Raw genomic sequence first — 229,124 nt, 5'->3', positions numbered from 1 at the left:
CCGTCGGCACCGTTCATCACTTCCACCCTGCAACAGGCCGCGAGCAACCGCCTGGGCTTTGGCGTGAAGAAAACCATGATGATGGCTCAGCGTCTGTACGAAGCTGGCTACATCACTTATATGCGTACCGACTCGACCAACCTCTCGGCTGATGCCGTGACGATGGCGCGCGATTACATCGAAACCGAATTCGGCAAGAAGTACCTGCCGGAGTCGCCGAACGTCTATAGCAGCAAGGAAGGCGCACAAGAGGCTCACGAAGCGATCCGTCCTTCCGACGCCAACACCACGCCGAGCAAGCTCGCGGGTATGGAGCGTGATGCTGAGCGCCTCTACGAGCTGATCTGGCGCCAGTTCCTGGCTTGCCAGATGCTGCCGGCTCAATACCTGTCGACCACCGTCAGCGTGGCCGCTGGCGACTTCGAGCTGCGTGCCAAGGGTCGTATCCTTAAGTTCGACGGTTACACCCGCGTTCTGCCGCAAATTGCCAAGCCTGGCGACGACGATGTCCTGCCGGACATGGCGCAGGGCGACGTGATGAAACTGATCAAGCTTGATCCGACCCAGCATTTCACCAAGCCGCCGGCCCGTTACTCGGAAGCCAGCCTGGTGAAGGAAATGGAAAAGCGCGGCATTGGCCGTCCTTCGACCTATGCGGCGATCATTTCGACCATTCAGGATCGCGGTTACGTGACCCTGCATAACCGCCGTTTCTATTCGGAAAAGATGGGCGACATCGTCACCGAGCGTCTGTCGGAGAGTTTCTCGAACCTCATGGACTACGGCTTCACTGCTGGCATGGAAGAAAACCTCGATGACGTGGCCCAGGGCGAGCGCGACTGGAAAAACGTGCTGGACGAGTTCTACGGTGACTTCAAAAAGAAACTTGAAGTAGCCGAGAATCCGGAAGCCGGCATGCGCGCCAATCAGCCGGTAATGACCGACATTCCGTGCACCACCTGCGGCCGTCCGATGCAGATTCGTACTGCCTCTACCGGCGTGTTCCTCGGTTGCTCGGGCTATAGCCTGCCGCCGAAAGAACGCTGCAAGGCCACCGTCAACCTGGTGCCGGGCGATGAAATCGCTGCGGACGACGAGGGCGAATCGGAATCCCTGGTGCTGCGCGGCAAGCATCGCTGCCCGATCTGCAGCACGGCGATGGACGCTTACCTGCTCGACGAAAAGCGCAAGCTGCACATCTGCGGTAACAACCCGGATTGCGCCGGCTATGAAATCGAAGAAGGCAGCTACCGCATCAAGGGCTACGAAGGTCCGAGCCTGGAATGCGACAAGTGCGGCAGCGAGATGCAGCTCAAGACCGGCCGTTTCGGCAAGTTCTTCGGTTGCACCAACGCGACCTGCAAGAACACCCGCAAGCTGCTGAAGAGCGGTGACGCGGCGCCGCCGAAGATGGATCCGGTGAAGATGCCTGAGCTGAAATGCGAAAAGGTCAACGACACCTACATCCTGCGTGACGGTGCGTCCGGTCTGTTCCTGGCGGCCAGTCAGTTCCCGAAAAACCGCGAGACCCGTGCTCCGCTGGTGATCGAGATTCTGCCGCACAAGGATGAGATCGATCCGAAGTACCACTTCCTGTGCGAAGCGCCGCAGAAGGATCCGGATGGTCTGCCAGCAGTGATTCGCTACAGCCGCAAGACCAAGGAGCAATACGTCCAGACCGAAGTCGACGGCAAGCCGACTGGCTGGAAAGCGTTCTTCGACGGTGGCAAGTGGACAGTTGAAGACAAGCGTCCGGCAAAAGCCAAGGCTTGAGCAAACGCTGATATGAAGGTGCGCTGATCAGGCGCCTTCAATACAAAAGGCCGCATGACAACCTTCGGGTTTTCATGCGGCCTTTTTGTTTAAAGCTTGCGGTCGGATCGGCTGATCCATGACACTGTCCGGCCTGTGTGAAGCAATTATTTCGTTGTGGAGAGTGCCGCTATGGCCCACGAACTCTATACCCGTACCAATCAGAAGATCTATTTCGCGGGTCTGTCGCTGGAAGCGCTGGCCAGGGCCGAAGAGGGGCGGGCGATGAATTCGCTGGCGCTGATTCAGGCCGGGCGCGAATCGGCGTTGTTCCATCTCTATGGTGCGCTGCTGGGGTTATGTCACGAAATTGCCGGGTTCTACAGGCTGCCGCAGGCCAATGCGCCGCGGGCTGAAACGCTGCTGACGCGTGAAGTGCTGGAGTCGATTGCCATTCCGGAGTTGGCCGAGATGGTTGAGTTGGCGGGTAATCCGGAAACCTGGCTGGCTAAATTGCTGGCCGCGCATTCGGCGCTGTTTCAGCCACCACGTGTGCCACACAAGCCAAAGGGTGATGTGACCCAGCCGCTGATTCAGGCGGTTAATCTGGATGAAGAGCAGGCGCCCGAAGAATTAAGTCGTGAAGAGCTGGAGAGCTGGCGGCAGAGCCTGAAGGGTCTGGCCATCCGTTTCCGTGAAGGCTTGAACGAGTGCTGATGGCTTCCTGGCTGGCGGCGACGAGATGCGTGCTGCTGGTCAAGATCCTGAGCGAATCCTGAACGATCTCTATATAATCCCTGCCTTTCGTGGAGAACAGACCCATATGCCAACGTCCTTTCTAGAAATTGTCGAGCTACCAGACGGCCGAATCGAACTGCGCAGGGCCGAGGACGAGGGTTCTCTGGTAACTCTGGATTTCTCCGAGGATGCCAAGGCATTTCTGCAGGGCCAACACGTTGAAATTGCCAAGGCGATGCTGAGCGTCGGCGTGCAAATGGCCGGTCGAATGGTTGAAGGCGAGTTTGATAAGGAAGAGGGGCCGCGGGTTCTTCATTGAGCACCGCCCGTCGATTATCCCTTCGGTTCGGCTTCTCTATCCCTTGAGAAGCCCCGCGCTCGAAGTAGCGCGCATGCAGTCAGCCCAGTCGAATATTCAGGCTTTGAGCGTCCCCGGTGCGGGCGGCGCTGATCAGTTGTTGGCGTGAGCCTGAGTTGAGCGGGTTCAACCATGTCACCACCGTATGGCTACGACCCAGGCGCAGGGCTTCGCAAGCCAGTTGCTGAGCGCTCTGTGTGCCGCGCGGGTGCAACAGCAGGATGCGTTCACGATTCAATCCGGCATCCCGCAACCAGGTTTGGGTCAGGCTCGCCGGTGGCGCGATCAGGGTCAGCCAGCGGGCATCCTGGTCATCACTCAATTCGCGAAGAATCGGTGCCAGCAGGTTCAGGCAGTTCCCGGCCGCGCCGCGCAGCGACAGTTCACTGAACGCTTCGGGTTCGACATTCCATGGGCGCTCGGCTACATCCTTGAGGATGGGGGCCAGTGGTTGCGCCAGAAATGCCTCGAACAACGGCAGCTGTGTTTGCTGAGGTGCGTGTGGGAACTGCATAAAGCCTCCTTTAGCGGCGGATGACGCCGACACTCAAGCCTTCGATCACCAGTTCCTGATCTTTCAGGTTGACTTCGATAGGGGCGAACTCAGGGTTTTCGGCGATCAGCCAGACCTTGCTGCCATCGCGTTTGAAGCGTTTGACCGTCACTTCGTCGCCGATCCGGGCGACGACGATCTGACCGTTGCGTGCTTCCCGGGTCGTGTGAACCGCCAGCAGGTCACCGTCGAAAATACCGATGTCCTTCATGCTCATCCCGTGGACGCGCAAAAGGTAGTCGGCGCGAGGGTGGAAGAAGGCCGGGTTGATATTGCAGGACTCTTCGATATGTTGCTGGGCGAGAATCGGTGCACCGGCGGCCACGCGGCCAATGATCGGCAGGGTGGATTCGTCAACCTTGGCTTCGAAGCCTGGGATTCGAATGCCGCGAGAGGCCCCCGGGGTCATCTCGATCGCGCCTTTGCGGGCGAGCGCCTTGAGGTGCTCTTCGGCGGCGTTGGGGGATTTGAACCCCAGTTCCTGAGCGATTTCCGCGCGGGTCGGCGGGTAGCCGTTGTCTTCGAGGCAGCGTTTGATAAAGGCCAGAATCTCGGCTTGGCGTGGCGTCAGCTTAATCATATTGATCGCTCTGTCTTTTTATACAGTGACTGGGATTATATACAGTGAGTCGGTCTTGGCAATGGCCGTTTTTTGCCAGGCCGCCGGACGGTCAGTGACGGCGTCGATTAATGTGGCGTCCTTGTTGTGGTTAAATACCTGACCGACCATTCCCAAAACGAACTGGCAGGCTTGACAAGGCATAGGCTGAAACGTATGTTTCAAACAAGTGTTTGTCAGGCGGAGTAGCCATGGCCCAGTCGGAAACCGTTGAACGCATTCTTGATGCTGCAGAACAGCTGTTCGCGGAAAAAGGTTTCGCCGAAACCTCATTGCGTCTGATCACCAGCAAGGCAGGGGTCAACCTTGCTGCGGTGAACTATCACTTCGGTTCGAAGAAGGCGCTGATCCAGGCAGTCTTCTCGCGTTTCCTCGGTCCGTTCTGCATCAGTCTCGATAAAGAGCTGGAGCGGCGTCAGGCCAAGCCGGAGAACAAGCCTTCGCTTGAGGAGCTGCTGGAAATCCTCGTCGAGCAGGCACTGGTGGTACAGCCACGCAGCGGCAACGATCTGTCGATCTTCATGCGCTTGCTCGGTCTTGCATTCAGCCAGAGCCAGGGCCACTTGCGCCGTTATCTGGAAGATATGTACGGCAAGGTATTCCGCCGCTACATGTTGTTGGTGAACGAAGCCGCCCCGCGCATTCCTCCTATCGAACTGTTCTGGCGTGTGCACTTCATGCTTGGTGCTGCGGCGTTCAGCATGTCGGGTATCAAGGCGTTGCGCGCGATTGCCGAGACCGATTTCGGCGTCAACACCTCCATCGAGCAGGTGATGCGTCTGATGGTGCCGTTCCTGGCGGCCGGCATGCGTGCCGAAACCGGCGTCACCGACACCGCGATGGCCACCGCGCAGCTGCGACCACGCAGCAAATCGGCGCCGACGCCTGCCAAGGTTTAACTGTCCATGGGTGGGCGCGGCAGCTGACATCCGCTAAGCTAGCCGCCCATGCCGACTCTCGTTCTGAACCCGTTTCTCATTGAAATCACCGACCTGCCGGGCAATGCCCCTGGTGGTGGTTTCGTGGGCAACGGGTTTTTCGTTTTCAAGGAATCTCTATGACTGCTGGCCTGCAAGGCTCGTTGATGGTGGACGTCGCCGGTACCTGGCTGACGGCCGAAGATCGCCAATTGTTGCGTCAGCCCGAAGTGGGCGGCCTGATCATTTTTGCCCGCAATATCGAGCATCCACGCCAGGTGCGTGAGTTGAGCGCGGCGATCCGTGCCATTCGCCCGGATCTGTTGCTGGCGGTGGATCAGGAAGGCGGTCGCGTCCAGCGTCTGCGTCAGGGCTTTGTGCGTCTGCCGGCCATGCGAGCCATTGCCGACAACCCGAACGCCGAGTATCTGGCCGAGCAATGCGGCTGGATCATGGCCACTGAAGTGCTGGCTGTCGGCCTCGATCTGAGCTTTGCTCCCGTGCTGGACCTGGATTACCAGCGCAGCGCCGTCGTCGGCACTCGTTCGTTCGAAGGTGATCCGGAGCGCGCCGCGCTACTCGCCGGTGCTTTCATCAAAGGCATGAACAGTGCCGGCATGGCGGCTACCGGCAAGCATTTCCCCGGTCACGGCTGGGCGGAAGCCGACTCTCACGTCGCAATCCCCAACGACGAGCGCAGTCTTGACGAGATCCGCGCCAACGACCTGGTACCGTTCGCCAAGCTGAGCAAGCAATTGGCCGCCGTCATGCCGGCCCACGTGATTTATCCGCAAGTCGATGCGCAGCCCGCCGGTTTCTCCCGGCGCTGGTTGCAGGACATCCTGCGTGGCGAGTTGCAGTTCGACGGCGTGATCTTCAGTGACGACCTGTCGATGGCCGGTGCGCACGTGGTGGGCGATGCGGCCAGCCGTATCGAAGCCGCACTCAGTGCCGGTTGCGACATGGGCCTGGTGTGCAACGATCGCGCTGCCGCCGAGCTGGCCCTGAGCGCCGCGCAACGCATGAAGGTCAAGCCGTCGCCACGCATCGCGCGGATGCGCGGTCAGGCGTTCGCCAACACCGAATACCGTCAGGATCCGCGCTGGCTGACCGCTGTCGGCGCGCTCAAAGACGCTCAACTGATCGATTAAGGATTTTTCGCTATGACGGTTTACGCAATCATCGGTGGCACCGGCCTGACCCAGCTGGAAGGTCTGAGCATTCGTCAGTCGCTGGCGGTGGATACGCCTTATGGTGCGCCATCGGCCGAAGTCCAGATTGGCGAATACGCCGGTAAGGAAGTGCTGTTCCTGGCTCGCCACGGTCACCCGCATCGCTTCCCGCCGCACAAGGTCAACTACCGCGCCAATCTGTGGGCGTTGAAGCAGGCCGGGGCCGAAGCAATCATTGCGGTCAACGCCGTGGGCGGGATCCATCCTGCAATGGGTACCGGACATTTCTGCGTGCCGCATCAGATCGTGGACTACACCAGCGGTCGCGAGCACACCTATTTCGCCGATGATCTGGAACATGTCACGCACATCGACTTCAGCTTTCCCTACAGCGAGCCACTGCGTCAGCAACTGATTGCTGCGTTGGCCGCCGAAGGTTGCGAATACAGCGATCAAGGCGTTTACGCCTGCACCCAGGGCCCGCGTCTGGAAACCGTGGCCGAGATCGTGCGTCTGGAGCGCGATGGTTGCGACATCGTTGGCATGACCGGCATGCCGGAAGCGGCACTGGCTCGCGAGCTGGATCTGGATTACGCCTGTCTGTCGCTGGTGGTGAACCCGGCGGCGGGCAAGACCACGGCGGTGATCACCATGGCCGAGATCGAGCAGGCGCTGCATGACGGCATGGGCAAGGTGAAGTCGACGTTGGCGCGGGTACTCAAGGGCTGAGTCTGGCTCCGGAGTGACTCGAACGAACAGGCGCTGAGGATCTCAGCGCTTTTCAAACTTGTCCGGCAACGGCGCAAACAGCGCCTCGATATCATCACTCTGCAACTTCCAGTCCCCGGCCTTGCGCCCATCCAGCACACCGGCCGCCAGGTCGGACTTTTCCTTCTGCAGATGCTGAATCTTCTCCTCGACCGTCCCCCGGGCAATCATCTTGTAGACGAATACCGGCTTCTCCTGACCAATGCGATACGCACGGTCGGTTGCCTGGTTTTCGGTCGCCGGGTTCCACCACGGATCGTAGTGAATCACGGTGTCCGCTTCCGTCAGGTTCAGACCAACGCCGCCAGCCTTCAGGCTGATGAGAAAGATCTGACGCTTGCCGCTCTGGAATTCCTTCACTGGCGTGCGTCGATCCCGAGTCTGTCCAGTCAGCAACGCGTAGGCGACGTTGCGTTTTTTCAGCTCATCCTCGATCAGTGACAGCATCGAAGTGAACTGTGAGAACAGCAGAATTCGCCGTCCTTCCTCAAACAACTCCTCGAGCATTTCCATCAGGCTGTCGAGCTTGCCTGAGGTGCTGCCGCGAGCGGGCAGGGTGGCGTCGTTGACCAGGCGCAAGTCACAGCAAACCTGACGCAGCTTGAGCAGCGCTTCGAGAATGATGATCTGACTGCGCGCCACGCCTTTACGGGTGATCTCGTCGCGAACCTTCTTGTCCATGGCCAGGCGCATGGTTTCGTACACGTCGCGCTGGGCTTCGTTGAGGTCGACCCAGTGGATGATCTCGGTTTTTGGCGGCAGCTCGGTCGCAACCTGTTCCTTGGTGCGGCGCAGCAGAAACGGTTTGATCCGACCGTTGAGGTGCTGAAGTCTGACTTCGCTGGCGCGTTTTTCGATCGGCACACGGTAATCGGCGTTGAAGCTTTTGACGTCGCCGAGCCAGCCGGGCAGCAGGAAGTGAAACAGCGACCACAGCTCGCCCAGATGGTTTTCCAGCGGCGTACCGCTGAGGCACAGGCGCTGGCGGGCGTTCAGTTCACGGGCTGCCTGGGCGGCTTTGCTGTTCGGGTTCTTGATGTATTGCGCCTCATCCAGCACCAACACATGCAGTGGCTGCTGTGCGAGGCGCTCGACATCCTTGGGCAGCAGCGCATAGGTCGTGAGAATCAGGTCGTAATCGTCCAGATGCTCGAAATGCTTTTTGCGGCTGGCGCCGTACAGGGCAACGACCTTGAGCTGAGGCGTGAAGTGCGCCGCCTCGTCCAGCCAGTTGGGGATCAGGCTGGTGGGCATCACCACCATGCAGGGGCGATCCAGGCGTCCGGCATTTTTCTCGCTGAGAATGTGCGCCAGGGTCTGTAGGGTTTTGCCCAGTCCCATGTCGTCCGCGAGAATTCCGCCAACCTCAAGTTGCCGCAGCGACTGCATCCAGCTCAAGCCCTCAAGCTGATAAGGCCGCAGTGTCGCGTTCAACCCTTCCGGCGCCTCGGCACTGTAGTCGCGGATATCGCGCAGGCGTTGGGCGAAGCTGCGAATCTGCTCGCCGCCCTCCCACAGCAGGGGGATGCCTTCCAGCGAGTTGAGCCGGATAGCGTCAGCCTTGCTCAAGCGCAGGGTGGTTTCACCCGGCTCTTGCAGATAGAACTCGCCCAGCGTCGCCAGCACCGGTTTCAACCGGCCGAGGGGCAGGGCGACTTGCAAGGGGCCGTGCTCGCTGTTGCGTTGCGGGATGTTCACCAGAATCAACTCGTCGTCCCGTCGCCGGGCAAGGCGTTCGGGGTTGAGGATTTCCGTGTGCGAGCGCATCAGGTTGAGCAGGATAGGTAGCAGGCTCAGGCGTTCGCCATTGACGATGATGCCCAGCTCAAGATCGAACCAGTCGCGTTCCGGGGTCTGCTCGACCGTGGCATACCAGTCATCGACGGCTGTCAGGTCGAAGCCGAATTCATCATCGACCAGCAATTCCCAGCCTTGGGTGCGCAGCTTCGGCAGGTCGTTCAGGGTAAACGTCAGCCAGGCGCTGTCATTGACCATTTCATAGAGTTCGCCCGCGCTTTCCGGCAGGGCTTTGCTCTGCCGGGTGGCGATGCGAAAGCCGAGAATTCGCAGTTGCTCGCGGTAGCTTTGCTCGACGTCAGGATGGCGTTTGACCCGCAGGGTCTGTGCTTCCTGGCGAATCAGGATGTCGCTGTTTTTCTGGCCGCTGACGTATTCGTCGAGGTAGCTGAAGGACAGTGCCGCACGATGCTGAATGTAACGCTGCATCTTGCCGTTGCGCGGCTCGAACGCGCTGAACTCGACACTGGCCAGCCACAGGCGCGGCACCGGTTGCACGTTGTCCACCAGTACTTGCGGCGGCGCCTTGGGGCTGCGGTTTTCGAGGACGGCCTGGAGTTTTTCCAACAGTTCGGCGTCTTTGGCGGCGGCGGGGTATTCGAGGGTTTCCTGCACCTGCAGCAAGACCGCCGCACAGTGTTTGCAGTTGCTGTGAACCGGGCAGGTGCACGTGGCGTCGACCATCAGCAGTGTGCCTTTGGCTGACTCGCGCAGATGAATCGTCTGACGATAAATGTTGCCGCCAGAGCCTTCGCAACTGGCGGTAATGGTCGCATCGCCGACCTGCACGATCCGCACCCGGTTTTCCAGCGCGTAGCGGCGGCCACGCTCCAGGCTTTGTTCCTTGAATCGGCTGACCCAGGAGGAGGCCAGCGGTTTACTCAGAGGCGGGGACATAAGGACTTCAATCAGTCCGGTACGACTTCAGGCGCTTCCCGAGGCGCAGGCGCCGTCAGTGAAGTGATCTTGATCAGCAGGGCCAGGTGGCCGTTGTCCAGGTAGTTGAGCTGGCCGTTTTTGGTGTGGCTTTCCTGTTTCAGGCGTTCGCTGGCGGTGACCATGCCGTTGGCGTCGATCTGGTTGACCCAGAAGTCGGCGTTCACGTCGGTGAAGCGCCCGAGCTTCATTTCGATCGTGCCCTCGATGGGGAACTGGCCGAACTGCTCCTGACCTTCGCTGACCGCGACCTTCGCCGGTGTCTCGCCCAGTGTCTGCTGCCAGGCTTTGTGCATCAGCACGCTGTACTCGCCGCTGGCGGTGAGTTTGGTGGCGACGTCGTTCAGCGCTGTGGTGCGCTTGCTGTCATCACCCAGGCGTTGGGCGCCTGCGGCCCAGTCTTCGGGTGCGGCACGGCTGACGATGGCCGGCACGGCGTTCTGGCGCACCAGAATCATTTCGACCTGATACAGGTCATCGGCAAACACCGAGGGTGCTACCAGAGTCAGTAGCAAAGTCAGAGAGCGAAACAGGCGCATGCGGCGTCCTTCAAGCAGTTTTCGGGATGAGGCGCTCGAACAGCGCCTCCACAGTATTAAAGCGCTCTTCCGGGCGCTCCATCGGCACCTGGAACTTGAACATCGTGGCGCCTTCGAATTTGTAGCGTTTTGGCTGACTCTGGATCAGTTTGATCAGGGTCATCGGATCGACCGGTGTCTGTGCTGCGAACTCGATGCGTCCGCCTTGCGGGCCACCATCGACTTTCTTGATGCCCAGCTGTTCGGCCTGCAATTTCAGCGCCGTGATGCGCACCAGGTTCTTGGTCGGTTCCGGCAGCAGGCCGAAGCGGTCGATCATCTCCACTTGCAGATCTTTCAGGCCTTCCTCGTCGGTGGCCGAAGCGATGCGTTTGTAGAGGATCAAGCGTGCATGCACGTCCGGCAGGTAATCTTCCGGGATCAGCGCCGGCACCCGCAGGTTGACTTCCGGGCCGCCGCCGAGCGGTTGATCGAGGTTCGGCTGTTCGCCCTTGCGGATCGACTTCACCGCGCGCTCGAGCATTTCCATGTACAGCGTGAAGCCGACCGCCTGAATCTGCCCGCTCTGTCCGTCGCCCAGCAGTTCGCCGGCGCCACGGATTTCCAGGTCGTTGGTGGCCAGTACGAAGCCCGCGCCCAGATCCTGAGTATTGGCAATCGCCTCTAGACGTTTTTCCGCATCACCGGTGATCTGCTGGCGTGGCGGAGTCAGCAGGTAGGCGTAAGCCTGGTGGTGACTGCGGCCAACACGCCCGCGCAACTGGTGCAGCTGCGCCAGGCCGAACTTGTCGGCGCGCTCGATGATGATGGTGTTGGCGCTGGGCACGTCGATGCCGGTCTCGATGATGGTCGAGGCGATCAGCACGTTGAAGCGCTTGTGATAGAAGTCGCTCATCACCTGTTCGAGTTCGCGTTCACGCATCTGTCCGTGGCCGATGCCGATTCGCGCTTCCGGCACCAGTTCGGCCAGTTCGGCGGCGCATTTCTCGATGGTCTTCACATCGTTGTGCAGGTAATAGACTTGGCCGCCGCGCAGCAGCTCACGCAGCAAGGCTTCTTTGACCGTGCTCTTGTTCTGCTCCATGACGAAGGTGCGCACCGATAGGCGTCGCGCCGGCGGCGTGGCGATGATCGACAGATCGCGCATGCCCGACACCGCCATGTTCAGCGTGCGCGGAATCGGCGTGGCGGTCAGCGTGAGGATATCGACTTCGCTGCGCAGGGCCTTGAGCTGTTCTTTTTGACGGACGCCAAAACGGTGTTCTTCGTCGATGATCACCAGCCCGAGGTTTTTGATCTTGACGTCGTCCTGCAGCAGCTTGTGGGTGCCGATGACGATGTCGATGTTGCCTTCGGCCAGTTCGGCCACAGCGGCGTTCACTTCCTTGGCCGACTTGAAGCGGCTCATCACTTCCACGGTCACCGGCCAGTCGGCGAAGCGGTCGCGGAAGCTGTTGTAGTGCTGCTGGGCGAGCAGGGTGGTCGGTACCAGGATCGCCACTTGCTTGCCGCCGTGCACGGCGATGAACGCGGCGCGCATGGCCACTTCGGTCTTGCCGAAACCGACGTCGCCGCAGACCAGCCGATCCATCGGTTTCGGCGCGAGCATGTCTTCGCGCACGGCTTCGATGGTGGACTGCTGGTCCGGGGTTTCCTCGAACGGGAAACCGGCGCTGAAGGTTGCGTAGTCGGCTTTCGGATCGGCAAACGCGTAACCCTCGCGGGCGGCGCGACGGGCATAGATGTCGAGCAGTTCGGCAGCCACGTCGCGCACCTGTTCGGCAGCCTTGCGCTTGGCCTTCTGCCAGGTCTCGGAGCCGAGGCGGTGCAGCGGCGCCAGTGCGTCATCGCTGCCGGTGTAACGGGCGATCAAATGCAGGTTGGCCACCGGCACGTAAAGCTTGGCGTTCTCGGCGTATTCGAGGGTCAGGAATTCCGCGGCCTGATTGTCGATTTCCAGAATCGTCAGGCCGAGATAGCGGCCGACACCGTGGTCGATGTGCACCACCGGCGCACCTTCGCGCAGCTCGGTGAGGTTCTTGATCACCGCGTCGTTGTTGGCGTCGGCTCGTTTTTCGCGACGACGACGCTGCATCACGCGTTGGCCGAACAGCGGGCTTTCCGCGACCAGTGCCAGCGCCGGGTCGTCCAGCATCAGTCCTTCGTCGAGCGGGGCAATGGTGATCGCCAGGCGATCCTTGCTCGCGACAAAGTCCGGCCAGCTGTCGACGGTTTTCGGTCGCAGCTTCAAGCGTTCCAGCAATTCCAGCAGCACTTCGCGACGGCCGGCGGATTCGGCGGTGAACAGCACGCGCCCCGGGAATTCGTCGAGGAAGGCGGAAAGCGCGGCCAGCGGTTGCGTGGCCTTGGCTTCGATCGCCAGATTCGGCAAGGCCTGCGCCGGGAAGCGCTCACGGCCGGCACCGGTTTCCACGTCCTGCTGACTGGCGACCACTCGCGGCCAGTTCTTCAGGCGGGCGAAACAGTCTTCCACCGGCAGGAACAGTTCGGCCGGCGGCAATAAAGGACGCGATGGATCGACGCGGCGTTCTTCATACCGATTGCGCACGTCGTTCCAGAAGTTTTCCGCCGCTTGCTCGATGCCCGGCAGCGAGAACACCTGGGTGTCCTGGGGCAGGTAGTCGAACAGGGTCGAGGTCTCTTCGAAGAACAGCGGCAGGTAGTACTCGATACCGGCCGGCGTGATACCGCTGCTCAGATCCTGGAAGATCGGGCAGCGTCGGAAATCGACGTCGAAGCGCTCGCGAAAGCGCGCCTTGAAGCGGGTGACCGCGTCCTTCTGCAGCGGGAATTCCTTGGCCGGCAGCAGCTTGACCGAATCGACCTTGTCGATGGAGCGCTGGTTTTCCGGGTCGAAGGTGCGCAAGGTTTCGATTTCGTCGTCGAACAGATCGATGCGATACGGCAGTTTGCTGCCCATCGGGAACAGGTCGATCAGTGCACCGCGTACGGTGAATTCGCCGTGTTCGTAAACCGTGTCGACGTAGCGATAGCCGCTGGCTTCGAGCCGCGAGCGCATTTGTTCGACGTCGAGCTTCTGTCCGACATCCAGCACCAGGCTGCTGCCCAGCAGGAACTTGGTCGGTGCCAGGCGATGCAGGGCCGTGGTGATCGGCACCACCAGCACGCCATGTTCCAGTTCCGGCAGTCTATAAAGGCTGGCGATGCGCTGGGAGATGATGTCCTGGTGCGGCGAGAACAGGTCGTAGGGCAGGGTTTCCCAGTCGGGAAAATGCAGAACGGGCAAATCCGGGGCGAAGAAGCTCAGCTCCTGCTCCAGCCGTTCGGCACTCTGGCTGTCGGCGGTCAGTAGCAACGTGAAGCGCTTGGCAGCGCTGGCAGCCTCGGCAATGGCCAGGCTCAGGGCGGCACCGGGCAGATTGCCCCAATGCTGTTTACCTGCCGCGGCAGGGAGAAGCGGTAGACGCAGAACAGGCACGGAAGGTTGAGCTCCAGGCGTTGCGACAAAGTCGGTAATTGTAGCGGCGTCCGGTGCCGCCTGTCAGTTGCAGACTGCGTCTATCTGCGCTGTTTCAGCGAAATGTAGTGGTAACCATAAAAACGAGCACTTTTTTGACGATTATGTAGTGCCGAAAGTGGGCGGTGTTACGGAGGGTTACAGACATCGTCTAACAGTCGTCGAAAAACTGACTGCGCTGAAAGCCCCGGTTTTACTGGGCTGGCGGAGAGCGTTATTTTTTTGGACGGAATTTTGTTACCGTTTGCGCGACAAGCGCGCATTGCTACGAGAGCTTCTCGGCGGCATAATGTAGCCCCTTTTTTCTGCCCCTACATGTGGAAGGTTCCCGTGACTCAGAAGCCCGACCAGTGTCTTGGTGAATGGATCGACCGTGAAGCACTCGCAGAAGCGATGATTCCGCTTATCGGTCAGCTCTACCGCAATAACAACGTGGTGAGCTCGATCTATGGCCGCAGCCTGATCAACCAGTCTGTCATCGCGATTCTCAAAGCTCACCGCTTTGCTCGCCATCGTTCTTCCGACGATAGCGAACTCTCCGTCCACGAAACATTCCCTCTGCTGAAGGCCATGAGCGAGCTCAAGCTCGGCGCGGTTTCGGTAGACCTGGGCAAGTTGGCGTTCAAATTCCGCAACGAAGGCAACGGCCGTACCGCCGAGCAATTCGTTCGTGAAGAAATGGCTGACGTGGTTGGCCAGCAGAACGCTTCGGCCCGCAAAGGCACTGACGTTGTGCTTTACGGCTTCGGTCGTATCGGCCGTCTGCTGGCGCGCATCCTGATCGAAAAAACCGGTGGCGGCGACGGCCTGCGTCTGCGTGCCATCGTGGTGCGCAAAGGCGCCGAAAACGACCTGACCAAACGCGCCAGCCTGCTGCGTCGCGATTCGGTACACGGTTCGTTCAACGGCACCATCACCATCGACGAAGAAAACAACACCATCACCGCCAACGGCAACCTGATCCAGGTTATCTACGCGAAAAACCCTACCGAAGTGGACTACACCCAGTACGGCATCAAAGATGCTCTGCTGGTGGACAACACCGGTGTATGGCGTGATGCCGATGGCCTGGGTCAGCACTTGCAGTGCCCGGGTATCGACCGCGTTGTTCTGACCGCGCCTGGCAAAGGCAAGCTGAAGAACATCGTTCACGGTATCAACCACAGCGAAATCACTGCTGACGACAAGATCGTGTCCGCTGCTTCCTGCACCACCAACGCCATCGTGCCGGTGCTGAAAGCCGTGAATGACAAGTTCGGCATCGTCAACGGCCACGTCGAAACCGTTCACTCGTACACCAACGACCAGAACCTGATCGACAACTTCCACAAGGGCGATCGCCGTGGTCGTAGCGCCGCGCTGAACATGGTAATCACCGAGACCGGTGCTGCTACCGCTGCTGCCAAGGCCCTGCCTGAGCTGGCCGGCAAGCTGACCGGCAACGCGATCCGTGTTCCAACGCCGAACGTGTCGATGGCCATTCTCAACCTGAACCTTGAGAAAGCCGCTACCCGTGAAGAGATGAACGAGTACCTGCGCTACATGGCGCTGCACTCCGATCTGCACAAGCAAATCGACTTCGTCAATTCCCAGGAAGTGGTTTCGACCGACTTCGTTGGTTCGCGCCACGCCGGTGTTGTCGACGCTGAAGCGACCATCACCCAGGATAACCGCGTTGTTCTGTACGTCTGGTACGACAACGAGTTCGGTTACAGCTGCCAGGTGATCCGCGTGATGGAAGACATGGCCGGTGTAAACCCGCCAGCCTTCCCGCGCTAAGCCTTAGCTGCAAATGAAAACGCCCCGACTTTGGTCGGGGCGTTTTTGTTTGTGCGCGATTCAGGTCAGTTGGGGATGGCGGCTTGTGCCGTGCGCAGTTCGTGCTTGTTGCCATGGAACAGCACCAGCGTCGCGATCAACCCCAGCACCGCTGCACCGCTGAGCCAGATCCCCGGTGCCGCCTTGTTGTCCAGCACATGAATCAGGTAAGTGCAGGCGGCTGGCGTGAATCCACCGAAGGTCGCGGTCGCCAGGCTGTAGGCCAGCGAGAAGCCGGTCGTACGAACTTCTACCGGCATGATTTCGGTCAGCGCCACCACCATCGCGCCGTTGTACGAGCCGTACAGGAACGACAGCCACAATTCGACGATCAGCAAATGGCTGAAGCTCGGGTTCGCCACTAGCCACGACAGCGCCGGGTAGGCGGTCAGGATTGCCAGAATCGTCGCCGCCAGCAGCAGGGGTTTGCGACCGATCTTGTCAGACAGTGCGCCCATCACCGGCAGCCAGAAGAAGTTCGACAGTCCGATGCATACCGTCACCAGCAGCGCATCGAAGTCCGACAGGTGCAGTTCCGCCTTGCCGAAGGTCGGGGTGTAGGCGGTGATCAGGTAGAACGACACGGTGGTCATCACCACCAGCGCCATGCCTGCGATGACAATGCCGAAGTTCTGACCGATCGAACGGACGATTTCCTGCAGGGTAGGGCGGTGTTTACGTGCCTGGAACTCCGGCGTTTCCTCCAGGGAGCGACGAATGACGAAGATCACCGGAACGATCATGCAGCCGATCAGGAACGGCACACGCCAGCCCCAGTCGCCCATCTGTTCCGGGCTCAGCCAGTGGTTGAGGCCGACGCCGAGCAGACCGGCGAATACCACCGCCGCTTGCTGGCTGGCGGACTGCCAACTGACGAAGAAACCCTTGCGGCCTGGCGTGGCGATCTCTGACAGGTACACCGACACACCGCCCAGTTCCACGCCGGCCGAGAAGCCCTGGAGCAATCGGCCGAACAGTACGATCAGCGGCGCGGCGACGCCAAGGGTGGCGTAGCCCGGCACGCAGGCGATCAGCACCGTACCGGCCGCCATCAGCGCGAGGGTGATGATCAGGCCTTTGCGACGGCCGTGACGGTCAATGTAGGCACCGAGGAAAATCGCCCCCAATGGACGCATCAGGAAGCCTGCGCCGAAGGTCGCCAGTGCGAGCATCAGGGAGGCGAAGGCGCTGTCGGTGGGGAAGAAGGTCTTGGAGATGGCTACGGCGTAGAAGCCATAGACCATGAAGTCGAACATTTCGAGAAAATTGCCGCTGACAACGCGAAAAATCGCTTTGCCTTTGCCCGTGGTGGAGGACATGTTCAGGTACTCACTTTTTTGATTTTGTATGAAAGCGTTGCATCCGTTTGGGAGCTAGCGGGCTCTGTGGTCATAATGGCGGGCTCGGTTTTGCTCGGAGATGAAGAATTGTTAACTGGACGATGGGTAGTTTTCGTGATTCTTCTCGGTGTTTTGTCTGGCTGCGGCTCCGGCGACTCGATGGAGAGCTTCGGCGGCCCGACCATGGGCAGCACTTATTCGATCAAGTACGTGCGCCGCGCCAATCTGCCTGCCCCTCAGGATGTCCGCGTCGAAGTCGAGAAGATCCTCGCCGACGTCGACCAGCAGATGTCTACCTACCGCGCGGACTCCGACATTTCGCGCTTCAACGCATTGCCCGCCGATCGCTGTCAGACCATGCCGGCGCCGATCCTCGAATTGGTCAGGGTTGGTGAGCAGCTGTCGCAACAAAGCGAAGGTTCCTACGACCTGACGGTGGAGCCACTGCTCAATCTCTGGGGATTCGGTCCGCAGGGGCGTGAGGAAAAAGTCCCGAGCGAGGCGGCGCTGGCTGAAGTGCAGAAACGGGTGGGCTACCGGCATCTGCGTGTCGATGGCGACCAGTTATGCAAGGACGCGGCGGTCGAAGTCGATTTCAACAGCATCGCTGCCGGGTATGCGGTCGACACCATTGCCGCGCGGCTCGATGCCATGGGCATTCATGATTACCTCGCCGAAGCCACGGGCGAGCTCAAGGCGTCCGGCAAGAAACTCGATGGCTCGCCATGGCGCATCGCATTGGAAGAACCCCGTGACGATCAGCAGGTGGCGGAGCGCGTCATCAACGTCGATGGCTATGGCCTCTCCACGTCCGGCGACTACCGCAACTATTTTCAGCAGGATGGCCGGCGCTATTCCCACACCTTCGATGCCCGCACCGGGGCGCCGGTCCTACACGATCTGGCGTCGGTCACGGTAATTCATCCTTCAGCGTTGATGGCCGATGGACTATCGACACTGTTGCTGATTCTCGGGCCGGAAAGGGCCTGGGACTATGCCGAAAAACACGACATTGGTGCATTCTTTGTGATTCGTGCCGATACAGGTTTCGTCACCCGCACCAGTCAGGCTTTCGAGCGGCTCAGTGGCGCAAAAGTTGACTGAAGACAGTACGAAAACTGGCGTTGTAGTGCAGGCAAAAGTAGCCTACGACGCGACCAAGGGTTAATGTGCGCGGCGTTGACGCTTCTATAGACTGTGTCCGGGTTTTCTACTGGCCCCCCAATTGTTCCTTCGCGCCGCCGTTCGGCGTGATTTAGCCGCCGGTGCTGCTGGCACCGCGGCCTGTTCTGAGGAGTACGCATGGCTGTCTACAACTACGACGTGGTGGTATTGGGTTCCGGCCCGGCGGGAGAAGGCGCGGCAATGAACGCCGCCAAAGCAGGGCGCAAGGTGGCGATGGTCGACAGCCGTCGTCAGGTCGGCGGTAACTGCACCCACCTGGGCACCATCCCGTCCAAGGCCTTGCGTCACTCGGTGCGGCAGATCATGCAGTTCAACACCAACCCGATGTTCCGTGCGATCGGTGAGCCGCGCTGGTTCTCCTTCCCGGACGTGTTGAAAAGCGCCGAGAAAGTCATCTCCAAACAAGTCGCTTCGCGTACCGGCTACTATGCCCGTAACCGCGTCGACGTGTTCTTCGGCACCGGCAGCTTCGCCGACGAGCAGACCATCGAAGTGGTCTGCGCCAACGGTGTGGTCGAGAAACTGGTGGCCAAGCACATCATCATCGCCACCGGTTCGCGCCCTTATCGCCCGGCGGACATCGATTTCCACCACCCGCGTATCTACGATAGCGACACCATTCTCAGCCTCGGCCACACCCCGCGCAAACTGATCGTTTACGGCGCCGGCGTGATCGGTTGCGAATACGCGTCGATCTTCAGCGGTCTGGGTGTACTGGTCGAGCTGGTGGACAACCGTGGTCAGTTGCTGAGTTTCCTCGACTCGGAAATTTCCCAGGCGTTGAGCTACCACTTCAGCAACAACAACATCACCGTGCGCCACAACGAAGACTACGACCGCGTCGAAGGCGTGGACAACGGCGTGATCCTGCACCTGAAGTCCGGCAAGAAGATCAAGGCCGATGCCTTGCTCTGGTGCAACGGCCGGACCGGCAACACCGATCAGTTGGGTCTGGAAAACATCGGCGTCAAGGTCAACAGTCGTGGCCAGATCGAAGTGGATGAGGCCTACCGCACCTGTGTGCCGAACATCTACGGTGCCGGTGATGTGATTGGCTGGCCGAGCCTGGCCAGTGCCGCCCACGACCAGGGTCGTTCGGCGGCCGGCAGCATCGTCGACAATGGCAGCTGGCGCTTCGTGAATGACGTGCCGACCGGCATCTACACCATTCCGGAGATCAGCTCGATCGGCAAGAACGAGCAGGAACTGACCCAGGCCAAAGTGCCGTACGAAGTGGGCAAGGCGTTCTTCAAGAGCATGGCACGTGCGCAGATCGCCGGCGAGCCGCAAGGCATGCTGAAGATCCTGTTCCACCGTGAAACCCTGGAAGTGCTGGGCGTTCACTGCTTCGGTTATCAGGCATCGGAGATCGTGCACATCGGTCAGGCGATCATGAACCAGCCGGGTGAGCTGAATACCCTGAAGTACTTCGTCAACACCACGTTCAACTACCCGACCATGGCCGAAGCCTATCGGGTAGCGGCGTACGACGGCCTCAACCGGCTTTTTTGACGGGCTCCGGCCGGTGGCCTGAGCCGGCCGGGGAGACCGATTTCAGCTATTCCCAAGGGTGGCAGTGGCCAAACCGGGAAAGTCTGTAATCAGGCTGTCAACGCCGAAGTCGGCGAGTCTGCGCATCAGCGCAGGCTCGTTGACGGTCCACACCGACACGTGCAGCCCCTGGCGCTGCGCCTTCTGCAGGCGTTCCGGCGTACACAGCGTCCAGTTCAGCGCGAGAATCTCGCAGCCATAACTCTGAGCGACCTTCAACGGGTCGAGCCAGGCGTATTCGGCCACCAGGCCGCGCGATACGTCGGGCACCAGATCCAGTGCAGCTTTCAATACTTCCCTTGAACTCGAGGTGATCGTCACCTTGTCGAGCAGTCCGTGCCTGACCGCCATTTCGCGAATGGCCAGCACGGTGGTCGCGGCGCGGGTGCGCGAAGCGCTTTTGACTTCGAGCTGCCAGTGATCGAAATCACATTGCTCGAACAGTGCTTCCAGCGTCGGAATCGGACACGGCTTGATCCAGCCCGGGCCACCCTTGCGGGCGTCGTAGGTCACCAGATCGGCAGCAGAGTGCTCGACCACCTTGCCACGGCGCTCGGTGGTGCGCTTGAGGGTCGGGTCGTGGATGACCATCAACTCGCCGTCCTTGGACAGGTGCAGGTCCAGTTCGCAACGGCGTACGCCGTGCTTGAGACATTCCTGAAAACTGGTCAGGGTGTTTTCCGGTGCTTCGCCCTTGGCGCCGCGGTGGCCGTAGATAAGGGTCACGGTTCTTCCTTAATTAAATGCCTGATTCGTTCTGTTCGCGGGCCAGACGTCGTTCCTGTGCCTGCTTTTGCAAGATATAGCGGGCGAGCAACTGGCGCTGGGCATCGGTCAAGTGTTCGAACTCGGTGCCGATGTCGTAGCCGTCGCCCTTGCGGTCGCAATGGGTCACCCGGGCGCGCAGCAACAGGCCAAGCGCCTGGGGCATCAGCACCAGTTTGACCGACAGGTGGGCGCCGGTGGCGATCGGGGTCGGGTACTGAAAGTCGATGCCGCCCTCGGAGATGATCACTGGCTGCGGCTCGCCGATGTGGCCGAGCACGGTCAGGGCGACCACCTGGCTGAGCAAGTCGATGCGTTTGTTCTGGGATTTCAGGAACGCGGCGATGGCGCGGTCACGTTCACTGATCTGGCGCAGCAGGTGCTGCGACTCGAATTCGCTCAGGTGCAGTTCGCTGAGCAGATTGAACAGCGGGGAAGCATCCTGCAACACTTCCTGGCCTGCGGCTTCGGGAGCGGACAGGGGCCTAATTTCCAGTGCGATCGTGTCCTCGATACGGTAGTATTCGCGGCGATCTTCTTCATCTAATGTCGACATGGCGAACCCATGGTAGCGGCGGTGGTCTGAGTGTAAAGCTGGTTATCGACCCCCGCCACAAGGACGTTCCTTTTCCCTCCGAACAAGCCCCGACATGTTCAGACCTCTCTTCGTATTTATCGGCACGCGTTATACCCGTGCAAAGCGTCGCAATCATTTTGTGTCATTCATTTCCCTGACTTCGATGATCGGGCTCGCCCTTGGCGTGGTCGTGATGATCGTGGTGTTGTCGGTGATGAACGGCTTCGATCATGAGATGCGCACCCGCGTGCTGGGCATGGTGCCCCACGCGACCATCGAGTCCGGTGAAGCCATCAGCGACTGGCCGAGCCTGGCCGCCAAGGTCAAGCAGAACCCGCAGGTGGCGGCCGTCGCGCCGTTCACCCAGATGCAGGGGCTGCTGACCAACAACGGCCAGGTGTCCAAGGTGTTGCTCAATGCCATCGATCCGGCGCTGGAACGCAACGTCTCGATCATCGACAACTTCATGAAGCAGGGCAAACTCGACGACCTGACGCCGGGCAGCTTCGGCATCGTGATCGGCGACAAGGCCGCGACCAAGCTCGGCGTGGGCATCGGTGACAAGGTCACCTTCGTCGCGCCGGAGGTCAGCGTGACGCCGGCCGGGATGTTCCCGCGCATGAAGCGCTTCACCGTGGTCGGCATCTTCCATGTCGGCGCCGGTGAGCTGGACGGTTACCTGGGCGTGACCAACCTGCAGGATCTGGCGAAGATGCACCGCTGGAAGCCTGATCAGGTGCAGGGCCTGCGTCTGAAGTTCGACGACCTGTTCCAGGCACCGCGTGAAGCGTGGAACATCGCTCAACGGCTTGGTGAAGACCATTACTACGCCCGCGACTGGACCCGCACCCACGGCAATCTGTATCAGGCGATCCGCATGGAAAAAGCCATGATCGGCCTGCTGTTGCTGCTGATCGTCGCGGTTGCCGCGTTCAACATCATTTCCACGCTGGTGATGGTGGTGAACGACAAGAAGGGCGACATCGCCATTCTGCGCACACTGGGCGCCACGCCGGGCACGATCATGCGCACGTTCATGGTGCAAGGCACGGTGATCGGTGTGGTCGGTACGGCCATCGGCGCCGTGGTCGGGATCTTTGCCGCGCTCAACGTCAGCGCAGCGATTTCGGCCCTCGAAGGCGTGATCGGGCATAAATTCCTCAACGCCGACGTGTATTTCATCGATTACCTGCCGTCGCAGGTGCAGAGCCAGGATGTGATCATGGTCTGCGCGGCTGCGTTGGTCCTGAGTTTCCTCGCCACCCTGTATCCAGCTTGGCGTGCCGCGCGCACCCAGCCGGCGGAGGCGCTACGTTATGAGTGAGTCGGGCATGAGTGAAAAAGCAATCTTGAGCTGCCGCAACCTGGGCAAATCCTACGAGGAAGGCCCGGAATCGGTAGAAGTACTGGCCGGTCTGCAACTGGAGTTGCATCCGGGCGAGCGTGTAGCGATTGTCGGTACCTCGGGTTCGGGCAAAAGTACCTTGCTCAACCTGCTGGGTGGCCTCGACACGCCGACCAAGGGCAGCGTCTGGCTCGACGGCGAAGAACTCTCGGCTCTCAGCGAGAAGAAGCGCGGCCTGCTGCGTAACCGCTCGCTGGGCTTCGTTTATCAGTTTCACCACTTGCTGCCGGAATTCACCGCGCTGGAAAACGTCTGCATGCCGCTGCTGATCGGCAAGACGCCGATCCCGGAAGCGCGTCAGCGCGCCACCGCGTTGCTGGAGCGAGTCGGTCTGGGCCATCGTCTGGAGCACAAACCGGCCGAACTGTCCGGCGGTGAGCGTCAGCGTGTGGCGATTGCCCGTGCACTGGTCAACAAGCCTGGCCTGGTGATGCTCGACGAGCCGACCGGCAACCTCGACTCCCACACCGCCCAGGGCATACAGGACTTGATGCTGGAACTCAGCACGTCGATGCGCACGGCGTTCCTGGTAGTGACTCACGACATGAACCTGGCTCGCCAGATGGACCGCGTCCTGCATTTGCAGGAAGGTTGCCTGACCCCTATCTGACGGCTTGAAACCCGATGCCTGAAAAGGCCTCGGGTCTTTTATTTTTATACGGTGCCCCAGCGAATGTTCAGACCGTTATCGATCTTTATCGGCACGCGCTATACCCGCGCCAAGCGCCGCAATCGCTTTGTTTCGTTCATTTCGATGACCTCGATGATCGGCCTCGCCCTCGGCGTGCTGGCGATGATCGTGGTGTTGTCGGTGATGAACGGCTTCCAGCGCGAAATGAGCTCGCGCATCCTCGGCATGGTGCCCCACGCGACCATCGTTGGCGTCAAGCCGATCGATGACTGGCAACCGGTGGCTGCCGCTGCCCTGAAAAATCCCGAAGTGACCGCCGCCGTGCCGTTCACTGAAATGGAAGGCATGCTGTCCTACAAGGGCATGATGCAGCCGATCCAGATCAGCGGTGTCGACCCGGCCCAGGAAGGCAAGGTGTCGATCGTTGCGCAGCACATCGTGCAGGGCCGTCTCGACGCCTTGAAACCGGGCGAATTCGGCGTAGTGCTGGGTGAGATCACCGCCCGCCGCTTCCGCCTGAACGTCGGCGACAAGATCACCCTGATCGTGCCGGAAGTCAGTACCGCGCCGGGCGGCATTACCCCGCGCATGCAGCGTTTGAACGTGGTCGGTGTGTTCAAGGTCGGCGCCGAGCTGGACGGTTCCATGGGCCTGATCCACGTCGCCGATGCCGCGCAGATGCAGCACTGGGAACCGAATCAGGTGCAGAGCGTGCGCCTGGCGGTGAAAGACCTGTACGCCGCGCCGAAGGTCTCGTCGGACATCGCCACCGGCCTTGGCACTGACTTCAAGGCTGACGACTGGACCCACACCCAGGGCAGCCTGTTCAGTGCGATGAAGATGGAAAAAACCATGATCGGCCTGTTGCTGCTGATGATCGTCGCGGTGGCGGCGTTCAACATCATCGCGACCCTGATCATGGTGGTGAACGACAAGGGCGCGGACATCGCGATCCTGCGCACCATCGGCGCCACGCCACGGCAGATCATGGCGATCTTCATGGTGCAGGGCACGGTGATCGGGATTGTCGGCACCATCATTGGTGGTGTGCTCGGCGTGATTGCGGCGCTGAACGTCTCTGAATTGGTGGGCTGGATCGAGCGAGTCTCCGGTCAGCACATCTTCAGTTCCGACGTTTACTTCGTCAGCAACCTGCCATCGGAATTGCAGGGTGGCGACGTGCTGCTGATCTGCTCGGCGGGCTTCATCCTCAGCTTCCTGGCCACCGTTTACCCGGCCTGGCGAGCGGCGAAGATCGAGCCGGCGCACGCGTTGCGCTATTCGTAAGTTCCCCCGTTGAGGCCGGCATTGCCGGCCTCAATCGTTTTTCGGCAACTCAATCACAAACCGCGTCCACCCCAAAGCTGATTCGCAATGAATCTGCCCGCCATGGGCCCGGATGATCGACTGAGTAATCGCCAGCCCCAGCCCCGCATGCTCCGAGCTGCCTTCCTGGCGCGCCGGGTCCGCCCGGTAGAAACGGTCAAACAAGCGCGGCAACAAATCCGAAGAAATGCCTTCGCCACTGTTTTCCACAGTCACCCTCAAGGACTTCGCCTGCTCGGCCACCCGCACGCGTACTTCGCCGGCCGCCGGTGTGAAGCGCAACGCGTTATCCAGCAGATTCGACAGGGCTCGGCGCAACATCGCGCGATCACCCTCGAACCGCCCCTGACCATCACGACTCAGGTTGACCTGAGCGTCCTCGGCCAACGGTGCGAAAAACTCCAGTAACGCATCGGCTTCTTCCGCCAGTTCCAGCGGTTCGCGCTTGGGAACCAGCAATCCGTGGTCGGCCTTGGCCAGATAAAGCATGTCGTTGACCAGTTGCGCCATCCATTGCAGCTCTTCGAGGTTGCTGTGCAGGGCCTCGCGATAATCTTCGAGTGGGCGAGGGCGGGTGAGGGTGACCTGCGTGTGGGTCAGCAGATTCGACAATGGGGTGCGCAGTTCATGGGCGATGTCGGCGGAGAACGCCGAGAGACGCTGAAAGGAGTCGTCGAGGCGTCCGAGCATGGCGTTGAAGCTGTGGGCCAATTCCGTGAGTTCCGCAGGCATCTGCGCTTCCGGCAGTCGGGCATTGAGCGATTGCGCCGAAATCCCGCGCGCGACGGCACTCATGCGTCGCAGTGGGCGCAATCCGCTGCGCGCTGCCCAGGCGCCGAGCAGTGCGGTCGCCAGTGCCGAAAGACCGACGGTCAGCCAGATCAGATGCTGCATGCGTTGCAGGAAGTGCTGGTGGTGGGTGATGTCCAGCAGCAGGGTCAACTGTGGCGAATCGGTTTGTTCCGGGTAGAGCGGAGCGTTGAGCAGGCGATAATCCGTGCCGTTGTCGTTGATGGTGGCCAGGCCGGACTGCTTCGGCAGGTTCGCCGGCATTTGCAGGGAGCGGCCGAACCAGCGTTGCCCCTCAGGGCTGCTGATGCGCAGGGTAACATCGCCCTGTTGGCTCAATTCAGCGGTGATATGCGCGGCGTCACCATCACCCAGCAGTGTCTGACGCACATTGATCAGCTTGCTTTCGAGCAGTTGCTGATCGAGCTCGATGAAATGCGCCTCACTGGCCCGATTGAAAACCACGCCCGCCACCAGCGACACCGTCGCGGTACAGGCGGCGAAGAGCAACGCCAGCCGACTGCCGAGTGACAGGCGGCGCATCAGTCGGCACGCTCTTCAAGCACGTAACCCATGCCACGCACGGTGTGAATCAGCTTGTCGGGGAAGTCGTCATCGATCTTCAGGCGCAGCCGACGAATCGCCACTTCGATCACGTTGGTGTCGCTGTCGAAATTCATGTCCCAGACCTGGGAGGCGATCAGGGATTTGGGCAGCACCTCACCCTGGCGGCGCAGAAGCATTTCCAGCAGCGCGAACTCTTTTGCCGTGAGGTCGATGCGCTGGCCGCTGCGCTCGACGCGGCGGCGAATCAGGTCAAGACGCAGGTCGGCCAGTTGCAGGCAGGTTTCCTGCGGAGTGGCGCTGCCGCGTCGCAACAGGCTGCGCACCCGGGCCAGCAGTTCGGAGAAGGCGAACGGCTTGACCAGATAATCGTCGGCGCCGAGTTCCAGGCCATGAACCCGGTCTTCCACGGTGTCTTTGGCGGTCAGAAACAGGATCGGGGTTTCGAGCCCGGCACCGCGCACCGCTTGCAGAATCTGCCAGCCGTTGCGACCGGGCAGCATCACGTCGAGGATCAACAAGGCATAGTCACCGCTCAAGGCCAGTTGCTGTCCGGTGGTGCCGTCGGCCACCAACTCGGTGTTGAAGCCGGCCTCGGTCAGGCCCTGGCGCAGGTAGTGGCCGGTTTTCGGTTGGTCTTCGACGATCAGCAGTTTCATGGGGTGTGGAGCTCAAATAGACAGAACAAGGGCGTTATACCGTGGGCGGTGGTTATGCAGACCAACCTGACAAAGTTGTAATCTGGCTGTCAGGTAGCTGCCAGCGCGGGCGGGCTAAAGTTTCCCACAGGCTGAACCTTATCTAGTTGGAGTATGACTATGTTTTTGCGCAACCCTCTGGCCGTCGCCGCCTGTCTGCTGGCGTTGAACTCATCCGTCTGGGCCGACCCTGCGCACACCTATGACTTCGGCCAACCCGCCCCGGCCGCCAAGGCCAGCCGCAGCATTGAAGTGGTGATGGGCGACATGACGTTCGATCCGAAGGCCATCGAGATCAAGGCCGGTGAGACCATTCGCTTTGTCTTGGTGAATAAAGGCCAGTTACTGCATGAATTCAACCTCGGCGACGCGGCGATGCATGCCAAGCACCAGCAGGAAATGCTGCAGATGCAGCAAAGCGGCATGTTGACGCCGACCGGCATGAAAGAAATGTCCCACGACATGGCGGGCATGGATCATGCCTCGATGGGGCACGTCATGAAGCATGACGACCCTAACAGCGTACTGGTCGAACCGGGTAAGACCGCCGAGCTGACCTGGACCTTCAGCAAAGCCGTAAACCTGGAGTTTGCCTGCAACATTCCCGGGCATTACCAGGCCGGAATGGTCGGCAAACTGACTGTCAGTCAGTAAGCACTCAAAGGCGGGAGCAAAGGCTGATAGAATCCGCTGATTCTTCAGTCAGGTTTCCGCCATGCATCCCGCAGCCGAACATTCGCCGCTGGGCAAGTCCAGCGAATACATCGCCACTTACACACCGTCCCTGCTGTTTCCGATCCCGCGCACCGCGAAGTGGGCCGAGTTGGGCCTGACCGCCGAGACCCTGCCGTATAAAGGCGTGGATTTCTGGAACTGCTTTGAACTGTCGTGGTTGCTGCCGTCGGGCAAACCGGTGGTGGCGATCGGCGAATTCAGCATTCCGGCGGACTCGCCGAACATCATCGAATCCAAGTCGTTCAAGCTGTACCTGAACTCGTTGAACCAGACGCCGTTCGCCGACGTCGCGAGCCTGGAAGCGACGCTGGTCAAGGACTTGTCCGCCGCTGCCGGCAAGCCGGTGGGTGTGCGGGTTCGCAGCCTGAAAGACGTTGAAGCCGAAGGCGTGGTCGCGCTGCCGGGTGTGTGCATTGATGACCTGGATATCAGCGTCAGCAACTACGAACATCCGCGTCCTGAGCTGCTGCGCTGCGATGATTCGCGGGTGGTGGAGGAGAGCGTGCACAGCCATCTGCTCAAGTCCAATTGCCCGGTGACCAGCCAGCCGGACTGGGGCAGTGTAGTCGTGGAGTACCGGGGGGCGGCGCTGGATCACGCCAGCCTGCTGGAATACATCGTCAGCTTCCGCCAGCATTCGGACTTCCACGAGCAATGCGTTGAGCGGATTTTCCTCGACCTGCAGCGTTTGCTGAAGCCGGAAAAGCTCACGGTGTTTGCGCGTTATGTGCGCCGGGGCGGGCTGGATATCAATCCGTACCGCAGCACTGAAAGCGTGCAGTTGCCGAACCATCGTCTGGTTCGCCAGTAACCCGTAACGCGGACATGAAAAAGCCCTGCCATTGCTGGCAGGGCTTTTTGCATTTCTGGGGAGGGCGATCAGATGCCCATGCTGCCTAGCGCATTGACGATATTGCGCAGGGTGCCCGCAATAGCAGGGTGTTCGAGCTCGAAGCGATCAACTGCCAGATTCACGCCATCGGCGATGCTGGCGTCCTGCGTTGCGCTCTCCAGTTTGATTTGGGATTCGATCTGCGCCATAAGCTCACGAAGATGTTCGCGCTCTTCTTCTGTAAGCGGCGGATTCTGATCCAGTTGCTCGCGCAGGGTGTTGAGCTGTTCTTGCAGTTCGCGGGCGGGCATGGTGTTTTCCTTTTATCGAGAGGCACTGGCATAGACCGCAGCCGTGCGCCAAAGGTCTATGGCTCTCCTTAAGACTAATCCACTCTCGATGAACCTGCATGATCCCGGTCAGGGCTTTTCGCCTTTGAGGCGGCGCAGGCTGATGTCTGCCAGGCAGGTATCGAGATCGCCCAGGTGATCGATCACCGAGTGCACGCCCAGACCGAACAGTTGCACAGTGGCCTTGCCGCGCAGTTGTTCGCGTTCTTTCTGACTGAGGGCTTGCCATTCGCTCGGGGCCAGGCCGCAGAGTGAGCCACAGGAGGCCAGGCCAATGGTCCACAGCCCGGCATTCAAGCCCGATTGCAGCAAGCGCGGTTCACCGCTGACCAGCACGCAGCCGTCCAGGCGATCGACATTCAACGCCATCAAGGCTTGCCAGCAGGCATTCGGCGCCGGCCATGGATTGTTTGTTGCGGGATGTTGCGAGGGTTTGATCCAGTCCGGCAATCCGGATGCCAGCACCTGGGTGAGGGCAGGGGGCAAGTCATCGAGCCAGGCGCAGGGGATCAGTTGGCGCTGCAGGCTGCGCAGGCTGTCGAGCGCGCCTGGCGTGGCGTCGGCATGCTCTGTGCCGGGGCTGGCGTGATGACGGGCGCGGGCGCCGAAGTCCACCAGGCAACCGCTGAGCCCGAACAGCACGGCCGTCAGGTTGGGGGCGGACAGGGGCAAGGCTTCGGCTTGAGGCATGGAAAACGTCCCTGAAATAGAAGTCAGGCTAAGCATCGCCGGTGACAGTTGGATGACAAGCGCATGACGCACCGTCCTACAGAGGTGTTCATGCTGGAATGCCTAAAACCTTGTTTCCGTCTTATACTGCACCTCTTATAACCGTGGCCCGCTTGCCGCGTATGTACAATCCAAGGAGTTTTCTATGCGCTGGAGCAACCCTCTCGCTCAGCTTTGTGTATGTGCCAGCGTGATGCTGGTGCCGTTCGCCGCTAACGCTGCAACGGAAGAAGACCCTTGGGAAAGCGTCAACCGTCCGATCTTCCAGTTCAACGATTTCGTCGACACCTACGCGCTGAAACCTCTGGCGCAGGGCTATGAATATGTAACGCCGCAATTCCTGGAAGACGGCATCCACAACATGTTCCGCAACGTCGGTGACATCACCAACCTGGCGAACAACATTCTGCAGGCCAAACCGGCCGCTGCCGGTGTCGACACCGCGCGCCTGATCTTCAACACCACCTTCGGCCTGCTCGGCTTCTTCGACGTCGGCACCAAGATGGGCCTGCATCGCAGCGACGAAGACTTCGGCCAGACTCTCGGCTACTGGGGCGTCAGCAGCGGTCCGTACGTGATGCTGCCGTTGCTGGGCCCGAGCACTCTGCGTGACGCGCCGTCCAAGTACGTCGACACCTACACCGCACCGTACCGCTACATGAACGACATCCCGGCGCGTAACACCATCTACGGCCTGAACATCGTCGACACCCGCGCCAGCCTGCTGTCCAGCGAGAAGCTGATCAGCGGCGACAAGTACACCTTCATCCGCAATGCCTACCTGCAGAACCGCGAGTTCAAGGTCAAGGACGGTCACGTCGAAGACGATTTTTGATCTCGATTGATCGATATGAAAGGGCGACCGCGAGGTCGCCTTTTTTGTGGGCGCGTCCAATGATTGGGTTACGGTTGAAGCCGTTCTTATAACTGCGAGTGATTTGACAAACAAAGTCTCCAAGCGACCATCGGCGCATGCTTGAAACGCCTCTCGGATGGGAGTACCGTCTGCGCCTTAGAAGGGCACCTCTGGTGCAACCGTGTACAGGGCAAGCGCTCTGAAACGGTGCAGCAGAGAGGCTAGAAAGCGAATCCAGTAGTCTGCGCCGGGCCGTTGCCCCGCCTGCTACGCCAACCTAATTCTGGCGCCGTTTGCCCACATGCCAAAAACCAGTGCCACGCTGCTGATAATCGATGATGACGAAGTAGTGCGCGCGAGCCTCGCGGCCTATTTGGAAGACAGTGGTTTCAGCGTCTTGCAGGCCAGTAACGGTCAGCAGGGTCTTCAGGTATTCGAGCAAGACAAGCCCGACTTGGTCATCTGCGATCTGCGCATGCCGCAGATGGGCGGTCTCGAACTCATCCGTCAGGTCACCGAGCGGTCACCACAGACTCCTGTGATCGTGGTTTCGGGTGCCGGCGTGATGAACGATGCGGTCGAGGCCCTGCGCCTGGGCGCGGCGGATTACCTGATCAAACCTCTCGAAGATCTGGCCGTGCTCGAGCACTCCGTGCGCCGGGCCCTGGATCGTGCGCGCCTGCTGCTGGAAAACCAGCGCTACCGCGAGAAGCTGGAAAAGGCCAACCGTGAGCTCGAAGCCAGCCTGAACCTGCTCCAGGAAGACCAGAACGCCGGTCGCCAGGTGCAGATGAACATGCTGCCGGTCAGCCCGTGGACCATCGACGAATTCAAGTTCGCCCACCAGATCATTCCGTCGCTGTACCTGTCGGGTGATTTTGTCGACTATTTCCGGGTGGACGAGCGTCGGGTCGCGTTCTACCTGGCGGACGTCTCGGGCCATGGCGCCTCTTCGGCCTTCGTCACCGTCCTGCTGAAGTTCATGACCACGCGCCTGCTGTTCGAGTCCAAGCGCAACGGCACCTTGCCGGAATTCAAGCCTTCGGAAGTCCTTGGTCATATCAACCGGGGGCTGATCAGTTGTAAGCTGGGTAAACACGTCACAATGGTCGGTGGAGTCATCGACGAGGAGACCGGTTTGTTGACCTATAGCATCGGCGGCCATCTGCCGTTGCCTGTGTTGTACACGCCTGACAGTGTTCGCTACCTCGAGGGGCGCGGTCTGCCCGTGGGGCTTTTCAATGAAGCCACCTACGAAGATCACGTGCTCGAGCTGCCACCGACGTTCAGCCTGACGCTGATGTCTGATGGCATTCTGGATCTTTTGCCAGAACCCACACTCAAAGAGAAAGAAGCTGCCTTGCCCCAACGGGTCAAGTCGGCGGGCGGCAGCCTGGATGGCCTGCGGCAGGTTTTTGGATTGGCCACGCTAGGGGAGATGCCGGATGATATCGCCTTGTTGGTGTTGAGCAGGAATCTTTAATGAGTACCGGTAGAATCCAGTTCGCCGAACAGGACGGCACCTTCGTCCTGAAGTTCGTCGGTGAAGTTCGCCTGACCCTGTGTTCGGCGTTGGATGCGACTATTGAGAAGATCTTCACCGCGCTGAATTTCAACGCGATCGTGATCGATCTGACCGAAACCCGCAGCATCGACAGCACCACGCTGGGCCTGCTGGCCAAGCTGTCGATCCTGTCGCGGCAGAAGGTCGGCCTGCTGCCGACCGTGGTCACCACCCACGACGACATCACCCGTCTGCTGCAATCGATGGGTTTCGAGCAGGTGTTCAATATCGTCAACCATCCCGTGCCTTGCCCGGAATGTCTCGATGACCTGCCGGATCAGGATCAGTCGGAGGAAGTCGTGCGGATCAAGGTGCTCGAAGCGCACAAGATCCTCATGGGCCTGAACGACTCCAATCGCGAAGCCTTCCATGATCTGGTGAATGCCCTCGAAAGGCATTGATTCACCCGCCATCAGGCACAAAAAAGGGCGAACCTGTGAGGGTTCGCCCTTTTTGCGTTTGCCGTCAGCCCATTACAGCTTGGCTTGCAGCAACGCCTCGAGTTTTTCCTGGTCGCGGGCAAACTGACGAATGCCTTCGGCCAGTTTCTCGGTGGCCATCGCGTCTTCGTTGGACAGCCAGCGGAATTGCGATTCATTGAGGCTCAGGCGTGCTTCGCCAGCGTGACCTGGAGCCAGTTTGCGCTCCAGTTTGCCGGTGTCTGCCGCCAGTTTGTCGATCAGGTCCGGGCTGATGGTCAGGCGGTCGCAGCCAGCCAGTTGCTCGATCTGATTGAGGTTGCGGAAGCTCGCGCCCATGACCACGGTCTTGTAGTCATTGGCCTTGTAGTAGTTGTAGATGCGCGTGACGGACTGCACGCCCGGATCATCGGCGCCGGTGTAGTCGTTGCCGTTGGCCTTCTTGTACCAGTCGTAGATGCGGCCCACGAACGGCGAAATCAGGAACACGCCGGCATCGGCGCATGCAGCGGCCTGAGCGAAGGAGAACAGCAGGGTCAGGTTGGTCTGGATGCCTTCCTTCTCCAGCACTTCGGCGGCGCGGATGCCTTCCCAGGTCGAGGCGATCTTGATCAGCACGCGGTCACGGCCGATGCCGGCCTTGTCGTACAGCTCGATCAGACGGTGCGCACGCTTGAGCATCGCGTCCTTGTCGAACGACAGACGTGCATCCACTTCAGTGGAAATGCGGCCCGGAATCACTTTGAGGATTTCCTGACCCACCGCGACGCCAAAGCGGTCGCTGGCCAGGCCGACATCGCCCTTGCAGTCGCGAACAGCGGCGTTCAGCAGCTCGGCATAGGCCGGAATGGCCGCCGCCTTGAGGAGCAGGGAAGGGTTGGTGGTGGCGTCGACCGGTTTGACCCGGGCAATCGCTTCGAAGTCGCCGGTGTCGGCAACCACGGTGGTGAATTGTTTGAGTTGTTCCAGCTTGGAAGTCATGAGCGTGCTCTGTCCTATGGGTCTGACGACATTACCCGAGCGCTGACGGCCACTCAAGGGCATGTGGATGTATCGATTGCCCCGTGGGCAACAACCTGAAAACGGCTGTTTGAATGATCGGGGCGCGATGTCGATAAATACGATGCCAAAACCGGCCACAGGTTCAAGGCATCTGACCGTCAGTACTCTGTGGGCCAGCTGATTACATAGGATTGAGCTCGGCTTTAACCGTGACTTCCGCAGGTTTTGGCTGGCCGTCGGCGTTCAGCATGCCGAAGTTCCTTTCCCGGTCATTGCTGCCCGACGTGGTGTCTTTCCATTCGTAAATCGACGTCAGCGGGATGTTGAGCCTTTTCATATCGGTGACGAACGCGCCGATTTTGCTGGCCTGCCCTGCATTCCCGCCATTGGAGGCGAGTGACGACACGCCCCATTCACTGATGACGCCCGGTAGATGGAATTTCTGCTGGATGAACGTCTGTGCGTTGCTGATCTGCGTCGTGGTCATGCCGTACGGGTGATAGGAAATCGCACTCAGGCATTTGGGGTAGGCACTGACGATGCTGTTCAGTGCCGCCGTTGATGCAGAGCTGTCACTCGGTGGGCGGGCGAAGCCGAAGCCGATCAGGGGTGTCGACGGTGGATTTCCCTGCAGCGTTTTACACACAGCGGTCATGAAGGGCGCGAACGTGGTGCTGAAATTGCCGGTTGGCCAGTAGGTGTCCAGATCCGGCTCATTCCATATCTCGATGGCGACCAGTTGCGGGCCATATTCTTTCTCCAGGGTCGTCACCGCGCGGGCGAACGTCTCACCGGCCGAGGTGAAATCGCGGTTGTTGCCGGGTGCAGAGGTCAGCGCCTGGGTCGAACGTACGGTCAGCAGCACCGGCAGGCCGGCTGCCCGGGCGGTCGCAAAGGCATCGTTGACCTGTTTTTGATAGCCGGGGTCACCCAGGCTGTCCGTCCAGACACCAAAACGCACGAAACCCAGGCCGGCCGCTTTGATCTTTGCAGCGTCGGTGGGGGAAAAGGTCTGGATCTTCACCTGCACGCCAATGGTCTTGTTGGCGGGCAGTTCAGGGAACAGTTCAGTGGCGTGAACCTGACTGGTGACACCGAGCACCGACAGGGTCAGGGCGGCAAGCCGTTTGAGGTGTGTTGATTTCATTTCTGTGTTCCTTGTTAGAAATGACACTGGCCATTGGTTATCACATCGCACGTTTTTAGAGCGTCGCAACGGTACAAAGTGCACCGATGTTATTTTTTGTCGGAAAACTTCGGTCGGGAAAATACCCTGAAAATCACAGTTATTTTTAGTCCGGTAATTCTGGTTGGGTGACTTTTAGACCCCGTGGTACTTAATGCACCGGTACTAACAGGCGAATCTATTTCCGAATGCAGGAAAGTCCGGTGGGTTCATTTCAATCCACACGGCATGTTGGCCGATTGACATTACACGGGAATGTAAACCTTGTTCAGAAAGATCCTTGTCGTCTGCGTGGGCAATATTTGCCGAAGTCCGACAGCTGAACTGTTGCTGCGTAACGCGCTGGCGCCCTCGACGATCACGGTCACCTCCGCAGGCCTGTCTGCACGGGTTGGCGAGTCCATGGAGAGAACGGCCCGTCAGGTGCTGGAAGACCGTGGACAGAGCGCCGAAGGGTTCAAGGCGCGGCAACTGACAGCAGACATCGTCAATGAATCAGACCTGATTCTGGTCATGGAAAAAGAACATGTAAAACAAGTACTGAAGATTGCCTCTCACGCCAGAGGCAAAGTGTTTCTTCTCGGCAAGTGGCAGAACGAGCGAGAAATACAGGATCCGTATCGTCAAGGGCAGGCCGCTTTTATTCATGCCCATGCATTGATTGAAGATGCTGTTGGCTCATGGGCACAACGCCTCGGGCATTGATGAATATTCTTCAGAACAGTGAATGGTAAGAAAGACTTATGCAGTTACCGTCAGTAGTCGGCACCCGTGACAACGATCAAGACAGTATTGATCTTCTCGGCATATTTGGCAGTTTGATCGATCAGAAATGGTTGATCGGCGCCTTCACCGGCGCGTTCATGATGACTGGCGTTGCCTACGCGATTCTGGCCACGCCGGTGTATCTGGCCAACGCGCTGGTACAGGTCGAACCGAAGAAGAACGACATGCTCGGTTTTTCCGATCTCAACAGCATGCTGGGCGGGCAATCGCCGTCCGTGACCGAGATCGGGATCATCAAATCCCGTGCAGTGATCGGCAAGACGGTCGACGATCTGCGCCTGGACATCGATGTCACCCCGAATACTTTTCCGGTGATCGGCGGCTTTCTCTCCCGTCGTTATCGCGGTGAGACCGAATTCAGCGTCGCACCGCCGCGTTTCGGCCTGAACAGCTACGCCTGGGGCGGTGAGCGCCTGGAGTTTTCCCGGCTCGATCTGCCCAAGGAGCTGCTGGGCAAGAAACTCAGCCTGATCGCCGGCGAGCAGCATCGCTTCCAGCTATTCGATGACAACGACAACCTGTTGGCAGAAGGCGTTGCCGGCGAAGCCTTCGCGCAGGACGGCGTAGAAGGGCAGATCACACAACTGTTGGCCAACCCCGGTACCCGTTTCGAAGTGGTGCGCTACCCACGAATCGTGACCATCCAGGGTTATCAGGACGCGCTGGATATTTCCGAGCAGGGCAAGGAGTCGGGGATCATCCGTCTGGCCCTGGCCAGCAGCGACGCCGCTGAAGCGGTGAAGATCCTCAACAAGATCGCGTCGCTGTACGTCGATCAGAACGTACGCCGCACCTCGGCCGAAGCGGCGCAGAGCCTGGCCTTCCTGCAAAGTCAGTTGCCGCAGGTCAAACGCGATCTGGCCAAGGCCAGCGATGCGCTCAACGCCTACCAGACTCGCGGCAAGACCGTGAATATCTCCCTGGAAACCCAATCGGTGCTCGGCCAGTCCGTCGCCCTCGAAACGCGGATTTCCGAGCTGAAACTGCAACAGGCGGAGATGGATCGCAAGTTCACCAAACAGCATCCGGCCTATCGTGCGTTGATGACCCAGATCGGTGAATTGACCCAGCAACAGCGGTCGCTGGAAGGCAAGGTCCAGGACCTGCCGGCCACGCAACAGGAACTGCTCAACCTGACCCGCGATGTCGAAGTCGCTTCGCAGATCTACACCCAGTTGCTGAACAAATCCCAGGAGCTGGACATCATTCGCGCCGGCGCTGTGGGCAACGTGCGTCTGGTGGATACGGCGGATGTCGACCTGACCAGCCCGGTCAAACCGAAGAAAGCCCTGATCGTGCTGATCGCGACTTTCCTCGGCGCCTTTGTCGGCGTGGCCCTGGTGCTGTTGCGCAAGTCGTTGAGCAAGGGCCTGGAAGGGCCGGAAGCCATCGAGCAGCTCGGCTTGCCGGTCTACGCATCGATCCCTTACAGCGCCCTGCAACAGGAAGAGGACACCAAGAAAGTCCGCGCCAAAGTCACGGTGGATGCGCCGGCGTATCTGTTGGCGCTGCGCAATCCGACGGACCTGTCCATCGAGTCGATCCGCAGCCTGCGCACCTGCCTGCATTTCGCGGCGCTGGATTCGACCAACAACCGCATCATGATTTCCGGTCCGAGCCCGCAGGTCGGCAAGACCTTTGTGTCTTCCAACCTTGCGGCAGTCATGGCGCAGAGCGGGCAGCGGGTGGTGCTGATCGATGCCGACATGCGCAAGGGGCATCTGCACAAATCGCTGAACACACCGATCACCAACGGCTTGTCGGACCTGCTGGTCAAGCGCTGCACCCTGGAGCAGGCGATCAACAAGGTCGAAGTCGACAACCTGCACTTCATCAGCCGTGGTCAGGTGCCGCCCAATCCATCCGAGCTGTTGATGCACGCCAATTTCCGCGAACTGTTGGCGCAACTCAGCGAGCGTTATGACGTGGTGATCATCGACACACCGCCGCTGCTGGCGGTGACGGATGCGGCGATTGTCGGTCGTGAGGCAGGCATCAGCCTGATCGTCGCGCGCTTCGGGGTGAACCCGGCCAAAGAGATCGAACTGACGATTCGCCGCTTCGCCCAGAACGGCATCGAGTTGAAAGGCGCGGTGTTCAACGGCGTCGAGAAGCGTGCGGCCAGTTACTACGGCAACGGCAGCTGCGGCTACTACAACTACGAATACGCGTCCGACAAGTCCTGAAAATCAGTGATTGTCCTTACCGGCAAGAAAGTGGGTGGGTTGTGAAAAAAATACTGCACGTGGCTGAAACGATAAAAGGTGGCGTCGCGACGGTGATCCGCACGATTTCCGCGTCCCCGGAAGATGACCGCGCCAACTACGAGCTGGTGTATCTGGTGCCGCAGGATCAGGAAAAGGAACTGCACGGCATCGCGCCGCAACAGATCCGTACTTTCGATCGAACCGGGCGCAATGTGCCTTCGCTGCTGCGTTTTGCCTGGCGCCTGATGCAAGTGATGCTCAAGGAAAAACCCGATGTCGTGCACCTGCACAGCACGTTTTCCGGGGTGATCGGCCGTTGCGTGTGCGTGCTTTTGCGGCCGTGGCGCAAACCGAAAATCGTCTATTGCCCGCATGCCTTTTCGTTCCTGATGGAAAGCTCGCCGATCAAGCAGAAAGTCTATGCGTGGATCGAGCGGGTGTTGCAGAAGGTCACGGATACGATCATCTGCGTCAGCCAGTACGAGATGGACAAAGCCGCAGCGTTCGGCATCGAGCGCAAGCGCATGCGGCTGATCTACAACGGCATTCATCCCAAGGATGACGCGCGCAAAGCCGAGGATCCGCAGCCGATTCATCTGCTCTTCGTCGGTCGGCTCGACTATCAGAAAGGCTTCGACGTGCTGCTCAAGGCCTATGCCAAGGCCGGGCGCAACGATCTGAAACTGACGGTGGTCGGCAGTGCGGTCAACGAGGCAACGGTCGAGTGCCCGCCAATGGACGGCGTTCAATACCTGCCGTGGGTCACGCCGGCCGAAGTCAACGCGCTGTACCAACAGGCCGATGCGCTGATCGTCCCGAGTCGCTGGGAAGGCTTTGCCATGGTGCCGCTGGAAGGCATGGCGCTGGGCTTGCCGGTGATTGCCAGCGACTGCACCTCGCTGCCGGAACTGGTCACTCACGGGGTATCCGGCTACGTGTTCCCCACCGGTGATCACCACGCGTTGGCCGATCGCCTGAAGCAGATCCAGAAACCCGCGTTGTCGGTCCTTGGCCTCGAAGGTCGGCGCATCGTCCGCGAGCGCTTCAGCGCCGCGTTGATGATCCGCCAGACCTACGACGTGTATTCCGCTCCCTCTTATTAAGTAGAACTTCGCTCATGAACGTAACGATTTTGCATGGCTACAGTGCCTCCAATTCCGGCGATGGTCTGCTGGTCGATCTGGCCATTGCGCTGGTGCAGCGCAACTTTGGCGAGGACACCGCGATCAGCGTCGTGGCCTCCGATCCGGACTCTTTCAAATACCTGCCGCACCCGCGCTTCGACGCGCCGGTCATGGCAGCCAAGGGGCTGGGCCGGGTCAAGCAGGCGGTATTCCTCAATCAGTCCTACGCCGGGCTGGCGGATCTGTTGAAGAAAACCGATCTGATCGTCGGCGTCGGTGGCGGCTACATGCGCTCCAAAAGTGCCTTCGAACACATCAAGCTGAAACTGGGCCACGCCAAGCAACTGGAAACGGCGATCCTCAGCAAAGTGCCGTCGGTGTACCTGCCGCAAAGCATCGGGCCGTTCCACGGTGAGAGCGATAAGATCGTCGGCCACTACGCCAGCGCCGATGCGGTGTTCGTGCGCGATAACCGCTCCTCGGCGTTGTTCGATGCCTGCGAAAATGTCTACCGCGCTCCGGATCTGGCGGTGCAGGCCCTGGCCGGCAAAATCCTTCAGCAACCCAAGTTCACCCGCTGCGCTTCGACACCCGCCACTGTGTGCGTGGTGCTGCGCAAACCGCCGGCATGGAGCAAGGAAAAGAAGCTCGCCTACGTGGCCAACCTCAAGGTGCTGCTGCAGCGTTTGAAGAATAAAAGCAAAGTGGTCTGCGCCGTGCAGAGCGCTGTGCGCGGTAACGACGACGGCGCGTTCTACCGCGAGCTGGGCATCACCGAAGACTTGCTGCCATTGAAGGCGACGCTGGCCAAATACCAACCGGACCTAGTGATTTCCGTGCGTCTTCACGGCGCTATCGAATCGCTGCTCTCGGGTGTGCCGGCGTACCACATCAGCTACGAGCGCAAAGGCTTCGGCGCCTATCAGGACATGGGCGTCGAGGACTGGGTGATCAACGGCGGCGACATCAATGTCGACACCATCATCGACACGGTTTTTGCGCCGAACGCGCTGTCGAACTTCGGCAAACGCCTGACCGACACCTGCCGTGAAATCGAGGCGAAAACCGTGGCCATGGACGACATCATCAAGGGCGTCATTCGATGATATTCCGCTTGTTGCTGCGCGGCGGAGCACTGGGCGCGAAGTTCTTGCTGGTGCTCGCCATCACCCATTACCTCGGTTACGAGGCGCTGGGTTTCTACGGGGTGGTGGTCGCGGCGTCGTTGATCGCGTCGAAGTTCTACAGCGTCGGTTTCAGCTCCGAGATCAATCGGTTGATCAGTGTCGGCGGCAGCTCGAAGCGGGTCGTCGACAAGGTTCTGCTGCTGTACCTGGCCGTGGGGTTGCTGTTGTCGGTGGTGACAGTGCTGATTTATTCACTGTTCCAGCAGGTCGAGGCGACGACGGCATTGATCGCCTGTGTGACGCTGGTACTGCTGACCGAACACCTGTCTTTCGAGATCAACTCGTTCGTGTTTTCCGCGCAGAAAGCCACGGCGGGTGCGCTGCTGTTTTTCATCAAGACTGGTCTTTGGGCGCTGCTGGCCGTGGGCGGAATGATGCTCGGCTGGGTGTCCGGGATCGTCAGCGTGTTGTGGCTGTGGGTCATCGCCAACGTGCTGGTGATCGTCGCTGGTTATCTGATTGTGGCGAACGTTCATCGTGGGCGCGAGGAGGGAACACTGGCGACGGCGACCGTGTGGAAAGCCGGGTTGCCGTTCTATCTGGGCACCGGTCTGATCGCGTTGAGTCAGTATGCCGAGCGCTTTCTGATCATCGACCTCGAACCCTACGCCAGCCTCGGTAAATACGTGTACGCGTGGTCAGCGGCCAACACCTTGCAGGCGTTGTCCTACGCGGTGGTGGCGGTGGTTGGCATTCCAGTGCTCGCCAAGCGTTATCAGGCGGATCAACAACCGTTCACGGTCACCCAGTTGTTCGTGAACAAGTGGGTCATGCGCTCGCTGGTGGTGTCGGCCGGGGTGGCGGTGTTGATTTACCTGTTCTTCAACATCGTGCTCGATTACGTCGCAACGGCGGTGCCGCGTCCGGACAACGGGATCCTCGGCGTGCTGATCTTTTCCTTTGCTCTGCGCGCCATTGGCGACATCGTCTGGGGTGGCTTGATCGCGTCGAAAAACAGCCGGGTATCCCTCGCCAGTTCGGCCATTTGCCTGCTGATTTCGGTGCCGGTCAGCTACCTGCTGATCAAGCATTATTCGATCTACGGCGCGGCCTGGGGCAACGTCTTCGGGATCATCGTGCAACTCGGCGTGATTGCGCTGCTGACCCGTGCCACGCGCGCGAAAAAGGCTGTCGTGTCATGGGCCTGAAACTGCCGTGCATCGAGTTTCGCGGCAAGAAACTCGACTCGTCGCTGTCGTTCCTGATCCTGTTCACCGGCCTGTTTCTGTCAGTGGCGATGCCGCTGCTGATCCCCCGCGATCCCGGCCCGGATGCGATGACCTTGTGGTCGTCTTATGCCCGGGCCGACAACTGCAATTTCTGGAACCCGTTCTCGCCGGATCGCTCGTCCTACGAGTGTTCGGCGTTCCTGCTGCGGCCCACCGGGATCAACCTGACCAACGCCTGGGCCTACGGGATGTTCTGCAATTTCTTCCTCACGGCGATACCCGTGGTGGTGTTCCGGCGCATGCCGTTGGCGATCTTCGGCACGCTGTGTCTGTGGGGCATCGTCCGCTCGTTTTTCCTGGAAAACCTGACCAAGGAAATCATCGTGTCGGTGGCGGTGTTGAGCATTCTGTTCAGCTCGCTGACACGCAAGTATCGCGGCGGATTTTTCCTGTCGGCGGTGATCTACGGCGTGCTGATCCGGCCCTACTGGATTCTGTTTTCGCTGTCCTGGGTCGGCGTCTGCGTGATGAAGAAGTACGTGTCGCGCGTGACCTTCTTCCTGATGCTGTTCCTGTTCTACCTCGCGGTGGCCATGGCGATCCAGTTGGCGCTGGGCTTTCCGGTGTCGTCGATTCGCGCCAGCAACAACGAGCTGCGCACGGCGGGCGAGGAGGGTTCCAAGTCGCTGATCGTCTCGTGGCTCAGCGGCAGCGACTTTGTTTCGCAGGCGCTGGACTCGATGATCATCTTCTTCCGGTTGTCGTTCCCCGTGGAGCTGATCCTGCTGTCCGGGCCGGGTCAGGTGATCTTCGTGGCGTTGATGATCATGACCGCGCTGCTGCTGTTCAAAGTCATCACCTCAACCGATTACAAAGGCGCGCCGATCCAGACCAAACCCAAGGAACTGATCGCGATTCCCCTGGCGTTTCTGCTGGTTCAAGGCTTGTTCGAACCGGACTTCGGCTCGTTCGCCCGACACTTTTCGATGGTGGTGCCGGTGCTGTTCGTGGGCCTGGGGTTGATGCTGCGGGCGAACAAACCGGTGCAGGTCGAGTCAAGAATTCTGAATTGAGGCGGGTGTTTTATGTCGAGCAAGAAAAAGTCGCTGGAGATTGAAACCCTGCGCGGCCTCGCGTGCCTGTTGCTGGTGCTCTACCACGTGATCGGCCCGTTGGGCGGCGGTTTGAAGATCGATATCGGCTCGCCGTTCCGGGTGATCGCCGATTCGATGGTGTACGTGCGCATGCCGCTGTTCACCTTTATCTCGGGTTACATCTATTCCATCTACAAGATTCGCGGCAATGACTTTTCCGCGTTCTTCAGCGGCAAGGTGCGGCGGCTGATCGTGCCGCTGTTTTGCGTGGGTGTGCCGTTCTCGGTATTGCAGGCGGTGGGGCCGGGCGTGAACAAGGACGTCGGCGTGATCGATGCGTTGTTGTCGTTCTTTGTGCCGATCAACCACTTCTGGTTCTTGCAGGCGGTGTTCATCATCTTCATGTTTGTCGGCCTGCTGGAATGGCGTGGTTGGCTGCGTTCGGCGACGCGTTTGTACCTGCTGTTCGCATTCTCCGCCGCCGTGTTTCTGCTGCCGCCGTTCAAGTTCGATGCGTTCGGCATCAATGGGGCGACTTATCTGTTGCCGTTCTTCGTGGCGGGGATGATCGGGCAGGAGAACGTCAGCGCGCTGAAGCAGCAATTCAAAGTGCTCGGCCCGTTGGTGTTCGTGCTGATTTCCCTGACGCTGTTGTACATCGCGGCGCTGGATCGCGAGCTGATCATCGATCGTCGCAGCCTGATCGGCCTGACGGTGGGTTGCGTGTCCTGCTTCGCGTTGCTGTCGAGTGACATGCGCTCGAAGGCGCTGACCTGGCTCGGTGGTTACTCTTACGCGATTTTCCTGTTTCATGTGCTGTTCGCCGCGACATCGCGTTCGGTGCTCGGACGCCTGGGCATCAAGGACGAAAGCGTTCTAGTGTTCTGCGGCGTGGCTTGCGGGTTGCTCGGGCCGGTGTTGCTGTCGACGATCTTCAGTCGGTTCAACTTCACTTCGGTGCTGTTTCTGGGCGAGCGTGCGGCGGCGAAAAAACCGGCGGGGAACGTCTCCCCGGCGCAAGTCTCGGCTAAAGGAAGTGTTTGATGGTTGCAGTGGATGATGCCGCGCCGGTCGCGGCATCGGTGGTCGAAGTCGGCGACGCTCGCCAGCGGTTTGCCCAGTGGCGCGAAGGCAAGGCCGGGAAGGTTCTGTCGGTCTCGGTGATCGGCGACAGCTACAGCGCCGGGCAGGATTTCTATCTGAACAAACTGGTGCAGCGGCTGGTCGGGGAAGTCGGTTTTGCCGGCCCCGGTTATGTCGGTTTCAACCATGGCGCGGCGCTGGGCGGCAGCCATTTCAAGTACACCCGCAGCAGCGAAAAGTACTTCGGCGGTGACTGGCAGGTGTCGAGCCTCGGCCAGGCCAGCCCCGACAGCCGCACCGTAACCGGAAGGCCCGGTGCATGGCTGCAAGTCGATGCTCATCCGAGCGAAACGATAAACACCGCCGTCACCCAGGCAAAACTGCTCTATCTCGGCAACGGCGAACCCAATGAAATCCGCTATCGTTGGGCGCCCTCGCAATCCTGGCAGCCGTTGAAACTGACCGGTGCCGGTGTTCAGGAAGTCCCGTTGTCAGGTACATCCGCCGCGACGGACTGGGCGTTCAGGCTGGAAGTGGTGAAGGGCGCGCCAACGCTGTTCGGTCTGTGGATGAGCAACGATCAGGCCGGTTTACGCGTGTCGAAATTGGCGGCGTCGGGTGCGGCCTCTGCCGACTTTTATCATGGCGACGGTCAGTGGCTGGCGCAGTGGAAGGCGGTGGTGTCGAAGATTCCGGCGGACATCTACCTGATCATGCTCGGTGGTAACGATCAGGGTTTCGGGGTGAAACCGGAGCAGTACCTGAAGAACGTTCAGGGCCTGGTCGGGATGGTCCGCGAGATTCAGCCAACAGCGAGCGTCAACCTGATCATGCGCCAGGACACCACGCGCTCCAGTACCTATCCGATGTCGGCGTATGCGCAGGTGCTGGAGCCCTGGGCTCGTGAGCAGCATCTGGGCTACGCCAATCTGCAATGCGCGTTCGGTACGGACGTCAAACGTTACGCGGCGGCGATGATCGGCCCGGACAAGATACATCCGGTGCCGGCCACGGGCGGGAAGGTGATTGCCGATTACTTCTATCGGATGATCGTCGGCGGCAACCACGGGGCTTCCTGCGGCGCCGCCTCGGAATAAGGGCTCAGCCCTTGTCGAAGTTGTCCACGTGACCCAGAAGCTCTGCGGTCTTTTGCGGCATCAACTGCGTCACGCAGCGGGTTTCCACAGTGATGATGATCGCCGGGTCGTTGCAGCAGATGCGCACCCGGAATCGCCAGTCGCTGAAAATCACTTTCAGGCCGTCGCGGTCATCGACCTCCAGCGCCTGTTCACCGTAGATCCGTTTCAGATGGGCGAGCAGGGGATAGGGATCGCGCAGCGGCCGGCGAATGTCCCCGGATGAAGGAAACATGCCGATCCGCTCCACCAGCAGGATGGTCCCGAGCCAGGATTCGTTGGCGCTGGGCAACGGCTGATGACGAGACAACCAGCTCATCACCCCGAGGTTGTCCACCTCCCGTTCAATGTCTGTCGAATGTTGTGCGATGTTCATGATTGCCTCGTCGGATGTGCGCGGGGGCGGTTTAACGGCCCTTGAGGTAGACGTTCTCGTAGCAGAAGTTGGTCGCCTGCAGGTAACCCTCGGCGTCGCCGCAGTCAAAGCGCAGGCCCTTGAATTTGTAGGCCAGCACGCAACCGTTCTGCGCCTGTTTCATCAGGGCATCGGTGATCTGGATTTCCCCGCCCTTGCCCGGCTCGGTGTCGGCGATCAGGTCGAAGATGTCGGGCGTCAGGATGTAGCGGCCGATGATCGCCAGGTTCGATGGGGCGTCCTGTGGCGCAGGTTTTTCCACCATGTGGTTGACCCGGTAGATACCGTCGGAAATCGCCTCGCCGGCGATCACGCCGTACTTGTGAGTCTGATCGCGCGGGACTTCCTGGATGGCCACGATCGAGCAGCGGAATTTCTTGTAGAGCTGGATCATCTGCGTGAGCACTCCGTCGCCTTCGAGGTTCAGGCACAGGTCGTCGGCCAGGACCACGGCGAAGGGTTCGTCACCGATCAACGGACGACCGCTGAGAATCGCGTGACCCAGGCCTTTCATTTCCACCTGACGGGTGTAGGAGAACGTGCAGGTGTCGATCAACTCGCGAGTGCCGGCCAGAAACTTCTCTTTCTCGGTGCCGCGAATCTGGTGTTCGAGTTCGTAGCTGATGTCGAAGTGGTCTTCCAGCGCGCGCTTGCCCCGTCCGGTGACGATTGCCATGTGCTGCAGGCCGGCGTCCCGTGCTTCTTCAACGGCGTATTCGATCAACGGCTTGTTGACGATCGGCAGCATCTCTTTGGGCATGGCTTTGGTGGCCGGCAAGAAACGCGTGCCATAGCCGGCAGCGGGGAACAAACATTTACGAATCATAGAAGTTTCCTGGACATTCATGGCATACAGCCATCGGTTACATTGCAATAAAGAAAAGTTGCAAGTTGATGAAGCTGTACTTTAATACCTGAGTCAGGTTGTAAGTGGCAATGTTAGCTTAGTGTAAAGCGGGGTAATGTTATTAGATGTCGGCTTGATAAATAACAGTTATTTTTAGTCGGTATCTGTCGATAGTGGTGAAAGTGCGAGAGTGCTAATAAGTACCGGGCAATACAGTTTGGCCTTTAAGAATATTTTTGGCCAGCGATGGAACTGTTTTTGTTTTGGATTGTTGTCGCCTTGTTTGTGTGAAGCAAGACACACATTAAACAAATGGGGCTTGACACGCTAGTTGGCACTTTCCCCACTATGGACCGCGCTATGAAAATTCTGGTAACGGGTGGCGCCGGGTATATCGGCTCGCACACCACACTTGCATTGCTTGAAGCAGGTTATGAAGTTGTTGTTCTGGATAATCTTTGCAACAGCAGCGATGCGGCACTGCATGCAGTGGAAGGCATTTGCGGCAAAAGTGCAGTGATGGTCCGCGGCGATGTGTGCGACCGGGCGTTGCTGGACCGGATATTCCAGCAGCATTCGATCGACGCCGTCCTGCATTTCGCCGGCCTCAAGGCGGTCGGCGAGAGCGTGCGCAAGCCGCTCGAGTATTACGAAACCAACGTCAGCGGCAGCATTACGCTGTGCCAGGCGATGGCAGCGGCAGGGGTGTTCCGGCTGGTGTTCAGCTCCTCGGCCACGGTGTACGGCGAGCCTGAGCAGATGCCGATCCGCGAGGATTTCCCTACGGGCATCCCGACCAATCCCTACGGCCAATCCAAGCTGATTGTCGAAAATGTGCTGCGCGACCTGAGCCTGGCCGAGCCGCGCTGGAGTATCGCGCTGCTGCGTTACTTCAACCCGATCGGCGCCCACGACAGCGGCCACATGGGCGAAGACCCGAGCGGCATCCCCAATAACCTGCTGCCTTACATCAGTCAGGTCGCGGTCGGCAGCCTCCAGGAGTTGTCGGTCTTCGGTGACGATTACCCCACGGCAGACGGCACCGGCGTGCGCGATTACATCCATGTCGTCGATCTGGCGGACGGTCACCTGAAGGCCTTGCAGGCCATCGACGGGCACACCGGCATTCATACCTGGAACCTCGGCACCGGCGATGGTTACAGCGTGATGCAAGTGCTGCGAGCTTTCGAACAGGCGTGCGGGAAGCCGGTGCCATTTCGGGTGATGCCACGGCGTTCTGGCGATATTGCCGAGAGTTGGGCCGACGCTTCCAAAGCGGAAAAAGAATTGGGCTGGAAAGCCACACGCAACTTGCAGGACATGGTTACCGATACTTGGCGCTGGCAATCGAATCACCCCAGGGGTTACCTGGAATGATGGCCTTTTAGTCCAATGTTATTTTCGGTCAGGTTGTTAGATATCGTCGGGAAATTACACTGGCAATGCCTTTTGCAAGTCCGTAGATATAACCTGCCGTTCGACTTTATCAGTTGAGTCTGACTGTGAAAGAACAGCGGATCTTGTTCGCGCTTTTTGCGACTTGAACTCTACCACCTCTAACGAAACACTCGATGTAACGGTGCAATGTTAGAAAGGAGTTGATATGAAAAAAGTGATGGCGATTGCCTTGTTGACGATGTTGAGCAACTGGGCATCCGCAGCTGAAGCGCCGCTTACTGCGGTGACCAATGTATCGGGCAGTGTCGCGGCTTCTACAGCGCCTGCTGCCAGTACTGCAATGGTCGCCAGTGCCGTAGCGGCGTCCAACAGTGGTGGAAGTGCCAACGGCGGTACAACGGGTACCACCGGTACCACGGGTACAACCGGCACGCACAACTAACTGAAGTAACTGTTGGTGCAGTACAAGGTCGCCCGACGAAAGTCGGGTGACTTTGTTTTGGATTCGCCCTTGAATAGCGTAGTGCCATTATGACTCGTAGTTTTTCTCTTTTAATGCTGGCAAGTCTCGCTCTGCAAGGTTGCATGTTTTCCCCCGGTCAACACTTGAGCACCTTTGGCATCACCCGCCAGGGCGCCAGTGAAAGCAGCCGGGTCGAGTTGATTCCGATCACGCCCAAGCTGATCTCCATGAACCGGGCCACGCAGAAGCGTGAGTCAGTGCCCACGGAGTTGCTGGCGACGCCTGCCGAATACCGCATCGGCAACAACGACGTGCTGTACATCACGGTCTGGGATCATCCCGAGCTGACCGCGCCGTCGGGCGCGCAGCAGCAGATCGACGCCAACGGTCGCCTGGTGCGCTCCGACGGTACGTTGTATTACCCGTACATCAAGGAAGTCCAGGCCGCCGGCCGGACCATCCAGCAACTGCGCGACGACATCGAACAACGGCTGTCGGCATTCATCGCCGAGCCGCAAGTGGATGTTGCCGTGCTGCGCTTCGCCAGTCAGAAGGTCGTGGTCACCGGCGCCGTCGCCAAGGCCGGCCCGCAAGCGATTTCCACCAACCCGCTGAGCGTGGTCGAAGCCCTCGGTTCGGCGGGTATCGACACCAACAATGCCGACTTGTCCGGGCTGTTGCTGACGCGCAACGGACGGGTCTATCCGCTGAATCTGGATAACCTCAACCAGCAGGATTCCGAGTTGCAGAACGTCTACCTCCAGGGTGGCGACAAACTGTATCTGCCGTACAACGACAACAAGCGCATCTACGTGATGGGTGAGGTCAACCAGCCGCGCGCCCTGAGCTTCAAGACCGCGACCATGAACCTGTCCGACGTGCTCGGCTCGGTCGGTGGCCTGAGCCAGACCACCGCCAACGGCAACGCCGTGTACGTCATTCGCGGCGTGGAAAACCTTGATGTCGAACCCGCAAAAATTTATCAACTGGAAGCCGAATCTCCCACCGCCATGGTCCTCGCCACGCACTTCGAAGTGCGCCCGCAGGACGTCGTTTATGTAGGGCCTGCCAACGTGACTCGCTGGAACCGTCTGATCAGCCAGTTGGTGCCATCGGCATCGATTGTCGGAACGGGTGCTTCCGCTGCGAAGAACTGGAGCGAATTCACCAACAACAGCAAATAAGGCCGGCCGACTGTGAATACGTTGAAAGTTGGCGTCTGCCTGATGGCGGCCTTGTTGCTGTGTGGCTGCAACCCGTTGATGGTCGCGTCGGTGACCAACCTCAAGTCGGCGGTAGTCGGCCCGGATGATATCGACGTGACGCCGGCCCAGGTGGCCGAGGTCAACTACCCGCAACTCAAACTGACCACGCCGTCCGGCTCCGGGGTATTGGCACTGGTGCGCGAGCGTGAGGATCTGCAGTTCTGGGTCGCCTCCGGCAAGCAGGTTCTGCTGCTGCGCGACGGTCTCGCCGTGCGCACCATCGGTCTCGGTGCGGAAGGTGATCTGGACGGCACGCGGCTGTCCGATGCGTCGCCGTTCAAGCGTGGTCTGCACAACGTTGCCGATGGCGACACCAGTCAGCGCTGGATCGATCTCTACAAGGGCCAGGAAGTCGGGCTGATCGTCAACAGCCGCTTCACCCGCAAATCCATGGAAACCCTGAAGATTCTCAACAAGGAATACGCCGTGCTGCGTGTCGATGAGCGTATCGACGTCCCGGCCATCGGCCTGCGGGCGACCAACCGTTACTGGGTCGATCCGGTTGACGGTTTCATTGTGCAGAGTGAGCAGCAACTGACCTCGCAACTGCGAGTGAAGATCGTGCAGCTGACCCCTGATCGCAGGCACGTGCCATGAAGTGCTTGAGGGTTCTGTCGGCGAGTTTGATGTTGCTCGCCGGCGCAAGCCAGGCAGCGGTGACCGTCAGCGGCGACGTCGCCAACCCGGGGCCGGTCGAGTTGCCGGCAGGTGGACGATTGACCGATGTGATCAGCGTCGCCGTACCGAATGCCGAAGGTTATTGGCTGGCGGGGGAGTTGCTGCGTCAGTCCCTGCTGGAGCAGCAGACCCGGCTCAAGGTCGGCGTGTTGTTCGACCTGGACGTGTTGCAACGCATGGCCGATTTGTTCGATCGACCGAGCCGCAAAGCCCTGGCGGTGCGCATGGCCGAGGACGTGCGGCAGATGCCGGTCACCGGGCGCCAGATCGCGGATCTGGACCCGGTGGCGCTGGAAGTCGGGTTCGCCCGCAACATCCGTCTGGACGACGGCGATCGGCTGATCTACCCGCAGCGGGTCGATGAAGTGCAAGTACTCGGCGCCGTCGCCGGAACCTGCCGGCTGCCTTATCAGCCGTTGCTCGAGGCCCGTGAATACCTCAGCAGCTGCGTGCTGCTGGAGGACGATGCCGACGCCGATTACCTGTGGCTGATCCAGCCCAACGGCGTTTCGCGGCGCGTCGGCATTGCCCATTGGAATCGTGAGAGCGGGCAGTTTCCCGTTGCCGGCAGCAAGATTCTGGTGCCCTTGAAAAACGATGATCTTGATCCGCCTATCCCTGAACTGAATCAGCAGTTGGCCGAATTTATTGCCACGCAGTTGGCTGAGGTGGTTCGTTGAATTTGCGTTTTGCAGCTGTGTTGTTATTGCCGTGCGGCCTGGCCCATGCCGAGCCGCGCATTACCCAGGGCGATTTTGGTGGCACCGGTCTGTTGCAGACGCCCACCGCGCGCATGGCCCCGGCCGGCGAGTTGAGCGTCAACGCCAACCGCACCGAGCCTTACAGCCGCTACAGCGTTTCGTTGCAGCCGCTGGACTGGCTCGAAGGCTCGTTTCGCTACACCGCCATCACCAACCGTCCGTACGGCCCGGAGTCGATGAGCGGCAACCAGAGCTATAAGGACAAGGCGGTCGACGTCAAAGTCCGGCTCTGGGAAGAAACCCATTGGGCGCCTGATATCGCATTGGGCTTCCGAGACGTCGGCGGTACGGGTTTGTTCGCCAGTGAATTCCTGGTGGCCAACAAGCGCTTCGACAACCTGGATTTCAGCGCCGGCATTGCCTGGGGTTACATCGGCAATCGCGGAGATGTCGACAACCCGTTGGGCTATCTCGACGATCGCTTCAAGACCCGGCCGGCGATGGAAGGCACCGGTGACGTCAATGCCGGCTCGTATTTTCGCGGCCAGCCATCGTTCTTCGGCGGTGTGAGTTACCAGACGCCTTGGGATCGCCTGAGCCTGAAACTCGAATACGAAGGCAACGACTACAAGCACGAACCGAAGGACAACGTGATCAAGCAGGACTCGCCGATCAACCTCGGCGCGGTGTTCAAGGTGACCGACTCCCTCGACGTGAGCGCGGCGTGGGAACGCGGTAATACGGCGATGTTCGGCGTCACGTTCCACACCAATTTCGTCAGCCGCAAAGCCCCGGCGAAGACCTTCGATCCGCCACCGGAACCGCTGCCGGCCAAGGCACCGACCACGGCGCCGGATCAGGTCGACTGGGCCAACGTCTCGCAACGCTTGCAGCAGAACGCGGGCTATCAGGTCGAGCGCATCACTCAGCGAGACTCCGAGCTGATCGTGTACGGCGAGCAGCAGCGTTATTTCCATTCTGCCAAGGCTGTCGGCCGTGCGAGCCGGATTCTGGACAACAGCGTCAACGACGACATCAACTGGTTCACCGTGGTCAACAAGCGCTACGACCTGCCGCTGGAAGAAACCAGTGTGCCGCGCCAGACCTTCCGCGAAGTGATCAACAACGAGGAGCCGCTGCAAACGTTGCACCGCACCACCGAGGTCAACCCGGCGATGCCGCACAACGAGAAGACGCTCTACACCCAGGCGCCGCAGCACTTCAGTTATGGCGCCGGTCTGGGCTTCAAGCAGAACGTCGGCGGCCCGGATGGTTTGCTCTATCAATTCAGTGCCGACCTCGACGCCGAGTTCCGCTTCAACCGCAACACCTGGTGGAGCGGCATGCTCAGCCAGAACCTGGCGAACAACTTCGACAAGTTCAAATACGACGCACCCAGCGGTCTGCCGCGTGTGCGTACGGATTTGCGCCAGTACCTGACGACCTCCGAAACCACCATGCCGTTATTTCAGGTCAGCCACGCCGAGCAACTGGACAAAGATCTGTATGGCATGGTCTACGGCGGTTATCTGGAATCGATGTTCGCGGGTGTCGGCGGCGAGGTGCTGTTCCGTCCGACCGGGGAGCGCTGGGCGATCGGTGCGGACCTGAACTACGTGCGTCAGCGCGAATTCGACCAGGGTTTCGACCTGCGTGATTATTCGGTGCTGACCGGCCATATCACCGGTTACACCGACTTGCCTTACGAAACGCTCGCGGCGGTCAGCGTCGGGCGCTATCTGGCGGGCGACTTTGGCGGCACGCTGGATATCTCGCGAGAGTTTTCCAACGGTGTGCGCTTCGGTGCCTGGGCGACCATCACCACCGCCGGCAGTACGGAATACGGCGAAGGTAGCTTCGACAAGGGCATTTACCTGTCCATTCCGTTCGACGAGATGATGAGCATGTCGACCATGCGCCGGGCCAACCTGGTCTGGGCGCCGCTGACCCGTGACGGTGGCGCGAGGCTCAATCGCAGCTTCCAGCTGCACTCGATGACCGATAGCCGCGAAGACGACATGTTCTATCGCAACTTCGGGAAGATTACCGAGTAAGTCCGGGAGACCGGGAAGCCAAAATGGGAGCCCTTCGGCTCCCGTTTTGGTTTGTGGTGGATGCCTTTGTTGATCCTTCCACCGTTGCCACAGGTTATTGGGTAATGCCTGATCTTCAGCATTGCCCGGAACCTTGTGGGAGCGAACCTGCTCGCGATTGGCGTCAGTCCGGTCGGCATCAATTCAACTGACCCAGCGTGCTCGCAAGCTGCCCGCCAACCCCCAAATCCCGCCCACAAAAAAGGGGACTTTCGTCCCCTTGCGGTGTTGCTTTCTGCTGCTCTGCGTCTCAGTAAATGTCCTTCGACAACAGGGTAAACGGCGTCTTCACCAGGATCTTCACGTCCAGCCACAGCGACCAGTTGTTGATGTACTTGAGGTCGATCTCGACACGCTTCTCCATCTTGTCGAGGGTATCGGTCTCACCCCGGCAACCGCTGATCTGTGCCAGGCCAGTGATGCCCGGTTTGATTCGGTGGCGCGCCATGTAGGCGAGGATTTTCCCCGAGTAGTAGTTGTTGTGCGCCACGGCGTGCGGGCGAGGGCCCACCAGTGCCATGTGGCCTTGCAGCACGTTGAACAGTTGCGGCAGTTCGTCCAGCGAAGTGCGGCGGATGAAGCGTCCGACGGCGGTGATGCGCGAATCGTTGCGGCTGGCCTGTTTGACGTCGCGGTCATCGTGCACGCGCATCGAGCGGAACTTCCAGACCTGGATCACCTTGCCGTTCCAGCCATGGCGATCCTGCTTGAAGAACACCGGGCCGGGGGAGCTGAGCTTAACCGCCAGGGAGATGAGCAACAGCACCGGGCTCAACAGCACGATGGCCAGCAGCGCGACGCTTTTCTCCATCAGGCTCTTGCTCAGGGCGGCGGTGGGGCGGCTGGTCAGCGGGCTTTCGTTGAGGTAGATCGCCGGCAGGCCGTCCACGACTTTTACCGAGTGATTGAGCAGCGTCAGGCTGTTCAGATCCGGCACCCAGACCACGTCCACGTTGGCATCCAGCAGATCGACATACATCGCTTCGATCTTCGCCGCTTCGGACAGCGACAGCGTGATGTACAGGCGACGGATGTCGTGGCGTTTGATCAGTTCCAGCAGGTTTTCCTGATCGCCGACGATGCGCGGAGCGTCTGCGTCCAGAGCGGGCAGGGTGCCGTTGCTGACCAGGCCTACCAACGGCAGGTTTTCGTGTTCGCTGAGCTTTTTCGCCAGGCCCAGGGCCAGTTCGCCCGTCCCTACAATCAGGGTCTTGTGCTCGCTTTTGCGCGAGCGCTGGTAGTACTTGGAGAACGCATGCAGCGGTGCATACAGCAACGCTTGTCCGAGGAAGCCGTACACCGCCCAGTCAAGGATCACCTGGCGCGAAAACAGCTCATCGGCCTTGCAGATGAACGCGATGAACGTCAGCCCGGCCATCGTCATCGACCAGCCCATGAACAGCCGTCCCAGACCGGTCAGGTAGTTGTCTCGCTTTCGGTAAGCGCCGCTGAAGGTATAAGCCGGAACCGAGGCCAACACCGCCAGCATGGTGCACATCCGGTAATAGAACTCGACCGTTCCCGTGTGCTGCTCAGCCAATATAAATAACAGTGAAACAATAAAGCACTGTGCCAGTGCCCATTGGCCCCAGAAGGTAAGTCCCTTGAGGCCCGTGTTTCGGTTGATACGTAGAGTGAGATCCATATGCGATATCCCCAAAAGACTTCCATTCAGGTTTCGACAGTTGAAATCCGAGTTGTTAAGCAGATTTGTTTTTGTTTTAGGTGCCCATGTTCTGAGGTAACAACATCGGTATGCCGAACTGTCGTCAATCAATAGACTAAGTTATTGGGGAAGAAGCTGTCTGACGAGTTCTAACAAGATGGCAATGTGCCAATCATTTGAATTGAAGAATATCAAACGTTAGAAAAGGTCGAAGGGCGGAGGGTTAATAATCCCTGTTGTGTTTGCTATCGTAGGAAGGGTGAGGAGGGAGGTATTACTGACAAAGGAAGGTTAAACCAAGCAAAGTGCTTTTTTATTTTTGTAATTGCACTTGCTTCTGTTCATTGATGGGAAGGCTGTGCTTAGGCAATAACTTCCTGGATCAGGCAATAACCGCGATTACGGACAGCGCGAAACAGTCGCTCACCGTTACTGGCACTTTTGAATTTGTCTTGAAGACGGCTCAGGCACATCTCCAGACCGCGATATTGTTCCGGTTCCCGACCGATGCTGAGAATCAGATCGTCGCGACTGACAACGCGTTCTTCATGGTGCAGCATTTTCCTGACCAGTGCGGTTTCGAGGCCGGTGAGACTGATCTCTATATCCTCCCGGACGAGTACGCCTTGATCGTTATCAAGATGCCAGGCTTCTGTGACCGGCCGGGAAGTGTCATTGACGTCCGACGTTATGGCCTGGGTGTTCTGGAATGAATGAGTAGATTGTGCAGCCAGCCATTCGGACTCGAGGGTGGCCAATATTCGCTGGGTATCATGTTCAATACTGCGAGCGACGCTTTTCCTTGTGCCGCGTGGGTAAGTGAACTCCATCAGCGTGGGAGTGGAAGAGGGCGAAGCAACACCTTCAACAAACATCTGTGCCTGAGACGTACCAAACGAATTGAAACGCTCACTGGAGAGAATGCTCTCGAGTTCGCGCTGCGACGCGGAATTGTTCGTCACGACAACAAAATATTTTCTTGGGAGGGTTGTACTGGTTTCCATGTCTCTCTCCTGAAATAACGCACCAAATATGGCTAAAAGGTATTCGGCAGACGAGTAATAACGCGCTCGGAAATAATCGACAGGCAGGGTCTGGGCCCAATTATGGCCGCGATAAGTTCCACTTGGTCTGCTTTTAGAGTAATGATTTATTGTTATGTTTAAGTGTTGCAGCGCTCATTCAATTGACAGCTTTTTATTGGATAGATATTGCGGATAAAGCGGTGAGACGTTGGATTTTCATAGCGTTGCATCAGACGTTCCCTCGTATGCTGCAAATGATGATTTCCTGACTCAGGCGGTCGAGATCAACCCCCTCATCAGGCGGTAGCCATACCCGCGAATGCTCTGTATGGCGTTCGTACCGTACACGTCCTTGATTTTCCCACGCAAGCGGCTGATGGATTTTTCCAGTGCCCGGGGATCGTAGAAATTGCTGTTGAGCCCCATGATGCTGGCGATTTCATCATGGCTGAGGATGTGATTACTGGTCTGCGCAAACGCTTCCAGAATCTTCATTTCGGCAAAGGAAATGTCCAGTTTCTGGCTGGTATCCGACAGGCAGATACGGGTGGGGTCCAGCACCAGGTCGATATCCCTGAGCCATTCTTCACTGCTGAAGAACTCACCGAACAACTCGCCACCTTCGTCGGCCAGCGTATTGAGCTTGATACAGAAGTCGGCCCCGGCAAGATGGTATTTGATCTTGCTGTAGGCGCCGCGCCCTGTAATGACCGCGCAAATGATCGGCTTCAAGTTGTCGGCACGCAGGTTTTCCACCCGCGCCAGATTGTCTTCGAGTGCCTGGGGAGTGTCGATGATGATGAAGATGGCTCGATAGGAACCGTGATATTCATTTTGCTGATATGAACTAGTGAAGGAGTTGGCCTCTAGAGCCAGATCGGTCTGCACATGCTGCGCGATCAACGCTCTAAAATGTTCAGCCACAGCACGGGTACGGGCCAGAGTGAGAACGCCTGGCTCGTTGTTTGTTCGGTGTGGGCTGTTAGTCGCCAAGTTCCCTGTAAGCATGATGCGTTGACTCGAAAAAGTGCTGACATCGGGATGTTAAAGCACCGGTTCTCATCTGTGACTGACAATTGGTAACATTTACGCGGTTTTTAGACGTGGCTCCCGAGTTTTCTAACAATAATTAAGCATTTCAAGCTTTTAGTTGATTTTCTCGGGACTGTGAACTAACGAAGCGAAGGCCGTTAGATGGTGGCGATGTGCAATGGTGCCACTATTTTGTAACTATGGCGACCTGTTTTATGTCCTATGGCCACTATTGATCGTGGCTTGAAACTGGAGAATGTGAGGTGGGTCACATTTTAGGGTGTGAGGGATTTTTTTGCTACTAAGAGAACAAGTTCACAGACGGACGATTATTAACATGGCTTGAGTGTGTCTTTTGATAAGACATATTCTCCGTCACCGAGTCGGGCAATGGGTCTGGATCTACCAATTGTTTAACTTCAGATACCCAATGCCTGAATGCAGTTGACCGGGCGCTCTTTACGAGCGTTCTGACGGAGGATTAATGGATTTACTGACCTTGTTCAAGGTGTTGATTTTAGGTGCGGTAGAAGGTCTCACCGAGTTCTTGCCCATCTCCAGTACGGGCCACCAGATTATCGTTGCCGACTTGCTCGATTTTGGTGGCGAACGCGCCATGGCGTTCAACATCATTATTCAACTGGGTGCCATTCTTGCTGTGGTCTGGGAGTTTCGGCCGAAGATCTTCGAAATCGTCAAAGGCCTGCCGACCCAGCGCAATGCGCAACGATTCACGCTTAATTTGATGATCGCATTCTTCCCGGCGGTCGTCCTGGGCGTGTTATTCGCTGATGCCATTCATCATTACTTGTTTAACCCGATCACCGTCGCTGTCGCACTGGTGGTGGGCGGTATCGTGATGTTGTGGGCCGAACGTCGGGATCATGTGGTGAGCGTCGAGCACGTCGACGACATGGCCTGGTCCGACGCGTTGAAGATCGGTTTCGTACAGTGCCTGGCGATGATTCCGGGTACTTCGCGCTCCGGCTCCACCATCATCGGCGGCTTGCTGTTCGGCCTGTCGCGCAAGGCCGCCACGGAGTTCTCGTTCTTCCTGGCGATGCCGACCATGGTCGGTGCTGCGGTGTACTCAGGCTACAAGTACCGGGAACTGTTCCAGGCGGGCGACTTGCCTGTGTTCGCCCTGGGCTTCGTCACCGCGTTCGTGTTCGCGATGATCGCCGTACGCGGCTTGCTCAAGTTCATTGCGAACCACAGCTACGCCGCGTTTGCCTGGTACCGGATCGCGTTTGGCTTGCTGATCCTGGCGACGTGGGTGTTTGGCTGGGTGAACTGGACGGAAGCGACTGCCTGATCACTGACTGCTGATCAGCGCCGCGACGGCGAGGTCGCTCAACTCCGTATCTGGCGATTCCTGACGAAAACGCTGCAAGGCTGACGTGAAATACGCAGCCTTCAGCATGCCGTCGCTGGCGAGGTAGAGTCGCGCGTCTTCCAGCTCCTCGGCGGAGTAAACGCGTTTATGGCTTTCGGTGGTTTCTTGCGAGGCCGTAAAGGGCGTGAGCAGCAAAGAGACAAGCGTGAAACCAGACAGCTTGGTCACCTCCCATGGCGTATCGGTGTTACCCAGACACAGCCCGTCGCAGTGGGCCTGAACATTGGAAGTGATGCAAAACAAGGCAAGGAGGGTGCAGCGCTTGAAGCCAGGGAAATTCAACGTGGGCATAAACAAAAGACATCCTGTCAGTACATCAAAAGAATTACAGCCGCGGGCAACGGTCATTCGTTGCCCGCACATTCAACGCCTCGATCAACGACCGGCCAACAACTCCGCCGCCTGATCCAGCAACGCCAACGGATCCTTGGCCTTGTGAATATCCACCGACAACAACTGCCGAAACTTGCGCGCCCCCGGGAAACCGGTGCCCAGGCCCAGCACATGGCGCGTGATGTGATGCATCGCCCCGCCAGTCGCCAGATGCGCGGCAATATAAGGTCGCAACTGCGCCAGCGCCTCGGCCCGGGTGATCACCGGCGCTGAGCTACCGAACAACTGCTGATCCACTTCGGCCAGCAGATACGGATTGTGATAAGCCTCACGGCCCAGCATCACACCGTCAAAGGTCTGCAAATGCTCATGGCAGGCCTCCATCGTCTTGATCCCGCCGTTCAAAATGAACTCCAGCTCCGGAAAATCCGCCTTCAACCGCGCCGCCACGTCATAACGCAGCGGTGGAATGTCCCGGTTCTCCTTCGGCGACAACCCCTCCAGAATCGCGATCCGCGCATGCACCGTAAAACTGGTGCACCCGGCATCCCGCACCGTGCCGACGAAATCACACAGCTCCTCATAACTGTCCCGCCCGTTGATCCCGATCCGATGCTTCACCGTCACCGGAATCGACACCGCATCACGCATCGCCTTCACACAATCCGCCACCAACTGCGGATGCCCCATCAGGCACGCACCGATCATATTGTTCTGCACCCGATCACTCGGGCAGCCAACGTTCAGATTCACCTCGTCATAACCGTGCTCCTGCGCCATACGCGCACAGGCGGCCAGGTCCAGCGGGACACTGCCGCCCAACTGCAAGGCCAAAGGGTGTTCGGCTTCGTTGTGACGGAGGAAACGTTCGTGATCGCCGTTGAGCAGAGCGCCAGTGGTGACCATCTCGGTGTAGAGCAGGGCGTTTTTCGACAGCAGGCGTAGGAAGAACCGGCAGTGACGGTCAGTCCAATCCATCATGGGTGCAACACTAAAGCGCCGAGACAGCGTAGGCATTGATTTTACTGGGCTAAGGCTCTGATTCTGTACCATTTTACTCAACGTGTTTTCGGCGTGTTTTAGGGCGTTTTCAGGCGTTTTTCAGGTCTCGGTGGTACGATGTACCACTTCAAAACTGACGCGTACCACTTTCGATATGGCAGCTATCAGGGCAAGAAAACTGGCGGATGGGTCTGTGAGCTACACCGCTCAGATCCGCATCAAGCGTGACGGAGTGCAAGTCTACCAAGAGAGCCAGACCTTCGCCCGGAAACAGGCTGCGCAGGCGTGGGCGCGTAAGCGTGAATCGGAACTCGATGAACCAGGTGCGATCGAGCGGGCAAGCCGCAAGGGCGCCACTGCCAAAGAGATGATTGATCAGTACCTGCGCGAAGTCGAAAAAGCGCGGCCGCTGGGCAAAACCAAAAAGGCCACGCTCAGTGCCATCGGCGCCAGCTACTTCGGCAAGCTCAACGATACCGACATCAATACGCAGTGCCTGGTGGACTTCGCCCTGTGGCGGATGAGTGGTGAAGGGGGAGGCGTCCTGCCGCAAACCGCCGGTAACGATTTGGCCCACCTCGGCGCTGTGCTTTCCATCGCCAAAGACGCATGGGGCTATCAGGTCGATCCGCTGGCCATGTCCGGCGCTCGGCGGGTGCTGCGCAAACTCGGCTACAACCTCAAGAGTCGCGAGCGGGACCGCCGTCCGACACTGGATGAGCTGGGCCAGCTCATGACGCACTATGAGGATATGCAGGCTCGACGTCGAAGCGTCACCAATATGCTGAAGGTCGTAGGCTTCGCCCTGTTCTCCACCCGCCGCCTCGACGAGATCACCCGCATTCGCTGGGCTGATGTAGATGAGCCTGGCCAGCGAGTGTTGGTGCGGGACATGAAGAACCCTGGGCAGAAGATCGGCAACGACGTCTGGTGTTACCTGCCGGATGAAGCATGGCGAACACTCCAAACAATGCCGAAAGCAGGCGACGACATATTCCCGTACAGCCCTGAGTCTATCTCCACTTCCTGGGCGAAAGCCTGCAAGTTTCTGAACATCGCTGACCTGCACTTTCATGACCTCCGCCACGAGGGTGTCAGCCGTCTCTTTGAAATGGACTGGGATATTCCGCGCGTGGCGAGTGTGTCGGGGCACAGGGATTGGAATTCACTGCGACGCTACACCCACCTGCGCGGTAAGGGTGATCGGTATGTGGGATGGGAGTGGCACGAAAAGATATTGAGGGCGCCCGTCCAACTGGGCGCCGCATCAATGAAGTGGCTCAACAGGCGGGTTTTAAGCCGTTGAGCTGATTGTTTTCTTTCACAGCGGCGGCGCGCTGGAGATCGAGATAAGCAGCCAGGTCGCCGATGTGAATGCCCTTCGCGGATTTCTGGCTCGGCTCCAGGCGGGTGATTGGAATCTTGATCTGGCCACTCAGCACCTTGCGCTGGAACATGTCCGGCGTCAGGTGCGTGAAGTAGTCGCGGCACACCCGATCAAGCGGGATGATCGCCTGGCCGTCGTACTGGGCCATCAGAATAAATACTGTGTTCATGATGCACCCCTCACATCCGAAACGATTGATGAATGAATATCGGCTGCGCAACTTCCTCCACCGGAGTTTCAGTCTGGACGTCGCAGACAAACCGGTGCCGCTCCCGGTTGGTCGCTGTCAGCGCTTTGGTCAGGCCGGGGATAGCGTCGAGGCATTGTTCGTAGGCGGTATCTCCTTTCCAGTGTTGAACCGGCAACACCTGGCAATCCGTCCGAGTTGCGTCCGCGCACAGATGCAGCAGCAGGAAAACGGTCATAGCGCGGCCTCCTGTTGCGCCACGCTCAGGCCTACCGCTATCGGGCGAACCCAGATCGGCATGCTGTTGAGCATGAAGGTTTCGCCGGAGGCAGCCAGCAACAGCGTGGTACCCATCACATCGGCAATTGCTTCGGCGGCGTATGGCGGCACCGCGTTGCCAATCCGCTCACGCCATGCCTGATCACTCAGACCGTCCAGCTCGAACTGTTCCTCCGGCTCGACCAGGCTTTGTAGAGCGGCCAGCTCCAGCGTGGTGAAGGGGCGGTGCCAGGTGCCGTCGATACTTTCTATCACGCAGGTCAACCGGTCATTTGCCTCTGGCATGCGCGGATCCGCCACCGACCAGCGCCCGTTGTCCTGCTTGGCGCTGGCCGACACGGCTCCGCATTGCTCGTTCCAGCGGACAACGCCGTAGTGACCGCCAGTCAGGTAGGCATCACCCTTCGTGCGCTTCATGCCTGGCCGAGGATCTGCAATCGAAAGCGCGCCGCTGGCCACCTGCTGCGATCCGGTGACCGTCCCGGCGGTTTTATCCCATGGGCAAACCCCCAACTTCCGACTGCTAGCTCCGGTGTGCCAGTTGTGATATCGCGGATCTTGCACAGCGAAGGCGCCTTGTCCCGTTGTACTGCCGGCGATGACCGTTCCGGCTGCGTTGTCGAACGGGGTAACCAGGTACTTGCCGAAGCCGTCGCCAGGCCGGCGAGGATCAGCAACACTGAATGTTCCTTGCCCGGGCGACTTGACGCCGATAACCGCACCACTGGTTTCATCCCAACGGCGCACGCCGTACTGCTGGTATTGCAGGGATCCTTCCCGGGCGCGTGGATCGGCTACCGAGAACGCACCGTTCGTTGGGCTGCTGCGCCCAGCAACTGTGCCGGCGGTGTCTTGCCATTCATGCACACCGAGGTAACCCGAGCGGTATTCCGGAACGATTACCAGGTCTCGCAGGTAGCCGTCCTCGATCGCTAAATCATTCAGGCTGCGCCAGTCTTTGCCAGCGGTTACCAGGGCGAGTCGAACCCATGTTTTCCATTGCAGCGCTGGTACCCGATGCATCGGGCCGGCCGCTTCGATGTCGCCGGCGAGGGGCATGCGACCGAGGATCGAACCGACAGACTTGAGTGTCTTCTTTTCCGGCTCGTACAGAAACGGCGGCACCTTTTCTATGTGACGGGCTACCAGCAGAAAGCGCTTGCGGCTCTGAGCCAGACCGCCGATGACGCCGCAGTCGTGAGTGGTTTCGGCGACTGCGTAACCGAAATGCGACAGCACCTTGTTGATCTGGTCCAGCAAATGCCGGCCGCGAGTAGCCAGTCGTGGCACATTCTCGAACACCAACAGCGGGACCGGGTCATCCTTCCAGGCTTCACCAAACAACCAGATGCAGCGCAATGTCAGCTCGTTCAGGGCCTGGTACTTCGGCGTAAGGCTCATCTTCTCTGACAGCAAGCCCGAGGCGCCTTTGCACGGGCTGGAAATGAACACCGCCTCGGGCCGCTGGTAGTTGGCCGCACGTCGAACATCCTCGACGGTCGCTTCACGCCAACCTGGTGGCGGCTCTTTCCCGTGGAAGCGGACGTACTGATCACGAGTGAACAGATCCAGCAGCGTGCCTTTGACCCCGCTCAAACGCTCGAAGTCGGCCAGCCCGGCCGCATCAATGTCGATGCCGCCGATGCACTGCCATTCCGCTTGGACGTTGCCCACGACGGGCTTGGATTTATTGAAGCCTTTGGCGCCGCCACCGAGGCCGCAGCAGAAGTGAAAGTGTTTGAGTGTTCGCTTGAGCATGGTGCTTCTTCCTTTGCAGGCGATGGGGAGTTGCAGCTCCCCGTTGTTCGCCCGGTGATTCAAATCAGCGCGCGTAGCGCCGTGGCTTGTTCTTCTTCGCTTCCGCCTGTGTCGCCATCAGCTCGGCCCACTCGGCAGACTTGCGCTGCTGTCGGATCCGACTACAGGCCTGGTGCTTGCGGGTGGATCGGGCTTTTCCGCAGATGTCGCAGCAACTGGGAAGGTCAAGCCGATGGCTCGCCATAGGCGGGCGAGTGCGTACGGCAGAGTTGACTGAGGGTTGCATCAGGCGTCCCCCAGCAATGCGCGGGTGAGGGCGTTGCGCTCGCCTTGGTGGGTGAGTTTGTTCAACGGCTGCACGCTGGTGCGGCCGTTTCGAAGCTTTACGACCGCCGTTGCGCGGTCGATCTCTGCAATTTTCCCTTCGCGAACGCTCAGACTGACGCTGTGCCCGGTGCTGCGTGCGGCGACGAAAGTCACGTCGTCGCCGACTTTGAAGGCGTTCGTGGTAGCCTCTGTGCCGCCACTACTTGGGTTTTGTGCTTGCATGGTGCTTCTCCTTTGGGGTGGTCGGTGTCGAGGGATTGCAGTCCCTCGGCACCACTTCTTTTGTGGCGTGAACTCATTGATCAGCCGGCGCGGCGAACCAGGTGAATCGCCAAACCTTTAAGCTGCTCGTTGCCAGCAGCCTCCTTCTGCCACTGCAAAACCTCTTCGATTTGTTTGGTCGAGCAGTCATCGACAAGCAGCGTCCGCTCGCCACGCTCCAACCTGACTTCCATGATTCCGAGCAGGCCGTGATGCGAATACGCATCCGCATGAATGATTCCGGCCTGCCTGCCTTCGGCCAATTGCTGCGCCTCGATCGATCTGAGTTTTGTCGTCTTACCCGTGCCGGCGTCGCCGGTGATGACGTGTACTTGCATGGTGCTTCTCCTTTGGAAAGTGCCCAGCGTTGCAGCGCTGGTTGCAGTTACGCGCTCTGAAAAATCCAGCAGCGCACAGTCGTGGGTTTGTTGAACATCGCGTTGCCGGCGGCCTGTGAAGCACGAACCGCGCTGTACACCGCCTTGTTGGTTTCAACCCATTTGCGGCTGCGGCTGTTCACCAGCAGCCCACGCAACGTCTTGAGGTCGGCAAGGTTCTGCCGATGCTCGCTGGCCTTCTCGGCGAATTCGTTGAGGTTGATTGCGATGAGTTTCGGGTCGGTGCTGTGATTGACCTGCGGGCCTTCGCCCAGGCTTTCGAGGTATTCGAAGACCTCCCAAAACTCGGCAACGAGCGGGTGATCAGCGCTGATCGCGGCCTGCCGTTCCAGTGCCATGGTCATCAGCGCCTGCTGTGTCGTGGCGACGTGGTTGTCCTCGAGCGGGCAAACCAGACGCAGGCAATCGACCAGGGCCATCAGTTGGCTGTGGTTCTTGATGATGCGTTCCACGCGGATGTCCTTGAGCTTGCGCAGATGCTGTTCGTGAACGAGGACTCGCTCGGCAAACTTCGCCATCACCTGGGCTTCCGCACGCACGGCCAGCAGCAGGAAGTGGCTCAGCTGTTCGACCGGGATCAGGTTCAGGTTGTCCGCTGCTGCACGGCTCTCGGTGGTGACTTCTGGGCGTGCAAAGTGCGATTTGATAATCCGGGTCAGGATCGCTTCAGACGCGCTGACATCGGCGTTCTGGCTGATTGCAATCGCACCCCGGAACGGTGGCTCGTAGGTCTCATTACCGCTTGTCTTCATGCCCTTGGTGCCGAGTGTGCCGCCGCCGTAGAAGTCCTTCAGCTCGTCCCAGTCGAAGCCCTTGGCGTGCGCTTTATCCGGCTCGTTGCGATCGCCCTCGATCAGCACCACCGGCATGTTGGAGACCTGGCCCATGGCGCGCTGACGACCGGCGCGGGTCGATTTCGACGGGTCAAAACCTTCATGCTCGCGGCCCAGCAGTTTCCACAAGAAGGTCAGCAGCGTAGTCTTACCGGCACCGGCCTCGCCGGTGACCTCAAGGAATGGAAAGGATTTGTACTGCGCCCGAATCTGCTCGGCGAACAGCGAGCCAAACCAAAATGCCAGGGCGACGATGCCCTTCGCACCAAAGCACAGCCACAACATCGGCAGCCAGTCGGTCCGGTACTCCTTGGCGTCGCGCTGGATGTGCATGGCGATCGACTTCTGCAGCGTCTTCAACCGCAGCTTGCCGAACTCGAAAAAGTCCTCCTTGTTCACCACGCTGACGATGCCGCCACGGACAGCCAGGTCGCCGAACACGTAGCAACTGTGCAGTTTGCTGTAGCCGATGAAGTCGATGGTCTCGACGGTCTTCAGGCCAAACAGCTGATCCTTCATGATCTTGTCGAGCTGCTGCCCACTGCCGGTGAACACAGCGCCGGCGGCCATGCTGAGCAGGCGCTTCTTGAACTCGCTGGCGGCGGCGACCTGGCCACCGGTGAAGGTGTTCTTGACGCTGCCGCTGTCGTGCGGAAAATCAACGCGGAAGTAGTACCAGGATTCGTCGGTGACTTCGTTGCGCTGGAAGTACAGCGCCTGCGGGTAGCAGTTGGCGATTTCGACGACGCCGCCGCATTGGCGAAGGGCCTTGTCGCGGCGCTGCTTGTCGTTCAGCAACTGGTCTTCGTGGCGCTCGGAAGACTCCAGCGCTTGCATGGCCTTGTTGAATTTCTCCAGGTCCATCTTGAACCAGTAGAGCCGGCTCTCGAACCCGAAGTGAAACTCGTGACGCTCGCGCCATTCGTACATCAGCACGCCTTTCTCTGATGCGCTTTCGGCGATCAGCAGCGCCCCAAGATGGCGAGCAGCATCGAGGTCTTTCTCCCGCTGCTTAGCTCGTTCTGACTCTCCATCGATGAACGTCCAGCGCTGATGCAGGTCGTTCCAATCAACCTTGCGGCCATCGGCGGGTTGCGGGATCTGCGCGGCCTCAGACTGATAGCCCAATCCGCGGGACTGACGTACCCAGCGCTTCGTGTACTTGTGCGCACCAGGCTCGTTGTCCAGAGCCCACACCAGCCTCGGCAGCTTCCCGCCGCGCAGCCGCGCAAGCTCTTTCAGAGACTCTTCAGGGAAAGCGCCTGACGACATGGCCGACGCAGCTGCGATCCCGTGGTGCACCAGGGCAATGGCGTCGAAGATGCCCTCGACGATCCAGAGTTCGTCGACGGCCAGCAGATCAACGCACGGTGGGCACCACCAAACTCCCTTGTAGCTGTCACCCTTCTTGAACCGGGCTTTCTGCTTGCCGAACCGGTGCGGTCGATCAATCAGGCGTTCCCAGTGGCCGCCCTTGTCCAGCGCGAAGCGGACGGTTGCACTGCCAGCATCCAGTTCTGGAGAGTAAAACGTTTCCTGCGTGTACCAGCCCTGGATCAGATCGAGATTGAAGCCTCGGGCAAACTCCAGATAGGCCCGAGCAGTCGCGGTCGGATGCTGATCGGTGGAAGGGGCGCGACCGCTCCAGTCATCAAACAGATCGTCGTAGATTTCTTTGACGTGCCAGGTTTGGCCGCACTTGCTCTCCCGGCCACAGATGATCAGATACGGGTTGTTGTGGTTGGTGTACAGCTCCTTCTTATTGCAGGTGGGGCACTTGCCGCCACGCATGTAAACGGTGTGCGGTCGATGCTTCAGCTCGTAATCGCGCTCAAGGCGGCGCAGCACTTCGGCGCGTAATTTGTCTTCCATCTTCATCGGGGCTTACTTCACTTCGCCGAGGCTTTGTTTGAGGGCGCCAATCAGGCGTTTTTGCGCGGCCATCACTGGGAAGGCCGATAGCAGCGAGCCGTGCCGCAAACCCTCGGGGATCATGCGAAAGCGATCGTCATACCAGTACTCGTTGAACTGCATGGAGTACTGCGCGCGCAGTGCCTGGAGCAGGGCTTCGGCCTGCGCTCGGGGCAGTTTTGCGGTGATGGCGATGTCGATTTCCATGATCCACCTCGGATTTCAGGCAAAGCTCACCCAAACCCACAGGAAGCGGGGCAGGGCGGGATGTTTAAAAAGGGGTTACTGAGGGTGGTGCTTGTGCGCGGAATCGCGCTGAGCCAGCAGGGTCTGCGGCAGCAGCCTTGCCGGTACCGGGTAGCGCATGTCTGCGCGGGTATCGATTAAGTGCACGACCGTGCAGCCGGGGCTGTTGCCCCAGTCCACACCGATCCACTTGCGCTGATTGATCACCTGCAATTCAGTCCAGGCGTTGTGCACCAGTCGCTCCGCCATGAATACAGGCACTTCCAGCGACGTGGCCAAGTGGCGAACGCAGTTTTCGTAAAGCAGGTCCGAGTCCACCAGGTACTGCGCCTCGTGCCGTTGCAGATAAGCGAACGCGGCGCGTTGCATGCTGCTGCGGTAGTCGTGGGTCAACTGATCGTGATTCATTGCGCACACTCCATTTCCATTTGGTCGAGCAGGTCGGGTTGATCGTTGGCGGTCTTCATCGCGGCACGACGCAGAGCGATGTCGGCAATCGGCAAACGAACCGATGGGTTGGCCATGCCGCTGGGGCTCATTTCGTGAGTCATTTCGAACTCAGCACGCACCGACCAGCCGCAGGCTTCGTTGGTGCATTGCAGGTAGGCCACCCGCAGGAAAATGTGTGTGCCTTCGCTGGTGCGGATTCGCATGCGACCCAGGCAATGCGGGCAGACAAGTTTGTAAGTACTCACCCAGCGATCCCCCGACCGTGCAATTGAATGGTTGCCAGCACTTCGGCGTAGCGGGCGGACATGTACTTCATAAGGGCGGCGATGATGGTTTCCGCCTCTCCCGGTTCAATGACTCCGTCGTCCAGGGCTTTGGCAATGATCTGGTCAACCATGCCGCGTTTGGCGGCAGCTCTAACCGAACGGTTGTACAACTCAACGTTGTCCAAGGAGGCAGGGACTGCCACTGGAACAAACATGCCCCCGTACTTGCCGGCGATGTAGTCCGCCAAATACGACGTCCCAGCAATTTGTTCGAGGCGGTAGACATGGTCGTCGCTCAGCGGTCGGCAGCCGGCGCTCTCGTAGGCTTGGTTGTCGAACTTCTTGATCGACATGCCGAGTTGCGCGGCGGCGTACAGTCGACCGCCTGGGTAGGCGCCAATGACTGCGCTCATCACGTCTTTCCGGTTGGCTAGAACTGAACGTTTCATCTTCTGGTTTCCTCCCTGAGCCAACCGGCCTAGTTTGTGACGACGCCGTCTTTGATTCCGAGTAGTACCGCGGCGCGGTGAGACTCGCCCCGCAGGCATTTTTTCTGCCCGTTCAACACGGCATACACCGTGGACGGAGTGAGGTTGTGCTGATCGGCCCAGTCCTTGGCCGACAGACCTTGATGCGCGAGTCTTTCGCGGGCTTCCTTGCACGCTTGCTCCGTGGGGTATCCGTTCGGCATAGTCTCGTTTCGTGTGATTTCGTGTGATGACAGGCGAAGTATTTCCCATGAATGTGGGAATGTCAATTCGCCGTGGAGACATTTGTGGGAATTGGTGATCGCCTAAAAGAAGAGCGCGAGCGGCTGGGCTTCAATCAGACCGAATTCGCAGCGAAGGCTGGTGCCTCGAAAAACAGCCAGTACAACTATGAGAAGGGCGAACGTAGCCCGGATGCGACCTACCTTGCGGCTGTGGCTGAGCAGGGCGTTGATGTGTTGTATGTGGTGACCGGTGAGCGCAAGCCCACGACGGTCGAAAGCATCAATGCCGATGCAGCGAAATTTCTTGGGTTCTATCAGCACGTCACTGACCTGGATCGTGAAGTGCTGTTGCGCATGGTTTCGGCCTTTGCGAAGGCCGCGAGCATTGATGGGAAAAAGGAAACCGACTGACCTGGTCAAGCGCTGACAAGGCAAGTGGAAGCAACACGCCGGCCACGAAGGCCGGTTTTTTCATGGATATTGAAAGGAGCGGTACGAATGGCGTTGAAGCCCTGTAAGTCTTGCAAGCATCAAGTAGATACCTCTGCGAAAACCTGCCCGAACTGCGGCGTAGCGAACCCTGGCGTCACTACAGCACAAACCCTTGGCGGCCTGGTCATTCTCGGCATCATCGTCGCGGTGGGCTTTTCGATGTGCTCGGGGGGCAGCAAAGACAAAACCGAAGAGAAAACTGCAAAGGTCGATGAGGCCGCGTGCCGTAAGGACCTTCAGTGCATGGGCGACAAATACACCGTCGCCGCCGGTGTCTATTGCAAGGACCCCATCGTGCGTCTGGGGAAGTATTCTGCGCGTTGGACCGATGGCACCTTCGAGCCAAAAATGAGCCACTTCCGCTGGCTGAATAAGGAGAAGGGGACACTGACGTTCATCGGCGACAAGATCGAATTTCAGAATGGCTTCGGCGCTTATCAAAAGCACATCTACGAATGCGACTTCAACCCCGCGGGTAACCAGGTGCTGGCCGTTCGTGCCGAGCCCGGACAGCTCTGAAAGGGCTGCTCTGGAAGGGGTAAACAGTACTTACATTTTCGAAGTGGTGTGATTCAGCAAGGGTGGTCGTCTGTGCGGCGATCTCATTCAAACCGGTCTCGAGATTTTTCATAAAGAGGCTGGAGGCACAGAGAAATGTGCTGAGGATGGGTGACTCCCGGGCGATGAAGGTGGTGTGAAACCACCGCGCCCTTCACAAGGAAATGGAGTACGCACGATGGAAAACCTTACCCCTTTGGAGGACCTCTTTTTGCAGCTGCTTGCACAGCTGGATGATCAACAACGTCAGGATATTCTGAGGATCATGGAGGCGCTTGTGCTGTCAGCGGACTAGCATACGTTAAGACGAGGCTTCGGGGAGTTCCGAAGCTTTCTCTCTGGCGAAAAGATTCGAACTCTTGATGTTGTGGATAAATAGAACCAAGAATGGTATTTGGAGGAGAAAATATGTCAAGGGTCGAAGATGTTTGGGCTGATGATTTCATGGAGCGTAAGCCAAGTAGTGAGTTCTTGACGACCTATATTTTGGCTAATCCTCACGTGAAAGTCCTTAATGTAAATTCGCCTTGGGGTTCTGGTAAGAGTTTCTTTTTGGAAAGATGGAAGGCCGATCTGAGCAAAGAGCACGTCTGTGTGTTGTTCAATGCTTGGGAGACAGACTACGCTGCCGATCCGTTAGTGGCGTTGATAACATGTATCGAACAACAAACGAAAGATGATCTTGATGTTACAGCAACTGAGGCGGGGCGTCGTGCTGTTGACGTTGGTTCAGACATTTTACGTAAGGCAGTGCCACTAATTGCCAAGGGGTTGGTCAAGAAATTTGTTGGCGTAGATTTTGATGATTTGTTAGGTGAAGATGGAGGGGAAAATGCTGCCGATTCAGTAAAAGATTTGGTTGGCTCTCTGATCAGTGATCAATCAAAAACATCAAAGCATGTTGACGAGTTTAAGACGGCAGTAATTAAGCGGTTGGAACAGGCGGCGGACAATAATGGTTTGAGTAAGCCTGCTTTTATTTTTATTGATGAGCTGGACCGCTGTCGTCCTACGTATGCGATTGAGCTCTTGGAGAGGATAAAGCATTTTTTTGAATTGGAAGATTGTCGCTTCGTTATAGCATCTGACTCAAAGCAGTTGGCTCACTCTATACGTGCGGTTTATGGGCAAGGCTTTTCATCAGAAAGATACCTAAACAGGTTTTTTGATGCAGAGTTTAAATTGGATAATAGCAATATTTTCAACTTGGTTTACGGTAACCTTCCAGATATACGATCGGTATCATTGGGGGTGAATGTTACAGGGCAAGTGAATGGTATGTACTTTTCTGAAACTTCGGTGCTTCCTCAGAAAAATACAGTAGTTACTCCTATCGAAGGCTTTACCGAAAATGGAGTGATACTTGTTGGTTTGGTTAGGTACTTTGGGGTGGAGCTGAGAGAGCTAAAAAATTATCTAAAGCAGATAAAAAGCGCAGCGGATACCATTGGAGGTGAAGTTCACTTTTTTTGGCTGGCATATTTGATTTTCTTTAAATCTTCAAAGGCAGAAGAATACGCTGATCTGTGGAGCGCTGACAGAGGTCATCAGGCCATACAGAAGTACGATGCGAGGGCGGTTGAAAATGTTACATTTTCATTTACTAACGAGCTTTCCACTATTAAGCATATGGCTGATTTTTACCTGACAATACTTAGTGTGAGCAATCAAGAGCTACAGCAAATGCGGGATCTAACCTCTTGGCGGAATGTGGTTTACTATAAAGGCGTTAGCGGGCATGAACGAAATAAGTTGAAAATATATAAAGATGTAGTGGATTTGGCCCACCGTCTCAGCTAACGACGTTATGTTTCAAATGGGAGGGATTTCTCATTCTCTCCCACTCTCTATCTACAGCCCGTTTGGCCGTCTTCTCTGTAGCATACAACCAACGCAATCGTCTTGGCTTACTCTGATCCCCAGCCGTCACGGTCTTCTCCTTCCCGGTCTTCTTGTCGCGGTAGTACGCGATGATCCCAGTGAAATCCCCTTTGTTCTCTTCCGCCAGACCCTCGACGGTATCCTCCGGCAGCTTGCTCTCCAGCTCCAGGCTGACGGTGTATCCGTTGTCCGCACTGAGCGTGTGCTGCACGTTCCCGCCATACCAGATGATTTCGTCAATCTCCGACTTCAGCCCTTCCAGCGTATAGGTCAGCTCCGGGATCAGATCCGGCCGGCCCATGGCCAGGGTATAGCTGAGCGTCGCGCTGCCACGTTGTAGCCGGTTGAACTCGGCCCGGGCGGCGCGCAGGGCGGACTGGCGGTCGCTGTAGGTGTGCCGTAGATCCTTGAGGTTCTCACCGCCACCGGCAATGGCCTCCTGTTTCTTGGCGCTGTTCACATCGTAGAAGTAGGCCCGCACGCCGTCGTAGCTATCACGGTCGGCTTGCAGGTAGCGGTGTTGGTCGCCGTCGGCGCGGGTGAGGGTGATGTGGGGCAGCTCGGTGCCGCTTGCGGTCTTGCCACCGCCCGCCGGCAGGCACAGCAGACAGCCTGCCTTGATGGTCACCACCGCATCGAACTCTTCGCCGACGCGGCTGATCAGATTGGCATCAGATTCGTTGGCCTGGTCGAGCTGCAGAATGGGCAAACCGTCGAGTGCGCCGGCAATGGTGGACGTCAGTCCGTTGCCCAGAGCGATGTCGTCCAGTACGTCGCCCAGTGTGGTGTTGCTCCAACTGCGTTCACGTTTGGTCTTCAGGCCTTTGCGCAGATCGGCAGATCGCGCGCGAATACTCAGCACGTCAGGCGCGCCAGAGTGTTCAGTTTCATCGACGGTGTAGGTGCCTTTATCGACCAGACCGGTGTCACTCCACCCCAACCACAGCTGAACCACCGCACCCTTTGGGGGAATGGCGAGCAGCCCGTCGTGGTCGCTAAGGGTGATACTGAGTTGGTCGGCCTCGATGCCACGGTTGTCAGTCAGGTCCAGGCTCATCAGGCGCGGACTGATCAGTTTGGCGATGTCGTTGCCATCTACGGTGATGCGGAACGCCGGCACTGGATAAGCCGCGTCGCGCTTGTAACGCTCGATGGTCTTGTCCAGAAAACCGGTGACACGGGAGACGGCAGCATCGATCACAACAATGACCTCATGATATTGACACCAGCGGCAGTAGCAGCGCCGAGCAAGTCGATGCGGTCGTCATCGATGCGTTTGAGGCTGATGCTGAATTCGATACGGCGCGGGGTGCCGTCTCGGAAAAAAATGGTCTTTGTTTCGCTCAAGCTTTCAATCACCCACAGGCCGTAGATTCGGCCGCTGCCTTCGACGATTGGCCACGCCTTGCCGGTGTTTGCCATCAGTCGCAAAGCGTCGAGGCTGAGCGCACTTCCGGCGAGTTCCGGCAGGATGACCCCCGGCAGGGTAATAGCGTCATCGCCACGACCGATGAACTGCCGCGCGGGAGCCGCGCCGATGCGATTGTTGCTCGCGTGGCGCCATTCGGTTTGGCGCTGCAATTCCTGATAGGCCGCGGTGGAAAGGCTGAACACGAACATGCCCAAGGCAAGCATCATGGTGGGCTACTCCAGATCCGACAGCTGACTGCGCTTGCGAGCGCCTTTTTCGCTGTCAATGCGGGCCAGTTCGGCACGCACGGCGCGAGCAATGGCCTGTGCGTCCATACCTGACGTGGGGTGAATATTGATTTCGTAGCTGTCGTGGCTGTCGTAAGCCGCAGATCTTGCGCTGCTGATAGGCGGCTGATCGTCAATCGCCAATGCCGGCATAGACGTTGCGCCGAGGGCCAAGGCGCCCGCTGTCGTGATCTGTTTGCTCATACTGCTGATGGCGTTCAGCGGGCTTTTTGCGCCACTTTCAAGACCGAGCGTCAGACCGGCCATGGTGAATCTCCCCAGCTCGGCGAAGACCCGTGACGGGCTTTGAATATCGAGCTTTTCCTTGAACCAGTTGATGGTCGAATCGCCGATCGAGGTGATGGCCGTTTTTATCTGCCCAAGCCCCGCGTACAGCCCGTTCACCAGCCCGTTGACGATCATGTTGCCGAACTCTGTGAAGCGATTCGGCAGGTCGATACCCAAGTAACTCAGTACTCCGGCGAAGGCCTGGTAAATGAGGCCAATGGGGCTGAAGTTGGTCAGTATCGTCAGGATGCCACCAAGACCACCGCTAAAGCCTGTTTTGATCTCTGTCCAGGCATCGGCGAAGTAGGCCTTCACCGCATCCCAGTTTTTGTAGATCAGGTAGGCACCGCCAAGCAGTACGGCGACTACGGCGCCGATAATCAGCGCCACCGGGTTTGCTGCCAATCCCCAGAGCGCGATGCTCACGGCGCGCAACGCGGTTAACAGTACCCCACCCAAGCTGCTTGCCAGCAGGCGAATACCTTGGGCCAGCATTGGGAAGGCATTTCGAGCGAGACCGGTCAGGGTAGGCGCCAGTTTCTGGAATATTTTGGTAGCACCGCCGCCTCTGAGACCGAATAGGGCCAAGCCATAACTGATGACCGCAAACGGACCCAACAAGCTGGCCAGCGTCAGGGCAAGAACGCCAAAAACGCCAGCCAGAACGCCCACTACGATCAGGGTCTTGGCCATGAGCGCCGCAGCTGCGGGATTTTCCTTCATCCAGAGGGTGATGCTTTTAATCGCTTCAGTAATGCTTTGCAGGGCGGCGACGTAAGTAGGAAGAATGGCGTTGCTCATCTCCTGATAAGCATTGGCGCGCTGTGCGAGTAATTCCAGTTCTTTGCCCTGAACGCTGTCCAGCCCTTTGTCGTAAAGCTGGTCGATGCCGTCGGCGCCAGCGTTCAGTTTGGCGTTTTTATGGATCTGCTCACGTTGCAGGTACATCTGCGCGAACAGGTTGGACGCGGTACGGTTTGAGAAGATGCTACCGATGGTGTCGAGTACCTGGCTCTTTTCAGTGATGCCCTTGGCCTTCAATTGGGGCAGCAGTATTTTCTCCAGCCACTCGAATTGGTTCTCCCTGAAAATGTCGCTGCCCTTGATGGCGCCGACGTCGAGGAAGGCAATCTGTCCTGCCTTGTCGTGTTTCACCTTCTTCGGATCGACCAGCCCGAGAGCCTCCAGATTGTTGGCGGCGCGCTTGGTGGTTCGCCCCTGATAAATATTCGAATAGGCGCTCATCATCGCGGTACCGACTCGGTGGCCACCCATTTCTTGCACCAGAGGCTCCAACTGGTAATAAAACGCTTCGTCCTTGATGCCTTTGGCCGCGACGCCACCAGTTTTGATCACGTTCAGCCATTCGTTCGGACCCACGCGCCCACCGGTCGCGGTCAGGACTTTTTGCACCAGGTCAGCTTGGCTGATGAAAGCTTCTTTGCTGGCCAGGCCGCCGCGCAGCTCAATCACCTTGAGCATGTCCATGAATTTGCGTTCGTTATCTGCGCCTTGCTCCTCGCCGTACATGGCGTGGTTGGCGAACTTCATTTTGGCCAAGGTAGGCGCCACCATTTCCGCCTCATGTTCTTCGGCAAACACGGTCATGGCGTCGCGCACCAGCGTTAGGTTTTCCGTCAGGCTGGTGCCGTAGGTTTTCATTTGCCTGGCGAAGCTGATGGCCTTGCCGGTGTCTTCTTCACCCAAGCCCAGCGCGGCAACTCGATGTTCCTCAAGGGCAAAGTGCTTACCCTCCTGTAGCGGGGCATACAAGCCGCGACCAATGCCATAGGCCACACCCATACTCGCAGCGCCCCCGGTGGCGGCACTCCCCGCAATCTGTTTGCTTCGATTATAGGTTCGTTCGGCTGCTGCCCGAGCCTTGGCCGTTCGTTCGTGTTGGGCGTTGAGCACGCGAAGGCGCCGGCCCTGGTCGGTGATGCTGGTATTGGTCGCGGCAATTTGTTCGCGCAGTTGCCTTTCGTGGCTGCTGAGGTTTCGCGTGCTGATGCCTGCACTTTGGAGCCGGGAGCGTAGCCCCTGAAGTTGTTCGCTTTGTTGCTTATGCTGTTGTTTCAGGCGTTGTGCCTCGCGCACAGCGGTCTTGAAGTCCCTTGTCATAGCCTTGGTTGGCGCGCCAGTCGCGGCGAATTGCTGACTGAGAGCTTTGACTTTATCGCGGGCGGCGGCGAGTGCTTGCTCGGTCTGCGTGGCAGCAGCGCGCTGGGCGCGCCAAGCGCTGACGTCTTTTTGTTGGGTGTTGAGTTCTTTCAGATGGTCGCGGGCGGCCTTGAGTGCACGGGCGCTCTCCAGACTAGCTCTGTCGATCTTTTTCAGCGGGCCGCTGGCCTTGTCGATGGCGTTGAGCAACACCTGAAGTTTTAGATCATTCGCCATCGTTGGAACTCCGCGCCCTGGCGCGCTCGCGCCATTCCATCAGTTCTCGCAGGCCCAGGTGATTCATGTCAGCTGGCGCCCAGTGAAAAACCACGGCCAGATCGGCCATGGCGTCCTCTACGCAACGAGGGATGCCTCCGTCTTCACCGACTTCTGCAACAAAAAACCGGTGATCTTACTGCCGCAGGCCAAGAGGTCGGCTGGGTCCATGGCGGCCGCTTCAGGCGCGGTGATACCAGGGCTGCTGATGCGTGGGATAACTTTGATCAGGCTGGCCACGTCCATGTTCAGCAGCTCGACCAACTGCACGCCGCGCAGCTCACCGGACGACGGTTTACGCAGGACAAGGGTGTCGATGCTGGACTTGCCGCGAATGATCGGAGTGTCGAGAGTGACGGTGTTGTCTTCGATGGTTGGCAGTGTTTCGGTGCTTGTTTCGGGTTTCATGGGGGGATCCTGTTGGTGACGTGGTGACGTGGTGACGTGGTGACGTGGTGACGTGGTGACGTGGTGAGTTGGAGAGGGGTTAGAGACCCAGGGCGCTGCGCTGTTTTTCCAGCATGTCCACACCGTTGACCTTCTCGATAAAGTTGAGCAAGTCGATCTCGATGATCTCTTCGTTGTCGACGATCAGCTTGTAGTAGGTGCAGGTGGTTTTGATGCTGTGTTCGGTGTCTTCGCCCGGCTTGGCTTCACCCATTTCGATGGTCTCGTGACGGCCGCGTACGACGATTTCCACGGCGCTGACTTCCCCCGTGTCGTCCTGCTGAAACGCGCCGGCGAAGCGCAATTGCACACCTGACGAGTTGACAGAGCCGAACTGCTTGAGTGCGATCAGATCCAGCCCGCCGGTTTTCCATTCGAATTGAATGCCGTCATCGGAAAAGCCAAGGTCAGCCTTTACCGGGCCGTTCATACCGCCTCCACGATAGCTCTCCATCTTGCGGCCGAGTGGTGGTGGGGTGACGCTCTTGGCAACACCCTGGTAGCTATTGCCGTCATTGAACAACATAAGGTTTTTGAGTTTGCGAGGCATGGCCATGGCATGGATCTCCGGGGTGCGGGCACGGAAAGGCTCCCCTTACGGGGAGCCTCCGGCTCAGGCGTTCACCTTGCTGGCGAACTGGATCAGATAGCGGTCTGTGATGCGCTGGCGAAGGGTCAGGTCTTCCAGCGGCGGCACGGGGGTGTAGTCGTAGTCGAGGTACAACTTGCCGGCCTTGAGGGTGTCCTTGTCGTTGATGTCCTCTGGGTACCAGCAATCGCCACCGATGAGATAGCCACTGCCAACCATCTCTCGGAACTTGGCTTTGATGCTCTCGATCATGTCGCGCACCAGCGACGGGTGCATGGGCTTGTCCACGGCCCACATCTGCGCTTCGGCCATGGTGTCGGCGAGGATCTGCGCGGTGCGGGTGTAGTTCTCGAAAGCGAACAGCGGATCGTCGCTGCACGTGCGGCTGCCCCAAAAGCGGAAACCGCCCTCGTTGATCAGGGTCGTCACTTCGTTGCCGTTGAGGTAGTTGGCATCGGTGGCTGGGTTTTGCAGATCCCAGAACACGTCGGCACTGATGCCGGTGACGCCATTCACGGCGACGTTGGACAGGGTTTTGTGCCAGCCCACCTCCTGATCGATCTTTGCGCGCAAGCCCAAGGCACGGGCGACGGCCGAGGCTTTCACCGTGGCGTTGGTGACCGTGTCCCAGTTCTGGAAGTCCGGCCAGATCACCATCACCTCTCGGGCACCGAAGTTTTCGCGGTAGGCGACGGCTTCTTCTTTGGTTTTGCAGTCCCAGGCACTGACGTAGCAGAAGGCGCGCAACTGCTGGGCGATGCTGTTCAGGGCTGTGGCTACGGGCTGACTGTCGAGACCAGGCACGCCGAGGATGCGCGGTACCATGCCAACCTTCGCCTTGGCCGCGAGCAGGGCTTTCATGCCGGTGTATTTGCCGTCGGCGGTGGTGGTGCCGATCAGGGCGCTGTTGGTTTCCGCGTCGGTCGCACCTTCCTTCACGCGCACGACGATGGTGTAGGGCTTGGTCTGATCGGCGATGCCTTGCAGGCTGGCCGCGAGCGTGCCTTTCACGCCGGCCTTGCCGATGGCGGTTTGCACGTTGGTGAGCAGCACCGGCGTATCGAGCGGGAAAACTGTGGCGTCGGCATCGTCGGCCGTGCAGACCATGCCGATTACAGCGGTTGGGATGGTGCGATTGGGGCGGGTGCCGTCGTTGAGTTCGAGCACCCGTACGCCGTGGAGATAATCGGCCATGGTTTTGCCTGCGCAGTAAATGGGATGACAGTGCACAGGCTGCCGCGCGCGCGCCGGATGGGCGAGCACGTGGAGTTGTAGGGGGCGGCGCTACATGGTGTGACGCGACCTGCGGAATTTCACAGAGTTGTCAGGTTCAACCAGGTGGGCGCTACAGGGCGATGCTCGGTCAAAGGAAACTCTCCCGACTCGGGCCAGTTGCGAAGGGTGCGGCGATACTCCTGAAGCTCGGCGTACTGCTCGGGCGTCAACGTAGTTGGCACACCTTCCTCCACCTCATCTCGGTGACGGGTCACCACACCATCGGTCTCCGAAAGGCGCTGATCCCGCCAGACCCGCTCAACGGCGGCCAACGCGTCATCGCTGGGCGGCAACGATGGGACCAACATTGGATAGCCATCAGCGCCACGCACAATGACCTGGCCAGCAATTTGCCCCGCCAGAAGCTCCCGATGGCGCTCAGCGGAGATTTCCACCGAGTCTTCGGGGATAGGACTGTGGATGCCTGGGCTGAAGAAGCCGTAGATTCCATCCTCTTGTTCTGCTGCAAACATAACCACCCCTTTAATGACCAATGACAAAGAACTGCACGTTTTCCGACTTGCCGGCGCCGGTATTTCCGATAAAGCAGTTGAGTCCGATCGAGTTCGTCGCGACGGCGCCGACAGTCGCCACGGAGTTGGTGCCGGATGCCGAAACAAAGGCCTTCAGCACTGCATTGGGAAACACAATAGGTAAAGCGACACTGGCCGTACCGCCGGCAGAGGTTTGCCCTCCGCCCCATTGGAGAATCAAACCGCCCAGCCAGCTCGGGAGTACCACATAACCGGCGGTGCCTTTGAGGATCTGGAAACCCCAGCGCAGTTTTTTCGGTGTCACGAGCGTTGCGTCATCAACGCCAGCGTCCGTCAGTGTCTGCGTGGCGATCTTGGCCGTGCCGAGTTTGATCTCCGTGGCTTGGGCCGTCTTCGAATCGATCTGCGTCTTGGTATAGGTGTCCGTGATCCCAAACTCGGCCAATGTCGTCGGATTCGACCCAGACAGAAACACGCCCCGGTCGTTCACCGTGACCTTGGTGTAGGTCCCTTCGGCTTTGTCTGCGGGCAGCAGACCGGTGAACTTGTCGTCCACGTAGCCTCGCGTCGCGAGTACCACCGATGGGTCGATCTTCAGCTGAATGTTCGATGTACCGCTGATGATGATGTGCATCCGCACCACCTGGTTGCGGCCAGAGCCCTGGGCGAGTAACGGCTTGTAGCTCGGCGCCGCGTTGGCCACGGCAGAGAACACACCGTCCTTGTCTTCAAGTGCCAGCTCGCGAATCCACCAGCCACCGACATCGGGCGGCAGTACCAGCTCAGCAATGAGGACATTTTCATCGGTGGGGGACACGCGCAACTGATTGAGCTGGGCGCGATACCGTTGATTGATTAACCTGGTCTGTGTCGGGCTGGGCACAGGGTCGGTGCCGTTGGCGTCGCCGATCAGCATGTAGCTCGGTTCCCAAGGGATTCCGAGGGCGTCGCAGTTGGTTTTCTTGTTGGCGCCCAGCGTCGTCAGCATGCCGCCGAAAATAGAGTTCTGATCAACCATGGGGGTACACATCCAGTTCGTCGAGGGTGTAGAGGCTCACGCCGTTGTAGCCCCGGACTTCGACATCGAGGTCCGGGTTGTTCCAGGGGTACACGTCGATTTCGTCGCCGTCGTAAACGGCGAACCCAACGAAAGCGTCGAGTCGGGTTTCAAGGACTATGTCGAGGCCGGTCAGGTGCCGGGTCAGGGGCTTGGCGTCGTCGATCAGCCACACCAGTTCCTGGTACATCGCTTCGGTGATGCCGGAGTCGAGGACGCCGATGCGCAAGGCGAACGTGCCGGGTGTGCCAGGTGGTACGGTCTGCCACCACTCCACGACTTCGATCAAGTAACCCAGCGGTTCGACCACCCGGCGCAACGCACCGATGGTGCCCTTGTGCGAATGAACGTAGTAGGCAGCGCGGCAGGCGGCGCGCTTGGCGGCTTCTGTCCATTTGCTGTCCCAGCGATCCACCGAGAATGCCCAGGCCAGGTACGGCAGTAGGGGCAGTGGGCATTTGTCCGGGTTGTACAGCGTGCGCATGGGAATGGGCACGCGTTGAATCTGTGTCAGGGCCTGGGCGGCCTGACGCTCCAGCGGTGTCGAGTTGCCTGGCAATAACGACTGATAGGCCATCACTCGACCCCCAAAGCCAATTCGATGTTCGTGCAGTACGGCGCCTGATATTTGGTGGAGACAATGTCTGCCCAATCCTCCAGAACGACCTTGCGAACGCCCTCGACATGCAGCGCGGCGTGCACGATCGATTCGGAAACCTCCAGTGCCAGGCGCCGTCGTTGGTGTACGAACTTGAGCAGTTGGGCTTCGGCAGCGGCGAGTACAAGCTCAGTTTCCGGGCCGCTGCTGAGCGGGTAAATCTTGGCCTTGACCTGGTAATTGATGATCTCAGCACCCTGCACGGTCAGGCGATCTGCAACCGGCCGGCGGTCGTCGTCGCTGAGATAGGCTTTGACCTGGTCGAGCAGGGCCTGCGGGGCGGTGCCATCGCCCAGCGCGGATTGCACGGTGACGACAGCCTCGGCGGGGGCTGGGCTTTCGGCGGTAGCGTCGGCGACCTGGCCGTCAGCAGAACGTGCGTGGAAGATGTAGCTGTTGCGCGGGCCGGCGGTGCTGAGGCCTTCCCATGCCATTTGCGCGCGTTCGCGCAGGCTGTCGTCGCTCTCCATCAACTTGGGGAGGGGCGGCACAACTGTCGGATTCGCGGCCTGAATGACCAGCCGCTTCACATTGAAGTTGGCGGTGAGCTGTTCGAGGTCGGTGCCCTTGGCCAGGGCGAGCATGTTGGCAATGGACGCTTCATTGACGCGCTGACGCCAGACGGTTTCGCGGTAGGCGTTTTCCTCGAGCAGCTTGGTCAGCGGCTCCGACTCCATGTTGAGCCGCGCGGCAATCTCGGCTTGTTCTTCGACCGGCCAGAGGCTGATGGCGTGAGCTCTGCGCTCTGCGAGGATCTGCTCGTAATCGATCTGCTCGACGACTTGCGGCGCGGGCAGTTGGCCGAGGTCGATGGCGACGAAGGTATTCATGCGCTGCCTCCCAGTTGCAGAGGAATACTCAGGCTCAGAGGTTGGTTGGTATCCACGACGGAGCCCTCAAGATCCAGTGACGACTGCCCTTGAAGGTTCGCACCGACAAACTGCACACGGCTGAGACTGATGCGGGTTTCCCAGCGCATCAGAGCCATGACGGTGGCCGCGTAGACCTGCAAGCGGGTGAAGTCGTTGAACGGCTGGTCCACCAGCTCGGGCAGCAGGCTGCCGTACTCGCGACGCATGACACGGGTACCGATGCGGGTGGTCAGGATGTCGGTGATGGACTGGGCGATGTGTTCGACCAGGCCGAGGGCTGCGCCGGTTTCTCGGTTCATTCTGGTTTCCCCGTTTTCGCGCCACCGGCCATGACGTCACCGTGCGGGTGGTTGACCAGGCTGATGTTGGCCGCGACCACGTCCACGGACACGGTGACCTTACCTGTGACGTTCTGGTTGCCGATCTGGGTGTAGTCGCCCTCATGGGTGATTGGGCCGACGATGTGGATGCCGCCCGTGCTGGTCAGGTTGGTGGTGCCGCCTTCGGCCAGCGTGACGTTGAGGTGGTGCGCGATGCTGTCGTACTCGATGACCGTGCCGTCGCGGTAGGTACAGCGGTGCAGGCCTTCGCGGTCGCCGTTGGCGGGGAGCTGGTCGCTGAACAGGCCGGTCAGGACGATGCCGTTGCCAAGTTGGCCGGAGGGACTGAACAGGATGACTTGCTCGTTGATGGTGGGCGGGTTCCACTCACGGTCGGCACCGGCCCGCGCGGCGACCCATGGGAGCCAGCCGGTGGTGAGCGATCCGGTTTTGACCTGCACGCGCGGGGGCGTCATCTGGACGGCCGCGATGGTGCCGAGGCGGATGAGGTTTTCGATCAGGCGGGCGAGGGTGGCTAAGTCGTTCATGCTGAAAATAATGTGGTATTGCGCGCATAGACATAATCACGTAGAGCTTGTAAAACGCTTAGCAACAAATGCGATTGATGAGTGATCTGTGAAATGTCTAACGTTGTTCATGAAATAAGATATGAGGCAGCACAAGATCTTTTGGGAGATTTATTGCCATGGTCTGGAAGGCTAAAGTTGAAGGATTACGTTTTTCGTGGGCATGCAAGTTCCGATTTTGCTCTTGTGCCGACGTCGGTGCGTAACTATGGGCAGGATAAACTTGGGGGGTTTCAGAAGAATGGTATTAAGATCAATGGTGTGGCTTCTGATAGCGAGTTCTCCCTTGCACTTGCTGAATATCGACTTCTGAGGGACTTTTATCGCAAGGCTGACTCTTGCGGTCTTAATGTTCCACGGTCGGATATTTTGCGGGAAAGGCTATATGAGGAGTTTGACTCTCGTCTGTTGATAAAGGTCGCTGCTGAAGGGCGATGGCTGCCTGTAGATATGCTGGAGTCAGCGGCGTTAGCTCAGCATTATGGGATACCAACTAGACTATTGGACTGGACATACGATCCTTTTGTAGCAGCTTTCTTTTCATCTCTTTCTTTAGAGAAGAAAGATGGTGATCTTTGTATTTGGGCGCTAAACAGATATTATATGGGAGTAATTTCATCGTTATATAAGGATTGTCCATTCAGTTTGGTTACTCCCCATTATAGTGGCAATCCAAATCTAGCAGCTCAGAAGGGGTTGTTCAGTCATTGGGCAACAGAGTTGCCTGGGCTGGGAAAAATTAATGATTCTCCTGTTGTTGATAGACGGCCTTTGGATGAATTGATCTGCTCCTATTTTGATGAGAAAAAAATGATCGTTAATATGCCGGTCTTTTATAAGATGTTACTTCCAGCGGGCAAGGCGCGAGATCTGGCGCTCTGTCTGAGAGATCTGGGTTACGGTTCGGCAAAAATTTTCCCCGGTTATGCTGGTGTTGCAGCCGAAATGCTGAATTTAGACCATTTGCATTTTGGGTGGTTAAATTAATGGGCTTTAGTCAGGTGGTACAGCAATAAATCACGTAATAGATCTAAATCAAGATCTGTGAGTCCAAGTAACTCACGTTGATCAAACTGTACCAATTTTGCATTTGGACTGGCTCTATCTTTCATCCCGTATTGATGGACTCTTGCAATTCGTGCAATCCGCCCGGTAAAACCCACGCTTATAGCGTTTTCGTCACTTTGCTCTTTCAGGAAGGCCGCGGTACGTATCTTCTGAAACATTTTCACTTTCCGCTTCACTCGGCCTTGCTTACCGCGCAGGTTCCGTCGTTTTCGTGGCGCGTACTTACTGCCATCCGGATTCTGCTGAGCAATGATGCGTTGCTGCTGGCTGCGCCGGAGGGTCTGGCCGATGCTGCGGGCCAATTTGTTGCGGGATGCCGGCTCAAGTTGTCCGAGCAATCCCGCTGCCCAGTCCTCCAGCGCTTCTAGGCGGTTGGTCATTTCGGCAGCACCCACTCGCTACCGGTGCCCTGGGCACCAGGTATCCAGTTCGGATCGAGAAAGTCAGCAGCTCGCTGCGGCTCGCCGGGATGGCGAATGGTGGTGTTGCCTTGGTCATCCTTGCCCACCACCACCCGTTCGGTCAGTGGCAGCCTCAGGCTCATATCGACCTTGCTGTTGTCGAGGATATCGGCCTCGAACTGAATGCCGTCTGAGGCTTTGCTCACGTTCTCCAGCAGCTCGGACTGATGGACGCTCAGCCAACCGAGCAACGGCAACATGACGCTGTCGGGATGACCGGCGAAGTCGGTGAGGATGACCTGCAGGTCGAAGCTGTACTCGAACGAGAGCGTGTGCGCGGCGGTGCAGCGGATCTTGCCGTTGTCGATGAAGATCAGCAGCCGGTCAGGGTTGTGCTTGAGTTCGGCCACGGTGGCGAGCAGGTGAGCTTTCAGGCTGTCGGGCTTGTTCATGGCTGGGCCTGCTGATGTTGGTAAACCATATCAACCTGGCTCGCACAATCCGCCCAGGCAGCTTCTACACGATCCTGGTCGGTGAGTTGATCGCCGTTATTGCGTGGACCGGTCGCCGGCAGGGTGCAGGGCACCACGGCCGGACAGCCACTGACGATAAGCGTCGGCGCCGGTGAGGGCGGGGCGCTCGCGCAGCCGGCGAGCAGCATCAGGCAAAGGCAGGTCAGCCCAGTTGCGTAGGTCGGCGTTTTCACGTTTCAGAGCCTCAATGGTGAGTTCGCGCTTTGCCAGACCTTGGCGCAGTTGATCCTGCTGGGAACGCAGAGTGGTCTGTGCGTTGCGCTCCTGTTGCAGATTGGTGCGCAACGCGTTGGCGTTCGCGAGGTTGCGCTCGACTTCTCCCCGGGCGGCGGTTGCATCCTTCTCGGCCAGTCGGGCGTCCTTGTTCGCGCCGCTGATGCGCAGTTCCTGGCTCCAGATCAGCAAGCCCAACGCCGCGAGTAGCGCTACGCCCAGCAGGGCCTGGCGCAAAGTACTCAAGCCCGGTACCAGCCGAGTTTGTTCATTGCACCAATATCCAACTGCTGCACCGGGCCGCGAATGATGATGACTTTGCGCTCCGGCATCTGAACGTAGAGCGCGTCGCGCAGCAGCTCCATGTCGTGGTGGTCGCTGTCCGGTGGGACCACCAGAAGGTCACCGTCCTGCACGTTCAATCGTTGCACTGCGTCGAAGTCGATCATGCAGCCACCGCCTGACCGCAACCGCAGTCGTCGTGCCGCTCGTAGGCGCGCTGGAGCTTGATGTCGTATAGGTTCCGCTGGTAATCCGGCCCGTTGTAGAGCTTGGCGAACTCGGCCCATTTGCGGCCCTTCAACGCTTTGTGCAGCACCGCGTCGGTCTCGATGAAACGAACGAAGGCGTCGAACTGCTGGGATTCGCCCGCGCTCATGGCGGCGACGAAGTCTTGAACGCTACTGTAGCCCAGGCGCTGCCAGTGAAAGCCCATGATCTGGAAGGCGCCCCAAGAGGCGGACTCGAGTGCGGCGGTGTCATCGATCAGGCGAGCGGTGGCCAGGCGCTGGTGTTCCGCATTGCCGCCGGCATATCCACCGGGTTTGGGGTTGACGATGGCCGGGTTGCTCGCGGCCAGTTGGTCGGCGTGCTGCTTGAGCGCGGCAGCATCGTCGCCTTCGTGCCGAACCTTCGACAGTTGCCGGTACATGACATGCCGCTCGAACAAGATGACCGGCTTGTCGTTGTCGAGGAAACCGGTGCCTTTCGATTCCACTTCGTTGACCGCGTAAACGCTGGCGAGCGGCACACCGAGCCGTTCGGCAGCGCTGACCAGGTCGGCGTTCTTCAGCAACTGTTGGCAATCATTGCCCGCGAGTGCACCCTGCGTCTTGGTGCCGGCCACACCATCGACGACCAGGCCAACCTTGAGCTGGTAAGTACGCACGGCGGCCTCGGTGGCATCACCGTAGTCACCGTCGATTTCCAGCTTGGCGCCGTTTTGATTGAGCATCTTTTGCAGGATACGCACCGCCTGCGAGCGGTCGCCGTGGCGAAGTGTGGTCATAGCTGTTCTACCTTGCGGTTGAAAATCTTCTTGGCAGCAGCGCGGGTGCCCTCGACGCCGAGCAGCCCGATGACCCCGCCGAAGAACGGCGCGGTCGAGGCCGGAATCCCCAGCAGTGACAGTCCGTGACTGGCGGATAGCGCGAGCGCACCGCAGAGCGGGGCCTCGATCAGCATTCGGCGCAGGGTCCCGCCGCCGTAGATCACGCGCAGGCTTGCGATGACCAGGGCTAGCAGACCGGAGTAGATGGCGGGCCAGTTCTGTTCGAGCCAGGCGGCGAGCCAGGCCCAGGTGTCGGGACGGTCAGGCATGCGTTTCATTCCATGATCCAGGGTGGTTGGGTTCAAGGGCTTGGTGCGCGCGGGTCAGTCCCATAGGTGCACCATCTGCCGTTGCGGGGCAGCGGCCTGGGCTTCAGGCATTTGCACCAGAAGGCCTTGCGGCAAGGTCGGGCCGTGGTCGGCCAGTCCGGGGTTGGCTTCGAGTACCGCTTCGGTCACGCCGGCAGTGCGGCCGTAGTGACGCCAGCACAGGGCATCGACGGTGTCGTTCTGTTGGGCGCGGATGCTGACGGTCATCAGATCAACTCCACGGTGGTTCGGCCGAGGCCGAGAAAGTCACGCACGGCCCAGCGTTGATCGCGGCGTAGTTCGTCGATGCTTGGGGTCAGTTCTTCAGCGTTCTGGTTGCCGCTGTTGGTGCTGTCGTAGGAGCGGTAGCGTTCGCAGATTTCCGCGCCGGTCGCGGCGTAGATCGCTCGCTGGTAGAGGTGGACGCGTTCTGAAACATCCTTGATCAGCTCGGCCGGTACTTCGGCAAGGATGGCGTAGCCGTTGGCCTGTTGGGCGCGGCGCCATTCGGCGAACTCGCGGTTGACGCTGATCGCGGCAGCGATGGTCGCAGTCTCAAGGCGGATTGGGGTGACGCTGGCGTCGATGCGCAAGGTGCCGCGCACGTCGTCCAGATCGATCGATGGCCAGAAGGGGTCGGTGTTGATGTGGCCGGCCGGGGAGGTGGTGCCGGTACCGCCCGCTACGAATCCGCTCATGAATCTGCGCTCTGTTGTAGGTCGCCGGTGGTCGGGGCTTCACGTTCAGGAGGAGCGGCCTGGCCGATCCGCCCCGAGCCGGCGGGGTGCGTGGGGACGCTCGGTTAGCTGCCATTGGCAGTGAGTTTGTTGAGCAGGCGTTCGGCTCGCTCCAGATCCTTTTTGCCACCGCAGGCATCGTGCAGGTCGATGGCTTTTTTCAACAGTTCGATGCCGGCTTGCACCTGCCCGGGTTGGCCGGGTTTGTCGTCGGTGATGCCCTCCAGCGTCGCGCGGCCCATGGCCAGGAACAGCTTGGCGCGGGCCTGATCAGGCATGTCCTCGGCGTCGGTCAGTTCGGCGGTGCGGTGCAGAATGGCCAGGTCGAACAGTTCGCCGACCTTTTGCGCCTTGAACGCGGCGGTCGCGACTTCCTCGGCGACCAGGCAACCGAGAGTGCGGGCGAAGCGGTCCGGCATGACCATCTTGTGTTGCAGCACGTACTGGGCGATGTCGAGGCCACCAGTGAAATCGCCAGCATCGAAGCGCCAGACCATGACGGTGGTCATCACTTCGTCCTGCGCACCTTGACCCGCCTCCAGCACGCCCTGCACGTAGGGGATGTATTCGGGCAGCAGCTGACGTTTGAGTTCGGCCTTGCCTTGGTTCGACTGCACCTGTTTCAGGCGCAGGCGGTCTTGCAGCAGTTGATTGAGCTGATGCTCGTAGGCCGTGGCGCCGGCCATGGTCTGGGTGGGTTCGGTCGCTGCCGCCTCAAGGGCGGCAGTAACACGCTGGAAGTGCTGCTTGGCGAGGCTGTTGGCCATGGCTTATGCCCCTTCAAGCTCGATATTTTCGATCAGGCAACCGAGGCCATAATCCTCGACGACGTAGGCGTCGTTGCTGGATTCGTAGTTCTCGATGCGGTTCTTTTCCGGCGCCTCTTTCACGTAGCGGCGACGTCCGCCGATCTGCCAGTAGATGGCGAGGTTGGCCAGCGAGGTGACCAGCGCTGCACCGTCCGGCACGTACGGGACTTCGACCGGTTGCTTACCGCCCATGCGCTTTTGCGAAAGGATCATGTCGGTGGCCAGTTTCTCGGACGCTGGCTGTTCCTTGTTGATCAGCGGGAAGTACTTGTCGTGCACCAGGTTGCTGCCGAGGATGACAACGATGCCCGGGTCCTTGCGGTGCCACGGGTCGATGAGGTTGGCGACGGCGTCGAACACCAGGGCGTCGAGGTTGTTGTAGTCGGCCTCTGCACCGGTACCGATCACGATCTTGCCGGTGGTCTTGCCGTCCTTGAGGACGCGGGCCGGGGCATTGGTGCGGTACTGCTGAAGCCAGCCGATGTTGACGTCTTGCAACAACGGGTTGGCCTGGCGGTCGGTGGTGGCCGCCACGCTGACGCCGTTGAAGCCGACCATGATCCGGTCAAGTGCCTGGCGCTTGAGGATCGCGTCGCGCAGGCGTGCCTGAAAGTCCGGGAATTTGGCCCAGGCATCGAGCTGTGCGTAGCGGATCGCGGTGTCGAAGTCAGTGTGTTCGGCCTTGTAGCCCTTCTTGTCTAGCGACGACACGTCGCGAGGCTGGCGCACGCCGTTGCCGGTGGTATCGGTGCGGCCGGCGATAGTGCTGCTGACACCCAAGCCGACCTTTTCGCCTTGCAGCTCATCGACGCCGATGATGCCGATCTGCCCGAGGAATTCGCTGGATTCCTGCATGCGGGTTTCCAGCGTCTGCTGAACCGTCGGATCGACGGCGAAGGTGTTGGCGGTCGATGACACGCCATTGAGGCGCGCCACCTGGCTCAGGTAGGCGTTGAAGTGTTCGCGGGTATCGTTACGCATGAATGTCGTCCTTCGTGGTTCGGGGCTGTGGGTGGGCCGGCTGTCAGCAGTCGGTCATGACCTTGTCGCCACCGGTTACCGGAGGGCGGGTCTTCTGGTTGTGGTCCTGGGTGGTGGAGAGCTTGTTTTTCAGCTCGGTGAAGTCCTTGCTCAGTTGATCGAGCTGGGTCTTCAGGCCTGCGGAGAATTTCTTCTCGGCGGCGAGTTGGTCGGGCAGATCCTTGACGTGATCGGCCACGGCTTCGACGGCATCGCTGATCTGCGAAAACTCGCTGTCGTCCTTGGCTTGCTTGCCCTTGAGCAGGTTTTGCACCTTGCTGAACAGCTGCGCGCCGATACTTGGCTTTTCCTCGATTTCCTCAAACGTGAGTTCGGTTTCGACCGCTTCGGTGAACATCGAGGTCGCGGAGTAGTGGCGATCCTTGAACGGATTGGCCTCTGGCTTTTGGACTGAGAACGCCAGGACGTCGGTGCCCAGGCTCGCAGGGGAATCGGTGACAGCGAGCCCGACGATGTAGGCCTCGCCGGTGTCGGCGAAGCTGTCGTCGATTTCGACGGAGGTGTAAATCTTCTGCTTGGCCTTATTCATGGCGATCAGATCGGGCGTCGGCTCGACCTGAGCAAACAGTGCCAGTTTCTTCTGGCCGTTGATGTCCACTTCTTCGGTTTTCACGGCCAGCACATCGCCGTAGGCCTTGAATGGGCTGTCCGGCATCACGCTACGGTAATGCTCCAGCCAGATACGGGCGCCGTAGGTGGACGGGTTGAAGTTCTTCGCAGCCTGTTCCAGCCAGGTACGTTTGATGATGCGCTTGTCAGAGGTAGCGCCCTCGACGGCGACGCGGAACCAGTTGCTGCGAAATTTCTTCATGCCGGGAATCCTCAATGCGTGGGCGCTGAAAGCGTTGCGATGAGGGGCATGGTCGTGACGCGCGCGAGTTGCGGCAACGAGGCGGGACTGTAGGGAAGGGGGCTACAAGGGGCGGCACTATTGAGTCGAGGGCGCGGGCGGCAGCATCGCGGCCATGACTACGACCGCACTGTTGCCCATCGATCCCCGCCGCCAATCCAAGTTCCTCTACTGGATGGGTTGGCGCATCTGCGAGATTGCAGAGGCTACGGGCGAAAAGGAAAAAACGCTACACAGCTGGAAGGCCCGCGACGAGTGGGACCGGGCCGACAACGTCGAGCGTATCGGTGGGGCACTGGAAGCGCGGTTGGTGCAGTTGATCCTCAAGGACAACAAGAGCGGGGGCGACTTCAAGGAGATTGATCTGCTGCACCGGCAGCTTGAGCGCCAAGCACGGATTCAGCGCTTTCAAGGGGGTGGTACTGAAACCGACCTCAACCCGAACCTGGCCAAACGCAACGCCGAGCCGAAGAAAAAGGCCGCCAAAAACGAGATTGATGAAGATCAGATCGAGCTGTTGCGCGAAGCCTTCGTCGATGGGTGTTTTGACTATCAGAAGGATTGGTACCGGGCTGGCAACCAGCGCACCCGCGTCATCCTAAAGAGCCGGCAGATCGGCGCGACGTACTACTTCGCCCGCGAGGCGTTCATCGATGCGCTCGACACCGGGCGCAACCAGATTTTCCTGTCGGCTTCGAAGAATCAGGCCTACCTGTTCCGAGGCTACATTCAGGCGTTCTGCCGCGAGGTGATCGGCGTCGAACTGACCGGCGATCCCATCGTTTTACCCAATGGCGCCGAGCTGTTTTTCCTCGGCACCAATGCCCGCACAGCCCAGGGCTACCACGGCAATTTCTACTTCGACGAATTTTTCTGGACGTTCAAGTTCGAGGAACTGAACAAGGTCGCCTCGGGCATGGCGATGCACAAGAAGTGGCGAAAGACCTACTTCTCGACGCCGTCGAGCATGGCCCACGAGGCGTACACCTTCTGGACTGGCGAGCGCTTCAACAAGGGCAAGCCCGCTGCGCAGCATACGAAAGTGGACGTCTCTCATGGGGCGCTCCAGCAGGGGCGGTTCTGTGAGGACCGGTTGTGGCGGCAGATCGTCACGATTCTGGACGCGGAGCGGGGCGGGTGTGACCTGTTCGACATCGAGGAACTGCGTCGCGAGTACAGTCCCGAGGCATTCGCCAACCTGCTGATGTGCGAGTTCGTCGATGACGGGGCGAGCATCTTCCCGCTGACCCTGTTGCAGTCGTGCATGGTGGACAGCTGGGTCGAGTGGGCCGAGGACTACAAGCCCTTCGCCATGCGCCCATTCGGTGACCGTCAGGTCTGGATTGGTTACGACCCGGCCGAGACGGGCGACTGTTCGGGCTTGGTGGTAGTCGCGCCGCCGCTGGTGCCCGGTGGCAAGTTCCGCATCCTTGAGCGTCACCAGTTCCGGGGCATGGATTTCGCCGCGCAGGCCGCGTTCATCAAGAGCGTCTGCGACCGCTACTGGGTGACCTACATCGGCATCGATGTCACCGGCCTGGGCAGCGGCGTGGCCCAGCTGGTGCGCCAGTTCTTCCCGGCGGTGACCACTTTCAGCTATTCCCCCGAAGTCAAAACCCGCCTGGTGCTCAAGGCCTATGACGTGATCCACAAGGGCCGGCTGGAATTCGACGCCGGTTGGACCGACATGGCCCAGTCGCTGATGGCGATTCGCAAGACCGTCACCGCCGGCGGACGACAGTACACCTACACCGCCGGCCGAAACGACAACACCGGCCATGCCGACCTGGCCTGGGCGCTCTTCCACGCATTGCACCACGAACCGCTCGAGGGGCAGACCACTGCCAACACCGGGCGCATGGAGATTTACTGATGACCGAACAAATGGCCAACCAGACGTTGCCCGCGACCACACCCGCCACCGGCGCCGGGACGCAGGTGTTTTCCTTCGGCGAGCCGACACCGGTGCTGGGTGGCAGGGAGGTCTTCGACTATCTGGAATGCTGGTTCAACGGGCGGTGGTATGAGCCGCCGTTGTCGCTGGACGGGCTGGCTCGATCAGTGGGGGCGAGTGTGCATCTGCACTCAGGGTTGATGTTCAAGCGCAACCTGTTGAGCAAGACGTTTATTCCGCATCCGCTCTTGTCGCGGGCTTCGTTTGAGCAGTTCGCGCTGGACTTCCTGTGCCTGGGCAATGGCTACCTTGAGGGGCGTCGTTCGCGGTTGGGCGGGGTGCGCAAGCTCGAGACGCCGTTGGCGAAGTACATGCGCGCTGGGCCGGATGGGCAGTTTTACCAGGTGCGGGGGTGGAAGGATGAGCATGCGTTCGAGCCGGACAGCATTTTTCACCTGCGTGAGGCGGATCTGCATCAGGAGATATACGGGTTGCCGGAGTGGATCAGCGCGTTGCAGTCGGCGTTGCTCAACGAGTCAGCGACGCTGTTCCGGCGCAAGTATTACGAGAACGGGAGTCATGCGGGATTCATCTTGTACATGACGGATGCGGCGCAGACCGAGGCTGACATTGATGCGTTGCGCAAGGCACTCAAGGAATCGAAAGGGCCGGGGAATTTCCGGAATCTGTTTGTTTACTCGCCGACCGGCAAAAAGGACGGGATTCAACTGATCCCGGTGAGCGAGGTGGCGGCGAAGGATGAGTTCAACTCGATCAAAAATCAGACGCGGGATGATGTGTTGGCGAGCCTGCGCATTCCACCGCAGTTGATGGGGATCGTTCCGCAGAATGCGGGAGGGTTCGGGTCGATTCGGGAGGCGGCTCAGATCTACGCTGACAACGAGCTGGAACCCATTCAGACGCGTATGATGCAATTAAACTATTGGTTAGGGGAGGAAGTGTTGCGTTTCAAACCCTATGCAGGCGGCCGGGAGACTTAAAGTTTGGGAAACTCGAAGGGCTGCTCACTCGAGCTGGAGATGAAAGTAAAATTAGCCGCAATTAAGCGGCTTTTGAGGGCGCTGGTATCAGAGAGCTTTTGCTTTTTTCTTTAAGGCGACTTGTTCTTTTTCTATGTGTGCAAGCAGATGTAATCCTAATTTGGTTACAAAATACCTTCTATATCTTACGCCTGTAACTTTTTCGTTCTCTGTTAGTCCGTGAATTTGTAGCTTTGGACAAATATTAAAATAAAGAAATCTACTTAGGTCGGTGGCGTTGCTTGCTGCGTTGGTTACGCCTTGTATCAGTTTGTTTCGCGAGTTGTAAAAAATATCTAAAAGGCTGTTTTCTTCTTCTTTATCAGATGGGCTTAAGGTTGACGGGATGTTTACCGTCAAGTGATTTAAAACTTCCACTATTTCAGAGAGTTTTTCTTTGTCTCCAGTCGACTTGACTGGGATTGGTAGAGGGCGGCTTTCTAGTTTCTTAATTGTTTCCTTTAATTCGCTGTTCTCATCCGATAGCTTTTTTATTTCTTCAAAGAGTGGCTTGGTGTCAATGATTTCGCTTGCTGAAACCCATCCTGTTAACTCTCGTCTTCCTGCGTAATCAGAAAGGCTTTCATATACGCAAAGCTTTATGTCTTTAAGGTCGTCAAAGAATGATGAGATTTTTCCGAGTGCCTTTTCTCGAAACGCTTTCAATTCCTTTGGATTGTCTTTTTCTAGATGATTGGTTCCATGGTCACGAACTTTTCTTTCCAATGCTTCTTCTTTGATTATGACTGAAAACATCGGCTTGTTTTGGGCAGCGGCATAATCGAATTCTAGCTCCGTATAGCTCAAGCTTGTTGAACTTTCGATGGATCCGTATCTGCCTCCTAGGATTAACATGTAAACGTCGGACTGATCAATCCAATCGTTAATTGTTTCCATTTGAGAGCGATCACCTGCAGTAAAAAGCTCCATACCAGCAGGGATATGTCCTGATTTTAAAATCGCACCTACAGCTGCTTGTCGTTCATCAATCAAATCGGTGTAAGTACTAGATATGAACACCTGAAGTTTACGCTTCATTCCATCCCCCCCGCCTTTCCATTAAAAAACTAAGGTATCGAAGTGCCAGCATTGTGTCTACTAAGGGTATGCGAGAAAACCCAGTAGACATCGGCATTGCCTTTCACTGACCAGAACGGCGGCATGGTGGGCAGTCTTTTGGGCACAGCTGAAAGAACTGAGTCAGGAGGTATTTTCATCTGCGAGAGGAGCATTGCCGAGTACATCAGTCCATTCCAGCACAGAGAGGTTTCGCGCTGTAGTGATGGGGAATTGTCGTGGCATCGAAACCGCTGATATGGGGAGGCTCCACACCTCGATACACAGCGCCATCCCTCTCGTACCGCATAAATTTCCCTCAGGTAGGGTTCTCCCGCCTGTCCGAATTATCCTATACAAATTGACCGAAAAACTTGTACAGATGTACTGTATGTATGTACAGTTTCAGGGTCGTGCATCATGAGCTTTTTTATTCTAGCCCCTATTACCGAGGGTGGCTTGAAGCTGCCATTGAGTTCGTTTCGAGTGCCTGCCGGTTTTCCATCGCCGGCTGCGGATCACATTGAAGCGCATATCTCATTGGATGAGGTTCTAAACATTCGCGCCCCGCATGTCTACTTGGTCTCTATTGCAGGGGACAGCATGCAGGGCGTCGGTATTTTTGACGGTGATCTCGCGGTGGTGGATCGTGCTCTGGAGCCTGCGCATGGCCACGTCGTCGTAGCGCTGCTGAACAATGAGCCAGTATGCAAACGGCTCTGCATCCAGGGCAGGGAGGTGATTCTCCGTTCGGAGAACCCAAAGTATCCACCGAGTTACGTGCTTGAGGGCGACGAACTGGTGATTTGGGGTGTGATTACCTGCAGCGTGCGCAGCCATGTCTAAATCCAATGCAGTTTTCGCCCTTATCGACTGCAACAGCTTCTATGCCAGTTGCGAGCGGGTTTTTCGACCCGATCTAACCCGAGTACCCATAGTTGTGCTTAGCAACAACGACGGCTGCGTGATCGCCCGGAGTTATGACGCCAAGCCCTATGTGAAAATGGGCGAGCCGTATTTCCAAATCAAGCACAAGCTTCATAAGTACGGCATCGTCCCGTTCTCGTCGAATTACGCGCTTTACGGCGACATGAGTGAGCGGGTCATGACACTCATTGAATCAATGGCGCCTGCCGTTGAGGTCTACAGCATCGACGAGGCCTTTGCCGACATGACTGGCATAGACGGCCGGGATGCTCTCGGGCGGAAGATCCGCAGCCAGGTGCTGCGCTGCACCGTCATCCCGGTTGGGGTGGGGATCGCCCACACCAAAACCCTGGCAAAGTTGGCAAACCACACCGCCAAACGGCTCCAGGTGGAAACTGGTGGTGTGGTCGATATCTGCGACCCGTTTAAGCGTGACTGGGCGCTGCGCAACCCCAACGTGTCTGAGGTCTGGGGAGTCGGTCGCAAGATGAAACTTCACCTGGACGCCATGGGCATCAAGACCGCAATGGACCTGGCGAAGGCTGACCCGTGGACGCTACGCAAGAAGTTCAGCGTGGTGATCGAGAAGACTGCCCGGGAGCTGGCCGGCACCCCTTGCTTAGAGCTGGACGAGCCGGACCCACCGAAGCAGGAAATTTGCTGTAGTCGGATGTTCGGTAAGCGGCTCACCGACCTGACACCCATCAAGGAAGCGGTGGCTACCTACATGATGCGTGCTTCGGAAAAGCTCAGGGCGCAGCAGTCGCTGTGCAAGAAGATCCGCGTCAGCATCCGCACCGGGATGTTCAACCCGGAGGAGGCGAAGTACGCCAATGGTGTGCTGATCGATATGCCATACCCCACTGATGATGTGCGGCTGCTGACCAAGGCTGCGGTGGACGCTCTCGACCGAGTGTTTCGGCCCGGCTTCAAGTACAGCAAGGCTGAGGTGCTGTTGATGAATCTCTGTCAGCAAGGGGAGTACATCGACGACCTGTTTGCCACCACTCAGCCAGTCGACGCCACGAAGTTGATGGCGGTGTTGGACCAGATCAACGGGCGATGGGGTAGAGGGACACTCCGATCAGCCAGCGTGCCCGTCAACCCTGACTGGGGCATGCGGCGGGAGATGATGAGCCAGAGCTACACGACCAGGCTGGACCAGCTGTGGCAAGTGTCCTGTCGATGACCTGCTGAACCAATGAGCCGCCCGCCGAGGCGGCTTTTTTCCGTCCTCAAGAAAGTGCACCGAAATGGGGCGTTATCGGTGAGCAGTGGCGTGCTTCAAACTTGGCGCGCGCCGTCGTCCCCCCACCTCGCCTCCGGGCTAAATGGGTCTTTTTTTCCGCAGCGCCGCACCTGCGCGCACTCAGCCCAGGCCGGGCTACGTAGTTCTGAATGTGAGGGTCAAAAAGCCTGCGGATCCCTGCGAGGGGGACATCTGTTGGGGCATATCTGATTGAGCAGTGACAGGACCATCGAAACCAGGCGCTTTTTCAGGAACGCTATCGGAAAAAAGTAATGTGGTAATTCGGATATCGGTAAGCCGGTGTAAGCCCCGTATTCATTGGCTTTGTAGGATTACTTCAGAAAGTAATTTTGAGTAATGAAAAAGGTAATGTGGCTGTAAGTGGCTGATTTATAACGAATGCATTAAAACAAAAATTACTTCCTTAAAAGGTAATTGCCTTACCTCTACATTACTCAAAAGTTACCTTTTACCGATCCGTTGCAGGCTAGTGAAATCAAGGCTCTCAGCCGGCTCAGACGTGCGGCTTACCAAAATTACCATTTTCCGATGCCTTTCCCGAAAAAGCGATATCACCCATAAGGCGATACTGCGGATTGCCTCGCCGCATACTGATTCAGATGACGAAGAGGCATTGTCACGCAGGTCCTTCTGGCCCGCACAAAGACGCTTGTAGGAAGTGCTGGGGATTGGAGCGACAGGCACCCGCAACATGAAGATGCATGGCGTTATGTTGACCACGGGCAGGCTGGCGTTGGTAGGTGGTTCGGGTATTCACTGGTTTACAGGATCAGCGAAAACGGAGAAGTGTCGAGAGGTAGGGCGGGTCGAAGTCGGGGTATACGTTTGGCAGTGTGCCCGGATATCGTAGTCCGCACTCTATTTCTCGAAAACGGAAAATCGAAATGGCTCTGGCTTCCGTAACGCCTTACGTGTTCAACACCAACGAATTATTGACTCTTGGGCTTGCCGCATATGCAGCCGTGGTTTCTACCTTCGTTTTAGGCTGGGACGCTTACAAGTGGCTAGCTTCTGGAGCAAAGATCGATATGTCGGTTACGCCTGGGATGAGGATCTTCGGTGGGCCAGTTGAAGACTCGAATACATACATCTCCATAACAGCGAGGAATGTCGGAGACCAACCCACCACCATCACAAATTTAGGAGGTATGTATTTTGATTCTTGGTGGCGGGCGTATGTTACCCGGCGAAGGCCGTCCGAGAGCTTCATAGTCAACCAACCATCGCAAGCTCAACGTATCCCGTATCGCTTTGAAGTCGGCGATCAATGGATCGGCTTAGCTGATCAGACCGATGACATCACCCAGAAGGCCAAGAGCGGGTATCTGTTTTTTATCCTCTACACGGCAAAAGGTGGCCGCGGACATAGAGTTCGCGTGAAGCTTCGGGAGAGAAAGCCCGCTGAATGAGGCGTGCCGGTTGCTACCACCGGGCAGCCTAACGATTTGCACATTCCGTTTGCAGGGACCGGCTAAGCCGAGTGGTACAAAAGTGGTACGGGTTTTTTAGGGTGCACTGTAAGCCAAGTGCTGCGGGAGCTGTAGATCCAGTGATTCCAATCCATCATCCGCGTGCCGGCACGTTGCAGGTTCTGGCTCGGCCGCTCTATGAGGCTTAGGAACTAGCGGGTGGCTTTGTCAACTCAAGCCCATAAGCGCTCGATCCTGATCGAAATGGCTCCAACATGGGGGCCAGTATCGCTAGGGCAGCCATGACGTTGTCGTCTCATGGTGCAGTCTCTCTTTAAGGCAATAAATGACCTCCACGTGAGTTTACTAGTCTGGCCCACACGAAAGTCGGCACTAGGGACCATAATGTCGGGAAAATATTTCGCCCATTCGTGCAGGTATATTTTCGTTGCAATATATGAGCACTGGTGCAAAAAAAATACCCTTTCAGCCCAGTTCATGTAGGCAAAAGGGTATTCCTGTTTGTATCCAAGCTAATTTTAGTGCGTTGGCACCTTTAATGGTAGCGAATAAATTTATGTGGGTGTCTTTGATATGCTGGAAAGCCATGTGCCAATTTGATCTTTGGCGAGGATGAATATCAAGATTAAAAGTAAAGAGTAAAGTACGTTGCCTACTATGCCTGAGAGGATTGACCAGCCGAAAGACTTTGTTGCAAGTTCTTTCTTCAGACTTTTTAACTCGCTTTCTACATGCTTTGAAATGATATCATCTGCTGCTCGAACATGAGCATTAACGCTTGCGTCAGATAGCAGGATGGTGTTGATGGCGGCAGCTGTTAATGTCGGATCCTTTGCCAATGTCTCATATTGCTGGCAATAGACACTGAAGGCTAAGTCACGAGTGCAAGAGTTTATTTTGTTCTTTGTGCAATGTTGTTCAATGGTCTCGTATGGAGTCGGCATTATGCATTCTCCGACTGCGTAGGTGAGGAGTATTGCCAGTCCCGTGCAAGCCTGTCTAATTGTATATACAAGGCAGGTGCTGTGCCCTCACTTCTTGATACGTAAACGAGTTTGACTACGGCAAAATAAAACTTTGGTAGCGCCTCGCCTAGGCGTTCATAAGCTAGTCGCTCGTCGTAAACTCCGGCTCGAATGCCAATAGCTAAGTTCTCGAAATAGTCTAGAGCACCAAAAATCTTCCCGAAGTTCTCATGCAGCATACTGTCTTTCCCACTAAATTCACTCCATAAGACTCTCGATAGGATTTCTGACACGTGCTCAGGAATTTGAACCGCAGCAAGGGTCCGCTGAACTCTCAGTGCTCTATTTTCAAGTTCATAGGAGCGCCATAGGCGTGCTAGAACCATTGCGATCACAAAGGTTCCCATAGCAGCCATAGCGCTTAGAGCAAAGCTCGTTGCCTCAAAATAATTCATCAGCTTACCTGCTTGAGTGTCGGGGGGGGGGAGGGCGCGGCGGGATGATAGCAAAGCAGTGGCAGGCTGGGAAAAATTGTCGGGAGGCTCGTTGGATTAGGTGCCATCTAAAAGGAGATGAGTGGTACAAATTTGGTACGAAAGATAATGTATTGGCGCACGGGCCAAGTAAATAAGGATGTCTAGGAAGAATGGGTCCAATCCATCATCGGCGCGACGGAGAAACGGCGGGAGAGTGGGGCGGGTGTGGCGGTGATTGGGGGCATTGGGGGTACGGAATCGGTGTGGCTGGGAGATGGGGGAGTTTATCAGGAATGGAGGGGTGGGGCTTGGGGGGCGTCTGGGTGGTGTGTCGACGGATACAGCAGCTTGATAAAGGCGCGCTAATAATAAATCCGGCACCATTTCTAGAGAATTATTTCTCTCGGCGGCTTGAGTTTTCTTTAGATTGAACCATCGTGTTTGATGCCAATGATGGCAGATAACGGACTATAAATATGGCTAACGTATATGTGGAACCGCGCCCGAAGGGCAGGCCAGACGGCGCGGCAATCGATCACTATGTGCTTGAGCATGCCGGTGGAGCGAGCGTTGATGGAATTCGTCACAGAACGCAGGAGGCGGCCATCAAAGCAGCTAAAAGCTTGGGGCACAGTCCCTTGGTGGGACGTGTGCGTGATACCAGCAAAGGCAATCCTGACCATTGGAGATCGGCATAGCTGAGTTGAGTCGCGCAAACGGTTAGGGCAATAGCGTAAGGGTGGGCTCGACTCTGAGGTTCAAGCTACGTTTCCTTGTATAGCCGGTCCTGCTGCCTTTTTCGGGTAACAGGGCCTCTATGAAAAAAGTGAGCAGATTTTTTTTCGGATTTCTATGTGGTAAATAAACCAGTCCCTATTTCCTAGTGATTTCTAATAAATAAATCTGTCCTGTTTTTTGTCTATAGTTACTTTTTTGCTTTTTTTTCGGCGTTGTAAGCACAAGGATTGCAGAAATGCCCGACATAAGCAGTGCATATAACTGGACCGCAAATAATAACCATAATGTTCGCCTCTTCGCGCGCGCCACCATTGTCAGCGGGCGGCATGTCACAGAAAATTCACCTCAGATGTCTCAATGGCTGAATCGAGTCAGCATTGCCGCGAACAGTACTGACATGGTGTTGCAGACCCGGCCGATGTCTGGCGCCAATTGGAGTGCCGTAAACCCGGCGGTAAGCATCACGCAGGCGCAACTACTAGCCTTCGTCAACTTTATTAATCAAAACTCTTACGATGATCAAGCGCATCGAGGTGTGCTCACCAATGCAACATGGCGAGGCTTCTACAATGTTGCGCCGCGCGCCCTTGTCTATGTAGACCATGCTGGTGCACCCGCCGGCCCTCCAGGGCCGTTGCCAGACACCGTACCCTGCTACGACTGTTGGTTAGTGCATACGCTCGACAACATTTCAATTGACCACCAACGCCCCATTGGGGGTAATCCGTACGAAGCTATCTGCAAAGTCTTTCGTGCATTGGGTCTCACCCGTGGTACGGTCCAAGGCCCAAAAGGCGCGCATTTTCAAGCCATCCATATGGCCGCAGTGGGTGGTGTAGCATCTGTCTCTACTGCTAAGGCGGACAAGTACACGTTGAATACCCGAGGTGAGATTTATTACTCTCTTTTTTTTCACCGCAATATGCTTCAAGAGCTCGCTATTGCCTGTATGAATCACATTATTAATCTTCGTCCTCTCTGCAATGGTTGCAACACCCCTAATCGCAATACATCACATTACCCCTAGGTCCGCTGAAAAAAAATGTACGAATTTGTCTTTTGCCAGTCTTCAGGAGTGAAGGAAGAGGAGGCGGGTTTATTTGTTTTAGCGCTATAAAGTTAAAGGTGGGTGTTTTTTTGAATTCTGGGTGGTAATAAATTTATCCACTTTTCCGGTCAGGTTTTTTTCTTCATTTTGGTGTGTGGAAGGAAAGAAAGTTGCGGAAAAAAGGTGGAGGGTTTATTTTTTAGAATGCTCACCTTTGGTCTTGATACTGCTTTTCTAATTTTATCCAGATGTACCTGTATCTATTCTTCAACCACATCACTAGTAAATCATTGGTTTTGCTTTTAAGCCAGGTGCTCTTTTTCGTCTCCAGCATTTTTTCAATATCGTTTTCCAACTCCTCCCTGTTGAAACAAAGCCATGTAGTTGGAAGTGTACTCTCAAGGTTGGAGTGGCAAATAGGTGCCACCTCTTCAAAAAGGATGCGTTTTATTTCATCTCGATCGAATTCTCTTGTCTGTCTTGCAATTGCAGTATAGTCGACGTCGTTATCAATGAATGCATCTGATAGCGCCCAGCGTATATCCGCTCTCTGCTGTTTTGTCATAAAGTTATCAGATTTAAAAAAACTCAATTTTTTCAATGAGGTGTTTGAATTCGTAGGTTTCAATATGTGTCTTGTTGGTTGCAAGATTACTCTTAATTATTAATGTTTTTTGAGATTTCTTTCCAGATATAGCTGTAACTATGTCGAAGCCAAAGAACCTTCAGTTTGTCAAATGCTCGACGCGCCATGTTTTTTTCACGAGCTTGCAGTTCTTTTTCAATCTCGTCCAACAACCACTCATCCTTGAACCCCGTCCAGATGGGCGGTGCTGGCGTCTCAAGATTGCCAAAGCACACAGGAGCCACTTCTGAATACAGTATGTCCTCAATAATTTTAAGATCGTAGGATTTAATTCGCTCCGCGATGTATGCATAGTCGACTTCGTTGTCAACGAAGGCTTCAGCCAATGCTATCTGGATCTTGGTCTTATCTTTCGGAGTTAAAATACTTCCCAATGGGAAAGCTCCTCTAATTCTTCGGCAAAAGTATCTGCGACTACGCTTCCGGCAATGCCACCAACGATGCTGCCTAATAAAACTACTAATAAAGGTGGCGGATTTGTTTTAATGGCCATCGAGCAGATAGAGCGGTGGCCTAAATAAATCCGTCCCGTTTTTGCGTTTTTGGTCCTGTAACAGCAGCAGTGGATAAATACACGAAATGCTGCAAGCGCTCGTGGGCTTGCAGCATCGTTAGGATCGGTAGTCGTCTAATTTGTTATAGCGTCCACATTACCTAACACCGTTGCAGTGAGAGGAGGTGACTTCAACAAATCACGTGAGATATCTGGATCTGGTATAGCAGTCCTGATCAGAGAGTCCAATCTGTCGAACCAAACTCCATCATTTGCAGAAAACAGATTGTACAGTGCCTCGTTTTTATTTTTGCAACCAAATTCCTTAAACATTGCTCCGCAGTACTTAGATGCTGCTGTCATAATATGCCAGCGAAGCTTTGAATATCGGCCATCAAATCTTTTGTTGCCTGTGAGGAGTCTCAGTCGGTAGTAAATGTAGCAGGCTGTGTAATAGTCTTCCTCATGGCGACCTTGAGAAAAAACCTCATTTAACAGGTCGCCAGTCAATCTATTTGGATAACGGCTTGATAGATCCGGACGCATCATTGCGACCGCGGCGTAACAGCGTGCTACTTCCCTCGCATCGAATATACGAGCGGGCGCAACGTTTTCCGCTCTATATTGTCCTTTACGTCGTTCGAAGTAGATCCTATTCGCCTCCGTTGCACCTCTTGCATTAAAGTATTGTTCCAGAACTCTCAATGCGTCTAGTGTGGAAATAAACTGTGCATCTTCTACTTTTGATTGTCTGTTGGTTGCGCGGACAATGTCGTCAATCACCGATGGTTTGTCAGCTTCAATAAGCTTGATCATCAGGCTTACTGTGTTGTCGACTTGTCCGTCTAAGGAGATAAGTATGTTTGATGTCTGGCATCCATTCACGATTTGAAAGTCGCGAATAAATATTTCTTGTCCGGCCGGTCTAATGCTCGATGCTACAATTGTAATGCCATTATTCATAAGGCCGAATCGTTGCTTCTTGTCTGCGCTATTTAATGTTTCGGCAATTTCAGAGTTGACTTCAACATCTACCCCCAAGAAGTCTCGTACGTTTTCTTCGAATAGTTTCTTCCGAGGAGTACCGTTTTGGTCTTTTAGAACCGAATCTATAAAATTGCGCGCAGTAACAGTGGCGACATACGCGTTATTAATATCAGGTGCGAAAGGAAAAGGAGCGTAACCGACAGTCGGTAGTTTTGCTTCCATAGGACCATCGGCTGACAACCAAAGTTCATGGATTATATCGCGATGGGCCTTAACGAGAATCGTCTCGTTAGAGTATCCCATTTTTTTCAGCGCGGCCTCGCCGACTTGGAATGCAGCGTTTATCTCTACTGCGTCTGTGTCCGGAGCTGCGGAAAAGAAATAAGCGTGTAGATCGGGCAATCCGCCTCGAATTCGACCGATATTTTCGAAGACTTTGTTAAACATCTCTTTGAAAGTGGCTAAGTACGGACTATGAGGTTGTGCAGGAGATTCTGATAAGTAATCAACGATAGCAGCAATAAATGAATCGATCTCTTGCTTGGACCAGGTCACAGATCTTTTCGCTTGGGCTAGTACGATCGTGACTTTATATTCGCGCCTACTCGTACCGAATATTTCTTCCAGTTCTTCCAGTGAAAAGACAGCGCGATCATCGAGAAATAATAGAGCGCCATCTATACCTGGGTCTGCGCCTTCATAAACTAAGTCAGTTGCTTCGACTTTGTCTCCGGAGTACTTGGAGAATGCGCAATAATTTACGAAAGCCTCAAAGTTTTTTGACTCATCAAATGGAGCGCCAAAATCTTTGCAGAAAGTATCAAAGTAAGATTTGGTTACGAGGTGCATATTTCTATCCCTAGATATGGTCGACAATATTAGACAGAATTTGTAACGGAGCACAATCCATCCTTTCCTACCCCGAGGCTTCGGCCAATCGCTGACTCGAGTATGAACGCAGCCGTGTTTTTCTCGTCCCAAGAGGCGAAATCTTCTGCTCATTGCGGGACAGGGAGCCAATAGCGTTGCTTAGTCGTTTTCGACGTTTCTTAGCCGAGTTATACCCTGCTTGATAAAACCTGCGTTCTCGCCAATTCGCTCCAAGGCGCTGCGGGCATTTTACCCAACAATCTCGTGACCTTGCTGCTCTGTAAAGAGTACCAACTCCATCAACGCAGCTTCGAGGCCAAGCTGATTTTCGTACATTTTTTCTAGAACGACGGTAAGTGAATATTCGCTGGTTATACATTCGGCTCCATCCGGAAAGCAGGAAGCATAGCAGGGCAGATGAGGGGACAAATTGCAGTTCTAGGCTGGGAAAAAGGTAATTTTGGTAAGCCGGAGCTAAAAATTGGCTACAGCCTTTATAGACCATGGCTTTGACGTATTACCTTTGAAGGTAATATTTGATAAGGAAAGAGGTAATATATCGCCAACTAATTGATTTTAAAGGGTTTAATAGATGAAATTACCAATGTTGCCTTTTTCCAGGGGGCAACCTGAAAACGGGATGAAGCGTAGACGAGATAGTTGTCCGGTCTTCCACGCGCGCGATTTAACTCTCACAAAAACTCGCCTGGGCTGACGATAGACAGTGCTGGTGATTGGAGCCGAGAACCGATGCTTAAGATTTTCTAAAGCCGTCGGTAGAAGAGAAGGGTGGCAGAGGGAGGAACACAAAGTTGGTACACACCTGGTACGCGGGTTAGCAGCAAGGCGTTTGGATCTTTATTTGCTGGAAGTAAAAGAGGGGTCAGTCCGATCCATCATCGAGCCGAGTGAAACGGCGCGGTTGGGGGGAAATTCGCCAATCGTAAATTCCGAGCTTTTTAAACATAAAAAACTCGCTTGTTTAAATGACCCCTTCAACCATCATCCAAGCCCTACACAGCCTTGCGCCACCCCCTACACCTAAGACAGAATCCGCCGGCTTGTGCGTCTAGGCCGTGGCTTTTGTCGTTCTCGGGTCGCTGAAAACCAGTGACCGGGTTTGGTAGCCCGCGTGTTAGATGTACAGCGTCACCGTCACCGATCGTGATTTCGATCGGGGGTCTATGGTGGTCATGTACAGGGCGTCTTCGGGCGCGCCGGCTCCTAGCACCCGGTCTACCAACCTGTTCATGGCCGCCACCCTTCGTTTGGTAGCGAAAGGGTGAAGCCTTCACTAAAAGTGTTAGGAGTCTCATCCATGATCAAACCAACACCCAACCCACCAGAAACCGATCCGGTTTCACCTTATCAATTCCCTGATTCAAGAACCCTAAACGAAGCCGCCGAACGCGCCCTCGACCATTACCTCACCCCGCAACAACGCATCATGGGCAGTCACCACAAACACGACCCCATGTTCCTGGCCAATTCGGCCTACGACAGTGAGTCCCTGTTGGCCAACGCCAGCGAATCCCTCGGCTCCATCGCCGAAATGCTCAACAACTTCGCCGCCATCCTGGAGCCCGCCCACCGCAAAACCGCGTTGGGTATTGCTCAAGTGGTGATGGTCGCGGGGTTGGCTGTGAATCAGGCGCTGGATAACGTCGAAATCAAGGTGTAATCGAAAGCCCTTCCGTGGCGTATGTTCAGCTCCGTGCCACGGAAGGGCATTGGTTCTTCAGAATTCCCCCACACGGACGACAACTTACGCATAACCTTTTAGCGTCTTTGAGTCGTTCATGAAAAAACTAGTTGTCGTGATGTTCGCCGTCCTGTTCCTTACAGGCTGTGCCAATCAGAAGTTCAAACCCGAATACCGCACTCAAATCCACACGGTGAAGATTCTCCCGGTGACGTGGAGCAACAAGGAAATGACCTACATGGGCCGTGAACAGGCTTGGGGTGCTGCGTTGGGTGCCGGCGTCGGCGCGGGTGTAGGGATGGCGTCGGGTGCCGGGAAGCTGGGTACGGCGGCGCTCAGTGGGGCCGGGTTTGCGGCGGGGTTGAAGGCTGGGGATCTGGCGTCGATGTCCACGGTCGAGGCGATTCAGTACAACATGGCGAGTGCTGATATCGACTTGGGCAAGTTGGTCAAGAAAGGTTTCGAAGATCAACTGGCGGCGACCGGCCGTTTCAAGGTGGTTGCCGAGAATGAACCGGCCGATGCAGAGGTCAAGTTGACCGTGGTCAATTGGGGCTTTGCGCTGACTCAGGGTTTCAGCAGTGTGGTGTATCCGACGATTGTGGTGAACGGCTCGTTGAAGCGCGGCGAGGAGTTGATCTGGCAGCGCAATGAGCCGATTACCGCGTTCAACGGTGCCAACACTTACGGTTACGAGCCGCTGCGTTATCGCACCGAGCCGGAGCTGGTCCGTGAGGCGTTGACCGGTGTGTCGCAGATTGTCGGCAATTATCTGGTCAAGGATCTGAACGAGTAATGATCAGGCGTTGATGATCTGTTAGTGGCCGCTTTAGCCAAAAGTCAAAGCGGCCATTTCAATAAATCGACGAAACCAGGTAGTGATTAAAGTTAGCCGTAATTTCCTAAGCCCCGAAGTTAAAGGCTATGGAAATTCGCGGTCTCGTTCCTTCAAAACGTTGTACGGAATGCATCAACCAGGATGGAAACATGATGAAGGTTCCACTTTTGGCGGCGCACCTGCAACTGAAGCCGGCAGTCAGGCAATCTTCGACTCTCATTCGCAGCGCAGGATTGTAGGTCGATGCGACCATGCCCCGAGGGTCTACGAATTCCAGGTCGCCGCCCACCGCTGCACCGTCCTCGCGGCCGCCGGCGTCGACCCAGTAAACCCCTGACCAAAAAGCACCGGGGTGCCCATGGAGGGAGTTGCTGTGGCCAGCCTCGTTAACGTTTGCCCACGCGTTGAGTTTCCACTCGAAGCTGGGTTCGGTTAATCCATATTGGTCGCTATGAACCGCTGTCAGTTGAATGGCAAAGTCGGTGGCGAATGTCACCAATGCATCGCAGGCTTCGCCACCCCATTCAGGGAAGTCGTTTGCAGACTGCCAGCCACCTTCATTACTCCGATGTGCGCCGCGGCGATCTTCCGCCATACGGCGGGTGATTATAACTTTCAGTTCAGCATTGAGTCTTTCTGCATCCGGGTATTGGATACTCGCCAGGGGTGTTGCGAACAGCCGTCGAATCTTTATCAGTTCAGGATCTATTAGTGTGTTATTCGACTGCATTGAGTCTTATCCAAATCTCGCTAGTTGCAAAAAACTATACCGAGCGAAATGAATAACCGATGTAAACCTTTGTTAAAAATTTCGTGGTAAGTACAACAGACCATTTTTGAGGCTGCGGGTGATTGAAAGAGAAGTCCTCGCCTGCGGTTGCCCAAACCTGAACCCGCGCTGTCGATCAAGAAAGTTTCATCTTCCCAGCTCCCACAAGCGCCTACGATGCAGGCATAAGGTCGTGCTATTTCGCGTTTGATCCCAGGGGAGCCCCACCATGCGTGCCAATGTCGTCAAAGTGCTGTTGATCGCTGCAGCTGTCTCGGTATTGAGTGCCTGTTCGGGCTCCGGTGGGTTGACCACTACCAGTTGTTTTTCTTCGGATTGCCAGTCGCCGGAAGGGCGCGCCAGCGCCAATACGCTGAAGTTCGGCGGCACCGGTATTGGTGCCAGTCTCAACCAGTACAGCTCCGGCATGTTGCATGACGATTGAATAGAAAAGGGCGCCCATCGCGGGCGCCCTTTTTCGTATGGCCTAGATCGCGCCGATGCGCTCGACAACCCGCTGCAATGCCGGTCGTTTGGAAAGCCACTCATCTTTGGTAATCCCCAGCAGCACCACATCAATACGCTCGCCGTCCTTGAGGATGTTCTGCCGTCTGACGCCCTCCAGCTCAAATCCGAACTTCTGATGCATTTTCACCACCGCCGGATTGCTCGCCAGCACTTCGCAATTGAGCTTTTCCAGCCCCGCTTCGGCAAATGCGTAATCCAGCATCCAGAACTCGACCACGCTGCCCAGGCCTTTGCCTTGTAGTTGAACGTCGAGGTAAAACGCCCAATCAGCCGTCTTCTGTACGGTGTTGATTGCATTGAGTGAAACAACGCCAACCGCGCGTTCTTCCTTGAGCACGACAAACACTTGCTGGCGCGAATTGCCTTTGAGGGACGTCAGCCAGTTCGCATGTTCCTGGTCGCTGATTTCATGGGAGGTGTACATGTACTTGCGCACGTCTTCCTGGTTTCGAAGGGTGCGGACGTGGGCCTGAATGGCGGGGCTGGCCTCGGTGAGGGGGACGAACTGCATGGTGCTTTCCTTGTCTCGCGGGCGCCTGAGCTGAACCCGCGGGGTCGATCGTTGATGTTTCAGGTTGTGTTCCCGGGCAGGCGCGCGGGAGGGGTGGGATTTGGGGGTATCGTTTTTTCCAGAGCAATCGCGAAATAAACACCAAATGTTTCAAGGCGTTATTGAACGGCGTCAGTGTTTTGCTCATAAAAAAGGGCGCCTATGGAGGCGCCCTTTTTCGTTTTACGTATTTCGTCCTGAAAGACTCACTGCGGCCCTGCCAGCCACTCGCCAATAACCTTCTGATACTTCCCGGTCACCTTGCTCAAGTGCAGCCACTGATCGACATACAGCTTCCAGCTCATGTCATCACGCGGCAGCAAATAGGCCTTTTCCCCGTACTGCATGAACTGCTCCGGGTTGACCGCGCAGAGACCGGGTTTCTGCTTCTGTTGATACCGCGCTTCGGAGGCGTCGGTGATCATCACGTCAGCCTTGTTGTCGAGCAGTTGTTCGAAGATCGTCACGTTGTCGTGCAAGGCCAGTTGCGCCTTGGGCAGGAAGGCGTGGACGAAGGCTTCGTTGGTGCCGCCGGCGGGTTCGACCAGGCGCACGTTCGGCTGGTTGATCTGGTCGATGGTCTGGTACTTGGACTGGTCGGCGCAACGCACCAGCGGGATCTTGCCGTCGACGTCGAGGGTGTTGCTGAAGTAGGCCTTTTTCTGCCGCTCCAGCGTTACCGAAATGCCGCCCATGCCGATGTCGCACTTGCCGGCCTGCATGTCCGGCATCAGGGTTTTCCACGTGGTCTGCACCCATTCGATCTTCACGCCGAGACTGTCGGCCAAGGATTGCGCCATGGCGATGTCGATGCCTTCGAAACCGCCGTCTGCGCGCTTGAAGGTGTAGGGTTTGTAGTCGCCGGTGGTGCAGACGCGCAACTGGCCTTGTTGCTGGATGGTGTCCAGGTGTGAGACTGGCTCTTGCGCATGGGCGGTGCTGGCCAGCGCCAGCAAACCGCAGAGGATCATCGTGTTTTTTCGAATTGTCATGGAGATCGGGCTTGTGCAGTGGGAGTGCGGGCCAGTGTAGTGAAAGGGTTTGCCGGGTGTCATCCCGCGTCCGGCCCCAGCGTCCCCAGCCACGCCACCAGCGCCACGATCAACAGCGCAATCCCGAGCTCCACCGCAACACTGCGCCGTAGGGCATTGGCCGCCACTTGATGCTGGCCGTCGCGCAACGATTTTTCCAGCAACGGGCCGAGGTGAAAGCGGTTCAGCGCTGCTAAAACCAGCATGCCGGCAAACAGCACAACCTTGATCGCCAGCAGCATCCCGTAGGTGCGGAGCAAGACATCGTCCAGTGTCGGGCCGACGATGAACAGGTAATTCAGTACGCCGCTCACGGAAAGGATGAACACAATCGCCGCGCCCACGCCTTCGAAACGTTTGACGGCCTCGGCCAGCGAACGAATACGTGTTTCGCTGAACAGAGCGTCGAGCCGCGACATCAAGATCAACGCCAGCATGGCGCCCATCCACGCACCTGCCGCGAGCAGGTGCAGGATGTCGCTGAGCAGATGCCAGGCGTTATCCATCGCCCCGTGCCCGCTCCAGGCCAGAGAGGCGAGGGCGAGTGCGCCGGCTATCGACGCCAGCCACACACCCGGCCAGATCATCACGACGATCAGCGCAATCATCCGCACCGCCCACGCCAGCCCGACATCGGTTTCGAACAGCATCATTTGCAGATGCGGCCACAGTGCCGCGAATTCCGTTTCGCCGCTCATGGCGCGGGTCATCAGCACCAGGCCCGCCACTGACAGCAGTGCCCCGATCAACGCCATCCCGCGCAGCATCGGCCGACACCGCAGCGTCGCGTCAACGTTGTACAACCCAAACAACGCCACCCCGAACAACAGCAGCAAATCCACGTACAACGCCATCCGCAGGAGGATGTTGATCAGGTCGGCCATCGGTCACTTCACTTTGAACGTGACGTTGCCGGTGATCGGGTGAGTGTCCGACGACACCGCGCGCCATTCGACCTTGTAGGTGCCGGCGGGCAAGGGCGAGAGCGGGGTGATGAACATGGTTTTCGGGTCGCTGCCGGCGCTGACTTTGGCCTTCATCGGCATCGGCGAGTGGGCCATGCCGGGCATTTCGGTCATCACCAGTTTGGCGCCGGAGAACTGGGTCATCAGGTTCTCGGAAAAACGCAGTTCGATTTTCTCCGGTGGCGCGCCGTCCGCGCCTTCGGCCGGGGTCGACGACAGCAGTTTCGGGTGGGCCTGGGCCAGGGTGCTCAAGAGCAATCCGGTGGCGAGGATGAAGGTTGTCTTGATCATGCGCATGCGAGGCCTCTTACCGCTCTTCGGCGGTGGATTTTCAGGGGTGGATGAAACGGATTCAGAACCACAGCCGTACACCGAGGACGAGTCGCGCTTCGCTGCGATCCTCGCCTTCTTCCCGTGCGTAATCGGCGGTGTTGCCGTAGGTGCGGTTCCAGGTCACGCCGATGTACGGCGCAAACTCGCGGCGGATTTCATAGCGCAAGCGCAAGCCGGTTTCGGTGTTCGAGAGACCGGAGCCGAGGCCGCGTTGCGGGTCGTTTTTGCCATAGACGTTGAGTTCGGCGGTCGGCTGCAGGATCAGGCGATTGGTCAGCAGGATGTCGTAGTCGCCCTCCAGCCGTACGGCGCTCTGGCCGTTTTCGCCGATGAATGCCGTGGCTTCGGCTTCGAAGTTGTACAGCGCCATGCCTTGCAGACCGAGCGCGGCCCAGGTTTGCGGGGCGCCGGGTTTGAAGTCCTGGCGCACGCCGCTGACCACGTCCCACCACGGCGAAATCGCGTGGCCCCACAGCGCCTGGATCTCCGCGTCTTCGGTCTTGCCGTTGCTGCGTTCACCCTCGGAACGCAGCCACAGACGATCGATGTCGCCGCCGATCCAGCCAGACAAATCCCAGGCCAGGGTGCTGGCGTCGTCGCCGTTCTGCCATTCGAGTTTGTCGGCGAGGAAGTAAGTGTTGAGGGTGCTGTCGTGCACCTGGTGGCCACCGTGACTGGTGAACACGGCGGCGCGGTCGGCGTCGGTCAGCTTCGGGATCGGCGTGCGGCTTTCAGTTGGCGCGGCGGGCTGCATCATGCCGTCGTCCATGCTTTGCATATCGCCCATCTGGCTGTGGTCCATGCCCTGCATGTCGCTGGCGGCGAACGCCGAGGACAGCGTCAGGAGCGACAACGAAAACACGGCAAATCGAGTCATGGTCGGCGTCCTCATTCTTCCACCCGCACTTCACGGAACATGCCCATTTCCATGTGATAAAGCAGATGACAGTGAAAGGCCCAGCGGCCCAGCGCATCGGCGGTCACGCGATAGCTGCGGCGCGTGCCGGGGGGCATGTCGATGGTGTGTTTGCGCACCTGGAAGTCGCCGTTTTCGTCTTCCAGATCGCTCCACATGCCGTGCAGGTGGATGGGGTGAGTCATCATCGTGTCGTTGACCAGCACCAGCCGGATGCGCTCGCCGTACTTCAAACGCAGGGGCTCGGCGTCGGAGAACTTGATGCCGTTGAGCGACCAGGCGAATTTCTCCATGTGGCCGGTGAGGTGCAGTTCGATCGTGCGGCCAGGGTCGCGGCCGTCGGGGTCTTCGAAGGTGCTGCGCAGGTCGGCGTAGGTCAGTACGCGGCGCCCGTTGTTGCGCAGGCCGAGGCCGGGGTCGTCGAGTTTCGGGGCGGTGGTCATGGCTTGCATGTCCACCAATGGGTTGTCTTTTTCGCTGTCGGGGTGCGACTGCATCGGGCCCATGTTCATGCTGGCGTGATCCATGCCGCTCATGTCCATCGAACCATGATCCATGCCGCCCATGCCCATGTCGTCCATGGTCACCAGCGGGCGCGGGTCCAGCGCCGGCACCGGGGCCGACAACCCGGCGCGGGCGGCAAGGGTGCCACGGGCGTAGCCGGTGCGGTCCATGGCCTGGGCGAACAGGGTGTAGGCGTCGGCAGCGGGCTCGACGATCACGTCATAGGTTTCCGCCACGGCGATGCGCAACTCGTCGACGCTGACCGGTTTGACGTGCAGGCCGTCAGCGGCGACCACGGTCATTTTCAAGCCGGGAATACGCACGTCGAAGTAAGTCATGGCCGAACCGTTGATCAGCCGCAGACGCAGTTTTTCACCGGGCCGGAACAGCCCCGTCCAGTTGGAATCCGGTGCGTGGCCGTTCATCAGGAAGGTGTACGTGGCGCCGCTGACATCGGCGATGTCGGTGGGATTCATCTTCATCTGCGCCCACATCGTGCGATCAGCGACGGTGGCGCCCCAGCCTTTTTCGCCGACGTCATCGATGAAATCGCCGACAGTGCGCTTGTGGAAGTTGTAGTAGTCGGACTGCTTTTTCAGGGTCTTCATCAGGCCGGCCGGGTCTTCGTCGGTCCAGTCGCTGAGCATCACCACATGCTCGCGGTCGTAGTGGAACGGCTCCGGCTCCCGGGCGTCGATCACCAGCGGCCCGTAGACGCCGGCCTGCTCCTGCAACCCGGAATGGCTGTGATACCAGTAGGTGCCGTGCTGGCTAACCTTGAATTGATAGACGTACACGCCACCCGGTTCGATGCCGTGAAAACTCAGACCCGGCACGCCGTCCATGTTGGCCGGCAGCAGAATGCCGTGCCAGTGGATCGAGGTGTCGGCCTTGAGCCGGTTGCGCACCCGCAGGGTCACGGTGTCGCCTTCGCGCCAGCGCAGCAGCGGGCCGGGCACGCCGCCGTTGATGGTCATCGCGGTGCGCGGCTGGCCGGTGAAGTTGACCGGGGTTTCGCCGATGAACAGCTCGAAGTCGGTGCCGCTGAGCTCATTTACCTGATCGGGGCTGTTCAAAGCCCAGACTGGCGTGCGCCACAGACCGAGGCCGCCGAGCAGACCGCCGGCGGCCAGGCCTTTGACAAAGGTGCGTCTTGAGGTGGTGGAAGGCATGCGCTGGAAGTCCCCGTTTGACCAATGACGGGGAGGCTAACCAGCGCCGGCTTTCAGTTGGCTGAGGCGCGGATTACAGTTGTGTCAGGTTCGGCGGCTGAGGTTGTCCGCAAGATCCCGAGCTTGTTGCGATGCGGCGAACCGCGAATCGCGATCGACCTCTTCACCGAAGATCGTTTTCTCGACAATCAACGCGTGCACATCGCTGACGCCGATGAATTCCAGCCACGCTTCCATGTACGGTTTCTGAAAATCGAAACGCTCGGCCGGCGTGATCGACTGCGCGGAAAAATCCATCCCCCGCGCATAGGCCACGACGGCTTTCTTGCCTTGCAGCAAACCTCGCAACCCGCGCTCCGGATCGAAGCTGAAGAGGATGTCTTTCTGCGACACCAGGTCGATGAAATGCTTGAGCTTGTAGGGAATGCTGAAATTCCACAGCGGCACCGAGAACACCAGCACATCGGCCCCGCGCAGGTGGGCGGCGAGGTCTTCGAGGGTCTGCCAGGCCGATTGTTGCGACGGCGTCAGCGGCGTTCCACTCAGGCCTGCGTATTTGGCGTTCATCGCGTCCTCGTCGAACTCCGGCAGGTGCAGGCTCCATAAATCGAGCGTGCGAACCTGGGTCTGCGGATCATTTTGCCGATAGCGCTCAATGAAACGGTGCGCCACTTCAATGGACGCGGAGCGCTGTTTGCGGGGAGAGCATTCGATGTGCAGGAGGGTGGTCACGGTGAGCCTCGACATTCGGGTAGGGAAGGCGAGGCATTGCAACATAGCTGGCTTCTCACTATAAATCGTAAATAAATCGGCCATTGATCACGTATTCAACTATGTTCGACGCCCTGTTGTTGAAGACCTTTGTCACCGTTGTCGACGAGGACGGCTTCAGCCGTGCCGCCGAAAAACTGCACCTGACCCAATCGGCGGTCAGCGGTCATCTGAGACGGCTGGAAGAGCAGATCGGCAAACCGTTGCTCAAACGCACGACCCGCTCCCAGCAATTGACGGCGGATGGCGAGCGCTTGATCGCCTATGCGCGCACGATTCTGGCGCTGAATCGTGACGCCTGGGCACAGCTCACGCGCACGCCGTTTCAGGGAAGGGTGCGGATTGGCGTGTCGGAGGATTTTGTCGAGCCAAGGTTGTTGCGGGCACTGCAGGACTGCGCGGCGCAGCATCCGGGCATGGAGATCGATGTGCAGGTCAACATTCCCGGTACGTTGTTGAACCAGATGAAGCAGGGCAATCTGGAGTTGGTCATCGGGTCGCTGTGCGAGACCCGAGAGCCGGGGTTGTTGCTGTGGCAGGAACCGCTGGTGTGGGCGTGGTCGGCGCAACCGGTCGCCCAATTGCCGACGCCGTTGCCGCTGGCGCTGTTCCCCGAACCCTGTCCGTATCGCGAAGCCGCGTTGACCCGCCTGGCCCAGGCCGGCATTGCCCAGCGCACCGCGATGCTCTGCACCAGCACCGCTGGCTTGCGTGCCGCGGCGTTGGCCGGGTTCGCGGTGGCGCCGATGGCCGCCAGCCAGTTGGGGCAGGGCCTGGCGGCGCTCGGTGTAGAGCTGGGTTTGCCGACGCTGCCGGACGCGGAGTTTCGTCTGTTCACGGCGAGTCATGCCGATCCACAAATGATCGAAGCGGTTTCCCGGGTGATCGTCGACTATTGCTCGGCGCGACGGGAGTGAAGCGTCCTACAACCCGAGACCTTCCTGAACCACCAGCAGCAGGTTGTTTTCCGTCAGGGCAATCGCATCCAGTTGTTGCCCGGTCTCGATCGTCTGCAACCACCAATGACTCTCGCCGTGTTCGTCGACGGTCCGCAGCAGGGAAGTGTCCCGGCCCGGCAGGACGATCTGCACGCGACCGGCACCGTCCTCGGTGAACCGCGCGATGGGATCAAAGGTCAGGCTGTGATGGTTGGCCTCGATGATCAATTGGTCGATGGCATAGTCGTGCGTCTCGCCTTCCGGCGAACTTTCGCAAACATGGGTAGGATTTCGCCGAATCTTCAGTCCCACCTCGGTGACCGGTTGCAACCAGCCCTCGATGCGGTGATACAGGTCGTAGACCACCGCCGGCCAGCAATCGATTTCCAGTTCGGCGCAGGTGATGTCGTCCGCGTGGGTGTGCCGGGTTTGCTTGAGCTTCGCGGCGAGTTCGTCTGCTTTACTCATTTCGGGATCCCTGTTTTTGGTGTCTGCTTATTAATCGTAGACCTTTCAACGTAGTACAGCTTTGCCTTGCGTCATGCGCTTGCAACACTGGCATGACTCAATCAGCCCCTGACCACTTGACGGTCAGATCACAAAAACCATGGACGCCAGCGTCCCAAGGAACGGGAAGATGAAAAAGCTTTTTACAATTATGGCGCTGATTGCGCTGACGGTCGGTAGCATCGGCCTGAGTTCGGCGCGTCAGTCGCATGCCAACAAGGCACCCACGGAATCAGTGGCGGGGGTGTTCGATTACTACCTGCTGACGCTGTCCTGGTCGCCGACGTTCTGCCTGACTCACAAGGACGATCCTCAGTGCACCGGCAAGGGCTACGGTTTTGTCCTGCATGGCCTGTGGCCGCAATACGCCAAGGGCGGCTGGCCGGAATCCTGCCCGCCGCTGACCAACCTGTCGGCCGCCGAAACCGCCAAGGGCCTGACGCTGTTCCCGACGAAGAAACTCCTCGATCACGAATGGAGCAAGCACGGTACCTGCAGCGGTCTCGGGGCAATGGGCTATTTCGACGAAGCGGATAAAGCCGTGGCGGCGGTGACAATCCCGCAAGAGCTGCAACCGTTCAGCAACTCTTATTACTTCGAAGCGCAAGAAATCGCCGACCTGTTCCGCAAGAGCAATCCGGGCATCCCGGCAGACGGCATTGCCGTGATCTGCAGCGGCCCGGAACTCTCGGAAGTACGGGTGTGCATGGGCAAGGACCTGCAATTCGGCGCCTGCGGCAAGGGCGTGAAAACCCAGTGCCGGGCGGGGGATATCCGGGTTCCGCCGTCGCGCTGACCTGAGCGGTAACCGACTACAAAAACAGGCGCCTTTTCAGGCGCCTGTTTTTTTATGTTTACACGACAGGGCTTATGTCATCCGAGGATACGCCGATACCGTACAGCGGCACGGAAGCACCACCGACTCCATAGAAGGCAAGAAACTGAACAATGTTTGAATATATCTGGCGCAGCATCAATTCCCCAGGCTACTTCCCCGACGTACTGGATTGGATGATCCATATTCTCCTCAACCCGTTCATGGTGATGATGTGCCTGATGGCCGGAGCACTGACCGGTAAATGGTGGAGAGCCATCCCCTACGGCAGCCTCACGTGTTATGTGGTGTTCCTGAGCCGGTCGTCATTTTATCGGTGGGGAAGCATTTTCCCCTCAGCCGGCCTGCCTGCGCTGTTCATTGATGGCGCACTGTTGGCCCTTCTCGGCTTTTATTTGAACGGTGTACTCAGAACTCGCTCGGAAGCTAAACCCGAAGGCCATTGGTTGCGCTGGCTTTATAAAAACCTGAAGGTCGTCATGCAGATACTTGTGGTGATGTTCTGGGTGCTCGTCGTGCTGTTTGTCGTGGCCTTTACCGTCTCGGTTGCTACCCAACCGTCATTGGTGGATTAAGAGCATGGCGAGTTCTGAAAAATAAATCGCCGCGCAGGTCATCCATTTCCGCTGCGCGCCGATATCAACGGGGTCGGGATTGTCTCGGTGGCACTTGGTTGCCCCGCACTATCCGGTGGGCTACGCTCACAAAAAACAAGGGTTTCGGGCCTTTGCCCCTGTCGTACCTGCCCAGGACACGCTTTTGCCTATCCCCATTCACGATCCGCATCAGGCCCCCGGCGGCACACTCAAGCGTTTGCCGCTGCGCAAGGCGGCGGTGCTGTTCATCGTTGCGGTGTGTCTGTGCCTGTCCGGTCTGCTGTATTTGCAGATCGAGCAGTCGCGCCGGCAGGACCTGGCGAATGCGCAGATGTCCTCGGCCAACCTGACCCGGGCGATGGCGCAGCAGGCCGAAGACACCTTTCTGGCCGCTGATCTGGTGATGACCAGCCTGGTCGACTGGATTCAGGAAGACGGCTATGGCGCGGCGCAGAAGCCGCGTTTGCAGAGAACCTTCGCGCGCCGGGTGCAGCAACTGGAGCAGTTGCACGGCATGTTCCTGTTCGATCGCGAAGGGCAGTGGGTGATCACCTCATTCCCTGATCTGCCGCGAGGCAACGGCGTGGCGGATCGCGAGTACTTCAAGTTTCACCAACAGAACGTGTCGGCCGTGGCGCACATCGGCCCGGCGATCCGCAGCCGTGAAAACGGTGATTGGATTATCCCGATCTCCAAACGGGTCAACGACCGCGCCGGAAATTTCCAGGGCGTGTTGCTGGCCGGCATCAAGATGTCGTACTTCGACCGGTTCTTCAAAAGCTTCAGCCTGGATGACAACGGCACCATGTTCCTCGGACTGACCGACGGCACTTTGCTTGCGCGCCGGCCGTTCGACGATGCGTTGATCGGTACCTCGCTGGCCAAGGGCGAGATCTATCAGACGCTGCTCCCCAATGCCTCCGCCGGTACGGCGATGATCGATTCTGTGGTCGATGGGGTCACACGACTTTACGGTTATCGGCAGCTCGAAAGTTATCCGCTGGTGGTGTCTGCCTCTTCCTCGCGGGACACGATTCTCAAGGGCTGGCATGACCGCGCTTTCCAGTCCAGCGTCATCGTGGCGCTGGTGATGCTTGGGGTTGGGCTGTTTGGCTGGGTGTTCATCCATCAGGTGCGTGACGGCGAGCGGATCGAGAAAAACCTGCTCAAGGCCCAGCGGGCGCTGGAGCTGATTGCCACTCACGACAGTCTGACCGGGCTGGCCAACCGGCGCCTGTTTGAGCAATCGCTGGAGATTGAGTTCGCCCGGGGCGCCCGGCAGTCGAGTCCGGTCAGCCTGATCATGCTCGATATCGATTTCTTCAAGCGCTACAACGATGCCTACGGCCATGTGGCCGGCGATCATTGCCTGACCCAGGTCGCTCTGGTGGTGAAAAACTGCTGCCAGCGCAAATCCGATCTGGCGGTGCGCTACGGCGGCGAAGAGTTTGCGGTGCTGTTGCCGGACACCGACATCAACGGCGCGCTGGCGATTGCCGGGCAGATCCGCCGCAGCGTCATGGACAAACACATCACCCACAGCGGCTCGCCCACCGGTTATCTCACCGTGAGCCTGGGCTGCTATTCGTTCATTCCGCTGGGCAACGACAGCCCGGAATTGTTCATCCAGCGTGCCGATGCGGCGCTGTATCAAGCCAAGAACGCTGGTCGCAATCGCGCTGCGGTGTTGTCGATGGACGGCGGCATTGGTGAGTTGATGCGTTCGGACCGCTGATCGCCAACATAAAAAAGAGCAGGCCACGGCCTGCTCTTTTTCGTTGGGGCGGCAGATGAAGTGCCGCGACTCAGAAGTCCACAGTCGCCGAGACTTTCAGCGTACGCGGCGTGCCCTGGGTCAGGTAGCCGCCGTTGGCCGAGGCCCAGTAGGCTTCGTTGGCGACGTTTTCCAGATTGGCTCGCAGGGTGATCTGTTTTTCGTCCAGTTTGAAGGCGTAGCGCGAGCCGAGGTCGAAGCGGGTCCACGCCGGAATGCTCTGGGTGTTGGCCGCATTCAGGTACTGACCGCCGGTGCGCAACATGCGGGCGCTGAGGGCGGCGCCTTCGAGGCCCGGAATGTCCCAGTCGGCGCCGAGGTTGAACTGGAAGCGCGGCACCCCGACGGCGCGGTTGCCGTCATTCACGCCGTTGGCGCTGCCTTCGAGTTCCGTCTTCATCAATGTCGCGCCACTGAGCAGGCGCAGGCCGTCGAGCGGTTCGCCGTAGACGTTGAGTTCCACGCCTTTGTTGGTCTGCTGGCCGTCGACCCGGAAGATCCCGTCCTGGGTGTAGCTCGACGGCTGTTCGATGCGGTAGACGCCGAGGCTGGCGCCGTAGCTGCCCATGTCCAGGCGCACGCCGGCCTCGACCTGTTTGCTGCGCACCGGGGCGAAGGTTTCGTCGCGGTTGATCGCGGTGGTCGGCGGCGTCGGGCCCTTGGCCAGGCCTTCGATGCGGTTGGCGTAGAACGACACGTGTTCCCACGGCTTGATCACCAGGCCGTAGACCGGGGTGGTGATCGATTCGTCATAACTCGACGTGCGTGCCCCGGTGACGGTGCTCCAGCCGTCGACTTTCAGTGTCTGACGGCGCACGCCGAGGGTCAGCAGGATGCGGTCATCGACGAAGCCGAGAGTGTCGGAAATCGCCTCGCTGCGCAGGGTGTTCTTGCCGCTGATGCGCGGGTCGTTGATATCGCTGGCAAACGAGGTGGCGGGCGGGCGCGGCTTGTCGGTGACGTTGTACAGGTTGGTGCTGTAACGCCCGGCGCTGCCGATGGTTTCGTAGGCCGAGCGCTGTTCACCCCAGATGCCGGCCCAACCGAGGTTCAACTGATGGCTAACGGGACCGGTGTCGAAGCGACCGTTGAGCCCGGCCATTGCACTCTGGTTGTCCTCGTCGTGGGGCGAGTAGAGCATACCGCCGCGGGCACTGCCGTTGAGATCGGTGACGGTCAGCGACGAGTAAACACCGTTCTCGCGGGTGTGCTTGGCACCACCGGACACGTAGGCGGTCCAGTTGTCGTTCAGGTCATATTCGGCGCGGGCCATGCCGAAGGTGTCTTCGAGTTGCGAATAGCTCCAGCGCTGGGCGTAGCTGGCGTTGGCGTCCGGCACCTTGGGGGCTTTTGTCAGGCTCGAATCGACATAGATCACCGAGCGCCCCTGATTGATCACCTGCTTCTGATAACCGAAGTCGGTCGAGACCCGCAGGCGTTCACCGCGATAGTCCAGGCCGACGCTGAACAGCGACGAGCGCTGGTCTTCGTCATCGACGGCGGTGTCACCTTCGCGCTGCATCAGGTTGACCCGCGCACCGAAGCGGTTGTCTTCGCCGAAGCGCTGGCCCAGATCCAGATGCCCGCCGACCCGACCGTCGGCGCTGTAGTCGAGTGTGACGCTGCGGGTCGGCGTGTCCATGGCGCGTTTGGGTTGCAGGTTGATCCCGCCACCGATGCCGCTGCCGCTCGGGGTCACGCCGTTGACGAACGCGTTCGGGCCCTTGAACAGCTCGACCCGATCCAGCGCTTCGACGGCGATGATCTGCCGGGGCAGCACGCCGTAGAGGCCGTTATAGGAAATGTCATCGGAGGCCAGCGGCAGACCGCGGATCATGAACATCTGCGAGAAGTTGCCGAAGCCGTTGGACTGGCGCACCGAGGCATCGTTGAGCAGCACGTCGCCGACGGTTTGCGCCTGTTGATCGGCCATGGTCTTGGCGGTGTAACTGGTGACGCTGAAGGGCAGGTCGTTGACTTCCTGGTTGCCGAGCATGCCGACCTGCGCGCGGCGGGCGACCTGTTCGCCGCCGTAGGTGTCGCCGCTGTCATCGCGCAGGGCGCTGACGTTGGTGGCGCCCAGTTCCAGTGCGCCGTCCGCCGCGACTTTCGGGGCTACGGTGTAACCGTTGTGGCCTGTGCTGATCAGCTCGAAACCGCTGCCTTCCAGCAAGCGGGCAAAACCGCTCTGCACGGTGTAACTGCCTTGCAGGCCGGGGCTCTGGCGATTGCCCAGTTGCGCCGGATCGAACGACAACGGCACGCCGACGCTGACCGCAAATTGCGCCAGCACATGGCTGAGCAGGCCGGGGCCGATGTTGACACTTTGGCTGGCGCTTTCGCGGGTGCTGTCGGCGGCGTGGCCGAGGGTCGGCAGCAGCGCGCCGAAGGCCAGGGCAAGGCTCAGGTTCAGGGCCTTGAGCGGGAAAGTGGCGGGGCGGGACGTGGGCAATGCGGTCATTCGGCGATCCTGTCGAGCGCGTGGAATTGAAAGGTCTATCCACTCACCGAACGAGACGCGAAAAGGTATCAGTGAACATCGAAAATAATTTCACCGGGTTCAGACACGGGGTTCGACCGACAGCCAATAGCGGGTCAGGCTGTTGATGTTCAGCGGCAGGGTGTCGCTGAGCAGACGCAGACTGGCGTCGGTGTCGCGCAGGGAAAATGCTCCGGACACGCGCATCGCCGCGACGTCCGGATGACAGCGCAAGACGCCCCGACGATAGCGGCTCAGTTCGCCGAGCAGTTCGTCCAGGCGCATGTTGCTGGCCAGCAGCATGCCTTTGTCCCAGGCCAGGCTAGCGGTGTCGAAGGTTTCGGCGCTGTCGAAGCCGTTCAGTTTGAAGCGCTGGCGCTCGCCGGCCTTGAGCATTGCATTTTGCTTGAGCAGTTCCGGGGTGATTTGTACTTGCCCCTCCAGCACCGACACCAGGCTGCGCGAACCCTCGGTGCGCACGCAGAACCGTGTGCCGAACGCACGGGCCACGCCTTGTGGGGTTTCGACCATGAACGGGCGGGCGGCGGCATCGCTGGCGGTGTTGATCAGCACCTCGCCGTTGAGCAGCAGGACCCGGCGCTCGACCGGGCTGAAAGCGATGTTCACGGCGCTGTCGGTGTTGAGCAGCAACTGAGTGCCGTCCGGCAGTTGCAGCATTTTTTGCTCGCCGACGGCGGTGCGCTGATCGGCGGTCCATTGCTGCCACGGCACATGTTGCGAGGCGATGCCCAGTGGTCCCGCCATCAACAGCAGGCCGAGGCGGGTGAGCGTCTGACGACGGCTGAGGCCTTCTTTGCGCGAAGCCCGTTGCAAGGTCTGGATCGCCACATTGGCCGGCACACTTCGTAAATCCCCCAGCAACGCTTCGGCCCGCAGCCAGGCCTGGGCGTGCTCGGTGCTGCGGTTGCGCCACTGGGCGATGGCCTGATGATCGGACGGCGAGGCGCTGCCCGAATGCAACTGCACCAGCCAGTCGGCGGCTTCACCGAGAATCTGCGGATTGATCATCGACGAACTCATCAGGCGACACTCAGGCAGGCAATGAACGCGGCGCGCATGTGACGTTTGACGGTGATCAGCGAAACACTCAGGCGCGTGGCGATCTGCGCGTAGGTCAGGCCTTCGATCTGCGACAGCAGGAACGTGTCGCGGGTCTGCGCCGGCAACTCGCGCAGCAACGCTTCGATGCGCCACAGGGTTTCGAGAATCAGATAACGGGTCTCCGGCGACGGCACCTCGTCGGCGGGGAGGCTGGTGATGGTTTCCAGGTAGGCGCGCTCGATGTCCTGACGGCGCCAGCGGTCGATCACCAGACCTTTGGCAATGTGCGTCAACAGCGCCCGGGGTTCGCTGCCCAGCGGTTTGATCACCTGGCGGGTGAGCAGGCGCAGGAACGTATCGTGCGCCAGGTCGGCCGCATCGCAGCGATTGCCCAGCTTGCGCTGCAACCAGCCCTGCAGCCACCCGTGGTGTTCGCTGTAGAGCGTCTGGACTTGCTGATTCAAGGGCTGATCGAGGGACGACATGAAGGGCAGATACTCGTTTCGGGCGTCCGTTGCCTGGTTGCAATGTAGAGGTGCAATCGAGAGTGCGAAAAGTGTGCAATTAAGAATTGATCGCATTCTAGTGGCACGGAACGAGCGCTGGCAATTGCCCCCCGACACTTTCTTTTCTAACGCCAACCAAGTGGCCTACTCGTCTTCCGGGAGATTGGCTATTTGCCTGACCCGCCCCCGGGACTAACGTAGCCACACATTCACTCGCCCCGGAGAACCACCATGAAACCTCGTGCCGATTTCTACACCGCTTCCCCAGACGCCCTGAAAGCGATGATCGCCCTGGAAACCGCCGTCTCGAAACTGCCGCTGGAAAAGACCCTGATCGAACTGGTCAAGCTGCGCGCCTCGCAAATCAATGGCTGTGCGTTCTGCATCGACATGCACACCACTGACGCGATCAAGGGCGGCGAAACCCCACGTCGATTGTTCGCCGTGACGGCCTGGCGCGAAGCCCCGTTCTTCACCGACCGTGAGCGCGCCGCGCTGCTGTGGACCGAATCCCTGACCCAACTGAGCCTGACCCACGCCCCGGACGAAGATTACGAAGCGGTCGCTGCCCAGTTTTCGCCGAAAGAAATGGTCGACCTGACCGTGGCGATCAGCACCATCAACAGCTGGAACCGTCTGGCCGTGGGCTTTCGCAAAACCCCACAAGCCTGATCGGTCAATGTGCATCGGCACTCGGCGCGGCCGGTGGTTGCACCTTGCGCATCAAGGGCACCATCGCCGTGGCGATCACGAAGCACACCATGATCATCAGGAACGTGTCGCCATAGGTTTGGGTCTGCGCCTCGCGGTAGGTCAGCAGCCATAACTGATGCAGGCCGGCGGTGATGCCGACGTCACCGCTCTGACCCAGTGCAGCGAAGTTGCCGCCGACCTGGGCCAGCCACTGATTCAACGCTTCGTTACTGCTGTTCAGATGCTCCGCCAACCGCGTGAAGTGCAGGTTGGTGCGGTCGTTGAGAATGGTCGCGCAAGCAGCAATCCCGATCGCACCGCCCAGGTTGCGCATCAGGTTGAACAGGCCCGAGGCGTGTTTCAACCGCGCCGGGGCCAGCCCGCCAAGCGTCAGCGTCACGGCCGGCGGCACCGCCAGTTGCTGGGCAATCCCGCGCAGGGCTTGCGGCAGCATCAATTGCCCGGCACCCCAATCGTGGGTGATCGGACTGAATTCCCACATCGACAACGCAAACAACGCCAGGCCCGCCATCATGATCCAGCGCAGATCGATGCGATTGGCGAGAAAGGCGTACAGCGGAATCGCCATGATCTGGAACACCCCGGTGGAAAAAACCGCCAGACCAATGTCCAGCGCACCGTAGCCACGCACCCGGCCGAGAAACAGCGGCGTCAGGTAAATCGTCGCGAACAGGCCGATCCCGGTGACGAAGGAAAAGAAGCAGCCGAGGGCGAAGTTGCGATCCTTGAGCGCGCGCAGGTCGACGATCGGATTGGCCACGTGCAGCGTGCGGCCAACGAACGCCACGCCGGCCAGGGCGCTGATCCACGCGGTGGTCAGGATGGTCTGGTCGCTGAACCAGTTCCAGCGCGGGCCTTCTTCGAGGGTGTATTCCAGGCAGCCGAGAAACAGCGCCAGAAACACCATGCTCAGATAGTCCGCGCCCTTGAGCAGCGACAGTTCCGGCTGATCGATCTTGACCAGCATCGGCACCGCCACGGCGACGAAAATCCCCGGCACCAGGTTGATGTAGAACAGCCAGTGCCAGGACGAGATGTCGGTGATCCAGCCACCGATCACCGGGCCCAATGTCGGCGCCAGCGACGCCACGGCGCCGATGGTCGCGGCGGCGATCACTCGCTGTTTGCCGGTGAAGAAAAAGAACGCCGTGGTGAACACCAACGGAATCATCGAGCCGCCGAGAAACCCTTGCAGCGCCCGAAAGGCGATCATGCTCTGGATGTTCCAGGCCGCGCCGCACAACAGGCTGGCGAGGGTAAAACCGACGGCCGAGGCGCAGAACAGCCAGCGGGTCGAGAACACCCGCGACAGCCAACCCGACAGCGGGATCACGATGATCTCGGCGATCAGGTAACTGGTTTGTACCCAAGCCGTTTCATCGGTGCCGGCGGACAACCCGCCGCCGATATCCCGCAGCGAGGCCGAGACGATCTGAATGTCCAGCAACGCGATGAACATGCCGATGCACATCGTGGCGAAGGCGAACACTTTGGTTGCCGTCGCCATCTCGGCGGCATTGAACGGCTGCGCAGGGACGGCGAGGGCGCGGCTCATGGCGCGCTGGCCACGGCGGTGGTTTCAGGCTGGGCACGGGTGTCGACTTCAGCCGTCACCGACAGGCCCGGACGCAGGTGACCGAGCACGCCGTCGGCGGGGTCGAGCAGGATCCGCACCGGCACACGCTGGACGATCTTGGTGAAGTTGCCCGTGGCGTTTTCCGGCGGCAGCACGCTGAACTGCGAACCGGTGGCGGGGGCGAGGCTGTCGAGGCGGCCGTGGAATTCCTGACCGGACAACACGTCGGCACGGATGCTCACGCGCTGGCCGGGTTTCATCCGCGCCAACTGGTCTTCCTTGAAGTTGGCATCGACCCACAGACCGCTGGCCGGCACCACCGACAATTGTTGCGAACCGGCCTGAGCGTAGGCGCCGACCCGTGCGCGGCGGTTGCCGATCACGCCGTCGACCGGGGCGCGCAATTCGGTGTAGCCGAGGTTGAGTTGCGCCAGATCACGCTCGGCCCGGGCTTGCTGGAGGGCGGCGCGGGCCTGTTGTTTCTGGGTTTCGATCACGGTGAGTTGGCGTTGCGCAGCCAGCAGTTCGGCCTGGGCCTTGGCGCTCAAGGCTTGCGCGGTCTTGAAGGTGGCGTCGGCCCGTTGCGCACTTTCCACCGAGACTGCATTGGTGGTCACCAGGCGTTTGTAGCGTGCGTTGTCGTCCCGGGAACGGGCGGTTTCGGCACCGGCAGCATCGATGCCGGCGCGGGCCTGACCGATCACCGCTTGTTGCAGTTGTTCGGTGGCGTCGAGGTTGGCCAGCAGCGCTTCTTCGGCGGCGACGGCGCCTTCGGCCTTGGCCAGATTGGCGCGATAGTCGCGGGCGTCGAGGCGGATCAGCACGTCGCCGGCCTTCACCGGCTGGTTGTCGCTGACCAACACTTCTTCGATGTAACCGGCGACTTTCGGCCCGATCACCGTGACGTCACCGCCAATGTAGGCATCGTCGGTCTCTTCGAGAAATCGACCGGCACCCCACCAATGCGCGGCGTACAACCCGGCGAACACCAGCGCGGCCAGACCCGCAGTGGGCAACAGCAGGCGTTTGAGCAGGGGAGGTTTGGAAGCGCTGACCGGAACGGCGAGATCGGGTTCAACGGTGGGCATGCTGGTCATGGCGTAATACCTGCGGCTGATACCGGCAAAAACGGGTTGTTATTACGGCTGTAATATGACGCAGGTAATATTTTGTGGCAAATGATTTTTGCTGCCGGTCGTCGTTTGCTTATCGCAGCCAGGTGCCGGGCGTCGTGCCGGTCATGGTCTTGAAGAACGCAATGAATGCGCTGTCGCTGGCGAAACCCAGTTCAAACGCGCAATAGCCGAGGTTACGGCCGGTAGCGAGCAATTCCATGGCGCGCATCAATCGCCATTGCTGGCGCCATTGTTGATAGCTCATGCCGGTTTCCTTCTGGAAGATCCGGCCGATGGTGCGGCTGCTGGCGCCGATCTGTTGCTCCAGCACTTGCAGCTCCGGTGGCAGTTGTTCGGGGCGTGCAAGCAGAGGCGCCAGGCGTTTGTCTTGCGGCAATGGCAAAAGCATCGGCTGCTGCGCCGCGCCACGGATTTCACTCAGGCACAGCCCCAGCAGATGGACGAATTTGCCTTGCTGCCAATCGGTGGCGAAATCCGCCATCGCCATCGGTTCCAGCACGGCGCGCAGCAGCGGGCTGACCTCGATCACGCAGACCTGTTGCGGCAGCTCGCGACACAACTCGGGCGTCAGGTAGATGGAGCGATAGTCGACGCTTTGCTGCATCACCGCCCGATGCGTGACGCCACCGGGAATCCACGCCGCCCGCGACGGCGGCAGCAGACACAGCTGCTGCGCCAGCGTGATGCGCGTGCAGCCCTGTCGGGTGTAGAGCAGTTGCCCGCGCTGATGCCGATGCAGGCCGGAGTCGTGATCGCCGAGGGTAGAGGCGATGCCGATTACCGGCGCCGGGAAGCGATCCGGGTCAAAACGGTCGTGGGCTTCGAGCCAGGCCATGGGTTGTCCGATTTCAACGATAAATTGTCAGGGTTTGGATAATACGTCAGTCGCGACTTTTTAAACTCCTCGGCGTTTTTGTTGAGGAGTCATGGTGATGAGCCATAGAAAGTTTTTGATGTTGGCGATTGCGCTGCTGATGTTTCCGCAAATCGCCCAGACCCTGTTCAGCCCGGCGCTGGGGGATATCGGCCGTGCATTTGATGTTGGCCCGCAAGCAGCGGCGCAAACCCTGTCGGTGTACTTCCTGGCTTTCGCGTTTGGTGTGGTGACGTGGGGCCGGGTGTGCGACCGGATTGGCCGGCGGCCCTCGATGCTCGCCGGTCTGGCGATTTATGCGGTTGCCTGTGTACTGGGCTTGAGCGTGCGCAGTTTCAACGGTCTGTTGATGGCCCAGGCGCTGGCGGCATTCGGCGCCGCCGTCGGCTCGGTGGTGACCCAGACGCTGTTGCGTGACCGCTATCGCGGGAGCGAACTGGCCCAGGTGTTTTCTCTGGTGGGCATGGCGCTGTCGGCCAGCCCGGCCATCGGTTTGTTCAGCGGCGCGAGCCTGGTTCAGGGCTTCGGTTATCGCGGCGTGCTCGGTGCGCTGCTGTTGCTGGCATCGGCCTTGTGGATTTGGAGTTGGCGCGCCTTGCCGGAAACCCGTCCACCACAACTGACCTCCGTTGGCCTGTTCGCAACCATGGGCGACATGTTGCGCGATCCCGGTATCTGGCGTTCGACACTGTGGATCGCATCGTTCAACGTCGCGTTGTTCAGCTATTACAGCCTCGGGCCTTTTCAGTTCGAACGTCTCGGACTGAGCAGTTCAGAGTTCGGCTACAGCGGCGTGATGCTCGCATTGGCCTCAGGGTTTGGAGCATGGCTTAACAAAAAATTGCTGCAGATCGGTTGCCGTCCGCTGCAGTTGATTCGTCTGGCAGCGCTTGCCGGTTTGCTCGGTGGCATCGGTGTGTGGCTGCTAGAAGCGCATGTCTGGTTCGTGCTGCCGATGCTGCTGGTGGTACTGGCGTTCGGCATGGCGATCCCGAACATTCTGGGCGCAGCACTGAGCAATTACACCGATCGTTTGGGCACCGCCGGCGCATTGCTGGGGCTGTTTTATTACCTGCTGATCGGTGCGGGATTGATGTTGGCAGCGTGGTCTCAGGCCCTCGGGGAAACCCTGATGATCTGCAACTTGCTCGCGTTATCGCTGGCGATTCGCGCTAAAAAGGCATTTGTTTAAGAAATGTAAGCAATGTAGGAAGCGTCTTGCAATTGTGTAGGAAGGCTCTGACTATCACTGCAATTGATGGGGTGGCATTAAGCCATTTGATTGCAAGGATGTTGAGTGCCGTATTCGATTCGCGCTGTTACCCGTTGTAGTTTCCTGCCTCGCCCGCTGTTGTCGGCCTTGTTGTTGAGTGTGTGTGCGCCCAGCGTTCTCGCCGCCGAAGCTCCAGCCCCGGGCCAGGAAGTGCTGCGCCAGCAACAACTGCAACAGCGCGATCTGCAACAACTGCAACTCGAACAGCGCAAGCGGCAACTGGAGCGCGGCGCGTTTGGCCCGGCGCCTGCCACCCCGGCCATTGCTGAATCGATCAAACCCGACGAACGCTGCTGGCCCCTGAGCGGCACGCGCATCGGCGGCGTCACGCTGATCGATAAGGACAAGCTCAACGCCCGGATCAAACCGCTGTTGGCACCGTGCATGGGCGTGGGCCAGATCAACCATTTGCTGGCGACCATCACCGCGCTGTACGTGGAGAAGGGCTACATCGCCAGCCGTCCGTACCTGAGCAGTGCGCCGACAGCGGGCCAGTCGCTGGATATCCTGATCGACGAAGGCTACATCGAATCCATCGAACTGGCCGACCAGAGCCTGCCGGTGTCCCTCGGCGGTGCATTCCCGGGCATGCTCGGCAAGCCGCTGAACCTGCGGGATCTGGAGCAGGGGCTGGATCAGTTGAATCGTCTGCGCTCGCTTGATCTGACCGCCGACATTGCTCCCGGCAGCCAGCCCGGCGCGTCAAAAATCATCTTGCGTTCGCGGACCTCGGGGCAGTCGCGCTGGGCACTCGGGGCCGGCTTCGACAACCTCGGCAGCGCCAGCACCGGCCGTGATCGCGACACGCTCAGCCTGACGCTCGACAGTCCGCTCGAACTCAACGACCTGTTGAGCCTCAGTGCCAGCGACACGCTCAATCAGGGCGACCGCTACAGCCGCAACGCCAGCCTCTATTACGCGATCCCCTACGGTTATTGGACGTTCAGCACCTTTGCCAGCCACGCCGAATATCGCGCACCGTTCAAGCTCAGCGCGGCGACCCTGCACAGCACCGGCATCACCGATCAGCTCAGCCTGCGCGCCGACCGCGTGTTGTGGCGCGACCAGAGCCATCAGCTCAGCGCCAACCTGCAACTGGCGCACAAGGATGTCGACAGCTATCTGGAAAATGTCCGCCTGGGTATTCAGAGCCCGACCCTGACCGTGGCCGAGGCCGGGCTCAATCTGTTCTGGCTCGATCGCGCGGTGTGGAACCTGGATTTCAACTACGCCCAGGGCCTGCGCTGGCTGGGTGCCGACGACGATGCCGATCATCAGGTCAAGAACCTGCCCAAAGCACAGTTTCGCAAGTACCGCGCCGGCCTCAGCCAGTGGCGCAACGGCCAGCTCGGCGCGCAAGCCTGGCAATGGCAGAGCCAACTGAACGTACAGTACAGCCCGGATCCGTTGCCAGCGATCGAACAACTGCTCGGCACCGACGATTCCGCCGTGCGCGGTTATCGGGTCAGCAGCGCGTCCGGCGCCAGCGGTGCGATCTGGCGCAATACCTTGCGCCTGCCGCTGCGCAGTGATTTTCCCGTGCAGCTCACCCCGCGAATCGGACTCGACCACGGCTGGATCAAGGCCGACCACGGCGCCTCGGTTCAACGCCTGAGCGGCGCCAGCATCGGCCTCAACCTGGGCTGGAAAAACCTGCAAGTGGATGTCGATTACCAACGCAGCCTCAACACCCCGACCGGTCTGCACAGCGAGCCTGAAACCTGGCTGATGCGGGTCGGATTACAGATATGAACGTCAGTGAACAACAGCCATCGGACCTGAGCGCGACAGCCGTGGCCTTCTACTCAACGCGCAACGTGATGCCGCACTACATGGAGAGTTTTTTATGCCAATAAATACCTTTGCGTTTCATCTTTCCCCACGGGGCAAACTGCGCTGGGCCATCGCCAGCCTGTTCCTGGTCGCTCATCTGCCGGGCGCCATGGCCGGTGGTGTGGTGGTCACACCCGGCCCTGGCGGCACCGCGCAATTGCAGAACCAGGGCGGCGTGCCCATCATCAATATCGTGGCGCCCAACGGCTCGGGCCTGTCGCACAACCAGTTCCTCGACTACAACGTCGACCGTCAGGGACTGGTGCTGAACAACGCCTTGCAGGCCGGGCAATCGCAGCTCGCCGGGCAACTGGCGGCCAACCCGCAATTGCAGGGTCAGGCCGCGAGCGTGATCCTCAACGAAGTGATCAGCCGCAACCCGTCGGCCATCAACGGCGCCCAGGAAATCTTCGGTCGCTCCGCCGACTACGTGCTCGCCAACCCGAACGGCATTTCGGTGAACGGCGGCAGTTTCATCAACACGCCGAACGCCAATCTGGTGGTCGGCCGTCCCGAGCTGAACGACGGCAAGCTGCAAGCCCTGAGCACCCGCGATGCCAGCGGCCAGCTGCAGATTCAGGGCGGCGGGCTGCGCAATGGCGAAGGCTCGATCAACCTGATCGCACCGCGCATCGACAGCCAGGGTGCGATCACTGCACGTGATCAACTGAACCTCACTGTCGGACGCAATCAGATCGACTACGCCAGCGGCCAGGTGAAAGCCGTGGACCCGGCGGGCAACACCACCGATCAGCGGATCGACGCCAGCCTGTTCGGCGCGATGCAGGCCGGGCGCATCAACATCGTCAGCACCGCCGAAGGCGCAGGCGTGAAGGTCGGGGCTGTGCAAGTCGCCGGGCGTGACGGCGTGCAGATTCGTTCGGCTGGCGACTTGAGCGTCAGCGGCCAGGCGATCCCGGACAGCCTCGACGTGACCCGCGCCGGCATCCGCAGCAGCCAGGGCGACGTCGGCCTGCACAGCGGCAAGGATCTGACGCTGGCCGCCACCGACGTCAGCGGTCGTGACGTGAAGGTCGATGCCAAGCGCAATCTGACCTTGACCACCGTCGAGAGCCGCAAGCTCCAGGAGCAGCGTGAGAACTGGAATAACAGCACCATCGGCATCACCTGGGAAACCTACGAGCGCACCAAGACTGACAGCGATTCGCGCCAGCACGGCAGCCAGATCGTCGCCAGCCGCGACGCGCAGCTGTCGTCCGGCAAAGACACCGAACTGAAAGCCGCCAAGGTCGAAGCGAAGAACAACCTCAGCGTGCAAAGCGGCGGCGACCTGCGTTTGACCGCCGCCACTGAAAGCCACACCCAGACCGATCAGGGCAAGCACCGCAAGCACCTGTGGAAAGCCGATTGGGACAGCAGCAGCGAAGAGCAGCGCAGCGTCACCAGCCAGTTGAAAGGCGGCAACATCGCTCTGCAAACCGCTGCACTGTTGCGCTCCGAAGGCGCCGAGCTGAACAGCGCCGGCGATCTGCAACTGGCCGGCAAACAAGTGGAAATCACCACCGCGACCCGCACCAACCGCAGCAGCGACAACCGCTATTCCGGTGATCTGGTCGGCGGCGGTTTCTTCGGCAAGACCGGCGACGCCGACAAGGGCCAGACCCAGCATCAGGGCAGCAAGATCAACGCGGCCGGCAAACTGGTGGTCAAGGCAGACGACGTGCGCATCAGCGGCAGCCAGGTGCGTGGCGGCCAGGACGCCAGCGTGATCAGCGACAACGGTTCGCTGACCATCGACGGCGTGCAGAACACCTCGCACAGCAACAACCACGACAAGGACAGCAAGTTCTTCGGCATCACCAAGGACGAGTCCCGGCAGAACAGCAAGGACAGCACCACGGTGCGCAGCGAGCTGGTGTCGGACAGCAACCTCAAGCTCAAAAGCGCCAAGGACATCGAAGTCGCCGGCTCCAAGGTCAAGGCCGGCGGTTCGCTGACGGCGGATGCGGCGGGTGATGTGAATGTGCATTCGACGCAGAACACCCACGACAGCAGCAACAGCACACAGACCCGTGGCTTCGACGCTTACGCCAAGGAGCAGACGGCGGAGCAATATCGCGCCGGCGTGCATTACGAAGACAAGGCGCAAACCGTCACCGCCAACGACGTCACGCAGCAGGGTTCCAGCCTCAGCGGCGGCAGCGTGCAAGTGAAAGCGGGCGGCGATGTGACGCTCAAGGGCGCCGAGGTGAAATCCACCGCCGGCGACACCACCCTGAGCGGCAAGAACGTTTCGTTGCTGGCCGAGCAGGACAGCCACAATACTTCGACCGAAACCCGCAGCACCGGCGGTGGTTTCTACTACACCGGCGGCCTCGACCGCGCGGGCAGCGGCGTGGATTTCTCGCACAGCACTTCGCAGGACACCACCGCTAAAACCACCGCGCAAACCACCGGCGTGCAGAGCAGCGGCAGCCTGAACATCAACGCTGACAAACTCGTCACCGAGGGTGCGCAACTCAAGTCCGGCAACGGTCTGAACGTCGCCGCCAACGAAGTGGACAACCGTGCCGCCAGCAACACCGAGAGCAGCACCCACAAGGAGAGCAACTGGTCGGCAGACATCGGCGCCAACGTCGAGTACAAAGACATCGCCCGGCCGATTGCCGGCGCGGTGAAAGACGTGCTCGACGGCAAAGTGCCGGACAAGGACGCACTGGCCAATCTCGGTCAGCCGAACGTCGGTATCGACGTGGCGGTCGGTCATGCCAGCGCGGATAAAACCGAGCAGAGCAGCAACGCCGTGGTCAGCCAGTTCGACGGCAAGACCGTGGACGTGAAGGTCGGCGGCACGCTGCACGACCAGGGCACCCAGTACCACGCCAGCGCCGGCAAAGTGAACATCAGCGCTGACAAACTGGTGGCCGATGCCGCGAACAACACCCGCAGCAGCACCGAAAATTCGGTGGATGCCAAGGTCGATGTGCGCGTCTACACCAAGACCGGTGAAGACGTGAACGTGGCCGGCAGCGGCGCGGGCGGCAGCAGCCAGTCGAGCAAGAACAGCGCCACGGCGGTGGTCGGTGGTTACGCTGGCAATCAGGGCGTGAACATCAATGTCGCCCGCGACGCACAGTTCGAAGGCAGCCGTTTCGACGGCGGCCAGGGCGGTGTCAGCGTCAAGACCGGCGGTGATCTGGCCCTGAATCAGGCCAACGACCGTCAGAGCAGCGACAGCTCCAGCCTGCGTGGCAACGGCTCGCTGACCGTCGGCACCTTGCCGGGCACCGACGGCACCAATGTCGATCTCGGCGCCGGGTTCCAGCTCGATCACAAAGGCAACCAGACCACCGACACCCAGGCGCATGTCGCCAGCATCAGCGGCAACGGCCCGGTGCAATTGAGCAGCGGCGGTAATCAGGTTCAACAAGGCACGAAGATCGACAGCGTCGGCAACATCGACCTGAAGGCCGACGGCAAGCTCGACCTGCAAGCGGCCACCGACACGCACGTCGCCACCGGCAGCAATCTCGGTGGTGGCCTGAAGGCGGGCGGCAGCAAAACCAGCAGCGAGAAGAGCCGTGATCAGGGCGGCAACCTCAGCGGCAACTTCAACATCGGTCGGGTCAACGAGAACACGCAGACCCTCACCGGTGGTCAGCTCAACAGCCAGAACGGCATTGCGCTGAGCGGCGACTCGGTGCGCCTGCAAGGCACTCAGGTCAGCGCGCCAAACGTCAACATCGACGCGCAGAAGGGCGGCTTCGTTCAGGAGTCCGCACAGTCCAGCGACAACCGCAACAACTGGAACGTTGCGCTGAACGCCGGCGGCAATCTGAGCAAAAGTACGCCTACCGCCGCCGATGAAAAAGTCAGCAGCGATCACGGCTTCAATGCCGGGGCCAAAGTCGGCGTGGACTACCTGCAAGGCACCACCCAGCAGAACAGTCAGATCAAGGCTGACACTGTGGTGCTGAACAGCGCGGGCGATGCGAGCCTGAGCGGTGCGCGGATCGATGCGCGCAATGTCAGCGGCAAAGTGGCCGGTGATCTGACGGTCGAAAGCCGTCAGGACACCAGCACTCATGCCAAGGTCGATGTGGATCTGGGCCTGACCGCCAAGAAGACGCCCGCAGATGACAAAGGCAAGCTGGCCGGCACCGACTACAAGCCAACGCTGAAAGTCGACGGCGAATACGCGCACAAGGACAGCGTGAAACAGGCTTCCGGTATCAGCGGCAGCCAGGGTGTGAACCTCACTGTCGGCGGCGCTACGCAACTGACTGGCGCGCGGATTTCCGCCACCGGGGGCAACGTCGATCTGGATGGTTCGAAGGTCAGCAGCAGCGACCTGAGCAACCGCGACTACGGCGTGAAAGCCGGGTTGGATCTGCCGCACAAAACCGAAGAAAACGCACCGAAGGTTTCCCTTGAAAACGGTAACCTGAAAGTCGGCCCGGTGACCTTGAGCGGTCACCTGGACAGCCAGTCCCTGCAAGCGGGGATCGACGAAAGAGGTTGATTCGTCGGCAATAAAAAAGGTGGGAGCCCGGTAACGGGCTCCCACCTTTTTTTGTAGCGGTTAAACCGCGGTCAGCGTTTGAACGGTCTGCCGCTTGAGCAGTTCCTCCACAAAGCGTTTGCCGAATTGCTCCAGGTACTGACGCTGCAACAGGCACTCGTGGGGGGCTTCGACGTCATGCCGGATCAGCTCGCCGCTGATGTACGGCGACCACAGCGACGGCTGCTGTTCATCCTGACGCAGGATGTCTGCGGTGGCACGGATGAACAACATATCGCCCCGGTACTGTTCGTACTGCGTCCTGCCCAACAACTCCAGCATCCGCTTCGAATCGTCGACCAGACGGCTCAGGAACTCGTCGCCGATCTGCCGGCTTCCGAGCACTTCTTCCATCGCACTTTTCAGACCCTTGAGACCGGCCCGTGGCGTGCCGACGATGGCGCGGGTCATGCGGCTGATGATCATCGCATCGTCGAGTTTCAGTGAGGCCGGGCCACCTTGCAGCGGGTAGCTGTCGAACATGCAGAGGAAGCTCACCTCACGTCCCCGGGCCTGCAACATCGCTGCCATGCGCAACGCCAGGTTGCCGCCCACCGACCAGCCGGCCAGTTGATACGGCCCCTCGGGATACAGCTCGATGATGCGTTGCAGGTATTCCTCGGCCAGTTCATCCAGCGACTCGATCACCCGCGTCGGATCGCGCAGGATCGGCGATTGCAGCGCGTACAGCGGTTGATCCTCGGGCAGGTACGGCAACAGTCCTGCGTAGGGCCAGGCAATCCCGCCGCCGGGGTGGATGCAGAACAGCGGCGGCCGCTTGCCTTCGGTGCGCAGCGCCAGCACGGCGTCGAACGGATCGCTGGCACCGGTGTTGTGTTGCAGGCGTCGGGCCAGTTGTCGCGGGGTCGGTCCTGCGAGGAAATCGGCGATGCCCAGCGCGATGCCGAACTGTTCCTTGATCCGGCTGACCAGTTGCAACCCGAGCAACGAATGCCCGCCGAGGTCGAAGAAACTCTGGTTGGCAAACACTTCGCTGCAACCCAGGGCTTCGGCGAACAGGTTGCACATCGTGGCTTCTTCCGGGGTCTGCGCAGGCGACAGTTCGGCTGCGTCCTGCCGCGTCGGCGCGGGCAGGCGATCGACAGCCAGTTTGCCGTTGGGGGTCAACGGGAACTCGGCCACGCGCATGATCACGCTCGGCACCATGTGCTGCGGCAGGTGTCGGCCAAGCGCCTGTTTCAGTTGCTGGCTGTCGAGGCTTTCATCCTTGCTTGCCACGTAACCGACGATGGCCGGGCCGTGGGCCAGTTCACGCAGCATGACCGTGGCGTCATCGACGCCGGCGCAACCGAGCAGGACGTTTTTGATCTCGTCCAGCTCGATGCGCAGGCCGCGCAGCTTGATCTGGTTGTCCTGCCGGCCAAGGTAGTGAATGCGCCCGGCATGATCGAAAAACACCCGGTCGCCCGCGCGGTACATGGTGTCTTGCGCGTCTAGCAGGTCGGCGACAAAGCCCTTGGCCGTGAGGTCGGGACGATTGCGATAGCCGCGCGCGACGCCCGGCCCACCAATGAACAGATCGCCCCAGGCCCCCGGCGGCAACAAGCGCTGGCGGTTGTCGACCACGTACAGACGGGTGTTGGCGGTGGCCGGTCCGATGGACAGATCACCGGCACCGTAATGCGCGTTGATCGAAGTGGCGAAGGAGGTTTCCGTCGGGCCGTAAACGTTGAGCAGGCGGCAATGGGAGAAACGCGCCAGCAGCGCCGGGGTGCACGGCTCGCCGCCAAGCATGAGTACGGTGTCCTGAGGGAAGTCCTCGGTTTGATGACAGGCCAGCAGACTCGGAGTCATCACCAGCAAATCGATGGCTTCACGCTTGACCAGTTGCGCCAGGGCCCGGCCGGGAGCGCTGGTGACTTTGTCGGTGATCACCAGTTCGGCACCGGCCAACAGGGTCATCATGATTTCCAGCACCGACATGTCGAAACCGGCGGCGATGAATTGCAGCACCCGCGCGCCGGGCTGCAACTGCGCGGCGTCGATGGCGGTGCGAGCGATCGGCACCAGATTGCGTTGAGTGACTTCCACGCCTTTGGGCTTGCCGGTGGAGCCGGAGGTGTAGATCAGATAACCCGGCAGCCCCGCCTCGAACGGCGCCAACGGCTCGTTGGCCGGCGGCAGTTGCGCCAGGAAGTCGGTGTTCAGCCACAGCTGTTTGTCGGCGGCGATCTCGACTTTGAGCTGACTGCCCGGTGCGACGATCACCACCGCCGGATCGGCATCGCTAAAGATGTGTTCGATCCGTGCCTCGGGCAGGTCCGGGTCCACCGGTACATAGCAGGCACCGAGTTTGAACAGGGCCACGGCGGCCACCGCCCATTCGAGGCTGCGCGAGAACATCACCACCACGCAGTCACCGGCCTGCACACCGCGTTCGCGCAAATGCGCGGCCAGTCGGGTGGCCTCGTCATCGAGGCGTGCATAGCTCAGGTGTCGCTCGCCCTGGCTCAGCGCCGGGCGCTGGGCATGTTCGCGGACGGACTCGGCGAAGGCCTCGGCGAATACCGGCAACGGCGCATCGCTTTGCGGGTACGAGTAGAAGCGCTGCTGTTCGTCGGGCAGAAACAGATCGTAGTCGGCCGCCAGGGTTTCGGGCGCTGTGGCGAAACGTTCGAACAGCGCGGTCAGGCGTTGGTAATGCAGCTCCAGCGCTTCAGGGGAGTACAGGTCGGCGTTGGCATTGAAGCCGATCTCCAACCGGCCATCGGCGTGACGGTCGAAGATGTCGATGCCCAAATGATCCGCCGGTCCGTTGGCGACGTTCTGCAGGGTGGTTTCGCAGCCGGCAAACCCCGGCCCCTGATCGTAGGCGACGATGTTCAGCAGCGTGTTGAACAGCGGCTTGTTGCCGCGCTCGGCGTGCAGGTCGCGGATCATGCTTTCGCTGCGGTAGCTCTGGTGCAACAAGTGATGGCGCAGTTGCCGCTGAAGGTTGGCCGCCACCGTCAGCACCGTGCTCTCGGCGTTGAACGACAGGTGCAGCGGCAGGATGTTGGCGACCATCGACGGCACGTTGCGCAGGGCCTTGAGCTGACGTGCCGCCACTGGCATACCGAGCGCCAGTTCGTCTTGCCCGGTCATACGCTGCAAGTAAGTCGCGCACAGTGCCAGCAGGATGCTCGACAGCCGCAGTTGGTGTTCGCTGGCGGCGGCGCGCAGGCGTTGCAGGGTTCTGCCGCCGAACGCTTTGCGCAGGCGATTGAGCCGGATCAGCGGCGCATCGCCCGGCACCAGTTGGGTCGGTTCGGGCATCTTCAGGCAGTACTGGCGCCAGTAGGTGCGATCCTTGTTGTGCATCTCGCTGAGGCGATATTCCTCCTGCGCCTCGAATACGCTCGACAACGGCGCCAGCGTCAACGGCTCGACCCCTTCGCCGCGACTGAGGGCGTTGTAGTGGGCAGTGATGTTGCCGAACAGAATCCCGTGGCCGAACCCGTCCACCACCAGGTGCGAGGCCAGTTCAATCATGCGGTGGTGGTGGGGTGCGAGGCGGATCAGCACGTAACGGATCAACGGGCCGTGTTGCAGGTCCATGTCGGTTTGCAACAGGTGGTCGAGCACCTGGCGCCAGGCGGCTTCGGGGTCAGGCTGGTCGCTGACGTCCAGATGCTCGAAGGCCTTGGCTGGCAGAGTATCGATGGGCTGGATGTACTGGGCGAAGGTGCCGGTCTGCGGGTCGGTCCTGAAGGTGGCGCGCAGGGTGTCGGTTTGGCGGAACTGCGCGCCGATGGCGGCTTCGAGCCAGGTCAGGTTCAGCTCGCCGCGCAGCTCGATGACATCGCACAGATGGTAGTTGAGGTTGCTGTGGTTCTGGCTGATGGCCAGGCAGACTTCCTGCTGTGCCGTGGAAAGCGGGCACGAGTGTACGTCACGCATAAGAGTCATCCTTTCTTCCGTTGCGTCGGGTTTTCGGCAGGCAATACCGTGCCCATTCCGGTTGGCGCGAAAGCGACAGGTCCGGAATCGACGGCAAGCGCCGTTTTCAGTTTTTCAGGGGTGCGCCAAGTGTGTCAGGCGGGGCTGGAACCGTTGCATGACGCCAATCCTTGGCGGTGTTTCTTGTTGTGGGGTTGAAGCATTTGGTAACACTTCGCCGGGTAACGTAGGCGCATAAAACAGCCCTGTCAATTAACTGATTTGTGACTTTTGCCAGGTCTGCAAAAAACGGCAGCCATTGTCGCTTACCGTCAAGCACGGGCTTTTCAGGCGTTTACAGTGGACGAAAACCCCTGCCTGCCGGGAGCGCCCGAGCCATGAACGACAGTATCCCGACCCTGAGAATCCAACTGGCCTGCGCCCTGCGCTGGGCCGCGCGACTGAACCTGCACGAGTCCATCGCCAATCATTTCAGCGTGGCGACGTCACCGGACGGCCGCGAGTTTCTGATCAACCCTTACGGCAAACACTTCTCGCGGATTCGCGCCAGTGATCTGCTGCTGCTCGATGCCGACGATCCGGCCAGTCTCGACCGCCCGGACGCACCGGACATCACCGCCTGGGCCTTGCACAGCGCCTTGCACCGCAACCAGCCCCAGGCCCGCTGCATCCTCCACACCCACAGCAAATACGCGACGACGCTGGCCTGTCTGAAGGACTCGCGGCTGCCACCGATCGAGCAGAACAGCATGCGGTTTTTCGAGCGGGTGGCGATCGATGACGGCTTTGACGGCATGGGCCTCGGGGAAGAGGCGGAGCGGGTGAGCAGGCTGCTCGGCGACAAACCGATCCTGCTGATGGGCAATCATGGGTTGCTGGTCGCGGCGCCGAGCGTGGCTCAGGCGTTCGATGATCTGTATTACTTCGAACGTGCCTGCGAGGTGTACATCAGTGCGTTGGCAACCGGGCGTGAGTTGCGGGTGGCCAGCGATGAAGTGGCGCGCAAGACGTGTCGGCAGTGGCTGGATTATCCGGGGTTTGCCGATAAGCATTTTGCGGCGTTGATGAACATCCTCGATGAGGAAGAGCCGGCTTACCGGCAGTGACTCACTCCTGCGGCAAGTGCGCCTTGCTCAGTGGCTGGCGCATCACCGGCGCGCTCCACGCTTGGCGCCGATCTTCGCTCGGCGGGCAACCAAACCGCGCACGGTAAGTGCGGGAAAAATGCTCTAGCGAACCGAACCCCGAACACGCCGCCACCTGGGCCACGCTCATTTGCGTCTGTTGCAGCAGGTTGTGTGCCCGGGCCAGGCGCAGGGTGATGTAGTACTTGAGCGGCGAGAGCCCGGTCTGATGTTTGAACTGGCGCTCGAGTTGCCGTCGCGACAGGCCGACTTCGCTGGCAATTGCCTCGCAGTCCAGCGGTTCCTCCAGAGCCTTTTCCATCAACTGCACGGCGCGGCGGATCTTGCTGCCGTACATCCCGCTGTTGCCCAGACCACCGTCGAGCTGATTGTCCGCCGGCGCGCGCATCTGGCCCATCAACAGGTGCAGGCCGATTTCCCGGGCCAGGTCCGCATCCAAGCGCTGGCCGATCCAGCCCAGCAGCATGTCGAGAATGGTGGTGGCGCCCGCGCAGGTCAGGCGCTGGCGTTCGAGGGTGTAGAGCTGCGGTCGGGCGCGGACCTTGGGGTAACTCTCCTGAAAACCCTGCAGGTTGTCCCAATGCACCGCCGCTTCGTAGCCGTCGAGCACGCCGGCAGCGGCCAGCAGTTCGGTCCCGGTTTCCACGCCGATCAACACCGAACCGAACAGCGCCTGCTTGCGCAACCAGCTCTTGAGCGCCGGGTTGCGGCTGTGTTGATGCACCTCGAAACTGGCCAGCACTACGCAGGCGTCGAAGGCCTGTTCAGTGTTCAAGCCAGCTTCGGCGATGCTCACCAGACCGTTGCTGGCGGTTACCGGGCCGGGCTGCAAGGACAACAGCGTCCACTCGAACAGCGTGCGCTGGCTCAGCCAGTTGGCGATGGCCAGCGGTTCCAGCACCGCCGCCAGCCCGAAGTTGGAAAACGCCGGCAACAACAGCACCGCCACTCGCAGCGGTGCGCCGTTTTGCAGTACAGCTTCAGCGGATCGGGTCATCACCATCTCGGCTTCATCGTTGTCCGGTCTGCCAGTGCGGGTTGATCCACACCGGTACATCGAGGGCTGGCAACGGCGCGAGGTTGCGGATCAGGTCGCTGGCCTTTTCCGCGATCATCACCGTCGGTGCGTTGGTGTTGCCGCTGACGATCACCGGCATGATCGACGCATCTACCACCCGCAAACCGTCGAGGCCGTGCACTCGCAGTTGTGGATCGACCACCGCTTCAGGGTCGCCCGCCGGCCCCATCTTGCAGGTGCCGCTGGCATGGTAGCCGGTTTCCGTGACCTGCCGCGCCCAGGCGTCGAGCTCGGCGTCGGTCTGCACCGAACGGCCCGGCACCAGTTCTTCGCCCTTGAACGGGGCCATCGCCGGTTGGTCGAGGATTTCGCGCACCAGTCGTGCGCCGGCGCGCATGTCGGCACGGTCCTGTGCGGTCTTCAGGTAGTTGAACAAGATCCTCGGCGGCCGCCGCGGTTCGGCGCTGTGCAATGTCACGCTGCCCAGGCTGGTGGGGCGCATCAGGTCGATGTGGATCTGGAACGCGTGGGTCGGCACCAGCTCGACGCTGCCCGGTTGCACCGCCAGCGGCATGAAGGTCAGTTGCAGATCCGGGTGCTCGACGCCGGCCCGGGAACGCAGGAACGCGCCGGCCTCGAAATGATTGCTTGCCGCCAGGCCATCGTGACGGACGAACCAGCGCGCACCGATCCACCATTTGCCCGGCGCGGTGGTCCAGCGATACAGCGACACTGGTTGCTTGCAGCGAAATTGCACCACGGCATCCGGGTGATCGTTGAGGCGTTTACCGACGCCGGGCAGGTCGTGAATCACGCTAATTCCGAGGTCGCGCAATTCTGCCGCCGGGCCTACGCCCGAGAGCAACAGCAACTGCGGCGAGTTGATCGCCCCGGCGGTCAGCAGCACTTCACGACGGGCGCGGACGGTGCAGGTTTCGCCGCTCTGTTCGTAATCGATGCCGACGGCCCGCCGACCCTCGAACAGAATGCGCAACACCAGCGCATCGGTGATCACCCGCACATTGCCCCGAGCCAAGGCTTCGCTGAGATAACCGCGCGAAGTGCTCCAGCGCCGACCGTTGCGTGTGGTGCGATCCACCGGGCCGAAGGCTTCCTGACGATAGCCATTCAAGTCCTCGCTGACGCCATAACCGGCCTCGGCCCCGGCCGCGATGAACGCCGCGCACAACGGTGTTTCGACATCGCCGGGGGTGACGTGCAAATGGCCGTCGCCGCCGCGATAGTCATCACCACCGCCGGCGTGAGTCTGCGCACGCTTGAAGTACGGCAACACCTCGCGATAGCTCCATCCGGAGCATCCCTGTTCGGCCCAGCCGTCGTAATCCCGGGCATGGCCACGGATGTAGACCATGCCGTTGATCGACGATGATCCGCCGAGCGTGCGGCCTCTTGGCGTGCCGATCCGCCGGCCGTCGAGGTAGGGCTCCGGATCCGATTGATAACGCCAGTTGTAGCGCGACCCGCCCACCACAAGGCCCACGGCGGACGGCATGTCGATCGTCCAGCTCTTGTCCTCGGGGCCGGCTTCCAGCAGCAGGATGCGTACGTTCGGGTCTTCGCTCAGGCGATTGGCCAACACGCAACCGGCCGAGCCGGCGCCCACGATCAGGTAATCAAACCCGGTTTCGTCCATGGTCTGCTCCTTTTTAACGAATGGTGAGGGAAGGGCGGATCAGTCCACGGTGTGGCCGTGAATGCCGTTGAACACCAGGCGATGAAAGTGATGCACCAGATGCTCGCTTTCGTTGCTGCGCTGGGCGTCGATCATGTAGCGGCCCTGGTCGTAGCCGAGCGAGCGCAGGCCTTTTTGCACCGAGATGTTCAGGGCGATGTCCTCGGGGCCGAGATCTTCGTTCATCCACTTCATGCACGCCGTGCTGACGGTGGCCGTTTCGGAGTTGCTGGAGTAGTAACCGAAGCGCAGCAGCGAGCGCTCGGCATCCAGCGGAATCATGATGAACGAGCCGAGAAACTCGGAGAACGGGAAGGTGTAGAAGGTGTTGTTCGGCCACATGCCGATGTTGAAAAAGCATTCCTGCGGGTTCAGTTCGCTCTTCAGCGGCACGCCGTAGGCTTCGGTCGCCGACAGATTGGCGGGGGCGGCGTACGTCCACCAGTTGTCGCGTTTGATCAACTGGTAACCCTTGAAGTCGATCAGCCGGGCGAGGTCGATGTGGCACGGGCCGGACAGTTTGAAGTGATAGCCCTCGATGGAATTGTCCATGATCACCTTCCAGTTGGCCGGCACGATCACGTCCTGTTCCTCGATCAGGCGCATGTCGGTCAGGTCTGGAAACACCCGGCGCATTTCTTCGTCTGCGCCGGGGAACAGATCCCGCAGCGACGGCGCATTCGGGTCGAGGTTGAAGTAGATGAAACCGCCGAGTTCTTCGGTGCGCACCTGGGGAATGTTGAACTGCGCCAGCTCGAAATTCTTCATCCGCTCACAACGCGGCGCACCGCGCAGGCTGCCGTCCATCTCGTAGCACCACGAGTGATAGGCGCAGCGCACCACACCGCTGGTGGTGCCACGCCGTTCTTCGAGCAATCGATTGCCGCGATGCTGGCAGACGTTGTGAAAGCCATGGATCTGCCCCTGCCGATTCTTCGCCACCACCACGCTCTGGTCGAACAGGTCGGTGACCACGAACTGCCCCGGCTCGGCGAACTCACTGACATGCCCGGCGACATGCCAGGCCTTCATGAAAATGTTGTCGCGCTCGGCACGAAACAGGCTGTCGTCGTAGAAATAGCGCGAGGGCAGGGTGAAGGCCTGCTCCGGATCCTGCTGATCCCAGGCGTCGACCGGGCTGTGCTGCTTGCGGGTCTGGAAACTGTGCATGAGGCGATCTCCACGGTAGCGGGCCGCTCGGGGCGGCGTGTTGTTGTGGGATCTAATCTAGGGTGCAGGGCGGGGGTGGGGTTGATGGATTGCGACCAGTTGATGGGTGGAATGATCAATCCCATGCTGTACCGGGGAGGCCTTGACAGCCCTGCGATAATCAAACTTCACCGCGATCATGATGCAGAGGAGGGTTTTCCATGGACAATCAAGCACTCAAGGCCTTGTTCGACCAGCAGTCCGCTGTCTATGACAAACAGTGGAGCGGGATGGCACCCATTCGTGATGCGCTGTACCTGCTGCTGGATTCGGTGTTCGCGGGCCTGCCGGAAAATGCCCGGATACTCTGTGTTGGCGTGGGTACCGGTGTGGAAATGGCGCACCTGGCCCAGCGGTTTCCCGGCTGGCAATTCACGGCAGTCGACCCTTCTGGCGCCATGCTCGATGTCTGCCGCCAAAGAGCGACGGAGGGCGGTTTCCTTGCCCGTTGCCGTTTTCACGAGGGCTATCTCGATACGCTGACGGATGAATCGGGTTACGACGGCGCGACCTGTTTTCTGGTGTCGCAGTTTTTGCTCGAACCACAGGTTCGTATCGACTTTTTCCATGAGATCGCCCGTCGTCTGGTGCCGGGCGGGGTCCTGGCGAATGCGGATCTCGCCTCTGACACCGCGTCACCGGCCTACGAAGCATTGCTGCGTCACTGGATGACGCTGATGGCATCGGCCCAGGTGCCCGCACAAATGCTCGAACGAGCACGTGCCGCGTATGCCAGCGATGTGGCGATTCTGCCAGCGCCGCAAGTCGCCGGTCTGATCGAGTCGGCGGGGTTCGAGGCGCCGGTCCAGTTCTTTCAGGCTGGCTTGATGCATGGGTGGTTCTGCCCGCGCAAGGCCTGGATCGATGCGAGTCAGAGCGTTGGAGGTCTCTCACGGACCCATTTCGCCAAATCCTGAGGGGGCAAAGGACGAGCGATGCAATAGCCTTGTGCGATCTGGTACCCCAGGCCGCGAAGAATTTCCAGCTGCGCATCGTTTTCAACACCTTCGGCGACGATGTTCAAATGCAGGCTCTTGCAGATCCCGGCAATCGACTGGGCCAATGTCCGGGCACTGGCGCTGTCTTCGATATCGTCGATGAAGCTCTTGTCCAGCTTGATGGTGTTGACGGGCAGGCGCAGCAGGTAGCTCAAGCTGGAATAACCGGTGCCAAAGTCGTCGATGGACAAGCTGACACCGGATTGCCGGACTTCGGTAATGACCGATATGACAGTGTCGGTGGCGTCCAGTATGAAGTCTTCAGTGACCTCCAGTGTCAGGCAGGAGGGCAGGAGCCGATACTTTTCCAGCAGCGTTTCAATGAGTTCAACAATGGCTCTGTCGCGAAAGGCGACGGGGAAGATATTGACCGACATATGAGGCACTTCGAGCCCGGAATCGCGCCATTGCGCCATTTGCCGACAGGCTTCGGTAAGTACCCATTGATTGAGTCCGGGCATCATTCCCGCGTCGCGCACCAACGGGATGAATCGACCGGGAGGAATATCGCCAAGCTCGGGATGACACCAGCGGGCCAGCGCCTCGACACCAAAGAGCTGGTTGTTATCGAGGATTATCTGGGGTTGGTAATGCAGCGCCAGCTGGTTGGACTCCAGGGCACTCTTGAGTGCCATGCTGAGTGTCAGTTCGTCATCGGCTGAATCGCTGATCACTGGATCGAATACTTCAATGGCCTGGCGGCCTGCGGACTTGGCTTTGTACATCGCCTGATCGGCATGCAAAAGCAAGGAATGAATGTCGTTACCGTGGTCTGGATAAATGCCAATCCCAATACTGGCGGACGGTGTGATTTTTACATCGTCCAGCATCACGGGTTCCGACAGTTTGTTGATCATTCTTTCTGAAAAGGCAATGGCTTGTTCAGTATTGGAGGGGGACAGAATAACGACGAATTCATCTCCCGAAAGACGGCTGACAAAATCATTTCCCCGCACAGAGCTCTGAAGCCTGTTGGCTATTTCGGACAGAAGCGAATCCCCGGCGGCATGCCCGAGGGAATCGTTGATCTGCTTGAACTTATTGATGTCGATGAACAGAACTGCCATGGATGATTGTGACCGCTGCGCATTCGCGATCATCGTGTTTGCTTTCATCATCAACAGTCGTCGATTGGGCAACGTCGTCAGGCTGTCATAGTAGGCCAGTCGTTCGATATCGTTGATGAAGCTGTCCCTCTCGAGGGCGAGGGCGCAAAGCTTCAGGCTGGTTTCAAGCAGTCTGTGGTGCTGGACAGCCGGGAGGTGGTTCTCGCGGTAATAAAGCGTGAATGTGCCTAAAGTACGTCCGTTGTTGGAGCGAATGGTGTTAACCCAGCCAGCCGTGAAACCGAATGATTGCGAGAGCTGATGATCGACGCATTCGCCATTGTCCGACGCAGGGTCAGTGAAGTTCAGCATGATGCTTTTTTTCACGTCCATCTTTTTCAGGATGGATCTTTCAGCGAGGCTTTCCAGCGACTGAATCAATCCCGCCGGCAGGTTGAACTCCGCTACCAGTGGAAGGCAACCCTGCTCGTCGAACTGCCTTATTGAAATACCGATTTCAGGTGCAATTCGGCCAATCTCCTGGCAAATCAATTTCATGACGTCGGGAAGCGATTCTTCACGGGCCATGGCACTGAGTACCTTGAACTGCAACTCATCATTCATCTTGGCCTCGGTGATGTCAGTCACGATTGCCACTACGTCCTGTTGGACACCTTGTGGATCGAGCACCGGATTGGCGATCACGCGTACCCACAGAGGATTCTTCGATTTGTTGTAAACCAGTAATTCAGTGGTATGGCTTTTTCCGCTCTGGATACTGTTCCTGAAAGACAGGACCGCTTCCGGATCAGTATGCCGGCCATAAAAAACTTCATCCGGCCTCTTGCCCACCAGGTCGTCTGTTTCATAACCCAGCATGCGCACGAATCCCTCGTTTACATAAGTAATCATCCTGTTCGGATCGGTGACGATAATTGCACTGTCGGTTCGGTTTACGGCAATTTTCAGAAGTCGGCTTTTCTCAATCTTTTTTATGATGTAGAGCAGGAAGAATGTAGTTGCCAATACCAGTAGAAGTATCATTGCGGCGGCAGCGATATATATCTTGAAACGATCACCCATGGACTGAAGTGAAGTCTGACTGATGCTGTTTCCGTACTTGATGAAGTTTTTCTGTTCCACCAGGAACTGCTCTTGGATGTCCTGTACCGGCTGGGCAAGAGCCCATTGCACATCGCCAGCCCCGGTGTACCGGACCAATCGATTGAGCACGTCCACATAACGTGAATACACGTCTTTTAATGCCTGTACACGGATGTGATTTTCTTCATCAACCCTTGTACTTGTCAGAAAACGGTCGAAAGATTCATTCGCCAGTGTCAACTCCGTGCGGGCGTGTTGCACCATTTCATGTGGAATTGTGTTGAACAGTACGATGCGGGTGTTGGCGCGCGACAGCGAGAGTCGCGCTTCCATCAAGTGTTGAACGGTTTCTGCTACAGCATCGACTTGATCGACGGCAACACTGGAAAGATTGCCGATGCTCGACTGGTTGCTGGTCACCAACCAAAAGCTGAGGACTAAAGTTGCACATTGGAATACCAGTGCAGTGGTCAGGATCGTTCTCAAGCCATGAGGCGGTGCAAACTTGCGCAGCAAATAATCCTCCTCTGTCGCAGACAGATAGGGAAAGGTTGGAAAAAACGAGCAGTCGGGCAGAAAGTGTCTGGCCAGTCGTTCAGGGTTGTGGCGAAGGAAGTTGTTTTTCGGGGTTGTGCCGGATGACGTCAAGACGAGAAGCAGCAGGATGTGGCATGTTTTTCAGATTCAAGAGTTCGTCGAGCTGTCAGGGTTGGTGGCTACGAGCCATTAAGGTGGCGTAGCTTATAAGAAATGCGGGTTGGAATGAAATGGAGGAAGCGTTGCAACGAGGAGAATTTTTTCTTCTGTTATTGGCTGACTGGTCAGGAAAGTTAATAAAAAAGCTTTAGCGTTAGATGCTTATAAAAGTCTGTCAGACAATCAGTCATTAAGGCTTTCAAGCAGCTGTTATTGTCGACCATTATTCATGGAAGTGATTATCTGTTGGGCTCTGTTGTGAGCGCTGATGCCGGATCGAGCGCGATCACCCAGTCCTATGAAAACCCGTGGGGCCAAATCGGGCGCGTGTTTACATTTCTTGAGTGCCTGCGGTCTGTGGGCTTTCAAAAAACATGATCATTCATGGCCAGTAAAATCAATAAGTTGTGCATCTTTTTTGACATGGCTGCTTCATGGGTTTTTCAATTTTTTTGATAAAAGCTTTTGAAATCTTCGAAATAAATGAACCAGCTTCGGCTGATTTTTTATCGAGTTACTCTTCATCGCCTATTTGCAGGGGCTGCAGTGTTCTCCCAATTCTGAACCCGCGTAGGCATCATTAAGTAAAGTTCGGTAGTCGGTCCAAACGCTAAAGATTGTGGTGTTCGAGAGCGGTAGTGCAGATGAATCAGGTCCATAACCGAACATCATCGCCTGATGTTCGCAGGCGATTCGTTGATTTCCTTCTCACACCACGCGCCTTGCCAACTGCTTAAACGCTGGGCTCGTTCCTTCCCAGGTGACGCCACAAGCGGGTGTTGCGTATGCGTCCCCATCGCGACTTCGAGGGATGCCATTCGTAGATCAGATTTCTGCTCCGTCACTCGATCAGAGCGCGAGCACTTCGATACCGTCAGTTTTAGCGAGCAAAGGCGCAGACGGTGGGCTATCGTTCGATGGATCACGTTTGCCGATGGGGCAAGGACCAATCATGAACCGTAGCGTCTACTTCATGGCATGTATACGGCTGTTGTGCGTGCTTGCTTTCAGCGGGCTAGTGACACCCGTCTCCGCTGAGGATGCCCGTGAGGTAAGTGTGTCCGCGCTACCCGGTACCTCCGTAATTGTAGATACCGTTGGTTGTGCCCTGAACCCTTCTTTTTTGCCACCATCGACTGTTGAGGTATTAGCCGCTAACGGACGTCGCCATATTGTGTTCACCTCTGTTCAATCTCAGCGCGCGGAGGTTCAGTTCACTGTGGATGTCGGCAGTATGGAAGCCGCGGATGGTAGAAGCTGTGTGGGTGTGGTCAGCCGTCGCTATACAGTAGCCCTCAATACAGTGCCTGAGATTTCACCTGCTTCACTCCAAATGTCATTCCAGGTACTTATCGCAGCGCTGATATTGGCGCTTTTGCTAGAAAGCGCGTTTGCACTGATTTTCAATTGGCGAATCTTCAATTACTTGCTAGTGCGAAAGTCGGTACAGCCAATCGTTATGTTAGTGGGGGCTTTGATTATAGTTAGAGCTTTTGGCTTTGATCTCATCGCCCAGCTCTACAAGGCCTATTACCCAGCGGCAACTGTTCCGCAGAATGGTTGGGGGACGTCAGTTTTAACGGCTATGATCCTAGCTGGTGGTAGCAGCGGGATTAACCAAATCTTGAAGTCATTGGGATTTCGCTCGCCACTGGTTAGACCAGATGTCGAGCCCGTGCTCCGAGAAGATCAGGCATGGGTTTCAGTTGAAGTGCTCGATGCTGATCAGCTATACACAATTGACGTGTCGACGATACAGAGCGCGAGTTCACCATTTAGAGTTGCTGGTACGGTCGGCCCGAAGAAACGATCGGTTGGAGCGATGTTTTTTCCTAATCAAAACCGAATTCCGTCCTCTGGCGGGATGGTGGTATCGACCAATGACACTTACGTAATCACTGCTCGATGCGTGAAGTCCGGGGAAGTAATCGATGTTTTTGGGAAAGTCATCAGTGACATTTCCAACGCTACACCGATTGCCTTTGCTCCGAAGGCGGTTGTTGACTTCCAGATCCCAATAAGTAAATAGCTCCTCATTTAATTGGAGTGACTAAGCACCACATGAGGCAGTTTGTCATGTAAAAACCAGGCTTAGACGACTATGCGGGGTATCGAGAGCGAAACCCCGTTTACAGCCTAGAGTCCCCAGAACATCCACTCCTGGATCTGGTTTTTATCATTGATATAGCTGTCTTGCCACGTATCATCCGAAGTAAGCTTCGCCCATGGGTTTTTCCCGTTAGCTTGAGTTTGCGCAACATACTGCCGCCACCGATAGTGGCGATAGACCGAGTAGATGTGCACGGCGTAAGCTTGGGCCATTTCCTTTTGTCCCTGCACAATGACAAAGTTTTCGTCGTTCGATTCGCTTGCTGCGTTGGAAAAATTATGTGATCCAGTGATCAGAATAGGATTGTCACCAAAAGGATCAATGCAGATGACCTTGCTGTGCACAAGGACACTGATTCGGCCGCCCTTTGTAAATTCCTTGTCCCAGTAAGAGAAGGCCTCCTTTATTCCGATAGGGGTCACAACATCAAGAGGCATGGCGTTGTCCGGCTTTGCGCTCACCAGATGAGCGTAGAGTTTTCCGGAGCGACCGCCAACGAATTGGTTGATGACACCTCGGACAAATTTCCCATTGGCAAGATCGTCCAAAACATCGAATACGGGGCCCGTTGGGCCAGGCATAAATGAGAGAAAAAGAATTCCTTGCTTCGCGTTACCGATCAATTGACGTATGCGATTAAGGTCATTGCTCTTTACCGTTGGAGTGAACCAGGGTTCTATATTGGCGGGGTCGTTGATAGTAACTCCAGGGGATGGGTTTTTCTTTTTTAGCAAGGACGGTGAACTGTCGCCGGCTGTAACTAGCGACAACCACTGTGCTTTGTACTGTTCGGCAAGTTGGCAACTTTTTATCAGGAGGCCATTATTGATTTGAGTTAACAAGCCCGTGACAGTGAGGTTGGTGGAGCCGGTCCATACGTACTGATCGTTGTTTGAGAACTCGAACACAATGAACTTATTGTGCGCCAATCCACCGGTTCCCAATGGCGGCGCCGTCATTCTGTTATGGACGACGCAGCCTGCGTTTTTCAACATCTTGCGGGCTTCTAAATTCTCATCGGGCGACGTTGCTTTAGAGGCACCATTGGCGAGAATGACGTTCGCGCGCGACTTGAGTGCTATCAGGTGAGCAATTATTTTAGGGTCATCGAGCTCAAACAGAGCAGCCCAAAGATGAGCCCCGGGGTCGCTTATTGTTTTTAAGAGCAGTTCGTTGAGTTTGCTTAATAATGTGCCGCCGCAGAACTCACGCAATTGGTCGTCGGCTGCGCTTGATAGCGCGTTGACAAGCCCAGTGCTAGTCTCGAGATGATGAGTCTTTGCATAGTCAGCCATCCATTGGGATGCTGCTAAGGGACGGTTGAAGACGCAAGTAATATCGCCGTTCTTTGGTTGAACAGCGTGGATAGTTGTCCAATCACTTGCAAAACTGTCGCCCTTAACCAAAGAACCGGGTCGCCCGATCATGGGCACGATTCGGTACTCGAAGACGTCGCTTTCAGACACTTCATGGTCCGTCCAGGAGTAGCGCTGGAATGGCCATAACGACGAAGACTTTGTCTGGTGGGGACCAGTAGCGTCTTCGGCGAAACCGACACGGTTTACTAGCTCAACTTCCGACGAGTATTGTGAATTTTTTACACGGCGACGCTCAATGGCGAAGCCTAGGCAGTCGGTTATTTTGTCGCTACGCCAGTTAAGGATGGTGTCGTCAATGTTGGTAATAGCCATCAGTTTTACCTTGCTCATTTCATCCTCCTTCTTGGGAAATGGCTATAACCTCGCGCCGAAGCACGGGCTGTAGAGGATTGAGAATGAGCCAAACGGGCTAATTCACAAGCCATCATTAAGAATAATTCGAATGCAGAGACAGAAGACTTATCGCGATAATTTTAGTGATGTCTGACAATTCGAAATCAATGCTGTAATTGGAAGAAAGTAAATAGAGTCCAAGCAGGCCCGAATCTCCTTATTTTTCATGATCTCGATCTGCCGCTGCTGATTGCAATACTGAAGGAGCGGTGCTTGATCCGTATGATGAGATCGTGTCATCGCCAGCAACGAGCAAAGCAGGATTCCAGTTTTTAAGAGGAAATTTCCGGTGTTGACTGGTATTTGTGGATGCTCAGGCTACTCTCTGAAGGCAGCGGCGGCGTTCAATGTACTTACGAAATTCTCTGAAGGATAAAGATTATTAGATCAGATTTTTTCTTTTTCTGATGTAAGGAATCACGGTCGCCCTGTGGGTTTTACTTTTGTTGCTTGCTTTTAATGTTTAAGTTCTTTTCAAGAAGTATCATTTGTCGAACTTGTGTCAGGTTCAAAATAACCAATCAGTGACACGCCGAGTGCGAAAGTCACTACCTGGAAAAGAATGAGGGGCTTCCTCTATGAATCCTTTGATTCAAGATTTTCAGGACCGCGTACGCGCCGTCACTGATGCTTCTGCTGTGATCTCGCTGAATAACGAGGTTTTCGCCAGTGTCGGCCTCTCTGGTTTACCGTCTTGGATGCTGCCCGATAGCGTCGTCAAGGTCACGGAGGCCATAACAGACGTACTCGATGAAGACGCAATCAGATTATCTGGGACCATTGCTCATCCCAATCTCGGTGTAGCCTTGCTGACATTAAATGTCCAGGCAATAGACGGATCGCTACGGGCGGATGTTGAATTCGGACTTAAGGCACCTCTGCCGCTTGCAGCATTTCTCATTGACGCTGGCTTGGACGTGCCAGGTATTGTGAATGAGTTCTTGCACACAGACACGTTCAGTTCCGTCAAAAGTGAATGGCGATCAGGGCAACTGCGGCTGAATCTTCAGATGAAAGGAGACCACACATTACGTCTTGGCCCCATCACCATTAGGGTGGAGCTTTCGCAAGCAAACATCGTTCTTAGTCCGCCAGCGCTGGAAAGCGTTGTCGGCTCACTTCGCATCGGTAACCAGATTCTCAGCGTAGCGCTGCCCATAACGAACGAGCTTGAGTTTCATGTCGATTCGGTCAACATGACTGTGGCGGGACTGTTCGACGAGTTGGGAATTGAGCTTCCACCATTGCCGCCACTGCCTATCGTGTCACAACCCTTATCGGGGCTACTGATCGAAAGGGTGGACGGCGCGGTATGTCTTGGAGCTACCCAGCGAATTTCCGGTGTTGGCACACTCACAGTATCGGTGTCCATGCATGACGGCCAACTCGGTGGAGTGCTCACTCTGCTGCCTATGGCAGGATTGAGATTTTCCACGATGCACGTCGCGCTGGCTCCATTCGATGCACTACTCGATATTGTGTCGTTCGGCGATCCCTCTGTTGTGCTTTCGACCGTTTCTGCCACGGATTTTCCCATCGTCGACGCAGCGGGTCGCTGGACGCTTACCTCGGTGGAGGTGGGCGCTGCATTCTTCGGACAGCTTCACCTCGACGGGTTTGGGTTGGAAGTGGTCAAGGGGGTGTTGGGTGGTATTGATCGTTTGCCATTCTTGCTGCCAATAAACGAATCGCTAAGTGATTTGCATATTAAGGTCGATCTTTTCCAACAAATTGAGCTCCTGCCGGGTGTGCTTTTAATCGACCGCTTTATGTTGAATTTGGTGCCAGAACCACTGAACGTAAACGTGAACGGAACAGCTCATCTCACGCTGTTCGGCGAGCAACTGCCCACTCTCGTGCTCGGAGCCGCCGTCTCCCCCGATGCCTACAGTTTTTTTCTGAAAAGTGCAGAAGTATGGGAGCACCCACTAGGTCTGCCGTTTAACGTTGAGGAATTGGGGCTGCAGATTGATGGACCTGTGATCGCTTACGGTCTCTTCGGGAAAGTGGCACTCACGCAAACGAAGGCGTCTCTGGCTACCAAGTTTATAGGAAACGCACCTACGTTCTTGGCGGCGGCGCTGGACGGCGAACTGTCAATGCAAATCCTGCTAAAGGATCTCGTGGGTATTGACTTGCCGATCCCATTCGAACCGAAACTTCGAGACGCCTCTATCTACGTAGTAGTAAACCCGCTAGGTGAAACAATCGCGACTCGACATTACCCCAGAGGTATTGGGCTGAAGGGGACTATTACCTTTCTCTCTTTCAGCGCGAGCCTTTCAGCAGCGATGAATGAGCAGTCCATTTCTGCTCGGGCGGCTTTCAATGAGCCGGTGCGCATGTTACCTCTCCTGGAGATGACGGGTTTCGGAGGCGCAGACACACCCGTCATCTCCATTGATAGCGGCCATGATCCCATTTGTATGGTCAGCGCCCGGGTAACGGTACTAGGGGTCATGCAAGACCTGCATGCCGAGGTTGGCACCGACCATGTCGTCTTTGACTTTGATTCTGTTGTAGGGCCGGTTAAAACGCAGTTCAAGGCGACATTAGGGGATGGGACGTTCAATGTAGCCGGTACCGCCTCATTCGGTTTGAAGGGAGCTATTGGGCCACTAACGCTCGGTGCGGGACTTCCTTCACTCGGCACGTTGCAATTAGACGTACAAGCCAGCGCTATGATCGCCGCAGGTGGCGACAATCTGGAAAATGCCGGCGTTAAGGTCTCGGCTGGCTTCAATGTCGGTGATATTGAAATCGAAGTCCCAGAGATTGAAGTTGATATTCAGTCGATTGAGCAGTTGCCTCAGGCGATTCTCGAATACATTCAGCGCAACGCGACCGATATCTTGAAAGCGCTGATATCCACAGCTGATGTGTGGCTGAAGGCGATCGCGCAAGGGATCATCGTGGGCGTCCAGAATGTCGCCAAAGTGCTGCTGGATCAATTCCAGCAAAACATAGAGGTGGTGACGGACGTATTGATCAACACATTGAGGGTGGGTGTAGACGAAGCAGCAAAGCAATTGCGGGACGCTGGGCAGACAGTAACCGATATAGCTACATCCCTGGCGAACCTCAATCAAGTTCCCAATGCCATTCGCGGAGCGTTGGAGGCGTTGAACGTGCCAGCTGAGGAAATTTCTAAGGCCTTGCAAGCAGCCTTTCCAGGTATTCCGCACGCCGACTTCGCTGCCGTTCCGCACGCAGACGTGGGCGCCAAGCCGCACGCCGATGTTCATGGCGTTCATACAGACATTGGTGCCACCCATACCGATGGTACAGCAGGTCATACCGACGGCACCACGGGCCATACCGACGTAAGGACCGGGCACACGGACGAAGGGGGAGGTTGGGTGCCCCATCTCGACATAGGTGGCATTCATACAGACCTAGGTGGATTGCACACCGACATTGCCGGGATCCATACAGACTTCGGTATAGCACACACCGACACCGAAATTCCTCCTCATCTGGATACTGCAGCATCAGTGCATATAGACACGCCCGAAACGCTGCACGTTGATGCCCCATGACAGCATTGATCGCTCATGCGAGGCGCATTGCACAATGGTACGGCGTTGAAAATGGACGGGGTCGACAGGGAACAGAGGCAAATCGCCGATCTGTACTCGGCCAATAACATACTCACCGCAGCCTTGCGCGTACAGGTACCACCACTCCTACGGGCATTGAGCAGCGAGCCGATTAAGTTGGAGTTTGTGTAGGAGACAAATATGCCAGTCGAAGTCCGACCGCTAGGCGTGAAGTGCAATATTGCGTGTCACTACTGTTATCAAGACGCGGTCCGAACGGCAGGTGGCAACGCCAAGGAGTACGATCTCGAAGCAATAAAGACGGCAATAGTTGCTAAGGGAGGTCCTTTTACTCTGTTCGGTGGTGAGCCGTTGCTGATGCCCAAGCGAGACATGGAGGATTTACTCGCGTGGGGGTTCGAACGCTTCGGGTCGAGTTCTATCCAAACTAACGCAGTACTGCTCGATGACGACCACATCACGATGTTCGAGCGTTTCAAAGTACACGTCGGTATTTCATTGGACGGACCGGACGATTGCAACACGCCACGATGGGCGGGAAGTCAGAAGAGAACTGACGCGGCGACGCGCAAGGCAGAACAAGCCATCGAGCGACTGCTCGCCCGTGGTATTGCGCCTAGCATCATCACAACATTGCACCAGCGCAACGCGGCCGAGGACGTCCTGCATCGATTGTTGGATTGGTTTCGTTTTTTGGACAGCATCGGTGTGCGCTCGGTGCGGGTTCATGTGCTTGAAAGCGAGACCGAAATCGTTCGCTCCTCGCTGGCGCTCTCTACTGAGCAATACGTCCGTGCCATGCTGTCACTCAGCACCCTGGAGCGGAATGAGTTGAAGCACCTGCGCTTTGATCTGTTCCGCGAAATAGACGCCCTGTTGGTAGCCAAGGACAAAGGGGTCTCGTGTGTGTGGCGAGCCTGCGATCCGTATACAACGGAAGCAGTTCAAGGAATCGAAGGACATGGGCAATCGAGCAATTGTGGGCGGACAAACAAGGCGGGTGTCGACTTTGTAAAGGCGAGCCAGACCTCCTTTGAGAGATACCTGGCACTGTACAACACGCCACAAGAGTACGGCGGGTGTCAGGGCTGCCGGTTCTTCCTGATGTGCAAAGGGCAGTGTCCGGGCACCAGCATCGCAGGTGACTGGCGTAACCGCACTGAGCACTGCCAGACTTGGTTCCGTTTGTTTGAGCATTCGGAAGCTCGCTTGCAGAGCCAAGGGCATGTGCCTATCTCGGTAGACCCTCATCGCTATGTGCTCGAAAGGGCGATGCTAGATCAATGGGCGTCCGGGCATAACCCGCCTCTATGGTGGTTGCTTCAGCGACTTCGCGCATCTGTGCAAGGCGAGCCTAACAGTACGGCAGGGGAGTAAGGCATTTGGACAGACTTGGATTCACATTGCCTGACTTTTGCCGTGTGGGATGGGCCAGCGATGCAGCCAGGCAACGCTGGGCACCCGTGATCGAACAGATCAGATGCTTGTGGCACAGGCTGGAGATCGAGACCGTACGCAACGGGATGCGCAAGGTAGGGCTGGTCGCGTTGCCGCGGGACCGGAATGTCGATGAGGTGTTCGTCGGGTTGGTGTCCGCGCCGCTGTATGGTTTGTCGCCCCAATCCATGTACGTCAGTGATCGTAATAGCGCAGTGAACGGAGATGCGTGGGTCGTCCATGCGGTGGGTCATTCGAAGGACGTCGAGACAGCGGTGGACGCCTTTTCGCAAGGCGACGACAGCACGCTCGGTCTCCTGCTCGGCTACCCTGAATGCTGCATCAAATTCTTTAATGAGGTATGGAACAGGGAGAAATATATAGACACTACTTGGCCGATGGCTGTCCGCAGCGCGTCTGATATTGAACCGGCGATAAGAGAGTACGAGGCGTCGACAATGCCGGAAACCAACATGCTGTTGCGTTGGCTCTGTGTTCGACCTGTCTTCCACCTTCCATGTTCGTTCCAGTGCCAAGCGTCGAGACATGTCGCTGAGGATATCAGAGCTGTTGCTACTAGCATCGGACAGGGCGATACCGTGGATTTGTTGTATGAAATGCTCCAGTGGCCAGTGCAATGGTCAGCGTTGCACGGTATCGCTGAAATCGAAACACCGGTACTTCGTATTTCAACGCGCACCGATGCCACTGCTCTTGAATACAAGGTACGTCTGTTGGGAACTTCCAAGTCTGTCGAACTGGCTCCTTCAGGAACGAGATTCCCGTACCGTGCACCCAAGCGGATCCCTACACGGGAAATGGCGATAGAGCTGCCGAAGAAACGACTCGATGAAATTCTCAGCAGAGCGGCTTGGCTCCACCTGGATAACGGATTTCAGTCCCTGCCGAATATGCATTTGGCACTTAACCCGATTGTGCGTGCTATCGCCGCCTGTTCCCCACGCAGTGTCTTCCATGTGTCGTGCAAGAACGGCGTCCTACTGCGCCGTTTGGTGGACGCATTGCCTGGTGTCACGGTCCATGGGGTTGATCCGGACTCATTGAAGATCGAACACGCCCGACTCCTGATACCGGAGCACGCAGTAAGGCTCAGTGTATGTGACTTGAACGATGGCTTGCCGGAATCCAGGTTGCCTAAGGTCGACGTATGTGTGTTGATGCTGGGTAGGTTGCTGGAACTGCCGGGCGATCAGGCTTGTGCAATTCTGAAAACAATACGCGCGCGCGCGAGCACAGTGATCGTGTATGCCTTCGATGACTGGTTGCTACGCGCATCGCTCGACGTCATGGCGTCGTCGCTCGGTTTGCAATTGAGCCGTCCACATGGCGAAAGTCCATCGGTCGCTCAGCTGATTTAGCCATTGTGATCAGGCCCGGGAGGCAAGGCTGTTATCCAGCCTGGTCGTTGAGAGCATCCAAGCAAGGTTTAATGGGTTGCTGATGACGCGAAAGCGACGCCAGAAGCAATCGTTTTTCGTTTTTCAAAAGTATTAAAGAAAAGTTGTCGTTGTTCCGAATCGACAGAATCTCAATAAAGACGCACCGATTATGTTGTGCCTGTGACGCTACACCTCGCTTCATCCACCTTCTGGATCTTCATACCCTTCGTCTGGCCCTCCATCCACTAGCGGAAAGTCCTCACCCTCTTCTATATTGAGGGGCAGTGGGTAGCCAAGCGCGTTGTTGCTGATGAATTCCAATAGTCGCTTCATGTCTTTGTCGAGCACACGCAAACATCCGTTTGTAGGTCGGAGAAGCGCAGCGCCAAGACTAATTGGTCCACCGTGGATGCGTAGGTCATTTGTTGCTGCTTGCCGAATCAACGCGTCACCTGAGTTTCCTACCAGCACCAAGCGGGCGTACTGGCCATACTTCGCATTGTCTGGGCCTAACGTATCAGTTATGCCATAGCCCCCAAGTGGTGTGCTGCCGTAAGGTTTTCTCGGATCAAGACCACTGTTGCCGTGCAGGGACGCTGTCTTCTGGTCAGCTTTGCCATAACACTGGATTGGCCCAAAGACTGCTAGTCCGGTCAATGTATCCAGAATTTCCAAAACACCCAATTTCCTACGGTCTTTTGGAAGGCGAACCTTCATCAAGTATCCCATGGTGTGTCCTTTTCGGTTCCGCTTACGGTGGTCCGTTTGGTTTGACTTGTCCTGGCTTGCGTGAACTACGTTTGTACGGGGTCGGAGCTGTGATTAGGAGGTTTCTGCTGCGAGCTAGTTGAAGCTCTGGCTAGATCTGTATTTAGAATAGACGCTGGTGCAGGAGTTGGAATTACCAATGTCAGATGGTGTCTGGGGTCGCCGCCTATGCAGATTTCGCCTCTGCGTTAAAAATAGGAGGCGCATAAAAAAACGTGGGGTTGCAATCATTACATTGACCCAATGGTCACGGCTTGGGAGGATTTGTGCCTGTTGGCGGTTTTCTGCACTGGACACAACGTCTCGAATGACTCTTCAACTATGAGCTTAGGCAAGCTGGAAATTTCAATTTTCTGGCGTGAGTCCAACATAGGTCTACCATTACGAGACGATCAGCGAGCTAGCCGGTTCAACCTGGTGGTCGCTGTCCTTGGGTTCTTTCAGCCACCAACGGGTGATCCGACCGGTGTGCCAGGAGGCTTTGCAGTGGCTTCGAAGACCCCCCTTTTTACCGTTGTACCGCCGGCGTCGAGGAACACACGGATTAAAACCGCGTTCTCCCTGCACAGAGATCGTTGGGATGACTACGGTTACAAAACCCAGTATGAACTCTTCTACCATACGAATGGCGAGCAAACATATATTGGTAGCGTCAAAATTTTGCAAAACGACCAAGGAAAGACTTCTAAGGGGATATTGAAGGATGGGCTTCTCTCACGATTACCTTTGGGCTTTTGCTCTCTAGGGCAAAACCTTGATTATTACGAAAGGTTGGCGGAGCTGCCCCAAGAGTTACGCGAGCCGGTTGTAATAGCTCTACGGGACGTGGTGTATCGACCCCGATTAAGTACCCCATTTAGAGCGCAATCGGGCTGGGAAGTCTCCGTAGTGCGCTACATACCTGACTTCAATAGTTTCATCGGTACCGCTTCAGTACTACTTTCCAAAAACTATCAAGAGCTAAGGAACGGTACACTAGATTTACGATTTAGGCCGCGGGGATGGAAGAAATCATTTGTATTGAAATTCAACTCTACAAACATGTCGACTCAGGGTTTGGAAGACGCCCAGTCAAGCTATGAGCTACCGAAGCGTATAGCTGTCCTAATTGGCAGGAATGGTTCAGGTAAGAGTACGTTGCTAGCGAGACTCGCACGTGTTGCACATGCTTCTGAGCGCGCACGGCGTAGGGATCCGATTCGTAAGCTGGGTACACTCACTCCCAATGGGATTGGCTTTACTCGCATCATCGCTATCTCGTACAGCGCATTTGACTCCTTCCAAATCCCAGGGGTGACTGTCGAGGAGCGCCGTCAGATTGCGCGTGACGTTACTGAAGGAACAGGCCGCTACATTTTCTGTGGGTTACGTGACATCGCGGCAGAGTTGCAGTCCATGTTGGACGTTGCTTCCGACACCGATTTGAAAAAAATTGTCAATGAAGACGACTTGGCCAAGGCAACATTACTCAAACCGATAGAGCAGCTCGCAAATGAGTTCGGACGTACGCTAGAGCGAATAAAAGATAACGGGCGATGGGCAATGCTTGAGGAAGCTCTTGAGCCTTTACTTGCAGACCCTTCTTTCGATAGACAAGAGGGCGAATCGCTATCTGACGTGTTTGGTGAAGATGCTGTAGACACGTTTTGGCGATGGAGTACTGGCCACAAAATCGTAATGCAGATCGTTACCTCACTTGTTGCCTACACTCAGCCCAAGTCAATTGTTCTGCTAGATGAGCCAGAAATGCATCTCCATCCACCCATGTTGGCGGCACTAATGCATAGTGTTCGAATAATATTAGAACAGCTTGATGCCTCAGCCGTTGTTTCCACCCATTCTCCAGTTGTTGCTCAGGAGAGTTTATCCCAAGACGTCAATATCCTTCGGCGTTTGGGAAATGAGGTCACTATCGCATCGCCTCGTATAGAGACGTTTGGGGAAAGTATTGGTGAACTCACGGACGAGATTTTCGGCTTGAATTCAGAAGTCACTGACTACCACGAAATTTTGAAGAGTCTGGCTGAAAAATTTAAGACATTGAAGGGCGTGGACAGTCAGTTTGAGTATGGATTAAGCCTACAGGCTCGTGCTTACGTTATGAGTTTCCTCGCCACAGAGGATGATGACTAATGTGGTTGCTCCCTAGACCCCGCACACAAATCGCCGTCGCCGTCGCCGACGCTGAAATCGCGTTGACATACGCCGACGGCACCGCGATCTACGATCTCTCTTCCGAAGTAAAGATTACCTTGGCTGCCGCCTATAGACTCTATGACAAAAAGCATGGAAAGCCTCATCTCAGTTTGACGACCTGCAAGCTGCCACCTCCATGCCTAGAGGCCTTGTATGAAGCATACGCCGAGGTTCAAAAAAAGGGCCGGCTTCAATCGCTGCGACTTCAACTGCTGAGCAAGGCTGAGATATGTCCTTTTTGTGGGTTTGGAGAGCCCACTCAGCTTGATCACCATTTGCCAAAAAATAGTTATAAGGGATTAGCGATATATCCCCGCAACTTAGTGCCATCCTGTGGGCCGTGTAACAACTTCAAGCGAGCTCATGTGGGCGCCGGCTCGGACGAGCTTGTCCATGCTTACTTTGATGTATTGCCAGTCGACAATTTCCTGATCGCCAATGTAAAAATGCGAAGCTCAGCCTTAGTCGTAAAGTTTGAGATTGATTTAACAGTGCTTAATCCAGAGCTAGGGCGCCGGTTGAGGTTCCAGATAGAACGGATGCAGCTCAACACACGTTATCCAAAGCAAATTAATGTGTTCCTTTTTGGGCAGCGCACTGGAATGCTAAATGTATTCAACAACAAAGGGGGTGTCGGACTCCGAAAGTATTTAACAAGCGCTGCAGACGGCCTTGATTTGGATTTCGGTCAGCATGACTGGCGTGCAGCGCTCCTGCGGGGTCTTGCTGACTGTAATGTTTTTTGCGATGGCGGCATTACACGATATTTTTCTGGACGTAGACGTCGGCCTCCCTAGCCGTGCATGCAATGAAGGCGGCCGGTAAGCAACAGTGCCTATGCCCCTACATCGCGAAATCGATTATGGTTCGACCCTAAAGGTTGTCTAGTCAACTCTACCCAATACTTAGGTCAGACATGACGACGGCCGGACGGGAATCGACAATGCTGAGTCAACTGGCAGCTCCAGAGAAGGGCCATTGGAAAAGGCTCCATGGTTGAGGATTTGAATGACGTTCAGAACGGAAAGGTATGAGCGGTGCACAGAATGGCCTTACCCCTTTCCCTGATTACGTTGGACGGCTATGTATTACCAGCAGAGTAGGAGTGACACGCGTACAGCATCAGCTCTCGAACTTTTATGGGCCACTCCTTCTGGATCCCTACGCTACTGGGTTAGCTGAGACTACGTCGAAGTCATTACCAGTTAGCTCTGAGCGAAGTCGATGGTTCAGTAATACTTGAATAATCGCTCGCACCGACTCTATGGAAGGAATAATTTTCCCTTCGTCATCAAACGCAATATTCCATTGTCGCTCTTGGTTCACCTGACGCAGTCTTGCCATGTACGCGGCGTCATTGTAATAGCCCCGCTCCTGTACCACGGCCATCCTGCGTAGGTGCATGGTGTTGGTGCCCACATGACCGACGAGCACCGTCATGTCAGAGAACACGGCTTGGAAGCCTGCGTCTGCCTGGAGGTCGGTGAAAGAAGTTAGGTAGGTTTGCTTGTATTCCAGCACAGATTCGAAATTGCCCTTATTCGTCACCAAAATGCTGTCGTTGATTACGAAAAAGTCGAATCGTTTCGGAATGGTGAAGGCCTGATCGTGGGCTAGGTCAAGTTGATTGCGGTTGAGCACCAGATTCATCATGCTCGCTCGTTTTTTTACCTTCCAGTCATTTGCGAGGCGGCAAACGCAATGCAGAGTATCTTCACCTACGGTCAGGCGAATTAGATAGCCAAGACTGCCCTCAAGCTCGGCTTCGTCTTCGATTAGATGCTCTTCCGGAGGCTGACTCACCAGATTCTGAAGTCCAGGGAAAATGGTCTCATCAGTTTCAAGGTGAAGACAGGAGCTTTCGTTGATGGTCGCCAGCAAACCGTATTCGTCGACCTCTGTGCACCGATCGATCCATACGTGGGCGATGCGCTTCAGTTCCGCTGCCAGCTCTGGCGTTGTCACAACAGAGGAGGCACGAAAGCGAGCATTCTTGCTTGTGCTTTTTTTAAACGTCCAAACGCTTAGCGCAGCGTTATCCAAATCAAGTCCACGAAGCCTTTTTAATGCTTCAGCTGTTTCCATTACTTACTCCTTTTTTGTAAGAACGTATATTCCCTGGATTACACAAGATTTCAGCGTGTCGCCAGGATGAATCTTCGTTTTGGCGAGTGCGATTACGCTGCGATCTTTGCCTGATGTCATCACTTCCAGCTCGTGAAGCTGCCAGCCTATGGCTAGAAGAAGGGGATTCATGAGTATTTGACCTGATCTATAGGTAATCAGGAACATCCATACAAGAAACACTAGAAAGCCATAGAATTTGCCGTCACTGCCCAGATCAAGTCCCATGAAGGACACGACATAAGGAAATACGTAGTTGATCAAGTCGTTGGGAACGGTCTTGGCTTCCTTGACGGTCAGTTCATGATCTGCCGGTAAGCTTTTTAGCACCCATGTAAAGAAGGCAAGGCTCAGCAAGCACACGATGAACAGGGTGAGGGAGCGGCCGCCATTCATCAGAATAGGAAGCGTGCAGTTCTGAAATGACCAGCAGAGCGACTGTTTCCAGCTGGCTTCGGAGAAGTCCTGAAGCAGCAAAATCACACTCAGCGGAAAGTAGGAGCCCAGGAACAGAAAAATTGCCGGAAGGATTTTAACCTTCATCGTGTCTGCTCCATGACCTGAAATTATTGACATTGATTTGCACTATGCCAACAAAATGCGAGCTAGGGAACAGAGCGTTTCAAGTATGAATAGCCCAAATATCCATGAGTTCTGCGCCGATGATCAACCGTCTGCAATGTCTTGCGCCGTTCAGCAAACGTATTCCTTGCCTTTACAGAGAACGTGGCACCTCTCAAGCCCTAAAGGCCGAAGTGAAAATGCCTAACAAAGTAAACCTCCTGTAAACCTATTTTTGATTCTCATTAGTTCTGAAGCCCTTTTCCAGCAGGCTTCAGGAGCATGCTTTCGCCTGATTTTTCTCATTCCGTCCATTTGTTTTTTCAAAGAAAACAATTAGTTAATGCTTCTGTCTGGATCATTTATTTGCCATTTTTGTCATTTTTTTGAAAGCCTACAGTCGGTATCCCGAGTAATGCATTGCTTCGGCTTAATACGAAGCATTACTATTCACGCCCTTTCCTCAGCACGCCGCAATGATCCCCATGCTGCCCCGCAGACCCGGCTTTCTCGAGCATTACGAAGAGTTGATCGGCACCTGGACCCGCCGCCTGCGCAATCGCTCGCAGGCCGAGGATCTGGCGCACGACACCTTTGTGCGGGTGCTCGAGTCCGATTCGTCGGCGGTGCAGCAACCCCGGGCGTATTTGCACCAGACGGCGCGCAACATCGCGGTGGACGGCTATCGGCGTGAGGACCGGCGGGGTGCCATGGAGTCGGAGGCGATCGATCTCAGTGAGTCGCCGACCGGTGACCCGGAGCATTACATGCATGCGATCCAGCTGGCCGATTCCATCGAACGGGCGCTCACCGAATTGCCGGTCAACTGTCGGCGGATTTTCGTCTGGCAGAAGATCGAAGGCCTGACTCAGGCGGAAATCGCCGAACGCCTGGGCCTGTCCAAGAACATGGTGGAAAAGTATATGATCCGCACCCTGCGGCATCTGCGTGATCGCCTGGACGGGGCGCAATCATGAGCCGCGGCGTCTTTTCATCCCCAGCCAAACAGGACATTCCATGATGGATACTCGTGATTGCGCGTGCGGGCAAACAACGGTGCGCGATGACGCGGCACGCTGGTTTGTGCGTTTGCAGGAACCAGCCGTCGATGCCGAACAATACCGGCGCTTCGACGCCTGGCTGAACGAACATCCGCAGCACCGTGACGAATTCCAGTTGCTGCAAGGCCTGTGGACGGCGGCGGATCTGCTGCCGGCGCCACGGCTCAAGGCCCTGTGTGAAACCCCGCCTGCACGTCGCGAACGCCGTCCTTTGTTGCGTTATGCCGTGGCGGCCAGCGTGGTCGCGGTGGCGCTTGGGCTCGGTCTGTTCAGTGGCTTGAATCACCCGGCGGGTTACAGCGCCGAATTCGCCACGGCGCTGGGCGAGCGTCGCCATGTGGCATTGCCGGACGGCTCGGTGATCGACCTCAACAGCCGCAGCCGCTTGCAGGTACGTTTCGAGAAGGATCGGCGGCTCATCGAGTTGACCGAAGGCGAAGCGATGTTCAGCGTCGAGCACGATACCTCGCGCCCGTTCGTGGTCGAGGCCGGCAGTGGCAAGGTCACGGTCACCGGCACCCGCTTCGATGTGCGCCGCGACGTGACGCAAACCCGGGTTGCGGTGGAGCAGGGCACCGTCAAGGTGCAGGGGCGCAATGCGCCGGACAACGAGTTCATCAACCTGACGGCCGGCCTCGGCACCCATGTCGATGCCCACGGTGTGGTGGCCCAGGCCTATGCGGTCAACCCGGCGGAGCTGACGGCGTGGCGCAGCGGCAAACTGGTGTTCAACAACGCCAGCCTCAGCGAAGTCGTCGAAGAGGTTTCCCGTTATCGCGAGAAGCCGCTGACCGTCGCCAACCCGACCGTGGCCAGTCTGCGCCTGACCAGTGTGTTCAAATCCGACAACACTGACGCCTTGCTCAAGGCCTTGCCGAATATCCTTCCGGTGGCCGTGCGCACCCACGCCGACGGCAGCCAGGAAATAATTTCAAAATAAAATTCAGGTTTTTTTCGAGTTCGTCGTCTTCCTGTTCAACTGCAACTGGTTTGCATTAACAGCCGCACACTCTTGCGATCCACAGGACTACGTACGACGTGAAAAACACCACTGCCAACAACAAAAAATCCCCTTGGTTGCCGCTGGCGCTCGCGCTGGCGGTCAACGCTGCGATGCCGATGGCATTTGCGGCCGACACCATTCATATCCGCGCGCAGCCATTGGGCCAGGCGCTGAGCGAACTGGGTCAGCAAACCTCGCTGCAGGTGTTTTTCAGCCCGGATCTGGTGGCCGGCAAGCAGGCCCCGGCCGTCGATGGCAACCTCTCGCCGGAGGACGCACTGCGCCAGTTGCTGCAAGGCAGCGGCCTGAACTATCAGATCAATGAAGGCTCGGTGACCCTGTCGCCGGCACCGACCGCAGCCGCCAATGGCCCGCTGGAACTGGGCGTGACCGACATCAAAGTGGTCGGTGACTGGCTCGGCGACGCCGATGCCGCCGTGGTGCAGAACCACCCGGGCGCGCGGACGGTGATCCGTCGCGAAGCGATGGTCGAGCAGGGCGCGATGAACGTCAGCGACGTTCTCAAGCGTGTGCCGGGCGTGCAGGTGCAGGACTCCAACGGCACCGGCGGCAGCGATATTTCGCTGAACGTCGGCGTGCGTGGCCTGACTTCGCGTCTGTCGCCGCGCTCCACCGTGCTGATCGACGGCGTACCGGCGGCGTTCGCGCCGTACGGTCAACCACAACTGTCGATGGCGCCGATTTCCTCCGGCAACCTCGACAGCATCGACGTCGTGCGCGGCGCCGGTTCCGTGCGTTATGGGCCACAGAACGTCGGCGGGGTGATCAACTTCGTGACCCGTGCCATCCCGGAAAAAGCCACCGGTGAAATCGGCACCACGCTGGAAACCACCCGCTACGGCGGCTGGAAACACATCGACACCGCATTCCTCGGCGGCACGGCCGACAACGGCATGGGCGTGGCGCTGTTGTACTCCGGGGTCAACGGCAACGGTTACCGCGAGCGCAACAACGGCAACGACATCGACGACGTGCTGCTCAAGACCCACTGGGCGCCGACCGATCAGGACGATTTCAGCCTCAACTTCCACTACTACGACGCCAGTGCCGACATGCCCGGCGGCCTGACGCAGAAGCAGTACGACGACAAACCGTATGACTCGGTGCGCGACTACGACAACTTCAGCGGCCGCCGCAAGGACGTGTCGTTCAAGTGGATCCGCCAGATCGACGAGCGCACCCAGGCTGAAGTGCTGACCTATTACACCGACAGCTTCCGTGGCAGCACCATCGCCGCCCGCGATCAGAAAACCCTGAGTTCGTATCCGCGTTCCTACTACACGCTGGGCATCGAGCCACGCGTCTCGCGGGTATTCGATGTCGGCCCGACCACTCAGGAAGTCAGCGTCGGTTATCGCTACCTGAAAGAGGCGATGCACGAGCAATCGAGCCGTCTGGCGCTGGTCAACAATGTGCCGGTGGTCACCCCGTCGTCCGACGGCCATGTGTTCCAGGACCGTACCGGTGGCACCGAGGCCAACTCGGTCTACGTCGACAACAAGATCGACGTCGGCAACTGGACCATCACCCCGGGCATTCGCTTCGAGCACATCAGCACCGACTGGCACGACCGCGCCGTGCTCGACACCGCCGGCAAACGCGTGCCGGAGAAAAACCGCAGCATCGAGAGCAACGAACCGTTGCCGGCACTGAGTGTGATGTATCACCTGTCGGATGCATGGAAGCTGTTTGCCAACTACGAAACCTCGTTCGGCAGCCTGCAATATTTCCAGCTCGGTCAGGGCGGCTCGGGTGACCAGACGGCCAACGGTCTGGAGCCTGAGAAAGCCAAGACCTACGAGATCGGCACGCGCTACAACGATGACGTGTGGGGCGGTGAAGTGACGCTGTTCTACATCGACTTCGATGACGAGCTGCAATACATCAGCAACGACGTGGGCTGGACCAACCTCGGCGCCACCAAGCACCAGGGTATCGAGGCTTCGGTGCACTACGACATGGCTGCGCTGGATCCGCGTCTCGATGGCCTGACCGCCAACGCCGGTTTCACCTACACCCGCGCCACGTACGAAGGCGAGATCCCGGGCTTCAAGGGCCGCGACCTGCCGTTCTACTCGCGCCAGGTGGCGACCGTCGGCCTGCGTTACGACATCAACCGCTGGACCTACAACATCGACGGTTTCGCCCAGTCCAAACAGCGCTCGCCGGGCACCGGCGTGAATGCCGACGGCAGCTTCAGCAACAACTACATCACCGAAGGCACGGCGGACGGGCAGTACGGCGACATTCCGGGTTACATGACCTGGAACGTGCGCGGCGGCTATGACTTCGGTGCGCAGCTGTCGAACCTGAAACTCGGCGCCGGGGTGAAAAACATCTTCGACAAGCAGTACTTCACCCGCTCCAGCGACAACAACTCGGGGATGTATGTCGGCGCGCCGCGTACGTTCTTCGTGCAGGCCAGCGTCGGATTCTGACGCTGTATGGCTCGTTCCCACGCTACGTGGGAACGAGCTGGCTCAGACCTTCAGCGCTTTCCCGCCAATTGCCACCGCTACCAGCAGCGCTGCCATCAACCCGAAGGCGAAACTCAGGCTGCTGGCATGGGCGACAAACCCGATCACCGCCGGCCCCACCAGAATGCCTGCATAACCCAGCGTCGTGATCGCCGGTACCGCGATACTTTCCGGCATCACCGTCTGCTTGCCCACCGCCGTGTACAGCACCGGCACAATGTTCGAGCAGCCGGCGCCGACCAGTGCATAACCGACCAGTGCGGCTTCCCAGCTCGGCGCGAACGTCGCCAGAAACAACCCCGCCGCTGCCAGCAAACCGCCGAACAGAATGACCCGCGTTGCGCCCAGTGCGCGAACGATCCGGTCACCGGTCAAACGGCCCGCCGTCATCGTCAGCGCAAACGCTGCGTAACCCAGGCCTGCATATGCCGTATCGATCCCGCGTTCCTGCGCCAGAAACACCGCGCTCCAGTCCAGCGCTGCGCCTTCGGTGAGGAACACGATGAAGCACATTCCGCCGATGAACAGCACGATCCCGTGGGGCACTGCGAACGCCGGGCCCGAGCTTTCGCTGCCGTAAGGCAACATGTGCGGCACAGCCTTGAACAGCGCCGCGATCAGCAACACGACCACCACCAGCATCGCCGCCAATGGCGACAACCCAAGGCCGAGCAGGGCGCTGACGCCTGCCGCACCGACGATCCCGCCGAGGCTGAACAGACCGTGAAACCCCGACATCATGTTCTTGCCGCTGGCCCGCTCGACGATCACTGCTTGCAGGTTCACTGTCGAATCCACTGTGCCGAGCCCGGCGCCGAACATGAACAATGTGGCGATCAACGCCGGAATCGACGACACCGTTGCCAGCAACGGCAATGCCGCGCAGATCAATAAAGTGCCGCCGGTGGCTACACGCCGACAGCCGAACCGCGTGGCCAGAATCCCCGCCAGCGGCATCGCCAGAATCGAGCCCACGCCCAGGCACAGCAGCAAGAGTCCCAGCGTCCCTTCATCGAGCCCGGCCCGCGCCTTGGCATACGGCACCAGCGGCGCCCACGCGGCGATGCCGAGCCCGGCGATGAAGAAGGCGATGCGCGTGGAGATCTGTTGCAGGCGTCCGGGGACGAAAGTGTCTTTGGGCGTGAGGCTGGTCATGGGAATCCTTGGCAAAAAACGTTTCAGCAGTGGACATCCTTGCACAGTGAGGCAGTGGGAGCGAGCCGGCTCGCCCCAGGCAAGGATTACGTTTTACAGTGGCATCTTTGGGCGACGAAAATTCAAGGGCCTGTTCATGACGCAGTTCTACGATGCACGGGGCAATATCTACGGCGTGGTTTCTCCGAGGCAGATGCGTGAGGCGGGTATCGATCTGCCAGCCAGCGCGCAAGAGGCGGCGTTATCCAGAGCCCTCTGGAGCGGGCAGGCCATAGAGACTTTTTGCCAATGGCCTGATGCGATTCGTCCCGCTGGCGCCAAACATCATCGCAGCGATGGTTTGCTGATCGGCCCGTTTCAATCCTCGCCGCCCTTCGATCTGTTGATCGTCAACACCGACGGCACGCTGGCCGAGCGCAGCGGTAACGGCTTGACGATTTTCTCCCAGGCACTGCTTGAACAAGCGCTGATGCCGAAAGAGGGCGCACCACTGCAGGTGCATCACGACAAACAGGATGCGCCGTCGCCCGTGCCGACTTCGGTCAAACCGGCTGAGGTGGCGGGCGTGCAGGGCTTCTGGCTGGATCTCGGGCAACCCGGATTCGGTCCGGCAGCCGTCGGTGCGCTCGGCGTTGAACCCGTGTCTTTCAATGGTGTTGAGGTCAATCGCATCGAGCCACTGGCAAAACTCGATCCCGCCTGGGCGCACAGCCAGTTCGTGCGCATCGGCAATCCCCACTGCGTGACGCTGGTGTCGGAGGAAGCCGCATTACCGAGCAACGAGCAGATGCTTGAATCGCCACTGACGGACAATCTGACCGCAATCGCCTACGCCACACCCGTCGGCGCCGGCCAGCCGTGTCCGGCCGGGGTCAATCTGCAATGGGCGATGCGCGCAGGCGATCAACGCATCGTTGCGCGGGTGTTCGAGCGTGGTGAAGGGCCAACGGCGTCCTCCGGCACCAGCGCCAGTGCGGTGGCGTCTGCGGCGTGGCGGGCAGGCTGGGTGTCGGCGGGAGAAGTGAAGGTGGTGATGCCGGGCGGGACTGCGCCGATTTTACTGGAGTCGCAGGACGGCGAACTGACCGGCGTGCGTCTGTTCGGCACTGCGCATCAGACAAAAAGGTGAAGTCCCTTTCATGATCGTCCCCCCGGGAACGATGGATCCCTTGGACTTCACTGTGAGCCGGTTCGCTGCGGTTGTCGCCTGTCAGATCTGACAGGCCGGCTCTATCGTTTTGCGATAAGGCCGGCCCGGTTCATAACCACGTCTCAGCCTTCGATGAACTCCACCACCGGCATCTGCCGCTTCATCAACACTTTGCCGCCACGGATCGAATACAACGGCAGGCCCTGGCTGCGGATCACTTCGTAATCGCTGTCCGCCGACAGGATCAGCAGGTTCGCCGGGCGGCCCTGTTCAAGACCATAGCGTTCACCAAGGTGCATGGCCTTGGCGCTGTTGTCGGTGACCAGATCCAGTGCGCTTTGCAGGTTGCGGTAACCGAGCATGTGGCAGATGTGCAGCCCGGCTTCGAGTACCCGCAGGATGTTGCCGTTGCCCAGCGGATACCACGGGTCGACGATCGAATCCTGACCGAAGCAGACGTTCATGCCTGCTTCAAGCAGCTCGTTGACGCGGGTCACGCCACGGCGTTTCGGGAAGGTGTCGAAGCGGCCTTGCAGGTGAATGCTTTCGGTCGGGCAGGAAACAAAACTGATCCCCGAATGACCGAGCAGGCGGAACAGTTTGGCGCAGTAGGCGTTGTCGTAGGAACCCATCGCCGTGGTGTGGCTGGCCGTCACGAGCGCGCCCATGTCGCGGCTGCGGGCCTCTTCGGCCAGCACTTCGAGGAAGCGCGAATGCGGGTCGTCGGTTTCGTCGCAGTGCACGTCCACCAGGCAACCGGTGCGCTCGGCCAGGTCCATCAGAAACTTCACCGAGCTGACGCCCTGATCGCGGGTGTATTCGAAATGCGGAATCCCGCCGACCACGTCTGCGCCCATGCGGATCGCTTCTTCCATCAGTTCGCGGCCATTGCGAAACGACTCGATGCCTTCCTGAGGGAACGCGACGATTTGCAGGTCGATCAGGTGACGGCTTTCTTCGCGCACTTCGAGCATCGCTTTGAGCGCGGTGAGTTGCGGGTCGGTGACGTCGACGTGGGTGCGCACGTGCTGGATGCCATGGGCGGCCAGGGACTGAATGGTTTTTTTCGCCCGGGCCTTGGTGTCTTCCTGGGTGATGGTGACCTTGCGCTCACCCCAGCATTCGATGCCTTCGAACAACGTGCCGCTCATGTTCCAGCGTGGCTCGCCGGCGGTCAGGGTGGCGTCGAGGTGAATGTGCGGCTCGACGAAGGGCGGCACCACCAGATTACCGCCGGCGTCGAGGTCGTCGGGGCCCAGGGTCGGCGCTTCGGTCTGGCGCGCGATGCTGCGGATCAGGCCATCTTCGAGGTGCAATTCGTGCAGACCTTCCTGGTTGCGCAGTCGAGCGTTGATGATGTGCATCGGGCGAATCCTTTTATAGATCTTGTAGAGGGGCGGCCGCGTTGCGGGCGCCGAGCAGGCCGGTCACTGCGATATACGTTAACGCGGCAACGGCGATCCCGACCAGCGGCGCGACCCACGGCGAGCCGAAGGCAGCGACGGTTCCGGCCGCGTAGGCCGCCAGTCCCGGCCAGTTGAACGCTGGCAGGCGCGCATCGGCAAGACGTGGATATTGACCGCGCCAGCGGAAGAAAAAGTCCGCCATGATCACGCCGCCAATCGGCGGAATCACCGTGCCGAGCAGGATCAGATAAGGCACCAGCATGTCGTACATGCCCAGCAGCGCGAGCGCCGTGCCGATCACGGCACCGACCAGGGTCACGGTCTTGCGGCGCCCGGTGCGCAGCAGGTTGCAACCTGCGACGGCGAAGTTGTAGATGGTGTTGTCCTGGGTGCTCCAGATGTTCAGCAAGAGCATCGCCATCGCCGCCATGGCGAAGCCCTGCAACAGCAACACTTCGACCACGTCGGGTTGTTGATAGACGATCGCGCCGTAAGCGCCGATCAGCACCATCAGTCCGTTGCCGATGAAAAAGCCAATGAGGCTGGCCAGCACCGCGACCCGTGCCGAACGGGAAAAACGCGTCCAGTTGGTGGCCTGGGTCGCGCCGCTGACGAAGGTGCCGAACACCAGTGTGATAGCGGTCGACCAGTCCAGCGAGCCGCTGGGTACGACGCTGAGCAATCCATCGAGGCCGCCGACTTTCATGGTGGCGACCCACATCGACAGCATCAGCAGCAACATCATCGCCGGCACCGCGATGTACGACAGAATCTCCAGTCCGCGATAACCGACATACGCCGTGGCGCAGAACACCAGGCCGAACAGCACCATCAGCCCCAGCACCGTGCCTTCGTTCAGGTCGAAATACTTGCCGAGCACCACCGCCGCCGTCGCAGTGCCCCAGGCGTACCAGCCGATCTGGGTGAACCCGAGAATCAGGTCGCTGAGTTTGCTGCCGACTTCGCCAAAACAGAAACGTCCCATCAGCACCGAATTCAGGCCGCTCTTGAAGGCGATGTAACCGAGGCCTGCGGCGTACACGCCGAGCAGCAGGTTGCCGATGACGATGACGGCGAGCATTTCACCAAAGTTGAATGCCACACCGAGCTTGCCGCCGGCAAACATGGTCGCGGTGAAGAAGGTGAATCCCAGCAGCACCATCGCCGTGGAGGCCAGGCCTTTGCGCGCATGCATCGGGACTTCACTGAGGGGGTAATCGTTGCCGGGATCGTTCTGCGTCATGGGGGCGTTCCTTGCTGGAAAGGGGAGGACGCGGGGGATGTTGCAGTGGTCGTGCCAACGCGATGTTGCGGGTATTTATAGACGAGACACGGATGATCGGCGCGAAAGCAGTGCATTTGGCGCCGTGCCGAACCATGGGGGAGCAGGGCGTCCCCCACGAGGTCATGGGATTCGATCAGAGGAACCGCAGCAGTGCGGCAACGATGGCTTCAGGTGCATCTTCTTGCACCAGATGCCCGGCATTCGGGATCGGGTGAAACTGCGATCCGGGGATCAACTGGTGCAAGGCCCGGCCGCGTTCGATGGGAATCCACTGATCCTCCTCACCCCAGAGAATCTGCACCGGGCAGCGAATCGTCGGGTACAGCGGCTGAGTTTCCAGTGTGTAGCGCTGGTCCATCTGCGCGATCTGCCGGTAGAACGCCGCTTGCCCCGGATCACCCAGCCACGGCTGCACGTAGGGCGCCAGTTCATCATCCGGAATGTCACGATGAATCGCCCCGCGAATATAGGTCGGGACGATGGCGCGCTGGATGTAATCGGGCAGGCCGCTGAACGCCGCTTCATGCTGGCGCACGTGCTGCACGAACGGCGAACCCCAGGGTGTCAGCGCGACCGGGTCGATCAGCGTCAGGGTGCGGTAATCCTTGCCATTGAGCAGATGCGCGCGCAGGGCGGTGGCGCCGCCGAAGTCGTGGGCAACCACGTCCGGGCGTTGCAGACCCCAGTGATCCAGCAGTTGCGCGAGCAATTCGTTCTGCACGCCCAGGGAGACATCGGCGTCCGGTTGTTCGGACCGCCCGTAGCCCAGCAGGTCGAAGTAGTGCACCCGATGCGTGGCAAAAAAATGCGGCGCGATGCGGTGCCACACGTAGGAAGAGAAGGGTGTGCCGTGCACGAACACCAGCGGCGGGCCGTCGCCGCGCACCCCGTGGCGAATCTGTCGCCCGTTGAAATCAAAGACCTGATCCAGCAGCCAGTCCGTCATGGGCCTGTCCTCTTGGCGGGTTCGAGCCAAAAAGCATAGGCGTAAAAAAACCACCGGTCTCGGTGGTTTTTTGGTGTCGCCGGATTCACTCGCCGCGATAGATGCAACCGCTGGTGCAGGTCTCGTGGATGCGGATCGCACTGAGTTCCGGCAGCAGGGGCTTCAATTCATTCCAGATGAACTTGGCCAGCACTTCGCTGGTCGGGTTCTCAAGGCCCGGAATATCGTTCAGGTAGTTGTGGTCCAGACGCTCGTACAGCGGCTTGAAAATCGCCTTGATCTCGGAGAAATCACGGATCCAGCCAGTGTGCGGGTCGAGGTCGCCGCTCAGGTGAATCGCCACTTTGAACGAGTGACCGTGCAGGCGTCCGCACTTGTGGCCGTCCGGTACGTGGGGCAGGCGGTGGGCGGATTCGAACGTAAATTCCTTGAAGATTTCCACAGTGATTTCAGCTCTGTTCAGATGGCGTTCGCCGCAGCGAATTCGGGCAGGCGGCGAGTTTATCAGCTTGTTCCCGGCTGTGCTGACTAAAGGGTCAGCAAGCGCTCGGCGAGGCGACCATTGGCAGTCAGTTCAAGGAACTCGTCACCCAGACGGCGGCTCTCGTCCATTGCCGCGCGCCAGTATTTCTGCCGGCTCGGTGCATCGCCCATGAAGCGTTTGAAGTCGTTACGGTCGGGGAGTTTGCCGTAGGGCAGGCGCGCCAGGTATTCCTTGGACGGCGCGAGCAACAGCACGTCCTGCAGGCGTTCCACCGAGGCTTTGCGCCAGGGCAGGGTCTTGTCGAACCAGCCCGGAATCACCCGGTCGGTGAAGTGCGGATAGAGCACGATGCCGTCGCCGTTGTAGGGCAGGTCGAGGTGATAGTCCAGCAGACCGCCATCGCGGAACGTGCCGGCTCCGGCGCCCGGCAGGTCGCGCACGCCTTCCATGACCATCGGGATCGAACCGGACGCGAGCAGCGCCTGGCGCAGGTTCCCGGCATCGAGGGCGACGAAACGCGACGGGAAGTCATTCAGCGCATGCACCGGCGGCGCCAGGCGCGGGTCGTGGATGATCAGCCGTTCGAAGTGCCGCGACAGCCGCGCCCGGCCCCGCAGGTTGTCGGCGATCACTGAACCCAGCGCCAGCCCGAGCCGGCCGCGATGATCGTCCGCCAGCCGCCCGTGGCTTTTGACCACCATGATGTTCAAGCGGTAATGGGCGTTGTCGAGCAGTACCGCATCGCGACCGTCAAGCAGGTCATCGAGCATGCGCTGCGAACTGCGGCTGACGTCGCCGATGGTCACGCCTTTGTTGAAGTTCTGCTCGGTGTACAGATGACCGAGGCGACGAATGCCTTCGGCGGCATCCGGCAGGCAGGCGCTGGCGAAGCGCCAGGAGCCCACCGACGCACCGATCAGCGAGCGCTCGCGCGGAGCCGCCGGCAGCCACTCGCCGAACAGCGCCAGATCCAGCCCCTGAATCCCCAACGCCTTCGGCCCACCGGCAGCGCCGGGCAGCGTGCCGACGTCGGCGGCGTTCAGGCCCTGGGCGCGGATGCGCGCCATGGCACGTGGGCCAGCCTTGAGGGTGAGGGCAGGGAACTTGATGTGGATGGCTGTCATACCGGTCTCGATCGTTAGCAAGCGAAGAATTATAAACACATGTTGCCGGCCCTGCGGGAGCGGGTTCGATGATGGCAGTTCAGTTTCAATTAAGTTCGAATCGCTAAGGTGTCCGCCAAGGAAGCACTACCAGATATCAGGAGACACTCATGAAAATCCTCGCGACCCTGTTCATCGCGCTCCTGTTCTACGGCCTGACCTCGAACCTCGCCCACACCCGCGACTTGCTTGCCGATGAAGCCCGAAAACTGATCGACGCTGGTACCATTGTGCCGATTGAGACCGTCAAGGCCACGGCCATGGCCCGCCATCCGGATTCGACAGTCATCGATATCGAACTGGAAAAGCGCTACGGCTTTTATCTGTACCAGATCGAGCTGAAAGATCCGCAAGGCGTGGAATGGGAAATGGAACTGGACGCGAGCGACGGGCTGTTGCGCAAGGATCATCAGGACACTTAATGAAATTGTTTTTGCCGTATTCATCGACGCGCGCCACGGGCCTTATGGCCCTGGCGCTCGTTGCGTTCTGCTCGGCGCCGCTCGCTCGCGACCTGAATCAGGACGAAGCCCTGCGCCTGCGTCAGCAGGGGGTGATTCTGCCGCTGGAGCAAGTGCTGCATAACGCGCTGGATCGCTACCCCGGCGCCAAACTGCTGGAAGTCGAGCTGGAAGAAAAACACGACGTCTACATTTACGAAGTCGAGTTGCTGACCGTCGACGGTGTCACACGCGAGCTGCATCTCGAGGCCGCCACCGGCCGTTTACTGAAAGACAAGGAAGATTGACCGATGCGTTTGCTTCTGGTGGAAGACCACGTTCCTCTGGCCGATGAGCTGATCGCCGGCCTGCAACGCCAGGGCTACGCCGTGGACTGGCTGGCGGACGGCCGTGATGCGGTTTATCAGGGCCGCAGCGAGCCGTACGACCTGATCGTTCTCGACCTTGGCTTACCGGGTGTGCCGGGCCTTGAAGTGCTGGCGCAATGGCGCGCCGGCGGGCTGGCGACGCCGGTGCTGATCCTGACTGCACGGGATTCCTGGGCCGAGCGCATCGAAGGCCTGAAGGCCGGCGCCGACGATTACCTGACCAAACCCTTCCATCCGGAAGAACTGCATTTGCGCATTCAGTCGCTGCTGCGCCGCTCCAAGGGGCAGGCCAACCAGCCGACGCTCAAGTCGGCGGGGCTGCATCTGGACGAGGGCCGCCAGTGCGTCGTGCGCGACGGCGCCGATATTCAACTGACCGCCGCCGAGTTCCGCCTGCTGCGCTACTTCATGCTGCACCCGGAGCAGATCCTTTCCAAAAGCCACCTCGCCGAACACCTCTACGACGGTGAAACCGAGCGCGACTCCAACGTGCTTGAAGTCCACGTCAACCACCTGCGCCGCAAACTCGGCAAAAGCGTGATCGAAACCCGTCGCGGCCAGGGTTATCTGTTCGGCGGACAAGCTTCGTGAGATCGATCCAGCGCCGCTTGAGCCTGGGTCTGATCAGCGTCATGGTGATCGTCGGCCTGGTGCTGGCGCAAACCAGCCTGTGGCTGTTCGAAGTGGGGTTGCAGCGTTACCTCGAAGCCGGCCTGCGTAACGACAGCGAGAGCCTGCTGGTGGCGCTGGTGCGCGGCCCGCAAGGCTTGCAGCTGGATGAGCGGCACTTGTCGCCGGCCTATCAGCGGCCGTTTTCCGGGCATTACTTCCGCATCGATTTCGCCGAGAGTCACTGGCGCTCCCGCTCGTTGTGGGATCAGGAACTGCCGCTGCTGGAACGACCAGGACTGCACAGCAACCTGCAACTGGGGCCGGACGGTCAGCAACTGCTGGTGCTGCGCTCGGATTACAAACGGCTCGGCCAGTCGATCTCGATCAGCGTGGCCCAGGATTACACGCCTGTGCGCGAGAGCTTCCAGCGCATGCGTCAGGTCGGGTTGGGGCTCGGGCTGGCCGGGTTGTTGCTGATCCTGATCCTGCAACGGCTGACCGTGCGCCGGGCCTTGCGACCACTGGAAAAGGCTCGCGAGCAAATCGCCCAGTTGCAGCAGGGCCAACGCTCACAACTCGATGAACAGGTGCCGGCGGAACTGGAGCCGCTGGTGGCGCAGATCAACCATTTGCTGGCGCACACCGAAGACAGCCTCAAGCGTTCGCGCAATGCCTTGGGCAACCTCGGGCACGCGCTGAAAACTCCGCTGGCGGTGCTGCTGAGCCTGGCCTCGAACGAAAAGCTCGATGCCCATCCTGAGTTGCGCAAGATCCTCAAGGAACAACTGGAACAGGTGCAGCAACGGCTTAACCGCGAGCTCAATCGTGCACGACTCTCCGGCGATGCGTTGCCGGGGGCGCTGTTCGATTGCGATGCGGAACTGCCGGGGCTGCTGGCGACGTTGAACATGATCCACGGCGAACACCTGGCATTGAGCTACGTCGCGCCGACCGGGCTGCAATTGCCGTGGGACCGTGAAGACTTGCTGGAATTGCTCGGCAACCTGCTGGACAACGCCTGCAAATGGGCGGATGCCGAGGTGCGTCTGAGCGTGGTCGAGACGGCGGAAGGTTTTGTGCTGAGTGTGGAAGACGACGGGCCGGGGATTCCCGAGGCGCAGCGGGCTCAGGTGTTCAGTCGGGGGACGCGGCTGGATGAGCAGACCCATGGGCATGGGTTGGGGCTGGGGATTGTGCGGGATATTGTCGAGACGTGGGGCGGGGTTTTGGTGCTTGGCGAAAGTGAGTGGGGTGGGTTGAAGGTAGAGATTCAGTTGCCTCGGCGTTAAACCCGCTCCCACAGGGATCTGTGGTGAGCGGGTTTTAGCGTCAGACCCGGAACTGATCCATAAGACTCTGCTGCTGATTCGCCAGGCTATTGAGCGACTGACTCACCCGCGCCGATTCATTCGCCTGCCCCGACAGCGATTCCGTCACATCACGAATCGTCGCCACGTTGTTGTTGATCTCTTCGGCCACCGCGCTCTGTTCTTCGGCGGCGCTGGCGATCTGCAGGTTCATGTCGCTGATCACCGTCACCGCATCGCCGATCTGGCGCAGTGCGGTCACGGCCTGGCCGACCTGTTCGACGCTGCCCTGAGCCTGACGATGGCTGTTGCCCATCGAACCGACCACGTCCTGGGTGCCGCTTTGCAGTTGCTCGATCACCTGGCGGGTTTCTTCCACCGATTCCTGGGTGCGGCGGGCGAGGTTGCGCACTTCGTCGGCGACCACCGCAAAGCCACGACCGGCCTCACCGGCGCGGGCGGCTTCGATGGCAGCGTTGAGCGCCAGCAGGTTGGTCTGCTCGGCGATGGCGCGGATGGTTTCCAGCACCGCGCCGATTTTCTCGCTGTTGGCGGCCAGGCCTTCGACCTGGATCATCGCGGCGCTCATGTCGGCGGCGAGGTGGTCGATGCTGGCGGTGGTGCGGTCGATCACGGTCAGGCCCTGACGGGTAGCGCGATCGGCATCTTTTGCCGCTTCGGCCGCTTGGGCGGCGCTGCGGGCCACGTCCTGGGCAGTGGCGCTCATTTCGTGGGACGCGGTGGCCACCTGATCGACCTGACGGTATTGTTGTTCCATGCCGGCGCTGGTCTGGGTGGCAATGGCCGAGGACTGGTCGGCAGTGTTGCGCGCGTCCTGCACCGAGCGTTTCACCTCGGCGATGATCGGTTGCAGCTTGTCGAGGAACCGGTTGAACCAACCGGCCAACTGACCGAGTTCGTCTTTCTTGTCATAGGCCAGACGACGGGTCAGGTCGCCTTCGCCGCTGGCGATGTCTTCCAGCATGTGGGCCACGCCAAGGATCGGTTTGGTCACGCTGCGTGCCATCAGCCACACCAACAACAGGCCGACCAGCGCGGCGAGCACGCCCAGGCTCAGTTCGATCAGCGTGCCGGAGGTGTTGCTGGCATCCAGTTGCTGCTTGAGCGCTTCGGCGCGGCTGACCAGGACTTTCTCCGGTACATCGAGCAGCACGCCCCACGACGGGCCACCGGGAATCGGCTGGAACGGCGACAGCACTTTCAATTGCGCATTGCTGTGCAGGCTGCTGACGGTTTTGCTCGAGGCCAGCAGGCGCAGCAATTCAGCGCCGCTGGTGGTGTCCACGGCGTCGAGGCGCTGGCTGAGTTTGCTGGCGTCCGGGCTGTAACCGGCGAGCAGGCCGGCAGGGCTGATGATGCTCACGGCGGTCTGGCCGTCATAGAGCTTTTTGCTGGCGCCCTGGCTGATCGCTTGCAGGCTGTTGAGGTTGATGTCCACCGACAGCGAGGCGATGACTTTGCCGTTGACCATCAGCGGGAACACGATGCTGGTCATCAGCACGTTTTGCCCGTCGATCACATAGAAGTACGGCTCGATCACGCACGGCTTGAGCGTGGTGCGCGGGCAGGTGAACCAGGCGTTGGCGGCCTGGCCGCTGGGGCCGGTGCTGGTGTCGGCCATGTCGCTTTCCGGCAGCGCCATCGAGGTCACTTTGCCCGGGGTCGGCTGCGACCAGTACAGGGCGAAGCGGCCCTTGTCGTTGCTGCCCAGTTCGGCCTGGCCGGCAAACAGTTCATCTTTGCCGTCCAGCGCGTTGGCTTCGAACACCAGCGACAGGCCGAGCAATTCCGGGTTGGCCTGCAGCGCCGATTTCACCTGACGGGTCATGTCTTCGCGTAGGTCGAAGGCATCGAGGAAGCGCTTCTCGGCCTGTTCGCGCAGGAACAGCACCTGCCGCGAGAAACCGTGGCCATATTGATAGGCGTCCATGAACTGCTGGCGAATGCCTGCCGCCTGAACTTCGCCCTGGGATTCGATGCGAGCCTGGGCCGACTCGGTGAGCATTTCCATGCTCGAAGCTTTCACCAGTTCAGAACTGTGCTCCATGCGATACAGCGAAAGACCCACCAACAGGGTCACGATACCGGCCAGGCAGAGCCCGGCGAGCAGGGTGATTTTCCATTGGATGGAAAGTTGTCTGAGCGACATGGAGACGTCCTTATTCGATAAATATCTGAGACTTTGCACTGTAACGGCCGCGTTTCGACTTTCTTTATGGCGCAAATGCAATATGGCGAATTGACGCACGTTGTGGCGGATATGCCATCGTTCGCAGTTTGATCATGGAAAGTTACACAGTGTCGCGACCGGTCGCTTTGACACTGCGCCCGCTCTGCGGCACAGTGCGCGCCCTTCTAATAAGACCCTCTATGCAAATCCGCTGGCGACCCTCGTGGCTTGCCGGACGGACTCATCCTGTCTGGCGGTGAATGGCTTTACCGTCGTGTTTTTGAGGTAGTGAAATGAATGCAGTGATTGCTGCGGTCGGCGTCATGCTGATCCTCAGCCTGTCCCGTGTGCATGTGGTGATCGCGTTGATCGTCGGTGCGCTGGTCGGTGGCCTGACTGGCGGCCTGGGCATCGACGCCACGCTCAAGGCGTTCAACAGTGGCCTGGGCGGCGGTGCGACGGTGGCGTTGTCCTACGCGTTGCTCGGTGCTTTCGCCGTGGCGATTGCCAAGTCCGGCCTGGCCCATGCGCTGGCCGACAAGGCCCTGGCGATGGTCGACCGTCAGCATGCGACCGGGGGCGGCAGCGTCAAATGGCTGCTGATCGGTCTGTTGTGGGTGGTGGCGATTGCTTCGCAGAACATCCTGCCGATCCACATCGCGTTCATTCCGTTGCTGGTGCCGCCGCTTCTATATGTACTGACCAAGCTGCAACTGGATCGCCGGCTGATCGCCTGCGTCATGACCTTCGGCCTGATCACGCCGTACATGGTGTTTCCGGTCGGCTTCGGCAACATCTTCCTCAACCAGATCCTGCTGGCCAACGTCAGCAAGGCCGGCGTGGACATCAGCCAGGTCAACGTCATGCATGCGATGGCGATCCCGGCGGCGGGCATGGTGTTCGGTCTGTTGATGGCGGTGTTTTTCAGCTACCGCAAGAAGCGTGTCTACGACCTGGAAAAGATCGAACAGGTGGAGCAGGTCAGCGTCGCCTACAACCCGATGACGATCGGCATCGCCGGCCTGGCTATCGCCGCAGCCTTCATTATTCAGTTGCTGCTGGATTCGATGATTATCGGGGCGCTGGCCGGGTTCCTGATCTTCTCGGCGTCGGGCATCGTCAAGTGGCGCGAGACTGACGGCCTGTTCACCGAAGGCATGAAGATGATGGCGATGATCGGTTTCATCATGATCGCCGCCTCAGGGTTTGCCGAAGTGCTGAAGGCTACCGGCGAGGTGCGCACACTGGTCGAAAGCGCGGCGGCGCAGATTGATCACAGCAAGGCCATTGGCGCGCTGCTGATGCTGCTGGTGGGGCTGATGGTGACCATCGGCATCGGTTCGTCGTTTTCCACAGTGCCGATTCTGGCGGCGATTTTCGTGCCGCTGTGCGTGCAGCTGGGTTTCAGCCCGATGGCGATTGTCTGCATCGTCGGCACGGCCGGTGCTCTGGGCGACACCGGTTCGCCAGCTTCGGACTCGACCCTCGGCCCGACCTCCGGCCTGAACATCGACGGCCAGCATCACCACATCTGGGACACCGTGGTGCCGACCTTCCTGCACTACAACCTGCCGTTGCTGGCGGCGGGCTGGATGGCCGCGATGGTCTTGTAAGCCCCAAACCGGATCGTTACTGCTCAGTGAGTGGTAACGATCTGGTTAAGACCCAGCTCAACTTTTGCTTTCGCGTGCCGTTAACGCCTTTAACCACGCCAATAAAACCAAAAGAGTGAGCACCCATGCGCCTGAGTCTCAAGGCTAAAGTCCTGTCCCTTGCCGTCCTTCCGGTCTTGCTCTTTGCGCTGGTGATCAGCCTGACCACGCTGTTCATCCTCCAGGAGCAGGCGCACAAGGAAGTCGAACAGACCCGCGAACGCCTGCTCGGCGACGCCAAGGCCACCCTGGCCAGTTATGTCGCCGTGGCCATGACCACCATCAAACCGCTGTACGACGCTGCCGCCCCCGGTGACGCCGACGCGCGGGCGCAGGTGATCAAACTGCTGTCGAGCATCAAGTACGGCAAGGACGGCTACTTCTTCGGCTACGACTCCGAGACCGTGCGCCTGTTCAAGTCCACCGACCCCGACGGCGTGGGCAAAAGCTTCAAGGACAACCGCGACCCGAACGGCGTCTACGTCAACCGCGACTTGGTGAAAGTCGCGAAGGACGGCACCCATTACCTGCAATACAGCTCGCCGCTGCCGGGTAACGCGCAGGTGCTGGTGCCGAAACTCGGTTACACCGAATACCTGCCGAAGTGGGACATGGCTTTCGGTACCTCGGTCAACCTTGACGGCATCGAGGCGCAAGTCGCGCTGGTTCAGGCCCAGGTTCAGGACCGAATGGAAGGCGTGGTGCTGAGCATCGTCGGCGTGGCGGTGATCGTGTTGCTGGTGATCGCGGTGGCGGGGCTGGTGCTGGCCAATACCATTTTGCGGCCGCTGACCCTGATGAAAGCCAACCTCGACGACATCGCGGCGGGTGAGGGCGACCTGACTCGTCGCCTGACCATCACCAGCCAGGACGAACTCGGTGAACTGGCCGGCTCGTTCAACCGTTTCGTCGACAAGATCCACGGTCTGGTGCGGCAGATCACCGAGATGACTTCGCAACTGACCGGGCTGGTGACGCAGGTCTCGGATCAGGCCCAGCGCTCCGATCAGGCCATGGAACGTCAGCGCCACGAGACCGATCAGGTGGCGACGGCGATCAACGAAATGTCCGCCGCCGCGCAGGAAGTTGCCAAGAGCGCACAGAACGCCGCTGTCGCTGCACAGCAGACCGACGAAGAAGGCCAGACCGCCAAACGCGTGGTGGCCGGCAGCATCAAGCAGATTCATGCGCTGGTGGACGACATCCGCAGCAGCGGCGTGTCCCTCGACAGTCTGCAGCAGGATGTGTCGTCGATTGTTGGCGTGCTCGGGGTGATCCGCTCGATCGCCGAACAGACCAACCTGCTGGCACTCAACGCCGCGATTGAAGCAGCACGGGCCGGTGAGGCCGGGCGTGGGTTTGCGGTGGTGGCGGACGAGGTGCGGGCGCTGGCCTCACGCACGCAGATCAGCACTCAGGAAATTCAGGGGATGATTGATCGCTTGCAGGCCGGTACGCAGTCGGCGGTCGAGGCGATGCGCCGTTCCAGTGAAGCGGGTGACGGCACGTCTGCCCAGGCCAATCAGGCGGGGGCGTCGCTCGACGCCATGGCGGATCTGATTGCGACCATCAACTCGATGAACGCCCAGATCGCCAGTGCTGCCGAAGAGCAGACGGCGGTGGCGGAAGAGATCAACCGTAGCGTGCATCAGATTGCGGTGGCGGTGGATAACGTGGCGGATGAGACCCAGTTGGGGGCGCAGACTTCGCGGAGTCTGGCGGATTTGGGGCAGCGGTTGGGCAAACTGGTCGGCCAGTTCAGGATCTGATGGCGTTGCTGGGACAGACCCTCACGGTCTGTCCCAATACGGCACCTCGCCAAAACACTCGATGAAAAAGTCGATGACCGTCCGCACCTTCACCGACAACCGCCGGCTCCCCGGCCACAGCACCGCAATCTGCTGCGGCTCGACACTGTTCGACACCTGAAACTCCCCCAACACCGGCACCAGCGTGCCCTCACGCACCGCCTCGCCGATCAGCCATGACGGAAACATCACCAGCCCCAGCCCTTGCACAGCGGCCTGGGTCAGGGTGTCGGCGTGGTTGCCAGTGATCGGGCCCTTGACCGAATACGGCGTCCACTCGCCCTGATCCTGACGGAAAAACCAGCGCTGCTGGCCGGTCGCGCCCTTGTAGGCCAGGCACTGGTGGCGGGCGAGGTCTTCGGGATGCTGCGGTGTGCCGAAGCGCTTGAGATACGCCGGGCTGGCCGCGACCTGAAACCGGTGCGGTGCCAGGATCCGCGCCTGCATGCTTGAGTCGTGCAGCGGGCCGATGCGGAACAGCAGGTCGGCACCTTCCTGCAGCGGGTCGATGTAGTGGTCGGTCTGCTGGATGTCCAGTTGCAGCTTCGGATAGCGCTCGCACAAACGGCCGAGCCACGGCGTCAAGTGGCGCTGGCCGAACACCACCGGGGCGTTGATCCGCACCAGTCCGGTCGGTTCGCTTTGCTGTTCCTGCAACGCCTGTTCGGCTTCTTCCAGCTGTACCAGCACCAGCCGCGCGTGGTGGCCGAGCATGCGCCCGGCTTCGGTCGGCGTCACTGCACGGGTGTGTCGATAAAGCAGTTGCTGGTTCAGCGCTTGCTCCATCAACTGGATCTGCCGGGAAATCGAAGAGGGCGCCACGCCCTCGCGGCGGGCGACTTCGGAAAAACTGCCGTGGTCGAGCACGGCCACAAACAGCCTTAGCGCCTTGAATCCCAGTTCGTTGAGCCCGTGCATCGTGTGTCCTGCTGTGCGAATTACGCAAAAGTGTTGTCCGGATGCTCCCATTTATCGCACAGCTGCGCCAGCCGATAATCCGCGCCATCGTGTCCTTCAGAGGTTTTTTAGATGCAGTCGTTTGATGAAGTGAGTGCTGCGCCGGCACCTGTCGCCCGGCCGGGTTTGCGCTTGTTGCTGTTGCCGTTGGTGATTCTGGCTGGCATGGGCTTGTCGGTGGAGGCCGGGTTGCTCGGGCCGCTGGGTGAGCAGGTCGGGCACCTGTGGGCGACCTTGAGCATCTTCGGGGTTGGGTCGGCGATTCTGTTTTTGCTGTTGCTGTTTGCGGGGCCGCAGAAGGGGCCGGCGCTGACGGATCTGCCGCGCTGGCAGTTGATCGGCGGGTTTCTGGGGCCGATGTACGTGGTGGTGCTGACGTTGGCGACGCCGCATATCGGGATTGCGATGACGATGATTGCGATTCTGTCGGGGCAGGTCGGCAAGAGTGTGCTGATTGACCATTTCGGCTGGTTTGGGGCTACGCGCAAGAAGGTCAATGCTGAGCGGTGGCTGGCGTTGGGGTTGATTGTGGCGGCACTGGTTTTGATTGCGCGGGGGTGAAGTGATGAGTCTGGTTATTTTGTTGGCTGTGGTGGTGTTGGCTGGCGCGGTGTTGAGTGTGCAGGCGGCGATCAATGGGCGTCTGGGTGAAACCGTCGGCGTTCTGCGCAGCAGTTTGTTGACGTTTGTGGTGGGGGCAGTTTCGACGGGGTTGTTGATTCTGTTTTTTGAGCCTGCGCAGGCGGTGAGTTTGTTGGAGGTGCCGAAGTGGCAGTTGAGCGGGGCGTTGTTTGGGGTGGTTTATATGATGGTGATGGTGGGGGCGGTGCCTCGGGTGGGGACTGCGGTGGCGACGGTGGCGGTGATTGTCGGGCAACTGGGGATGGGGATGTTGATTGATAATTTTGGGTGGTTGGGGAATCCGGCGATTGAGCTGTCTTCGAGTCGGGTTTTGGCGATGGTTTGTTTGGGGTTGGCGTTGGTGTTTATGTATCGCAGTAGCGTGCGGGGGGTTGATTGAGTACATATCCGTTGCTGCGGTAACGGCTTCTTAGGGTTCCGCCCTTACGGCGGGTCACTTTTGGCAAACGCCCCAAAAGTAACCAAAAGGTCTGTGCCCTGACGTACGGCCCTCGCTGTGGCTCGGGTTCCTTCGCTCCGGGATTGATCCGGGGGCATCGCCTACGGTTTGCTTCGCTGCACCTCCTCTCGATGCATGCGGCTTCGCCGCACGGTCGCTGCGCTCCCACCCCCGGACCAATCCCTCCACTCAGCCTGCCGACGGGCCTGTGCGTCAAAAGCGGTACTCGAGCTAACGCTCATTGTGGTGAGTGGTGGGGGAGTGAGTGATTTGGTTGTTGGGTGGTTTTCACCTTCTACACTGGTAGCACGGCTTGTTCTTTCAGCCTCAGACAACCACCACCAAAGGAGTCTGTTCCATGGCAGATAGAAAATGCGATTGTCCGGGATGTCGTTGCACGATCAAGGAGGGTGAGCATTCTTATGTGGCGCACGGTAAGCATTATTGCTGTGAGGCCTGCGCGCATCATCACAAAAGTGGCGAGGAGTGTTCTGGCAAGGGTTGCCAGTGCGCGCACCCGAAATAACCGTCTGTATGAAAAAGTGGAGCCTAGTCAGGCTCCACTTCCAGTTTCAGGCTGTCGTCGTCCAGGCGTTCGGTGTGGCGGACGGTGCCTTGCAGGCGTCGGCCTTCGACTCGGACGTCGACGGTTGTGGCCTGTTCGAGGTCTTCCGGCTGTGGGGCCGGGACGCGCAGGGCGAAGCAGTAGGGATCGTTTTCGACGGGTTCCAGGCCAACCGGGCAGTCGATGCTTCTGGTGACTCGGCCGGATACGGTGTCCAGGCTGTAGTCCAGGTGCGCCGGGCTGCTGATGGTCGTCATGTGTGTTCCCCCGAATTAGTCCCCACCTGCGCCACAGCTTAGCTTGCCGGTCGCCACGTGACATTTTCCACGCCGAATTTTTCCGCCGCGGGTTTGCTGGTCTTTTGCACCTTTTCCCGACCGAAACGCGGGATGCGGCCCACCCCGGCGTCGCAGCTTGCCCAGTGCCACGCCTCGGTGTTGTCCATTTTGTCCGAGCGGATAATGAACGACTTCGGCGCGCCGTGAAGGGTGTATTCGATGACAAACAGTTTTGCGTTGTTCATAAAGCCCGTCTTCCTCCCTGTGGTAATAGAAGGATCGTCGCGCACCGGGAAAATTCACTCGGATTGTCCGACGGTATCTATCAATGGCGAGCGAGGGGGCGGACTGGTTACCATGGCGTTTCCGTCAACCCCGATGAATGTTCGCCATGGCCCTCGCCGCGCCCCCCGATCTGAGTGATACCGATGTGCCGGTGCAACCGCTGGCCCGCACGTATCCGCGCGGGTTGTTCATCGAGCCGCACGAGCATGTCTGGGGGCAGTTGCTGTATGCGATGAGCGGCGTGATGTGGGTCGAGACTCCGCACGAGGCGTTGGTGGTGCCGCCGCAGCGGGCGGTCTGGTTGCCGCCGGGCGTGCCGCACGGGATTCGCGTGGTGTCGGATTTGCAGATGCGCAATATCTACCTGCGCCCGGCGCTGGCGGCGACGCTGGATGAAACGGTGCAGGTGATCGAGGTCGGCGGTTTGCTGCGTGAGTTGATTGTCGGGCTGGTGGAGCAGGGCGATAACGGCGATGCCGAGTATTACGAAGCGTTGGTCGGGCTGGCGCTGCTGGAGCTGAGACGCGCAAGGCGTTCACAGTTGAAGATTCCGCTGCCGGACGATGCCGACCGGCGGCTGATGAGTCTGTGTCAGGCGGTGATGGCTGCGCCGTCGCTGGAGATTCCTTTCGAACAACACGCCGAAAACGCCGGGGCCAGCGTGCGAACGTTGGCGCGGTTGTTCAAGGAGGGCCTGGGCATGGGCTTCGCCGAGTGGCGGCGGCAGGTGCAGTTGGCGACGGCGGTGGCGGAGTTGATTCAGGGCGTGCCGGTCAGCGCGATTGCCCGTGAGCTGGGTTATTCGCCGAGCAGTTTCAGCGACATGTTTCGCCGCGAGTTGGGTGTCGCGCCTTCGCAGTTCAGTGCAGGGCAGCTTCCAGGCTGATTTGGCCGAAATTCAGAAGTCCTTGGCCGGTGCCGGTCGCAGCCTTTCCCTAGACTTTGCCCATTCCCTTTATGTGGCGGAGTGATCCCATGAACTACCTGATTTCCCTGGGCATCGGTCTGGGCGTCGGCCTGCTGTATGGCGCGCTGGATTTCCGTTCCCCGGCGCCACCGGCCATCGCGCTGGTCGGCCTGTTGGGCATGCTGGCGGGCGAGCAGTTGTGGCCGATGGGCCGGCAACTGGTCAGTGGCTGGCTGTCCTGAATTTCCTTTTTTCATTCGGTGGATCAACTCATGAAAGCACTGCAATTCGATAAAACCGGCGACTTGTCTTCCCTGCGCTTCGTCGAGGTGCCGACGCCGGTGCCGGGGGGCGACGAGGTGCTGGTGCAGATCAAGGCGGCGGGCCTGAACCCCAGCGACGTGAAGAATGTGCTCGGGCGTTTCCCTTACACCACGCTGCCGCGTATTCCCGGGCGGGACTTTGCCGGTGTGGTGGTCGAGGGGCCGCAGGCGCTGATTGGTCAGGAGGTTTGGGGCACCGGGCGTGAGCTGGGCTTTTTCGCCGACGGCTCCCATGCGCAGTTCGTCAAACTGCCGGCCAATGGCGTGGCGCACAAACCTTCGCACCTGAGTTTCACCCAGGCCGCCAGCCTCGGTGTGCCTTACACCACAGCGTGGGATGCGCTGGAGCGCAGTCTGGTCAGCGCTGAAACCCGTTTGCTGGTGATCGGCGGCGGGGCGGTGGCGACGGCGGCACTGGCGCTGGCCAAGGTGCGCGGCGCGCAGTTGCTGGCGGCGGCGCGGCGGCCGGAGCAGGTCAAGGATTTGCAGGCGCAGGGTTATCAGACGATCCAACTGGACAAGCCCGAGGAGCTCGGCGCTCAGGTCAACGCGGTGTACCGCGGTGGCGCCGACGTGATCTTCGACACCACCGGGTTCTGGCTGCCGGCCTCGGTGCCGGCGCTGGCCCCGTTCGGGCGCATCGCGATCATCGCCGCGCCGGTGGACGGGCATGTGCAACTGCCGGCGCTGGCCCTGTATCGCAAGGGCGGTTCCGTGGTTGGCATCAACTCCCTGCTGTACGGCGTTGAAGCCTGTGCGGCGATGCTCGAACAGTTCGGCCGGTTCTTCGACGAAGGCTTGCTGCCACTGCCGCAAGGGCTTGTCGAAGCGCCGTTGGCCGAAGGACTGGCGCGCTATGCCGATGTGAATCAGGGCAGTGGCGACAAGATCATCCTGATGCCTTGATCCTCAGGCTTCAGGGACGCCGTTCTCCCACGCCGACCAGTGCTTCAGGATGTCCTGCACCAGCGGATGGCCCGCGCGGTAAAGGTTTTCCAGTGCCGGGACAAATCCGCCCTGATCGGCGTACTTGAGCAGGTTGTCCACTTCGCTGCCGCCCGGCACCGGGCGGTCGAAGTCGGAGCCGGCGCGCACCACGGCCAGGCGCTGCACGTCCACCAGGCCCTCGCGGCTGGCGCGTAGCAGGGCTTCGTAGGTGGAGTTGTCTTCCTGTTGGGTGGTGCAGTATTCGCCTTTGTTGTCGGTCAACAATTTGGTCCAGACCTCGGCGCGTTCGCTCAGGCGTGTGCCGGAGAACCAAGTGTTGCCCGCCAGCGTGTCGCACCGGGTGACCACCGGCGGCTGGTTGGCGGGTGCTGCCGGGTATTTCAGGCGCCACGCCGCCGATTCCTTGCTCTCGCTCAGTTCGACCTTGTGGCTCAGGGCGAAGGCCTTGGCCTGTAGTTTCGGGTTGAGTTCGAAGACTTCGGTCTTGTAGTCCAGCGGCGGTTTTTCATTCGGGCCTTTAGTGTTGATGCCGAGGTAACCGGTCGGCCAACTCGATGGCGCATCGCGCGAATCCAGTTCCCACTGGGTGCCGAACTCGACCAGATAATGCGCCCAGGCAGCGGTGCCGATGGTTCCGTGTTTGGGGCTGATGCCGGCAATCCCGGCGATCAGGAAGTAGCTTTTGCGCAGGTCGAATTTCGGCGACAGCGCCAGTGCCAGGGTCGAGGCGGCGGCGTTGGTCTGACCCATGCCGGTGGTCATCAGACACACCTGTTGCGTGTTGCAGCGGATGGTCGGGTACTCGGCGGACAGGCCCGGCACGCGGATTTCCTGCTTGAGTTCGAGACGATCGATCCAGTGCTGAGCTTCCGGGGCGAACATGGTGATCAGCACGACTTTCGGCTGAATCGGTGCCTCGGCCGCCCAGGCGGTGGAAGAGAGCAGGGCTGCGGTGGCCAGTGATACTCGCGTCATTGCTTTCATGATTGCTCCTGGATTCAGAACTGATAACCGATGCCGGCGTAGTAACCCCAGCCGTTGGAACGTGCGCGGAAGTTGCCGTCGCCGAAGTTCAGCTCGCTGCCGTCCTCCCAGTTGCCGCCGTTGTGGAAGTAACGGCCGACGAGGGTGAAGCGCAGGTGCGTGAACGAGTACAGCAACACGTTGGTCGCCACCGTGGCATTGGCGGTGCGCGCCGGGTTGTCCTTGTGCAGGTCCGAGCCGAAATCGAAGTTGGTGAAACCAATGTAGGTCAGCGAAGCACCGTTGCTGAACTTGTCGATCGGCACGATGTACTTCAGTTGCGCGCGGTAGCCGTCCCACGAATATTCGTTGCTGGCGCCGTAGTTTTCCCACTGGTAACGCCCGTACAGATTGGCCGACAGGTTGACCCGCGAGTGGGTGTCGATGTCGGTACCCAAACCGCTGTACAGCGTGTTGGCGCGGTTCTCTTTGCGGCTGCCGTGGTCGTAGATCCAGTCGAACGCCACGTACCATTCCTTGAACGGCCCGATGGCCAGGCTGCGGCCGGCGAGGTAGTCGATGGAGATGCGCGGTTCGTGTTCCATGAACACCGGCGAGCCGTGATCCCACACGCCTTTGTCGTGGCTGTTGCCGATGTTGAAGATCTTCGGAATGTCGACGTAGCCGTACAGCTCGAACGGGCCCTTGCGCCCGAAGTACTCATATTCCAGATAGATATCGTCGGCCGGTTGCGGGCCGAAGCTGATGTCCTTGCTGCCGATCAGCATCAGGTCCTGGTTGTACCAGTCCGACAGGTACGCGCCTTTTTTCGGCGGGCTGGCTTCGGGGCTGAGAGCTTCGCCCTGGGCAGATTCTTCGGGCAGGGCAGGTTGCGCCAGCGCGGTGTGGCTGAGAACTCCGGTAACGCCGGCCAGTAGCAGGGAAACAGCAACGGTGCGCGCACCACGACGGCGGCGGCAGGAAGAAACGTGCATTCAAAGTCCTTTTTGCGGATCAAGGCCCGAAAAAGCGGGCTTGTACGGTTCTGTAACGAAATTGTGAGTAACGGCGACTCGCAAACGTTTGCACAACCCGTACCAGTTTCGCAAGACGCTGAAAAACAGATCAATTCAGTGATTTACCTGGCCCTTCGGTCAGGCATGGCTCAGGCCTTCCCCGAAAGCACTCAAGCCCGTGCTCAGAACGGCTCGGAGCATCGCTCAAGCGGCTTATCGCACAAAAGTATTAACACTATTTAACCGGTGCCCCATCGCAGGGCATCAACTAGCGTGTGTCTGGAATAGACGGTTTATCTGATGACCGTCATACGCTTGATACGCGTGTCGGATCTTGCCGCAGTTGCACGCCTTCAAGGATGAATTGGCCACGAAAGGAGTAGCCCGTGGAAGCAAGGTTTGGTGTCGCCCTCGTTTCGCGTTTTTCCCCACTTTCCCTTGCTGTGCACCTGAGCGTCGCCGGGCTACTGTTCGGCGGGGTCAGTGAGCAGGCGTTCGCCACCTGCTCGGCTGCCGGCTCCACGATTACCTGTTCGGGTGTCCCGACGCTGCCGCTGTTTCTCAATGACTACAGCAGTGCCACCAGCGGTCTGACGGTCAACGTCACCAACGGCGCGCAGATGAACGCGACGCTCGGCGGCAAGGTGATCAACCTGACCGGGGCCAACATCAACCTGAACAACTCCGGCACCCTCGACCCGGCCTTGCTGGGCCTGGTCTCGATCCTCAGTGGCGGCGCGTTCATCGGCACCGGTGCGACCAGCACGGTGAGCATCGTCAACAACACCACCGGGCTTATACGCGGCACCGGCATGCTGCTCGGCCTCAACCTGACCAGCATCGACGGGTTGGGGATAGCCGTGAACAACTCGGTGTCGGGCACTACGACCATCACCAACGACGGCACGATTACCTCGACCGGGCTGTCGGTCGGCGGGATCACCCTGGCCGATACCCCGGTGGTCGGGGTGTATGGCGGTTCACAAGTCAACATGACCAACAGCGCCACCGGCACGATCAACGGCCGGGTCGCGTTCGAGACGTCGGTGGCGGGCAACACTTTCACCAACGCCGGTAACATCACCGGCGGCGTGTCGATGGGGGCGGGCAGCACCAACACCTTCTACGCGATCACAGGTTCCAGCGTTAACCAAGGTGACGGTGCGCAATTGTCCGTCGGCCTCGGTGGCTTGATCGGCGTCAACCTGACCTTCGCCCCGACCGGGACGATCGATGGCGGCGCGGCGGGTACCAACACGCTGATCCTGCAAAACCCGATCGGCCTCGGCGGCGGCACCACCGGCACCGGCACGGCGTCCAGCCTGGTCTACGTCAACTTCAACAACCTGACCCTCAACAGCGGCACCTGGACCTTGCAGGGGCCGTTGGTCAGCGGCGCGACCACCCTCAATGGCGGTGTCGCGCAGTTCAACGACAACGCGGCGTTCGGCAGCGGTGTGCTGACGTCCAACGGCGGGATTCTCCAGGCCAGCAACGCCGGACTGTCGCTGGCCAACCAGATCAACCTGGGCGCCGGCGGTCTGACCTTGCAGGGCATCAACGGCATGACCCTGAACGGGGTGATCTCCGGCACTGGCGGCCTGACCAAGATCGGCAGCGGCCAGATCAACCTCAGCGGCATCAACACGTACAGCGGCAACACCGTGCTCAACGGCGGTGTGGTGCTGGTCGGCAACAACCAAGCGTTCGGCACCGGCGGCATCACCGTTGGCGGTTCTTCGAGCATCTCGGCGACGACGCCGATTTCGCTGGCTAACGCGATCACGCTCAACAGCACCCTGACCGCAACCGGCACCGGTGCGCTGACCCTGGGCGGAGTAATCAGCGGCGCCGCCAACCTGACCAAAACCGGCAGCGGCAGCCTGACCCTCAACGGCATCAACACTTACACCGGGATCACCAGCCTCAGCGCCGGCACCTTGCGCGTCGGCAACAACAACGCCTTGGGCACCGGGGTGCTCAATACCAGCAACGGCACCAGCCTCGACAGCACCGGCAACGTGACCCTGGCCAACAACGTCGGCATCACCGGTGCGTTGAACGTGCTCGGCAGCAATGCTCTGACGCTGTCCGGCATCGTCTCCGGCACCGGCGCAATCACCAAGAGCGGCAGCGCCAGCCTGACCCTGACCGGCAACAACACCAACAGTGGCACCACTGCGCTCAACGGCGGCACTTTGTTCGTCGGCAGCAACACCGCGCTCGGCACGGGAGCACTTAACGCTGCGTCCGGCACCACCCTCGATGCAACGACGGCGGTGACGCTGGCCAACGCGGTTGCACTGGCGTCGGACCTGACCATCGGCGGCACTCAGGCCCTGGGCCTGAGCGGCGTCATCAGCGGCGCCGGCAACCTGATCAAGGGCGGCACCGCGAACCTGACCCTCAGCGGCAACAACACGTTCTCCGGCGGTACGGCGCTGAACAACGGGACGCTGATCGTCGGCTCCAACACCGCGCTGGGTACCGGCGCACTGACCACGGCGGCGGGCACTACCCTCGACGCCAGCACCACCGTGGCACTGAGCAACGCCGTCGCCCTCGGCGGCAACCTGAACATCGCCGGTAACGCCAACCTGACCCTCGGCGGTGTGGTCAGCGGCAGCGGCGGGCTGACCAAAAACGGCGCGGCCAACTTGATTCTCAACGGCGCCAACACCTTCAGTGGTGGCACCACGCTGAACGCCGGGACGCTCACTGTCGGCAACGCCGCCGCACTGGGCAGTGGCGCCCTGACCGTCGCGAATGCCGCGACCCTCGACAGCAACACTTCGGTCATCCTCAACAACAACGTTGCCCTCAACGGCAACCTGGCCATCGGCGGCAGCAACGGCATGATCCTGGGCGGCGTGCTCAGCGGCGCCAGTCAGTTGATCAAGAACGGCACCGCCAACCTGACCCTCAACGGCGCCAACACCTTCACTGGCGGCACGGCGCTCAACGCTGGCAGCCTGACCGTCGGCAACGGCGCGGCACTCGGCACCGGCACGCTGACCGTGGGCGGGGCGGGCGCAACGCTCAACAGCAGCGCCAACGTGACGCTGAACAACGCGATTGCGCTGAACTCCAACCTCACCGCCGGCGGCGCCAACCCGCTGACCCTCGGCGGCGTGATCAGTGGTGGCAGCAACCTGATCAAGACCGGCTCCTCGACCCTGACCCTGACCGGCAACAACACCTACACCGGTGCGACGTCGCTGAACGCCGGGACACTGATCGTCGGCTCCAACACCGCCCTCGGCACCGGCGTGCTCAACGCCGGCAACAACACCACGCTGGACGCCAGCACCGCGACGAGCCTGGCCAACAACGTCAACCTCGGCGGTAACGTGACCATCGGCGGCAGCAACGCGCTGACGCTCGCGGGTGTGGTCTCCGGTGTCGGTGGCCTGACCAAAAGCGGCCCTGCCGATCTGATTCTCAACGGCGCCAACACCTACTTCGGCAACACCGCACTCAACGTCGGCAAGTTGATTGTCGGCAGCAATACCGCGATCGGCAGCGGCGCATTGAACGCAGCGGCCGGCACCACACTGGATACCAACACAGCTGTCACTCTGGGCAACCAGGTCAACCTGGCCGGTGCGATGAACATCGGCGGCAGTGCCGATCTGACCCTCACCGGAACCGTCGCCGGGGCCGGCAGCCTGGTGAAAAACGGCGCAGCCAACCTGAACCTCAACGGCACCAACACCTACATCGGCGGCACCACGCTGAACGCGGGTACGGTGACCGTCGGCAACAGCTCGGCACTGGGGACCGGCGCCTTGACCGTCGGCGGCGCAGCAACGCTCGACAGCAGTTCGCCGCTGGCCAGCCTGGCCAACGCGGTCGTGCTCAATGCGGCGCTGAGCGTCGGCGGCACCCAGGACCTGACCCTTGGCGGCGTGATCAGCGGCGCAGGCCAGTTGATCAAGAACGGTGCAGCCAACCTGACCGTCAACGGCACCAACACCTTCAGCGGCGGCAGCACGCTCAACGCGGGTACGCTGACACTGGGCTCGGCCGCTGCGTTGGGCAGTGGCGATCTGACCGTCGGCGGCGCTTCGACGCTGGATACCAGCACCGGCATGAGCGTCGGCAACAACATCACCCTCAACGCCGGCCTGACCCTGGCCGGCAGCAACACCCTGAACCTCAGCGGCGTGATCGATGGCGCCGGTAGCCTGACCAAGGACGGTTTTGGCGACCTGACGCTCAGCGGCAACAACACCTTCACCGGTGCGCTGAACATTGCCTCCGGCAGCGTCACCACCGTGAGCAGCGGGGCGCTGGGCAACACCTCCGGCGCCAACATCAGCGCCGGCGCCAATCTCTATCTCAACAGCAGCGCCAGCCTCAATGGGCTGAGCGGCAGCGGCAGTGTGCAGATCGCCGGCGGCAACACCCTGACGGTGGGCGGCGTGAGCAGCACCAGCACCTTCGACGGCGACCTCGGTGGCAGCGGCGCCCTGACCAAAGTCGGTACCGGGACGCTGAACCTCACCGGCAGCAGCGGCCTCACCGGCAACACCAACGTCAACGCCGGTACGCTGAATCTCACCGGTTCGCTGGCCAGCACCCAGCTCAACATCAACAACGGCGCCACCCTCACAGGTACCGGTTCGGCGCTGGGCTTCATCACCATCAACAGCGGCGGTCATCTGGCGTTGTCCTCGGGCAACACCTTGTCCACCTCGTCGCTGATCCTCACGGCCAACAGCAATGTCGACGCGAGCCTCGCCACGCCTTCGACCAGCTCGCTGATGAACATCGGCGGCAACCTGACCCTCGACGGTAACCTCAACGTCACCGATGCCGGCGGTTTCGGTGTCGGTGTTTATCGCTTGTTCAACTACATCGGCGCGCTGACCGACAACGGCCTGACCGTGGCCGGTGTGCCGGTGGGTTACGGCCTCGGCGACATCCTCGTGCAGACCCTGGGTAACCAGGTGAACCTGGTGGTGTCGGCGCCGAACACCAACCTGCGTTTCTGGGACGGCAGCCAGACGATCGCCAATGGCACCGTGGATGGCGGCACTGGTACATGGACTGCCGGCGGCACTAACTGGACCAATTCCAGCGGCACGGTGAACCAGACCTGGGCCGGCGACTTTGCGGTGTTCCAGGGCACGGCGGGCACGGTGTCGGTCAACGGCACGCAACTGTTCACCGGGATGCAATTCCTCACCGATGGCTACAACGTGGTCAACGGCACGTCGGGGCTGTTGACCGCCGTCAATGGTACCGGTGGCACCACGGCGATGCGGGTCGATCCGGGCGTGACCGCCACGGTCGGCGTGAACATCGACGGCAGCGGCATCCTCAACAAACTCGACGCCGGCACACTGGTGCTCAACGGCGCCAACAGCTACACCGGCGGCACGCAACTGGATGGCGGCACATTGGTCGTCGGCAGCAACACCGCCCTGGGCACTGGCGCTTTGATCGCCAACGCCGGTACGCAACTGGACAGCAACACCGCCGTGACCCTGGCCAACGCGGCCACGCTCAACGGCAACCTCACCGTGCTCGGCAGCAATGCGCTGACCCTCAACGGTGTCATTTCCGGCACTGGCGGCTTGATCAAGAACGGTTCGGCCAGCCTGACCCTCGGTGGCAACAACGCCTTCCTCGGGCCGGTGGCACTGAACGCGGGCGGATTGATTCTGGCGTCGAACAGCGCGCTGGGCTCGGCCACCCTGAACGCGGCGAACGGCACCACCCTGGATGCCAGTGGCGCCTTCACGGCGGGTAACGCGATCAACCTGGCGGGCAACCTCGGCATCGTCGGCAGCAACGATCTGACACTCAGCGGGGCTATCAACGGCGCCGGCAGCCTGACCAAGAACGGCGCGGCCAACCTGATCCTGAGCGGGGCCAACAACTTCCTCGGCGGCATCACTCTCAATGACGGTACCCTGACCGCCGGCAGCAACGGCGCCCTCGGTCTGGGCAACCTGACCGTGGCCGGTGCGTCGTCGCTGGACAGCAACACCTCGGTGTCGCTCGGCAACAACGTGGTGCTCAACGCCAACCTGACCAACACCGGCAACAGCGACGTGGCCCTCAGCGGCGTGGTCAGCGGCAGCGGCGGACTGATCAAGAACGGCGCCTCCAACCTGACCCTCAACGGCATCAACACCTACAGTGGCGGCACCACGCTGAATGCCGGTACCGTGACCCTTGGCACCTCGTCGGGCCTGGGCTCCGGCGCGGTGACCGTGGCGGGGGCGTCGACCCTCGACACCACTGCGCCGCTGGTGCTGGCCAACAACGTCAACGTCAATGCCAACCTGAGCGTGGCCGGTAACAACAACCTGACCCTGGGTGGCGTGATTGCCGGGGCGGGCACCCTGACCAAGAACGGTCTGGCCGACCTGACGCTGTCCGGCAACAACACCTTCAGCGGCACCTTCGACGTGCAGGCCGGCAGCCTGACTACGCTGGGCAACTCGGCACTGGGCAGCAACGCCGGGGTCAATCTCGGCGCTGCGGCGACCCTCAACCTCGGCGGCTCCGGCAGCCTCGCCAGCCTGACCGGCAGCGGTACCGCACTGATCGGCGGCGGCAACACGCTGAGCATCGGCGGCAACAACGCCAGCAGTATTTTCGGCGGTGTGCTCACCGGTACGGGCGAATTGAACAAACTCGGCACCGGTACGCTGACCCTGACCGGCCTCAACAGCCTGACCGGCAACACCACGGTCAACGCCGGCACCTTGAACGTCAGCGGCTCGCTGGACAGCGCCAGCGTACTGGTCAACAGCGGTGGCACCCTGACCGGCGGCGGCTCGCTCGGCGGGGCCGTGACCGTGGCGGACGGCGGTCATCTGGCCGGCGCCACCGGCAGCACGCTGTCGGTGAATTCGCTGGTGTTCAACGCCAACTCAAACTTCGACGTCGGCCTCGGCGCCCCGGTTTCCGGTGGCGGCAACGCGTTGGTCAACGTCGGCGGCAACCTGACCCTCGACGGCACCCTCAACGTCAGCGACATCGGCGGCTTCGGCAGTGGCGTGTACCGGTTGATCAACTACACCGGCGGCCTGACCGACAACGGCATGCTGATCGGCACCGTGCCGGGCAGCGTCACGCCGGGCGATCTGACCCTGCAGACCGCGCTGGCCAACCAGATCAACCTGCTGGTCACCGCACCGGGCGTCACCGTGCAGTTCTGGGACGGCAACCAACTCGTTGCCAACGGTTCGGTGGATGGCGGCAGCGGCACCTGGGGCACCGGCACCACCAACTGGACCGACGTCAACGGCACCACCAATCAGGCCTGGACCAACAGCTTCGCGGTGTTCCAGGGCGCGGCGGGCACCGTGACCGTCAATGGCGCGCAAACCATCACCGGCATGCAGTTCGTCACCGATGGCTACAGCCTGCAGAACGGCACGGCCGGTTCGTTGAATCTGGTCAACGGTTCGCTGGGCAATGCCACCGTGCGGGTCGATCCGAACGTCACCGCGACCGTGGGCGTCGCGCTCAATGGAGCCGGCACGCTGGGCAAATACGACACCGGCACCCTGGTGCTCAACGCGGCCAACGGCTACACCGGCGGCACCACGCTCAACGGCGGCAAGATTGTGGTTGGCAACAACGCGGCCCTCGGCACTGGCGTATTGACCGCCGCCAACGGCACGGCGCTGGACAGCAACACGGCGGTCAGCCTGGCCAACGATGTGGTGCTCAATGGCGGACTCACCGTCGCCGGCTCCAACGCATTGACCCTCGGCGGTGTAGTCAGCGGTAGCGGCAGTCTGATCAAGACCGGCGCATCGAGCCTGACCCTCAACGGCAGCAATACTTACAGCGGCGGTACCCAACTGTCTGGCGGTTCGCTGATTCTGGGCAACAACAGCGCGATCAGCAGCGGCGCTCTCAGTGTGCTGGGCAACGGCACCGTCGACAGCACCTCTGCGCTGCAACTGGCCAACGCCATCAACCTGGGGGCGCAACTGACCCTGGCCGGCAACCAGAACACCACGTTGATCGGTGCGATCACCGGCAGCGGCAGCCTGGTGAAAAACGGCGCTGGCGACCTGGTGCTCAGCGGCGCCAACACCTACAGCGGCGGCACGACGCTGAACAGCGGCAGCACCCGTGGCGACACCAGCAGCCTGCAAGGTGCAATCGTCAACAACGCGGCGCTGACCTTCGAGCAGAACAGTGACGGCAGCTACACCGGCAATCTGACGGGCGCCGGCACCCTGAACAAAACCGGCACTGGCGCCTTGTTGCTCACTGGCAACAACACCTTCACCGGCAACACCGCCGTGCAGGCCGGTACGCTCAACGTCAACGGCGTGCTCAACAGCGCCAACGTCAATGTCGCCAGCGGTGCGAAGATCGGTGGCAGCGGTCAATTCGGTGGGACTGTGCAACTGGCCAGCGGTGCGACGCTGCTTGGCGGCAGCAACGCCGCACCGTTGTCGGTTGGTTCACTGGCGTTGTCTTCGGGGACGAATCTGGACTTCACCCTCGGCTCGGCCGCCAGCTCCACGACCGTGGTCAACGTCGCCGGCAACCTGACCCTCGACGGCACGCTGAACATCACTAACGCCGGTGGCTTCGGCGTCGGGGTGTATCAGCTGTTCAGCTACGGTGGCACGCTGACCAACAACGGTCTGGTCTACGGCAGCCTGCCGGTTTCGGCGGCCAATCTGACCCTGCAAACTGCGCTGGCCAATCAGGTCAACCTGCTGGTGCAAGGCACGCCGGGCGAAGTGCAGTTCTGGAACGGTGGCAAGACCAACCCGGACGGCAGTATCGGTGGCGGCAACGGCGTGTGGGGGCCTGGCACCAACTGGACCGACCCGACCGGCACTCAGGCACTGGGCTCCAACGGCCAGTTCGCAGTGTTTGGCGGGCAGGGCGGGACGGTCACCATCCAAGGCAACCAGAACTTCACCGGGCTGCAATTCCTCGTCAACGGCTACAGCCTGGAACCGGATGCCGGCGACACGCTGACCCCGGTCAACGGGCCTGGTGGCACCCCGGCGCCAATCCGCGTGAATGCCGGCGCCAGCGCGCAGATCGATGTGCCACTGATCGGTACCGGCGGTATCGAGAAACTCGACTCCGGCACGCTGATCCTCACCGGCGCCAACACTTACAGCGGTGGCACCACGGTCAGCGGCGGTATGCTGATCGGTAACACCACCAGCCTGCAAGGCAACATCATCGATAACGCTTCGTTGGTGTTCCAGCAGAATACCAATGGCCAGTTCAATGGTGTTCTCAGCGGCCTCGGTGCGCTGGCCAAGCGCGGTGTCGGGACTTTGCTGTTGACCGGCGATCAACCGTTCAGCGGCACCGTGTCGGTCGATCAAGGCGTGCTGCAGGTCGGCAGCCGTTCAGCGCGGGCCTCCCTGGGCGGACAAGTGACCGTGGCCAACGGCGCGGCCCTGAGCGGTAACGGCAGCGTCGGTTCGGTGGTCAACCACGGTGTGGTGGCCTCCGGTGGCGCAGACGGCACCTTGAGTGTGGCGGGCAACCTGACCAACGCTGCCGACGGTGTACTGGCCCTGACCGTCAGCTCGCCCACCGCTACGCCTCTGGCTGTCGGCGGCACTGCAACCCTGGGCGGTGGCCTGCAAGTGAACAGCCTGGCGCCGTTCACCGGCAACACCGTGTATTCGCTGATCACCGCCGGCGGTGGGGTGACCGGCACCTTCAGCGCAGCCGATCTGCCGCAATATGCGTTCCTCGACACGGCGCTGGTGTACAGCCCTGACGCGGTGAACCTGGTGGTCAGCCGCAACGGCAATTCGTTCGCCGACGTCGCCGCCACGAGCAACCAGCGCAACACCGCCTCGGCGTTGATGAGCAACGGGCCGGCGGGTGCTGCGTTGCAGAACGAGATCGTCAACCTCAGCGTGGCCAGCGCGCGTCACGCTTTCGACAACCTGTCCGGGGAGATCCATGCCAGCACCGCGAGCGCGGTTCTCGAGGATTCACGCTTTGTGCGTGAAGCGGTCAATGACCGTATGCGTCAACCGACCTGCAGCGCGTCGGATGATCCACGCCGTACATTGGCACCGAGCGACACCCAACTGAGCAGCAACGGCTGCCACGGTGAAATGGTCGGCTGGGCCCGGGCCATTGGTGCCTGGGGCGACATGGGCGGCGACAGCAACACGGCGAAAGTCGATCGCAGCCTCGGCGGTTTCATGCTCGGCACGGACAAGCAACTCGACGATCAATGGCGCGCCGGGATGGCAGCGGGCTACACCCGTGGCAACCTCAACGCCCACGATCGCAACTCCGATGCCAAGGTCGACAGCTACCACCTGGCGGGTTACCTGAGTTCGCAGTTCGATGCACTGGCCGTGCGCCTCGGCGCGGCTTACAGCTGGCACAGCATCGAGACCAAACGCGACGTCAGCGTCGGTGCCTACAACGATCGCCTGAAAGCTGACTACGATGCCCGCAGTGCCCAGGTGTTCGGCGAAGTGGGTTACGCCATCAATGCGGCAGGCGTGGCCATCGAACCGTTCGCCGGCCTGGCCTACGTCAACTACGACAGCGACACCGCCAAGGAAAAAGGCGGAGTGGGGCGCCTGAAGGGCGATGCCGATCAGGACATCACCTACTCGACCCTCGGCGTACGCATCGGCAAGTTGGTGACCCTGGCCAACGGCAGCCAACTCACGCCACGGGCGGCGATCGGCTGGCGACATGCCTACGGTGATACCAAACCTGACGCCGACCTGACCTTCATCGATGGCGGCGCGTCGTTCAGCACCCAGGGCGTACCGATCGCCAAGGACAGTGCGCTGCTCGAAGCCGGCGTGGACTTCCAGATCAGCCCGACCGGCAAGCTCGGCATCGGATACTCGGGTCAGGTGTCCAGCGACAACAACGACAGCGCGATGACCATCAGCTTCAGCCAAAGCTTCTGATCATGGTCGAAGCACTTTAGCCGCCCGAAAGGGCGGTTTTTTTTGGCTAAATACGCTCGAATCCGTGATCTCGGATCATGAGTGTCAGTTCGGCGGGTTAGTCGCAGGAAGAACGGCGGCAGGTGTTGTTTTATCCACGCATGTTTGGAACCCGACTTTGCAAAGTATGGCGTCATACCAGGCTCCGCTTTTGCTTGCTGTCGAAGGTTGTGCCCGCGCACTGGAGGACTTCATTTGCAGTTGCAGCTCAATCTCTACTCGCCGATCTGCGGCCAGGCACTCTTTGAGCTCGACGGAACCGAGATTCCTGGGGCAGTTCGATTTGGGAAAAAGCGAGCCTTGCCCAGTACTCTTAACCGGGACCGCTGGCACGCCGATGAACAGACTCTCCAACTCTGCATGCACACTTTCTGCGCGTCGCAAAGACAAGGCCGCGTTTGAATCTCCCGATTTCATGACCGGTGTTCTGTCCGTGTATCCGATGATTTTTGCTGACAGGATGTGTAAGTGATCCTTTTCGAGCTTTTGTTTGGTTTCGCTGCTGAAGGTGATCAATTGTTGCTTTCCGCTTGTGCTGACTTCGTCTTCGTAAGTGTCAAAAAGTGCATCGGAGTTAAGCGTGTGGCAGGTACTGAAACTGGCTTCCTTATTGGAGGCTTTCAAAACTTTCAAGCCACTGCGATCCAACTCGATTCTGGCTTTTGGTGACCAGTCTTTTCCGTTGTATGCAAGTATTTCCACGAGACTCCGTTCGCCCAAGCCATGCCAGAGAATATTGAAGTGATGAACGATGTTGGTTTGACTGCCGCTTTTCAGGCATCCGTAGACGGAAATATCGAATTCCTTTGCAACATCGCTGACGACTTTCTGGTTCTCTTCACTCAACGCCAACGAGACATCCTTCTGTGCGATGCCGATGAATCCGAAGGTGCTGCCAATGATGAGGCCCATGACAGGCACCGCCACTGCAATCGGCAGAATCAAGGCAGTGATGAACGTGGCCACGCGCATCCTTGCACGTTGGCGAATCTGTTCAATCGTCGCGCCGGCAGCGTCAGGTTTCCAATAGATGATTGAAAGGAACAACAGGGCGCCACTGAAGACGGGCGCTGCGAGTGGTGAAAAATCATGCATTAAAAGGGCGACGATGATCAGGCAGCCGATAAAAACAAAACACATGAAAACCGCGAAGGCTTTGTCCATTTTTTTGGAGCTTTTAGTGAAGTCGTGCGCGAAATACACGCCCAGAAATCCGAAAAGCAACCAGTAGAAATAGAGCAGTCCGAAGCCAAGCGCGATAAAAATAAACACCAGGCTGTCGGCGAGAGTTAATCCTGTGGGGAAGAAGTTGATGATGAAGGCGCAGTAGCCCCAGGTAATTCCTATACCCAGCGCCACTATCAGTTTGGCAGCCAGCGTTCCGTGTTTTTCCACTGCATCCAGTAACTCAGACATGTTCTTCCTTAAATGGTGTAGAAGCGGGGGGACGTGACCGTCCACTCGGCGAGCGCCGATTCTGGTGGACTGCACACTGATGTCAATATGCCCAATCCTGTTCAGGGTGTGACGCACTCGCAGCTCCATTGAGGCCCTCTGCTAGAATTCGCCCCAGTCCCAGCCAGGAGATTGCCCCGATGAGCGAGCCCATTCGTCTGACCCAGTACAGCCACGGCGCCGGTTGTGGCTGCAAGATTTCGCCCAAAGTGCTGGAGGTGATCCTCGCCGGCAGCGGGGCGCAGAACCTTGATCCGAAATTGTGGGTCGGCAACGCCTCGCGTGATGACGCGGCGGTGTACGAGATCGATGCCGAGCGCGGCGTGGTGTCGACCACCGACTTCTTCATGCCGATCGTCGATGATCCGTTCGATTTCGGCCGGATTGCCGCGACCAATGCCATCAGCGATATCTACGCCATGGGCGGCGATCCATTGATGGCCATTGCCATTCTCGGCTGGCCGGTCAACGTGCTGGCGCCGGAAGTGGCGCGCGAAGTGATTCGTGGCGGTCGCGCGGTGTGCGATGCGGCGGGAATTCCCCTGGCGGGCGGGCATTCGATCGATGCACCGGAGCCGATTTTCGGTTTGGCCGTCACCGGATTGGTGGAAAAACGCTTCATGAAGCGCAACGACACCGCCACCGCCGGATGCCTGCTGTACCTGACCAAACCGCTGGGGATCGGCATCCTCACCACCGCCGAAAAGAAGGGCAAGTTGCGCAACGCTGATATCGGTCTGGCCCGGGACTGGATGTGTACGCTGAACAAACCCGGCAGTCGCTTCGGCAAACTGGCCGGCGTCACCGCGATGACCGACGTCACCGGTTTCGGCCTGCTCGGGCATCTGGTGGAAATGGCTGACGGCAGCCACCTCACCGCACGCATCGTCTATGACCGCGTGCCGCGTCTGGACAGCGTCGAGTATTACCTCGAGCAGGGCTGCGTGCCGGGCGGCACCTTGCGCAATTTCGACAGCTATTCGGACCGGCTCGGGCGGGTGCAGGAACTGCACAAACGGCTGTTGTGCGACCCGCAGACCAGCGGTGGATTGCTGGTGGCCGTGACCCCGCAAGGCAACGCCGAATTTCTCGCCGTGGCGGCGGAGCTGGGCTTGAGCCTGGAGCCGATTGGCGAACTGGTCGAGCGACAGACCCACGCCGTCGAGGTGTCTTGATGGACCCTGACTACGGCGATTACCGGGACATTTTCCTCAACGACCGACCGCTGATGGATGTTCGCGCGCCGGTCGAGTTTCACAAAGGTGCGTTCCCCGGCGTGGTCAATCTGCCGCTGATGAATGATCTGGAGCGGCAAAAGGTCGGCACTTGCTACAAGCAGCATGGCCAACACGCTGCCATCGAACTGGGCCACCGCTTGGTGTCCGGCGCGGTGAAGGCCGAACGTATCGAGGCCTGGGCCGAGTTTGCCCGGGCCCATCCCGACGGTTATCTCTATTGCTTTCGCGGCGGCTTGCGCTCGCAGATCACCCGGCAATGGCTCAAGAGCGAGGCCGGGATCGACTATCCGCGCATCCGTGGCGGCTACAAGGCGCTGCGCAATTTCCTGATCGACACCCTCGAGCAAGCCGTGACCCAGTGCGATTTCGTGTTGCTGGGCGGCATGACCGGCACCGGCAAGACCGAACTGTTGGTGCAGTTGGACAACGGTCTGGATCTGGAGGGCCACGCCAATCATCGCGGCTCAAGCTTCGGCAAACGCGCCACGGGGCAACCGTCGAACATTGATTTCGAAAACCGCCTGGCCATCGACCTCCTCAAGAAACGTGACGCTGGCATCGGTCAGTTCGTGCTCGAAGACGAAAGCCGGGTGGTCGGCAGTTGCGCCTTGCCGCTGCCGTTGTATCAGGGCATGCAGCAATACCCGATGGTCTGGCTGGAAGACAGTTTTGAAGATCGGGTGCAGCGGATCCTGCGCGATTACGTGGTGGACCTGTCGGCCGAGTTTTCGGCAGTGCACGGCGAGCAGGGTTTTGCACTGTTCTCTGAACGGTTGCTCGAGAGCCTGAACAATGTGCAGAAACGTCTGGGCGGCGAACGCCACCGAAGGATGCTGCTGTTGATGGAAGACGCATTGGCAGAGCAGGGGCGCAGCGGCGCAGTGGATTTGCACCGAGGCTGGATCGAGGGATTACTGCGCGAATATTACGACCCGATGTATGTGTTTCAGCGCGAGAAGAAGGGCGCGCGGATCGAGTTTGCCGGAGAGCGCGGGGCGGTGATCGAGTATCTGCGCGAGCGGTTGAATCACAAACGCTGAAGCCGGAGACCCGGCACCGGCTCCAGAACACTCAAGTCGGGCAAGTGACCTTGCCGTTATCCAGCCCCTGCTTGTAACTGTGGCTCTGCAGGCTGGCCTTGCCGTTGTGCCAGGTCAGGGTCAGCACGTACAGCGAGTCATAGTCGCCGGACGCCCAGTCCTCGGTGATGGACTGTTTCTCGCCAACAGCCTTGCCGGCGACCTTGTTGATCAGCTCCGGCAGGTAGCCGTGGGACCAGGCGGTGTAGATGGTCGAGTTGTGATACTTGTCGGCGGTCAGCTCCCGAGCCAGGTCGCTGGTGTCGTTGGCCGAGAACTCGATGTTCACCGGCAGGCCGAGCTTGATCGCGGCGGGGCTGATGGTCATCAAGGGGCGGATGTAGCTGTAGGAATTGTCCAGCTCGCCTTCCTCGACATTGCGCGTCGGGTTGGCGGCGAACACGTAGTCGGCCTTGCCGAATTTCTCCGGCAGCAGCGTCGACAGCTCGATGGCGCGGTTCAGGCCCTGGCAGTTGAGCTGGCCGAGGCCGCCGGCAGGTTTTTCCCCGTGGCGCAGGAAGATCAGGGTCTGGGTGCCGTCCACCGGTTGTGCGCGGCTTTCGCTGGACTCGAGCGACAGGAACAGCGCGCTCACCGCCAACAGAGAGGGCAGGGCCACGTAGGCGCGATGTTTGAAGCGTTTGGCGACTTTCATCAAGTTCGTCATGAGATCAGGATTCTTCAGCGTGTTCGGTTAAGGCTGACAAACCTCTACACCACGGGCTGCCGGGGCCGGGTGTTTTTCCCTGTCTTGATTGGCTTGCTTGGAGCCCCCGCAGGCCTTTTGGTTCGATCCGCTTGCCGGGGCGCACTCTAAAGGCATCGCCCAAAGGCTTGAGGGAAGGTTAGCGACAGGATGTTGCGGAATTAAGTAAGCGTGGTGTCCACGGCAAAAAAGAACCCGAGCCAGAGCGGAAAACGTGGATTATGCTCAGGCCTTTCATTTTGTGACTGGATGCTACACATGACCGATCTGTCCGCGTTCCCGATCACCCAGAAATGGCCGGCGCAGTACCCTGACTGGATTCAGCTCTATTCCCTGCCGACTCCCAACGGCGTCAAGGTCTCGATCATGCTCGAAGAGATCGGTCTGCCCTACGAACCGCACCGTGTGGGGTTCGACACCAACGACCAGATGTCCCCGGCGTTCCTGTCGCTGAACCCGAACAACAAGATCCCGGCGATCCTCGACCCTCACGGTCCGGATGACAAACCGCTGCCGTTGTTCGAGTCCGGCGCGATCCTGATTTATCTCGCCGACAAAAGCGGCCAGTTGCTGGCCCAGGAAGGCGCGCTGCGCTACGAGACGATCCAGTGGCTGATGTTCCAGATGGGCGGCATCGGCCCGATGTTCGGCCAGCTCGGCTTCTTCAACAAATTCGCCGGCAAGGACTACGAAGACAAGCGTCCCCGTGACCGCTACGTCGACGAAAGCAAACGCCTGCTCAACGTCCTGAACGCACGCCTCGAAGGGCGCGACTGGATCATGGGCGAGCGCTACACCATTGCCGACATCGCCACGTTTCCGTGGGTGCGCAACCTGATCGGGTTCTACGAGGCGGGCGATCTGGTCGGCATCAAGGACTTCCCGAACGTCACCCGGGTACTGGAGCGTTTTCTGGCGCGGCCGGCCGTGGTGCGCGGGCTGACCATTCCCTCATAACCCTATGGGAGCCGGGTGCGCGGATTATTGCGCGCCCGGTAATGCACTGTTGATTGATCCAGGTTTGTACCCCGTCCCCCGCAAGGCATAAGCTTCGCCCCCTACGACTTTCGTCTCATCTGCCCGTTTTCAGGAAAGGCCCCATGTCCAGTCAGTTCCCCGAAGCACGTCCACGCCGTCTGCGCCGCAATGCGAGCCTGCGCAGCCTGTTCCAGGAAACCGAGTTTTCGCTCAACGATCTGGTGCTGCCGATCTTCGTCGAAGAAGAGATCGACGACTTCGTGCCGATCAAGAGCATGCCCGGCGTGATGCGCATTCCGGAGCGCAAGCTGGCCAGCGAGATCGAGCGTTACGCCCGGGCCGGGATCAAGTCGGTGATGACCTTTGGCGTATCCCATCACCTGGACGCCAACGGCAGCGACACCTGGCGGGAAAACGGTCTGGTGTCGCGCATGTCGCGGATCGCCAAGGACGCCGTGCCGGAAATGATCGTGATGTCCGACACCTGCTTTTGCGAGTACACCGACCACGGTCACTGCGGCGTGATGCACAACCATGAAGTCGACAACGACCAGACCCTGATCAACCTCGGCAAACAAGCGGTCGCGGCAGCGCGTGCCGGTGCCGATGTGATCGCACCGTCGGCCGCGATGGACGGTCAGGTGCGGGCGATTCGCCGGGCACTGGACGATGCCGGCTTCACGCAGATTCCGATCATGGCCTACTCGACCAAATTCGCCTCGGCGCTCTACGGCCCGTTCCGCGAGGCCGGTGGCAGCGCGCTGAAAGGCGACCGCAAAAGCTATCAGATGAACCCGATGAACCGCCGCGAAGCCCTGCGTGAATCGTTGCTCGACGAGCAGGAAGGCGCCGATGCACTGATGGTCAAACCGGCGGGCGCGTACCTGGACATCATTCGCGACATCCGTGAAGCCTCGAACCTGCCGCTGTCGGCGTATCAGGTCAGCGGCGAGTACGCGATGATCAAGTTCGGCGCCCAGGCCGGGGCCATCGACGAGGATCGTGTGGTGCGCGAAAGCCTCGGTGCGATCAAACGCGCAGGTGCGGATCTGATCTTCACTTACTTTGCGATGGACCTGGCCCTGGCCGGGATCTGATCCGTCAGGGGCAACTGAAAAACGGCCGGATCCCGTGGTCACGGAAATACCGTTCGATCACCTTCGGATCCGCGCTGTTGTCGGCAATCGCCACATAGGTGTCCGGGCGCAACAGGTAAAAGCCGTTGCGCCCCAGTCCCGCCGTTTCAAACGCCGGGCGCCAGTCGAACACGTGCAGCGGCAAGTGGTGTTCATTGCACCAGGCGATCATCTCGTCGCTGGTGTCGCCGTACACATGCACCTGCCAGCATGGATTGCGCAGCGGTTCGTAATTATCCCCCTCGCCATCATGGGCCCACGGCAAGCGGTCGCCGCCGTGCACATGCCCGGCCACTCCCTCGCTCAACGCCATGCCCCGATAATTGACGGTGATTTGCGAGACGGTGCGAAACAGGAATTCGCGACTGGTTTCGAATGAGGCCATTTTCGGGATCAGGAACGGCGCCAGCCGCGTGCGCAACAGATCGGCCATGCGACCTTCGGCAGTCACAAAACTGAAGACTTTGTCAGTGGTCGAGACCAGTCGCCGGGCGAAGGCGATGCGTTCGGTTTCGTAGCTGTCGAGCAGCTTCGCCGTGGCGCCACCGCTGAGTACCGCCGCGAGTTTCCACGCCAGATTGATCGCATCGCCGATGCCGGTGTTCATGCCTTGACCGCCGGCGGGGCTGTGCACGTGCGCTGCGTCGCCGAGCAGAAACGCCCGGCCCTTGCGAAAGTGGTCCGCCACGCGATGATGCACGCGGTAGGTGGAGAACCAGTTGACGTCCTCGATGTGCACGTTCAAGTGCTCGATGGCGCGGCTGCTGACATCGGAGAATTCCAGGGTTTCGGCGCGATCCGCACGCTCGTCGCGTACCGTGCCGATCAGCCGCGCACGGCCTTCGCCGGCCAGCGGAAATACCGCCAGAAAATCCGCCTCATCCAGGTCCAGATGCAACTCGCCGTTGAGCGCCGGGCCGCTGGCTTGCACGTCGGCGACGTAGAAAATCTGCTGATAGGTGCCACCAGGAAAACCGGTGTCGAGGGTTTTGCGCACCACCGAACGGGCGCCGTCACAACCGGCCAGGTAGCAGGCCTGGCAGATCTCCTGCTCGCCATCCGGCAGGCGCAAATGTGCGGTGAGGCCGTCGCCGTTTTCCGTGAAGCTTTCGAGGGTGGTATTGCGCTCGACGAACACGTCGTAGTCTTCGAGGCGGTCGATCAGCAACCGCTCGTGTTCGTCCTGCGGGTAGATTTCCAGGAAGGCGTAAGGCGTCAGGCCTTCGCCGATGCGGTTAAGCGGCAGTTGTGCCACGGGGTTGCCCTTGACCCAGAAATTCGCCGCCGCCACCCGGTGCCCGTTGCGTACCACGGCTTCGGCGAGATCCAGTTGCCGGTACAACTCCAGCGTGCGCGCCTGCACCGCCAGCGCCCGTGAGGTGGTACCTGGCATGGAGCTCTTGTCGATGATGCGCACCCGCACGCCCAGTTTGCTCAGCCACAGGGCCAGTACCAGTCCGGTGGGGCCCGCGCCGATGATCAGAACGTCACTGCGGTTCATGGTCTGTCCTCCTCGCGTGCCCTTTGCCACTGAGTGTGCAGCAGCAAGTATGGATCAGCAGGCGAGGGCGGCCAGTCGGCCTGCCAAACGGGACGATGGAACAGCGCCGCCGGCCCGCAGTCCTATCCTGCACCCTGCGATTGAGCGTAGGGTTAACCCGCCTCAACGGACTGGATGAAGCGTTATGCACACCCCTCGATTATTCGTCAGCCTCGCTGCATTGCTGGTGCTGGCCGGTTGCGCAGGCCAACGCGGGCAGGAACCGGCCCCGCGTTCGCCGGCCGAGGTCAAGGCGCAGATCGTGCGTTTGCTGCCAGCGAAAACCGTCGACCGCCAGGGCTGGGCCACGGACATCTACACCGCGTTCGCCGCACAGGGCATCAGCCCGACCACGCAAAACCTGTGTTCGGTGCTGGCCGTCGCCGAGCAGGAATCCAACTTTCAGGTCGACCCGCCGGTGCCCGGCCTGGGCAAGATTGCCCGCGACGAGATCGACCGGCGCGCGGCCAAGGTCCATATCCCGAGCCTGTTGGTCAGCGGCGCCTTGCAGGTGCGCTCGCCCAACGGCAAGAGCTACAGCGAACGCCTGAGCGCGGCACGCACCGAGAAAGACCTGAGCGCCATTTTCGATGACTTCATCGGCATGGTGCCGATGGGGCGCACGCTGTTTGGCGGCTTCAACCCGGTGCACACCGCCGGGCCGATGCAGGTCAGCATCGAATTCGCCGAACAGCATGCCAAGGGTTATCCGTATCCGGTGAGCGGCACGATTCGCCACGAAGTGTTCACCCGTCGTGGCGGCATGTATTTCGGCATCGCCCATTTGCTGGGGTATCCGGTGAGTTATCGCGAGCCGCTGTACCGCTTTGCCGATTTCAACGCCGGGTGGTACGCCAGTCGCAACGCGGCGTTTCAGAATGCAGTCAGTCGCGCCTCGGGCGTTCCGCTGGCGCTGGATGGTGACCTGATTCGCTATGACTCGATCATGCCGGGCACGACCGAACTGGCGGTGCGCAAACTCGGCAAGTCATTGGGTATGCGCAATCCACAGATCCGTGACCAGTTGGAGAAGGGCAACACGCTGGGATTCGAGGAGACCAGGCTGTATCAACGGGTCTTTGAACTGGCGGACAAGGCAGAAGGCAAATCATTGCCCCGGGCGGTGCTGCCGGGGATCGTTCTGCAGAGCCCTAAGATCACCCGCAAACTGACCACTGCGTGGTTCGCCAAACGGGTCGATGAGCGCTATCGGCGCTGCATGGCCAGGGACTGAAGCGGCAAAAAAAGACGTAAAAAAACCCGGCTGAAGGGAGCCGGGTTTTTTCTGGATTGCTGCGGTAAAGCCCTTCATTCAGGCAACGCGGCGTTCGATCAGACGATCCGAGCCACCTTCGGCAACGCGACGTTCTTGCAGACGATCCGAGCCACCTTCGGCAACGCGGCGTTCTTGCAGACGATCCGAGCCACCTTCGGCAACGCGGCGCTCTTGCAAACGATCCGAACCACCTTCAGCGACGCGACGTTCCAGCAGACGATCCGAGCCACCTTCGGCAACGCGGCGTTCCAGCAGACGATCCGAGCCACCTTCAGCGACACGGCGTTCCAACAGACGATCCGAGCCACCTTCGGCAACACGGCGTTCCAGCAGACGATCCGAACCACCCTCGGCAACGCGCTGTTCGATCAAGCGATCCGAACCGCCTTCAGCGATCATGGTGTGGGCAGGTTTGGCGGCAAATGCGTTGAAGGCCAGAACCGAAAGGGCAATGCTGAGGATGACTTGGCGTTTCATGATTTTGTGCTCCGGGGGTGTTGTTTGTTTGGTATGGAGCAGATGTTACGCCCGGGATTTTTTAAGAGAACTTCATTGACGTGATGGTGAACATCGACGCCGATGATGGTTCTTCAGAGCACCTTCACCGCTCGGCCAATCGCCTGGATCGGCCCGGTGGGTTTGCCGATCGGCGAACCATTGGCGCCTTCCAGCGTCAGCTCGAACAACTGGTTAGGTTGCAGCGGCGGCAGCTTGTCCAGCGGGATCGACAGCGCTTGCCCCGGCTTGACCAGACCCAGCGACACCGGGCCTTGCCAGCCGTCGGCCTTGGTCCAGAACTCCAGCGCCTTGTCCGCCGGCACCTCGACCACGCCCAGCGGAATCAACTGAATCTCCCGGGGACTGCTTGCCTGGATCACCCAGCCCGGCGCCTTGTCCTGCGGGGCGACCAGTACCACCAGATAACTCGGTTTCGGCGTGGTCTGCGTCAACAGGATCGAACCCAATAACAAGGTTGCGGCCAACCCGGCAGCGCTCAAACCGCGCCACAGTGACAGGCGGTTCCACCATGAAATCTCTGGCGCCATCTTATGGGTGAGTTGCCCGACACTGCGTTCAATGCGTTGCCACAACTGCGACGAGGGCTGATGCGCCGAGGCGAGGTCGGTCAGTTCCAGCAGACGCCGTTCCCAGGCATCCACGGTCGCTTGCAGCTCGGGCTCGTTCGGCAGGCGTCGCTGCACTTCGGCGCGTTCTTCGGCCGAGAGCGTGCCAAGCGCGTATTCGCCCGCCAGTTCATCGCGTTCCTGCGCCGATTCGGTGGTCATCCCATGCACTCCCGCAACGCATTGAGGCTGCGTTTGATCCAGGCTTTGACGGTGCCCAGCGGTGTGTCGAGGCGTTGGGCGATCTGCGCGTGGCTGTAACCGTCGACGTAGGCGTGAAGGATGCAGCGGCGCCGTTGCGGTTCCAGTTGATGCAGGCAGCGGTGGATGCGCGTCGATTGCGCCAGCGCGTCGAACCCGGCGTCAGTCTCCGGTGATTCGTTGTGTTCGTTCAGCGATGTTTCCCGGCCATGATCGCGCAACACATTCAGCGCCAGATGCCGGGTCACGCTGAACATCCAGCCTCGGGCCGAACCGCGCGACGGATCGAACCCCGACGCGCCGGCCCAGATCTTGATGAACGCATCATGGACGATGTCCTCCGCCAGCGCCGTATCACGCACCAGACGCCGGGCCACACCGAGCAGCCGCGGACCTTCCTGCACGTACAATTCGCGCAGCGCCTCGCGCTCACCGCGAGAACAGGCGGCGAGGCGGGCTTCGTAATCGAACAGGTTTTCGGGCAAGGGCATGTCCTGCAATCTAGCAAGCATCGACCAAACGTCCAGTCAGGTTCAGTTCACCGCCCAGAAAATGTAATCGGCCTGGTACTTCACCACTTCCTGTTTACCCTTGTTTGCGGCCGTGCATTCGCTGCCCGGCGCCACACCGCCCTTGAGGGCGACACGCTGGATGTAGCTCACGCCGCTCATCGCGCCTTTGCCTTCAGCGGGGTTGGCCTTCACCAGTTGATAGGGCAGGTTGCCCGGACTTGAGGGTGCAACGGCCAGTTGCGTGCCGGTGACTTTCGAACCGTCCTGCGCCTGCCAGGTGGCCGGTGGGCCGAAGTAGGTGCCGACCTGCTTGCCGCTGCGATCGTTGAGCACCGCTTTCGGGCCGACGAACACCCACTCGGTCTGGCCGGCGACATTGGCCTTGTCCCGGCATTCGTAGGTGATCTCGCCGACCCCCGTGGTCTCCAGGGCGATCTTGTGGCCGTCCGGCACCTTGATCGCGTCGGGATAACTGCTTTGGGCAAAGCTTGTCGAGGCGACAGCGAGCAAACCGGTGAGGCCAATCAATTGGGTGATGTTCATCAGTGTTTCTCCGAAAAGGGTAAACCGCTGACAGCCGAAAGAGGGCTGTTACAGGGACTACCCGTGACGGAGCGGTTTGGATGCAGGGCTCATGAGAAAATTTTTGCAGCCGTTGCAGATCCCTCAATTTGGCGTGCCTGCACGAGCCCGGAAGCCTTGAGCAACGCCTGGGTATAGGCATGCTGCGGCGCCGCAAAAATCTCGCGCGACGCTCCCTGTTCCACCACCTTGCCATCCTTGATCACCATCAAGTCATGCGCCAGCGCATGCACCACCGCCAGGTCATGACTGATGAACAGGTACGTCAAGCCATGGCGGATCTGCAACTGTCGCAGCAATTCCACCACCTGTTTCTGTACCGTGCGGTCCAGCGCGGAGGTCGGCTCGTCGAGCAGAATCAGCGCCGGTTCCAGCACCAGCGCCCGGGCGATGGAAATGCGCTGGCGCTGGCCGCCGGAGAATTCGTGGGGATAGCGATGCCGGCTCTGCGGGTCGAGGCCGACTTCCTCCAGCACGCGGATCACCGCCGCTTCACGCTCCTCGGCCGTGCCGATGCCGTGGGTCAGCAGGCCTTCGGCGATGATCTGCTGCACCGACATCCGTGGGCTGAGGCTGCCGAACGGATCCTGGAACACCACCTGGATCTGCCGGCGCAACGGGCGCATCAAACGCTGATTGAGCAGGCTCAATTGCTTGTTGCCGAACCGAATATCGCCCTCGGATTCCACCAGCCGCAGAATCGCCTGGCCCAGCGTCGACTTGCCCGAGCCGGACTCGCCGACAATCCCCAGGGTCTTGCCCCGTTGCAGACGGAAACTCACGCCGTCCACGGCCTTGATGTATTCCTGGGTGCGGCTGAACAGCGCCTTGGGCAGCGGGAACCAGACTTTCAGATCGTCCACCTCCAGCAGGTTGTGATCGTAGCGGCTCGGCACCGGCGCGCCGGATGGTTCCGCCTCGATCAGCAGGCGGCTGTAAGGATGCTGCGGGGTGCGGAACAGCGTTTCGCAATCGGCCTGTTCGACGATTTCCCCGTGGCGCATCACGCACACCCGTTGGGCGATGCGCCGCACCAGATTGAGGTCGTGACTGATCAGCAGCAGCGACATGCCGAGGCGTTGCTGCAACTCGATCAGCAGTTCCAGAATCTTCTGCTGCACGGTCACGTCCAGCGCCGTGGTCGGCTCATCGGCGATCAGCAATTCGGGTTCGTTGGCCAGCGCCATGGCGATCATCACTCGTTGCCGCTGGCCGCCGGAGAGCTGGTGCGGATAGGCCTTCAACCGTTGCAACGGTTGGCGAATGCCCACCAGTTCCAGCAGCTCCAGCGTGCGCTGGCGAGCGGCGCGACCCTTGAGCCCCTTGTGGATCTCCAGCACTTCGCTGATCTGTTTCTCCACCGTGTGCAACGGGTTCAGCGAGGTCATCGGCTCCTGGAAAATCATCGCGATGCGATTGCCGCGCAAGCTGCGCAGTTGTTTTTCGCTGGCGTGCAGCAAGTCCACGCCGTTGTAGCGGATGCTGCCCGTGCTGCTGACGGTTTTGCCTGGCAGCAAACGCAGAATCGAGTGCGCCGTCACCGATTTGCCCGAGCCGGATTCGCCGACCAGTGCCAGGCACTCGCCACGGCGGATGTCGAGGTTCACGCCGTGCACCACTTCATGCCCGGCGAAGGCGACGCGCAGGTCGCGGATTTCAATCAGGTTATCGGTCATTTCAGCTCCGGGGATCAGGATCGCGGATCGAACGCGTCACGGCAGGCTTCGCCGATAAACACCAGCAAGGACAGAATCAGCGCCAGGGCGAAAAACGCCGTCAGCCCCAGCCACGGCGCTTGCAGATTGCGCTTGGCCTGGCCGATCAGTTCCCCCAGCGACGCGGTGCCGGCGGGCATGCCGAAGCCGAGAAAATCCAGTGCGGTGAGGGTGGCGATGGCGCCGGTCAGAATGAACGGCAGGTAGGTGAGGGTGGAGGTCATGGCGTTGGGCAGAATGTGCCGGCGCATCAGTTCGCTGTCCGTCAGACCCAGCGCCCGCGCGGCCTTGACGTATTCCAGGCTGCGCCCGCGCAGGAACTCGGCGCGCACCACGTCCACCAGTGCCAGCCAGGAAAACAGCGCCATGATCCCCAGCAGCCACCAGAAACTCGGCGAGATGAACCCGGACAAAATGATCAGCAAGTACAACACCGGCAGCCCCGACCAGATCTCCAGCACCCGTTGCCCGAGCAAGTCGACCCAGCCGCCGTAGTAACCCTGCAACGCCCCGGCGACGATGCCGACCAGCGCACTGACGGCGGTGAGGATCAGCGCAAACAGAATCGAAATTCGTGTGCCGAAGATCACCCGCGCCAACACGTCCCGCGCCTGATCGTCGGTGCCCAGCCAGTTGCTGGAGGACGGCGGACTCGGTGCTGGTTCCGTGAGGTCGTAATTGACCGTGTCGTAGCTGAACGGGATCGGCGGGAACAACATCCAGCCGCCCTGATCCTCAATCAGCCTGTGTACGTAATTGCTGGCGTAATCCGGCTGGAACGGCAGTTCGCCGCCGAAATCGGTTTCCTGATAATCGCTGAGGATCGGGAAGTAAAAGGCGTTGTGGTAGCGGATTACCAGCGGCTTGTCGTTGGCGATCAGTTCGCCGCCGAGGCAGATCAGGCACAGCCCGATGAACAGCCACAGCGACCAGCGCCCGCGACGGTTGGCCTTGAATTGCGCGATGCGCCGCCGGCCCAGAGGGGAGAGTGTGAACATCAGGCAGTCCTCGCCGAAAAGTCGATGCGCGGGTCGAGCAGGGTGTAGCAGAGGTCGCCGATCAGCTTGATCAACAGGCCGAACAGGGTGAACAGGAACAGCGTGCCGAACACCACCGGGTAGTCCCGCGACACCGCCGCTTCGTAGCTCATGCGCCCGAGGCCGTCGAGGTTGAAGATGGTTTCGATCAGCAGGGAACCGGCGAAAAACACCTCGATCAATGCCGACGGCACACCGGCCACCACCAGCAGCATCGCGTTGCGAAACACATGGCCGTAGAGCACGCGTCTTTCGGTCAGCCCCTTGGCGCGTGCGGTGATCACGTACTGGCGGCTGATCTCGTTGAGGAAGCTGTTCTTGGTCAGGATCGTCAGCGTCGCAAAACCGCCGATCACCAGCGCCGTCACCGGCAACACCAGGTGCCAGAGGTAGTCGCCGACCTTGCCCCACAGGCTCAGACTGTCGAAGTTGTCCGAGACCAGCCCCTGCACCGGAAACCAGTTGACGTAGCTGCCCCCGGCGAACACCACGATCAACAGGATCGCGAACAGAAACGCCGGCATTGCGTAGCCGACGATGATCGCCGTGCTACTCCAGACATCAAATGCGCTGCCATTTCGGATCGCCTTGCGAATGCCCAGCGGGATCGAGATCAGGTAGGTGATCAAGGTTGCCCACAGGCCGAGGGACAGCGACACCGGTAGTTTCTGCACGATCAGATCCGTCACCTTCGCACCGCGAAAGAAACTGCTGCCCAGGTCCAGTTGCGCGTAGTTCTTGAGCATCAGCCACAGGCGTTCGTGCATCGGTCGGTCGAAACCGTAGTGGTGTTTGATTTCTTCGATCAGCGCCGGGTCCAGGCCACGGCTGCTGCGCCCGGCACCGCCGATGGCGGTCACCTCGCTGGCGCCGCCCATGCTGTGCCCGCCGAAGCCTTGCAGGCGGGCGATGGCCTGTTCCACCGGGCCGCCGGGCGCGGCCTGCACGATGACGAAGTTGACCACCAGAATGCACAGCAGCGTCGGGATGATCAGCAACAGACGTCGACTCAGATAACGCCACATGTCACTGGCCCCCCGCGAGTGGGTGCAAGGCACTCATTTGCGGGTTGGTCAGCGGCTTGGTCGAGACCTCCCACCAGGTGTCGAGGCCTTCGCTGTAGATCGGCTGCACCGGCGGCATGCCGAAGCGGTTCTGATACACCGTCGGCGTGCCTTTGGAGTAGTAGTTGGGAATCATGTAGTCACCCCATTGCAGTACCCGGTCGAGGGCGCGGGCGTAACGCACCATGGCGTCGCGGGTATTGGCCTGCACCAGGCCATCGATCAGTTGGTCCACTGCCGGATCAGCCAGCACCATGGAATTGGAACTGCCAACCTGCGTGGCGCTCTGCGAGGCGTACAGGCTGTACAACTCGCGGCCCGGCGAGACGATCGGATCGCCGCTGCGCGGGAAACTGGTGACGATCATGTCGTAGTCCCGGGCGTTGAGCCGGTTGATGTACTGCGCCGAATCGATGCGTCGCAGATTCAGGGTGATGCCGATCTGCGCCAGGGTGCGTTTGTACGGCAGCAGCATGCGGTCGAAACCGCCCTGGCCGTCGAGGAAGGTGAATTCGAATGGCTCGCCGGCGGCGTTCACCAGCCGATTGTTTTTCGGCGTCCATCCGGCCTCGGCCAACAACTTCAGGGCCTGCAACTGCTTGTCGCGGATGTAGCCGCTGCCATCGGTTTTCGGCGCCTGATAGACCCGGCTGAAAACCTCGTCCGGAATCTGTCCGCGCAGCGGTTCGAGGATCGCCAGTTCGCCGGCGTCGGGCAGGGCGGTGGCGGCCATTTCACTCTTCGGCCAGTAGCTGTTCTGGCGCACGTAGAAGCCGCGCATCATCTGCTTGTTGGTCCACTCGAAATCCCACAGCAGGCTCAGCGCCTGACGCACGCGGCGATCCTTGAACCGCGGGTTCTGCAGGTTGAACACAAAACCCTGGGCGCTGGTCGGTTTGTCCGGGGCGAGAATCGCCTGTTGCAGGCGTCCGTCGCGCAGGGCCGGACTGTCGTAGCCGACCACGTAGCCAGACGAGGAAAACTCGCGGTTGTAGTCGAACGCGCCGGCCTGCAGCAGTTGCCGGGCGACGTCGGTGTCGCCGTAGAAATTCACGGTCAGGCTGTCGAAGTTGTACATCCCGCGACTGACCGGCAGGTCTTTGCCCCACCAGTGCGGATCGCGCTGGAAACCGATGCTGCGCCCGGCGTCGACCTTGCTGACACGGTACGGGCCGCTGCCCAGCGGGGGTTCGAAACCGCCGCCGTTGGCGAAGTCGCGGGTCTTCCACCAGTGTTCGGGCACCGGTCGCAGCGACGCCAGATCCAGCGCCAGCGTGCGGTTGAGGTTGTTCTTGAAGGTGAAGCGAATCTGTCGCGGAGCTTCGATCAGCACGTCCTGCACGTCGGCGTATTGCTGGCGATAATTCAGGCTGCCCTTGGTCATCAACAGCTCGAAGGTGTAGCGCACGTCCTCGGCGGTGATCGGTGTGCCATCGGCGAAACGCGCCTTGGGGTTCAGGTTGAAACGCACCCACAGACCGCCGGGATCGCGCTCCATGGATTGCGCCACCAGGCCGTAGACGGTGTAGGGCTCGTCCAGCGAACGGAACGCCAGCGGCGAATACACCCAGTCGTTGACCTGCACCACGGAAATGCCCTGATCGGCATACGGGGTGATGTAGTTGTACTGACCGATTTCCATCGAGGCGCGGCTGAGCGAGCCGCCCTTCGGGGCGTCGGGATTGACGAAATCGAAGTGGTGAAAGCCGGCGGGGTATTTCGGCGCCTCGCCGTACACCGTCATCGCGTAGCTGCCGCCGGCCAGCGCAGATGCCGCGTTGCACAGCAGCGCGCTGCCGAGCAGCAAGCCGGCCATGTTGCGCATGAATGTCATGAAGTCGTTCCTCTGAGCCGGAAAAACCCGAAGCGGCGGCTGGCCGCTGCGGGATGCGAATTCGCAAGGGGAGGGGGCCGGCCGGAGTCTTGCTCGGCCCCGACCGTGACTCAGAAGTGGTACGTCATGCGCGCAAACAGCGTGCGGCCCAGCGGATCGGTGTAGCGCGGGTCATAACCGCTCTGGAAGTTGTAGGCCTGGTTGGAGAACGGCGGATCGCGGTCGAACAGGTTCTTCACCCCGGCATCCACGTCCAGCACCTTGTCGAAGGTGTAACCGGCCGACAGGTCCCACACCGAATACGACGCGACCCGCGCGTTGGTCTCGCGGTCGTAGTCGTTGTAGCCGGTGGTGAAGCGGTTGGTCAGCGCCGCACGGGCCGCGCCGAAGGTCCAGGAACCGGTCAGGTTGTGTTTCCAGCGGGCAATCACACCGTCGCCCTTGAAGTCGCCGACTTTGTCGGTGAACGGGCCCTTGATGGTGCTCTGAAAGTCGTACTCGTCGACATAGGTGCCTTGCAGGCCCAGACCGAACTGACCGTACGGTGTGTTCGGGAAGCGATAGTCCAGCGACACATCGACGCCGTTGGTTTCGACGATGCCGAGGTTGGCGTTGCCGGTGACGATGTAATTGAGCGTGCCGTCGGCGTTGCGCACGAAGCGGTCGGGGTAGCTGCCAGCCTGATCGAACACGGTGGATTCCGGGAACGGCTGGATCTGGTTGGAAATATGAATCCACCAGAAATCCAGGCCCACGGACAGATTGCTGACCGGCTGATAGACGAAGCCCAGCGTCACGTTGCGGGCTTTCTCCGGGGCCAGGTCTTCGTTGCCGCCGATCTGGTTGAGGAACTGCTGACCGCAATCGCGCCCGCCGTTGCCGCCCGGTTGCACGACACCGCCGGTACACAGCACCGGGTCGTTGTAGTAGCCCTGGGTGTAGGTGATGCTGCGCGGCGAATACAACTCATACAGCGACGGCGCGCGGAAACCTTCGCTGTAGGCGCCGCGTACTACCAGCTCCTTGAGCGGCTGATAGCGGAACGAATATTTCGGGTTGGTGGTGCTGCCGAAGTCGCTGTATTTGTCGTGACGTACGGCGGCGGACAGTTCCAGGCTGTCGAGCACCGGCACGTTGATTTCCGCGTAGGCGGCTTTCACGCTGCGGTCGCCTTCAACGCTGCCGGCCGGGTCGATGCCCAGGCTCTGGATGTCGCCGGCGAACGGCTCGAAGTCCTGGTGGAATTTCTCTTTGCGGTACTCGCCGCCCAGCGCCAGACCCGACGGGCCGGCACCGAACCAGTCACCGATTTCGCGGCTGATCCGCCCGTCGAAACCGGCGACCCGACCGACCGCCGTGGAATAGGCGCCGTGGTACATGGCCTGATCGATGTATTGCTGACCGGCGCTGCTCTGCGGTCCGAACGGGTTGAGCAGACCGCTGGCCAGACCGCTGATCATCGCTTGATCGCTGACGTAGCCGCTGGTGACGCTGGAGACGATCTTGTTCTGGTTGTAGGAGGCGCCAACGTTGTAGTCCCAGCCGCCAACCAGACCGTCGAAGCTCAGCAGGAAGCGCTGACTGGTGTTCTGGTCTTTCGATTCGCGCGGGCCGGCAGCCGTTTCGCGCCAGTTCACATCCACCGGTTGCGTCGGGTCGAGGGCGAAGCCGGTGGGCGCCGGGGTGATGCCGTTGCCGGGGTAGTAGGGCGAGGACGAATCCAGGCTCAGGCCGGTCAATGGCGCCGGGCCGACAGCGGTGGCGTTGTTGTTGCGCGACCAGAAGTATTCGAGGTTGACGTTGTGATCATCGGCCAGTTTGCCGGTGGTCTTGCCGAAGAACGAGGTCTTCTCGGTCTGCGGCACCAGGTCGATGTATTCGCGGGTGCTGAAGCGGCAGAGGCCGTCACGGGCCACCAGGTTGGGGCCGTTGCAATTGCTGTTGGCCAGCGGGTTGGTGGCATTGCCGTTCTGGCTGTAATTGCCGGGGAACGCGGTGCCGGAGGTCTGGTCCAGGCCACGGCCGGGCACGTAGTCGCGGGCGAAGGAGCGGTCGTTGGCGTCGAGGTTCTGCTGCTTGTTGTAGTTGAACACGCCGAGCACGTTGAAGCGGTCCTGCTCCAGGTCGCCGTAACCCCAACTGGCGCTCATGTCCTTGGTCGCACCGCCGCCGCTGTGGGTCGGGGTTTCGCCGCCGAGGGTGAGCTGACCGTCGGTCATGGATTTCTTGGTGATGAAGTTGATCACGCCGCCGATGGCGTCGGTGCCGTACAGGGCCGAGGCGCCGTCGCGCAGCACCTCCACGCGCTCGATCGCGGCAAACGGGATCATGTTCAGATCCACCGCGCCGCCGGCCGAGTTGGTGCCCGACAGGGCGTTGTTCGCCAGCCGGCGACCGTTGAGCAGCACCAGCGTCTTGTTCGCGCCGATGCCGCGCATGTCGGCGAACGATGCGCCGCCGGTGGCCGCGCCGACCGAGCCTGCGCTGTTGTTGATCGACTGGCTGCCGGTGATGCGCTGCACCAGTTCGGCGGTGGTGGTCACGCCCTGTTTGCGCAGTTCCTCGGCCTTGAGCACAGTGATCGGCACCGCCGTTTCCGCATCGACCCGACGGATCGCCGAACCGGTCACTTCGACCCGTTGCAGTTGCGTGGTCGGCGCGACCACCGCAGCGGCGGCCGGGACGTTGTTGTCGTCCTCGGCAGCCTGAACCCCGGCGCCCATCCCCATGGCCACCAGGTACAACGGAACGAAACGGTGGCGGGAAATCGTCGCCACCAAGGGTTTGAGCGTGAAGCGTGGAGTGTTCATCAGCATGGTTGTTTCCGACTTTGTTAGACGTTTATCGAAATGGCCTTGTGAGCCCTCTTTGCACGGAGCACGGTGGTGCCGCGCCGCGAAAACCACTTTCTTCAAGCAAGCCGATCCCCTCCGAAGACGCGGTGCGTTTTTTCGGTCGGCCGATTGCGACGGGATTCAACGAACGGTGTCGGGCGCGTCCCTCACAGCGTGCCCGGCACCGCCGTCAGCGGGTGGTCATCACCGATATTTTGGTGATGCCCGAGCGCTCGATGGACGCCATGGCTTTGGCTACCTGGCCGTAATTCACGGCGGAGTCGGCCTGCAGCTGCACGCGCACCTCGGCGTCCCTGGCCTTGACCTCCTTGAGGCTGGCCTCCAGTGATTCCGGCGCCAGCTCGGTCTTGGCCAGGAAGAATTTGCCGTCCTGATCGACGCTGACCACCACCGGGTCTTTCTTTTCTGCGGGGGCGACGGCGTCGGTTTTCGGCAGGTTGACCTTGATCGCATTGGTCATCAGCGGCGCGGTGACGATGAACACCACCAGCAGCACGAGCATTACGTCCACCAGCGGCGTGACGTTCATTTCGCTGAGCACTTCATCGCTGTCTTGAGTGGAAAAGGACATCAGCTGGCCTCCCGCACGGCGGCCGTGGACTTGGCGATGGCCTGGCGGCTGATGGAAAACGCACTGCGCGAGGCGAGGGCGTCGAAGTCGTGGGCGAAGTCATCCATGTCCGCCGAGGCCAGCTTCAGGCGCCGCAGGAAGAAGTTGTAAATCAGCACTGCCGGCACCGCGACGGCAATCCCCACGCCGGTGGCGATCAGCGCGTGGCCGATGGGCCCGGCCACGGTTTCCAGGCTGGCCGATCCGCTGGCGCCGATGCTTTGCAGGGCTTCCATGATTCCCCACACGGTACCGAACAGGCCAATGAACGGCGCGGTGCTGCCGATGCTGGCGAGGATCGCCTGGCCGTTTTCCAGCGAGCGGCGTTCCTTCTGGATCTGCTGGCGCAGGTTGCGCTCCAGTCGGTCGGAGCGGTTGATGGTGTGCGCCAGTTGCTGGGTGGTGCGGGGGGATTCTTCCACCAGCAGGGCTTCGAAACCGCTGCTGGCGATCCGCGCCAGCGAGCCCGGATATTGACTGGCGTGTTCGGCGGCGGTCAGCAGATCCGGCGCGCCCCAGAAGGCTTTGCTGAACTGTCTGTTCTGGGTTTTCTGGCGCAGGTATTGCGCCGACTTGACCAGCAGGATTGCCCAACTGACCACGGAAAACAGCACCAGCCCCCAGAGCACGCCGGGGACAATCATCGAAGACAAAGAATCGTTCATGGCTACACCTCGCTTGCGTTAATCGGTTGTGAGTTCGGTTGTCGCGCCGTCATTGCGGCAATTTGAAATCGATGGTCTGGGTGGCGAAGCCGTCGATCGGCGTGTCGCCGCGTTTGGCCGGAATGAACTTCCAGGCCTTCACCGCCGCGACCGCTGCGTCATCCAGTTGCGGCTTGCCGCTGGATTTGGTCACCGTCACCGAGCCTGCGCGACCGTTGGCCAGCACCTGAATCCGCAGCACCACGCTGCCTTCCCAGTTGCGCCGCAGGGCCAGCGACGGGTATTCCGGCGGCGGGTTGCCAAGGCTGGCGAGGCCGGAAATCGCCGCCGACTCTTTCACAGGGCCCGGTGCCGCCGCAGGTGCCGGAGGCGCGCTCGGGGTGGCCGGGGCGGCAGGCGCTGCCGGTTGCGCAGGGGCGGGTGGCGCTTTCGGCGGCTCGACCTTTTTCACCGGTTTGGGTTTCTCGACCGGTTTCTGTTTTTCGATCGGCTTGGGTTTCTCCACCGGTTTGGGCGGTGGCTTGACCGCGTCCTCGTCTTCCACCGGTTGTTCCGGTTCGGGAGGCGGCGGTGGGGGCGGCGGCTCCGGTGTCGGCGGGGCCGGAGGTGTCGGGCTGGTGAGCTCGACGGTCATTTCCGGAATTTCCGGTGGCGTGGGCAACGGCTCGGCCCTGGCCTGCTGGAAAAACCACCAGACGCCGCCGTGTATCAACGCCGACACCGCCACCAGCAACAGCATCTGCTGTTTGTTCAGGCCGCCGGGCTGCGAAGTGTTGGCCTTATAGACGGGCCGACCCGCCACAGACGCAAGTGGTGCGTTCCGTAATGGCCCCGGCGGCGTTCTGTGCTTTACCGCATCGTTCATTAAAGCTCCCTCGGGTGGATGAAGGGCAATAAGGTGCCGTTCGAACAACACAGCGTTGTTCGAGTGAGTGGTCGCAACTTTCATACAGGTGTGCAGAAGCCGATAGTTGAACTATCTATTGAACAGGGCTTGTGCAGCTTATTGCTTCAGTAACATCGACTTCGATTGTTCATTGACCCGGTCCGTGGCTGTTCTTTTATGAGTGAGTGTGCAATTGAGTGGCTTGTCTCATTCTTGCCCTCATGATTGATGCAATAGCAACCGCTGTGCCAAAGAGTGACCCATTGTGTAGTGTTTATTTCTCGACTGATACGTATGTCGCATTTATATAAATTTCATCAAGCACGCCGGTTTTCATGGGCGCATAACCTCCCGAAGGCCCTGTTTGCAGGGCTTTTTTCAAGGCGAGACAGGCCGGGCGCGGTATCACGCTGTTCAGCGAGATAGAGCGGCTGTTCTCGTGTCAGCCAGGGCGCGTGATGGTGCGTGGCGGACTGATTTGGTGCGGGTCAGTGTTTTAGCGGGTCACAGGTGATGTTCCTTGTTCTTGTTTAAGTAAAGTCGGTCGTTCCGCTTGAGCGGTGTATTGACTGAAAGTGCAGTTTTGGTGCGCTCCGAACATTAATGCCGAACAGTAAAAGTTGTAGCGGTGTGCTGTCTGGAAGTTATTGTCGAACAATATTTTCTGGCGTTCATTAATGCAGCGCGCACGCAATGACTTCTTGCATGCTATTTAAAAAATAAATAGTGCTGGCGTTCAGGTAATAAAAGGAATGCACGGACTGTTCGGAGGACGAACACCGCGCAGGTACAGGGGTACGGAGAGAAGAGAATGGCGCAGCAGATGAAGATTCACGCGGTGAACTCCTTGTTGCCAGCTCGGATACGCGAACTTTTGGTTCGGTATCGCACCTTACAAGAACGCGGATAGCGTTCGTTGATTGCTCTTGGTGCGGGATGGGCACCGCCAGCGCTGTTTTGCGAGATCAGGGATTCGCAAGCTGCCGATGAATGCGCAATCCGTGCCAAATTCGATACAACAGCTATAAATAGGGCCAGGCAGGATGCCTTTCGCAGTGGAGGAGGGGATATGTATCAGCTCTACGGACATCGCAATTCAGGGGCGGCGGCCATCGAGGCGGCGCTCGAGCTGTGCCAGATCGCTTATCGCTTCATCGACATCGAAGCCAGCGCCGAAGCGGCGCAGGAACTGGCCAGGCTCAATCCGCTCAAGCAGATTCCGACTTTGCAACTACCCGATGGCAGTGCGCTCACTGAAAGCGCGGCGATCCTGATTCACCTGGGGTTGAGCTTTCCCGCGTCCGGTTTGTTGCCGGCCAACGCAGCCGATCGTGATCAGGCGATTCGCGGTCTGGTGTACATCGTCAACAATTGCTACGTGGCCATCGGTGTCATCGATTACCCCGAGCGTTGGCTGGTGATGCCGGACGAAGCATCGCGACAGAACCTGATGGCGGGCGCGCGGGAGCGATTGCACTGGATGTGGGAAGTGTTCGCCGACCAGTTTTCCGCCGAGCTGTACCTGGACGATGAAACACCGGGAGCACTGGATGTATTGGCGGCAGTGGTGACGCGCTGGGCCGGCACCCGCGAACACCTGCGCCAGGCCCGGCCGGGGTTTTATGCATGGCTGCAACGCATTGACCGGCACCCGGTACTGGCGCCGGTCTTTGCGCGACATTGGCCTTCTTGAGACTTCGGCCGATCACTCCCCGCGAATGTACTGCTCCAGCTGTTTGATCAGCTCGGCCTGTTCGGCAATCGCTTCCTTGACCAGGTCGCCGATCGACAGCAGGCCCAGCAGCTTGCCGTTTTCCACCACCGGCAAGTGGCGCAGGCGTTTGTCGGACATGATGCTCAGGCAGGTGTCGACGGTCTGGTGGGTGTCCACCGTGATCACGTTTGCGACCATGATGTCGCGTACCGGCGTGCCTACCGAGGAGCGCCCGTGCAGCACCAGTTTGCGCGCGTAATCGCGTTCGCTGATGATGCCCACCACTTTATCGTCCTCCACCACGAGCAAGGCGCCGACGTTTTTCTCGGCCATCTTCATCAGCGCTTCGAGCACCATGTGATCGGGTTTGATCTGGTGCACTTCCTGATTTTTCTGATCTTTGAGCTTGAGCAGCTGGGCGACGGTTTTCATGGTGGTTACTCAGGTGTTGTCGTTGTTCTCCAAGCATCGTAGACGCAGGCGCGCAGAGCAAGGCCGCAAAACGGCAGATAACACGCAAAAAACGTCATTTGGCGGGTTTTTTCGTTGCGAGGCCTGTGCCACCGGTTGCTGCAATGCCGCGTAGAATGCCTTTCTGAATCAATTCTTGAGGTCGCAGTGGTGGATTTACAGCAGGGCTTCGTCCTGACCCGGCATTGGCGCGACACCCCGGCCGGCACCGAAGTCGAGTTCTGGCTGGCGACCGACGCCGGGCCGCGCCGTGTGCGCCTGCCGCATCAGCCGTCGGTGGCGTTCATCCCGGCGGCGCAGCGTGAGCAGGCCGAGCGGGTGCTGGCGGACGAAAAGAACGTCGAACTGCGCCCTCTGGCCCTGCAGGATTTCGAGCATCGCCCGGTGCTCGGGCTGTATTGCCAGCAACACGGCCAGTTGATGCGCCTGGAAACGGCGCTCAACCGTCACAGTGTCGATGTCTTCGAAGCTGATGTGCGACCGCCCGAGCGTTACCTGATGGAGCGTTTCATCACTGCGCCGGTGTGGTTCAGCGGCACACCCGATGCCGACGGTGTGCTGCTCGACGCCCACCTCAAGCCTTCGCCCGACTATCGACCGAAACTGCGACTGGTCTCGCTGGACATCGAAACCACCGAGCAGGGCGAGCTGTATTCCATCGCGCTGGAAGGCTGCGGCGAACGGCAGGTGTACATGCTTGGCACGCCGAACGGAGATGACAGCATTGTCGACTTCGACCTTGAGTACTGCGAATCGCGCACACTGATCCTGAAGAAACTCAACGACTGGTTCGCCCGCCACGACCCCGACGCGATCATCGGCTGGAACCTCGTGCAGTTCGACCTGCGCATCCTCCACGAGCACGCCCGACGCCTTGGCGTGCCGCTCAAGCTCGGGCGCGGCGGTGAGGAAATGCAGTGGCGCGAACACGGCAGCCGCACTCATTACTTCGCGGCAGCGGCGGGGCGGCTGATCATCGATGGCATCGAATCCCTGCGCTCGGCAACCTGGAGTTTCCCCTCGTTCAGTCTGGAAAACGTCGCCCAGACCCTGCTCGGCGAAGGCAAGTCGATCGACAACCCGTACCAGCGCATGGACGAAATCAACCGGATGTTCGCCGAGGACAAACCGGCGCTGGCCAATTACAACCTCAAGGACTGCGAACTGGTCACGCGGATCTTCGCCAAGACCGAGTTGCTGAAGTTTTTGCTGGAACGCGCCAGCGTCACCGGCCTGCCGGCGGATCGCAGCGGTGGTTCGGTGGCCGCGTTCACCCACCTGTACATGCCGTTGATGCACCGCCAGGGTTTTGTGGCGCCGAACCTTGGCACCAATCCACCGCAGGCGAGCCCCGGCGGATTTGTCATGGATTCGCAACCGGGGCTGTACGAATCGGTGCTGGTGCTCGACTACAAGAGTCTTTATCCGTCGATCATCCGTACGTTCCTGATCGATCCGGTGGGGTTGATCGAAGGCTTGCAGCATCCTGACGACAGCGATTCGGTGCCGGGTTTTCGCGGCGCTCGTTTCTCCCGCACCCGGCATTGCCTGCCGTCCATCGTCGCCCGGGTCGCCGAGGGCCGCGAGACCGCCAAGCGTGAACACAACGCGCCGCTGTCCCAGGCGCTGAAGATCATCATGAACGCCTTTTACGGCGTGCTGGGTTCCAGCGGTTGCCGGTTTTTCGATACGCGGCTGGCGTCATCGATCACCCTGCGCGGCCACGAAATCATGCTGCGTACCCGGCAGTTGATCGAGGCTCAGGGGCATGCGGTGATTTATGGCGACACCGACTCGACGTTCGTCTGGCTGCGTCGCCCCCACGGTCAGGAAGAGGCGGCGACCATCGGCCGGGCGCTGGTGCAGTACGTCAACGAGTGGTGGCGCGAGCATGTGCGTGAGCAGTACGGGCTGGAAAGCGCCCTCGAATTGCAGTTTGAAACCCACTACAAACGCTTCCTGATGCCGACCATTCGCGGCGCCGAGGAGGGCAGCAAAAAGCGCTACGCCGGCCTGGTGACCCGCGCCGACGGCAGAGAAGAAATGGTCTACAAAGGCCTGGAAACCGTGCGCACCGACTGGTCGCTGCTGGCCCGGCAATTTCAGCAGGAGTTGTACGAGCGGATCTTCCAGCGCAAACCGTATCAGGATTACGTGCGCGAATACGTGCGCAAGACCCTGGCCGGCGAGTTCGACGAGCGACTGGTTTACCGCAAGCGCCTGCGCCGAACCCTCGACGACTACGAACGCAACGTGCCGCCCCACGTGCGCGCCGCACGGCTGGCCGACGACTACAACGCGCAGCACGGTCGCCCGCGGCAATACCAGAACGGCGGCTGGATCAGCTATGTGATCACCCTGGCCGGCCCCGAGCCGCTGGAAGTGCGCCGCGCGGCCATCGACTACGACCACTACATCACCCGCCAGCTGCAACCGGTGGCGGATGCGATTCTGCCGTTTGTCGACGACGATTTCTCAACCCTGATCGGGGGGCAACTGGGCTTGTTTTGAGTCCAGCAGTTGCAGGGTCCATTCGTCCTGAATGCCGTGGAAATAACGCTCCAGCGCTTGATGCCAGAGGCTGTTTTCGTCGGCGAACTGGGCGAACAGGGTCATCGATGAGTGGAATTTCAGGTCGTCCGGATGGCCGAAAATCTCGGCAATCGAACGCTGCTGCACGTTCAGCACCAGTTGCGCGCAGGTGCGCAGCCGGGCGCCGAGCAGCTCATGGGCCAGATAAGCCTTGGCTTCCCCGGCCGAGCCGATGGCAAAGCGCCGGGACATCTCGCTGCCCCCGAGCCCGGCGAACTGCGGAAACACAAACCACATCCAGTGGCTGCGCTTGCGGCCCTCGTCGAGTTCGCGTTGCACCCGTTCGAACACCGGGTCCTGGGCCAGGACAAATCGTTGCAGGTTGAACGGGTCGTACTGATCAGTGCTTCTCATGGCGAAGCCCTCTGCCCGTCGGCGGTGGCTCAGACCATGGCCAGCCGCTGCTTGCGTTGTGGCGCGTGAAACGCCTGGTCCAGCGCCGCCAGATCCCCGGCATCGAGCTGTAGCTGCGCCGCTTGTGCATTGAGCTGCACATGTTCCGGACGCACTGCCTTGGGAATCGCAATCACCCCATCCTGACGCAGAATCCACGCCAGCGAAACCTGTGCCGGGGTCACGCCGTGACGAACGGCAATCTGTTTCAGCACGGTTTCCGCGAGCATCGCGCCGCCCTGGCCGATCGGGCAGTACGCCATCAGTGGCATGCGCTGTTGCTGACACAACGGCAGCAGGTCGAATTCGATGCCGCGCTCTTCCAGGTTGTACAGCACCTGATTGGTCGCGCAGGCCGAATTCGACAGTTCTTCAAGATCGCCGACGTCGAAGTTCGACACGCCCCAGCGGCCGATCTTGCCGTCCTCGCGCAGACGCTCGAAGGCCTCGACGGTTTCTTCCAGCGGATACTGGCCGCGCCAATGCAGCAGATAGAGGTCGATGTAATCGGTGTCGAGCCGACGCAGACTGCGTTCGCAAGCCTGGGGAATGCCTTTGCGACTGGCGTTGTGCGGGTAGACCTTGCTCACCAGGAACACTTGATCGCGCAGGCCGGCGATGGCTTCACCGACCACGGTTTCGGCACCGCCCTCGGCGTACATTTCGGCGGTGTCGATCAGGGTCATGCCCAGTTCGATGCCACTGCGCAGGGCCGCGACTTCACGCGTGTGCGCCGAGCGGTCTTCGCCCATGCGCCAGGTGCCCTGGCCGATCACCGGAACCTGCACGCCAGCCAATTCGAGGGTACGCATTCAAACCTCCTTTCTGAAACGGTCGATACCTTTAAGTGGGCAGCAGGATAGCCCATGGGTTCCAAATGAGGTGTGTCGGCCCGTTGAGGCGTTTATGGCGAGGTTCTGTTGCTCCGATGTATTGAACGGGCGTTTCGCAACTGCGCAAGAAGTTGCGCAGTTGTCCGTAATAAAACCAGGTTAAAAACCGCTACAGGCCTTGCCGATCAAGGCCTACAGCCAAGTGCGCAAGAAGTTGCGCAGTACTGCGCAACTTCTTGCGCACTTTTCGACGAATTCAGCGGGAATTTTCGCCGCATCTGCGAAGAAAACTTACCAAGCCCCCGGTTTATAAAGCTTTGAAAAAGTTGGCATGCTAATTGATGGCCATTGGCCGCCTCTTGGGTGATATCACCTATCGGCGCACCCAACGATTCAGCAAGGAGCACACCCCATGGCAACACCCGCGTACATGTCGGTTACCGGCGAAAAACAAGGCCTGATCACTGCCGGCGCCTTCACCGCCGACTCCGTTGGCAACAC

202 protein-coding genes and 4 pseudogenes (1 of these 206 running past the window's edge) are annotated in these 229,124 nt (G+C 59.3%); 87 read left to right on the top strand and 119 right to left on the bottom strand.

Annotation, left to right across the window (positions count from 1 at the left end):
* The 3 genes from topA to AC1RMX_RS24860 all read left to right on the top strand — a co-directional run.
* On the top strand, nt 1–1,773 hold the 3' portion of the coding sequence (gene topA, locus AC1RMX_RS24870; protein WP_096822091.1) for a type I DNA topoisomerase. 858 nt of this gene lie to the left of the window's left edge; only the last 1,773 of its 2,631 coding nucleotides appear in the window; its start codon lies off the left edge, out of view; it ends in the stop codon at nt 1,771–1,773.
* Between the two features lie 171 nt (nt 1,774–1,944).
* Nucleotides 1,945–2,469: a DUF6586 family protein gene (locus AC1RMX_RS24865; RefSeq protein WP_493073320.1), complete on the top strand. Its 525-nt coding sequence runs from the start codon at nt 1,945–1,947 to the stop codon at nt 2,467–2,469.
* 106 nt (nt 2,470–2,575) lie between these two features.
* Nucleotides 2,576–2,809 carry a hypothetical protein gene (locus tag AC1RMX_RS24860; protein WP_003226592.1) on the top strand — a complete coding sequence of 78 codons (234 nt, stop codon included), beginning with the start codon at nt 2,576–2,578 and terminating at the stop codon, nt 2,807–2,809.
* A gap of 79 nt (nt 2,810–2,888) precedes the next feature.
* Here AC1RMX_RS24860 and sulA read toward each other — a convergent pair whose 3' ends face one another.
* Complete coding sequence (gene sulA / locus AC1RMX_RS24855; RefSeq protein ID WP_096822090.1) at nt 2,889–3,362, bottom strand: SOS-induced cell division inhibitor SulA; 474 nt, start codon at nt 3,360–3,362, stop codon at nt 2,889–2,891.
* Between the two features lie 10 nt (nt 3,363–3,372).
* On the bottom strand, nt 3,373–3,981 hold the full coding sequence (gene lexA / locus AC1RMX_RS24850) for a transcriptional repressor LexA (RefSeq protein ID WP_096822089.1): 609 nt from the start codon (nt 3,979–3,981) through the stop codon (nt 3,373–3,375).
* Between the two features lie 230 nt (nt 3,982–4,211).
* On the opposite strand from lexA, the gene AC1RMX_RS24845 reads away from it, so the two are divergent.
* The 3 genes from AC1RMX_RS24845 (at nt 4,212) to AC1RMX_RS24835 (ending at nt 6,838) form a co-directional block, all read left to right on the top strand.
* Nucleotides 4,212–4,919 carry a TetR/AcrR family transcriptional regulator gene (locus tag AC1RMX_RS24845; RefSeq protein ID WP_085686822.1) on the top strand — a complete coding sequence of 236 codons (708 nt, stop codon included), beginning with the start codon at nt 4,212–4,214 and terminating at the stop codon, nt 4,917–4,919.
* A 158-nt stretch (nt 4,920–5,077) separates the two neighbouring features.
* The gene (gene nagZ / locus AC1RMX_RS24840) at nt 5,078–6,088 is read left to right on the top strand and encodes a beta-N-acetylhexosaminidase (protein ID WP_096822088.1); all 1,011 of its coding nucleotides are present in this window, start codon (nt 5,078–5,080) and stop codon (nt 6,086–6,088) included.
* 12 nt (nt 6,089–6,100) lie between these two features.
* Entirely contained in the window at nt 6,101–6,838 is a 738-nt protein-coding gene (locus AC1RMX_RS24835) for an S-methyl-5'-thioinosine phosphorylase (protein ID WP_085733486.1), read from the top strand.
* Nucleotides 6,839–6,880: 42 nt separating this feature from the next.
* On the opposite strand, the gene AC1RMX_RS24830 is transcribed toward AC1RMX_RS24835, so the two are convergent.
* From AC1RMX_RS24830 to mfd, 3 genes are read right to left on the bottom strand one after another with little or no spacing between them, the layout of a single operon-like run.
* On the bottom strand, nt 6,881–9,571 hold the full coding sequence (locus AC1RMX_RS24830; protein WP_493073319.1) for an SNF2-related protein: 2,691 nt from the start codon (nt 9,569–9,571) through the stop codon (nt 6,881–6,883).
* An 11-nt stretch (nt 9,572–9,582) separates the two neighbouring features.
* Nucleotides 9,583–10,149, bottom strand: coding sequence for a CsiV family protein (locus AC1RMX_RS24825; RefSeq protein ID WP_096822086.1), 567 nt, complete (start codon nt 10,147–10,149; stop codon nt 9,583–9,585).
* A gap of 10 nt (nt 10,150–10,159) precedes the next feature.
* Nucleotides 10,160–13,609, bottom strand: coding sequence for a transcription-repair coupling factor (gene mfd, locus AC1RMX_RS24820; protein ID WP_096822085.1), 3,450 nt, complete (start codon nt 13,607–13,609; stop codon nt 10,160–10,162).
* A gap of 354 nt (nt 13,610–13,963) precedes the next feature.
* On the opposite strand from mfd, the gene AC1RMX_RS24815 reads away from it, so the two are divergent.
* Nucleotides 13,964–15,427, top strand: coding sequence for a glyceraldehyde-3-phosphate dehydrogenase (locus AC1RMX_RS24815; RefSeq protein WP_493073317.1), 1,464 nt, complete (start codon nt 13,964–13,966; stop codon nt 15,425–15,427).
* Nucleotides 15,428–15,492: 65 nt separating this feature from the next.
* Here the strand turns inward: AC1RMX_RS24815 and AC1RMX_RS24810 are convergent, their stop codons facing one another.
* On the bottom strand, nt 15,493–16,785 hold the full coding sequence (locus AC1RMX_RS24810) for an MFS transporter (protein ID WP_096822083.1): 1,293 nt from the start codon (nt 16,783–16,785) through the stop codon (nt 15,493–15,495).
* 75 nt (nt 16,786–16,860) lie between these two features.
* Between AC1RMX_RS24810 and AC1RMX_RS24805 the strand changes: the two genes are divergently transcribed.
* Both AC1RMX_RS24805 and sthA read left to right on the top strand, forming a co-directional pair.
* Entirely contained in the window at nt 16,861–17,910 is a 1,050-nt protein-coding gene (locus tag AC1RMX_RS24805; protein WP_096822082.1) for an FAD:protein FMN transferase, read from the top strand.
* Nucleotides 17,911–18,108: 198 nt separating this feature from the next.
* On the top strand, nt 18,109–19,503 hold the full coding sequence (gene sthA / locus AC1RMX_RS24800) for a Si-specific NAD(P)(+) transhydrogenase (RefSeq protein ID WP_007984277.1): 1,395 nt from the start codon (nt 18,109–18,111) through the stop codon (nt 19,501–19,503).
* Between the two features lie 42 nt (nt 19,504–19,545).
* On the opposite strand, the gene AC1RMX_RS24795 is transcribed toward sthA, so the two are convergent.
* Entirely contained in the window at nt 19,546–20,268 is a 723-nt protein-coding gene (locus tag AC1RMX_RS24795; protein WP_096822081.1) for a glycerophosphodiester phosphodiesterase, read from the bottom strand.
* 13 nt (nt 20,269–20,281) lie between these two features.
* A complete protein-coding gene (locus AC1RMX_RS24790; protein ID WP_096822080.1) occupies nt 20,282–20,863 on the bottom strand; it encodes a PilZ domain-containing protein in 582 nt (193 codons plus the stop codon).
* 94 nt (nt 20,864–20,957) lie between these two features.
* Between AC1RMX_RS24790 and AC1RMX_RS24785 the strand changes: the two genes are divergently transcribed.
* The 3 genes from AC1RMX_RS24785 (at nt 20,958) to AC1RMX_RS24775 (ending at nt 24,207) form a co-directional block, all read left to right on the top strand.
* Complete coding sequence (locus AC1RMX_RS24785; protein WP_273540932.1) at nt 20,958–22,208, top strand: lipoprotein-releasing ABC transporter permease subunit; 1,251 nt, start codon at nt 20,958–20,960, stop codon at nt 22,206–22,208.
* A gap of 7 nt (nt 22,209–22,215) precedes the next feature.
* Nucleotides 22,216–22,899 carry a lipoprotein-releasing ABC transporter ATP-binding protein LolD gene (lolD, locus tag AC1RMX_RS24780; RefSeq protein WP_169844077.1) on the top strand — a complete coding sequence of 228 codons (684 nt, stop codon included), beginning with the start codon at nt 22,216–22,218 and terminating at the stop codon, nt 22,897–22,899.
* 63 nt (nt 22,900–22,962) lie between these two features.
* Complete coding sequence (locus AC1RMX_RS24775) at nt 22,963–24,207, top strand: lipoprotein-releasing ABC transporter permease subunit (RefSeq protein WP_096822078.1); 1,245 nt, start codon at nt 22,963–22,965, stop codon at nt 24,205–24,207.
* Between the two features lie 30 nt (nt 24,208–24,237).
* Here the strand turns inward: AC1RMX_RS24775 and AC1RMX_RS24770 are convergent, their stop codons facing one another.
* On the bottom strand, nt 24,238–25,578 hold the full coding sequence (locus AC1RMX_RS24770; RefSeq protein ID WP_493073316.1) for a heavy metal sensor histidine kinase: 1,341 nt from the start codon (nt 25,576–25,578) through the stop codon (nt 24,238–24,240).
* On the bottom strand, nt 25,578–26,258 hold the full coding sequence (locus AC1RMX_RS24765; protein WP_493073315.1) for a heavy metal response regulator transcription factor: 681 nt from the start codon (nt 26,256–26,258) through the stop codon (nt 25,578–25,580). Before AC1RMX_RS24765 ends, AC1RMX_RS24770 begins: the two co-directional genes overlap by 1 nt.
* Nucleotides 26,259–26,417: 159 nt before the next feature.
* On the opposite strand from AC1RMX_RS24765, the gene copI reads away from it, so the two are divergent.
* Together copI and queF are read left to right on the top strand one after the other, a co-directional pair.
* A complete protein-coding gene (copI, locus tag AC1RMX_RS24760; protein WP_493073314.1) occupies nt 26,418–26,951 on the top strand; it encodes a copper-resistant cuproprotein CopI in 534 nt (177 codons plus the stop codon).
* A gap of 61 nt (nt 26,952–27,012) precedes the next feature.
* Nucleotides 27,013–27,843: an NADPH-dependent 7-cyano-7-deazaguanine reductase QueF gene (gene queF / locus AC1RMX_RS24755; protein WP_096822074.1), complete on the top strand. Its 831-nt coding sequence runs from the start codon at nt 27,013–27,015 to the stop codon at nt 27,841–27,843.
* 68 nt (nt 27,844–27,911) lie between these two features.
* Here the strand turns inward: queF and AC1RMX_RS24750 are convergent, their stop codons facing one another.
* Both AC1RMX_RS24750 and pcrP read right to left on the bottom strand, forming a co-directional pair.
* Nucleotides 27,912–28,175, bottom strand: coding sequence for a DUF4404 family protein (locus tag AC1RMX_RS24750; RefSeq protein ID WP_096822073.1), 264 nt, complete (start codon nt 28,173–28,175; stop codon nt 27,912–27,914).
* A 108-nt stretch (nt 28,176–28,283) separates the two neighbouring features.
* On the bottom strand, nt 28,284–28,904 hold the full coding sequence (pcrP, locus tag AC1RMX_RS24745; RefSeq protein ID WP_493073312.1) for an HAD superfamily inactivated hydrolase PcrP: 621 nt from the start codon (nt 28,902–28,904) through the stop codon (nt 28,284–28,286).
* 184 nt (nt 28,905–29,088) lie between these two features.
* Here pcrP and AC1RMX_RS24740 point away from each other — a divergent pair, with 184 nt between their 5' ends.
* From AC1RMX_RS24740 to rssC, 3 genes are all read left to right on the top strand, one after another.
* Nucleotides 29,089–29,778 (top strand): MlaA family lipoprotein, encoded by a 690-nt coding sequence (locus tag AC1RMX_RS24740; RefSeq protein ID WP_096822071.1) that lies wholly within the window; start codon nt 29,089–29,091, stop codon nt 29,776–29,778.
* Between the two features lie 322 nt (nt 29,779–30,100).
* On the top strand, nt 30,101–31,282 hold the full coding sequence (rssB, locus tag AC1RMX_RS24735; protein ID WP_096822070.1) for a two-component system response regulator RssB: 1,182 nt from the start codon (nt 30,101–30,103) through the stop codon (nt 31,280–31,282).
* A complete protein-coding gene (rssC, locus tag AC1RMX_RS24730; RefSeq protein ID WP_042560140.1) occupies nt 31,282–31,764 on the top strand; it encodes an anti-sigma factor antagonist RssC in 483 nt (160 codons plus the stop codon). Before rssB ends, rssC begins: the two co-directional genes overlap by 1 nt.
* Nucleotides 31,765–31,836: 72 nt before the next feature.
* Here the strand turns inward: rssC and tal are convergent, their stop codons facing one another.
* Nucleotides 31,837–32,763, bottom strand: coding sequence for a transaldolase (gene tal, locus AC1RMX_RS24725; protein ID WP_096822069.1), 927 nt, complete (start codon nt 32,761–32,763; stop codon nt 31,837–31,839).
* Between the two features lie 202 nt (nt 32,764–32,965).
* Entirely contained in the window at nt 32,966–33,931 is a 966-nt protein-coding gene (locus AC1RMX_RS24720) for a cellulase family glycosylhydrolase (protein ID WP_493073311.1), read from the bottom strand.
* A 303-nt stretch (nt 33,932–34,234) separates the two neighbouring features.
* Here AC1RMX_RS24720 and AC1RMX_RS24715 point away from each other — a divergent pair, with 303 nt between their 5' ends.
* From AC1RMX_RS24715 to AC1RMX_RS24680, 8 genes are read left to right on the top strand one after another with little or no spacing between them, the layout of a single operon-like run.
* Nucleotides 34,235–34,675, top strand: a complete 441-nt coding sequence (locus AC1RMX_RS24715) for a low molecular weight protein-tyrosine-phosphatase (RefSeq protein ID WP_096822067.1) — start codon at nt 34,235–34,237, stop codon at nt 34,673–34,675.
* Nucleotides 34,676–34,713: 38 nt separating this feature from the next.
* On the top strand, nt 34,714–36,942 hold the full coding sequence (locus tag AC1RMX_RS24710; RefSeq protein ID WP_493073310.1) for a polysaccharide biosynthesis tyrosine autokinase: 2,229 nt from the start codon (nt 34,714–34,716) through the stop codon (nt 36,940–36,942).
* 41 nt (nt 36,943–36,983) lie between these two features.
* On the top strand, nt 36,984–38,066 hold the full coding sequence (locus tag AC1RMX_RS24705) for a glycosyltransferase (RefSeq protein WP_493073308.1): 1,083 nt from the start codon (nt 36,984–36,986) through the stop codon (nt 38,064–38,066).
* 14 nt (nt 38,067–38,080) lie between these two features.
* Nucleotides 38,081–39,193 carry a polysaccharide pyruvyl transferase family protein gene (locus AC1RMX_RS24700; protein WP_096822064.1) on the top strand — a complete coding sequence of 371 codons (1,113 nt, stop codon included), beginning with the start codon at nt 38,081–38,083 and terminating at the stop codon, nt 39,191–39,193.
* The gene (locus AC1RMX_RS24695; RefSeq protein WP_493073306.1) at nt 39,190–40,422 is read left to right on the top strand and encodes an MATE family efflux transporter; all 1,233 of its coding nucleotides are present in this window, start codon (nt 39,190–39,192) and stop codon (nt 40,420–40,422) included. Before AC1RMX_RS24700 ends, AC1RMX_RS24695 begins: the two co-directional genes overlap by 4 nt.
* Nucleotides 40,413–41,516 (top strand): hypothetical protein, encoded by a 1,104-nt coding sequence (locus AC1RMX_RS24690; protein ID WP_249490085.1) that lies wholly within the window; start codon nt 40,413–40,415, stop codon nt 41,514–41,516. Before AC1RMX_RS24695 ends, AC1RMX_RS24690 begins: the two co-directional genes overlap by 10 nt.
* 12 nt (nt 41,517–41,528) lie before the next feature.
* On the top strand, nt 41,529–42,581 hold the full coding sequence (locus AC1RMX_RS24685; RefSeq protein WP_493073304.1) for an acyltransferase family protein: 1,053 nt from the start codon (nt 41,529–41,531) through the stop codon (nt 42,579–42,581).
* Nucleotides 42,581–43,717: an SGNH/GDSL hydrolase family protein gene (locus AC1RMX_RS24680; protein WP_493073303.1), complete on the top strand. Its 1,137-nt coding sequence runs from the start codon at nt 42,581–42,583 to the stop codon at nt 43,715–43,717. Before AC1RMX_RS24685 ends, AC1RMX_RS24680 begins: the two co-directional genes overlap by 1 nt.
* A 4-nt stretch (nt 43,718–43,721) precedes the next feature.
* On the opposite strand, the gene AC1RMX_RS24675 is transcribed toward AC1RMX_RS24680, so the two are convergent.
* Nucleotides 43,722–44,132: a phosphohexomutase domain-containing protein gene (locus AC1RMX_RS24675; protein ID WP_273539485.1), complete on the bottom strand. Its 411-nt coding sequence runs from the start codon at nt 44,130–44,132 to the stop codon at nt 43,722–43,724.
* A gap of 31 nt (nt 44,133–44,163) precedes the next feature.
* Nucleotides 44,164–44,997: a UTP--glucose-1-phosphate uridylyltransferase GalU gene (gene galU, locus AC1RMX_RS24670; protein WP_085733509.1), complete on the bottom strand. Its 834-nt coding sequence runs from the start codon at nt 44,995–44,997 to the stop codon at nt 44,164–44,166.
* Between the two features lie 381 nt (nt 44,998–45,378).
* Between galU and galE the strand changes: the two genes are divergently transcribed.
* From galE to AC1RMX_RS24640, 6 genes are all read left to right on the top strand, one after another.
* Nucleotides 45,379–46,395 carry a UDP-glucose 4-epimerase GalE gene (galE, locus tag AC1RMX_RS24665; RefSeq protein ID WP_493073301.1) on the top strand — a complete coding sequence of 339 codons (1,017 nt, stop codon included), beginning with the start codon at nt 45,379–45,381 and terminating at the stop codon, nt 46,393–46,395.
* A 226-nt stretch (nt 46,396–46,621) separates the two neighbouring features.
* Nucleotides 46,622–46,858, top strand: a complete 237-nt coding sequence (locus AC1RMX_RS24660; protein ID WP_003226528.1) for a hypothetical protein — start codon at nt 46,622–46,624, stop codon at nt 46,856–46,858.
* Between the two features lie 89 nt (nt 46,859–46,947).
* Entirely contained in the window at nt 46,948–48,063 is a 1,116-nt protein-coding gene (locus AC1RMX_RS24655) for a polysaccharide export protein (RefSeq protein WP_141401799.1), read from the top strand.
* A gap of 12 nt (nt 48,064–48,075) precedes the next feature.
* Complete coding sequence (locus AC1RMX_RS24650) at nt 48,076–48,741, top strand: YjbF family lipoprotein (RefSeq protein ID WP_493073300.1); 666 nt, start codon at nt 48,076–48,078, stop codon at nt 48,739–48,741.
* Nucleotides 48,738–49,502: a capsule biosynthesis GfcC family protein gene (locus tag AC1RMX_RS24645; protein WP_493073299.1), complete on the top strand. Its 765-nt coding sequence runs from the start codon at nt 48,738–48,740 to the stop codon at nt 49,500–49,502. Before AC1RMX_RS24650 ends, AC1RMX_RS24645 begins: the two co-directional genes overlap by 4 nt.
* Nucleotides 49,499–51,577, top strand: a complete 2,079-nt coding sequence (locus AC1RMX_RS24640) for a YjbH domain-containing protein (RefSeq protein WP_493066519.1) — start codon at nt 49,499–49,501, stop codon at nt 51,575–51,577. Before AC1RMX_RS24645 ends, AC1RMX_RS24640 begins: the two co-directional genes overlap by 4 nt.
* A gap of 289 nt (nt 51,578–51,866) precedes the next feature.
* Here the strand turns inward: AC1RMX_RS24640 and AC1RMX_RS24635 are convergent, their stop codons facing one another.
* The 3 genes from AC1RMX_RS24635 to AC1RMX_RS24625 form a co-directional block, all read right to left on the bottom strand.
* Nucleotides 51,867–53,261 carry an undecaprenyl-phosphate glucose phosphotransferase gene (locus AC1RMX_RS24635; protein WP_493073297.1) on the bottom strand — a complete coding sequence of 465 codons (1,395 nt, stop codon included), beginning with the start codon at nt 53,259–53,261 and terminating at the stop codon, nt 51,867–51,869.
* A gap of 383 nt (nt 53,262–53,644) precedes the next feature.
* A complete protein-coding gene (locus AC1RMX_RS24630; protein WP_096822053.1) occupies nt 53,645–54,286 on the bottom strand; it encodes a winged helix-turn-helix domain-containing protein in 642 nt (213 codons plus the stop codon).
* 291 nt (nt 54,287–54,577) lie between these two features.
* The gene (locus AC1RMX_RS24625; RefSeq protein WP_493073349.1) at nt 54,578–55,318 is read right to left on the bottom strand and encodes a winged helix-turn-helix domain-containing protein; all 741 of its coding nucleotides are present in this window, start codon (nt 55,316–55,318) and stop codon (nt 54,578–54,580) included.
* Between the two features lie 505 nt (nt 55,319–55,823).
* Here AC1RMX_RS24625 and AC1RMX_RS24620 point away from each other — a divergent pair.
* Nucleotides 55,824–56,654 (top strand): undecaprenyl-diphosphate phosphatase, encoded by an 831-nt coding sequence (locus AC1RMX_RS24620; RefSeq protein ID WP_493073296.1) that lies wholly within the window; start codon nt 55,824–55,826, stop codon nt 56,652–56,654.
* On the opposite strand, the gene AC1RMX_RS24615 is transcribed toward AC1RMX_RS24620, so the two are convergent.
* Together AC1RMX_RS24615 and dusA are read right to left on the bottom strand one after the other, a co-directional pair.
* Nucleotides 56,655–57,026, bottom strand: a complete 372-nt coding sequence (locus AC1RMX_RS24615; protein ID WP_096822050.1) for a DUF2388 domain-containing protein — start codon at nt 57,024–57,026, stop codon at nt 56,655–56,657.
* A gap of 84 nt (nt 57,027–57,110) precedes the next feature.
* Nucleotides 57,111–58,085 carry a tRNA dihydrouridine(20/20a) synthase DusA gene (gene dusA / locus AC1RMX_RS24610; protein ID WP_493073294.1) on the bottom strand — a complete coding sequence of 325 codons (975 nt, stop codon included), beginning with the start codon at nt 58,083–58,085 and terminating at the stop codon, nt 57,111–57,113.
* 139 nt (nt 58,086–58,224) lie between these two features.
* On the opposite strand from dusA, the gene AC1RMX_RS24605 reads away from it, so the two are divergent.
* Nucleotides 58,225–59,376: a tyrosine-type recombinase/integrase gene (locus AC1RMX_RS24605; RefSeq protein WP_493073293.1), complete on the top strand. Its 1,152-nt coding sequence runs from the start codon at nt 58,225–58,227 to the stop codon at nt 59,374–59,376.
* Here the strand turns inward: AC1RMX_RS24605 and AC1RMX_RS24600 are convergent.
* The 11 genes from AC1RMX_RS24600 to AC1RMX_RS24550 all read right to left on the bottom strand — a co-directional run bounded on the left by AC1RMX_RS24600 (nt 59,351) and on the right by AC1RMX_RS24550 (nt 67,064).
* The gene (locus AC1RMX_RS24600) at nt 59,351–59,626 is read right to left on the bottom strand and encodes a pyocin activator PrtN family protein (protein ID WP_493073292.1); all 276 of its coding nucleotides are present in this window, start codon (nt 59,624–59,626) and stop codon (nt 59,351–59,353) included. The two genes, AC1RMX_RS24605 and AC1RMX_RS24600, sit on opposite strands and share 26 nt — an antisense overlap.
* Before the next feature lie 10 nt (nt 59,627–59,636).
* On the bottom strand, nt 59,637–59,882 hold the full coding sequence (locus AC1RMX_RS24595) for a hypothetical protein (RefSeq protein WP_493073290.1): 246 nt from the start codon (nt 59,880–59,882) through the stop codon (nt 59,637–59,639).
* Nucleotides 59,879–61,681: a DNA cytosine methyltransferase gene (locus AC1RMX_RS24590; protein ID WP_493073288.1), complete on the bottom strand. Its 1,803-nt coding sequence runs from the start codon at nt 61,679–61,681 to the stop codon at nt 59,879–59,881. The genes AC1RMX_RS24595 and AC1RMX_RS24590 overlap by 4 nt, the downstream gene beginning before the upstream one ends.
* 285 nt (nt 61,682–61,966) lie before the next feature.
* Nucleotides 61,967–62,230, bottom strand: a complete 264-nt coding sequence (locus AC1RMX_RS24585) for a hypothetical protein (protein WP_493073287.1) — start codon at nt 62,228–62,230, stop codon at nt 61,967–61,969.
* Nucleotides 62,231–62,310: 80 nt separating this feature from the next.
* Complete coding sequence (locus AC1RMX_RS24580) at nt 62,311–62,607, bottom strand: DEAD/DEAH box helicase family protein (RefSeq protein ID WP_493073286.1); 297 nt, start codon at nt 62,605–62,607, stop codon at nt 62,311–62,313.
* 47 nt (nt 62,608–62,654) lie between these two features.
* Nucleotides 62,655–65,378, bottom strand: a complete 2,724-nt coding sequence (locus tag AC1RMX_RS24575; RefSeq protein ID WP_493073284.1) for a toprim domain-containing protein — start codon at nt 65,376–65,378, stop codon at nt 62,655–62,657.
* A gap of 6 nt (nt 65,379–65,384) precedes the next feature.
* Complete coding sequence (locus AC1RMX_RS24570; protein WP_253149653.1) at nt 65,385–65,618, bottom strand: hypothetical protein; 234 nt, start codon at nt 65,616–65,618, stop codon at nt 65,385–65,387.
* Between the two features lie 75 nt (nt 65,619–65,693).
* Nucleotides 65,694–66,065: a hypothetical protein gene (locus tag AC1RMX_RS24565; protein WP_493073283.1), complete on the bottom strand. Its 372-nt coding sequence runs from the start codon at nt 66,063–66,065 to the stop codon at nt 65,694–65,696.
* Nucleotides 66,062–66,352 carry an Ogr/Delta-like zinc finger protein gene (locus AC1RMX_RS24560; RefSeq protein ID WP_038979812.1) on the bottom strand — a complete coding sequence of 97 codons (291 nt, stop codon included), beginning with the start codon at nt 66,350–66,352 and terminating at the stop codon, nt 66,062–66,064. Before AC1RMX_RS24560 ends, AC1RMX_RS24565 begins: the two co-directional genes overlap by 4 nt.
* The gene (locus tag AC1RMX_RS24555; protein WP_493073282.1) at nt 66,349–66,822 is read right to left on the bottom strand and encodes a YmfL family putative regulatory protein; all 474 of its coding nucleotides are present in this window, start codon (nt 66,820–66,822) and stop codon (nt 66,349–66,351) included. Before AC1RMX_RS24555 ends, AC1RMX_RS24560 begins: the two co-directional genes overlap by 4 nt.
* A gap of 29 nt (nt 66,823–66,851) precedes the next feature.
* Nucleotides 66,852–67,064, bottom strand: a complete 213-nt coding sequence (locus AC1RMX_RS24550; protein WP_015634841.1) for a DNA-binding protein — start codon at nt 67,062–67,064, stop codon at nt 66,852–66,854.
* Between the two features lie 84 nt (nt 67,065–67,148).
* On the opposite strand from AC1RMX_RS24550, the gene AC1RMX_RS24545 reads away from it, so the two are divergent.
* The 3 genes from AC1RMX_RS24545 to AC1RMX_RS24535 all read left to right on the top strand — a co-directional run bounded on the left by AC1RMX_RS24545 (nt 67,149) and on the right by AC1RMX_RS24535 (nt 69,935).
* Entirely contained in the window at nt 67,149–67,496 is a 348-nt protein-coding gene (locus AC1RMX_RS24545; RefSeq protein ID WP_493073280.1) for a helix-turn-helix domain-containing protein, read from the top strand.
* 87 nt (nt 67,497–67,583) lie between these two features.
* Complete coding sequence (locus AC1RMX_RS24540; RefSeq protein ID WP_493073279.1) at nt 67,584–68,096, top strand: hypothetical protein; 513 nt, start codon at nt 67,584–67,586, stop codon at nt 68,094–68,096.
* Between the two features lie 447 nt (nt 68,097–68,543).
* On the top strand, nt 68,544–69,935 hold the full coding sequence (locus AC1RMX_RS24535; RefSeq protein WP_493073278.1) for a KAP family P-loop NTPase fold protein: 1,392 nt from the start codon (nt 68,544–68,546) through the stop codon (nt 69,933–69,935).
* Here AC1RMX_RS24535 and AC1RMX_RS24530 read toward each other — a convergent pair.
* The 13 genes from AC1RMX_RS24530 to AC1RMX_RS24470 all read right to left on the bottom strand — a co-directional run bounded on the left by AC1RMX_RS24530 (nt 69,928) and on the right by AC1RMX_RS24470 (nt 80,698).
* On the bottom strand, nt 69,928–71,217 hold the full coding sequence (locus AC1RMX_RS24530) for a phage late control D family protein (protein ID WP_493073277.1): 1,290 nt from the start codon (nt 71,215–71,217) through the stop codon (nt 69,928–69,930). The two genes, AC1RMX_RS24535 and AC1RMX_RS24530, sit on opposite strands and share 8 nt — an antisense overlap.
* On the bottom strand, nt 71,214–71,654 hold the full coding sequence (locus AC1RMX_RS24525) for a phage tail protein (RefSeq protein WP_493073275.1): 441 nt from the start codon (nt 71,652–71,654) through the stop codon (nt 71,214–71,216). The genes AC1RMX_RS24530 and AC1RMX_RS24525 overlap by 4 nt, the downstream gene beginning before the upstream one ends.
* A gap of 6 nt (nt 71,655–71,660) precedes the next feature.
* Nucleotides 71,661–74,399 carry a phage tail tape measure protein gene (locus tag AC1RMX_RS24520; RefSeq protein WP_493073274.1) on the bottom strand — a complete coding sequence of 913 codons (2,739 nt, stop codon included), beginning with the start codon at nt 74,397–74,399 and terminating at the stop codon, nt 71,661–71,663.
* Nucleotides 74,389–74,508 carry a GpE family phage tail protein gene (locus AC1RMX_RS24515; RefSeq protein ID WP_493073273.1) on the bottom strand — a complete coding sequence of 40 codons (120 nt, stop codon included), beginning with the start codon at nt 74,506–74,508 and terminating at the stop codon, nt 74,389–74,391. Before AC1RMX_RS24515 ends, AC1RMX_RS24520 begins: the two co-directional genes overlap by 11 nt.
* An 8-nt stretch (nt 74,509–74,516) precedes the next feature.
* Nucleotides 74,517–74,846: a phage tail assembly protein gene (locus AC1RMX_RS24510; protein ID WP_493073272.1), complete on the bottom strand. Its 330-nt coding sequence runs from the start codon at nt 74,844–74,846 to the stop codon at nt 74,517–74,519.
* A 79-nt stretch (nt 74,847–74,925) separates the two neighbouring features.
* A complete protein-coding gene (locus AC1RMX_RS24505; protein WP_493073270.1) occupies nt 74,926–75,441 on the bottom strand; it encodes a phage major tail tube protein in 516 nt (171 codons plus the stop codon).
* 57 nt (nt 75,442–75,498) lie between these two features.
* Complete coding sequence (locus AC1RMX_RS24500; RefSeq protein WP_493073269.1) at nt 75,499–76,668, bottom strand: phage tail sheath protein; 1,170 nt, start codon at nt 76,666–76,668, stop codon at nt 75,499–75,501.
* A 119-nt stretch (nt 76,669–76,787) separates the two neighbouring features.
* Nucleotides 76,788–77,222: a phage tail assembly chaperone gene (locus AC1RMX_RS24495; RefSeq protein ID WP_493073268.1), complete on the bottom strand. Its 435-nt coding sequence runs from the start codon at nt 77,220–77,222 to the stop codon at nt 76,788–76,790.
* A gap of 10 nt (nt 77,223–77,232) precedes the next feature.
* A complete protein-coding gene (locus tag AC1RMX_RS24490; protein ID WP_493073266.1) occupies nt 77,233–78,261 on the bottom strand; it encodes a phage tail protein in 1,029 nt (342 codons plus the stop codon).
* Complete coding sequence (locus AC1RMX_RS24485) at nt 78,254–78,877, bottom strand: phage tail protein I (protein WP_493073265.1); 624 nt, start codon at nt 78,875–78,877, stop codon at nt 78,254–78,256. The genes AC1RMX_RS24490 and AC1RMX_RS24485 overlap by 8 nt, the downstream gene beginning before the upstream one ends.
* The gene (locus AC1RMX_RS24480; protein WP_493073263.1) at nt 78,877–79,788 is read right to left on the bottom strand and encodes a baseplate J/gp47 family protein; all 912 of its coding nucleotides are present in this window, start codon (nt 79,786–79,788) and stop codon (nt 78,877–78,879) included. Before AC1RMX_RS24480 ends, AC1RMX_RS24485 begins: the two co-directional genes overlap by 1 nt.
* The gene (locus tag AC1RMX_RS24475) at nt 79,785–80,129 is read right to left on the bottom strand and encodes a GPW/gp25 family protein (protein ID WP_493073262.1); all 345 of its coding nucleotides are present in this window, start codon (nt 80,127–80,129) and stop codon (nt 79,785–79,787) included. Before AC1RMX_RS24475 ends, AC1RMX_RS24480 begins: the two co-directional genes overlap by 4 nt.
* Complete coding sequence (locus AC1RMX_RS24470; protein ID WP_493073261.1) at nt 80,126–80,698, bottom strand: phage baseplate assembly protein V; 573 nt, start codon at nt 80,696–80,698, stop codon at nt 80,126–80,128. Before AC1RMX_RS24470 ends, AC1RMX_RS24475 begins: the two co-directional genes overlap by 4 nt.
* 93 nt (nt 80,699–80,791) lie before the next feature.
* Between AC1RMX_RS24470 and AC1RMX_RS24465 the strand changes: the two genes are divergently transcribed.
* Complete coding sequence (locus tag AC1RMX_RS24465) at nt 80,792–81,724, top strand: FRG domain-containing protein (protein ID WP_493073260.1); 933 nt, start codon at nt 80,792–80,794, stop codon at nt 81,722–81,724.
* Here the strand turns inward: AC1RMX_RS24465 and AC1RMX_RS24460 are convergent.
* The 12 genes and pseudogenes from AC1RMX_RS24460 to AC1RMX_RS24405 all read right to left on the bottom strand — a co-directional run bounded on the left by AC1RMX_RS24460 (nt 81,721) and on the right by AC1RMX_RS24405 (nt 87,988).
* Nucleotides 81,721–82,185, bottom strand: coding sequence for a phage virion morphogenesis protein (locus AC1RMX_RS24460; protein WP_493073259.1), 465 nt, complete (start codon nt 82,183–82,185; stop codon nt 81,721–81,723). The two genes, AC1RMX_RS24465 and AC1RMX_RS24460, sit on opposite strands and share 4 nt — an antisense overlap.
* On the bottom strand, nt 82,182–82,658 hold the full coding sequence (locus AC1RMX_RS24455; protein WP_493073258.1) for a phage tail protein: 477 nt from the start codon (nt 82,656–82,658) through the stop codon (nt 82,182–82,184). Before AC1RMX_RS24455 ends, AC1RMX_RS24460 begins: the two co-directional genes overlap by 4 nt.
* A pseudogene (gene lysC, locus AC1RMX_RS24450) lies at nt 82,655–82,840 on the bottom strand (Rz1-like lysis system protein LysC); the annotation flags it as partial. The gene AC1RMX_RS24455 and the pseudogene lysC, both read right to left, overlap by 4 nt.
* Entirely contained in the window at nt 82,755–83,198 is a 444-nt protein-coding gene (gene lysB, locus AC1RMX_RS24445; protein ID WP_493073257.1) for an Rz-like lysis system protein LysB, read from the bottom strand. The pseudogene lysC and the gene lysB, both read right to left, overlap by 86 nt.
* Nucleotides 83,195–83,401 (bottom strand): hypothetical protein, encoded by a 207-nt coding sequence (locus tag AC1RMX_RS24440; protein ID WP_493073256.1) that lies wholly within the window; start codon nt 83,399–83,401, stop codon nt 83,195–83,197. Before AC1RMX_RS24440 ends, lysB begins: the two co-directional genes overlap by 4 nt.
* Complete coding sequence (locus tag AC1RMX_RS24435) at nt 83,398–84,240, bottom strand: N-acetylmuramidase domain-containing protein (RefSeq protein WP_493073254.1); 843 nt, start codon at nt 84,238–84,240, stop codon at nt 83,398–83,400. Before AC1RMX_RS24435 ends, AC1RMX_RS24440 begins: the two co-directional genes overlap by 4 nt.
* On the bottom strand, nt 84,237–84,560 hold the full coding sequence (locus AC1RMX_RS24430; RefSeq protein ID WP_305836479.1) for a phage holin, lambda family: 324 nt from the start codon (nt 84,558–84,560) through the stop codon (nt 84,237–84,239). Before AC1RMX_RS24430 ends, AC1RMX_RS24435 begins: the two co-directional genes overlap by 4 nt.
* 45 nt (nt 84,561–84,605) lie before the next feature.
* A complete protein-coding gene (locus AC1RMX_RS24425; protein ID WP_305836480.1) occupies nt 84,606–84,818 on the bottom strand; it encodes a tail protein X in 213 nt (70 codons plus the stop codon).
* On the bottom strand, nt 84,818–85,288 hold the full coding sequence (locus AC1RMX_RS24420; protein WP_493073253.1) for a head completion/stabilization protein: 471 nt from the start codon (nt 85,286–85,288) through the stop codon (nt 84,818–84,820). Before AC1RMX_RS24420 ends, AC1RMX_RS24425 begins: the two co-directional genes overlap by 1 nt.
* Nucleotides 85,289–85,392: 104 nt before the next feature.
* Nucleotides 85,393–86,094 (bottom strand): phage terminase small subunit, encoded by a 702-nt coding sequence (locus AC1RMX_RS24415; protein ID WP_493073252.1) that lies wholly within the window; start codon nt 86,092–86,094, stop codon nt 85,393–85,395.
* Nucleotides 86,095–86,097: 3 nt separating this feature from the next.
* The gene (locus AC1RMX_RS24410; RefSeq protein WP_336838612.1) at nt 86,098–87,117 is read right to left on the bottom strand and encodes a phage major capsid protein, P2 family; all 1,020 of its coding nucleotides are present in this window, start codon (nt 87,115–87,117) and stop codon (nt 86,098–86,100) included.
* Nucleotides 87,118–87,160: 43 nt separating this feature from the next.
* Nucleotides 87,161–87,988, bottom strand: coding sequence for a GPO family capsid scaffolding protein (locus tag AC1RMX_RS24405; RefSeq protein ID WP_493073251.1), 828 nt, complete (start codon nt 87,986–87,988; stop codon nt 87,161–87,163).
* Between the two features lie 154 nt (nt 87,989–88,142).
* On the opposite strand from AC1RMX_RS24405, the gene AC1RMX_RS24400 reads away from it, so the two are divergent.
* Nucleotides 88,143–89,900: a terminase ATPase subunit family protein gene (locus AC1RMX_RS24400; RefSeq protein ID WP_493073249.1), complete on the top strand. Its 1,758-nt coding sequence runs from the start codon at nt 88,143–88,145 to the stop codon at nt 89,898–89,900.
* 11 nt (nt 89,901–89,911) lie between these two features.
* Nucleotides 89,912–90,922, top strand: coding sequence for a phage portal protein (locus tag AC1RMX_RS24395; RefSeq protein WP_493073347.1), 1,011 nt, complete (start codon nt 89,912–89,914; stop codon nt 90,920–90,922).
* An 87-nt stretch (nt 90,923–91,009) separates the two neighbouring features.
* Here the strand turns inward: AC1RMX_RS24395 and AC1RMX_RS24390 are convergent, their stop codons facing one another.
* The gene (locus tag AC1RMX_RS24390) at nt 91,010–91,999 is read right to left on the bottom strand and encodes a DUF4062 domain-containing protein (protein ID WP_493073248.1); all 990 of its coding nucleotides are present in this window, start codon (nt 91,997–91,999) and stop codon (nt 91,010–91,012) included.
* 438 nt (nt 92,000–92,437) lie between these two features.
* On the opposite strand from AC1RMX_RS24390, the gene AC1RMX_RS24385 reads away from it, so the two are divergent.
* The 3 genes from AC1RMX_RS24385 (at nt 92,438) to AC1RMX_RS24375 (ending at nt 95,623) form a co-directional block, all read left to right on the top strand.
* The gene (locus AC1RMX_RS24385; protein WP_493073247.1) at nt 92,438–92,863 is read left to right on the top strand and encodes a LexA family protein; all 426 of its coding nucleotides are present in this window, start codon (nt 92,438–92,440) and stop codon (nt 92,861–92,863) included.
* Nucleotides 92,856–94,133 carry a translesion error-prone DNA polymerase V subunit UmuC gene (gene umuC, locus AC1RMX_RS24380; protein ID WP_493073245.1) on the top strand — a complete coding sequence of 426 codons (1,278 nt, stop codon included), beginning with the start codon at nt 92,856–92,858 and terminating at the stop codon, nt 94,131–94,133. The genes AC1RMX_RS24385 and umuC overlap by 8 nt, the downstream gene beginning before the upstream one ends.
* 965 nt (nt 94,134–95,098) lie before the next feature.
* Nucleotides 95,099–95,623, top strand: a complete 525-nt coding sequence (locus tag AC1RMX_RS24375; protein WP_493073244.1) for a hypothetical protein — start codon at nt 95,099–95,101, stop codon at nt 95,621–95,623.
* 575 nt (nt 95,624–96,198) lie between these two features.
* On the opposite strand, the gene AC1RMX_RS24370 is transcribed toward AC1RMX_RS24375, so the two are convergent.
* Complete coding sequence (locus AC1RMX_RS24370) at nt 96,199–96,588, bottom strand: hypothetical protein (protein ID WP_493073243.1); 390 nt, start codon at nt 96,586–96,588, stop codon at nt 96,199–96,201.
* Complete coding sequence (locus AC1RMX_RS24365) at nt 96,588–97,064, bottom strand: DUF4760 domain-containing protein (RefSeq protein ID WP_493073242.1); 477 nt, start codon at nt 97,062–97,064, stop codon at nt 96,588–96,590. Before AC1RMX_RS24365 ends, AC1RMX_RS24370 begins: the two co-directional genes overlap by 1 nt.
* 994 nt (nt 97,065–98,058) lie before the next feature.
* On the opposite strand from AC1RMX_RS24365, the gene AC1RMX_RS24360 reads away from it, so the two are divergent.
* Nucleotides 98,059–98,850, top strand: a complete 792-nt coding sequence (locus AC1RMX_RS24360; RefSeq protein WP_273536825.1) for a hypothetical protein — start codon at nt 98,059–98,061, stop codon at nt 98,848–98,850.
* 229 nt (nt 98,851–99,079) lie between these two features.
* Here AC1RMX_RS24360 and AC1RMX_RS24355 read toward each other — a convergent pair whose 3' ends face one another.
* From AC1RMX_RS24355 to AC1RMX_RS24340, 4 genes and pseudogenes are all read right to left on the bottom strand, one after another.
* Nucleotides 99,080–99,436 (bottom strand): DUF7079 family protein, encoded by a 357-nt coding sequence (locus tag AC1RMX_RS24355; RefSeq protein ID WP_493073240.1) that lies wholly within the window; start codon nt 99,434–99,436, stop codon nt 99,080–99,082.
* Between the two features lie 92 nt (nt 99,437–99,528).
* A complete protein-coding gene (locus AC1RMX_RS24350; RefSeq protein ID WP_493073239.1) occupies nt 99,529–99,891 on the bottom strand; it encodes a DUF7079 family protein in 363 nt (120 codons plus the stop codon).
* Nucleotides 99,892–100,145: 254 nt separating this feature from the next.
* Nucleotides 100,146–101,846 carry an AIPR family protein gene (locus AC1RMX_RS24345; RefSeq protein ID WP_493073238.1) on the bottom strand — a complete coding sequence of 567 codons (1,701 nt, stop codon included), beginning with the start codon at nt 101,844–101,846 and terminating at the stop codon, nt 100,146–100,148.
* A gap of 180 nt (nt 101,847–102,026) precedes the next feature.
* A pseudogene (locus AC1RMX_RS24340) lies at nt 102,027–102,242 on the bottom strand (hypothetical protein).
* Nucleotides 102,243–103,185: 943 nt separating this feature from the next.
* Between AC1RMX_RS24340 and AC1RMX_RS24335 the strand changes: the two are divergent.
* Nucleotides 103,186–103,548, top strand: coding sequence for a DUF6124 family protein (locus AC1RMX_RS24335; protein ID WP_493073237.1), 363 nt, complete (start codon nt 103,186–103,188; stop codon nt 103,546–103,548).
* Nucleotides 103,549–103,666: 118 nt separating this feature from the next.
* Nucleotides 103,667–104,365 (top strand): hypothetical protein, encoded by a 699-nt coding sequence (locus AC1RMX_RS24330; protein ID WP_493073236.1) that lies wholly within the window; start codon nt 103,667–103,669, stop codon nt 104,363–104,365.
* Between the two features lie 106 nt (nt 104,366–104,471).
* Here the strand turns inward: AC1RMX_RS24330 and AC1RMX_RS24325 are convergent, their stop codons facing one another.
* Nucleotides 104,472–105,137: a TIGR02466 family protein gene (locus AC1RMX_RS24325; RefSeq protein WP_493073234.1), complete on the bottom strand. Its 666-nt coding sequence runs from the start codon at nt 105,135–105,137 to the stop codon at nt 104,472–104,474.
* 268 nt (nt 105,138–105,405) lie between these two features.
* Between AC1RMX_RS24325 and AC1RMX_RS24320 the strand changes: the two genes are divergently transcribed.
* Nucleotides 105,406–105,621 (top strand): hypothetical protein, encoded by a 216-nt coding sequence (locus tag AC1RMX_RS24320; protein WP_096822039.1) that lies wholly within the window; start codon nt 105,406–105,408, stop codon nt 105,619–105,621.
* 42 nt (nt 105,622–105,663) lie between these two features.
* Here AC1RMX_RS24320 and pseH read toward each other — a convergent pair whose 3' ends face one another.
* The 7 genes from pseH to AC1RMX_RS24285 form a co-directional block, all read right to left on the bottom strand.
* On the bottom strand, nt 105,664–106,215 hold the full coding sequence (pseH, locus tag AC1RMX_RS24315; RefSeq protein ID WP_493073233.1) for a UDP-4-amino-4,6-dideoxy-N-acetyl-beta-L-altrosamine N-acetyltransferase: 552 nt from the start codon (nt 106,213–106,215) through the stop codon (nt 105,664–105,666).
* A gap of 245 nt (nt 106,216–106,460) precedes the next feature.
* A complete protein-coding gene (locus tag AC1RMX_RS24310; RefSeq protein ID WP_493066525.1) occupies nt 106,461–107,246 on the bottom strand; it encodes a transporter substrate-binding domain-containing protein in 786 nt (261 codons plus the stop codon).
* 59 nt (nt 107,247–107,305) lie between these two features.
* Nucleotides 107,306–108,169 carry a copper homeostasis membrane protein CopD gene (gene copD, locus AC1RMX_RS24305; protein WP_493073232.1) on the bottom strand — a complete coding sequence of 288 codons (864 nt, stop codon included), beginning with the start codon at nt 108,167–108,169 and terminating at the stop codon, nt 107,306–107,308.
* 3 nt (nt 108,170–108,172) lie between these two features.
* Entirely contained in the window at nt 108,173–108,547 is a 375-nt protein-coding gene (gene copC / locus AC1RMX_RS24300) for a copper homeostasis periplasmic binding protein CopC (RefSeq protein WP_493073231.1), read from the bottom strand.
* Nucleotides 108,548–108,602: 55 nt separating this feature from the next.
* Nucleotides 108,603–109,460, bottom strand: coding sequence for a copper resistance protein B (locus AC1RMX_RS24295; protein ID WP_493073229.1), 858 nt, complete (start codon nt 109,458–109,460; stop codon nt 108,603–108,605).
* Nucleotides 109,461–109,471: 11 nt separating this feature from the next.
* Nucleotides 109,472–111,175, bottom strand: a complete 1,704-nt coding sequence (locus AC1RMX_RS24290; protein ID WP_493073228.1) for a copper resistance system multicopper oxidase — start codon at nt 111,173–111,175, stop codon at nt 109,472–109,474.
* A gap of 84 nt (nt 111,176–111,259) precedes the next feature.
* Nucleotides 111,260–111,907 carry an FMN-dependent NADH-azoreductase gene (locus AC1RMX_RS24285; protein ID WP_493073227.1) on the bottom strand — a complete coding sequence of 216 codons (648 nt, stop codon included), beginning with the start codon at nt 111,905–111,907 and terminating at the stop codon, nt 111,260–111,262.
* Nucleotides 111,908–112,008: 101 nt separating this feature from the next.
* Between AC1RMX_RS24285 and AC1RMX_RS24280 the strand changes: the two genes are divergently transcribed.
* Nucleotides 112,009–112,863, top strand: a complete 855-nt coding sequence (locus tag AC1RMX_RS24280; protein ID WP_192558537.1) for a LysR substrate-binding domain-containing protein — start codon at nt 112,009–112,011, stop codon at nt 112,861–112,863.
* Between the two features lie 6 nt (nt 112,864–112,869).
* Here AC1RMX_RS24280 and AC1RMX_RS24275 read toward each other — a convergent pair whose 3' ends face one another.
* Nucleotides 112,870–113,352: a hypothetical protein gene (locus AC1RMX_RS24275; protein ID WP_096822030.1), complete on the bottom strand. Its 483-nt coding sequence runs from the start codon at nt 113,350–113,352 to the stop codon at nt 112,870–112,872.
* A gap of 169 nt (nt 113,353–113,521) precedes the next feature.
* Between AC1RMX_RS24275 and AC1RMX_RS24270 the strand changes: the two genes are divergently transcribed.
* The 3 genes from AC1RMX_RS24270 to AC1RMX_RS24260 all read left to right on the top strand — a co-directional run bounded on the left by AC1RMX_RS24270 (nt 113,522) and on the right by AC1RMX_RS24260 (nt 116,557).
* A complete protein-coding gene (locus tag AC1RMX_RS24270; RefSeq protein ID WP_096822029.1) occupies nt 113,522–114,187 on the top strand; it encodes a ribonuclease T2 in 666 nt (221 codons plus the stop codon).
* A 152-nt stretch (nt 114,188–114,339) separates the two neighbouring features.
* Nucleotides 114,340–114,801, top strand: coding sequence for a hypothetical protein (locus tag AC1RMX_RS24265; RefSeq protein ID WP_192558536.1), 462 nt, complete (start codon nt 114,340–114,342; stop codon nt 114,799–114,801).
* 184 nt (nt 114,802–114,985) lie between these two features.
* Nucleotides 114,986–116,557, top strand: a complete 1,572-nt coding sequence (locus tag AC1RMX_RS24260; RefSeq protein WP_096822027.1) for a sensor domain-containing diguanylate cyclase — start codon at nt 114,986–114,988, stop codon at nt 116,555–116,557.
* A gap of 70 nt (nt 116,558–116,627) precedes the next feature.
* On the opposite strand, the gene AC1RMX_RS24255 is transcribed toward AC1RMX_RS24260, so the two are convergent.
* The 3 genes from AC1RMX_RS24255 to AC1RMX_RS24245 all read right to left on the bottom strand — a co-directional run bounded on the left by AC1RMX_RS24255 (nt 116,628) and on the right by AC1RMX_RS24245 (nt 120,622).
* Nucleotides 116,628–119,057, bottom strand: a complete 2,430-nt coding sequence (locus AC1RMX_RS24255; protein WP_493073225.1) for a TonB-dependent siderophore receptor — start codon at nt 119,055–119,057, stop codon at nt 116,628–116,630.
* 99 nt (nt 119,058–119,156) lie between these two features.
* The gene (locus tag AC1RMX_RS24250; RefSeq protein WP_493073224.1) at nt 119,157–120,116 is read right to left on the bottom strand and encodes a FecR domain-containing protein; all 960 of its coding nucleotides are present in this window, start codon (nt 120,114–120,116) and stop codon (nt 119,157–119,159) included.
* On the bottom strand, nt 120,116–120,622 hold the full coding sequence (locus tag AC1RMX_RS24245; protein WP_493073223.1) for a sigma-70 family RNA polymerase sigma factor: 507 nt from the start codon (nt 120,620–120,622) through the stop codon (nt 120,116–120,118). The genes AC1RMX_RS24250 and AC1RMX_RS24245 overlap by 1 nt, the downstream gene beginning before the upstream one ends.
* Nucleotides 120,623–120,874: 252 nt before the next feature.
* Between AC1RMX_RS24245 and AC1RMX_RS24240 the strand changes: the two genes are divergently transcribed.
* Entirely contained in the window at nt 120,875–121,315 is a 441-nt protein-coding gene (locus AC1RMX_RS24240) for a carboxymuconolactone decarboxylase family protein (RefSeq protein WP_096822023.1), read from the top strand.
* Nucleotides 121,316–121,319: 4 nt separating this feature from the next.
* Here AC1RMX_RS24240 and AC1RMX_RS24235 read toward each other — a convergent pair whose 3' ends face one another.
* The 3 genes from AC1RMX_RS24235 to AC1RMX_RS24225 form a co-directional block, all read right to left on the bottom strand.
* Entirely contained in the window at nt 121,320–122,912 is a 1,593-nt protein-coding gene (locus AC1RMX_RS24235; protein ID WP_096822022.1) for a DHA2 family efflux MFS transporter permease subunit, read from the bottom strand.
* Nucleotides 122,909–124,030, bottom strand: coding sequence for an HlyD family secretion protein (locus tag AC1RMX_RS24230; protein WP_096822021.1), 1,122 nt, complete (start codon nt 124,028–124,030; stop codon nt 122,909–122,911). The genes AC1RMX_RS24235 and AC1RMX_RS24230 overlap by 4 nt, the downstream gene beginning before the upstream one ends.
* A gap of 109 nt (nt 124,031–124,139) precedes the next feature.
* Nucleotides 124,140–124,904, bottom strand: a complete 765-nt coding sequence (locus tag AC1RMX_RS24225) for an AraC family transcriptional regulator (RefSeq protein ID WP_493073222.1) — start codon at nt 124,902–124,904, stop codon at nt 124,140–124,142.
* A gap of 97 nt (nt 124,905–125,001) precedes the next feature.
* Here AC1RMX_RS24225 and AC1RMX_RS24220 point away from each other — a divergent pair, with 97 nt between their 5' ends.
* The 3 genes from AC1RMX_RS24220 to AC1RMX_RS24210 all read left to right on the top strand — a co-directional run bounded on the left by AC1RMX_RS24220 (nt 125,002) and on the right by AC1RMX_RS24210 (nt 132,532).
* Complete coding sequence (locus AC1RMX_RS24220) at nt 125,002–126,135, top strand: MFS transporter (protein WP_493073220.1); 1,134 nt, start codon at nt 125,002–125,004, stop codon at nt 126,133–126,135.
* Between the two features lie 105 nt (nt 126,136–126,240).
* Nucleotides 126,241–127,968, top strand: coding sequence for a ShlB/FhaC/HecB family hemolysin secretion/activation protein (locus AC1RMX_RS24215; RefSeq protein WP_493073219.1), 1,728 nt, complete (start codon nt 126,241–126,243; stop codon nt 127,966–127,968).
* A gap of 94 nt (nt 127,969–128,062) precedes the next feature.
* A complete protein-coding gene (locus tag AC1RMX_RS24210) occupies nt 128,063–132,532 on the top strand; it encodes a hemagglutinin repeat-containing protein (RefSeq protein ID WP_493073218.1) in 4,470 nt (1,489 codons plus the stop codon).
* 60 nt (nt 132,533–132,592) lie between these two features.
* On the opposite strand, the gene AC1RMX_RS24205 is transcribed toward AC1RMX_RS24210, so the two are convergent.
* Nucleotides 132,593–136,471, bottom strand: coding sequence for an amino acid adenylation domain-containing protein (locus AC1RMX_RS24205; RefSeq protein ID WP_493073216.1), 3,879 nt, complete (start codon nt 136,469–136,471; stop codon nt 132,593–132,595).
* 377 nt (nt 136,472–136,848) lie between these two features.
* Here AC1RMX_RS24205 and AC1RMX_RS24200 point away from each other — a divergent pair, with 377 nt between their 5' ends.
* Nucleotides 136,849–137,577: a class II aldolase and adducin N-terminal domain-containing protein gene (locus tag AC1RMX_RS24200; protein WP_493073215.1), complete on the top strand. Its 729-nt coding sequence runs from the start codon at nt 136,849–136,851 to the stop codon at nt 137,575–137,577.
* A gap of 1 nt (nt 137,578) precedes the next feature.
* Here the strand turns inward: AC1RMX_RS24200 and AC1RMX_RS24195 are convergent, their stop codons facing one another.
* The 3 genes from AC1RMX_RS24195 to AC1RMX_RS24185 are packed head-to-tail and all read right to left on the bottom strand — an operon-like array spanning nt 137,579 to nt 141,497.
* Entirely contained in the window at nt 137,579–138,613 is a 1,035-nt protein-coding gene (locus AC1RMX_RS24195; RefSeq protein ID WP_493073214.1) for a GlxA family transcriptional regulator, read from the bottom strand.
* A 13-nt stretch (nt 138,614–138,626) separates the two neighbouring features.
* On the bottom strand, nt 138,627–140,288 hold the full coding sequence (locus AC1RMX_RS24190) for a choline dehydrogenase (protein ID WP_493073212.1): 1,662 nt from the start codon (nt 140,286–140,288) through the stop codon (nt 138,627–138,629).
* A 39-nt stretch (nt 140,289–140,327) separates the two neighbouring features.
* Nucleotides 140,328–141,497 (bottom strand): aromatic ring-hydroxylating oxygenase subunit alpha, encoded by a 1,170-nt coding sequence (locus AC1RMX_RS24185; RefSeq protein ID WP_493073211.1) that lies wholly within the window; start codon nt 141,495–141,497, stop codon nt 140,328–140,330.
* 200 nt (nt 141,498–141,697) lie between these two features.
* On the opposite strand from AC1RMX_RS24185, the gene AC1RMX_RS24180 reads away from it, so the two are divergent.
* Nucleotides 141,698–142,453, top strand: coding sequence for a class I SAM-dependent methyltransferase (locus AC1RMX_RS24180; RefSeq protein WP_493073209.1), 756 nt, complete (start codon nt 141,698–141,700; stop codon nt 142,451–142,453).
* Here AC1RMX_RS24180 and AC1RMX_RS24175 read toward each other — a convergent pair.
* Complete coding sequence (locus AC1RMX_RS24175) at nt 142,408–145,200, bottom strand: EAL domain-containing protein (protein ID WP_493073208.1); 2,793 nt, start codon at nt 145,198–145,200, stop codon at nt 142,408–142,410. The genes AC1RMX_RS24180 and AC1RMX_RS24175 overlap by 46 nt on opposite strands.
* Nucleotides 145,201–146,332: 1,132 nt before the next feature.
* On the opposite strand from AC1RMX_RS24175, the gene AC1RMX_RS24170 reads away from it, so the two are divergent.
* Complete coding sequence (locus tag AC1RMX_RS24170; protein ID WP_493073207.1) at nt 146,333–147,409, top strand: hypothetical protein; 1,077 nt, start codon at nt 146,333–146,335, stop codon at nt 147,407–147,409.
* 107 nt (nt 147,410–147,516) lie between these two features.
* Here the strand turns inward: AC1RMX_RS24170 and AC1RMX_RS24165 are convergent, their stop codons facing one another.
* A complete protein-coding gene (locus tag AC1RMX_RS24165; protein ID WP_493073205.1) occupies nt 147,517–149,199 on the bottom strand; it encodes a phospholipase D-like domain-containing protein in 1,683 nt (560 codons plus the stop codon).
* 641 nt (nt 149,200–149,840) lie between these two features.
* Between AC1RMX_RS24165 and AC1RMX_RS24160 the strand changes: the two genes are divergently transcribed.
* From AC1RMX_RS24160 to AC1RMX_RS24150, 3 genes are all read left to right on the top strand, one after another.
* Entirely contained in the window at nt 149,841–152,801 is a 2,961-nt protein-coding gene (locus AC1RMX_RS24160; protein ID WP_493073204.1) for a hypothetical protein, read from the top strand.
* Between the two features lie 201 nt (nt 152,802–153,002).
* The gene (locus AC1RMX_RS24155; RefSeq protein WP_493073203.1) at nt 153,003–154,199 is read left to right on the top strand and encodes a radical SAM protein; all 1,197 of its coding nucleotides are present in this window, start codon (nt 153,003–153,005) and stop codon (nt 154,197–154,199) included.
* An 86-nt stretch (nt 154,200–154,285) separates the two neighbouring features.
* Complete coding sequence (locus AC1RMX_RS24150) at nt 154,286–155,638, top strand: hypothetical protein (protein ID WP_493073201.1); 1,353 nt, start codon at nt 154,286–154,288, stop codon at nt 155,636–155,638.
* Nucleotides 155,639–155,857: 219 nt separating this feature from the next.
* On the opposite strand, the gene AC1RMX_RS24145 is transcribed toward AC1RMX_RS24150, so the two are convergent.
* On the bottom strand, nt 155,858–156,388 hold the full coding sequence (locus AC1RMX_RS24145) for a hypothetical protein (RefSeq protein ID WP_493073200.1): 531 nt from the start codon (nt 156,386–156,388) through the stop codon (nt 155,858–155,860).
* Nucleotides 156,389–156,748: 360 nt separating this feature from the next.
* Between AC1RMX_RS24145 and AC1RMX_RS24140 the strand changes: the two genes are divergently transcribed.
* Complete coding sequence (locus AC1RMX_RS24140; RefSeq protein WP_493073199.1) at nt 156,749–158,560, top strand: ATP-binding protein; 1,812 nt, start codon at nt 156,749–156,751, stop codon at nt 158,558–158,560.
* Nucleotides 158,560–159,420 carry a hypothetical protein gene (locus tag AC1RMX_RS24135; protein WP_493073197.1) on the top strand — a complete coding sequence of 287 codons (861 nt, stop codon included), beginning with the start codon at nt 158,560–158,562 and terminating at the stop codon, nt 159,418–159,420. The genes AC1RMX_RS24140 and AC1RMX_RS24135 overlap by 1 nt, the downstream gene beginning before the upstream one ends.
* Before the next feature lie 364 nt (nt 159,421–159,784).
* On the opposite strand, the gene AC1RMX_RS24130 is transcribed toward AC1RMX_RS24135, so the two are convergent.
* Entirely contained in the window at nt 159,785–160,708 is a 924-nt protein-coding gene (locus AC1RMX_RS24130) for a Kiwa anti-phage protein KwaB-like domain-containing protein (RefSeq protein ID WP_493073196.1), read from the bottom strand.
* Nucleotides 160,709–160,711: 3 nt separating this feature from the next.
* Nucleotides 160,712–161,290: a KwaA family protein gene (locus tag AC1RMX_RS24125; RefSeq protein ID WP_493073195.1), complete on the bottom strand. Its 579-nt coding sequence runs from the start codon at nt 161,288–161,290 to the stop codon at nt 160,712–160,714.
* A 494-nt stretch (nt 161,291–161,784) separates the two neighbouring features.
* Between AC1RMX_RS24125 and AC1RMX_RS24120 the strand changes: the two genes are divergently transcribed.
* The 3 genes from AC1RMX_RS24120 (at nt 161,785) to AC1RMX_RS24110 (ending at nt 165,831) form a co-directional block, all read left to right on the top strand.
* A complete protein-coding gene (locus tag AC1RMX_RS24120) occupies nt 161,785–162,285 on the top strand; it encodes a sigma-70 family RNA polymerase sigma factor (protein WP_045121794.1) in 501 nt (166 codons plus the stop codon).
* Between the two features lie 40 nt (nt 162,286–162,325).
* Nucleotides 162,326–163,309, top strand: a complete 984-nt coding sequence (locus AC1RMX_RS24115; protein WP_493073193.1) for a FecR family protein — start codon at nt 162,326–162,328, stop codon at nt 163,307–163,309.
* 98 nt (nt 163,310–163,407) lie between these two features.
* Nucleotides 163,408–165,831 carry a TonB-dependent siderophore receptor gene (locus AC1RMX_RS24110; protein WP_493073192.1) on the top strand — a complete coding sequence of 808 codons (2,424 nt, stop codon included), beginning with the start codon at nt 163,408–163,410 and terminating at the stop codon, nt 165,829–165,831.
* Nucleotides 165,832–165,873: 42 nt separating this feature from the next.
* Here AC1RMX_RS24110 and AC1RMX_RS24105 read toward each other — a convergent pair whose 3' ends face one another.
* On the bottom strand, nt 165,874–167,025 hold the full coding sequence (locus AC1RMX_RS24105; protein WP_493073191.1) for an MFS transporter: 1,152 nt from the start codon (nt 167,023–167,025) through the stop codon (nt 165,874–165,876).
* A 136-nt stretch (nt 167,026–167,161) separates the two neighbouring features.
* Between AC1RMX_RS24105 and AC1RMX_RS24100 the strand changes: the two genes are divergently transcribed.
* Complete coding sequence (locus AC1RMX_RS24100; protein WP_493073189.1) at nt 167,162–168,154, top strand: diaminopimelate epimerase; 993 nt, start codon at nt 167,162–167,164, stop codon at nt 168,152–168,154.
* A gap of 143 nt (nt 168,155–168,297) precedes the next feature.
* Here AC1RMX_RS24100 and codA read toward each other — a convergent pair whose 3' ends face one another.
* The 5 genes from codA to AC1RMX_RS24075 form a co-directional block, all read right to left on the bottom strand.
* Nucleotides 168,298–169,539, bottom strand: coding sequence for a cytosine deaminase (gene codA / locus AC1RMX_RS24095; protein ID WP_493073188.1), 1,242 nt, complete (start codon nt 169,537–169,539; stop codon nt 168,298–168,300).
* Between the two features lie 13 nt (nt 169,540–169,552).
* Nucleotides 169,553–170,824, bottom strand: a complete 1,272-nt coding sequence (gene codB, locus AC1RMX_RS24090) for a cytosine permease (RefSeq protein ID WP_493073187.1) — start codon at nt 170,822–170,824, stop codon at nt 169,553–169,555.
* 175 nt (nt 170,825–170,999) lie between these two features.
* On the bottom strand, nt 171,000–171,812 hold the full coding sequence (locus AC1RMX_RS24085) for an alpha/beta fold hydrolase (RefSeq protein WP_493073186.1): 813 nt from the start codon (nt 171,810–171,812) through the stop codon (nt 171,000–171,002).
* Between the two features lie 85 nt (nt 171,813–171,897).
* Nucleotides 171,898–172,254, bottom strand: a complete 357-nt coding sequence (gene queD, locus AC1RMX_RS24080) for a 6-carboxytetrahydropterin synthase QueD (RefSeq protein WP_007955941.1) — start codon at nt 172,252–172,254, stop codon at nt 171,898–171,900.
* Between the two features lie 86 nt (nt 172,255–172,340).
* A complete protein-coding gene (locus AC1RMX_RS24075) occupies nt 172,341–173,420 on the bottom strand; it encodes a patatin-like phospholipase family protein (protein ID WP_493073184.1) in 1,080 nt (359 codons plus the stop codon).
* Nucleotides 173,421–173,569: 149 nt separating this feature from the next.
* On the opposite strand from AC1RMX_RS24075, the gene AC1RMX_RS24070 reads away from it, so the two are divergent.
* From AC1RMX_RS24070 to AC1RMX_RS24055, 4 genes are read left to right on the top strand one after another with little or no spacing between them, the layout of a single operon-like run.
* The gene (locus AC1RMX_RS24070) at nt 173,570–173,881 is read left to right on the top strand and encodes a PepSY domain-containing protein (RefSeq protein WP_096822002.1); all 312 of its coding nucleotides are present in this window, start codon (nt 173,570–173,572) and stop codon (nt 173,879–173,881) included.
* Nucleotides 173,881–174,207, top strand: a complete 327-nt coding sequence (locus AC1RMX_RS24065; RefSeq protein ID WP_096822001.1) for a PepSY domain-containing protein — start codon at nt 173,881–173,883, stop codon at nt 174,205–174,207. The genes AC1RMX_RS24070 and AC1RMX_RS24065 overlap by 1 nt, the downstream gene beginning before the upstream one ends.
* Nucleotides 174,208–174,210: 3 nt before the next feature.
* Nucleotides 174,211–174,879, top strand: a complete 669-nt coding sequence (locus AC1RMX_RS24060; RefSeq protein WP_096822000.1) for a response regulator transcription factor — start codon at nt 174,211–174,213, stop codon at nt 174,877–174,879.
* The gene (locus AC1RMX_RS24055; protein WP_493073183.1) at nt 174,876–176,189 is read left to right on the top strand and encodes a sensor histidine kinase; all 1,314 of its coding nucleotides are present in this window, start codon (nt 174,876–174,878) and stop codon (nt 176,187–176,189) included. Before AC1RMX_RS24060 ends, AC1RMX_RS24055 begins: the two co-directional genes overlap by 4 nt.
* A gap of 40 nt (nt 176,190–176,229) precedes the next feature.
* Here the strand turns inward: AC1RMX_RS24055 and AC1RMX_RS24050 are convergent, their stop codons facing one another.
* Both AC1RMX_RS24050 and AC1RMX_RS24045 read right to left on the bottom strand, forming a co-directional pair.
* Entirely contained in the window at nt 176,230–176,985 is a 756-nt protein-coding gene (locus AC1RMX_RS24050) for a methyl-accepting chemotaxis protein (protein ID WP_404943238.1), read from the bottom strand.
* Between the two features lie 102 nt (nt 176,986–177,087).
* A pseudogene (locus AC1RMX_RS24045) lies at nt 177,088–177,234 on the bottom strand (HAMP domain-containing protein); the annotation flags it as partial.
* A gap of 1,457 nt (nt 177,235–178,691) precedes the next feature.
* Between AC1RMX_RS24045 and AC1RMX_RS24040 the strand changes: the two are divergent.
* Nucleotides 178,692–180,011 carry a Na+/H+ antiporter family protein gene (locus tag AC1RMX_RS24040; protein WP_096821997.1) on the top strand — a complete coding sequence of 440 codons (1,320 nt, stop codon included), beginning with the start codon at nt 178,692–178,694 and terminating at the stop codon, nt 180,009–180,011.
* A gap of 125 nt (nt 180,012–180,136) precedes the next feature.
* On the top strand, nt 180,137–181,819 hold the full coding sequence (gene ctpM / locus AC1RMX_RS24035; protein ID WP_192558513.1) for a methyl-accepting chemotaxis protein CtpM: 1,683 nt from the start codon (nt 180,137–180,139) through the stop codon (nt 181,817–181,819).
* A gap of 21 nt (nt 181,820–181,840) precedes the next feature.
* Here the strand turns inward: ctpM and AC1RMX_RS24030 are convergent, their stop codons facing one another.
* Nucleotides 181,841–182,776 (bottom strand): LysR family transcriptional regulator, encoded by a 936-nt coding sequence (locus AC1RMX_RS24030; RefSeq protein ID WP_192558512.1) that lies wholly within the window; start codon nt 182,774–182,776, stop codon nt 181,841–181,843.
* Nucleotides 182,777–182,887: 111 nt separating this feature from the next.
* Between AC1RMX_RS24030 and AC1RMX_RS24025 the strand changes: the two genes are divergently transcribed.
* From AC1RMX_RS24025 to AC1RMX_RS24015, 3 genes are all read left to right on the top strand, one after another.
* On the top strand, nt 182,888–183,376 hold the full coding sequence (locus AC1RMX_RS24025) for a DMT family transporter (RefSeq protein ID WP_039770247.1): 489 nt from the start codon (nt 182,888–182,890) through the stop codon (nt 183,374–183,376).
* A gap of 4 nt (nt 183,377–183,380) precedes the next feature.
* Nucleotides 183,381–183,836 (top strand): DMT family transporter, encoded by a 456-nt coding sequence (locus AC1RMX_RS24020; protein WP_096822119.1) that lies wholly within the window; start codon nt 183,381–183,383, stop codon nt 183,834–183,836.
* Between the two features lie 418 nt (nt 183,837–184,254).
* Nucleotides 184,255–184,422: a metallothionein gene (locus AC1RMX_RS24015; RefSeq protein ID WP_074689145.1), complete on the top strand. Its 168-nt coding sequence runs from the start codon at nt 184,255–184,257 to the stop codon at nt 184,420–184,422.
* 23 nt (nt 184,423–184,445) lie between these two features.
* On the opposite strand, the gene AC1RMX_RS24010 is transcribed toward AC1RMX_RS24015, so the two are convergent.
* Together AC1RMX_RS24010 and AC1RMX_RS24005 are read right to left on the bottom strand one after the other, a co-directional pair.
* Nucleotides 184,446–184,718 carry a hypothetical protein gene (locus AC1RMX_RS24010; protein WP_493073182.1) on the bottom strand — a complete coding sequence of 91 codons (273 nt, stop codon included), beginning with the start codon at nt 184,716–184,718 and terminating at the stop codon, nt 184,446–184,448.
* 38 nt (nt 184,719–184,756) lie between these two features.
* Entirely contained in the window at nt 184,757–184,984 is a 228-nt protein-coding gene (locus AC1RMX_RS24005; RefSeq protein WP_096821993.1) for a DUF6555 family protein, read from the bottom strand.
* A gap of 146 nt (nt 184,985–185,130) precedes the next feature.
* Here AC1RMX_RS24005 and AC1RMX_RS24000 point away from each other — a divergent pair, with 146 nt between their 5' ends.
* The 3 genes from AC1RMX_RS24000 (at nt 185,131) to AC1RMX_RS23990 (ending at nt 187,160) form a co-directional block, all read left to right on the top strand.
* Entirely contained in the window at nt 185,131–185,910 is a 780-nt protein-coding gene (locus AC1RMX_RS24000; RefSeq protein ID WP_493066560.1) for an AraC family transcriptional regulator, read from the top strand.
* A gap of 89 nt (nt 185,911–185,999) precedes the next feature.
* On the top strand, nt 186,000–186,173 hold the full coding sequence (locus AC1RMX_RS23995) for a DUF1427 family protein (RefSeq protein WP_085733565.1): 174 nt from the start codon (nt 186,000–186,002) through the stop codon (nt 186,171–186,173).
* Between the two features lie 30 nt (nt 186,174–186,203).
* Nucleotides 186,204–187,160, top strand: a complete 957-nt coding sequence (locus AC1RMX_RS23990) for a quinone oxidoreductase family protein (protein WP_493073180.1) — start codon at nt 186,204–186,206, stop codon at nt 187,158–187,160.
* A gap of 3 nt (nt 187,161–187,163) precedes the next feature.
* Here the strand turns inward: AC1RMX_RS23990 and AC1RMX_RS23985 are convergent, their stop codons facing one another.
* Both AC1RMX_RS23985 and AC1RMX_RS23980 read right to left on the bottom strand, forming a co-directional pair.
* Nucleotides 187,164–188,186, bottom strand: coding sequence for a purine-nucleoside phosphorylase (locus tag AC1RMX_RS23985; RefSeq protein WP_493073179.1), 1,023 nt, complete (start codon nt 188,184–188,186; stop codon nt 187,164–187,166).
* Nucleotides 188,187–188,200: 14 nt separating this feature from the next.
* On the bottom strand, nt 188,201–189,160 hold the full coding sequence (locus tag AC1RMX_RS23980) for a nucleoside-specific channel-forming protein Tsx (RefSeq protein WP_096821989.1): 960 nt from the start codon (nt 189,158–189,160) through the stop codon (nt 188,201–188,203).
* A 407-nt stretch (nt 189,161–189,567) separates the two neighbouring features.
* Here AC1RMX_RS23980 and AC1RMX_RS23975 point away from each other — a divergent pair, with 407 nt between their 5' ends.
* The gene (locus AC1RMX_RS23975; RefSeq protein WP_493073177.1) at nt 189,568–200,088 is read left to right on the top strand and encodes an autotransporter-associated beta strand repeat-containing protein; all 10,521 of its coding nucleotides are present in this window, start codon (nt 189,568–189,570) and stop codon (nt 200,086–200,088) included.
* A gap of 84 nt (nt 200,089–200,172) precedes the next feature.
* Here the strand turns inward: AC1RMX_RS23975 and AC1RMX_RS23970 are convergent, their stop codons facing one another.
* Nucleotides 200,173–201,543 carry a hypothetical protein gene (locus tag AC1RMX_RS23970; RefSeq protein ID WP_158243873.1) on the bottom strand — a complete coding sequence of 457 codons (1,371 nt, stop codon included), beginning with the start codon at nt 201,541–201,543 and terminating at the stop codon, nt 200,173–200,175.
* 179 nt (nt 201,544–201,722) lie between these two features.
* Here AC1RMX_RS23970 and selD point away from each other — a divergent pair, with 179 nt between their 5' ends.
* Nucleotides 201,723–202,757, top strand: a complete 1,035-nt coding sequence (gene selD / locus AC1RMX_RS23965) for a selenide, water dikinase SelD (protein WP_096823073.1) — start codon at nt 201,723–201,725, stop codon at nt 202,755–202,757.
* A complete protein-coding gene (gene mnmH, locus AC1RMX_RS23960) occupies nt 202,757–203,860 on the top strand; it encodes a tRNA 2-selenouridine(34) synthase MnmH (RefSeq protein WP_096823072.1) in 1,104 nt (367 codons plus the stop codon). The genes selD and mnmH overlap by 1 nt, the downstream gene beginning before the upstream one ends.
* A gap of 31 nt (nt 203,861–203,891) precedes the next feature.
* Here the strand turns inward: mnmH and AC1RMX_RS23955 are convergent, their stop codons facing one another.
* Nucleotides 203,892–204,566 (bottom strand): histidine phosphatase family protein, encoded by a 675-nt coding sequence (locus tag AC1RMX_RS23955; RefSeq protein ID WP_096823071.1) that lies wholly within the window; start codon nt 204,564–204,566, stop codon nt 203,892–203,894.
* Between the two features lie 297 nt (nt 204,567–204,863).
* Between AC1RMX_RS23955 and AC1RMX_RS23950 the strand changes: the two genes are divergently transcribed.
* Both AC1RMX_RS23950 and hemB read left to right on the top strand, forming a co-directional pair.
* On the top strand, nt 204,864–205,562 hold the full coding sequence (locus AC1RMX_RS23950) for a glutathione binding-like protein (protein WP_096823070.1): 699 nt from the start codon (nt 204,864–204,866) through the stop codon (nt 205,560–205,562).
* A 143-nt stretch (nt 205,563–205,705) separates the two neighbouring features.
* Nucleotides 205,706–206,680, top strand: a complete 975-nt coding sequence (hemB, locus tag AC1RMX_RS23945) for a porphobilinogen synthase (RefSeq protein ID WP_003223551.1) — start codon at nt 205,706–205,708, stop codon at nt 206,678–206,680.
* A gap of 4 nt (nt 206,681–206,684) precedes the next feature.
* Here the strand turns inward: hemB and AC1RMX_RS23940 are convergent, their stop codons facing one another.
* Nucleotides 206,685–208,220: an FAD-dependent oxidoreductase gene (locus AC1RMX_RS23940; RefSeq protein ID WP_096823069.1), complete on the bottom strand. Its 1,536-nt coding sequence runs from the start codon at nt 208,218–208,220 to the stop codon at nt 206,685–206,687.
* 184 nt (nt 208,221–208,404) lie between these two features.
* Between AC1RMX_RS23940 and AC1RMX_RS23935 the strand changes: the two genes are divergently transcribed.
* Nucleotides 208,405–209,493, top strand: a complete 1,089-nt coding sequence (locus AC1RMX_RS23935; protein ID WP_493073175.1) for a DUF1615 domain-containing protein — start codon at nt 208,405–208,407, stop codon at nt 209,491–209,493.
* 78 nt (nt 209,494–209,571) lie between these two features.
* Here the strand turns inward: AC1RMX_RS23935 and AC1RMX_RS23930 are convergent, their stop codons facing one another.
* The 12 genes from AC1RMX_RS23930 to AC1RMX_RS23875 form a co-directional block, all read right to left on the bottom strand.
* Nucleotides 209,572–210,012 carry a phage infection protein gene (locus AC1RMX_RS23930; protein ID WP_493073174.1) on the bottom strand — a complete coding sequence of 147 codons (441 nt, stop codon included), beginning with the start codon at nt 210,010–210,012 and terminating at the stop codon, nt 209,572–209,574.
* Between the two features lie 113 nt (nt 210,013–210,125).
* Complete coding sequence (locus AC1RMX_RS23925; protein ID WP_493073173.1) at nt 210,126–210,821, bottom strand: anti-sigma factor; 696 nt, start codon at nt 210,819–210,821, stop codon at nt 210,126–210,128.
* On the bottom strand, nt 210,818–211,351 hold the full coding sequence (locus AC1RMX_RS23920) for a sigma-70 family RNA polymerase sigma factor (RefSeq protein WP_493073346.1): 534 nt from the start codon (nt 211,349–211,351) through the stop codon (nt 210,818–210,820). The genes AC1RMX_RS23925 and AC1RMX_RS23920 overlap by 4 nt, the downstream gene beginning before the upstream one ends.
* 42 nt (nt 211,352–211,393) lie before the next feature.
* Nucleotides 211,394–211,915, bottom strand: coding sequence for a DUF3455 domain-containing protein (locus tag AC1RMX_RS23915; RefSeq protein WP_493073172.1), 522 nt, complete (start codon nt 211,913–211,915; stop codon nt 211,394–211,396).
* Between the two features lie 89 nt (nt 211,916–212,004).
* Nucleotides 212,005–213,630, bottom strand: coding sequence for an ABC transporter ATP-binding protein (locus tag AC1RMX_RS23910; RefSeq protein WP_493073170.1), 1,626 nt, complete (start codon nt 213,628–213,630; stop codon nt 212,005–212,007).
* A gap of 14 nt (nt 213,631–213,644) precedes the next feature.
* Nucleotides 213,645–214,667 (bottom strand): ABC transporter permease, encoded by a 1,023-nt coding sequence (locus AC1RMX_RS23905; RefSeq protein WP_493073169.1) that lies wholly within the window; start codon nt 214,665–214,667, stop codon nt 213,645–213,647.
* Nucleotides 214,667–215,731 (bottom strand): microcin C ABC transporter permease YejB, encoded by a 1,065-nt coding sequence (locus tag AC1RMX_RS23900; RefSeq protein ID WP_096823061.1) that lies wholly within the window; start codon nt 215,729–215,731, stop codon nt 214,667–214,669. Before AC1RMX_RS23900 ends, AC1RMX_RS23905 begins: the two co-directional genes overlap by 1 nt.
* A gap of 1 nt (nt 215,732) precedes the next feature.
* Nucleotides 215,733–217,604 (bottom strand): extracellular solute-binding protein, encoded by a 1,872-nt coding sequence (locus tag AC1RMX_RS23895; RefSeq protein ID WP_493073168.1) that lies wholly within the window; start codon nt 217,602–217,604, stop codon nt 215,733–215,735.
* 110 nt (nt 217,605–217,714) lie between these two features.
* Nucleotides 217,715–220,420 (bottom strand): TonB-dependent receptor, encoded by a 2,706-nt coding sequence (locus AC1RMX_RS23890; RefSeq protein WP_493073167.1) that lies wholly within the window; start codon nt 220,418–220,420, stop codon nt 217,715–217,717.
* Between the two features lie 208 nt (nt 220,421–220,628).
* On the bottom strand, nt 220,629–221,030 hold the full coding sequence (locus tag AC1RMX_RS23885; RefSeq protein WP_085703293.1) for an ExbD/TolR family protein: 402 nt from the start codon (nt 221,028–221,030) through the stop codon (nt 220,629–220,631).
* Nucleotides 221,030–221,734: a MotA/TolQ/ExbB proton channel family protein gene (locus AC1RMX_RS23880; protein ID WP_007959058.1), complete on the bottom strand. Its 705-nt coding sequence runs from the start codon at nt 221,732–221,734 to the stop codon at nt 221,030–221,032. The genes AC1RMX_RS23885 and AC1RMX_RS23880 overlap by 1 nt, the downstream gene beginning before the upstream one ends.
* A 49-nt stretch (nt 221,735–221,783) precedes the next feature.
* Nucleotides 221,784–222,599 (bottom strand): energy transducer TonB, encoded by an 816-nt coding sequence (locus AC1RMX_RS23875; RefSeq protein ID WP_493073165.1) that lies wholly within the window; start codon nt 222,597–222,599, stop codon nt 221,784–221,786.
* A gap of 1,090 nt (nt 222,600–223,689) precedes the next feature.
* Here AC1RMX_RS23875 and AC1RMX_RS23870 point away from each other — a divergent pair.
* Nucleotides 223,690–224,313, top strand: a complete 624-nt coding sequence (locus AC1RMX_RS23870) for a glutathione S-transferase N-terminal domain-containing protein (protein ID WP_192558495.1) — start codon at nt 223,690–223,692, stop codon at nt 224,311–224,313.
* Between the two features lie 12 nt (nt 224,314–224,325).
* Here the strand turns inward: AC1RMX_RS23870 and AC1RMX_RS23865 are convergent, their stop codons facing one another.
* Nucleotides 224,326–224,766: a CBS domain-containing protein gene (locus AC1RMX_RS23865; RefSeq protein WP_096823056.1), complete on the bottom strand. Its 441-nt coding sequence runs from the start codon at nt 224,764–224,766 to the stop codon at nt 224,326–224,328.
* A 189-nt stretch (nt 224,767–224,955) separates the two neighbouring features.
* On the opposite strand from AC1RMX_RS23865, the gene AC1RMX_RS23860 reads away from it, so the two are divergent.
* Nucleotides 224,956–227,316 carry a DNA polymerase II gene (locus AC1RMX_RS23860; protein WP_493073164.1) on the top strand — a complete coding sequence of 787 codons (2,361 nt, stop codon included), beginning with the start codon at nt 224,956–224,958 and terminating at the stop codon, nt 227,314–227,316.
* On the opposite strand, the gene AC1RMX_RS23855 is transcribed toward AC1RMX_RS23860, so the two are convergent.
* Nucleotides 227,281–227,751, bottom strand: a complete 471-nt coding sequence (locus tag AC1RMX_RS23855) for a DUF1810 domain-containing protein (RefSeq protein WP_096823054.1) — start codon at nt 227,749–227,751, stop codon at nt 227,281–227,283. The two genes, AC1RMX_RS23860 and AC1RMX_RS23855, sit on opposite strands and share 36 nt — an antisense overlap.
* A 29-nt stretch (nt 227,752–227,780) precedes the next feature.
* Nucleotides 227,781–228,602, bottom strand: a complete 822-nt coding sequence (locus AC1RMX_RS23850) for an aldo/keto reductase (RefSeq protein WP_493066576.1) — start codon at nt 228,600–228,602, stop codon at nt 227,781–227,783.
* Between the two features lie 433 nt (nt 228,603–229,035).
* On the opposite strand from AC1RMX_RS23850, the pseudogene AC1RMX_RS23845 reads away from it, so the two are divergent.
* Nucleotides 229,036–229,124: pseudogene (locus AC1RMX_RS23845) on the top strand (Hcp family type VI secretion system effector); the annotation flags it as partial.

This window comes from Pseudomonas sp. GW822-FHT03F04 (assembly GCF_058801405.1).
Note: the sequence above shows the minus strand (reverse complement) of the source record. Positions and strands in the feature narration are given on the sequence as shown.

Bases quoted from the DNA above. Each gene is read 5' to 3' on its own strand.
- AC1RMX_RS24865 (WP_493073320.1), top strand. From the start codon at position 1,945: ATGGCCCACGAACTCTATACCCGTACCAATCAGAAGATCTATTTCGCG.
- AC1RMX_RS24860 (WP_003226592.1), top strand. From the start codon at position 2,576: ATGCCAACGTCCTTTCTAGAAATTGTCGAGCTACCAGACGGCCGAATC.
- sulA (WP_096822090.1), bottom strand. From the start codon at position 3,362: ATGCAGTTCCCACACGCACCTCAGCAAACACAGCTGCCGTTGTTCGAG.
- lexA (WP_096822089.1), bottom strand. From the start codon at position 3,981: ATGATTAAGCTGACGCCACGCCAAGCCGAGATTCTGGCCTTTATCAAA.
- AC1RMX_RS24845 (WP_085686822.1), top strand. From the start codon at position 4,212: ATGGCCCAGTCGGAAACCGTTGAACGCATTCTTGATGCTGCAGAACAG.
- nagZ (WP_096822088.1), top strand. From the start codon at position 5,078: ATGACTGCTGGCCTGCAAGGCTCGTTGATGGTGGACGTCGCCGGTACC.
- AC1RMX_RS24835 (WP_085733486.1), top strand. From the start codon at position 6,101: ATGACGGTTTACGCAATCATCGGTGGCACCGGCCTGACCCAGCTGGAA.
- AC1RMX_RS24830 (WP_493073319.1), bottom strand. From the start codon at position 9,571: ATGTCCCCGCCTCTGAGTAAACCGCTGGCCTCCTCCTGGGTCAGCCGA.
- AC1RMX_RS24825 (WP_096822086.1), bottom strand. From the start codon at position 10,149: ATGCGCCTGTTTCGCTCTCTGACTTTGCTACTGACTCTGGTAGCACCC.
- AC1RMX_RS24815 (WP_493073317.1), top strand. From the start codon at position 13,964: ATGTGGAAGGTTCCCGTGACTCAGAAGCCCGACCAGTGTCTTGGTGAA.
- AC1RMX_RS24810 (WP_096822083.1), bottom strand. From the start codon at position 16,785: ATGTCCTCCACCACGGGCAAAGGCAAAGCGATTTTTCGCGTTGTCAGC.
- AC1RMX_RS24805 (WP_096822082.1), top strand. From the start codon at position 16,861: ATGGCGGGCTCGGTTTTGCTCGGAGATGAAGAATTGTTAACTGGACGA.
- sthA (WP_007984277.1), top strand. From the start codon at position 18,109: ATGGCTGTCTACAACTACGACGTGGTGGTATTGGGTTCCGGCCCGGCG.
- AC1RMX_RS24790 (WP_096822080.1), bottom strand. From the start codon at position 20,863: ATGTCGACATTAGATGAAGAAGATCGCCGCGAATACTACCGTATCGAG.
- AC1RMX_RS24785 (WP_273540932.1), top strand. From the start codon at position 20,958: ATGTTCAGACCTCTCTTCGTATTTATCGGCACGCGTTATACCCGTGCA.
- lolD (WP_169844077.1), top strand. From the start codon at position 22,216: ATGAGTGAAAAAGCAATCTTGAGCTGCCGCAACCTGGGCAAATCCTAC.
- AC1RMX_RS24775 (WP_096822078.1), top strand. From the start codon at position 22,963: ATGTTCAGACCGTTATCGATCTTTATCGGCACGCGCTATACCCGCGCC.
- AC1RMX_RS24770 (WP_493073316.1), bottom strand. From the start codon at position 25,578: ATGCGCCGCCTGTCACTCGGCAGTCGGCTGGCGTTGCTCTTCGCCGCC.
- AC1RMX_RS24765 (WP_493073315.1), bottom strand. From the start codon at position 26,258: ATGAAACTGCTGATCGTCGAAGACCAACCGAAAACCGGCCACTACCTG.
- copI (WP_493073314.1), top strand. From the start codon at position 26,418: ATGTTTTTGCGCAACCCTCTGGCCGTCGCCGCCTGTCTGCTGGCGTTG.
- queF (WP_096822074.1), top strand. From the start codon at position 27,013: ATGCATCCCGCAGCCGAACATTCGCCGCTGGGCAAGTCCAGCGAATAC.
- AC1RMX_RS24750 (WP_096822073.1), bottom strand. From the start codon at position 28,175: ATGCCCGCCCGCGAACTGCAAGAACAGCTCAACACCCTGCGCGAGCAA.
- pcrP (WP_493073312.1), bottom strand. From the start codon at position 28,904: ATGCCTCAAGCCGAAGCCTTGCCCCTGTCCGCCCCCAACCTGACGGCC.
- AC1RMX_RS24740 (WP_096822071.1), top strand. From the start codon at position 29,089: ATGCGCTGGAGCAACCCTCTCGCTCAGCTTTGTGTATGTGCCAGCGTG.
- rssB (WP_096822070.1), top strand. From the start codon at position 30,101: ATGCCAAAAACCAGTGCCACGCTGCTGATAATCGATGATGACGAAGTA.
- rssC (WP_042560140.1), top strand. From the start codon at position 31,282: ATGAGTACCGGTAGAATCCAGTTCGCCGAACAGGACGGCACCTTCGTC.
- tal (WP_096822069.1), bottom strand. From the start codon at position 32,763: ATGACTTCCAAGCTGGAACAACTCAAACAATTCACCACCGTGGTTGCC.
- AC1RMX_RS24720 (WP_493073311.1), bottom strand. From the start codon at position 33,931: ATGAAATCAACACACCTCAAACGGCTTGCCGCCCTGACCCTGTCGGTG.
- AC1RMX_RS24710 (WP_493073310.1), top strand. From the start codon at position 34,714: ATGCAGTTACCGTCAGTAGTCGGCACCCGTGACAACGATCAAGACAGT.
- AC1RMX_RS24700 (WP_096822064.1), top strand. From the start codon at position 38,081: ATGAACGTAACGATTTTGCATGGCTACAGTGCCTCCAATTCCGGCGAT.
- AC1RMX_RS24695 (WP_493073306.1), top strand. From the start codon at position 39,190: ATGATATTCCGCTTGTTGCTGCGCGGCGGAGCACTGGGCGCGAAGTTC.
- AC1RMX_RS24690 (WP_249490085.1), top strand. From the start codon at position 40,413: ATGGGCCTGAAACTGCCGTGCATCGAGTTTCGCGGCAAGAAACTCGAC.
- AC1RMX_RS24685 (WP_493073304.1), top strand. From the start codon at position 41,529: ATGTCGAGCAAGAAAAAGTCGCTGGAGATTGAAACCCTGCGCGGCCTC.
- AC1RMX_RS24680 (WP_493073303.1), top strand. From the start codon at position 42,581: ATGGTTGCAGTGGATGATGCCGCGCCGGTCGCGGCATCGGTGGTCGAA.
- AC1RMX_RS24675 (WP_273539485.1), bottom strand. From the start codon at position 44,132: ATGAACATCGCACAACATTCGACAGACATTGAACGGGAGGTGGACAAC.
- galU (WP_085733509.1), bottom strand. From the start codon at position 44,997: ATGATTCGTAAATGTTTGTTCCCCGCTGCCGGCTATGGCACGCGTTTC.
- galE (WP_493073301.1), top strand. From the start codon at position 45,379: ATGAAAATTCTGGTAACGGGTGGCGCCGGGTATATCGGCTCGCACACC.
- AC1RMX_RS24660 (WP_003226528.1), top strand. From the start codon at position 46,622: ATGAAAAAAGTGATGGCGATTGCCTTGTTGACGATGTTGAGCAACTGG.
- AC1RMX_RS24655 (WP_141401799.1), top strand. From the start codon at position 46,948: ATGACTCGTAGTTTTTCTCTTTTAATGCTGGCAAGTCTCGCTCTGCAA.
- AC1RMX_RS24645 (WP_493073299.1), top strand. From the start codon at position 48,738: ATGAAGTGCTTGAGGGTTCTGTCGGCGAGTTTGATGTTGCTCGCCGGC.
- AC1RMX_RS24635 (WP_493073297.1), bottom strand. From the start codon at position 53,261: ATGGATCTCACTCTACGTATCAACCGAAACACGGGCCTCAAGGGACTT.
- AC1RMX_RS24630 (WP_096822053.1), bottom strand. From the start codon at position 54,286: ATGGAAACCAGTACAACCCTCCCAAGAAAATATTTTGTTGTCGTGACG.
- AC1RMX_RS24620 (WP_493073296.1), top strand. From the start codon at position 55,824: ATGGATTTACTGACCTTGTTCAAGGTGTTGATTTTAGGTGCGGTAGAA.
- AC1RMX_RS24615 (WP_096822050.1), bottom strand. From the start codon at position 57,026: ATGCCCACGTTGAATTTCCCTGGCTTCAAGCGCTGCACCCTCCTTGCC.
- dusA (WP_493073294.1), bottom strand. From the start codon at position 58,085: ATGCCTACGCTGTCTCGGCGCTTTAGTGTTGCACCCATGATGGATTGG.
- AC1RMX_RS24605 (WP_493073293.1), top strand. From the start codon at position 58,225: ATGGCAGCTATCAGGGCAAGAAAACTGGCGGATGGGTCTGTGAGCTAC.
- AC1RMX_RS24600 (WP_493073292.1), bottom strand. From the start codon at position 59,626: ATGAACACAGTATTTATTCTGATGGCCCAGTACGACGGCCAGGCGATC.
- AC1RMX_RS24595 (WP_493073290.1), bottom strand. From the start codon at position 59,882: ATGACCGTTTTCCTGCTGCTGCATCTGTGCGCGGACGCAACTCGGACG.
- AC1RMX_RS24590 (WP_493073288.1), bottom strand. From the start codon at position 61,681: ATGCTCAAGCGAACACTCAAACACTTTCACTTCTGCTGCGGCCTCGGT.
- AC1RMX_RS24585 (WP_493073287.1), bottom strand. From the start codon at position 62,230: ATGCAAGCACAAAACCCAAGTAGTGGCGGCACAGAGGCTACCACGAAC.
- AC1RMX_RS24580 (WP_493073286.1), bottom strand. From the start codon at position 62,607: ATGCAAGTACACGTCATCACCGGCGACGCCGGCACGGGTAAGACGACA.
- AC1RMX_RS24575 (WP_493073284.1), bottom strand. From the start codon at position 65,378: ATGAAGATGGAAGACAAATTACGCGCCGAAGTGCTGCGCCGCCTTGAG.
- AC1RMX_RS24570 (WP_253149653.1), bottom strand. From the start codon at position 65,618: ATGGAAATCGACATCGCCATCACCGCAAAACTGCCCCGAGCGCAGGCC.
- AC1RMX_RS24565 (WP_493073283.1), bottom strand. From the start codon at position 66,065: ATGAATCACGATCAGTTGACCCACGACTACCGCAGCAGCATGCAACGC.
- AC1RMX_RS24555 (WP_493073282.1), bottom strand. From the start codon at position 66,822: ATGAAACGTTCAGTTCTAGCCAACCGGAAAGACGTGATGAGCGCAGTC.
- AC1RMX_RS24550 (WP_015634841.1), bottom strand. From the start codon at position 67,064: ATGCCGAACGGATACCCCACGGAGCAAGCGTGCAAGGAAGCCCGCGAA.
- AC1RMX_RS24540 (WP_493073279.1), top strand. From the start codon at position 67,584: ATGGCGTTGAAGCCCTGTAAGTCTTGCAAGCATCAAGTAGATACCTCT.
- AC1RMX_RS24535 (WP_493073278.1), top strand. From the start codon at position 68,544: ATGTCAAGGGTCGAAGATGTTTGGGCTGATGATTTCATGGAGCGTAAG.
- AC1RMX_RS24525 (WP_493073275.1), bottom strand. From the start codon at position 71,654: ATGATGCTTGCCTTGGGCATGTTCGTGTTCAGCCTTTCCACCGCGGCC.
- AC1RMX_RS24520 (WP_493073274.1), bottom strand. From the start codon at position 74,399: ATGGCGAATGATCTAAAACTTCAGGTGTTGCTCAACGCCATCGACAAG.
- AC1RMX_RS24515 (WP_493073273.1), bottom strand. From the start codon at position 74,508: ATGGCCGATCTGGCCGTGGTTTTTCACTGGGCGCCAGCTGACATGAAT.
- AC1RMX_RS24510 (WP_493073272.1), bottom strand. From the start codon at position 74,846: ATGAAACCCGAAACAAGCACCGAAACACTGCCAACCATCGAAGACAAC.
- AC1RMX_RS24505 (WP_493073270.1), bottom strand. From the start codon at position 75,441: ATGGCCATGCCTCGCAAACTCAAAAACCTTATGTTGTTCAATGACGGC.
- AC1RMX_RS24500 (WP_493073269.1), bottom strand. From the start codon at position 76,668: ATGGCCGATTATCTCCACGGCGTACGGGTGCTCGAACTCAACGACGGC.
- AC1RMX_RS24495 (WP_493073268.1), bottom strand. From the start codon at position 77,222: ATGTTTGCAGCAGAACAAGAGGATGGAATCTACGGCTTCTTCAGCCCA.
- AC1RMX_RS24490 (WP_493073266.1), bottom strand. From the start codon at position 78,261: ATGGTTGATCAGAACTCTATTTTCGGCGGCATGCTGACGACGCTGGGC.
- AC1RMX_RS24485 (WP_493073265.1), bottom strand. From the start codon at position 78,877: ATGGCCTATCAGTCGTTATTGCCAGGCAACTCGACACCGCTGGAGCGT.
- AC1RMX_RS24480 (WP_493073263.1), bottom strand. From the start codon at position 79,788: ATGAATACCTTCGTCGCCATCGACCTCGGCCAACTGCCCGCGCCGCAA.
- AC1RMX_RS24475 (WP_493073262.1), bottom strand. From the start codon at position 80,129: ATGAACCGAGAAACCGGCGCAGCCCTCGGCCTGGTCGAACACATCGCC.
- AC1RMX_RS24470 (WP_493073261.1), bottom strand. From the start codon at position 80,698: ATGAACGACTTAGCCACCCTCGCCCGCCTGATCGAAAACCTCATCCGC.
- AC1RMX_RS24465 (WP_493073260.1), top strand. From the start codon at position 80,792: ATGTCTAACGTTGTTCATGAAATAAGATATGAGGCAGCACAAGATCTT.
- AC1RMX_RS24460 (WP_493073259.1), bottom strand. From the start codon at position 82,185: ATGACCAACCGCCTAGAAGCGCTGGAGGACTGGGCAGCGGGATTGCTC.
- AC1RMX_RS24455 (WP_493073258.1), bottom strand. From the start codon at position 82,658: ATGAACAAGCCCGACAGCCTGAAAGCTCACCTGCTCGCCACCGTGGCC.
- AC1RMX_RS24440 (WP_493073256.1), bottom strand. From the start codon at position 83,401: ATGATCGACTTCGACGCAGTGCAACGATTGAACGTGCAGGACGGTGAC.
- AC1RMX_RS24435 (WP_493073254.1), bottom strand. From the start codon at position 84,240: ATGACCACACTTCGCCACGGCGACCGCTCGCAGGCGGTGCGTATCCTG.
- AC1RMX_RS24430 (WP_305836479.1), bottom strand. From the start codon at position 84,560: ATGAAACGCATGCCTGACCGTCCCGACACCTGGGCCTGGCTCGCCGCC.
- AC1RMX_RS24425 (WP_305836480.1), bottom strand. From the start codon at position 84,818: ATGACCGTCAGCATCCGCGCCCAACAGAACGACACCGTCGATGCCCTG.
- AC1RMX_RS24420 (WP_493073253.1), bottom strand. From the start codon at position 85,288: ATGAGCGGATTCGTAGCGGGCGGTACCGGCACCACCTCCCCGGCCGGC.
- AC1RMX_RS24415 (WP_493073252.1), bottom strand. From the start codon at position 86,094: ATGGCCAACAGCCTCGCCAAGCAGCACTTCCAGCGTGTTACTGCCGCC.
- AC1RMX_RS24410 (WP_336838612.1), bottom strand. From the start codon at position 87,117: ATGCGTAACGATACCCGCGAACACTTCAACGCCTACCTGAGCCAGGTG.
- AC1RMX_RS24405 (WP_493073251.1), bottom strand. From the start codon at position 87,988: ATGAAGAAATTTCGCAGCAACTGGTTCCGCGTCGCCGTCGAGGGCGCT.
- AC1RMX_RS24400 (WP_493073249.1), top strand. From the start codon at position 88,143: ATGACTACGACCGCACTGTTGCCCATCGATCCCCGCCGCCAATCCAAG.
- AC1RMX_RS24395 (WP_493073347.1), top strand. From the start codon at position 89,912: ATGGCCAACCAGACGTTGCCCGCGACCACACCCGCCACCGGCGCCGGG.
- AC1RMX_RS24390 (WP_493073248.1), bottom strand. From the start codon at position 91,999: ATGAAGCGTAAACTTCAGGTGTTCATATCTAGTACTTACACCGATTTG.
- AC1RMX_RS24385 (WP_493073247.1), top strand. From the start codon at position 92,438: ATGAGCTTTTTTATTCTAGCCCCTATTACCGAGGGTGGCTTGAAGCTG.
- umuC (WP_493073245.1), top strand. From the start codon at position 92,856: ATGTCTAAATCCAATGCAGTTTTCGCCCTTATCGACTGCAACAGCTTC.
- AC1RMX_RS24375 (WP_493073244.1), top strand. From the start codon at position 95,099: ATGGCTCTGGCTTCCGTAACGCCTTACGTGTTCAACACCAACGAATTA.
- AC1RMX_RS24370 (WP_493073243.1), bottom strand. From the start codon at position 96,588: ATGCCGACTCCATACGAGACCATTGAACAACATTGCACAAAGAACAAA.
- AC1RMX_RS24365 (WP_493073242.1), bottom strand. From the start codon at position 97,064: ATGAATTATTTTGAGGCAACGAGCTTTGCTCTAAGCGCTATGGCTGCT.
- AC1RMX_RS24360 (WP_273536825.1), top strand. From the start codon at position 98,059: ATGCCCGACATAAGCAGTGCATATAACTGGACCGCAAATAATAACCAT.
- AC1RMX_RS24355 (WP_493073240.1), bottom strand. From the start codon at position 99,436: ATGACAAAACAGCAGAGAGCGGATATACGCTGGGCGCTATCAGATGCA.
- AC1RMX_RS24345 (WP_493073238.1), bottom strand. From the start codon at position 101,846: ATGCACCTCGTAACCAAATCTTACTTTGATACTTTCTGCAAAGATTTT.
- AC1RMX_RS24335 (WP_493073237.1), top strand. From the start codon at position 103,186: ATGATCAAACCAACACCCAACCCACCAGAAACCGATCCGGTTTCACCT.
- AC1RMX_RS24330 (WP_493073236.1), top strand. From the start codon at position 103,667: ATGAAAAAACTAGTTGTCGTGATGTTCGCCGTCCTGTTCCTTACAGGC.
- AC1RMX_RS24325 (WP_493073234.1), bottom strand. From the start codon at position 105,137: ATGCAGTCGAATAACACACTAATAGATCCTGAACTGATAAAGATTCGA.
- AC1RMX_RS24320 (WP_096822039.1), top strand. From the start codon at position 105,406: ATGCGTGCCAATGTCGTCAAAGTGCTGTTGATCGCTGCAGCTGTCTCG.
- pseH (WP_493073233.1), bottom strand. From the start codon at position 106,215: ATGCAGTTCGTCCCCCTCACCGAGGCCAGCCCCGCCATTCAGGCCCAC.
- AC1RMX_RS24310 (WP_493066525.1), bottom strand. From the start codon at position 107,246: ATGACAATTCGAAAAAACACGATGATCCTCTGCGGTTTGCTGGCGCTG.
- copD (WP_493073232.1), bottom strand. From the start codon at position 108,169: ATGGCCGACCTGATCAACATCCTCCTGCGGATGGCGTTGTACGTGGAT.
- copC (WP_493073231.1), bottom strand. From the start codon at position 108,547: ATGCGCATGATCAAGACAACCTTCATCCTCGCCACCGGATTGCTCTTG.
- AC1RMX_RS24295 (WP_493073229.1), bottom strand. From the start codon at position 109,460: ATGACTCGATTTGCCGTGTTTTCGTTGTCGCTCCTGACGCTGTCCTCG.
- AC1RMX_RS24290 (WP_493073228.1), bottom strand. From the start codon at position 111,175: ATGCCTTCCACCACCTCAAGACGCACCTTTGTCAAAGGCCTGGCCGCC.
- AC1RMX_RS24280 (WP_192558537.1), top strand. From the start codon at position 112,009: ATGTTCGACGCCCTGTTGTTGAAGACCTTTGTCACCGTTGTCGACGAG.
- AC1RMX_RS24275 (WP_096822030.1), bottom strand. From the start codon at position 113,352: ATGAGTAAAGCAGACGAACTCGCCGCGAAGCTCAAGCAAACCCGGCAC.
- AC1RMX_RS24270 (WP_096822029.1), top strand. From the start codon at position 113,522: ATGAAAAAGCTTTTTACAATTATGGCGCTGATTGCGCTGACGGTCGGT.
- AC1RMX_RS24265 (WP_192558536.1), top strand. From the start codon at position 114,340: ATGTTTGAATATATCTGGCGCAGCATCAATTCCCCAGGCTACTTCCCC.
- AC1RMX_RS24255 (WP_493073225.1), bottom strand. From the start codon at position 119,057: ATGACCGCATTGCCCACGTCCCGCCCCGCCACTTTCCCGCTCAAGGCC.
- AC1RMX_RS24250 (WP_493073224.1), bottom strand. From the start codon at position 120,116: ATGAGTTCGTCGATGATCAATCCGCAGATTCTCGGTGAAGCCGCCGAC.
- AC1RMX_RS24245 (WP_493073223.1), bottom strand. From the start codon at position 120,622: ATGTCGTCCCTCGATCAGCCCTTGAATCAGCAAGTCCAGACGCTCTAC.
- AC1RMX_RS24240 (WP_096822023.1), top strand. From the start codon at position 120,875: ATGAAACCTCGTGCCGATTTCTACACCGCTTCCCCAGACGCCCTGAAA.
- AC1RMX_RS24235 (WP_096822022.1), bottom strand. From the start codon at position 122,912: ATGAGCCGCGCCCTCGCCGTCCCTGCGCAGCCGTTCAATGCCGCCGAG.
- AC1RMX_RS24230 (WP_096822021.1), bottom strand. From the start codon at position 124,030: ATGACCAGCATGCCCACCGTTGAACCCGATCTCGCCGTTCCGGTCAGC.
- AC1RMX_RS24225 (WP_493073222.1), bottom strand. From the start codon at position 124,904: ATGGCCTGGCTCGAAGCCCACGACCGTTTTGACCCGGATCGCTTCCCG.
- AC1RMX_RS24220 (WP_493073220.1), top strand. From the start codon at position 125,002: ATGAGCCATAGAAAGTTTTTGATGTTGGCGATTGCGCTGCTGATGTTT.
- AC1RMX_RS24210 (WP_493073218.1), top strand. From the start codon at position 128,063: ATGCCAATAAATACCTTTGCGTTTCATCTTTCCCCACGGGGCAAACTG.
- AC1RMX_RS24205 (WP_493073216.1), bottom strand. From the start codon at position 136,471: ATGCGTGACGTACACTCGTGCCCGCTTTCCACGGCACAGCAGGAAGTC.
- AC1RMX_RS24200 (WP_493073215.1), top strand. From the start codon at position 136,849: ATGAACGACAGTATCCCGACCCTGAGAATCCAACTGGCCTGCGCCCTG.
- AC1RMX_RS24195 (WP_493073214.1), bottom strand. From the start codon at position 138,613: ATGACCCGATCCGCTGAAGCTGTACTGCAAAACGGCGCACCGCTGCGA.
- AC1RMX_RS24190 (WP_493073212.1), bottom strand. From the start codon at position 140,288: ATGGACGAAACCGGGTTTGATTACCTGATCGTGGGCGCCGGCTCGGCC.
- AC1RMX_RS24185 (WP_493073211.1), bottom strand. From the start codon at position 141,497: ATGCACAGTTTCCAGACCCGCAAGCAGCACAGCCCGGTCGACGCCTGG.
- AC1RMX_RS24180 (WP_493073209.1), top strand. From the start codon at position 141,698: ATGGACAATCAAGCACTCAAGGCCTTGTTCGACCAGCAGTCCGCTGTC.
- AC1RMX_RS24170 (WP_493073207.1), top strand. From the start codon at position 146,333: ATGAACCGTAGCGTCTACTTCATGGCATGTATACGGCTGTTGTGCGTG.
- AC1RMX_RS24165 (WP_493073205.1), bottom strand. From the start codon at position 149,199: ATGAGCAAGGTAAAACTGATGGCTATTACCAACATTGACGACACCATC.
- AC1RMX_RS24160 (WP_493073204.1), top strand. From the start codon at position 149,841: ATGAATCCTTTGATTCAAGATTTTCAGGACCGCGTACGCGCCGTCACT.
- AC1RMX_RS24155 (WP_493073203.1), top strand. From the start codon at position 153,003: ATGCCAGTCGAAGTCCGACCGCTAGGCGTGAAGTGCAATATTGCGTGT.
- AC1RMX_RS24145 (WP_493073200.1), bottom strand. From the start codon at position 156,388: ATGGGATACTTGATGAAGGTTCGCCTTCCAAAAGACCGTAGGAAATTG.
- AC1RMX_RS24140 (WP_493073199.1), top strand. From the start codon at position 156,749: ATGAGCTTAGGCAAGCTGGAAATTTCAATTTTCTGGCGTGAGTCCAAC.
- AC1RMX_RS24135 (WP_493073197.1), top strand. From the start codon at position 158,560: ATGTGGTTGCTCCCTAGACCCCGCACACAAATCGCCGTCGCCGTCGCC.
- AC1RMX_RS24130 (WP_493073196.1), bottom strand. From the start codon at position 160,708: ATGGAAACAGCTGAAGCATTAAAAAGGCTTCGTGGACTTGATTTGGAT.
- AC1RMX_RS24125 (WP_493073195.1), bottom strand. From the start codon at position 161,290: ATGAAGGTTAAAATCCTTCCGGCAATTTTTCTGTTCCTGGGCTCCTAC.
- AC1RMX_RS24120 (WP_045121794.1), top strand. From the start codon at position 161,785: ATGATCCCCATGCTGCCCCGCAGACCCGGCTTTCTCGAGCATTACGAA.
- AC1RMX_RS24115 (WP_493073193.1), top strand. From the start codon at position 162,326: ATGATGGATACTCGTGATTGCGCGTGCGGGCAAACAACGGTGCGCGAT.
- AC1RMX_RS24105 (WP_493073191.1), bottom strand. From the start codon at position 167,025: ATGACCAGCCTCACGCCCAAAGACACTTTCGTCCCCGGACGCCTGCAA.
- AC1RMX_RS24100 (WP_493073189.1), top strand. From the start codon at position 167,162: ATGACGCAGTTCTACGATGCACGGGGCAATATCTACGGCGTGGTTTCT.
- codA (WP_493073188.1), bottom strand. From the start codon at position 169,539: ATGCACATCATCAACGCTCGACTGCGCAACCAGGAAGGTCTGCACGAA.
- codB (WP_493073187.1), bottom strand. From the start codon at position 170,824: ATGACGCAGAACGATCCCGGCAACGATTACCCCCTCAGTGAAGTCCCG.
- AC1RMX_RS24085 (WP_493073186.1), bottom strand. From the start codon at position 171,812: ATGACGGACTGGCTGCTGGATCAGGTCTTTGATTTCAACGGGCGACAG.
- AC1RMX_RS24075 (WP_493073184.1), bottom strand. From the start codon at position 173,420: ATGACAGCCATCCACATCAAGTTCCCTGCCCTCACCCTCAAGGCTGGC.
- AC1RMX_RS24070 (WP_096822002.1), top strand. From the start codon at position 173,570: ATGAAAATCCTCGCGACCCTGTTCATCGCGCTCCTGTTCTACGGCCTG.
- AC1RMX_RS24065 (WP_096822001.1), top strand. From the start codon at position 173,881: ATGAAATTGTTTTTGCCGTATTCATCGACGCGCGCCACGGGCCTTATG.
- AC1RMX_RS24060 (WP_096822000.1), top strand. From the start codon at position 174,211: ATGCGTTTGCTTCTGGTGGAAGACCACGTTCCTCTGGCCGATGAGCTG.
- AC1RMX_RS24050 (WP_404943238.1), bottom strand. From the start codon at position 176,985: ATGGAACAACAATACCGTCAGGTCGATCAGGTGGCCACCGCGTCCCAC.
- AC1RMX_RS24040 (WP_096821997.1), top strand. From the start codon at position 178,692: ATGAATGCAGTGATTGCTGCGGTCGGCGTCATGCTGATCCTCAGCCTG.
- ctpM (WP_192558513.1), top strand. From the start codon at position 180,137: ATGCGCCTGAGTCTCAAGGCTAAAGTCCTGTCCCTTGCCGTCCTTCCG.
- AC1RMX_RS24030 (WP_192558512.1), bottom strand. From the start codon at position 182,776: ATGCACGGGCTCAACGAACTGGGATTCAAGGCGCTAAGGCTGTTTGTG.
- AC1RMX_RS24025 (WP_039770247.1), top strand. From the start codon at position 182,888: ATGCAGTCGTTTGATGAAGTGAGTGCTGCGCCGGCACCTGTCGCCCGG.
- AC1RMX_RS24020 (WP_096822119.1), top strand. From the start codon at position 183,381: ATGAGTCTGGTTATTTTGTTGGCTGTGGTGGTGTTGGCTGGCGCGGTG.
- AC1RMX_RS24015 (WP_074689145.1), top strand. From the start codon at position 184,255: ATGGCAGATAGAAAATGCGATTGTCCGGGATGTCGTTGCACGATCAAG.
- AC1RMX_RS24010 (WP_493073182.1), bottom strand. From the start codon at position 184,718: ATGACGACCATCAGCAGCCCGGCGCACCTGGACTACAGCCTGGACACC.
- AC1RMX_RS24005 (WP_096821993.1), bottom strand. From the start codon at position 184,984: ATGAACAACGCAAAACTGTTTGTCATCGAATACACCCTTCACGGCGCG.
- AC1RMX_RS24000 (WP_493066560.1), top strand. From the start codon at position 185,131: ATGGCCCTCGCCGCGCCCCCCGATCTGAGTGATACCGATGTGCCGGTG.
- AC1RMX_RS23995 (WP_085733565.1), top strand. From the start codon at position 186,000: ATGAACTACCTGATTTCCCTGGGCATCGGTCTGGGCGTCGGCCTGCTG.
- AC1RMX_RS23990 (WP_493073180.1), top strand. From the start codon at position 186,204: ATGAAAGCACTGCAATTCGATAAAACCGGCGACTTGTCTTCCCTGCGC.
- AC1RMX_RS23985 (WP_493073179.1), bottom strand. From the start codon at position 188,186: ATGAAAGCAATGACGCGAGTATCACTGGCCACCGCAGCCCTGCTCTCT.
- AC1RMX_RS23980 (WP_096821989.1), bottom strand. From the start codon at position 189,160: ATGCACGTTTCTTCCTGCCGCCGCCGTCGTGGTGCGCGCACCGTTGCT.
- AC1RMX_RS23970 (WP_158243873.1), bottom strand. From the start codon at position 201,543: ATGTCTGAGTTACTGGATGCAGTGGAAAAACACGGAACGCTGGCTGCC.
- selD (WP_096823073.1), top strand. From the start codon at position 201,723: ATGAGCGAGCCCATTCGTCTGACCCAGTACAGCCACGGCGCCGGTTGT.
- mnmH (WP_096823072.1), top strand. From the start codon at position 202,757: ATGGACCCTGACTACGGCGATTACCGGGACATTTTCCTCAACGACCGA.
- AC1RMX_RS23955 (WP_096823071.1), bottom strand. From the start codon at position 204,566: ATGACGAACTTGATGAAAGTCGCCAAACGCTTCAAACATCGCGCCTAC.
- AC1RMX_RS23950 (WP_096823070.1), top strand. From the start codon at position 204,864: ATGACCGATCTGTCCGCGTTCCCGATCACCCAGAAATGGCCGGCGCAG.
- hemB (WP_003223551.1), top strand. From the start codon at position 205,706: ATGTCCAGTCAGTTCCCCGAAGCACGTCCACGCCGTCTGCGCCGCAAT.
- AC1RMX_RS23940 (WP_096823069.1), bottom strand. From the start codon at position 208,220: ATGAACCGCAGTGACGTTCTGATCATCGGCGCGGGCCCCACCGGACTG.
- AC1RMX_RS23935 (WP_493073175.1), top strand. From the start codon at position 208,405: ATGCACACCCCTCGATTATTCGTCAGCCTCGCTGCATTGCTGGTGCTG.
- AC1RMX_RS23930 (WP_493073174.1), bottom strand. From the start codon at position 210,012: ATGAAACGCCAAGTCATCCTCAGCATTGCCCTTTCGGTTCTGGCCTTC.
- AC1RMX_RS23925 (WP_493073173.1), bottom strand. From the start codon at position 210,821: ATGACCACCGAATCGGCGCAGGAACGCGATGAACTGGCGGGCGAATAC.
- AC1RMX_RS23920 (WP_493073346.1), bottom strand. From the start codon at position 211,351: ATGCCCTTGCCCGAAAACCTGTTCGATTACGAAGCCCGCCTCGCCGCC.
- AC1RMX_RS23915 (WP_493073172.1), bottom strand. From the start codon at position 211,915: ATGAACATCACCCAATTGATTGGCCTCACCGGTTTGCTCGCTGTCGCC.
- AC1RMX_RS23910 (WP_493073170.1), bottom strand. From the start codon at position 213,630: ATGACCGATAACCTGATTGAAATCCGCGACCTGCGCGTCGCCTTCGCC.
- AC1RMX_RS23905 (WP_493073169.1), bottom strand. From the start codon at position 214,667: ATGTTCACACTCTCCCCTCTGGGCCGGCGGCGCATCGCGCAATTCAAG.
- AC1RMX_RS23900 (WP_096823061.1), bottom strand. From the start codon at position 215,731: ATGTGGCGTTATCTGAGTCGACGTCTGTTGCTGATCATCCCGACGCTG.
- AC1RMX_RS23895 (WP_493073168.1), bottom strand. From the start codon at position 217,604: ATGACATTCATGCGCAACATGGCCGGCTTGCTGCTCGGCAGCGCGCTG.
- AC1RMX_RS23890 (WP_493073167.1), bottom strand. From the start codon at position 220,420: ATGCTGATGAACACTCCACGCTTCACGCTCAAACCCTTGGTGGCGACG.
- AC1RMX_RS23885 (WP_085703293.1), bottom strand. From the start codon at position 221,030: ATGTCCTTTTCCACTCAAGACAGCGATGAAGTGCTCAGCGAAATGAAC.
- AC1RMX_RS23880 (WP_007959058.1), bottom strand. From the start codon at position 221,734: ATGAACGATTCTTTGTCTTCGATGATTGTCCCCGGCGTGCTCTGGGGG.
- AC1RMX_RS23875 (WP_493073165.1), bottom strand. From the start codon at position 222,599: ATGAACGATGCGGTAAAGCACAGAACGCCGCCGGGGCCATTACGGAAC.
- AC1RMX_RS23870 (WP_192558495.1), top strand. From the start codon at position 223,690: ATGTATCAGCTCTACGGACATCGCAATTCAGGGGCGGCGGCCATCGAG.
- AC1RMX_RS23865 (WP_096823056.1), bottom strand. From the start codon at position 224,766: ATGAAAACCGTCGCCCAGCTGCTCAAGCTCAAAGATCAGAAAAATCAG.
- AC1RMX_RS23855 (WP_096823054.1), bottom strand. From the start codon at position 227,751: ATGAGAAGCACTGATCAGTACGACCCGTTCAACCTGCAACGATTTGTC.
- AC1RMX_RS23850 (WP_493066576.1), bottom strand. From the start codon at position 228,602: ATGCGTACCCTCGAATTGGCTGGCGTGCAGGTTCCGGTGATCGGCCAG.